The sequence below is a fragment of the Curvibacter sp. APW13 genome, assembly GCF_032337135.1.
In the GTDB taxonomy this organism is placed as follows: domain Bacteria; phylum Pseudomonadota; class Gammaproteobacteria; order Burkholderiales; family Burkholderiaceae_C; genus Allorhodoferax.
The window spans coordinates 1-226234 of the sequence record NZ_JAVXZZ010000002.1 but is presented as its reverse complement, the minus strand read 5'-3'; the positions used below and the strand labels follow the sequence as shown (position 1 = coordinate 226234).

At 64.2% G+C, this 226234-nt stretch carries 208 protein-coding genes, 6 tRNA genes and 3 riboswitches (1 of these 217 cut by a window edge); of the genes, 100 read left to right on the top strand and 114 right to left on the bottom strand.

Features of this window, described 5'->3' with window-relative positions:
* The 4 genes from RQP54_RS09395 to RQP54_RS09380 form a co-directional block, all read left to right on the top strand.
* On the top strand, positions 1-456 hold the 3' portion of the coding sequence (locus tag RQP54_RS09395; protein ID WP_315677993.1) for an amino acid ABC transporter ATP-binding protein. Its footprint begins 279 nt before the window's first position; 456 of the gene's 735 nt are visible here — the last part of the coding sequence; its start codon lies beyond the left edge, outside the window; the stop codon is at positions 454-456.
* A 23-nt stretch (positions 457-479) separates the two neighbouring features.
* Positions 480-2123: a methyl-accepting chemotaxis protein gene (locus RQP54_RS09390; RefSeq protein WP_315677992.1), complete on the top strand. Its 1644-nt coding sequence runs from the start codon at positions 480-482 to the stop codon at positions 2121-2123.
* A 77-nt stretch (positions 2124-2200) separates the two neighbouring features.
* A complete protein-coding gene (locus RQP54_RS09385) occupies positions 2201-4132 on the top strand; it encodes an ATP-binding protein (protein WP_315677991.1) in 1932 nt (643 codons plus the stop codon).
* Entirely contained in the window at positions 4129-5481 is a 1353-nt protein-coding gene (locus RQP54_RS09380; protein WP_315677990.1) for a sigma-54 dependent transcriptional regulator, read from the top strand. Before RQP54_RS09385 ends, RQP54_RS09380 begins: the two co-directional genes overlap by 4 nt.
* A gap of 4 nt (positions 5482-5485) precedes the next feature.
* On the opposite strand, the gene RQP54_RS09375 is transcribed toward RQP54_RS09380, so the two are convergent.
* A complete protein-coding gene (locus RQP54_RS09375; protein ID WP_315677989.1) occupies positions 5486-5860 on the bottom strand; it encodes a multidrug efflux SMR transporter in 375 nt (124 codons plus the stop codon).
* Positions 5861-6130: 270 nt separating this feature from the next.
* Between RQP54_RS09375 and RQP54_RS09370 the strand changes: the two genes are divergently transcribed.
* From RQP54_RS09370 to RQP54_RS09360, 3 genes are all read left to right on the top strand, one after another.
* Entirely contained in the window at positions 6131-6931 is an 801-nt protein-coding gene (locus tag RQP54_RS09370; protein WP_315678808.1) for an alpha/beta hydrolase, read from the top strand.
* Between the two features lie 95 nt (positions 6932-7026).
* On the top strand, positions 7027-7773 hold the full coding sequence (locus RQP54_RS09365; RefSeq protein WP_315677988.1) for an ABC transporter substrate-binding protein: 747 nt from the start codon (positions 7027-7029) through the stop codon (positions 7771-7773).
* Positions 7774-8002: 229 nt separating this feature from the next.
* Positions 8003-9730, top strand: coding sequence for a cation:proton antiporter (locus RQP54_RS09360; RefSeq protein WP_315677987.1), 1728 nt, complete (start codon positions 8003-8005; stop codon positions 9728-9730).
* 225 nt (positions 9731-9955) lie between these two features.
* On the opposite strand, the gene RQP54_RS09355 is transcribed toward RQP54_RS09360, so the two are convergent.
* From RQP54_RS09355 to RQP54_RS09330, 6 genes are all read right to left on the bottom strand, one after another.
* Positions 9956-11188, bottom strand: a complete 1233-nt coding sequence (locus RQP54_RS09355; protein WP_315677985.1) for a protein kinase domain-containing protein — start codon at positions 11186-11188, stop codon at positions 9956-9958.
* Between the two features lie 285 nt (positions 11189-11473).
* Positions 11474-11941 carry a 2-amino-4-hydroxy-6-hydroxymethyldihydropteridine diphosphokinase gene (folK, locus tag RQP54_RS09350; RefSeq protein WP_315677984.1) on the bottom strand — a complete coding sequence of 156 codons (468 nt, stop codon included), beginning with the start codon at positions 11939-11941 and terminating at the stop codon, positions 11474-11476.
* A gap of 8 nt (positions 11942-11949) precedes the next feature.
* Positions 11950-13533: a polynucleotide adenylyltransferase PcnB gene (gene pcnB / locus RQP54_RS09345; protein ID WP_315677983.1), complete on the bottom strand. Its 1584-nt coding sequence runs from the start codon at positions 13531-13533 to the stop codon at positions 11950-11952.
* Between the two features lie 23 nt (positions 13534-13556).
* Positions 13557-14264: an HAD family hydrolase gene (locus tag RQP54_RS09340; RefSeq protein ID WP_315677982.1), complete on the bottom strand. Its 708-nt coding sequence runs from the start codon at positions 14262-14264 to the stop codon at positions 13557-13559.
* Positions 14261-14944 carry a DnaA regulatory inactivator Hda gene (hda, locus tag RQP54_RS09335; protein WP_315677981.1) on the bottom strand — a complete coding sequence of 228 codons (684 nt, stop codon included), beginning with the start codon at positions 14942-14944 and terminating at the stop codon, positions 14261-14263. Before hda ends, RQP54_RS09340 begins: the two co-directional genes overlap by 4 nt.
* A gap of 3 nt (positions 14945-14947) precedes the next feature.
* Positions 14948-16030, bottom strand: coding sequence for an AI-2E family transporter (locus tag RQP54_RS09330; RefSeq protein WP_315677979.1), 1083 nt, complete (start codon positions 16028-16030; stop codon positions 14948-14950).
* Positions 16031-16127: 97 nt separating this feature from the next.
* Between RQP54_RS09330 and purM the strand changes: the two genes are divergently transcribed.
* The 3 genes from purM to RQP54_RS09315 all read left to right on the top strand — a co-directional run bounded on the left by purM (position 16128) and on the right by RQP54_RS09315 (position 19266).
* Positions 16128-17156: a phosphoribosylformylglycinamidine cyclo-ligase gene (gene purM / locus RQP54_RS09325; protein ID WP_315677978.1), complete on the top strand. Its 1029-nt coding sequence runs from the start codon at positions 16128-16130 to the stop codon at positions 17154-17156.
* A 7-nt stretch (positions 17157-17163) separates the two neighbouring features.
* A complete protein-coding gene (locus RQP54_RS09320; protein ID WP_315677977.1) occupies positions 17164-18345 on the top strand; it encodes an MFS transporter in 1182 nt (393 codons plus the stop codon).
* Between the two features lie 93 nt (positions 18346-18438).
* Positions 18439-19266 carry a ParA family protein gene (locus RQP54_RS09315; RefSeq protein WP_315677976.1) on the top strand — a complete coding sequence of 276 codons (828 nt, stop codon included), beginning with the start codon at positions 18439-18441 and terminating at the stop codon, positions 19264-19266.
* Between the two features lie 23 nt (positions 19267-19289).
* On the opposite strand, the gene RQP54_RS09310 is transcribed toward RQP54_RS09315, so the two are convergent.
* Both RQP54_RS09310 and murJ read right to left on the bottom strand, forming a co-directional pair.
* Positions 19290-20138: a SirB1 family protein gene (locus RQP54_RS09310; protein ID WP_315677975.1), complete on the bottom strand. Its 849-nt coding sequence runs from the start codon at positions 20136-20138 to the stop codon at positions 19290-19292.
* Between the two features lie 12 nt (positions 20139-20150).
* Complete coding sequence (gene murJ / locus RQP54_RS09305; RefSeq protein WP_315677974.1) at positions 20151-21716, bottom strand: murein biosynthesis integral membrane protein MurJ; 1566 nt, start codon at positions 21714-21716, stop codon at positions 20151-20153.
* Positions 21717-21811: 95 nt separating this feature from the next.
* On the opposite strand from murJ, the gene RQP54_RS09300 reads away from it, so the two are divergent.
* The 3 genes from RQP54_RS09300 to RQP54_RS09290 all read left to right on the top strand — a co-directional run bounded on the left by RQP54_RS09300 (position 21812) and on the right by RQP54_RS09290 (position 24734).
* Positions 21812-23086, top strand: coding sequence for a diguanylate cyclase (locus RQP54_RS09300; RefSeq protein ID WP_315677973.1), 1275 nt, complete (start codon positions 21812-21814; stop codon positions 23084-23086).
* A 45-nt stretch (positions 23087-23131) separates the two neighbouring features.
* Positions 23132-23431, top strand: coding sequence for a 30S ribosomal protein S20 (gene rpsT, locus RQP54_RS09295; protein WP_315677972.1), 300 nt, complete (start codon positions 23132-23134; stop codon positions 23429-23431).
* 175 nt (positions 23432-23606) lie between these two features.
* Positions 23607-24734, top strand: a complete 1128-nt coding sequence (locus RQP54_RS09290) for a diguanylate cyclase domain-containing protein (RefSeq protein ID WP_315677971.1) — start codon at positions 23607-23609, stop codon at positions 24732-24734.
* Positions 24735-24740: 6 nt separating this feature from the next.
* Here RQP54_RS09290 and RQP54_RS09285 read toward each other — a convergent pair whose 3' ends face one another.
* Positions 24741-25052 (bottom strand): DUF3579 domain-containing protein, encoded by a 312-nt coding sequence (locus RQP54_RS09285; protein ID WP_315677970.1) that lies wholly within the window; start codon positions 25050-25052, stop codon positions 24741-24743.
* A gap of 236 nt (positions 25053-25288) precedes the next feature.
* On the opposite strand from RQP54_RS09285, the gene RQP54_RS09280 reads away from it, so the two are divergent.
* The 5 genes from RQP54_RS09280 (at position 25289) to RQP54_RS09260 (ending at position 29606) form a co-directional block, all read left to right on the top strand.
* Positions 25289-26497, top strand: coding sequence for an aspartate aminotransferase family protein (locus RQP54_RS09280; RefSeq protein WP_315677969.1), 1209 nt, complete (start codon positions 25289-25291; stop codon positions 26495-26497).
* 68 nt (positions 26498-26565) lie between these two features.
* A complete protein-coding gene (gene argF, locus RQP54_RS09275; protein ID WP_315678807.1) occupies positions 26566-27486 on the top strand; it encodes an ornithine carbamoyltransferase in 921 nt (306 codons plus the stop codon).
* A 14-nt stretch (positions 27487-27500) separates the two neighbouring features.
* On the top strand, positions 27501-27818 hold the full coding sequence (locus tag RQP54_RS09270; protein WP_315677968.1) for a YkgJ family cysteine cluster protein: 318 nt from the start codon (positions 27501-27503) through the stop codon (positions 27816-27818).
* Between the two features lie 73 nt (positions 27819-27891).
* Positions 27892-28077, top strand: a complete 186-nt coding sequence (locus tag RQP54_RS09265; RefSeq protein ID WP_315677967.1) for a hypothetical protein — start codon at positions 27892-27894, stop codon at positions 28075-28077.
* A 74-nt stretch (positions 28078-28151) separates the two neighbouring features.
* Positions 28152-29606: a sensor domain-containing diguanylate cyclase gene (locus RQP54_RS09260; protein WP_315677966.1), complete on the top strand. Its 1455-nt coding sequence runs from the start codon at positions 28152-28154 to the stop codon at positions 29604-29606.
* Between the two features lie 26 nt (positions 29607-29632).
* Here RQP54_RS09260 and RQP54_RS09255 read toward each other — a convergent pair whose 3' ends face one another.
* Positions 29633-30826 carry an FAD-dependent monooxygenase gene (locus RQP54_RS09255; RefSeq protein ID WP_315677965.1) on the bottom strand — a complete coding sequence of 398 codons (1194 nt, stop codon included), beginning with the start codon at positions 30824-30826 and terminating at the stop codon, positions 29633-29635.
* A gap of 166 nt (positions 30827-30992) precedes the next feature.
* On the opposite strand from RQP54_RS09255, the gene RQP54_RS09250 reads away from it, so the two are divergent.
* Positions 30993-33212, top strand: a complete 2220-nt coding sequence (locus RQP54_RS09250) for a molybdopterin-dependent oxidoreductase (RefSeq protein WP_315677964.1) — start codon at positions 30993-30995, stop codon at positions 33210-33212.
* Between the two features lie 101 nt (positions 33213-33313).
* Here RQP54_RS09250 and RQP54_RS09245 read toward each other — a convergent pair whose 3' ends face one another.
* The 3 genes from RQP54_RS09245 to RQP54_RS09235 all read right to left on the bottom strand — a co-directional run bounded on the left by RQP54_RS09245 (position 33314) and on the right by RQP54_RS09235 (position 36547).
* The gene (locus RQP54_RS09245) at positions 33314-35422 is read right to left on the bottom strand and encodes a putative bifunctional diguanylate cyclase/phosphodiesterase (RefSeq protein ID WP_315677963.1); all 2109 of its coding nucleotides are present in this window, start codon (positions 35420-35422) and stop codon (positions 33314-33316) included.
* A gap of 8 nt (positions 35423-35430) precedes the next feature.
* The gene (locus RQP54_RS09240) at positions 35431-35922 is read right to left on the bottom strand and encodes a hypothetical protein (protein WP_315677962.1); all 492 of its coding nucleotides are present in this window, start codon (positions 35920-35922) and stop codon (positions 35431-35433) included.
* A gap of 118 nt (positions 35923-36040) precedes the next feature.
* Complete coding sequence (locus RQP54_RS09235) at positions 36041-36547, bottom strand: DinB family protein (protein ID WP_315677960.1); 507 nt, start codon at positions 36545-36547, stop codon at positions 36041-36043.
* 88 nt (positions 36548-36635) lie between these two features.
* On the opposite strand from RQP54_RS09235, the gene RQP54_RS09230 reads away from it, so the two are divergent.
* From RQP54_RS09230 to nagA, 5 genes are all read left to right on the top strand, one after another.
* Positions 36636-37349: a hypothetical protein gene (locus RQP54_RS09230; protein ID WP_315677959.1), complete on the top strand. Its 714-nt coding sequence runs from the start codon at positions 36636-36638 to the stop codon at positions 37347-37349.
* Complete coding sequence (locus RQP54_RS09225; RefSeq protein ID WP_315677958.1) at positions 37349-37639, top strand: YkgJ family cysteine cluster protein; 291 nt, start codon at positions 37349-37351, stop codon at positions 37637-37639. Before RQP54_RS09230 ends, RQP54_RS09225 begins: the two co-directional genes overlap by 1 nt.
* Before the next feature lie 65 nt (positions 37640-37704).
* The gene (locus RQP54_RS09220; RefSeq protein WP_315677957.1) at positions 37705-38331 is read left to right on the top strand and encodes an ATP-binding cassette domain-containing protein; all 627 of its coding nucleotides are present in this window, start codon (positions 37705-37707) and stop codon (positions 38329-38331) included.
* Between the two features lie 79 nt (positions 38332-38410).
* The gene (locus tag RQP54_RS09215) at positions 38411-39139 is read left to right on the top strand and encodes a GntR family transcriptional regulator (protein WP_315677955.1); all 729 of its coding nucleotides are present in this window, start codon (positions 38411-38413) and stop codon (positions 39137-39139) included.
* Positions 39136-40254 (top strand): N-acetylglucosamine-6-phosphate deacetylase, encoded by a 1119-nt coding sequence (gene nagA, locus RQP54_RS09210; protein ID WP_315677954.1) that lies wholly within the window; start codon positions 39136-39138, stop codon positions 40252-40254. The genes RQP54_RS09215 and nagA overlap by 4 nt, the downstream gene beginning before the upstream one ends.
* 78 nt (positions 40255-40332) lie before the next feature.
* Here nagA and RQP54_RS09205 read toward each other — a convergent pair whose 3' ends face one another.
* The 3 genes from RQP54_RS09205 to RQP54_RS09195 are packed head-to-tail and all read right to left on the bottom strand — an operon-like array spanning position 40333 to position 43821.
* Positions 40333-41811: an ATP-binding protein gene (locus RQP54_RS09205; protein ID WP_315677953.1), complete on the bottom strand. Its 1479-nt coding sequence runs from the start codon at positions 41809-41811 to the stop codon at positions 40333-40335.
* Positions 41798-42517, bottom strand: a complete 720-nt coding sequence (locus tag RQP54_RS09200; RefSeq protein WP_315677952.1) for a response regulator — start codon at positions 42515-42517, stop codon at positions 41798-41800. The genes RQP54_RS09205 and RQP54_RS09200 overlap by 14 nt, the downstream gene beginning before the upstream one ends.
* Positions 42518-42546: 29 nt before the next feature.
* Positions 42547-43821 carry an ABC transporter substrate-binding protein gene (locus RQP54_RS09195; RefSeq protein WP_315677951.1) on the bottom strand — a complete coding sequence of 425 codons (1275 nt, stop codon included), beginning with the start codon at positions 43819-43821 and terminating at the stop codon, positions 42547-42549.
* 269 nt (positions 43822-44090) lie between these two features.
* Here RQP54_RS09195 and RQP54_RS09190 point away from each other — a divergent pair, with 269 nt between their 5' ends.
* The 8 genes from RQP54_RS09190 (at position 44091) to RQP54_RS09155 (ending at position 51994) form a co-directional block, all read left to right on the top strand.
* Entirely contained in the window at positions 44091-45338 is a 1248-nt protein-coding gene (locus RQP54_RS09190; protein ID WP_315677949.1) for an ABC transporter substrate-binding protein, read from the top strand.
* A 111-nt stretch (positions 45339-45449) separates the two neighbouring features.
* Complete coding sequence (locus RQP54_RS09185; RefSeq protein WP_315677948.1) at positions 45450-46364, top strand: sugar ABC transporter permease; 915 nt, start codon at positions 45450-45452, stop codon at positions 46362-46364.
* 8 nt (positions 46365-46372) lie between these two features.
* A complete protein-coding gene (locus RQP54_RS09180) occupies positions 46373-47227 on the top strand; it encodes a carbohydrate ABC transporter permease (RefSeq protein ID WP_315677947.1) in 855 nt (284 codons plus the stop codon).
* A gap of 10 nt (positions 47228-47237) precedes the next feature.
* Positions 47238-48380 carry a sn-glycerol-3-phosphate ABC transporter ATP-binding protein UgpC gene (locus RQP54_RS09175; protein WP_315677946.1) on the top strand — a complete coding sequence of 381 codons (1143 nt, stop codon included), beginning with the start codon at positions 47238-47240 and terminating at the stop codon, positions 48378-48380.
* A complete protein-coding gene (locus RQP54_RS09170) occupies positions 48377-49282 on the top strand; it encodes a BadF/BadG/BcrA/BcrD ATPase family protein (protein WP_315677945.1) in 906 nt (301 codons plus the stop codon). Before RQP54_RS09175 ends, RQP54_RS09170 begins: the two co-directional genes overlap by 4 nt.
* A 19-nt stretch (positions 49283-49301) precedes the next feature.
* Positions 49302-50324, top strand: a complete 1023-nt coding sequence (locus RQP54_RS09165; RefSeq protein WP_315677944.1) for an SIS domain-containing protein — start codon at positions 49302-49304, stop codon at positions 50322-50324.
* 55 nt (positions 50325-50379) lie between these two features.
* Positions 50380-51183, top strand: a complete 804-nt coding sequence (locus RQP54_RS09160) for a D-hexose-6-phosphate mutarotase (protein WP_315677943.1) — start codon at positions 50380-50382, stop codon at positions 51181-51183.
* Positions 51184-51235: 52 nt separating this feature from the next.
* Positions 51236-51994 (top strand): hypothetical protein, encoded by a 759-nt coding sequence (locus RQP54_RS09155; protein ID WP_315677942.1) that lies wholly within the window; start codon positions 51236-51238, stop codon positions 51992-51994.
* A gap of 6 nt (positions 51995-52000) precedes the next feature.
* Here RQP54_RS09155 and RQP54_RS09150 read toward each other — a convergent pair whose 3' ends face one another.
* From RQP54_RS09150 to RQP54_RS09135, 4 genes are all read right to left on the bottom strand, one after another.
* Complete coding sequence (locus tag RQP54_RS09150; RefSeq protein WP_315677941.1) at positions 52001-52339, bottom strand: zinc ribbon domain-containing protein YjdM; 339 nt, start codon at positions 52337-52339, stop codon at positions 52001-52003.
* A gap of 73 nt (positions 52340-52412) precedes the next feature.
* Positions 52413-52697, bottom strand: a complete 285-nt coding sequence (locus RQP54_RS09145) for a hypothetical protein (RefSeq protein WP_315677940.1) — start codon at positions 52695-52697, stop codon at positions 52413-52415.
* A 5-nt stretch (positions 52698-52702) separates the two neighbouring features.
* Positions 52703-55123, bottom strand: a complete 2421-nt coding sequence (gene parC, locus RQP54_RS09140) for a DNA topoisomerase IV subunit A (protein WP_315677939.1) — start codon at positions 55121-55123, stop codon at positions 52703-52705.
* Positions 55124-55190: 67 nt separating this feature from the next.
* Positions 55191-57176, bottom strand: a complete 1986-nt coding sequence (locus tag RQP54_RS09135; protein WP_315677938.1) for a DNA topoisomerase IV subunit B — start codon at positions 57174-57176, stop codon at positions 55191-55193.
* Positions 57177-57289: 113 nt separating this feature from the next.
* Between RQP54_RS09135 and RQP54_RS09130 the strand changes: the two genes are divergently transcribed.
* From RQP54_RS09130 to bamC, 4 genes are all read left to right on the top strand, one after another.
* Positions 57290-58504, top strand: coding sequence for an MFS transporter (locus tag RQP54_RS09130; protein ID WP_315677937.1), 1215 nt, complete (start codon positions 57290-57292; stop codon positions 58502-58504).
* Between the two features lie 123 nt (positions 58505-58627).
* A complete protein-coding gene (locus RQP54_RS09125) occupies positions 58628-59209 on the top strand; it encodes a class I SAM-dependent methyltransferase (RefSeq protein ID WP_315677936.1) in 582 nt (193 codons plus the stop codon).
* 54 nt (positions 59210-59263) lie between these two features.
* Positions 59264-60160, top strand: a complete 897-nt coding sequence (dapA, locus tag RQP54_RS09120; RefSeq protein ID WP_315677935.1) for a 4-hydroxy-tetrahydrodipicolinate synthase — start codon at positions 59264-59266, stop codon at positions 60158-60160.
* Between the two features lie 28 nt (positions 60161-60188).
* The gene (gene bamC, locus RQP54_RS09115) at positions 60189-61280 is read left to right on the top strand and encodes an outer membrane protein assembly factor BamC (protein WP_315677933.1); all 1092 of its coding nucleotides are present in this window, start codon (positions 60189-60191) and stop codon (positions 61278-61280) included.
* Positions 61281-61362: 82 nt separating this feature from the next.
* Here the strand turns inward: bamC and RQP54_RS09110 are convergent, their stop codons facing one another.
* Together RQP54_RS09110 and RQP54_RS09105 are read right to left on the bottom strand one after the other, a co-directional pair.
* Positions 61363-61554, bottom strand: coding sequence for a hypothetical protein (locus RQP54_RS09110; RefSeq protein WP_315677932.1), 192 nt, complete (start codon positions 61552-61554; stop codon positions 61363-61365).
* Positions 61555-61712: 158 nt separating this feature from the next.
* A complete protein-coding gene (locus RQP54_RS09105; RefSeq protein ID WP_315677931.1) occupies positions 61713-62249 on the bottom strand; it encodes a hypothetical protein in 537 nt (178 codons plus the stop codon).
* Between the two features lie 48 nt (positions 62250-62297).
* Here RQP54_RS09105 and RQP54_RS09100 point away from each other — a divergent pair, with 48 nt between their 5' ends.
* Positions 62298-62831 (top strand): peptidylprolyl isomerase, encoded by a 534-nt coding sequence (locus tag RQP54_RS09100; protein WP_315677930.1) that lies wholly within the window; start codon positions 62298-62300, stop codon positions 62829-62831.
* 6 nt (positions 62832-62837) lie between these two features.
* Here the strand turns inward: RQP54_RS09100 and dut are convergent, their stop codons facing one another.
* Positions 62838-63284 carry a dUTP diphosphatase gene (dut, locus tag RQP54_RS09095; protein WP_315677929.1) on the bottom strand — a complete coding sequence of 149 codons (447 nt, stop codon included), beginning with the start codon at positions 63282-63284 and terminating at the stop codon, positions 62838-62840.
* A 9-nt stretch (positions 63285-63293) separates the two neighbouring features.
* Positions 63294-64514, bottom strand: a complete 1221-nt coding sequence (gene coaBC, locus RQP54_RS09090) for a bifunctional phosphopantothenoylcysteine decarboxylase/phosphopantothenate--cysteine ligase CoaBC (RefSeq protein WP_315677928.1) — start codon at positions 64512-64514, stop codon at positions 63294-63296.
* Positions 64515-64715: 201 nt separating this feature from the next.
* Between coaBC and RQP54_RS09085 the strand changes: the two genes are divergently transcribed.
* Genes RQP54_RS09085 through RQP54_RS09060 form a run of 6 tightly spaced genes read left to right on the top strand, consistent with a single transcriptional unit; the run spans position 64716 to position 69846 of the window.
* Complete coding sequence (locus RQP54_RS09085; protein ID WP_315677927.1) at positions 64716-66368, top strand: CTP synthase; 1653 nt, start codon at positions 64716-64718, stop codon at positions 66366-66368.
* Positions 66369-66377: 9 nt separating this feature from the next.
* Positions 66378-67235, top strand: a complete 858-nt coding sequence (kdsA, locus tag RQP54_RS09080; protein WP_315677926.1) for a 3-deoxy-8-phosphooctulonate synthase — start codon at positions 66378-66380, stop codon at positions 67233-67235.
* A 13-nt stretch (positions 67236-67248) separates the two neighbouring features.
* Positions 67249-67557, top strand: coding sequence for a DUF1330 domain-containing protein (locus RQP54_RS09075; RefSeq protein WP_315677925.1), 309 nt, complete (start codon positions 67249-67251; stop codon positions 67555-67557).
* Positions 67558-67589: 32 nt separating this feature from the next.
* Positions 67590-68873: a phosphopyruvate hydratase gene (eno, locus tag RQP54_RS09070; protein ID WP_315677924.1), complete on the top strand. Its 1284-nt coding sequence runs from the start codon at positions 67590-67592 to the stop codon at positions 68871-68873.
* Positions 68874-68905: 32 nt separating this feature from the next.
* Positions 68906-69181 carry a septum formation initiator family protein gene (locus RQP54_RS09065; protein ID WP_315677923.1) on the top strand — a complete coding sequence of 92 codons (276 nt, stop codon included), beginning with the start codon at positions 68906-68908 and terminating at the stop codon, positions 69179-69181.
* Entirely contained in the window at positions 69178-69846 is a 669-nt protein-coding gene (locus RQP54_RS09060; RefSeq protein WP_315677922.1) for an ATP-binding protein, read from the top strand. The genes RQP54_RS09065 and RQP54_RS09060 overlap by 4 nt, the downstream gene beginning before the upstream one ends.
* Before the next feature lie 9 nt (positions 69847-69855).
* Here the strand turns inward: RQP54_RS09060 and RQP54_RS09055 are convergent, their stop codons facing one another.
* The gene (locus RQP54_RS09055) at positions 69856-70833 is read right to left on the bottom strand and encodes an Hsp33 family molecular chaperone HslO (RefSeq protein ID WP_315677921.1); all 978 of its coding nucleotides are present in this window, start codon (positions 70831-70833) and stop codon (positions 69856-69858) included.
* Positions 70834-70876: 43 nt separating this feature from the next.
* The gene (locus RQP54_RS09050) at positions 70877-71401 is read right to left on the bottom strand and encodes a gamma carbonic anhydrase family protein (RefSeq protein WP_315678806.1); all 525 of its coding nucleotides are present in this window, start codon (positions 71399-71401) and stop codon (positions 70877-70879) included.
* 84 nt (positions 71402-71485) lie between these two features.
* On the opposite strand from RQP54_RS09050, the gene RQP54_RS09045 reads away from it, so the two are divergent.
* On the top strand, positions 71486-72739 hold the full coding sequence (locus tag RQP54_RS09045; protein ID WP_315677920.1) for an EAL and HDOD domain-containing protein: 1254 nt from the start codon (positions 71486-71488) through the stop codon (positions 72737-72739).
* 74 nt (positions 72740-72813) lie between these two features.
* On the opposite strand, the gene xerD is transcribed toward RQP54_RS09045, so the two are convergent.
* Positions 72814-73716 carry a site-specific tyrosine recombinase XerD gene (gene xerD, locus RQP54_RS09040; RefSeq protein ID WP_315677919.1) on the bottom strand — a complete coding sequence of 301 codons (903 nt, stop codon included), beginning with the start codon at positions 73714-73716 and terminating at the stop codon, positions 72814-72816.
* Positions 73713-74777: a tRNA epoxyqueuosine(34) reductase QueG gene (gene queG, locus RQP54_RS09035; protein WP_315678805.1), complete on the bottom strand. Its 1065-nt coding sequence runs from the start codon at positions 74775-74777 to the stop codon at positions 73713-73715. Before queG ends, xerD begins: the two co-directional genes overlap by 4 nt.
* Before the next feature lie 36 nt (positions 74778-74813).
* Here queG and tsaE point away from each other — a divergent pair, with 36 nt between their 5' ends.
* Complete coding sequence (gene tsaE / locus RQP54_RS09030; protein WP_315677918.1) at positions 74814-75350, top strand: tRNA (adenosine(37)-N6)-threonylcarbamoyltransferase complex ATPase subunit type 1 TsaE; 537 nt, start codon at positions 74814-74816, stop codon at positions 75348-75350.
* 2 nt (positions 75351-75352) lie between these two features.
* Entirely contained in the window at positions 75353-76723 is a 1371-nt protein-coding gene (locus RQP54_RS09025; RefSeq protein WP_315677917.1) for an N-acetylmuramoyl-L-alanine amidase, read from the top strand.
* 12 nt (positions 76724-76735) lie between these two features.
* On the opposite strand, the gene RQP54_RS09020 is transcribed toward RQP54_RS09025, so the two are convergent.
* Both RQP54_RS09020 and RQP54_RS09015 read right to left on the bottom strand, forming a co-directional pair.
* Entirely contained in the window at positions 76736-77170 is a 435-nt protein-coding gene (locus tag RQP54_RS09020) for a hypothetical protein (RefSeq protein ID WP_315677916.1), read from the bottom strand.
* Positions 77171-77239: 69 nt separating this feature from the next.
* Positions 77240-78226: a PfkB family carbohydrate kinase gene (locus RQP54_RS09015; protein WP_315677915.1), complete on the bottom strand. Its 987-nt coding sequence runs from the start codon at positions 78224-78226 to the stop codon at positions 77240-77242.
* A 149-nt stretch (positions 78227-78375) separates the two neighbouring features.
* On the opposite strand from RQP54_RS09015, the gene RQP54_RS09010 reads away from it, so the two are divergent.
* The 5 genes from RQP54_RS09010 (at position 78376) to RQP54_RS08990 (ending at position 82907) form a co-directional block, all read left to right on the top strand.
* Complete coding sequence (locus RQP54_RS09010; RefSeq protein ID WP_315677914.1) at positions 78376-79365, top strand: sugar ABC transporter substrate-binding protein; 990 nt, start codon at positions 78376-78378, stop codon at positions 79363-79365.
* 114 nt (positions 79366-79479) lie between these two features.
* Positions 79480-80439 carry an ABC transporter permease gene (locus tag RQP54_RS09005; RefSeq protein ID WP_315677913.1) on the top strand — a complete coding sequence of 320 codons (960 nt, stop codon included), beginning with the start codon at positions 79480-79482 and terminating at the stop codon, positions 80437-80439.
* Between the two features lie 2 nt (positions 80440-80441).
* Positions 80442-81233, top strand: coding sequence for an ATP-binding cassette domain-containing protein (locus RQP54_RS09000; protein WP_315677912.1), 792 nt, complete (start codon positions 80442-80444; stop codon positions 81231-81233).
* The gene (locus tag RQP54_RS08995) at positions 81226-81678 is read left to right on the top strand and encodes an RbsD/FucU family protein (protein ID WP_315677911.1); all 453 of its coding nucleotides are present in this window, start codon (positions 81226-81228) and stop codon (positions 81676-81678) included. The genes RQP54_RS09000 and RQP54_RS08995 overlap by 8 nt, the downstream gene beginning before the upstream one ends.
* A complete protein-coding gene (locus RQP54_RS08990; RefSeq protein WP_315677910.1) occupies positions 81675-82907 on the top strand; it encodes an ROK family transcriptional regulator in 1233 nt (410 codons plus the stop codon). The genes RQP54_RS08995 and RQP54_RS08990 overlap by 4 nt, the downstream gene beginning before the upstream one ends.
* Before the next feature lie 17 nt (positions 82908-82924).
* Here the strand turns inward: RQP54_RS08990 and RQP54_RS08985 are convergent, their stop codons facing one another.
* On the bottom strand, positions 82925-83572 hold the full coding sequence (locus RQP54_RS08985) for a DedA family protein (protein ID WP_315677909.1): 648 nt from the start codon (positions 83570-83572) through the stop codon (positions 82925-82927).
* A 44-nt stretch (positions 83573-83616) separates the two neighbouring features.
* On the opposite strand from RQP54_RS08985, the gene mutL reads away from it, so the two are divergent.
* The 3 genes from mutL to RQP54_RS08970 all read left to right on the top strand — a co-directional run bounded on the left by mutL (position 83617) and on the right by RQP54_RS08970 (position 89279).
* Positions 83617-85611, top strand: a complete 1995-nt coding sequence (mutL, locus tag RQP54_RS08980; RefSeq protein ID WP_315677908.1) for a DNA mismatch repair endonuclease MutL — start codon at positions 83617-83619, stop codon at positions 85609-85611.
* A gap of 35 nt (positions 85612-85646) precedes the next feature.
* Positions 85647-87599 carry an ankyrin repeat domain-containing protein gene (locus RQP54_RS08975; protein WP_315677907.1) on the top strand — a complete coding sequence of 651 codons (1953 nt, stop codon included), beginning with the start codon at positions 85647-85649 and terminating at the stop codon, positions 87597-87599.
* Positions 87600-87776: 177 nt separating this feature from the next.
* On the top strand, positions 87777-89279 hold the full coding sequence (locus RQP54_RS08970) for a serine/threonine-protein kinase (RefSeq protein ID WP_315677906.1): 1503 nt from the start codon (positions 87777-87779) through the stop codon (positions 89277-89279).
* A 15-nt stretch (positions 89280-89294) separates the two neighbouring features.
* Here the strand turns inward: RQP54_RS08970 and RQP54_RS08965 are convergent, their stop codons facing one another.
* The 3 genes from RQP54_RS08965 to RQP54_RS08955 form a co-directional block, all read right to left on the bottom strand.
* Positions 89295-89786: a cupin domain-containing protein gene (locus RQP54_RS08965; protein ID WP_315677905.1), complete on the bottom strand. Its 492-nt coding sequence runs from the start codon at positions 89784-89786 to the stop codon at positions 89295-89297.
* Between the two features lie 79 nt (positions 89787-89865).
* Positions 89866-90714 (bottom strand): DUF6671 family protein, encoded by an 849-nt coding sequence (locus tag RQP54_RS08960; RefSeq protein WP_315677904.1) that lies wholly within the window; start codon positions 90712-90714, stop codon positions 89866-89868.
* Entirely contained in the window at positions 90708-91664 is a 957-nt protein-coding gene (locus RQP54_RS08955; RefSeq protein ID WP_315677903.1) for a sodium-dependent bicarbonate transport family permease, read from the bottom strand. The genes RQP54_RS08960 and RQP54_RS08955 overlap by 7 nt, the downstream gene beginning before the upstream one ends.
* Positions 91665-91748: 84 nt before the next feature.
* Between RQP54_RS08955 and RQP54_RS08950 the strand changes: the two genes are divergently transcribed.
* On the top strand, positions 91749-92648 hold the full coding sequence (locus RQP54_RS08950; RefSeq protein ID WP_315677902.1) for a LysR family transcriptional regulator: 900 nt from the start codon (positions 91749-91751) through the stop codon (positions 92646-92648).
* Here RQP54_RS08950 and RQP54_RS08945 read toward each other — a convergent pair.
* Complete coding sequence (locus RQP54_RS08945) at positions 92645-93292, bottom strand: SGNH/GDSL hydrolase family protein (protein ID WP_315677901.1); 648 nt, start codon at positions 93290-93292, stop codon at positions 92645-92647. The genes RQP54_RS08950 and RQP54_RS08945 overlap by 4 nt on opposite strands.
* Before the next feature lie 70 nt (positions 93293-93362).
* Between RQP54_RS08945 and RQP54_RS08940 the strand changes: the two genes are divergently transcribed.
* The gene (locus tag RQP54_RS08940; RefSeq protein WP_315677900.1) at positions 93363-94073 is read left to right on the top strand and encodes a DNA alkylation repair protein; all 711 of its coding nucleotides are present in this window, start codon (positions 93363-93365) and stop codon (positions 94071-94073) included.
* Positions 94074-94170: 97 nt separating this feature from the next.
* On the opposite strand, the gene yegQ is transcribed toward RQP54_RS08940, so the two are convergent.
* Positions 94171-95547 (bottom strand): tRNA 5-hydroxyuridine modification protein YegQ, encoded by a 1377-nt coding sequence (gene yegQ / locus RQP54_RS08935; RefSeq protein WP_315677898.1) that lies wholly within the window; start codon positions 95545-95547, stop codon positions 94171-94173.
* A 127-nt stretch (positions 95548-95674) separates the two neighbouring features.
* Here yegQ and RQP54_RS08930 point away from each other — a divergent pair, with 127 nt between their 5' ends.
* The 5 genes from RQP54_RS08930 to RQP54_RS08910 are packed head-to-tail and all read left to right on the top strand — an operon-like array spanning position 95675 to position 101225.
* Positions 95675-96568: a DMT family transporter gene (locus RQP54_RS08930; protein WP_315677897.1), complete on the top strand. Its 894-nt coding sequence runs from the start codon at positions 95675-95677 to the stop codon at positions 96566-96568.
* Positions 96569-96588: 20 nt separating this feature from the next.
* Positions 96589-97995, top strand: coding sequence for an MATE family efflux transporter (locus RQP54_RS08925; protein ID WP_315677895.1), 1407 nt, complete (start codon positions 96589-96591; stop codon positions 97993-97995).
* A 28-nt stretch (positions 97996-98023) separates the two neighbouring features.
* Complete coding sequence (locus tag RQP54_RS08920; RefSeq protein WP_315677894.1) at positions 98024-98869, top strand: HDOD domain-containing protein; 846 nt, start codon at positions 98024-98026, stop codon at positions 98867-98869.
* Between the two features lie 24 nt (positions 98870-98893).
* Positions 98894-99781: an MBL fold metallo-hydrolase gene (locus tag RQP54_RS08915; RefSeq protein ID WP_315677893.1), complete on the top strand. Its 888-nt coding sequence runs from the start codon at positions 98894-98896 to the stop codon at positions 99779-99781.
* Positions 99771-101225, top strand: a complete 1455-nt coding sequence (locus RQP54_RS08910) for an NAD(P)H-hydrate dehydratase (RefSeq protein WP_315677892.1) — start codon at positions 99771-99773, stop codon at positions 101223-101225. The genes RQP54_RS08915 and RQP54_RS08910 overlap by 11 nt, the downstream gene beginning before the upstream one ends.
* A gap of 42 nt (positions 101226-101267) precedes the next feature.
* Here RQP54_RS08910 and rnr read toward each other — a convergent pair whose 3' ends face one another.
* Positions 101268-103505, bottom strand: coding sequence for a ribonuclease R (gene rnr / locus RQP54_RS08905; protein WP_315677891.1), 2238 nt, complete (start codon positions 103503-103505; stop codon positions 101268-101270).
* Between the two features lie 49 nt (positions 103506-103554).
* Between rnr and RQP54_RS08900 the strand changes: the two genes are divergently transcribed.
* Together RQP54_RS08900 and RQP54_RS08895 are read left to right on the top strand one after the other, a co-directional pair.
* Positions 103555-103639: transfer RNA gene (locus RQP54_RS08900), tRNA-Leu, on the top strand.
* Between the two features lie 66 nt (positions 103640-103705).
* A tRNA-Leu gene (locus RQP54_RS08895) sits at positions 103706-103790 on the top strand.
* Positions 103791-103847: 57 nt separating this feature from the next.
* Here the strand turns inward: RQP54_RS08895 and rimO are convergent.
* From rimO to RQP54_RS08880, 3 genes are all read right to left on the bottom strand, one after another.
* Positions 103848-105251 carry a 30S ribosomal protein S12 methylthiotransferase RimO gene (rimO, locus tag RQP54_RS08890; protein WP_315677890.1) on the bottom strand — a complete coding sequence of 468 codons (1404 nt, stop codon included), beginning with the start codon at positions 105249-105251 and terminating at the stop codon, positions 103848-103850.
* A 35-nt stretch (positions 105252-105286) separates the two neighbouring features.
* Entirely contained in the window at positions 105287-105733 is a 447-nt protein-coding gene (gene phaR, locus RQP54_RS08885) for a polyhydroxyalkanoate synthesis repressor PhaR (protein ID WP_315677889.1), read from the bottom strand.
* Between the two features lie 117 nt (positions 105734-105850).
* Positions 105851-105927: transfer RNA gene (locus RQP54_RS08880), tRNA-Val, on the bottom strand.
* A 125-nt stretch (positions 105928-106052) separates the two neighbouring features.
* On the opposite strand from RQP54_RS08880, the gene RQP54_RS08875 reads away from it, so the two are divergent.
* A complete protein-coding gene (locus RQP54_RS08875; protein ID WP_315677888.1) occupies positions 106053-106811 on the top strand; it encodes a 3-hydroxyacyl-CoA dehydrogenase in 759 nt (252 codons plus the stop codon).
* Between the two features lie 78 nt (positions 106812-106889).
* Here RQP54_RS08875 and RQP54_RS08870 read toward each other — a convergent pair whose 3' ends face one another.
* The gene (locus tag RQP54_RS08870; protein WP_315677887.1) at positions 106890-107672 is read right to left on the bottom strand and encodes an SDR family oxidoreductase; all 783 of its coding nucleotides are present in this window, start codon (positions 107670-107672) and stop codon (positions 106890-106892) included.
* A gap of 137 nt (positions 107673-107809) precedes the next feature.
* Between RQP54_RS08870 and RQP54_RS08865 the strand changes: the two genes are divergently transcribed.
* A complete protein-coding gene (locus tag RQP54_RS08865; protein ID WP_315677886.1) occupies positions 107810-109501 on the top strand; it encodes an electron transfer flavoprotein-ubiquinone oxidoreductase in 1692 nt (563 codons plus the stop codon).
* 52 nt (positions 109502-109553) lie between these two features.
* Here RQP54_RS08865 and RQP54_RS08860 read toward each other — a convergent pair whose 3' ends face one another.
* A complete protein-coding gene (locus RQP54_RS08860; RefSeq protein WP_315677885.1) occupies positions 109554-110288 on the bottom strand; it encodes a 1-acylglycerol-3-phosphate O-acyltransferase in 735 nt (244 codons plus the stop codon).
* 70 nt (positions 110289-110358) lie between these two features.
* Positions 110359-110459, top strand: a riboswitch (glycine riboswitch).
* Positions 110460-110475: 16 nt separating this feature from the next.
* Positions 110476-110613: riboswitch (glycine riboswitch) on the top strand.
* Positions 110614-110688: 75 nt separating this feature from the next.
* Here RQP54_RS08860 and gcvT point away from each other — a divergent pair.
* The 5 genes from gcvT to RQP54_RS08835 all read left to right on the top strand — a co-directional run bounded on the left by gcvT (position 110689) and on the right by RQP54_RS08835 (position 117942).
* On the top strand, positions 110689-111834 hold the full coding sequence (gene gcvT / locus RQP54_RS08855; protein WP_315677884.1) for a glycine cleavage system aminomethyltransferase GcvT: 1146 nt from the start codon (positions 110689-110691) through the stop codon (positions 111832-111834).
* 89 nt (positions 111835-111923) lie between these two features.
* Complete coding sequence (gene gcvH, locus RQP54_RS08850; RefSeq protein WP_315677883.1) at positions 111924-112295, top strand: glycine cleavage system protein GcvH; 372 nt, start codon at positions 111924-111926, stop codon at positions 112293-112295.
* A gap of 95 nt (positions 112296-112390) precedes the next feature.
* Positions 112391-115297, top strand: a complete 2907-nt coding sequence (gcvP, locus tag RQP54_RS08845; RefSeq protein ID WP_315677882.1) for an aminomethyl-transferring glycine dehydrogenase — start codon at positions 112391-112393, stop codon at positions 115295-115297.
* Between the two features lie 14 nt (positions 115298-115311).
* Entirely contained in the window at positions 115312-116370 is a 1059-nt protein-coding gene (locus RQP54_RS08840) for a low specificity L-threonine aldolase (protein ID WP_315677881.1), read from the top strand.
* Between the two features lie 48 nt (positions 116371-116418).
* Positions 116419-116513, top strand: a riboswitch (glycine riboswitch).
* A 169-nt stretch (positions 116514-116682) separates the two neighbouring features.
* On the top strand, positions 116683-117942 hold the full coding sequence (locus tag RQP54_RS08835; protein ID WP_315677880.1) for a D-amino acid dehydrogenase: 1260 nt from the start codon (positions 116683-116685) through the stop codon (positions 117940-117942).
* Positions 117943-118487: 545 nt separating this feature from the next.
* Here RQP54_RS08835 and RQP54_RS08830 read toward each other — a convergent pair.
* Genes RQP54_RS08830 through RQP54_RS08815 form a run of 4 tightly spaced genes read right to left on the bottom strand, consistent with a single transcriptional unit; the run spans position 118488 to position 122667 of the window.
* Positions 118488-118814 (bottom strand): colicin immunity protein, encoded by a 327-nt coding sequence (locus tag RQP54_RS08830; protein ID WP_315677879.1) that lies wholly within the window; start codon positions 118812-118814, stop codon positions 118488-118490.
* 51 nt (positions 118815-118865) lie between these two features.
* Positions 118866-120194 (bottom strand): 3-deoxy-D-manno-octulosonic acid transferase, encoded by a 1329-nt coding sequence (locus RQP54_RS08825; protein WP_315677878.1) that lies wholly within the window; start codon positions 120192-120194, stop codon positions 118866-118868.
* Positions 120194-121282: a lipopolysaccharide heptosyltransferase I gene (gene waaC / locus RQP54_RS08820; protein WP_315677877.1), complete on the bottom strand. Its 1089-nt coding sequence runs from the start codon at positions 121280-121282 to the stop codon at positions 120194-120196. The genes RQP54_RS08825 and waaC overlap by 1 nt, the downstream gene beginning before the upstream one ends.
* Before the next feature lie 2 nt (positions 121283-121284).
* Positions 121285-122667, bottom strand: a complete 1383-nt coding sequence (locus RQP54_RS08815) for a phosphomannomutase/phosphoglucomutase (RefSeq protein WP_315677876.1) — start codon at positions 122665-122667, stop codon at positions 121285-121287.
* A gap of 137 nt (positions 122668-122804) precedes the next feature.
* On the opposite strand from RQP54_RS08815, the gene RQP54_RS08810 reads away from it, so the two are divergent.
* The 10 genes from RQP54_RS08810 (at position 122805) to RQP54_RS08765 (ending at position 133692) form a co-directional block, all read left to right on the top strand.
* The gene (locus tag RQP54_RS08810) at positions 122805-124319 is read left to right on the top strand and encodes a DNA-3-methyladenine glycosylase 2 family protein (protein ID WP_315677875.1); all 1515 of its coding nucleotides are present in this window, start codon (positions 122805-122807) and stop codon (positions 124317-124319) included.
* Between the two features lie 36 nt (positions 124320-124355).
* Positions 124356-124859, top strand: a complete 504-nt coding sequence (locus RQP54_RS08805) for a methylated-DNA--[protein]-cysteine S-methyltransferase (protein WP_315677874.1) — start codon at positions 124356-124358, stop codon at positions 124857-124859.
* Entirely contained in the window at positions 124852-125757 is a 906-nt protein-coding gene (locus RQP54_RS08800; RefSeq protein WP_315677873.1) for a DMT family transporter, read from the top strand. Before RQP54_RS08805 ends, RQP54_RS08800 begins: the two co-directional genes overlap by 8 nt.
* 82 nt (positions 125758-125839) lie before the next feature.
* Entirely contained in the window at positions 125840-127582 is a 1743-nt protein-coding gene (locus tag RQP54_RS08795; RefSeq protein WP_315677872.1) for an ABC transporter substrate-binding protein, read from the top strand.
* Positions 127579-129831, top strand: a complete 2253-nt coding sequence (locus RQP54_RS08790; protein ID WP_315677871.1) for an ATP-binding protein — start codon at positions 127579-127581, stop codon at positions 129829-129831. Before RQP54_RS08795 ends, RQP54_RS08790 begins: the two co-directional genes overlap by 4 nt.
* 41 nt (positions 129832-129872) lie before the next feature.
* On the top strand, positions 129873-130718 hold the full coding sequence (locus tag RQP54_RS08785) for a thymidylate synthase (RefSeq protein ID WP_315677870.1): 846 nt from the start codon (positions 129873-129875) through the stop codon (positions 130716-130718).
* A gap of 40 nt (positions 130719-130758) precedes the next feature.
* A complete protein-coding gene (locus RQP54_RS08780) occupies positions 130759-131661 on the top strand; it encodes a DMT family transporter (RefSeq protein ID WP_315677869.1) in 903 nt (300 codons plus the stop codon).
* A gap of 101 nt (positions 131662-131762) precedes the next feature.
* Positions 131763-132518, top strand: coding sequence for a substrate-binding periplasmic protein (locus tag RQP54_RS08775; protein WP_315677868.1), 756 nt, complete (start codon positions 131763-131765; stop codon positions 132516-132518).
* 43 nt (positions 132519-132561) lie between these two features.
* Positions 132562-133077 carry a dihydrofolate reductase gene (locus RQP54_RS08770; protein ID WP_315677867.1) on the top strand — a complete coding sequence of 172 codons (516 nt, stop codon included), beginning with the start codon at positions 132562-132564 and terminating at the stop codon, positions 133075-133077.
* Positions 133078-133083: 6 nt separating this feature from the next.
* Positions 133084-133692: a DUF4337 domain-containing protein gene (locus RQP54_RS08765; RefSeq protein ID WP_315677866.1), complete on the top strand. Its 609-nt coding sequence runs from the start codon at positions 133084-133086 to the stop codon at positions 133690-133692.
* Between the two features lie 65 nt (positions 133693-133757).
* Here the strand turns inward: RQP54_RS08765 and RQP54_RS08760 are convergent, their stop codons facing one another.
* From RQP54_RS08760 to RQP54_RS08745, 4 genes are all read right to left on the bottom strand, one after another.
* Positions 133758-135380 (bottom strand): wax ester/triacylglycerol synthase family O-acyltransferase, encoded by a 1623-nt coding sequence (locus RQP54_RS08760; RefSeq protein ID WP_315677865.1) that lies wholly within the window; start codon positions 135378-135380, stop codon positions 133758-133760.
* Positions 135381-135553: 173 nt separating this feature from the next.
* Positions 135554-136141, bottom strand: a complete 588-nt coding sequence (locus tag RQP54_RS08755; protein ID WP_315677864.1) for a chalcone isomerase family protein — start codon at positions 136139-136141, stop codon at positions 135554-135556.
* 35 nt (positions 136142-136176) lie between these two features.
* Positions 136177-136752, bottom strand: coding sequence for a chalcone isomerase family protein (locus RQP54_RS08750; protein ID WP_315677863.1), 576 nt, complete (start codon positions 136750-136752; stop codon positions 136177-136179).
* Between the two features lie 63 nt (positions 136753-136815).
* Complete coding sequence (locus tag RQP54_RS08745; RefSeq protein WP_315677862.1) at positions 136816-138810, bottom strand: alkyl/aryl-sulfatase; 1995 nt, start codon at positions 138808-138810, stop codon at positions 136816-136818.
* Between the two features lie 113 nt (positions 138811-138923).
* Between RQP54_RS08745 and RQP54_RS08740 the strand changes: the two genes are divergently transcribed.
* The 4 genes from RQP54_RS08740 to RQP54_RS08725 all read left to right on the top strand — a co-directional run bounded on the left by RQP54_RS08740 (position 138924) and on the right by RQP54_RS08725 (position 145202).
* The gene (locus RQP54_RS08740) at positions 138924-139859 is read left to right on the top strand and encodes a LysR family transcriptional regulator (protein WP_315677861.1); all 936 of its coding nucleotides are present in this window, start codon (positions 138924-138926) and stop codon (positions 139857-139859) included.
* Between the two features lie 86 nt (positions 139860-139945).
* Positions 139946-140719 carry an exodeoxyribonuclease III gene (gene xth / locus RQP54_RS08735; protein ID WP_315677860.1) on the top strand — a complete coding sequence of 258 codons (774 nt, stop codon included), beginning with the start codon at positions 139946-139948 and terminating at the stop codon, positions 140717-140719.
* A gap of 31 nt (positions 140720-140750) precedes the next feature.
* The gene (locus RQP54_RS08730) at positions 140751-142073 is read left to right on the top strand and encodes an efflux RND transporter periplasmic adaptor subunit (protein ID WP_315677859.1); all 1323 of its coding nucleotides are present in this window, start codon (positions 140751-140753) and stop codon (positions 142071-142073) included.
* A gap of 15 nt (positions 142074-142088) precedes the next feature.
* On the top strand, positions 142089-145202 hold the full coding sequence (locus tag RQP54_RS08725; protein ID WP_315677857.1) for an efflux RND transporter permease subunit: 3114 nt from the start codon (positions 142089-142091) through the stop codon (positions 145200-145202).
* 45 nt (positions 145203-145247) lie between these two features.
* Here the strand turns inward: RQP54_RS08725 and RQP54_RS08720 are convergent, their stop codons facing one another.
* The 8 genes from RQP54_RS08720 to RQP54_RS08685 form a co-directional block, all read right to left on the bottom strand.
* Positions 145248-146150, bottom strand: coding sequence for a GNAT family N-acetyltransferase (locus tag RQP54_RS08720; RefSeq protein ID WP_315677856.1), 903 nt, complete (start codon positions 146148-146150; stop codon positions 145248-145250).
* A gap of 72 nt (positions 146151-146222) precedes the next feature.
* Positions 146223-147734, bottom strand: a complete 1512-nt coding sequence (gene ntrC, locus RQP54_RS08715; protein ID WP_315677855.1) for a nitrogen regulation protein NR(I) — start codon at positions 147732-147734, stop codon at positions 146223-146225.
* A 72-nt stretch (positions 147735-147806) separates the two neighbouring features.
* Positions 147807-148892, bottom strand: a complete 1086-nt coding sequence (gene glnL, locus RQP54_RS08710) for a nitrogen regulation protein NR(II) (protein WP_409997545.1) — start codon at positions 148890-148892, stop codon at positions 147807-147809.
* The gene (locus RQP54_RS08705) at positions 148889-149395 is read right to left on the bottom strand and encodes a hypothetical protein (protein WP_315677853.1); all 507 of its coding nucleotides are present in this window, start codon (positions 149393-149395) and stop codon (positions 148889-148891) included. Before RQP54_RS08705 ends, glnL begins: the two co-directional genes overlap by 4 nt.
* A 126-nt stretch (positions 149396-149521) precedes the next feature.
* Complete coding sequence (glnA, locus tag RQP54_RS08700) at positions 149522-150937, bottom strand: type I glutamate--ammonia ligase (RefSeq protein WP_315677852.1); 1416 nt, start codon at positions 150935-150937, stop codon at positions 149522-149524.
* 208 nt (positions 150938-151145) lie between these two features.
* Positions 151146-151961 carry a competence/damage-inducible protein A gene (locus RQP54_RS08695; RefSeq protein WP_315677851.1) on the bottom strand — a complete coding sequence of 272 codons (816 nt, stop codon included), beginning with the start codon at positions 151959-151961 and terminating at the stop codon, positions 151146-151148.
* Between the two features lies 1 nt (position 151962).
* Positions 151963-152820, bottom strand: coding sequence for an EI24 domain-containing protein (locus tag RQP54_RS08690; RefSeq protein WP_315677850.1), 858 nt, complete (start codon positions 152818-152820; stop codon positions 151963-151965).
* Positions 152817-153557, bottom strand: coding sequence for a 16S rRNA pseudouridine(516) synthase (locus RQP54_RS08685; RefSeq protein WP_315677849.1), 741 nt, complete (start codon positions 153555-153557; stop codon positions 152817-152819). The genes RQP54_RS08690 and RQP54_RS08685 overlap by 4 nt, the downstream gene beginning before the upstream one ends.
* Before the next feature lie 106 nt (positions 153558-153663).
* On the opposite strand from RQP54_RS08685, the gene RQP54_RS08680 reads away from it, so the two are divergent.
* Entirely contained in the window at positions 153664-154659 is a 996-nt protein-coding gene (locus tag RQP54_RS08680) for a DUF3369 domain-containing protein (protein WP_315677848.1), read from the top strand.
* A gap of 19 nt (positions 154660-154678) precedes the next feature.
* Here the strand turns inward: RQP54_RS08680 and acpS are convergent, their stop codons facing one another.
* The 17 genes from acpS to RQP54_RS08595 form a co-directional block, all read right to left on the bottom strand.
* Positions 154679-155077: a holo-ACP synthase gene (acpS, locus tag RQP54_RS08675; protein ID WP_315677847.1), complete on the bottom strand. Its 399-nt coding sequence runs from the start codon at positions 155075-155077 to the stop codon at positions 154679-154681.
* A complete protein-coding gene (locus RQP54_RS08670; RefSeq protein WP_315677846.1) occupies positions 155074-155826 on the bottom strand; it encodes a pyridoxine 5'-phosphate synthase in 753 nt (250 codons plus the stop codon). The genes acpS and RQP54_RS08670 overlap by 4 nt, the downstream gene beginning before the upstream one ends.
* A 44-nt stretch (positions 155827-155870) precedes the next feature.
* Positions 155871-156620 carry a DNA repair protein RecO gene (recO, locus tag RQP54_RS08665; RefSeq protein ID WP_315677845.1) on the bottom strand — a complete coding sequence of 250 codons (750 nt, stop codon included), beginning with the start codon at positions 156618-156620 and terminating at the stop codon, positions 155871-155873.
* 22 nt (positions 156621-156642) lie between these two features.
* Positions 156643-157590 (bottom strand): GTPase Era, encoded by a 948-nt coding sequence (era, locus tag RQP54_RS08660; RefSeq protein ID WP_315678804.1) that lies wholly within the window; start codon positions 157588-157590, stop codon positions 156643-156645.
* Positions 157591-157652: 62 nt separating this feature from the next.
* Positions 157653-158339, bottom strand: coding sequence for a ribonuclease III (rnc, locus tag RQP54_RS08655; protein WP_315677844.1), 687 nt, complete (start codon positions 158337-158339; stop codon positions 157653-157655).
* Between the two features lies 1 nt (position 158340).
* Positions 158341-158694: a DUF4845 domain-containing protein gene (locus RQP54_RS08650; RefSeq protein ID WP_315677843.1), complete on the bottom strand. Its 354-nt coding sequence runs from the start codon at positions 158692-158694 to the stop codon at positions 158341-158343.
* A gap of 46 nt (positions 158695-158740) precedes the next feature.
* On the bottom strand, positions 158741-159706 hold the full coding sequence (lepB, locus tag RQP54_RS08645) for a signal peptidase I (protein WP_315677842.1): 966 nt from the start codon (positions 159704-159706) through the stop codon (positions 158741-158743).
* Positions 159706-161517, bottom strand: coding sequence for a translation elongation factor 4 (gene lepA / locus RQP54_RS08640; RefSeq protein ID WP_315677841.1), 1812 nt, complete (start codon positions 161515-161517; stop codon positions 159706-159708). The genes lepB and lepA overlap by 1 nt, the downstream gene beginning before the upstream one ends.
* 429 nt (positions 161518-161946) lie before the next feature.
* Positions 161947-163368, bottom strand: a complete 1422-nt coding sequence (locus RQP54_RS08635) for a DegQ family serine endoprotease (RefSeq protein WP_409997567.1) — start codon at positions 163366-163368, stop codon at positions 161947-161949.
* Between the two features lie 590 nt (positions 163369-163958).
* On the bottom strand, positions 163959-165203 hold the full coding sequence (gene fabF, locus RQP54_RS08630; RefSeq protein ID WP_315677839.1) for a beta-ketoacyl-ACP synthase II: 1245 nt from the start codon (positions 165201-165203) through the stop codon (positions 163959-163961).
* A gap of 132 nt (positions 165204-165335) precedes the next feature.
* Positions 165336-165575 (bottom strand): acyl carrier protein, encoded by a 240-nt coding sequence (gene acpP, locus RQP54_RS08625; RefSeq protein WP_315677838.1) that lies wholly within the window; start codon positions 165573-165575, stop codon positions 165336-165338.
* A gap of 102 nt (positions 165576-165677) precedes the next feature.
* A complete protein-coding gene (gene fabG, locus RQP54_RS08620; RefSeq protein ID WP_315677837.1) occupies positions 165678-166424 on the bottom strand; it encodes a 3-oxoacyl-ACP reductase FabG in 747 nt (248 codons plus the stop codon).
* Positions 166421-167371, bottom strand: coding sequence for an ACP S-malonyltransferase (fabD, locus tag RQP54_RS08615; protein WP_315677836.1), 951 nt, complete (start codon positions 167369-167371; stop codon positions 166421-166423). The genes fabG and fabD overlap by 4 nt, the downstream gene beginning before the upstream one ends.
* Before the next feature lie 36 nt (positions 167372-167407).
* Positions 167408-168385, bottom strand: coding sequence for a beta-ketoacyl-ACP synthase III (locus RQP54_RS08610; protein WP_315677835.1), 978 nt, complete (start codon positions 168383-168385; stop codon positions 167408-167410).
* A gap of 18 nt (positions 168386-168403) precedes the next feature.
* Positions 168404-169438 (bottom strand): phosphate acyltransferase PlsX, encoded by a 1035-nt coding sequence (plsX, locus tag RQP54_RS08605; protein ID WP_315678803.1) that lies wholly within the window; start codon positions 169436-169438, stop codon positions 168404-168406.
* Positions 169439-169533: 95 nt separating this feature from the next.
* Positions 169534-169716 carry a 50S ribosomal protein L32 gene (rpmF, locus tag RQP54_RS08600; protein WP_011794326.1) on the bottom strand — a complete coding sequence of 61 codons (183 nt, stop codon included), beginning with the start codon at positions 169714-169716 and terminating at the stop codon, positions 169534-169536.
* Positions 169717-169829: 113 nt separating this feature from the next.
* Positions 169830-170384 (bottom strand): YceD family protein, encoded by a 555-nt coding sequence (locus RQP54_RS08595; protein ID WP_315677834.1) that lies wholly within the window; start codon positions 170382-170384, stop codon positions 169830-169832.
* 27 nt (positions 170385-170411) lie between these two features.
* On the opposite strand from RQP54_RS08595, the gene RQP54_RS08590 reads away from it, so the two are divergent.
* Complete coding sequence (locus RQP54_RS08590) at positions 170412-171017, top strand: Maf family nucleotide pyrophosphatase (protein ID WP_315677833.1); 606 nt, start codon at positions 170412-170414, stop codon at positions 171015-171017.
* Positions 171014-171769 (top strand): SAM-dependent methyltransferase, encoded by a 756-nt coding sequence (locus RQP54_RS08585; RefSeq protein ID WP_315677832.1) that lies wholly within the window; start codon positions 171014-171016, stop codon positions 171767-171769. The genes RQP54_RS08590 and RQP54_RS08585 overlap by 4 nt, the downstream gene beginning before the upstream one ends.
* Before the next feature lie 19 nt (positions 171770-171788).
* Here RQP54_RS08585 and RQP54_RS08580 read toward each other — a convergent pair whose 3' ends face one another.
* Genes RQP54_RS08580 through RQP54_RS08565 form a run of 4 tightly spaced genes read right to left on the bottom strand, consistent with a single transcriptional unit; the run spans position 171789 to position 174939 of the window.
* Positions 171789-172817, bottom strand: a complete 1029-nt coding sequence (locus tag RQP54_RS08580) for a S49 family peptidase (RefSeq protein WP_315677831.1) — start codon at positions 172815-172817, stop codon at positions 171789-171791.
* A gap of 2 nt (positions 172818-172819) precedes the next feature.
* Positions 172820-173209, bottom strand: a complete 390-nt coding sequence (locus RQP54_RS08575; RefSeq protein WP_315677830.1) for a Rieske (2Fe-2S) protein — start codon at positions 173207-173209, stop codon at positions 172820-172822.
* On the bottom strand, positions 173206-173886 hold the full coding sequence (locus RQP54_RS08570) for an HAD-IA family hydrolase (RefSeq protein ID WP_315677828.1): 681 nt from the start codon (positions 173884-173886) through the stop codon (positions 173206-173208). The genes RQP54_RS08575 and RQP54_RS08570 overlap by 4 nt, the downstream gene beginning before the upstream one ends.
* A gap of 15 nt (positions 173887-173901) precedes the next feature.
* Positions 173902-174939, bottom strand: coding sequence for an RluA family pseudouridine synthase (locus tag RQP54_RS08565; RefSeq protein WP_315677827.1), 1038 nt, complete (start codon positions 174937-174939; stop codon positions 173902-173904).
* A gap of 500 nt (positions 174940-175439) precedes the next feature.
* Here RQP54_RS08565 and RQP54_RS08560 point away from each other — a divergent pair, with 500 nt between their 5' ends.
* Entirely contained in the window at positions 175440-178298 is a 2859-nt protein-coding gene (locus RQP54_RS08560) for an Rne/Rng family ribonuclease (RefSeq protein WP_315677826.1), read from the top strand.
* 134 nt (positions 178299-178432) lie between these two features.
* Here RQP54_RS08560 and RQP54_RS08555 read toward each other — a convergent pair whose 3' ends face one another.
* Genes RQP54_RS08555 through hemC form a run of 5 tightly spaced genes read right to left on the bottom strand, consistent with a single transcriptional unit; the run spans position 178433 to position 183569 of the window.
* Positions 178433-179482, bottom strand: coding sequence for a GGDEF domain-containing protein (locus RQP54_RS08555; protein ID WP_315677825.1), 1050 nt, complete (start codon positions 179480-179482; stop codon positions 178433-178435).
* A gap of 45 nt (positions 179483-179527) precedes the next feature.
* Positions 179528-180808 (bottom strand): heme biosynthesis HemY N-terminal domain-containing protein, encoded by a 1281-nt coding sequence (locus RQP54_RS08550; protein ID WP_315677824.1) that lies wholly within the window; start codon positions 180806-180808, stop codon positions 179528-179530.
* A gap of 2 nt (positions 180809-180810) precedes the next feature.
* A complete protein-coding gene (locus RQP54_RS08545; RefSeq protein ID WP_315677823.1) occupies positions 180811-181860 on the bottom strand; it encodes a uroporphyrinogen-III C-methyltransferase in 1050 nt (349 codons plus the stop codon).
* Positions 181857-182645: a uroporphyrinogen-III synthase gene (locus RQP54_RS08540; RefSeq protein WP_315677821.1), complete on the bottom strand. Its 789-nt coding sequence runs from the start codon at positions 182643-182645 to the stop codon at positions 181857-181859. Before RQP54_RS08540 ends, RQP54_RS08545 begins: the two co-directional genes overlap by 4 nt.
* A gap of 3 nt (positions 182646-182648) precedes the next feature.
* Positions 182649-183569: a hydroxymethylbilane synthase gene (gene hemC, locus RQP54_RS08535; RefSeq protein ID WP_315677820.1), complete on the bottom strand. Its 921-nt coding sequence runs from the start codon at positions 183567-183569 to the stop codon at positions 182649-182651.
* 88 nt (positions 183570-183657) lie between these two features.
* Between hemC and ppc the strand changes: the two genes are divergently transcribed.
* Positions 183658-186510, top strand: a complete 2853-nt coding sequence (gene ppc / locus RQP54_RS08530) for a phosphoenolpyruvate carboxylase (protein WP_315677819.1) — start codon at positions 183658-183660, stop codon at positions 186508-186510.
* A 17-nt stretch (positions 186511-186527) separates the two neighbouring features.
* Here the strand turns inward: ppc and RQP54_RS08525 are convergent, their stop codons facing one another.
* Together RQP54_RS08525 and RQP54_RS08520 are read right to left on the bottom strand one after the other, a co-directional pair.
* Positions 186528-187298, bottom strand: coding sequence for a LytR/AlgR family response regulator transcription factor (locus RQP54_RS08525; RefSeq protein ID WP_409997544.1), 771 nt, complete (start codon positions 187296-187298; stop codon positions 186528-186530).
* Complete coding sequence (locus tag RQP54_RS08520; RefSeq protein ID WP_315677818.1) at positions 187295-188335, bottom strand: sensor histidine kinase; 1041 nt, start codon at positions 188333-188335, stop codon at positions 187295-187297. The genes RQP54_RS08525 and RQP54_RS08520 overlap by 4 nt, the downstream gene beginning before the upstream one ends.
* Positions 188336-188375: 40 nt before the next feature.
* Here RQP54_RS08520 and argH point away from each other — a divergent pair, with 40 nt between their 5' ends.
* Positions 188376-189836, top strand: a complete 1461-nt coding sequence (gene argH, locus RQP54_RS08515; RefSeq protein ID WP_315677817.1) for an argininosuccinate lyase — start codon at positions 188376-188378, stop codon at positions 189834-189836.
* 134 nt (positions 189837-189970) lie between these two features.
* Here the strand turns inward: argH and RQP54_RS08510 are convergent.
* The 9 genes from RQP54_RS08510 to folC all read right to left on the bottom strand — a co-directional run bounded on the left by RQP54_RS08510 (position 189971) and on the right by folC (position 197183).
* Positions 189971-190047, bottom strand: a tRNA-Asp gene (locus tag RQP54_RS08510).
* 51 nt (positions 190048-190098) lie between these two features.
* Positions 190099-190174: transfer RNA gene (locus RQP54_RS08505), tRNA-Glu, on the bottom strand.
* Positions 190175-190207: 33 nt separating this feature from the next.
* Positions 190208-190283 (bottom strand) — tRNA-Ala (locus tag RQP54_RS08500).
* Between the two features lie 77 nt (positions 190284-190360).
* Positions 190361-191746, bottom strand: a complete 1386-nt coding sequence (gltX, locus tag RQP54_RS08495) for a glutamate--tRNA ligase (RefSeq protein ID WP_315677816.1) — start codon at positions 191744-191746, stop codon at positions 190361-190363.
* A 1-nt stretch (position 191747) separates the two neighbouring features.
* Positions 191748-192959, bottom strand: a complete 1212-nt coding sequence (locus RQP54_RS08490; RefSeq protein WP_315677815.1) for an O-succinylhomoserine sulfhydrylase — start codon at positions 192957-192959, stop codon at positions 191748-191750.
* Positions 192960-192968: 9 nt separating this feature from the next.
* On the bottom strand, positions 192969-194474 hold the full coding sequence (purF, locus tag RQP54_RS08485) for an amidophosphoribosyltransferase (protein ID WP_315677814.1): 1506 nt from the start codon (positions 194472-194474) through the stop codon (positions 192969-192971).
* Positions 194475-194487: 13 nt separating this feature from the next.
* Entirely contained in the window at positions 194488-194973 is a 486-nt protein-coding gene (locus tag RQP54_RS08480) for a CvpA family protein (RefSeq protein ID WP_315677813.1), read from the bottom strand.
* Between the two features lie 10 nt (positions 194974-194983).
* Entirely contained in the window at positions 194984-195853 is an 870-nt protein-coding gene (locus RQP54_RS08475) for an SPOR domain-containing protein (RefSeq protein WP_315677811.1), read from the bottom strand.
* Positions 195854-195869: 16 nt separating this feature from the next.
* Positions 195870-197183 (bottom strand): bifunctional tetrahydrofolate synthase/dihydrofolate synthase, encoded by a 1314-nt coding sequence (folC, locus tag RQP54_RS08470; protein ID WP_315677810.1) that lies wholly within the window; start codon positions 197181-197183, stop codon positions 195870-195872.
* A 38-nt stretch (positions 197184-197221) separates the two neighbouring features.
* Here folC and RQP54_RS08465 point away from each other — a divergent pair, with 38 nt between their 5' ends.
* The 4 genes from RQP54_RS08465 (at position 197222) to dcm (ending at position 200887) form a co-directional block, all read left to right on the top strand.
* The gene (locus tag RQP54_RS08465; RefSeq protein WP_315677809.1) at positions 197222-197572 is read left to right on the top strand and encodes an arsenate reductase; all 351 of its coding nucleotides are present in this window, start codon (positions 197222-197224) and stop codon (positions 197570-197572) included.
* 133 nt (positions 197573-197705) lie between these two features.
* Positions 197706-198032, top strand: coding sequence for a pyrimidine/purine nucleoside phosphorylase (locus RQP54_RS08460; RefSeq protein WP_315677808.1), 327 nt, complete (start codon positions 197706-197708; stop codon positions 198030-198032).
* 95 nt (positions 198033-198127) lie between these two features.
* Positions 198128-199459 carry an argininosuccinate synthase gene (gene argG / locus RQP54_RS08455; protein ID WP_315677807.1) on the top strand — a complete coding sequence of 444 codons (1332 nt, stop codon included), beginning with the start codon at positions 198128-198130 and terminating at the stop codon, positions 199457-199459.
* A gap of 183 nt (positions 199460-199642) precedes the next feature.
* The gene (dcm, locus tag RQP54_RS08450) at positions 199643-200887 is read left to right on the top strand and encodes a DNA (cytosine-5-)-methyltransferase (protein ID WP_315677806.1); all 1245 of its coding nucleotides are present in this window, start codon (positions 199643-199645) and stop codon (positions 200885-200887) included.
* On the opposite strand, the gene RQP54_RS08445 is transcribed toward dcm, so the two are convergent.
* From RQP54_RS08445 to RQP54_RS08415, 7 genes are all read right to left on the bottom strand, one after another.
* Positions 200791-201969 (bottom strand): HNH endonuclease, encoded by a 1179-nt coding sequence (locus tag RQP54_RS08445; RefSeq protein ID WP_315677805.1) that lies wholly within the window; start codon positions 201967-201969, stop codon positions 200791-200793. The two genes, dcm and RQP54_RS08445, sit on opposite strands and share 97 nt — an antisense overlap.
* Positions 201970-202094: 125 nt before the next feature.
* A complete protein-coding gene (locus RQP54_RS08440; RefSeq protein WP_315677804.1) occupies positions 202095-203048 on the bottom strand; it encodes a nuclease-related domain-containing protein in 954 nt (317 codons plus the stop codon).
* A gap of 100 nt (positions 203049-203148) precedes the next feature.
* Positions 203149-204090, bottom strand: a complete 942-nt coding sequence (locus tag RQP54_RS08435) for an urea transporter (protein WP_315677803.1) — start codon at positions 204088-204090, stop codon at positions 203149-203151.
* A 139-nt stretch (positions 204091-204229) separates the two neighbouring features.
* The gene (locus RQP54_RS08430; protein ID WP_315677802.1) at positions 204230-205204 is read right to left on the bottom strand and encodes an NAD-dependent epimerase/dehydratase family protein; all 975 of its coding nucleotides are present in this window, start codon (positions 205202-205204) and stop codon (positions 204230-204232) included.
* Positions 205205-205285: 81 nt separating this feature from the next.
* Positions 205286-206911 carry a SpoVR family protein gene (locus RQP54_RS08425; protein WP_315677801.1) on the bottom strand — a complete coding sequence of 542 codons (1626 nt, stop codon included), beginning with the start codon at positions 206909-206911 and terminating at the stop codon, positions 205286-205288.
* The gene (locus RQP54_RS08420; RefSeq protein ID WP_315677800.1) at positions 206908-208173 is read right to left on the bottom strand and encodes a YeaH/YhbH family protein; all 1266 of its coding nucleotides are present in this window, start codon (positions 208171-208173) and stop codon (positions 206908-206910) included. The genes RQP54_RS08425 and RQP54_RS08420 overlap by 4 nt, the downstream gene beginning before the upstream one ends.
* Positions 208174-208215: 42 nt before the next feature.
* The gene (locus RQP54_RS08415; protein ID WP_315677798.1) at positions 208216-210138 is read right to left on the bottom strand and encodes a PrkA family serine protein kinase; all 1923 of its coding nucleotides are present in this window, start codon (positions 210136-210138) and stop codon (positions 208216-208218) included.
* Positions 210139-210371: 233 nt separating this feature from the next.
* Here RQP54_RS08415 and RQP54_RS08410 point away from each other — a divergent pair, with 233 nt between their 5' ends.
* Positions 210372-210596 (top strand): hypothetical protein, encoded by a 225-nt coding sequence (locus RQP54_RS08410; protein WP_315677797.1) that lies wholly within the window; start codon positions 210372-210374, stop codon positions 210594-210596.
* Here RQP54_RS08410 and RQP54_RS08405 read toward each other — a convergent pair.
* A complete protein-coding gene (locus tag RQP54_RS08405) occupies positions 210576-211280 on the bottom strand; it encodes an aspartate/glutamate racemase family protein (RefSeq protein WP_315677796.1) in 705 nt (234 codons plus the stop codon). The genes RQP54_RS08410 and RQP54_RS08405 overlap by 21 nt on opposite strands.
* Positions 211281-211406: 126 nt before the next feature.
* Between RQP54_RS08405 and RQP54_RS08400 the strand changes: the two genes are divergently transcribed.
* On the top strand, positions 211407-212471 hold the full coding sequence (locus RQP54_RS08400; protein WP_315677795.1) for a 3-deoxy-7-phosphoheptulonate synthase: 1065 nt from the start codon (positions 211407-211409) through the stop codon (positions 212469-212471).
* On the opposite strand, the gene RQP54_RS08395 is transcribed toward RQP54_RS08400, so the two are convergent.
* From RQP54_RS08395 to murB, 4 genes are all read right to left on the bottom strand, one after another.
* The gene (locus RQP54_RS08395) at positions 212453-212899 is read right to left on the bottom strand and encodes a BLUF domain-containing protein (RefSeq protein WP_315677794.1); all 447 of its coding nucleotides are present in this window, start codon (positions 212897-212899) and stop codon (positions 212453-212455) included. The two genes, RQP54_RS08400 and RQP54_RS08395, sit on opposite strands and share 19 nt — an antisense overlap.
* Positions 212900-212952: 53 nt before the next feature.
* Complete coding sequence (locus tag RQP54_RS08390; RefSeq protein ID WP_315677793.1) at positions 212953-213873, bottom strand: complex I NDUFA9 subunit family protein; 921 nt, start codon at positions 213871-213873, stop codon at positions 212953-212955.
* A gap of 169 nt (positions 213874-214042) precedes the next feature.
* Positions 214043-215647, bottom strand: coding sequence for a methyl-accepting chemotaxis protein (locus tag RQP54_RS08385; protein ID WP_315677792.1), 1605 nt, complete (start codon positions 215645-215647; stop codon positions 214043-214045).
* Between the two features lie 283 nt (positions 215648-215930).
* On the bottom strand, positions 215931-216986 hold the full coding sequence (gene murB / locus RQP54_RS08380; protein ID WP_315677791.1) for a UDP-N-acetylmuramate dehydrogenase: 1056 nt from the start codon (positions 216984-216986) through the stop codon (positions 215931-215933).
* Between the two features lie 36 nt (positions 216987-217022).
* Between murB and RQP54_RS08375 the strand changes: the two genes are divergently transcribed.
* Genes RQP54_RS08375 through RQP54_RS08365 form a run of 3 tightly spaced genes read left to right on the top strand, consistent with a single transcriptional unit; the run spans position 217023 to position 219140 of the window.
* On the top strand, positions 217023-217508 hold the full coding sequence (locus tag RQP54_RS08375; protein WP_315677790.1) for a YajQ family cyclic di-GMP-binding protein: 486 nt from the start codon (positions 217023-217025) through the stop codon (positions 217506-217508).
* A gap of 4 nt (positions 217509-217512) precedes the next feature.
* Complete coding sequence (locus RQP54_RS08370; protein ID WP_315677789.1) at positions 217513-218169, top strand: TIGR02281 family clan AA aspartic protease; 657 nt, start codon at positions 217513-217515, stop codon at positions 218167-218169.
* 17 nt (positions 218170-218186) lie between these two features.
* On the top strand, positions 218187-219140 hold the full coding sequence (locus RQP54_RS08365) for an HD-GYP domain-containing protein (protein ID WP_315677788.1): 954 nt from the start codon (positions 218187-218189) through the stop codon (positions 219138-219140).
* An 8-nt stretch (positions 219141-219148) separates the two neighbouring features.
* On the opposite strand, the gene plsY is transcribed toward RQP54_RS08365, so the two are convergent.
* The 6 genes from plsY to RQP54_RS08335 form a co-directional block, all read right to left on the bottom strand.
* On the bottom strand, positions 219149-219844 hold the full coding sequence (plsY, locus tag RQP54_RS08360) for a glycerol-3-phosphate 1-O-acyltransferase PlsY (RefSeq protein ID WP_315677787.1): 696 nt from the start codon (positions 219842-219844) through the stop codon (positions 219149-219151).
* Positions 219845-219913: 69 nt separating this feature from the next.
* A complete protein-coding gene (locus tag RQP54_RS08355; protein WP_315677786.1) occupies positions 219914-220405 on the bottom strand; it encodes an aminoacyl-tRNA deacylase in 492 nt (163 codons plus the stop codon).
* Between the two features lie 10 nt (positions 220406-220415).
* Entirely contained in the window at positions 220416-221483 is a 1068-nt protein-coding gene (locus RQP54_RS08350) for an aldo/keto reductase (RefSeq protein ID WP_315677785.1), read from the bottom strand.
* Positions 221484-221535: 52 nt separating this feature from the next.
* Positions 221536-222105 (bottom strand): D-alanyl-D-alanine dipeptidase, encoded by a 570-nt coding sequence (ddpX, locus tag RQP54_RS08345; RefSeq protein ID WP_315677784.1) that lies wholly within the window; start codon positions 222103-222105, stop codon positions 221536-221538.
* Positions 222095-222925: a hypothetical protein gene (locus tag RQP54_RS08340; RefSeq protein WP_315677783.1), complete on the bottom strand. Its 831-nt coding sequence runs from the start codon at positions 222923-222925 to the stop codon at positions 222095-222097. Before RQP54_RS08340 ends, ddpX begins: the two co-directional genes overlap by 11 nt.
* Positions 222922-224793, bottom strand: a complete 1872-nt coding sequence (locus tag RQP54_RS08335) for an acyl-CoA synthetase (RefSeq protein WP_315677782.1) — start codon at positions 224791-224793, stop codon at positions 222922-222924. Before RQP54_RS08335 ends, RQP54_RS08340 begins: the two co-directional genes overlap by 4 nt.
* Positions 224794-224818: 25 nt before the next feature.
* Here RQP54_RS08335 and RQP54_RS08330 point away from each other — a divergent pair, with 25 nt between their 5' ends.
* Entirely contained in the window at positions 224819-225724 is a 906-nt protein-coding gene (locus RQP54_RS08330) for an alpha/beta hydrolase (protein WP_315677781.1), read from the top strand.
* The last annotated feature ends 510 nt before the right edge of the window (positions 225725-226234 follow it).

Here is a 226234-nt window from a genome sequence, read left to right as displayed (position 1 = left end):
GTCACGGACAACCTGACCTTGGCGCAAATCAAGGTGCTGGGACGCACACCGGATGACGCCAAGGCACGCGGCCTGAAGATGCTCGACCGCGTGGGGTTGATGGCGCACAAGGACAAGTTCCCAGGCCAGCTCTCGGGTGGCCAGCAGCAGCGCGTCGCCATCGCACGCGCGCTCTCCATGGACCCGATCGTGATGCTGTTCGACGAACCCACCTCCGCGCTGGACCCCGAGATGGTCGGTGAGGTGCTCGACGTGATGGTGCAGCTGGCCAACGAAGGCATGACCATGATGTGCGTCACCCACGAGATGGGCTTTGCCAAGCGCGTGAGCCACCGCGTGATCTTCATGGACAAGGGGCAGATCGTCGAGGACTGCAGCAAGGACGAGTTCTTCGGCAACCCCGAGGCCCGCTCGCCACGCGCCAAGGATTTCCTCGCCAAGATCTTGCAGCACTGAACTGCGACCACCAGGAGCGTCCCATGGTTCGTACCCGTTTGCTGGCGTCTATTTCCCGACGCCTGGCCGTTGGTTTCGGTGCGGTGTTGGTGCTGCTGGTGGCACTGGCCCTGCTGGGCCAGCACTCCTCGCGTTCCGTGGCAGCCAAGATGGCCGAAGTCACCGGGCTCAACGCCGACAAGACCCGACTGGCCAACGCCATGCTCGCCAGTGTGAGCGCGATGGGCATCTACAGTCGCTCGGTCGTGATGCTGGACCAGGTGGACGCGGCGCGCTCCAAGGAACAGAGCCAGAAGTTCCTGCAGACCCTGGCGCTGTACCAGAAACAGGAATCCGAACTGACTGCGCTGCTGCAAAGCGGTGAACCCGACCCAGCCGAGCAGCAATTGCTGCAACAGGTGATCGAAATCAGCAAAAAGACCGGTCCGGAGTTGAAGCAGGCAGTGGAACAGTCGCTTGACGGCGATTCCATCGCCGCCAACATGACCTTGATGGTGCGCGTCAATCCAGGCGAGCTGGCATGGAACCAGAAGCTCGCCGAACTGGTCGCACTGCAATACAGCCGCAATGAAACCGCGACCGCTGCGGCCGAAGCCGTGCAGACCCAGTCTCTCGCCACTGGTGCGGTCTTGGTGGTGCTGTCCCTGGCCCTGGGTGGCGTGATCGCCTGGCGCATCACCACCAGCATCGTGGTCCCCATCGGTCGCGCCGTGGTGGTGGCGGAACGCATTGCGGCTGGCGATCTGACGTCGGAAATCGAAGTACGGGTCCAGGACGAAACCGGGCGCCTGCTGGAAGCCATCGGCGCGATGCAGAACCGCTTGCGCGAACTGGTCGGTCATATCAAGCACAGCAGCCAGGTGATCGAGGTCTCGACAGAAGAGGTCGCCGGTGCCACCATGGACCTGAGCCGACGCACGGAAAATGCGTCGCAAAACCTGCAGTCTGCAGCTGCAAACCTGGAAGACCTGAACCGCGCCATTGAACACAGCGCGCAATCCGCGCACAACGCCAACCAGCTTGCGAGCGCGGCCTCTGAAGCAGCAACCCGCAGCGGCGACGTGGTGCAGCGCGTAGTGCAGCGCATGGACGACATCAGCACCAGCTCCCGGCGCATATCCGACATCATCAGCGTGATCGACGGCATTGCGTTCCAGACCAATATCCTGGCCCTCAATGCGGCGGTCGAGGCCGCGCGGGCCGGCGAACAGGGGCGTGGGTTCGCCGTGGTCGCCAGTGAAGTGCGCAACCTGGCCGGTCGTGCCGCCGCGTCTGCCAAGGAAATCAAGGGCCTGATCACCGCCAGCTCAGAGCATGTCGAAGCTGGTCATGCGCTGGTAGCGCAGGCAGGGCACATCATCTCGGACATGGTGCATTCGGTGCAGGAAGTATCGACCATCGTGGGCGAAATCGCCTCCACCATCGGCGAGCAGAGCGGGCGCATCGGCAGCATTGCCCACGCCGTCACCGACCTCGACAGCACGCTGCAGCAGAACGCGGCCATGGTGGAGGAGAGTGCCGCAACCTCCGAGCACCTGAAGGGCCAGGCACTGTCACTCGCCCACCAGGTGCGCAGCTTCTACCTGCGTCGTGACGAACCAGGCTACGTGAAATTGGGTGACGGTACACAAACCTCGCCAGCCACTGGAAACCTCCGATTGCCCTGACAGTGAAGCCACGACGCGCAGCCATTTCCCCTGCGAGCGGGTCGCGCTGTTCTGGTTAGACTCGCGCCAGAGCCACCATGGAGGCACCTACCCTTCCCCAACCCGCCAGCCGCACCGTGCCACCGGTGCGCTTGACCGGGCCTCGCCGTCTGCCGGGTTGGATCATCGTCGCCCTGGCCGTGGTGATGATGGCAATGATGGGCAGCCTGGTGTACCAACGCAGTTTCCAGCGCGGCACGCTGTCGCTGAAGGAAGCCTCCAACCGACGTCTCGACCTCTTCGCGTCGGTGGTCGAATCCCGAGTGCGCCGCCTGGAACCGGTTCCTGCCACGGTCGGGTTGCACCCCAGTGTGGTCAAGCTGCTGCGCGAGCCGCAAGCGCAGCATGCCGCCGCAGCCAATGACTACCTGACACGGCTCAACGCCCACCTGGGCAGCGAGGCGGTGTTCGTGCTCGATGTGCGCGGCGTGGTGCGTGCGTCGAGCAACCCAAACCTGGAGGACGACAGTCTGCTGGGCCACCGCATCGGCTACCGTTCCTATTTCCTCGAATCGCTGGCCGGGCGCTCCACCCGCCATTTCGCCATCGGTGCAGGCGGCCAGGCGGGCTATTTCGCCGCCCACCCAATCTACGATGGATCCAGTGTGGTCGGTGTCGCTGCCATCAAGATCGGCCTCGAAGCGCTGGAGCAGACCTGGGCCATGCTGGGTGTTCCCGCCCTGGTGACCGATGCCAACCATGTCGTGATCCTGTCGTCCGAGCCACCCTGGCGTTACACCGCCATGCAGGAACTCAGTGCGGAACAGCGTGTCGACCTGCAGCTTTCGCGCACCTATGGCACCGAGCACGTCACGGACTTCCCGCTGCAGGTGAACCTCACGCTGGACGACGAAAGCCAGGAAGTGCAGGGGCACATCACCCTGCGCCGGACCAGTGACCCTGCCAACACCGGACTTGTCCCCAGTGCCGCCGGCTACCTGGTGCTGGGGCGCACGCTGGATGGCATGGACTGGCGCGTGCTTACCTTCACTGACCTCTCGGCCGTGCGCCAGCAGGCCTTGTTCGACGCTGCCGCAAGCGCGATGGTGGTGCTGGTACTGGTACTGCTGGGCATGTACCTGCTGCAGCGGCGCCGCACCGAGCGTCAGAAGCAAGAGGCCAAGCGCCAGCTGGAGCAGATCAATGCCGATCTGGAACAGGAAGTGGCGCGACGCACCCAGGAACTGACCGATGCCATCGCACGGCTGCGTCGCGAAGTGGGTGAACGCCAGCAGACAGAGAAGAACCTGCGTGAAGCCCAGGACGAACTTGTCCATGCGGGGAAGATGGCGGTGCTGGGTCAGTTGGCCGCGAGCATCACGCACGAGCTCACCCAACCGCTGGGCGGCATCCGCACCCTCAGCGGCAACGCGGCCGAATTCCTGCGCCGCGGCAATGTCGATGCCGCACAGGAAAACCTCTCCATCGTAGCCCGCCTGGTCGGGCAGATGGCATCGATCATCGAACCCCTGAAGGGCTTCGCCCGCAAGTCCGAGGCCCGCCCAAGCGCAACCGATGTCGGGCATGTGGTGTCCCAGGCCCTGTTCCTGTTCCAGCTGCGCCTGCGCCACGAGAACGTGCAGGTCGACAACCAGTGCACGCCCGGTTCTTGGACCGCGTGGTGCGACGCCAACCGCCTCGAACAAGTCCTGGTCAACCTCGTGGCCAACGCGCTCGATGCCATGCGTGATGCATCCGAGCGACGACTGCAGATCACCGTGCGGCCCGCACAACTGCCGAACCGGGCCGCCCTGTCCATCGAGGTGCAGGACAGCGGAAAAGGCCTGAGCGACACCGACCTGAGCAACCTGTTCCAGCCGTTCTATACGACCAAACCCAGTGGTGCGGGACTCGGATTGGGCCTGGTGATCTGCCGTGACATTGCGGCAGAATCCGGTGGCACCTTGCAGGCCCGCAACGTCCCCGGTGCGGGCGCCTGCTTCACCCTGACCCTGCCCCTGCCCCCATGAACCAGGCACTGACCGTTTACCTTGTCGAAGACGATGCCGCCGTGCAGCTGGGCTGCGTGCAGGCACTGCAGCTGGCCGACCTGCCCGTGCGCGCCTTCGATACCGCCGAGGCGCTCCTGCCAACGGTGCGCGCTGGATTCGCCGGTGTGGTGGTCACGGACATGCGCCTGCCGGGCATCGATGGCATGCAGTTCATCGAACGGATCCAGACCATCGATCCGGACATTCCGGTGATCATGATCACGGGGCATGGCGACGTGAACCTGGCGGTGCAGGCCATGCGCGCCGGCGCCTACGACTTCATCCCCAAACCCTTTTCCTCCGACCACCTGGTCGAGGTCGTCCAGCGTGCACTGGAAAAGCGCCGCCTCACGCTGGAAGTGGCGCAACTGCGTCGCGCACTGTCGCTGCAGGAGGGGCTCGAAGGCAGGCTGGTCGGCAATTCGCCCGCCATCCAGCGCGTACGCAACCTGATCCTGGACGTGGCCAACTCCCCGGTCGACGTGCTGATCCGGGGCGAAACCGGTACCGGCAAGGAAGTCGTGGCGCGGGCGCTGCATGACCATTCGCCGCGCAACAAGGCACCCTACGTGGCACTCAACTGCGGCGGCTTGCCCGATACCCTGCTCGACAGCGAGCTGTTCGGCCACGAGCCTGGCGCCTTCACCGGGGCGCAGAAGCGGCGCATCGGGCGCATCGAACACGCCAACGGCGGCACCCTGTTCCTGGACGAGCTGGAGAGCATGCCCATGGGCGTGCAGATCAAGCTGCTGCGGGTGCTGCAGGAGCGCAGCCTGGAGCGTCTGGGCTCGAACCAGACCATCCCGGTGGACGTGCGCGTGGTGGCCGCCACCAAGGACGACCTGCTGGCACGCGCCCAGGCCGGCAGCTTCCGGGCCGACCTGGTGTACCGCCTCAACGTGGTCAACATCGAACTGCCAGCGCTACGCGAGCGGCGCGAGGACATTCCCGTGCTGCTGGAACACTTCATGCTGATGGCCTCCAGCCGCTACGGGCGGTCCATACCCAAGATCGCCCCCGCACAGATGCAGCAGCTGACCCAGCGCGACTGGCCCGGCAACGTGCGAGAGCTGCGCAACGTGGCCGACGCGCTGGTGCTCGGCGTGGGGCCGCAATGGGCAACTCCCAGCCCCCAGTTCGAGTCGATGGGCCTCACGGAATCGCTGAGCCTGGCCCAGCAGGTGGAGCAGTACGAGCGACAGCTCATCGAAGCTGCGCTGTCGCAGCACGACGGCAACATCTCCCTCACCGCCAAGTCGCTGCAGACCCCCAAGACCACGCTGGTCGACAAGCTCCGCAAGCACGGCCTGGGCAAACCGGCGGCCTGATTCCCTACAGACGCTGCGAGGCCGCCCTTGTGTCGGTATCGGCCGCGCTACCCGGTGCCAGGCGGTCCCCCATGTTGAGGCCCACGACCCCGAAGATGATCATGGCAATCGACAGGCCCTTGACCACCCCCATGCTCTCCGAGAACAGCCAGTAGCCGACCACGGCCATGGCCGCGGTACCCACACCGGACCAGATGGCGTACACCACCCCCAAGTCCATGCGCTTGAGCGACAGCGACAGCAGGTAGAACGAAACCCCATAACCCAGCACCGTGACGATGGCCGGAAGCGGTTTGGTGAAACCCTCGGACAGCTTGAGGGAGGTGGTAGCGAGAATTTCGGCGGCAATGGCGCCGAACAAGAAGAAACCGTGGTTCATGACCTGAACTCCTGGACAGATTGCGACAGACTAGACAGGGGGGGGCAGCCTTGGCGCTGCCCCGGGAAGTCGGGGCGGTGCGGCCCCTCAGCCCCAGCTGGCCAATGCGCAGTAGTACAGGTAGAACGTAGGTGAATAGGTCACACGGGCATTCTAGGCACTGCTCCCTGTCGCCCATGGAACCAGTTGCCGCGGCTGCAGCCGATACACTTGTCCGCAACCGACAACATCTGCCTGCCGCCGCTTTGGCCGCAGCGCGACCTGCCCGACATGATCGTTTTTTCCCACGGCAACAGTTTCCCTGCGGGCACCTACTCGGTGCTCATCGACTCCCTGCGCGAACGCGGTTTCGACGTTCGCTTCCTGGAGAAGTTCGGCCACAACCCGCGCTTTCCCGTCACCGACAACTGGCCCCACGTGGAAGAGGAGCTGTCCGAGTTCGTCGGCGCTCTGGTCGCTTCCCGCCAGGGCCATCCGGTCTGGCTGGTCGGGCACTCCCTCGGTGGGCTGGTAAGCCTGATGACGGCTGGCAAGCATCCGGACTGGGTCCGCGGGGTAGTACTGCTCGACTCGCCCGTGCTGGCAGGTTGGAAATCCGCAGCCCTGGGTGTGGCCAAGACCATTCCGCTGATGGGCAAGTTCTCGCCCGGCGCGGTAAGCCGCAAACGGCGCAACAGCTGGCCCGATGCGGACGCCGTCCTGGAACACTTCCGCCACAAGCGCGCCTTTGCCAAGTGGGACCCACAGGTGCTGCTGGACTATGTACGCTTCGGCACCCACGACGCGCAGGGCAAGCGGGTACTGACCTTCGACCGCGACATCGAGACCCGCTTCTACAACACGGTACCCGACCACCTGCCGCGCTACCTGCGCCAGCACCCGCTCAAATGCCCGGTCACATTCATCGGCGGCAGCCATTCGGTGGAACGCCGCCAGGTGGGCATGGATTTCGTCGAGCACATCACCAAGGGCCGCACCATGATGCTCGACGGCAGCCACCTTTTCCCGATGGAAAAACCGCTGGCTACCGCAGCCGCGGTGGAGGCAGCCCTGCGTAACATGGGTGCCTGAACCGACGTGCTGGAGCGCACGGGTTTCCCCCAATGGGGAGTGGGCACCTGGACCCCTAGGATGTAAACAACGTTTCATGCACCTAAGGTTTGACCATGCGCTTGCGTTTGCTCCGCCAAGTGTCCTTGCTGGGCCTGCTGCTGGCCGGTGCCGCCCAGGCTGCCACGGTGGTCATGGCCTTCGGCGAAAAGATCGCCCCCTACTGCCTTCCGGAAACCGATTCCGGCATCGAGCTCGAAGTCATCGGTGAAGCGCTGGCGGTGCGCGGCCATGTGCTCAAGCCTGTCTATGTGCCGCTGGCCCGTGTGCCGTTCGAATTCAAATACCGGAAGGTCGATGCCGCCATGACCGACCTGGGCGAGGACATGCGGCCCCATGGCGGTTTTTATGGCGACCCTGCTGTGGTGTACGACAACGTGCTCATCACGCTCAAGCACCGCAACCTGCACATCAGCAAGCCCGAAGATCTGCTTGGACTGACCGTGCTGTCGTTCCAGGGGGCCTCCAAGCGTTACCCCGAATGGCTGGCGGCGGTGGAACGGCGCGGCCAGTACTTTGAACAAGCCAACCAGGAACTGCAGGTAACGACGCTGGACCGGCAACGCTATGACGTAGTGCTCAGTGACCGCTACATCTACCATTACCACGCCAACCAGGTGGAGCGCGACACCGGCAAACCCTTGCTACCCGTCACCGAACACCGCTTTACCAAGATCAACCCCAACGACTACCGACCGGTCTTCCATGACAAGAAGATCCGCGACGACTTCAACCACGGACTGGCCCAGATCAAGAAGAACGGGCGCTTCAAGGCGATTTACGACAAGTACTTGCAGAAGTAGGTTTTTATTGGTTGTTCCAAGGGAAAACCATGGAGCATTGCCGACGTTCGTAGAGTTTGCCCTGGCAGGCGGCTTCGTCAATTTCCCCACTCACCCCCCGCCCTCTCGCCCAGCGGGGCGCGAGGGTTGGGGTGACTGGGGGTCATGAGCAAACCGCCTGCAAGACAAAGCTGCCGCCCCATACCCAAACTACGCGCAATCTCCCCTGTTCCCCCGCTACGATCACGCCATGGATCCGCATTCCTTCCTGTACTCCGCTGTCCTGCTGCTCGTCGTCGCCGCGGTCTCCGTCACGCTGTTCCGCCACTTCGGGCTGGGTACCATTCTGGGGCTGCTGGTCACAGGCATCATCGTCGGGCCGCACACCCCAGGCCCCTTTGTCACGACCGAAGTCGACAGCGTCCGCCAGTTCACCGAAATCGGTGTCGTCATGCTGTTGTTTCTCATCGGGCTGGAAATGAAGCCCAAGCGCCTGTGGAGCCTTCGGCGCATGCTCTTCGGGCTGGGCAGCATGCAGGTGTTGCTGTGCACTGTGGCCATCGCTGGGTACTTCCGCCTGTTCTACCCGCAATGGGAAACCCCCATCTTGCTGGGCGCGAGTTTTGCGTTGTCGTCCACCGCCATCGTGATCCAGATGCTGCGCGACAAGGGAGAAGTTGCATCCGAACACGGACAGGCGGCCTTTGCGGTACTACTTCTGCAGGACTTGGCCGTAGTGCCCCTGCTGGCCCTGATACCCGTGATTGCCGGCGTCCACTCTTCGGCGCCATCCGACAGTCTGGGGGTAAGGCTCGGAATGGCTGCGGTCATGGTGCTGCTGGTGCTGGCATGCGGCCACTACCTGGTACCCCGGGCACTGGATTACCTGGCGCGCCGCAAGCACCATGAAGCCTTCTTCCTGACGGCGCTGGCAGCCATGTTCGTGGCGGCACTGGCCATGGACAAGGCCGGCATGTCCATGGCGCTGGGCGCCTTTCTCATGGGCATGATGCTGTCCACCTCGCGCTACAGCCTGCAGATTGAAGCCAGCATGGAGCCGCACAAGGGATTGCTGATGAGCCTGTTCTTCGTCGCTGTCGGCATGTCGGTCGACCTGGCGGCCCTAGCACAACATCCGTTCGCCTTTGCGGGCCATGTCCTGGCCATCATTGTCATCAAGATCGTGATCCTGTTCGCCCTATGCCTGGCCTTCGGAATCGGCATAGCTTCCGCCACCAAGATTGCCTTCCTGCTGTCGCAAGGCGGCGAGTTTGGCTTCGTCGTTTTCGGTGCGGGCAAGGCGCTGGGGGTAGTGGACGACGCCAGCTTCGTCACGGCGATTGGCGTCATCTCCGTGACCATGCTTCTCACACCGATGCTGGCCAAGGTCGGTGTCTGGCTGGCAGCACGCCACCTGCGCAGCCGCGGACTGGGTTTGAACGACCCGCAGTGGACCAGCGAAATTGAACGCGCCGCACCGCGGGTGCTCATTGCCGGTTACGGGCGCGTTGGCCATACCGTGGGCACCATCCTGGGCAGCAGTGGGATTCCTTACGTCGCGTTTGACAACGAAGCGGCCTTGGTCGACCAATGGCGCACCGAAGGGCATCCGGTCTTCTATGGCGACATCTGCAACCGGGAGCTACTGCGCAGTGCCGCCATGCAAGCCGTGGAACTGGTCGTACTAACGATAGACGACGGCGCGTCGGCAGTGCGGGCAGCCACGCTCATACGCTCAGTTGCACCACAGGTCCAAATCGTGGCACGGGCCGGCAACCTGGCCACCTGCGATGCCTTGCGCCGGGCAGGTGTCAACCAAGCCTACCCCGAAGCGCTGGAAGCCAGCCTGCGGCTCGCTGCCCACAGCCTGGAAGCGCTGGGCATCGCCAATGACGACACCGAAATGCTGTTGCGCGGACTACGTACCAGTGACTACGGAATGGTCCGGGATGGGCCTGAAGCGCTCGACAAGCCCTGACATGCCGCTGCGATTGCGGCGCCCCATCAGTAGGACAGGGGTCGAAGCCTTGATGCGGAGCGTTCGCATTGGAAGGCTGCAGTCGTAACCAACGTGGAATGTGTACGGGCGGTGGGAAGGTGGACACTGGGCAGCAGCCAACGGCGTGACAAATGCTACTAAATTTGTAGCTAAACGCACACTACTTACCGCTGCTTGCCCGCGATCCGGCCTCCGAATCCGCTACTAGGAACTGGCAGGTCTGAGTAGGCGCAGCACCTGTGGCCAGGCTTCAACAATGAGGTCGGCTACGTGCTGCGCTGAACGGTATCGGTGATCGAGCTGCTTTTGCATCATTCCGTCCAGCAGCCACTGGAACTCTGCGTACTTGGGCTCGAAGCGCGGCGTAGCGGCATTCAGGTGCAGATTCAGGAGCCCCTCCATCGAATCCGCCGTGTACGGGCGCCTGCCGGTGACCATTTCGTAAAAGATCACACCAAGACAATAGATATCGCTGGATGGATGCACCGGGCGGCCCGCCGCTTGTTCGGGGCTCATGTAGTAGGGTGAGCCAACGAGTTCGCCGTGGTGCGTGTGCTCCAACTCCTGGTGGGCATGCTTGGCGACCCCGAAGTCAATCAAAGCCACTCCGCCATCAGCGCGCAGCATGAGGTTGTCGGGCTTGACATCCCGGTGCACGATGCCCAACGCATGGATTTGCGAAAGGGCCTGAGCCACCTGCAGCGTGACGGTCAGTGCTTCAAATGGCGAGATTCCAGCAGCGATACGTTGGCGTATGTCGCCATGGGAGAAATACTCCATGGAAATGAACGCATGGGTGTCCGTGAAACCATGGCCGTAGATCCGGGCCACATTGGGGTGCTTGACCTGCTCCAGCAGTTCGCACTCCTGGATGAAACGGTCCAGCATGCGCGGATTCTGACTGGTGCGCGTGTCCAGCAGCTTCAGTGCCAGTACCAGGCCATCGCTCTCGCGCTCGGCCAAATAGACCTCCGACATGCCGCCGCCACCGAGTCGCCGCAGGATGCGGTAGCCCTTGACCTGGACACCCTCAGCCGGTACGTCCACCTGGGCACCCAGGGTCTGCGCTCCCTGAAACCTCCGCAGTCGGGCGTGTACTGCGTCAAGCACATCGTCCCGGGTAAAGGGTTTGTAGAGGTAATCGTCCGCCCCCAAATTCATGCCTTGGCGCCGATCCACGCGATCGGTCAGCGCAGTGATGAACACAAATGGAATCGAGGCCGTGGCCGAATGGGCGCGCAATGCCTCCAGGAACTGGTGCCCATTGAGTACCGGCATGACCACATCGGACAGGATCAGGTCCGGCAGTTCTTGCTCCGCCAGCGCCAGTCCAGCCTGACCATCGGCAGCCTCCACGACGTCAAACCCTTCAAGGCGAAGCAAGCGCGCCAGGTTCTGCCGCACGCTGGTCTCATCGTCTACCACCAGGATCTTCACACTGCGTTCCTTTTGCCGTCTACCGCTGGCGGAATATAGCGCGTTGGACGGCTGGGCGATATTCTCTTTGACGGCAGGAGCAACAAGGCACGCGCTGCCGGGCAGAAGACCAGGACAACGGCAACAGGTCTGTGCCGCAAGTGTTCCGTTACTTTCGCCTGCACAGGCCAACCTGAGAGCGCCGCAGAAACCATTGCGCAGCCCACGCCGGTGTTCGGAGCCCCCCTTGCCTTCGTTCTTCGCCCCCGTTGTCATCGCCCCCGGCTGACCGTGGCCCGCCCCACCTTACGCCCAGCCCGGCAAACGGCGTATCGACTGCCCCGCCACGGCGGCCAGCAAGTCAGCCGGCACCAGCGAGGGGGCCAGTTCGGCCAGCGGCAGCAGCACGAAGGCGCGCTCCCACATGCGCGGGTGCGGAACGATCAAGGTGGGGGACTGAATGTGCTCGTCGCCGTAGAGCAGCACATCCAGGTCCAGCGTGCGCGGGGCGTTGCGGTACGGGCGCTCGCGGCCTGCACCCTGTTCAATGGCCTGCAGTGCCCGCAACAGCTCTTCGGCTGCCAAGGGCGTATCCAGGCTGGCCACGGCGTTCAGGTAATCGGGTCCGCTGGAGTCGATGGGGGCGCTGGCGTACAGCGACGACAAGCTCAGACTCTCGCCGCCGGGCAAGGAGCGCAGCGCAGCGCAGGTCTGCTGCAGGGTTGCCTGGGCATCGCCCAGGTTGCCGCCCAGACCGATGTAGGCCGTGACCATGGCGGGGGTTATTCCGCCGCAGCGGCACTGCCTTCGCCACGCCCGCCACCGGGGCGGCGGCGACGGCGGCGGCGCTTGCGCGGCGCATCGGAGTCGCCGCTTTCGCCGCCCTGCTCCGAAGCCACGGCATCGGTGTCGCTGGATTCAGGCGCAGCGTTCGGTGTCGGGTTCACCGGGCGCGGCGCGCGCTGCATGCGCGGCTGGGGCTTGCGCTTTTGCTGCTCCTGGCGCACGGCGTCCATCAGGTCCTGGCGCACGGAGTCGCTCGCGGTGCTGAATTCCTGCCACCAGTCGGCCAGGAGTTCGTCCACTTCGCCGGCATCGGCGCGCAGGCGCATGAAGTCGAAGGCGGCGCGGAAGCGCGGTTGTTCCACCATGCCCCAGGGGCCGGAGCCCGCGCGCTTTTCGAAGCGCGGCTGCATGACCCAGATTTCGCGCATGTCGCCGCCAAGCTTGCCGCGGCCCGACACGTCGCCGATGCGGGCGTTGAACACGTCGTCAATGGCTTCCTGCAGGGCCGGGTGGCTGTGCTGGCCCTGGGCCACGCGCTGCTGCCAGCCCTTGTTCACGTCGTCCCACAGCACGCAGGCCAGCAGGAAGCTCGGGGCCACGGGCTTGCCTTCGCCCACGCGGCGGTCGGTGTCCTTGAGCGCTGCCTGCACCAGCGGGCTGGCGGCGCGTTCCACCACCAGGTCCAGCAAGGGGTAGATGCCTTTGGCCAGGCCCAGCTTGTTCAGGGTGTCGATGGAGGCCAGCGCGTGCCCGGTCTGCAGCAGTTTGAGCATTTCGTCGAACATGCGGCTTTGCGGCACGTCGTGCAGCAGGGACAGCGACTTTGGGATCGGCGCCGCGGTCTTGGACTCCATCTTGAAACCCAGGCCGCTGAGCTTGGCCGAGAAGCGCACAGCGCGGATGATGCGCACCGGGTCTTCGCGGAAGCGTGTGGCCGGGTCGCCGATCATGCGCAGCACGCGGCTCTGGGCGTCCTTGAAGCCCTTGTGGTAGTCCACCACGACCTGGGTTTCGGGGTCGTAGTACATGGCGTTGACGGTGAAGTCGCGCCGGGTGGCGTCTTCGTCCTGCGGGCCCCAGACGTTGTCGCGCAGCACGCGGCCGCTGGCGTCCACGGCGTGCTGCATGCCCGCCAGTTCGCTCTTGCTGGTGCGCTCGTTGCCACTTACCTGCTCGGCCGCGGCGTTGTCCATGTAGGCGCGGAAGGTCGAGACCTCAATGACTTCGTGCTCACGCCCACGGCCATACACCACGTGCACAATACGGAAACGCCGCCCGATGATGAAAGCGCGGCGGAACAGCCCCTTGACCTGCTCGGGCGTGGCGTTGGTGGCCACGTCGAAATCCTTGGGCGCCAGGCCCAACAGCAGGTCGCGCACGGCGCCGCCGACGATGTAGGCCTCAAAGCCGGCCTGGTGCAGGGTGCGCACCACATGGATGGCGCGCTCGTCCACCAGGGCGGGGTTGATGCGGTGGGTTTCGAACGGAATGTCGACCCGCTTGCCGAAGCGCGATGCCTTGCCCCGTCCGAGGGCGGCGCTCGATTTGTCCAGAAGCTTGTCGATGAATTTCTTGATCATGGAATGCAGTCAAACGCGGGCGCTCAGGCGCCCGTAAAGAGGTCGAGTATGCGCCATTGGCGCTCGAGGGCAATCTGGCGCAGGCGGGCATCGGGGTTGGTGGCCACGGGCACGTTGGCCTTTTCCAGCAGCGGCAAGTCGTTCATGGAGTCCGAATAGAAGGTGGTGTGCACATCCTCCCAAGCCCAGCCGCGCGCAGCCAGCCATTGGTTCACCCGCGTGACCTTGCCTTCGCGGAACGAGGGCGTACCGCGGATGGCGCCGGTGTACCAGGGCCGTCCGTCCGAACCCGGAGTCTGCTCCAGTTCCACGGCGATCAGTTCGTCCACGCCGAAGGCGCGGGCAATGGGGCGCGTGACGAATTCGTTGGTGGCGGTGACGATCACCACCACGTCGCCCGCCGCCTGGTGCGAACGCACCAGTTCCAGCGCCTGGGGTTGTATGTTCTTTTGGACCACATCCCGCATGAAGTCTTCGTGAGCAGCTTCCGAATTGATAGCACCCTGGGCGACAAAGGCTGCTGTGGCAAAGCGCACATACTCATGCACATCGAGCGTGCCGGCCTGGTAGGCGGCATAGAACTCGTCATTTCGACGCTTGAACTCGCCGGCGTCGGTCCAGCCGCGCGCGGTGGTGAACTGGCCCCAGGAATAGTCCGAATCGATCGGCAGCAGGGTGTGGTCGAGGTCGAACAGTGCAATGCGCGCCTTCGGCGCGGAGGGGTGGGTCATGCGTTTTCCATCATGGATTTGATCAGGGGAATGGTGATGGCACGCTGGGTCTGCAGGGCGTAGCCGTCGAGCAGGCCCAGCAGTTCCATGAGGCTGCCAAGGTCACGGCTGAAACGGTTGAGCATGTAGTCCATCACCTCGTCGCTCAGAAAGATGCCGCGCGCGTCCGCGGCCTGGCGCAGCACGGCGCGGCGCTCCGGCTCGCTGAGCAACTGCAGGCTGTAGATGTGGCCCCAGCCCAGGCGGGTACGCAAGTCGTCGCGCAATGCCAGGTCGGCCGGTGCCAGCTCGCCCGCGGCGAGCACCGGGCGCTGCAGGCTCTGGGCGTTGACGAACCAGTTGAAGGCCTGGTGCTGCTGGTCGGCGGTGTACAGGTGCACGTCGTCCATGAAGACCGCGGCCCAGCGCTCGTCGAACTCTTGGGCCGCGGCGCCCGCATCCATCCAGCCCACCAGCGCACCTTGGCTGCGCAGCGCATCGGCCGCGGCCTGCAGCAGGTGGCTCTTGCCACAGCCATGCGGTCCCCAGAGGTAGGTCGGCACCGGCGAGCGCGGGGCAGCGACAGCGCCCGACCCCACCCACAGTTCCAGATGCCGCAAGGCTTCGCCATTGGGACCGGCCCAGAAGTTCGCCAGCGTGGGCCCGCCGAACAGCCCGATATCAAGCGCCAGTTGTTGCATGGGCTATCCCTTGTACAACCCGCTAGCCAGGTAACCCTGCTGGATGCGGCGGATGGCCACCAGCAGCACGGCGCTGACCGGCAGCGCAATCAGCACCCCGACAAAACCCAGCACCTGGCCAAATGCGAGCAAGGCGAAGATAACCGCCAGCGGGTGCAGGCCGATGCGCTCACCCACGAGGCGCGGTGTCAGGAAGAAGCTTTCCAGCAGTTGGCCCAGACCATAGACCACTCCCACCATGGCAAAGGTGTAGCCCAGGCCCGACTGGGCCGAAAACTCCAGCAAACCCGCCAAGGTGGCCAGCACGAGGCCCACACCAAAGCCCAGGTAAGGCACAAACACGGCCAGACCGGTAAAGACCCCGATGGGCAGGGCCAGATCCAGCCCGAACAGGCCCAGTGCCACGCTGTAGTACACCGCCAGCAGGCCCATCACCAGTAGTTGGCCGCGCAGGTACTGGCCCAGCACCTCATCTGCTTCCTGGAAGAAACTGTCGCTACCTTCGCGCAGGCGTGGCGGCACCAGGGTGCGCAGTGCAGCCATGAAGTCGTCCCATTCCAGCAGCAGGTAGAACAGGGCCACGGGGATCAGGATGGCATTGCCGATCAGGGCAAAGGCCACGCTGCCGCCGAGTTGCAGGGACACGATCAGCGAGCTGAACACGTCCTCGAAATTGGCGTTGAGGTATTTCAGGACAAAGGCACGCAGGCTGGCGGCGTCAAACTGCACATGCACGCCAAACTGGGCCAACCAAGGCTTGAGGCTTTGATTCGCCGCATCCAGCAGGCCGGGCAACTGGTCGCGCATGAGCGGAAGCTCCTTGGCCAGGATCGGCACCACCAGCAGCAGCACACCAGTCACCGTCATGAAAAACAGCAGCTCCACCACCACTACCGCCAACAGGCGCGGAATGCGGCCGCGCCCCACGTCGTCGAGCCAGTTCACTACCGGGTTCAGGGCGTAGGCCATGACCCCCGCCACCACGAAGGGGGCCAGCACGGCCTTGAGCTGCCAGAAGACGATGCCGAACGCTAACGCGATCAGGGCCCAGGCAGCCAATCTTTTTTGGGTGGCGGTAAATTGCATACAAAGTGGGGCAGGCGCCCCTTTAAAATCAAGGGCAAATTCTATCGGCCCGAGGCTTGTCCCGATGGGGCCACCCTTCTACTCCTCTATCTCTCCCATGACCACTCCCCTGTCGTACAAAGATGCCGGCGTTGACATTGACGCGGGCGACGCCCTGGTTGAACGCATCAAGCCGCTGGCCAAGAAGACCATGCGCGAAGGCGTGCTGGCCGGCATCGGCGGCTTCGGCGCCCTGTTCGAGGTGCCCAAGCGCTACAAGGAGCCGGTGCTGGTCTCCGGTACCGACGGCGTGGGCACCAAGCTCAAGCTGGCCTTCGAGTGGAACATGCACGACACCGTAGGTATCGACCTGGTGGCCATGAGCGTGAACGACGTGCTGGTGCAGGGCGCCGAGCCGCTTTTCTTTCTCGACTACTTTGCCTGCGGCAAGCTCGACGTGGACACGGCTGCCGCCGTGGTCGGTGGCATTGCCAAAGGCTGCGAACTGTCCGGCTGCGCCCTGATCGGCGGCGAAACCGCCGAGATGCCCGGCATGTACCCCGCCGGTGAATACGACCTGGCCGGCTTTGCTGTCGGCGCGGTCGAAAAGTCCAAGATCCTGACCGGCGCCACCGTGCAACCCGGCGACGTGGTGCTGGGCCTGGCCAGCCACGGCGTGCACTCCAACGGTTTCAGCCTGGTACGCAAGTGCATCGAGCGCGCCAGCGCCAACCTGCCCGTCACCCTGGACGGCAAGCCTTTCAAGCAGGCCATCATGGAGCCCACCCGTCTGTACGTGAAGAACGTGCTGGCCGCCCTGGCCCAACACCCCATCAAGGCGCTGGCCCACATCACCGGTGGCGGCTTGCTGGAGAACATCCCACGCGTGCTGCCTGAAGGCACGGCCGCGCACCTGAAGAAGGGCAGCTGGCCCCAGACCGAACTGTTTGCCTGGCTGCAGAAGACTGCCGGCATTGACGACATCGAGATGAACCGCACCTTCAACAACGGCATAGGCATGGTCGTCGTCGTGGACGCCGCCAATGCCGAAGCCACCGCTGCCACCCTGCGCAGCCTGGGCGAGACGGTGTACACCATTGGCGCCATTGCTCCCAAGGGCGATGGCGCGGCCGTGACCGTCGCCTGACGATGCAATGACGCCCGCCGCCCCTGCGGGCCGATTGCCCGCCAGCATCTGGGCGCTGGGTTTTGTCAGCCTGCTGATGGATGTGTCGTCCGAACTCATCCACAGCCTGCTGCCGGTGTTCATGGTCAGCGTGCTGGGCGTGAGCATGCTCACCGTGGGCCTGCTCGAAGGGGCCGCCGAAGCGACAGCCTTGTTCGTGAAGGTGTTTTCCGGCACGCTCAGCGACTGGTGGGGCAAGCGCAAGCCCCTGGCCCTCCTGGGCTATGGATTGGGCGCCGCAACCAAGCCCCTGTTTGCCCTCGCCACCAGCGTGGACCCGGTCATTACGGCCCGGCTGCTGGACCGCGTGGGAAAAGGCTTGCGCGGCGCCCCGCGCGACGCCCTGATTGCCGACATCACCCCCGAAGCCCAGCGCGGCGCAGCCTTTGGGCTGCGACAGTCGCTCGACACCGTGGGCGCTTTCCTGGGCCCGATCCTAGCGATCGTCTTCATGCTCCTGTGGGCCAATGACATCCGTACCGTCTTCTGGGTAGCCGTCATTCCCGCGGTACTGTGTGTGGCACTGCTGGCCTTTGGCGTGAGCGAACCCGAGCGCCCCGCAGGGCAGCCACGCATCAACCCGCTGCGCCGCGACAACCTGCGCCGCCTGAAAGGGCCGTTCTGGAACGTGGCCGTGTTCGGAGGTTGCTTTACGCTGGCGCGTTTTTCCGAAGCCTTCCTGGTGCTGCGCGCCCAGGGCGGCGGGCTGCCCATGGCCTGGGTCCCCGCGGTGCTGATTGCGATGAACATGGTCTTCGCTGCTGCGGCCTACCCCCTGGGTAGCCTAGCCGATCGCGTCAGCCACCGCAGTCTGCTCTCGGCAGGAATGGTCCTGCTCATCCTGGCCGACCTGTGTCTGGCATACGCGGCCCATGGCCCCCTGTTCTGGCTTGGCATCGTGCTGTGGGGCCTGCACATGGCAGCCACCCAGGGTCTGTTGGCAGCCATGGTGGCCGATACCGCCCCGGCCGACCTTCGGGGAACCGCCTACGGGCTGTTCAACCTGGTCTGTGCCCTGGCGCTGCTGGTGGCCAGCGCCCTGGCGGGCTGGCTGTGGGACAGGTCGGGGCCTTCCGCCACCTTCGTCACCGGTGCCGCGCTGGCGATGGCCAGCCTGCTGTTGCTGTGGCTTACACCCCACAGACGCTAGCAAATCGGTAGCTGCCTACGCTTGTCCTGATTGGACATGCGGCCATTTTTGCCCCACACTGCGGCTCCTTAGCACGCATTGGAGGGCAGCCGCATGCCAGTCGTCGCCGTCGTGAACCGCAAGGGGGGCAGTGGAAAGAGCACCCTGGCTACGCATCTGGCCGCCTGGATGGCGCACCAGGGTTGCCGGGTAATGCTCGGCGATGTGGACCGCCAGCAATCGACCCGCACGTGGCTCAAGCGCCGGGTCGCCAGTGTTCCCTCCATCCTGCACTGGACCCTGGACCAGAAGAACATCCTGAAGCCACCGGCCGGGGTCACCCACGTGGTGCTCGACACACCGGGTGGCCTGCAGGGCTTCGACCTGTCGCGTCTGGTGATGCAGGCCGATGCGATCGTGATACCGGTATGCAACTCGCTGTTCGACCGCGACAGCGCGGCGGCCTGCCACGACGAGCTCATGGCCCACCCGCGCGTGGCCAGTGGGCGTTGCCAGTTGGGCGTGGTCGGCATGCGCATCGATGCCCGCACCCGCGGTGCCGAGGTACTGCAGCAGTGGGCGCACAGCCGCGCCATGCCGTTCTGGGGTGTACTGCGCGAGGCGCAGATCTATGTCAGAACGGTGGAAAACGGGCTCACGTTGTTTGACTTGCCCGCGGCAGCCCATGCGGCCGACCTGCAGCAATGGCAGGTCGTTCTGGCGCCATTGGCTTCCATCCTGCGCGTCGGTGCATCGGGCCTTCGTGTGCCGTGTGACGAAGGCGCCACCATCGAGCCGCCGGTCATGACCGAGCCCGCTCAGCCAGACACCCCATCACAAGCACCTGCTCCCATCCTGCCCGCGCGGGCTGCCGCCCTGATGCCGGCACAGGGCACTCTGGTACACGGGGACCGTTTCGCCGGTTCGCGCGCAAGCGGCTGATTCACCCCGGCCGCAATCAGGACTCAGCGCGTGTTGCGCAAGGCCTCCAGGCGTTCGGCTATGAGGTCGCTGTCGGCGAGATCGTCGCTGTGTACCAGGTAGCACTCCAGGTCGGCGACGGCCTGGTCACTGTGGCCCAAGGCCGCATGGGCCAGGCCGCGGTCGCGGTACTCGGCCCAGACTTCGGGCAACAGCACCACCAGGCGCTCCTGCACGGCCAGCATGCGTTCCCAGTCCCCTTCGGCCTGGAAGATGCCCTTGAGGTTGCGCAGCATGCGCACCAGGATGTCGCGTGGTGCTGCGCTGCGCAGGTAGGGGCTACCGGCCACATCCCAGGAACTCAGGGGCGCCTGATCCGGATGCACCTGGGACAGCATTTCCGACAACTGCTCGGCACTCAGTGACTTGCCGGTAGCCGGGTCGATGATGGCCTGACCGATGGGGAGGTTGACCTTGACCAGGAAGTGGCCGGGAAAACTGATGCCACGCACCGACAAGCCCATGCCAGAGGCAATCTCCAGCCACAGCACAGCCAGGGACACCGGAATGCCGCGGCGCGTGGCCAGCACCTGGTGGATATAGCTGTTATCGGCAGCGTAATAGTCATTGGCGTTGACGCCGAATCCGAGTTCACGGAAGAAGAACTGGTTGAGCACCTGCAGGCGCTGCAAGGAACCGGCATCAGCCGCCACGCGGCGGCGCACGCGGGCAGTGAGCGCGTCCACCTGATGGGTCACTTTCTGCAGGTCCAGATCAGGATACTCGTCCTGGGCCAGGCAGACCGCCGCCTCGAAAAGCGGGAAATCCGAGTCCCGTTCCACCAGAGAGGCGAAGTACTCCAGGGGTGTCGGTGCGTGCCAAGTGGGGTGCATGCCCTGATTGTGCTACCGGCGCAGGAACTGGCGCAAATTCAAACCACAAGCCCACACGCTGCCGAGGTACAGTACAGCGGCACCAGCCAGGATGGCCGCCATCAGCCCCATGCGCAGCAAGGCCTGCGAGCGCAAGCCAGTCCAGTCCCAGGCACCAGCAGCCCACAACAGGTACACCACCAGGATGGCACTCGAAGCGCCCACCTGCAGCGCCAGTCGCCCCCAGCCCGGCAAGGGCCGGTAGCTGCCGCGACGGATCAGGCCCACCAGCAGCCAGAGGGCATTGACCATGGCACCGAGCCCGATGGACAGCGACAGACCAGCGTGCTGCAGCTTGGGCACCAGCAGCAGATTGAGCAGCTGAGTCACTACCAGCACGGCCATGGCAATGCGCACCGGGGTCTTGATGTCCTGGCTGGCGTAAAAGCCCGGTGCCAGCACCTTGATGGCGACGATGCCCACCAGCCCGGCCCCCCAGCCCATCATGGCCAGGGCAGTCTGCTGCACATCATGGTCCGAGAACGCGCCGTAGTGGTACAGCACACTCACCAGAGGCTTGGAGAACACCAGCAATGCCACCGCGCAGGGTACGGCCAGCAGCAGCACCAGGCGCAGCCCCCAATCCAGCAGTTCGGAATACTTGTCACTCTCGCCCTTGGCGCGGGCCCCCGCCAACTGGGGCATCAGTACCACACCCAGTGCCACTCCCAGCATGGCGGTGGGGAACTCCATCAGCCGGTCCGCATACGACAGCCAGCTCACGCTGCCCGTGGCCAGGTGCGAGGCGATCTGGGTGTTGATGAGCAAGGAAATCTGGGCCACGCTCACACCCAGCAGGGCCGGCAACATGAGACGCAGGATCTGCTGCGTGCCACTGTCGCGCCAAGCCGCGCGCACGCCAGACCAGCGCAGGGAAATTTTCGGCAGCAGCCCCAGGCCGCGCAAGGCCGGAATCTGCAGGCCGAGTTGCAGCACACCACCGACCATGACCCCAACGGCCATGGCATAGATCGGGGGAATGCCCTGCTGCGCAAAGACGGGCGACAACAGCCAGGCGGCCAAGATGGTGGACACATTCAGCAGCACCGGGGTTGCGGCCGGCACGGCAAATCGCTTCCAGGTATTGAGCACCCCCGAGGCCAGCGCCACCATGGACATGAAGCCGATGTAGGGAAACATGAAGCGCGTCATCCAGACCGCTGCGTCGTACCCGGCGGGGTTCTTCTGCAGCCCGCTGGCCATGGCCCAGACCATCCAGGGCGCAGCCAGCACGCCCAGGATGCAGGTCAGCAGCAGGGCCCAGGCCAGCACGGTGGCCACGCGGTCGATCAGGGAGCGTGTCAGGTCTTCCCCATCACGCGCCTTGCTGGCGGCCAGCACGGGCACGAAAGCCTGGCTGAAAGCCCCTTCGGCAAACAGGCGCCGAAACAGGTTCGGTATGCGGAACGCGACGTTGAAGGCATCGGTCATGGCACTGGCACCGAACAGCGACGCCACGAGCAGTTCGCGGGCCAGCCCGGTGATGCGGGACAGCAGGGTCCAGAGGGAGACGGTGGAAGCGGATTTGAGAAGGCTCACACCCCGCAGTGTAGCGGCGCACAGCGCGGTCACTGCGGGGCTTGGCAAGGCCTGCCAGCCCTGCCTATACTGCCAGACCGGCACCCTCCTACCCTATGGACACATCTGCGCCTCCCGCACGTACCGCGGTCCTGATCGTGGAAGACCAGCGCGCACTCTCCGGCATGCTGGGCTCCATGTTGCGCAACCAGTGCGGGTGTGACAGCGTCATCGCAGCCAGCCTGGCCCAGGCCCAGTCTGCGCTGGAAGCGCAAGGCGATTCCTTCCTGGCCGCCGTCTGCGACGTCAATCTGCCCGATGCGCCCTATGGCGAGGCCATCTCCCTCGTGGAGCGCCACGGATTGCCCGTCATTGCACTGACCGGCAGCATCTCTCCCGAAGTCCGCGAGCTGATGCACCGGGGATCCATCGTTGATTACGTGCTGAAAAAAGGGGTGGTGTCCTACGAGTACGCCGTCCAGCTGGTGCGTCGGCTGCAGCGCAACCGCAGCCTCAAGGTGCTGGTGGCCGACGACTCGCCCTCTTCGCGCGAAGTGTTGCAGCGCATGCTGCAGATCCAGGGCCTGACCGTGCTGCTGGCCGAGAACGGGGCCGACGCGATCAGGCAACTGGAACAGCACCGCGACACCAAGCTGGTATTGGTCGACTACAACATGCCCAAGGTGGATGGCTTCGAGTTCGTACTGCAGGCACGGCGCATGATGGGCAAGGACAAGCTCGCCATCATTGGCATTTCGGGCGAAAACCGTCCCGATGTTTCGGCCCAGTTCCTGAAGCACGGAGCCAATGACTTCATCTCCAAGCCCTACTCCTACGAGGAGATGACCTGCCGCATCAACCAGAACCTGGAAATGCTGGAACTGGTCGAGTCGCTGCACCACCTGGCCACGCGCGACTCCCTGACGGGACTGAACAACCGGCGGACTTTCTTTGACCGGGGCGAGGCCCTGCTGCGCCAGGCACGGGCAGCCGGACACAGCGCTGGGGTGGCGATGATGGACATTGACTACTTCAAACGTATCAATGACGAACACGGCCACCACCAGGGCGATCTGGTTCTGCAGGCTGTGGCCCAGGAACTGGGCAGGCATTTCTCCGACGAACTGGTTGCGCGCCTGGGTGGCGAGGAATTCGTGGTGCTGTTCGGCCGCAACTTGAGCGAAAGCGCCATGCGACAGGGGCTCGAACGCTTCCGGGAGGCGCTGCCAGGCGCCGTGGCCCAGCAATGCCCTACCGTGGGCCCGGTCACCATCAGCATGGGCATCTGCTGTGCGGGAACCGCCTCGGACGCGAGCCTGTCCCATCTGCTGCACACCGCCGATGGGTGGCTGTACCAAGCCAAGACACAAGGACGCAACCGGCTGGTATAATCTTTGGCTTTGCTGGAAACATCCACAGACACTTAAGGAATCATCATGGCATCTGGAAAGCCCAAGAAAAAGAACCCGCGCCTGGCGTCGGGCCGTAAACGCGTCCGCCAGGACGTCAAGATCAACGCAGCCAACACCTCCCTGCGTTCCAAATACCGTACCGCCGTCAAGAACGTTGAAAAAGCCGTTCTGGCTGGCGACAAGACCAAGGCTGCTGAACTGTTTGCCAAGGCACAAGCCGTTGTGGATACCGTGGCCGACAAGGGCATCTTCCACAAGAACAAGGCTGCCCGCGACAAGAGCCGCCTCGCTGCCAAGGTCAAGGCCCTGGCCCTCGCCGCCTAATCAACCAGGCAATCGCACGGACCCTGCCCTGGGTCTGCCGTTTGTAACGGGTGCGCTTCCAGCAAAAGCAAAAAGCCGACGCAAGTCGGCTTTTTTGTTGTCCGCTTGACGACTGACAGCCGGGCTCGTTTGCAGGTACGATCTGCAGAAAGATCGGAACAAACTTGGGGGACTGGTGATACATCAGGAGTGGGATACCGGCACTGACGTCAAGAACTACCTGTTGCGCCTCATCGAGCGCGGGTATGTCGTGATCGCAGTGGTGGCCGCAGCGGCGTCGTCATCGCGGGCCTTCATCACCGGTTGGCAATCCCTCTATACCATCCACCTGCTTCTGGCTGGTATGGTGATTGCGCTGTACTACTGCCCACACCGCATCATCCCGGCATTACCACGCATTTATTTCGTGGTGCTGGTGCCCGGCATCATCGGCATCGCAGGGCTCTACACATTCGGGTTCTATAGCAATGGGCTGGCATGGACCATCGTTGCCTGTGCCATGGCGGCGGTATTCCTGCCACTGCGATCGCTGATCGCCTACCTGGCGGGCATGTGGCTGTCGATACTGAGCATAGGCTTGCTGTTCATACAGCATCGCCTGCAATTGCCTGTGAACGGGGGCACCTATATCCACCAACCCCTGGGTTGGATGCCGATTTTCGTCGGCAGCCTGGTCATCATGCTCATCGTCACCACGGTGGTCTTCGGTTACAAACGGGCGATCGAAACCCTGCTGCGAACCACGCTGGAACAGCGCGACATCATCCAGCACCGGGCCGCGCACGACCCACTGACGGCGCTTCCCAACAAGGGCGTAGCAGACGATCGTCTGGCGATGGCCTGTGAACGCGCCAAGCGCGAAGGCGAAAAAGCTGCCCTGCTCTTTCTCGACCTGGACGGATTCAAGCACATCAATGACACCCTCGGACACCAGGCTGGTGATCGCGTTCTGGCCACCGTCGCCCAGCGCCTGCAGGGCGGCATCCGCAAGGTCGACACGGCTGCCCGTCTGGGGGGCGACGAGTTTCTGGTCGTTCTGGACGGTCTCGGAAGCGCGGAGCATGCCAAAACGGTAGCCGCCAAGCTGATCGAATCAGTAGGTGCCCCGGTCGACATCGAGGGGAAGGCTTGCCACATCGGAGTCAGCATCGGCATCGCCCTGTACCCCGATGACTCGAAGCAACCCAGCGATCTGGTGCGTCTGGCGGATGCTGCCATGTACGCCGTCAAGCGTGCCGGCAAGAACGCCTGCATGACGGTATCGGAAGCCCGCAAGGCCGAGACTGCCGGCCCCCACATCTGACGAACTTCAGCGTGGCGGCGTGCCCGGGTGACCTTCGCTGGTCTGCAGGTCGTTGTCCTTGGCGAAGTTCATGCAGAAGTCCCAGGCCATCACGTTGTAGTCGCGCAGGTCGGGATGCACGATGACGCACTTGGTCTGCCCCACGGCACTGGGGACACACCATGGGGAATAGCTCAGGTGGCTTCCGCGCTGCTCGCCACCGGGACGAAACTGGCTCATCACCCCCGCCAGCCGCTCGGCCCAATCACTGGGACGAAAGGCTTTTCCCTGGCGGGTAACCCCCAGGATGTAGATTTCTTTGGACGTGGTGGAAGCCATTTGTTCTTGTGGGTGCGTGGCATGCTCCCGACGGCGGAAGGCTTGGTGCGCGGCCGCTGGATTTTACCCTGTCACCTTGCGCAGACTTGACACAATAACCCGAACGTCGATGGGTCCGCTGGGCCGTACTTGCGCCACCCGATCACGATACGCACAACGCCCTAAAATCACGTTTCAACGGCCCGACTTCCACGTTGGGCCATTTCGTTTGTTTGGAGCTACCCGGAGATCCCTGCATGACCGCCACCGCGCCCTCTTCGCCCCACGTGATGAACACCTATGGGCGCTTGCCCATCGCCCTGTCCCATGGACGAGGATGCCGTGTGTGGGACACCGCTGGCCGCGAGTACCTGGACGCCTTGGGCGGCATTGCCGTCAACACCGTGGGCCACAACCATCCCCAGTTGGTGGCTGCGCTGCAGGACCAGGTGACCAAGCTGATTCACACCTCCAACTACTACCACGTGCCGCTGCAGGAAGAGTTGGCCAAGCTGCTGGTAGAGCGCTCGGGCATGACCAACGTGTTCTTCTGCTCGACCGGGCTCGAAGCCAACGAAGCCGCGCTCAAGCTGGCGCGCAAGTTCGGCCACGACAAGGGCATAGAGCGCCCAGAGATCGTGGTGTACGAAAAGGCTTTCCATGGCCGCTCCATCGCCACCCTGAGCGCCACCGCCAACCCCAAGGTGCAGGCCGGCTTCGGCCCGCTGGTGGAGGGCTTCATCCGCGTGCCCATCAACAACATCGAGCAGCTGAAGGCCGCCACGGCCAACAACCCCAACGTGATTGCCGTGTTCTTCGAAGCCATCCAGGGCGAAGGCGGCGTCAACCCCATGCACATGGACTACCTGCGTGACGTGCGCAAGCTCTGCGATGAGCGCGACTGGCTCATGATGATCGACGAGGTGCAGTGTGGCATGGGCCGCACCGGCAAGTGGTTTGCCCACCAGTGGGCCGGCATCCAGCCCGACGTGATGCCGCTGGCCAAGGGCCTGGGCTCGGGCGTGCCGGTGGGTGCGGTCGTGACCGGCCCCAAGGCCGCCAACATCTTTGCCCCCGGCAACCATGGCAGCACCTTCGGTGGCAACCCGCTGGCCATGCGCGCCGGGGTCGAGACCATCCGCATCATGGAGACCGAAGGGCTGCTGGCCAATGCCGCCACCGTGGGGCAACACCTGAAAGACGCTCTGGCCAGGACGCTCGCGGTCGACATCGCCGCCGGTGGTGTGAAGGAAATCCGCGGCCAGGGCCTGATGCTCGGCATTGAACTGTCCAAGCCCTGCGGCGTGCTGGTGCAGCGCGCGCTGGACGCCGGCCTGCTCATCAGCGTGACCGCCGACACCGTGGTGCGCATGGTGCCATCGCTGACCCTGACCCGCGCCGAGGCCGACGAGATCGTCGCCAAGCTGTGCCCCCTAATTTCCCAGTTCCTGAAGGAAAACGCATGAGCCCCACCGCCCACCGCGACCCCATTAGCCAAGGCATTCCCAGCACCCTGCCCCAAGGTGCGCCACCCGTGCGCCATTACCTGCAGTTCAGCGACCTGAACCGCGATGAGTACGACTACCTGCTGGCACGCGTGGCCTTCATCAAGGCCAAGTTCAAGCGCTTCGAACGCCACCAGCCGCTGGTGGACCGGACCCTGGCCATGATCTTCGAGAAAGCCAGCACCCGCACCCGCGTGAGCTTCGAAGCCGGGATGTACCAGTTGGGCGGCAGCGTGGTGCATCTGACCACGGGCGACAGCCAGTTGGGTCGCGCCGAACCGATCGAAGACAGTGCCCGCGTCATCAGCCGCATGACCGACATCGTGATGATCCGCACCTTCGAGCAGACCAAGATCGAGCGCTTTGCGGCACACAGCCGGGTGCCCGTCATCAACGGCCTGACCAACGAGTTCCACCCCTGCCAGATCCTGGCTGACATCTTCACCTACATCGAGCACCGCGGCCCGATCCAGGGCAAGACCGTGGCCTGGGTGGGCGACGGCAACAACATGGCCAACACCTGGCTTCAAGCCGCGGCACTGCTGGGCTTCCACCTGCGCGTGAGCACCCCCAGCGGCTACGAAGTAAACGAGAAAACAGCCGCTGCCCCGCAAGGATCGGGCGCATACAGCTACAAAACCTATAGCGACCCGCTGGAAGCCTGCCGCGGCGCCGACCTCGTGACCACCGACGTCTGGACCAGCATGGGCTACGAGGCCGAAAACGAAGTGCGCCGCAAGGCCTTCGCAGCCTGGTGCGTGGACCGCAAGATGATGGCCGTCGCGGCCCCCGACGCCCTGTTCATGCACTGCCTGCCGGCCCACCGCGGCGAGGAAGTGGAAGCCGAAGTCATCGACGGCCCGCAGAGCGTGGTCTGGGACGAGGCGGAGAACCGGATGCATGTGCAAAAGGCACTCATGGAGTACCTGCTCCTCGGTCGCCAGGCCTGAGCCTTGCCGCGCCCATGAGTGCCTGCACCCAGTGCGGGGCCTGCTGCGCCTGCTTCCGCGTGGACTTTGCGGTCTACGAGCTCGACGACATGGGGGGCACCGTGCCGGCCCATCTGACAATGGAGATCAAGGGAGCGACAGCCCGCATGCGTGGCACCGACAGCGTGCCGATCCGCTGCATTGCCCTCGGCGGCACGGTGGGACAGGCGGTCGACTGCGCCATCTACACGCAGCGCCCCTCCCCTTGCCGCGAATTCACGGAAGGCAGCGAGGCCTGCGCGCGCGCCCGTGCGCACCATGGCATGCCACCCTTGCCAGCACAGGGCGCTTGAAAATGCCCGCAAAGCGTCGATAACTGAACTAACCCGAAGCGCAAGCCGCTTGAACCGACCTGCAACGATTGCCATGCCCGAAAAGAAAGACCCCCCCTGGTGGCTGACGCTGCTGAAACTGCTGATCGGCCTGATCGTGATCGTGTGGGGAACCGGCGCACTGCTGCAATGGGCCGCCCAGTTCGACAGCGAGCCGCCCAAGACCGGTACATCGGACTGGGGCATTGCCCGCGACAGCCCCATTCCATCGAAGCGCTGACGCATGCATACGCAGCGGTGCGATCGCGGAGGGCGCCGTTACACTGTGCGCACAACACTGCCAGGAACGTCGCCATGAACCTCACCACCGACTACGAAAGGCTGTTCGAGTCCGCCCCCATTTCACTCTGGCTCGAAGACTACAGCGCGCTCAAGGCCCTGTTCGATCGCTGGCGCGCCGAAGGTGTGACCGATCTGGGGCTGCTGCTGCAGGCCAATCCGCATTTGGCCGAAGAGTGCGCCCGCTGCTTCCATGTCATCAAGGTCAACCGGGAGACCCTGCGCGTGTTCGCCGCCGACAGCCAGGAACAGCTTCTGTCCCGACTGAACGAAGTGTTCCGGGGCGACATGTTCGAACGCATGGCATACGAGCTGACCCAGCTGTGGAACGGTGTGCTGGATGTGTCCGCGCTGACAGTGAACTACGCCCTGGACGGTCGGCGTATGGATGTGCGCATGCACCTGCGCGTGCTCGAAGGCTTCGAAGATAGCTGGGAGCGCGTCATGGTGTCGCTGCAGGATGTCACGCCCCAGGTGCAGGCCCGCCAGCAGCTGGAGTTCAGCGAACGCCACGCGCGCAACCTGTTCGCGTTCTCGCCGGTGTCGCTGTGGGTGGAAGACTTCAGCGGCGTCAAGGAGCTGATGGACGAGGTGCGCCACTCCGGCATCGACGACTTCCGCACCTTCCTCAACGTGCATTCGGAGTTTGTAGACCGGTGCATGGAGAAGATCGTGGTACGGGAGGTGAACCAGCAGACGCTGAGCATGTTCTCGGCCCAGAGCACGGACGAATTGCTGGGCAAGCTCGATGTGATCTTCCGCGGTGAAATGCACGACTCCTTTGCCGAACAGCTGATGGACCTGTGGGCCGGCAAGCTGCACCAGGTGCGAGAAGTGGTCAACTACTCACTCACTGGGGAGCGCATCAACATCCACCTGCAGTTCGCTGTCATGCCTGGGCACGAGGAACGCTGGGACATGGTGCTGGTGTCGCTGGTGGACATCACCGCGCGCAAGAAGGCCGAAGCCTACCTCGAATACCTGGGCAAGCACGACGCCCTGACCAAGCTGCGCAACCGCGCCTACTATGTCGAGGAACTCAACCGCATCAGCCGCAAGGGCCCGTGGCCATTGAGCGTGCTGGCCATGGACCTCAACGGCCTCAAGCTCGTGAACGACACCCAGGGCCATACGGCGGGCGACGCCCTGCTGCGCCGGGCCGGCGAAGTGCTGCAGAAGGCCGGCGCCGACTCGCCCGGCTGCATCGCACGCGTCGGTGGCGATGAATTCATCGCCCTGCTGCCCGGCTGCGACGAGCGCACGGCACAAGCCCTCAGGGATCGCATCGAATCCGTGCTGGATCTGAACAACCAGTTCTATCCGGGGCAGAAGCTCAGCCTGTCGATCGGCATGGCCACCTGCAGCCAGGCCAGCGACGTGGAGTCCTGCATCCAGCTGGCCGACCAGCACATGTACGTGCAGAAGAAGCGCTTCTACGAAGAGAGCAAGCTCGAACGGCGCAAGCTCTAGATTGCGCCAGGCGCGCCTGCCGTGACTCAGGTGCTGCGGTAGAGCCAGGGCACGTCCATCAGGCGTGGCGCAGCGACGCGCAGGGCGATGTCGCGCGCCATCTGAACCACGCCCTTGGCATGGTAGATCTCGCCATTGCGGATCGAGCGCGCCTGTACCCGGGCATTGCGTGGCCAGCGTTCCTTGGAGAATGCCGCGAGCGCCTGGTGCACATGGGCATGGCGCCGGTCGGACAGGTGGCGCGCAAGCGCATGGGCATCCTCGATGGCCATGCACGCCCCCTGGGCCAGGTAAGGCCGCATGGGGTGCGCGGCATCGCCCACCAGGACTACGCGTCCGAGGCCATGTTCCTCGGGTCCGCGCATCGGCGGCCGGTCGCACAGGGCCCACAGCCGCCACTGGGGAATGGCGTAGATCAGGTCGCGCAGCGCCGGGTGCGCCTGCCCCAGCATCAGCTGGAGATCGGTTGCATTGGCACTGTGGTCCCAATCGCTCAGCTCACCCGGGGGATCGCCGTGCACGATGGCGACCACATTGAGCCATTCGCCCGCACGTACGGGGTACTGCACCACATGGAAGTCCGGCCCCAGCCAGGCCGTGACGCCGTCCGGTCGCAGGTTCAACGGCAAGGAGTCCATGGGCACCATGGCCCGGTAGGCCAGATGCCCGGTCTGTCGCGGCCCGCCGCTGCGCATCACATTCGCCCGCACGCGGCTCCACACGCCATCGGCCCCCACCAGTACCTTGGTATCGACCATCTGGGTGTGGTCGGCATCGGGGTGGCGCACCTGCAAGTGCACTGCCCGCTCGTCCTGCGTGACCGAGGTCACCTCCTGCCCCAGACGCATTTCGGTGCTGCCAGCCTGCGATACCCCGGCCACCAGCAGGCCATGCATGTCGGCCCGCGCAATGGTGGCGTAGGGCGCGCCGTAGCGTCGCTCGGTATCACTCCCGAGTGGCTTCTCGCCCAGCACGGCACCTGACAAGGCATGGCGCGCGCGCAGCACTTGCGGAAAATGTGCGACCGCCTTGAGTCGCTCCATCAAGCCCCAGTCCCGCAGCAGCCGGACGACATTGGGCCCCAGTTGGATGCCAGCACCCACCTCCGAAAAGGCCGAAGCGCGCTCCAGCAGCAGCGACCGCTGACCTGCACGCGCCAGCGCCAGCGCTGTGGCCATGCCACCGATACCACCACCAACGATCGTGATCCTGTTTTGCATAGGGCGCTGATTGTCGCGCATGCGAAGGCGCATTTGCACCCGCTTGCCAGCAAATCGCAAGGCAGGGGAAAACCCCGACCCCGGCGTGTCACCCGCGTTATCGACAAGCCCCCACACCGGCGCTGTAATGGCGACACAACCACGATTCCGACGGAGACCCTGCCCCATGAGCGCCACCACCCACCACCGCATCTGCCCCCTGTGCGAAGCCTGCTGCGGGCTCGAAATCAAGGTCGATGGCGGCCAGGTCGTCAGCATCCGCGGGCACGAGGCCGACGTGCTGAGCCGCGGCTACATCTGCCCCAAGGGGGTGGCCCTGAAAGACCTGCACGAAGACCCGGACCGCCTGCGCAAGCCGCTCATCAAACGCAACGGCGTACACGTGGAAGCCAGCTGGGAAGAGGCCTTTGCCGAAGTGGAACGCCGCCTGCCGCCCCTGCTGGCCGCCCACGGGCGCGACAGCGTGGGCATCACCGTGGGCAACCCCTCGGCCCACAAGATCGGCCTGCTCACCTACTTCGGCAAGCTGGCGCGTGCACTGGGCAGCAAGAACGTGTTTTCCGCCTCCACGCTGGACCAGATGCCCAAGCAGCTCGCCAGCGGGCTGATGTTTGGCCACTGGCTCTCGGTGGCCCTGCCCGACATCGACCGCACCGACCTGCTGGTGGTGCTGGGTGCCAACCCGGTGGTGAGCAACGGCAGCATGTGGACCGTGCCCGACTTTCGCGGCAAGGCCAAGGCGCTGCGGGCACGCGGCGGTGAGCTCATCGTCATCGACCCGCGCCGCACCGAGACCGCCGCACTGGCCGACACACACCACTTCATCCGCCCCAACTCCGACGTGTTCCTGCTCGCCGCCATGGTGCACACCCTGTTTGCCGAGAACCTGGTGAAGCTCGGCAGCGTGGCGGAATGGGTAAACGGTGTGGACGAGGTACGCGCCGCCGTGCAGCCTTTCAGCCCCGAGCTGTGCGCCCCGCGCTGCGGGGTGGACGCCGACACCATCCGCACCCTGGCGCGCAAGCTGGCCGGAGCCGAGCGCGCGGCACTGTACGCACGCATCGGCACCTGCACGCAGGAGTACGGCACGCTGGCGAGCTGGCTGGTGGACGTCATCAACACGCTTACAGGCCACATGGACCAGGTGGGTGGCATGCTGTTTGCCAAGTCGGCAGCGTTTGCGAGCAACACCCAGGGCAAACCCGGCATCGGCAAAGGCGTCACCACCGGCCGCCACCACGCCCGCGTGAGCGGCGCGCCTGAGGTCTATGGCGAGCTGCCGCTGGGCTGCCTGGCGGAAGAGATTGAAACCCCCGGCGCCGGCCAGGTGCGTGCGCTCATCACCGTGGCCACCAACCCCGTGCTCTCCAGCCCCGACGGCCCACGCCTGGCCCAGGCGCTGGACTCGCTGGAGTTCATGCTGAGCCTGGACATCTACCTCAACGAAACCACGCGCCATGCCGACGTGATCCTGCCCGGCCTGTCGCCGCTGGAAGACTTCCACTACGACGTGGCCTTCCCCCAGCTCTCGTGGCGCAACCATGCGCGGGCTAGCCTCCCCATCTTCGACAAGCCGGCCGACCAGCCCTACGAGTGGCAAACGCTGCTCAAGCTGGCGGCCATCGTGCAAGGCAAGGGCGCACAGGCCGACCCGGACCTGCTGGACGACGAAGCCTTCGAGCAGGATGCCCAGCGCCTGGCCGGGCCGCAAGCCCCGGCCGTGGTGGCCGCCATGAAGGGCCTGCGCGGCCCGCAACGGGCACTGGACGCTGCCCTGCGCACCGGCCCCTACGGCGACATGTTCGGCCGACAGCCCGACGGCCTGAACCTGAAAAAAGTGCTTGCCGCTGCCCCCACCGGTGGTGTGGACCTGGGCGAACTGCAACCGCGCATTCCCGAAATGCTGCGTACCCCCAGCGGCAAGGTGGAACTGGCCGCGCCCCAGTTGCTACAATATTTGCAGCGGGCTGCGAAGGATATACGCGGGCTACAGCCAGATTTGGTCATCATCGGCCGCCGTGACGTGCGCACCAACAACAGCTGGATGCACAACCTGCCCACCCTGGCCAAGGGCCCCTACCGCTGCACCGCACTGGTCCACCCCGCCGATGCGAAGCGCCACGGCGTGACCGACGGTGCCACCGTGACCTTGCGCAACGGCGCTCGCAGCGTGCAGGCCCAAGTGCACATCAGCGACGAGATGATGCCCGGCGTGGTGAGCCTGCCGCACGGCTGGGGCCACGACGCATCCGGCGCCCGCCTGTCGGTGGCCGCCGAGCGCCCCGGCAGCAACATCAACGCCCTGCTCGACCCGGCGCTGCGCGACCCCTTGTCGGGCAATGCGGTGCTGGGTGGGGTGGCGGTGACCATGGAAATGGCAGGCTGAAAAGCGTTACGTGGGAAAAACGGGTTGCGCCGTGCCGGTAGCGCACAGCAACCGGTGCTGGGCCGATGCCTGAGCATCCAGACCCTGCGCAGGCAACAGCCTCAATGCCCAGCCAGATACGCTTCAAACTCCGCAATCGGCACGGGGCGGCTGTACAGGTAGCCTTGGAACAGGTGGCAACCGTGCCGTGCCAGAAAATCGCGCTGCTCCTCGGTTTCTACCCCTTCCGCAATGACCTCCAGCTCCAGGCTCAAGGCCATGTTGATCACCGTCTGCACCACGATGGCATCGCTGGGTCGCTCCCCCATCGATTGCACAAATGATTGATCGATCTTGAGCTGGGCAAGCGGCAGGCGCGTCAGACCCAGCAGGGACGAGTACCCGGTACCGAAGTCATCCATGGAAAAGCGCACCCCACGCGCACTGAGGGCACGAATCTTCTCGCTGGTGTCTTCCAGATCGAGCACCATGCTTTCGGTGATTTCCAGTTTGAGCAGGTGTGCGGCGACCCCGAAGCGTTCCACGACTTCAAGTACCCGATCCACGAACTCAGCCTCGGCAAACTGCCGCGGGCTGACGTTCACCGCCAACTGAAGCACAGCCGTAGCGGGCCGGCTTTGCCAACGCTGGAGTTGGGCGCAGGCGGCTTCCAATACCCATTGGCCGATGGGCAGGATGGCGGCGGTCTCTTCGGCCATGGGAATGAACTCGCCTGGCGGCACCATTCCCCGCTCCGGGTGCATCCAGCGCAACAAGGCCTCGGCCCCGATGACGCGACCCTGCGCATTCACCTGTGGCTGGAAATACAGCACAAACTGCTGCTTTTCGATGGCGCGACGCAGGTCCTGATCGAGTGCAACACGCGCCATCACCACGGACTGCATGGCCGGGTTGAAGAACCGCAGCGCATTGCGCCCGGCTTTCTTGGCCTGGTACATCGCCATATCGGCGTGCTGCAGCAACTCGCCCGCCACATCGCCTTCACCGAACATGCTCACACCAATACTGGCACTGCAGGCAAATTCAAAGTCACCGCAGAGGTAGGGGCGCGACAAAACCTCCAGAATGGTTTGGCCGACTTGGCTGGCGCGCGCGGCGGACACCTCATCCGAACGATCCAACCCGTCGAGCAGCACCACGAACTCATCGCCGCCGATGCGCGCCACGGTGTCGCACTCGCGCACGCTTGCACGCAGGCGCTGCGCCACGGCCAGCAGCACCAGGTCACCGGCCGCATGCCCACGGGTGTCGTTGATGGTCTTGAAGTTATCGATATCGATGTAGAGCAGCGCACCCTTGAGGCCGCTGCGCAACGCGAGTTGCAGGGCATGCGCCAAGCGGTCCTGCAGCAGGCGCCGATTGGGCAGTTGGGTCAGCGGGTCGTAGAAGGCCAAGTGGCTGACTTCGGCCTGGTCGGCCTTGCTGCGTGTGATGTCGAAGAAGCTGCCCACGTAATGCTGTGCAGCACCGTCCGCCCCCTTCACCGTCGAGATGCTGAGCCACTCGGCAATGACCTTGCCGTCCTTGCGCCGGTTGTAGATCTCACCTTGCCAGAAGCCTTTTTGGCTGATGCTGGCCCACATGTCGCGGTAGAAATCGGGCTCATGCTTTCCCGAATTGAGAATATGCATGTTCTTGCCGCGCACATCCTCGGGCAAGAAACCCGTTATTTCGGTAAAGGCCTTGTTCACCTGCAGCACCACGCCCTGGGCATCGGTCACACAAATTCCGGTCAGGGCATCAAACGCCAGGGCGGCCAGGCGAGACTGCTCGCGGGCACGCCGGGTTTCGGTCAAGTCAAACAGAATCGCCCGATGCTCTGCGGGTGCGCCTGCCGGGTCGACCAACCAGTTCGACGTCATCGCGATCGGCCGCACCTCGCCGTCCGCCCCCATGAGTTCGAGCTCCAGATCCACGAAGCCGCTGCGCCCACCGTTTTCCACATGGCGGCGCACCAGTTCCTGGCTTGCGGGCGTCAGGAAGTCGGTGGGTTTGTGCTTGCCAATGAGCTCATGGCGCTGGCGCCCCAGCCACGCGAGCTCCAGTGCATTGATGCGCGAATAGGTCCCGTCAGCGGCGACACAATGGGTGCCGAAGGGCACGCTCTCGTACAGGCGGTCGATCGCATCTTCCAGCGCAGCAATGCGGCTGGCGTACCCCGCCCCTTTTTCAGCCCTGTTGGTGGAAACAAGCAAAGCCGAAGGGTTCATGGCGGGTCCTACCGCTTGTTGATTCCAATGGCCACGCGCGCTGCCTCGGCGGACATCTGGGAGGCCTGGGCAGCCGCAGCCGTCGCACGCTCCGTTGCCCTGGCCGCCTCGGCGGCGGCCTGGGCCGCAGTTTCTTCGGCCTGCACCGCGGCCGCGGTGGCTGCGGCCGACGCAGCGGCTGACGCTGCGGCGGCGGCTTCCGCAGCGGCCAGTGCCGCGTGTCCGGCAGCCTCGGCCGCACTCTGGGTCGCTTCGACCACTTCCACGGCGGCGGCAGCAATGGCAGCAGCCGTGGCATTGCGGCAGGCCAAGGCAGATTTTTCAGCGGCAGTGGCGGCGCGCAGCGCCGCCTCCAGGCTACTCGCCGTCAATGACTTGATGGCATGCAAGGTCTGGGTGTAGCGCTTGTTCACGATCAGGTAGCCATCCCGCAAGCTGCCGACCTCCAATTCAAGCGCGTTCAGCTTGTCGTAAATTATTTTTTCGGAATCAGACAACATGTATAGGCGGGGCGCTTTCGGAAATGCAGGAGAACAATAGACCGCGCCCCAGTCTACGCGCCTTTCCTGGAACCGACCAGCGAATTCGTACAGCGCACCCTGGGCCGTGCCGTGAACCTCACCACGCCGCCGTACTGCGCCGTTGCGGCTCGACTTCGTGCAGGAACTTGGTATAGAGGTCGCGTGGCGGGGCCATGCCGATGCCCTTGAGCATCTGGCCCACATTGCCGCGGTGGTAGCTACCGTGGGTGATGACGTGCAGCAGCATCTCCTCGCGGCTCATGCAGCCGGCGTCGCCGTCGGTGAAGGTGAAGGCCAGCGAGTCGCCCAGCTGCCCTTCGCTGAGCTGCTGTGCATGGTCCAGGTACCAGGCATCGGTCTCGGCCACGTTGAACTGCAGTTCGTCCAGCGTGGGGGTGTCCTCGGTGTTGGTGCCGGTGTAGCCATGCGGCTCGCCCAGCAGGTGGGCGCGGAAGATGCGGTCCACCACGTAGATGTGGTTGAGCATGCGCACCATGGCGTGCAGGGCTTCGGCATGGGTGTCGGCATCCACCTCCTGCAGGCGGGCGAACAGGGCGCGGTTGGCCCAGGCCTTGAACTGAAACAGCGAATGCAGCGTACCCATGTGGCTTCCTTCGGTGGTAACTCGGCCCGCCATTTTGCACCGGGGGCGTATTGGCTACCATTGCCACTTCCCTGTTGGATGAAAGCCCATGAAAAAAGTGATCTACCTGCTCATCGCCCTCGTCCTTGCTGCCACTGGCGTCGGCGTCTACTGGCTCAAGGGCAACCTCGACGGCCTGGTGGCCCAGGCCATCCACGACTACGGCAGCGCCATGACGCAGGCCAGTGTGAAGGTGGACAGCGTCATGATCCAGACCACCGACGGGCGCGGTGAACTGCGCGGCCTGTTTGTAGGCAACCCCAAGGGATTCAAGACCGACCACGCGCTCAAGGCCGAAGTGGTTGAGCTTGAAGTGGACATCGCCTCGTTGGCCAAGGACGTCATCGTCATCAAGAAGATCGCCATCCTGGCCCCGGATGTGATCTACGAAAAGGGCGACGGCATGACCAACTTCGACGCCCTGCAGAAGAACGTCGCCCAGTACCTGGGGCCGCAGGAGAAACCCAAAGCGGGCGAGAAGGAAAAGAAGTTCATCATCAACGAGTTCATCATCAAGGACATCAAGACCCAGGCCAGCGCTGCCTTCATGGACGGCAAGACCATGGCCGTGTCGCTGCCCGACATTCACCTGCGCGACCTGGGCAAGGCCAAGGGCGGTGCCACCTCGGCCGAGTTGACGCAAGAGATCATCGCCGCCGTCAAGGGCAAGCTTACCGGCGCGGTGAGTTTTGACAAGCTGATGAAATCCACCGGCGAAGCGCTGGACAAGGCGGGCAAGGCCATCAAGGGCCTGTTCCAGTAGTGAGCCCCAGCCCCGCGCCGCTGGCCTGCCGCCCTGACTGCGGGGCCTGCTGCATCGCCCCCAGCATTTCCAGCCCCATTCCCGGCATGCCAAACGGCAAGCCCGCCGGGGTGCGCTGTGTGCAGCTCAGCGACGACCACCGCTGCAAAATCTTCGGCCAACCCGAGCGCCCGGCCGTGTGCGGCGGGCTGCTGCCTTCGCCCGAAATGTGTGGCGACAGCCGCGAACAGGCGCTGCGCTGGCTTGGGGTACTGGAACACTCGACGCGCCCCGATGCACAGCCAAAATAAGCCATAGCCCTCGTAGACATTGCGTAGACAGCTACGTTTTCAATAGCAACTCCCGATTGGCCTTCATGTCCTCCGCCCTCTACCACGCCCAAGCCCTGCAGGGCCGCAGCCCCGACGGACGGCCCCTGTTTGCCCTGCCTGCGCTGGAGCTGCCCCCCGGCGTCCACCTGGTACTGGGCGATGAGGGCACAGGCAAGACCACGCTGCTGCGGCTGCTGGCCGGAGAGTTTCCGGCGCACGTGGGCCAGGCCGTGCTCTGTGGCCACGACCTGCACCAGGCCCCAGCGGCCTACCGCCAGGATGTCGCCTGGTTCGACCCGGCCAATACGGCGTGGGAGCAGACGGTGGTGAATGACCTGTGGGCCGAACAATCCATACGCTTTGCGCGCTGGAACGCTGAGCTACTGGAAGACCTGGCGCAAGCGCTGGGCCTGCAGGAGCACCGGGCAAAGCCGATGTACATGCTCTCCACCGGCTCGCGGCGCAAAGCCCTGACGGCCGCGGCCCTGGCCAGCGGTGCGGCACTGACCCTGCTGGACATGCCCTTCGCCGCGCTCGACGCTGGGGCCTGCCGCGTGCTGCGTGAGGTGCTGGCCGACTGCGCCGACCACCCTACCCGCGCCTTTGTGGTGGCAGACTACGCGGCACCGACCGGGGTTGCGGTGCAACAGCGCATCGAACTCGGCAGCTGAGGGGCGACACGCCGGGCACGCTGCCGAGCGGGCAGCACACTGCCCAGACCACTGGTATTAAAGTGGTATTATTCAATGCATGCCACCCCCCTTGCAACCGCTGGAAGACGCCACGCCGCTGTACCAACAGCTGGCACGGCAGTTGGCGGCCGACATCCGCGCCGGCAACTACGCCAACGACCAGGCGCTCCCCTCGGAGCGGACCCTGAGCGAAGCGCTGGGGGTGTCGCGCGTGACAGCCCGCAAGGCCATTGACGCACTGGTGGACCAGGGTCTGGTGCTGCGCCGCCATGGTGCGGGTAACTTCGTCGCCCCGCGCCTGGAGCAGGCCAGCAGCAAACTGGCCAGCTTTTCCGAAGAGCTGCGCCAGCGCGGCTACACGCCGTCGAGCCGCTGGATCACCCGAACCATTGCCAATGCCTCCGCCACCGAGCGCGAGGCTCTGGGCCTGGGGCGTGGCGAGCGCGTGGCCCGGCTGGAGCGCCTGCGCCTGGCAGACGGCATTCCGATGGCGCTGGAGTACAGCGTGCTGCCGCTGGCACTGCTCGCACAGCCACAGTCACTCGAAGGCTCGCTCTACCGCCACCTCGCTGCCCACGGCAACACACCGGTGCGGGCCCGCCAGACGGTGCGCGCCATCAACGCCGACGACACGATGGCAAAGCAACTGGGCGTGGCGCCCGGCGCAGCCCTGCTGTGGGTGCAGCGCACCGCGCAGGACGCCCAGGGGCGCCCGATCGAATTCACCCAGTCGTACTGCCGCAGCGACTACTACCACTTCGTGGCCGAACTCCAGAGCACCCCATGACGCCCTTGCACGGAAACATTCTCACCCCCGCAGGTTTCATCCAAGGCAGCCTGCACTTCGGTGCCGACGGGCGCATTGCGGGCGTGACGGGCGCGCCGCTGTCAGCGCAGGCGGCGCGTGACAATGGCCAGCCCTTGCTGCTGCCCGGCTTCATCGACCTGCATGTGCACGGCGGCGCCGGGCACGACATCATGGAGGGCGGTGAAGCCGCCTGGCACGTGGCCCACCTGCATGCGAAGCACGGCACCACGTCCTTGCTGGCCACCACCATGACGGCGCCACAGGTCGACCTGGATGCCGCCTTTGCCGCCCTGGCCCCGCTGTGTGCGGCCCCCGCCCCCAACGCGGCCCGCGTGCTGGGCGTGCATCTGGAAGGCCCCTACATCAGCGAAGCACGGTTGGGCGCACAACCCCCGTTTGCCCGCCCCGCCAGCCTCGCTGAAATTCACCGCCTGAACGCCCTGGCACCGATCCGCCTCATCACCCTGGCGCCCGAAGTGGGTGGCAACGACGCACTGATTGCCGAACTGGTGCGGGAAGGCTTCAAGGTGCAACTCGGGCACACCACCGGCAGCTACGAGCAAGGCGTGGCCGCGCTGCGCTGCGGCGCCACGGGTTTCACCCACCTGTTCAACGCCATGTCGCCACTGCACCACCGCGAGCCCGGCATGGTGGGAGCGGCGCTGGCGCACGCTGAGTTTTCCGAATTGATTCCGGACCTGCTGCACGTGCACCCCGGCGCCATCCGCACCGCGCTGCGGGCTATCCCCAAGCTCTACTGCGTGACCGACTCCACCGCGGCTGCGGGCATGCCCGACGGTGACTACAAGCTGGGCCGCCACACCGTGACCAAATGCATGGGGGGCGTGCGCCTGGCCGACGGCACCCTGGCTGGTTCGGTGCTGAGCATGGACCAAGCCCTGCGCAACCTGGTGGACACCCTGGGTCTGGACCTGGCCGACGCCTCGCGGCGCGTTTCCACCTACGCCGCCGACCACCTGGGCCTTACCGACCGCGGCCGCCTGCAGGCCGGCGCCTGGGCCGACGTGGTGCAGCTCGATGCTGCCCTGCAGGTGCAGGGGGTGTGGGTGCAGGGCACGGCCGTCGCTATGTAATTCATAGCTGCTTACGCATATTCCACAAGGGCCAAGGCTCATTTTGGAACCCGGCGCCGGGCCGAACGGTCGCCGGAATCAGGCCAGCGGCTCGGGCAAGGCGGCCAGCAGCACTGTTACCACCAGCCCCCCTTCGGCATGGTTGTGCAGGCGGATCTCGCCGCCATGGGCCTGGATGATGTTGCGCGCAATGCCCAGCCCCAGGCCGGTGCCAGTGCGGTTCTTCTGCTGCCCATGCGCCAGGCGTACGTGCGGCTCGAACGCCGCCGACATGCTGGCTTGGGCAATGCCGGGGCCGAAGTCGCGCACTTCCACCATCGCGCGCGTGCCCTGGCGCGACAGGCGCACCTGCACGCGCTCGCCGTACAGCACGGCGTTGTCGAGCAGGTTGCTCAGGGCGCGCTCCAGCGCCAGGGGTTTGCCCAGCACGCTCAGAGGCTCGGTCTCGCAGGCAATGCTCGCGCTGGGGTAGATGGGGCGGCGTGCCAGCCGGTCCAGCAGGGTATCGAGCCGCACCGGGGTGAGGTTCTCGTGGATGTCGCTGTCCTTCACGCTCTGCAGCGCGGCCTTGACCATCACGTCCAGATCGTCCAGGTCTTCGTGGAACTCAGCGCGCAGGGTCTCGTCGTCCAGCAGCTCGGTGCGTAGCTTCAGGCGCATGATGGGGGTCTTGAGCCCGTGCGAGATGCCCATGAACAGGCGTTCGCGGTCCACCAGGTAGCCCTGGATGCGGGCCTGCATGTCGTTGAAGGCACGGGCGGTGCGGCGCAGCTCGGCGGTGCCGGTCTCAGGCACACGCTCGGGCGCGCTGTCGCTGCCAAAGGCATTGGCCGCCGAGGCAATGCGGTTGAGCGGTCGGATGAGCCCACGCACCAGCAGCACGCTGAGCACCAGCACCGTGACCAGCGTGACCAGCTGCATCACCACACGGTCGCCGGTGAGCGGGTTGGCGTTGTCCAGGAAGTACGGATCGGGCATGGTCGCGGCCAGGTAGAGCCAGCGCCCGGGTTCGAACTCGGCCTGGATCACCAGCACCGGCGCCGGGCGCGGACGCAGCAGCAGCGTGGCCTCGACCCAGGCGTCGGGCAGCTCGTGCACCTTGCGCCCGTCGTCCGACACCTGCAGCTCCTGCGGCCAGGCAAAGGCCACCGCCGGGGCCTGGGGCACGGCAAGATGGCGCGTCAGGTCGCTGCGCACCACGTCCACCACGGCGTCCACCAGTGCGTTGTCGCGCACCGGCTCCACGGGAACCTGGGCCCGGTTGACGTTGATGAAGAAGCGCGTGCCGCCCATGGTGCGCAGCTGCTCGATCAGCAGCGGACGAAACTGCGGCGGCAGGTCGCGGAAGAAGCGGATGGAGCCGGCCGCATTGAGCGCAATGGCCTGCGCCGCTGCCAGTGCCTCGGTGCGCGCACTTTCGCGCAGCTGGCGCGCCCACAGCAGGGTGCCCACCAGCTGGGCGCTCACCACCCCCAGCGCCATGACCACCACGATGCGCCCAAGCAGGCTGTCGGGCAGCACGCGGCGCAGCAGGCTGCGGCGTTCAGGCCTCGGCATGGGCACTGACTTCGGCCGAGAACACGTAGCCGCTACCGCGCACGGTCTTGATCAGCACCGGCTGCTTGCCATCGTCGCCCAGGCGCTGGCGCAGGCGACTCACCTGCACGTCCAGGGACCGGTCCAGCGGTCCCAGGTCGCGCCCGCGCGTCTGCTCCATGAGGCGGGCGCGGTCCAGCGTTTCACCGGCGTGCTCCACCATAAAGCGCAGCAGGTTGAAGTCCATGCTGGTCAGCACCACAGGCTGGCCCTGGGCGTCAAGCAACACCCGTTCGACCAGGTCCATGCTGAAACCCGCGAATTTCAGGAAACGGATGCTTGCGCCGGGTGCCGCCAGCTGCATGCGCCGGTGGATGGCCTTGATGCGCGCCAGCAGTTCGCGCGGGTTGTAGGGCTTGGCAATGTAGTCGTCAGCGCCCAGTTCCAGGCCCACGATGCGGTCGGTATCGTCGGCACTGGCCGTGAGCATGATGATGGGCACGGTGGACTGGCTGCGCACACTGCGGCACAGCGTGAAGCCGTCGGTGTCGGGCAGCATCACGTCCAGGATGACCAGGCTGAGCTCAGCCTGGAAGCGCTCGAACTCGGCGTGGAAGCTTGCGCCGTCGTGTGCCACGCGCACGTCGTACTGGTGCTTTTCGAGGTAGGTCTTGAGCAGGTTGCGGGTTTTCTGGTCGTCATCGACCACGAGAATGGTGCGGTTCATGGCGTGCGGTTCATGGCGTGCAGTTGGATTCAGCGTTCGGCCCCGGGGGCGCGGATCACGGCGGCCAGGCGGCGTTGGGCTTCGCCCGGTTCCATGCGGGCATCGGTCAGGTAGCGCCACAGCACCTGGGCCACGGCGTCCTTGATGGCTTCGTCGGCCGCCATGCGGTGGGCCAGGCTGGGTACGCGGGCGCTGCGGCTGCGGGCAAAGGTCTCCCAGGAATCGCGGGCACACGGGTCCAGGCTGCTCGGGTCCACGTCGTGGCGCACCGGCACCGAACCCTTGAGGCGGTTGTAGGCCAGCTGCGCCGGCAATGCGGTCACGACCTCGGCCATCTTTTCCTGCACCGCTTCCCGCGCACGCGGACTCACCAGCATGGCCAGGGTGTCCACGCTGTAGAGATGGGTGTGTTCGGTGCCAGGCACCACCACGCAGCCAAAGTCGCGCACCGGGCTGGCACCCCAGGCCATGAGCTCGCCCTTGGCCCAGTCGCCCATGATCATCATGCCTGCGCCTTCGGCCAGCAGTTCACGGGCACTGTCGGCCCAGACGCGTTCCACCGGCGCCTCGGTGGCCAGGGCACGCAGCCAGCGCAGGCGCTGCAGCGCGCGCTCCACCCGCGGGTCCAGCCAGGCACTGCCCTTGCGCTGCACCATGAGTTCGCGGTACAGCGGCGCACCGGCATCGCCCAGCAGCAGGGTTTCGAACACGGTGGCGATCTGCCAGGCCTCGTCGCTCCAGGCCAGCGCGCGAACGCCCTTGGCCTGCAACTGGCGCGCCACGAGTTCGAATTCGGCCCAGCTGCGCGGCGGCACCAGCCCCCAACGGGCAAACAGCTTGCGGTTGTACAGCAAGGTGTTGATGCGGTGGACGCCCAGAGGCGCAGCCACCACGTCGCCCTTGTAGGTGACCAGTTCGAGCACGGTGGGAAACAGCTGCTGCGACCAGCGCTGGCGCTGGGCCACGGCGTTGAGCGGCAGCACCAGGCCCACGTCGGCCCAATCAGTGAGCGTGGTGCCGATGAGCTGCGCCACGTCGGGCGGGTCGCCCATGAGCACGCGGCTCTTGAGCACCTTCACCGCAGCCATGCCACCACCGCCTGGGATAGCAGCGTCTTTCCACTGCACGCCAGCCTGGGCCAGGTGGCTGGCGAGCTGGTCGGCCGCCTTGCGCTCGCTGGCCGAGGTCCACCAGTGCAGCACATCCAGCGGCACGGCGGTGGCCTGGGCGAGTGCGCCCTGCGCGGCCACCAAGCCCAGCAGCAAGGCGCAGCAGCGTGCGGCGATACGGTGCAAACCTTTCATTTCCTGTCGATTTGTAATGTTGTGTATGACCTCAGCCCACCACCTCCCCACAAGCCCCCAGCGGGGCCGCATTCTGGGTAAGGAAACGTAAGAAGCGGACATCACAAAAAATTGGAAAAACCCAACAAATTCAAGCACTTAGCCATGCAACACCGCCTCGCAGCAGAAGTTTGAAATTACAGGGGTCACAGCATAACCTCCGCCCCGCTGAATGGCCAACGCAGCCTGCCGCAGCCAGCAGTTTCATCAACCAATGACCAGGAGATAACATGTCCCAACCCCTTCGCCTCGCCGCCATTGCCGCCGCGCTGGCCTGCGCCGGCCTGGCCCAGGCCGGTACCCTCACCATCGAAAGCTGGCGTGTCGACGACAAAGGCCTGTGGGAAGAGGTGCTGCTGCCTGCCTTCGCCAAGGCCCACCCCGGCATCACCGTGAAGTTCGCGCCAACCGCCCCCCCCGAATACAACTCGGCCCTGAATGCGCGCCTGACCGCGGGCACCGCCGGTGACCTGGTGACCTGCCGCCCCTTCGACGTGGCGCTGGACCTGTACAAGAAGGGGCACCTGGAAAAGCTCAACGGCAACCCGGCCCTGAAGAACTTCCCCGAGTCGGCCCAGGTAGCCTGGCAGACCGACGATGGCAAGGACACCTACTGCGTGCCCATGGCCTCCGTGATCCACGGCTTCTTCTACAACAAGAAGGTGTTTGCCGAACTGGGCCTGAGCGTGCCCAACACCGAAGCCGAGTTCTTCTCGGTGCTGGACAAGATCAAGGCAGCTGGCAAGGTGGCTCCGCTGGCCCTGGGTACCGCCGACCAGTGGGAAACCAACCAGATCGTCTACACCGGCATCGGCCCGAACTACTGGAAGGGTGAAGAGGGTCGCAAGGCCATCATCGCCGGCAAGAAGAAGTTCACCGACGCCGAGTTCGTGGCCCCGTTCGAAGCCATGGCCAAGTGGTCCGCCTACCTGCCCAAGGGTTACCAGGCCCAGACCTATGGCGACTCGCAGAACCTGTTCGGCAGCGGCCGCGCCGCCATCTACCCCGCGGGTTCCTGGGACATTTCCTACTTCGAAGGCAACAGCAAGATCGAGTTCGGCGCCTTCAAGCCGCCGGTGCAGAAGGCGGGCGACACCTGCTACATCTCGGACCACACCGACATTGCGATGGGCATCAACAGCAAGAGCAAGAACAAGGCCGACGCCCAGGTGTTCCTGAACTGGCTCGCCAGCAAGGAATTCGCCGACCTGTACACCAACAAGGTCACCGGCTTCTTCTCGCTGTCCAACCACACCATCGACGTGAAGAACCCGGTAGCCAAGGAAATGATCGGCTGGCGCAAGCAGTGCAAGAGCACCATCCGCCTCAATGCCCAGATCATGAGCCGTGGCACCCCCAGCATGGAGAACGAACTCTGGAACGTGAGCTCGCAGGTGCTCAACCAGAAGATGGCTCCCAAGGACGCCGCTGCGCAGATCCAGAACGGATTTGCCAAGTGGTACACGCCAGCCAAGTAAACCGCAGGCCGGCCTGAACTGCCCGCGCGCCGCCCTGGCCGCGGGCTGCCGCGGTGCCGCACACCGGCACCGCGGGTCTTCCTTCGACTCCCCGACCCCTGAAGGTCTTCCATGAAACTCGGCTTTTCCTGGCGCGTGCTGGTGTTCATCGCCCCTGCGCTGCTGATCTATGCCACGTTCAGCGCCCTGCCGCTGATCGACACCCTGCGCCTGGGGCTGTACACCGCCGACGACACCGGTGTGCGCAGCTTTGCGGGCCTGGCGAACTACCACACCATCCTGAGCGACCCGCAGTGGTCGGCAAGCTTCTGGAATGCGATGTCGAACAACGTGAAGTTCTTCGGCATCCACATGGCGGTGCAGAACCCGGTGGGCCTGCTGCTGGCGGCGTTGCTGTCGCTGCGCAACGTACGCTTTGCCGCCACCTACCGCACCGTGTTCTTCCTGCCTACGCTCCTGTCGGTGGTGATCATCGGCTTTGTCTGGCAGCTCATCCTGTCGCCCTTGTGGGGCGTGTCCGAGCGGCTGCTCACCTTGGTGGGGCTGGGCGACTGGTTCGCCCCGTGGCTGGGCCTGGAAAGCAGCGCGCTGGTCACCGTCTCGCTGATGTCGGTGTGGCAGTACATCGGCGTACCCATGATGCTGATCTACGCCGCGCTGATCGCCATCCCTGAGGACATCATCGAAGCGGCGGTGGTCGAGGGCGCTTCGCCCTGGCGCATCTTCTGGCAGATCCGCCTGCCACTGATCCTGCCCACGCTGGGCCTGGTGACCATCCTCACCTTCGTGGCCAACTTCAACGCCTTTGACCTGATCTACACCGTCAAGGGCGCGGTGGCCGGCCCGAACTACAGCACCGACATCCTGGGCACGCTGTTCTACCGCACCTTCTTCGGCTACCAGTCGCAGGTGGCCAGCCCGACCATGGGGGCCGCCGTGGCCACGCTCATGTTCCTGGTCATCCTGGCGGGTGTGGCCGTGTACTTTCTTGCGGTGCAGCGCCGGCTGCAGCGCTTTGCCATGTGAGGTCCGAAATGGCAAACCCATCCTCCTCCCATCCCCTGCCGCTGGCACCCAGCCGCGTCTTCGTGCATGCCACGCTCATCGCCTACCTGCTGCTGGCGCTCCTGCCAATCCTGCTGGTGTTCATGAACTCGTTCAAGAGCCGTGACGCCATCTTCAACGACCCGCTGGCCTGGCCCACTCCGGAGACCTTCTCGCTGATTGGCTACACCAAGGTGCTGGGCCGCTCCGATGTGCTGCTGTACTTCGGCAACAGCTTCATCGTCACGGTGGCCTCGCTGTTCTTCATCCTGTTGTTCGGGGCCATGGCGGCCTGGGGCCTGTCGGAATACCGCTTTCGCGGCAACCGCTGGCTCAAGTTCTTCTTTGCCTTCGGCATCATGGTGCCGATCCGCCTGGGCACGGTCTCCATCCTGCAACTCATGGTGGAGCTCAACCTGGTCAACACGCTCACGGCCCTGGTGCTGGTGTACGTGGCCCAGGGGCTACCGCTGGCCATCATGATCCTGTCCGAATTCATGGGGCAGGTGCCCGGTGAACTCAAGGACGCAGCGCGCTGCGATGGCGTGGACGAGTTCCGCATCTTCTTCCAGGTGATCGTGCCGCTGATCCGCCCGGCCATCGCCACCGTGGCGGTGTTCACCATGGTGCCGATCTGGAACGACCTGTGGTTCCCGCTGATCCTGGCCCCGTCGGAAAAGACCCAGACCATCACGCTGGGCATCCAGCAGTTCGTGGGGCAGTACGCCACCGACTGGAATGCCGTGCTGGCCTCGCTCTCGCTGGCCATCGTGCCGGTGGTCACCCTCTACGCCCTGTTCTCCCGTCAACTGATCCGCGGCATCACCGCGGGCGCCGTCAAGTAAGGCCCCTCCCATGGCAAGCGTTTCCCTCCAGAACATCAGCAAGCGCTACGGCAACAACCCGCCGGTATTGCACAACATCAACCTCGACATCGAGCACGGCGAACTGGTCGTGCTGGTCGGCCCCAGCGGCTGCGGCAAGTCCACGCTCTTACGCGTACTGTGCGGGCTCGAAGACATCAGCAGTGGCGAGCTGCACATTGGCAACGACCTGGTCAATGACCTGCCGCCGGCCGAACGCGGCATCGCCATGGTGTTCCAGAGCTACGCCCTCTACCCGCACATGACGGTGTACCGCAACATGGCCTTTGGATTGAACATCTACGGTGCCAGCAAGGCCGATATCGACAAGCGTGTGCGCGACGCTGCCAAAGCGCTGCACATCGACCACCTGCTGGAGCGGCTGCCACGCGAACTCTCGGGCGGGCAACGCCAACGCGTGGCTATCGGCCGCGCCATCGTGCGCGAGCCGCGCCTGTTCCTGTTCGACGAGCCCCTGTCCAACCTGGACGCTGCGCTTCGCGCCAAGACCCGCATCGAGCTGGCCCGCCTGCACCGCGAACTGGGCGCGACCATGGTCTATGTGACCCACGACCAGGTGGAGGCCATGACCCTGGGCGACAAGATCGTGGTGCTCAATGAAGGCCATGTGCAGCAGGCTGGCACACCGCTCACGCTGTACCAGCAACCGGCCAACCGCTTCGTCGCCACCTTCATCGGCTCGCCCACCATCAACCTGCTGCCCGCCCGTGTGGTGGACGTACTGGATGGCGGCGCCCGACTTCTTCTGGGCAATGGCAGTACCGTGCTCGCCACGGTGGACTCCAGCACCCTGCAGCCCGGTGAAACGGTGGAGATCGGACTGCGCCCAGAACACTGCGAAGTGCTGGCTGCCGGGGTTGCACCGGGTGCCGACGACACCGCGCTGGACGCCGAGATCACGCTAGTGGAGCACCTGGGCGAGTCGAACCTGCTGTACCTCAAGATGGACGACGGGCAGGAGCTGATCGTGCGTGGCGACGGCAATGCCGAAGTGCATCTGGGCGACTCGGTGATCGTGCGCGCGGCACCGTCGGCGCTGTACCTGTTCAAGGCCGACGGACAGGCCTGCCGACGCCTGAACCCCGGCAACATGCGCAGCGCCCACGCACGATGAACCTCCGCTTCAACTTCGCTGCGCTGCCACCCCGCGTGCACTACGCCGTAGGGGTCGATGGCGGCGGCACCAGCACCCGCGCCCGCGTCCTGCACCGCAGCGGCGAAACGGTGGGTGAAGGGCGTGCCGGCGCTTCCGGGCTAGTGCAGGGCGTGGCCCAGGCCTGGCTGCACATCGGGCAAGCCATCGTGCAGGCCACCCAGGGGCGTCTGCAGCCCGGCTGGCAGCCCCCAACGCCCGAAAACACCGCGCTCGGCATCGGCTTGGCCGGGGCCAATGTGGCACCGTGGCGCACCCAGTTTCTGGAAGCCGACCCCGGCTATGCCCGTCTGGTGGTGGAGTCGGACGCCACCACCGCCCTGGTCGGGGCCCACGGTGGGCGCCCCGGTGCCTTGGTGATTCTGGGCACTGGGTCCATTGGCGTGGCTTGCGATGCGCGGGGCCACCACCGTACCGTGGGCGGCTGGGGCTTTCCCAGCGGCGACGAGGGCAGTGGTGCGTGGTTGGGGTTGCGCGCCATGGCCCGCACCCAATGGGCCGTGGATGGACGCAGCCCCCACAGCCCCCTCACCCGCGCCCTCTTCGCCCGCCTCGGCGCCACCCCTGACGCCTTGCTGGCTTGGTGTACCCAGGCCAACCAACACGCGTACGCCAGCCTGGCGCCGCTGGTGTTCGAACACGAAGGCGACGACCCACTGGCGCACGCGCTGCTGCAAGAGGCAGTACTCAGCCTGCAACAACTGGCCCATGCGCTCGATCCGGACCAGGCCCTCCCCTTGGCCCTGGGCGGAAGCATCGCGCAGCGTTTGGCGTCGCGTCTGCCGGCCCCGCTGGCCGCCCGGGTGGTCACGCCCGCAGGCGATGCCATGGACGGTGGCCTGGCCCTGTGTTTCACCCCCTGACTATCCAAAGGATTCCGATTTGTCTACCTTGATGCTGGAAGAAGCGCGAGCTGCTGCGCACTGTGTGGCGCAGCAGCTCGCCCACGACGAAGAACGCTATGCCGCTCTGGGTGCTGCCCTGCGCTCCCATGCCCCGCAAGGCACCGTGACGATTGCGCGAGGCAGCTCTGACCATGCAGCGGCCTACTTCGCCTACCTGGTGATGTCGCGCACCGGGCAGTTGGTGACCTCGTTGCCGATGTCGCTGCTGACGCTGTACCGTGCGCCCATGGCCCAGGCGCGGCTGCTGGCGGTGTCCATTTCCCAGTCAGGCCGCAGCCCGGACCTGGTGGAGTCGATGCGCGAGTTTCGCAACGCCCAGGCCACGACCGTGGCGCTGGTGAACGACGCGCAATCACCCTTGGCGGACGCCGTGGACTGGACCCTGCCACTGTGGGCGGGCCCGGAGAAGAGCGTCGCCGCCACCAAGAGCTTCATCTGCGCGCTGGTGGCCGGGGCGCGCCTGGCCGCCCACTGGGGCCAACAGCGCGACTTGCTGCAGGCCCTGACCACGCTGCCCGACGCCCTGCGTGCGGCCTGCACCCAGGACTGGAGCGCGGCCGTGCCCCTACTGCGCCCTGCCGAGCGGCTGATGGTCATTGGCCGCGGCCCTGGCCTGGCGCTGGCGCAGGAAGCGGCGCTGAAGTTTAAGGAAACCTGCACCATCCAGGCCGAGGCCTTCAGCGGCGCCGAAGTCAAGCACGGCCCCATGGCCCTGGTGGATGAGCGCTACCCGATGCTGGTGTTCGCGCTGCGCGGTCCTGCACAAGCCAGCCTGGTGGCACTGGCCGCCGAAATGCGCACCCGGGGTGCCCAGGTACTGCTGGCCGCACCCGACGATGTGGCCGAGCGCGACCTCACCCTGAGTACCACCGACCACGAGGACCTGGACGCGATCACCGCGATCCAGAGTTTCTACCTGCTGGCCGAAGCCGTGGCCCGGGCCCGGGGTCTGGACCCTGACCGGCCTCGCCACCTCTCCAAGGTCACCGCCACGCGCTGACTTTCTCCACCAAGCTTCGGCCACGATAGACACGGCGGCGGCCTAAGATCGCGGCATGGCACATTCCCCCATCGAACACTGCACCCTGCAAGGCGCTGCGTCCGTGCGCCTGCACGGACGCGACGGTGCCCACTGCACGGCATTGCTGTACGGCGGCCAGGTGGTTTCCTGGTGCGACGCCCACGGCCGCGAGCTGCTGTACCTGAGCCCACAGAGCCGCCTCGACGGCAGCGCCGCCGTACGCGGTGGCATTCCGGTGGTGTTTCCGCAGTTTGCCGCCCAGGGCCCCTTGCAGCGCCACGGCTTCGTACGCACGAAGCACTGGCAACTGGAGCCCAGCGACGGCCGCCAAAACGACCGCATCACGCTGGTCTGGCACCACACGCAAGCAGACCATGCAGAGTGGCCGCATGACTGTCGCGTGCAACTGCATGTGCAACTGCTGGACCAAGCGCTGCAGCTGGAACTCGACGTGAAAAACACCGGCACCAGCCCACTGCCCTTCTGTGCCGCACTGCACACCTACCTGGCCACCGCCGATGCGGCGAGCACGCTGTTGCACGGTTTGCGGACAGACGGACAGGCCCAGCACTTCGCGGAGCCGATCGACCACTTGCAATTCGACCAGACCCAGCCCATGCAATTGGTGACGCCACAGCACACCTTGCGCATCGCCCAGGAGGGATTTGCGGATGCGGTCGTGTGGAATCCGGGTGCTGGCCATGGCCTGGGTGACCTGCCGCCCGACGGGTACCGCCATTTCGTATGTGTGGAAGCGGCGCAGTTGCGACCGGTGGTATTGGCTGCAGGTGCCCGCTGGAGGGGTAGCCAGACCTTGCGGGCGCTGTCTCTGGCCTGAGACGCCCCGCCCAATCCGTCGGACAATGGCAGGTCACACCGTGAGCTGGACCATGAACCCCCTGCATACCGAACTCGTACGCCTGTATTTCGCCGACCCGCAGCACGCGCTGCTGCATGACGCCACGCGCTCGCCGCTGCTCGGGGCGGACGGCCATGTGCGTTGTGCCGTGCTGGAGCTTGCCCGTCCGGCCGACTGGAGCCTGCTCGGCGCGGTATGGCGTGGCGTGCAGACCGACTTGGACCTGCCGGCCCCGGCCATCGCCATCAACGGTGCCGACGGCTACCAGCTGTGGTTCGCCTGGCAACAGCCGCTGCCCGCCGCTGAGGTGACCGACTGGTTGCAGGCACTCTGCCGCAGGTATCTGGGTGCGGTGCCACCGGCGCGCCTGCATTGCTGGCCTGGCAAGGCTACCGCAGACGACGACCCGGCACCTCCGCTGCCACCCACATTGCACCCGCGCAGTGGCCAGTGGTCCGCCTTCATTGCGCCCGACCTGGCCGCCGTGTTTGCAGACGAGCCCTGGCTCGACCGCGACCCAGGGCTGGAAGCCCAGGCCCATTTGCTGGGTCGATTGGAAGGCATGAAGCCGCAGGACTTTGCCAAGTCCTGGCAGCTTTTGCAGCCGGTGCCTCTGGCACCCACACCAGGCGCGTCGCCCGCAGCACCACACTTCGCCGCGCCCCAGCCTTCGCGCGAGGGCTACCCGACCGATACACCCGCCGCATTTCTGCAGGCGGTGATGCAGGACGCCTCCGCCCCGCTGGGCTTGCGCGTGCAGGCCGCTGCGGCGCTGCTTGCAACGCGTTAGAAGCAACTACACCTTCTTCACGAACTCGGTCTTGAGCTGCATGGCGCCAAAGCCGTCAATCTTGCAGTCGATGTCGTGGTCGCCGTCGATGAGGCGGATGTTCTTGACCTTGGTGCCGACCTTGATGGCGCTGGACGAGCCCTTGACCTTGAGGTCCTTGACAAGCACCACGGTGTCACCATCCTGCAGCACGTTGCCATTGGCGTCCTTCCACACCCGCGCTGCGTCAAGCTCGGGCGCCGCGTCGCGGCTCCATTCATGGCCGCACTCGGGGCAGACCAGCATGGTGCCGTCTTCGTAGGTGTACGCGGATTTGCACTGGGGGCATGGAGGCAAGGCGCTCATGTCATTTCTTTCTGTGTTTTGGGCCCTGGCCCTCGTGAATACTGCGCAAGCAGCTATAAATTACGTAGCAACATCAATGCCGAACCGGCGCCTGCTTGAGCGCTTCCATCAGCATGTCGGGCGAGCCGCCCTCGGCAATGTGCTGCTTGTACCAGACGCTCAGGATGGTGCTGACCACCGGACCGGGGTTTTCCTGCACCTTGGCAAAGTCCCAGCCGTTGAGCTTGCAGATGCGCTCCACCAGGTCCATGTCGAGGTCGATGGCATCCTGCGCGCAGCGGCGCAGTTTCAGGTCTTCGAATACCGCCCCCTCGGGCAATTTCAGCTTGAGGGTCGTGTCGTTGGGTGGAGTGGTCATGGTGCTTATTCGACGCGGGTAATACGTTGGGGCTTGAATCCCAGATCGGCCACCTTGCCCTTGCGGCCGCGCACGGCACGGGCGTTGTTGAGGCTGCGGATTTCCAGCGTTTCCTCGCGCTCCTTGCCACCGCGACCCAAGCCTTCGATGCGGATGGAGCGGGTGTATGCAGCGGCGCCAGCCAGGGTGTCCTTGTCTTCCAGGTCCAGCAGCATCAGGCCGCGCCCGCCGTTGGCCATGGCCTTGAGTTCGGCAATCTCGAACGTGAGGATGCGACCCAGCGTGGAGGCGCAGGCCACATGGGTGGCAGGCGGTACCAATGCAGCGCCTGGCGTGGAATTGGCGGTGATGGGTGCTTCGCCTTCCTTCGGCTCCTTGGGCGGCAGGCGGAACAGGGCTCCCGCTACCAGCGAGGGCGCGCACAGGGTCTCACCGGCATTGCAGGTCACGAAGGCCTTGCCGGCTTTCTGGCGCGACACCATGTTTTCCACACTGGCAATGAAGCCGTAGCCTGCGCTGCTGGACAGCAGCAAGGTAGCCGCTGCAGGGCCCGCGAAGTAGTGGGCGATCTGGGTGCCGGCCTCCAGCTCGATCAGGGTGGTGATGGGCTGGCCGTCGCCACGCCCGCCCGGCAGCAGCGACACCGCCACCGAATACACGCGCCCGTTGTTGCCGAACACCAGCAGGGTGTCGACGGTGCGGCACTCGAAGGTGCCGTACAGGCCGTCTCCGGCCTTGAAGGCGAAGCTGCCGGCCTCGTGCCCGTGGCCGGTGCGGGCGCGCACCCAGCCTTTTTCGCTGACCACCACGGTCACCGGCTCGTCCAGCACCTTCACTTCGGCCACGACCTTCTTCTCGGCCTGGATCAGGGTGCGGCGGGCGTCGGCAAAGGTCTTGGCATCGGCCTCGATCTCCTTGACCATGACACGGCGCAAGGCAGCGGGGCTGCCGAGGATTTCTTCCAGCTTGGCCTGCTCGCCACGAAGCTCCGACAGCTCCTGTTCGATCTTGATGGCTTCCAGCCGCGCCAATTGGCGCAGGCGGATTTCGAGAATGTCTTCGGCCTGGCGTTCGCTGAGGCGGAAGCGCTCGATCAGCGCGGCCTTGGGCTCATCCGACTGGCGGATGATGGCAATCACCTCGTCGATGTTGAGCAGCACCAGCTGGCGCCCTTCGAGGATATGGATGCGGTCCATCACCTTGCCCAGGCGGTGGCGGCTGCGCCGCTCGATGGTGGTCTGGCGGAAGGCAATCCACTCAGTGAGCATCTGGCGCAGCGACTTCTGCACCGGCTTGCCGTCCAGCCCCACCATAGTGAGGTTGATGGGCGCCGAAGTTTCCAGGCTCGTGTGGCCTAAGAGCGCGGTAATCAGCTCCTGCTGCTCCACGCGGCTGCTCTTGGGTTCGAACACCAGGCGCACCGGCGCGTCCTTGCTCGACTCGTCGCGCACGCAGTCCAGCACGGCCAGCATGCTGGCCTTGAGCTGGGTTTGGTCTTGCGTTAGGGCCTTCTTGCCGGCCTTGACCTTGGGGTTGGTAATCTCTTCGATCTCTTCCAGCACGCGCTGGCTGCTCACGCCGGGCGGCAGCTCGTTCACCACCAGCTGCCACTGGCCACGCGCCAGGTCTTCGATCTTCCAGCGCGCACGCACCTTGAGGCTTCCACGGCCCGTGCGGTAGGCATCGGCAATGTCGCCGGCCGGGCTGATGATCTGGCCGCCGCCGGGGTAGTCGGGGCCGGGCACCAGTGTGAACAGCTCCTCGTCGGCCAATGCGGGCGTCTTGATGAGCGCCACGCAGGCGTCGGCAATCTCACGCAGGTTGTGGCTGGGGATCTCCGTCGCCAAACCCACCGCAATGCCGCTGGCACCGTTGAGCAGCGCAAACGGCAGGCGCGCGGGCAGCTGCTTGGGCTCTTCGGTGGAGCCGTCGTAGTTGGGGATGAAGTCCACCGTGCCCTGGTCGATTTCGTCGAGCAAGAGCGAGGTGATCTTGGACAGGCGTGCTTCGGTGTAGCGCATGGCGGCGGCACCGTCGCCGTCGCGCGAGCCGAAGTTGCCCTGGCCGTCGATCAGCGGGTAGCGCTGCGAAAAGTCCTGCGCCATGCGCACCAGCGCGTCGTAGGCGGCGGTATCGCCATGCGGGTGGTAGCGGCCCAGCACGTCGCCCACCACGCGGGCGCTCTTGACCGGCTTGGCCGGCGTGTTGTTGTTGGGGCCGCTGTAGCCCAGCCCCATGCGCTCCATGGCGTACAGGATGCGCCGCTGCACGGGCTTTTGGCCGTCCACCACATCGGGCAGCGCCCGGCCCTTCACCACAGAAAGCGCGTACTCCAGGTAAGCGCGCTGGGCGTAGTTCGCCAGGTTGAATTCGTCGTCCGCACCGCCGCTGGCGGTGGGCACTTCAATGATCGGTGTATCGCTCATGTTTGGGGTTCAATTCGGGCCCTAGCCCTCGTATTCATTGCGTAGGAAGCTACTGAAACAATAGCGACTAGATGTCGATCTCAACCGAATCGCCGTGCAGTTCCATGAGCTCGCGACGCGAGGCAGCCTCGCCCTTGCCCATGAGCTTGGTCATCAGGTTCTCGGTGGCACCGAAGTCGATGGAACCCAGGTGCACCGGCATGAGGCGGCGGGTATCGGGGTTGAGCGTGGTGTCCCACAGCTGCTCGGCATTCATCTCGCCCAGGCCCTTGAAGCGGCTGATCTGGCACTTCTCGCGCGCCACGCCTTCCTTGGCGCATTTGTCGAGGATGGCATGCAGTTCGCCGTCGTCCAGCGCGTAGGCCTTGGTCGCAGGCTTCTTGCCGCGCGCCGGCACGTCCACGCGGTACAGCGGCGGGCGCGCCACGTACACGTGCCCCGCTTCGATGAGCTTGGGGAAGTGGCGGAAGAACAGGGTGAGCAGCAGCACCTGGATGTGCGAGCCGTCCACGTCGGCGTCAGACAGGATGCAGACCTTGCCGTAGCGCAGGCCGCTCAAATCGGGCGTGTCATTGGGCCCGTGCGGGTCCACGCCAATGGCCACGGCAATGTCGTGCACTTCGGTGTTCTTGAACAGCAGGTCGCGGTCCACCTCCCAGGTGTTGAGCACCTTGCCGCGCAGCGGCAGGATGGCCTGGGTTTCCTTGTCGCGGCCCATCTTGGCGCTGCCGCCAGCCGAGTCGCCCTCCACGAGGAACATCTCGTTGTAGGCAATGTCGCGGCTTTCGCAGTCGGTCAGCTTGCCCGGCAACACGGCCACACCCGAGCTCTTGCGCTTTTCCACCTTCTGGCCGGCGCGCTGGCGCGCCTGCGCCGCCTTGATAACCAGTTCGGCCAGCTTCTTGCCCTGCTCCACATGCTGGTTCAGCCACAGCTCCAGCGCCGGGCGCACAAAGCTGCTCACCAGGCGCACGGCGTCGCGCGAATTGAGCCGCTCCTTGGTCTGGCCCTGGAACTGCGGGTCCAGCACCTTGGCGGACAGCACATAGCTGGCGCGCACGAACACGTCTTCGGGCATGAGCTTCACGCCCTTCGGCAGCAGCGAATGCAGCTCGATGAAGCTCTTCACCGCCTGAAACAGGCCGTCGCGCAGGCCGCTTTCGTGCGTGCCGCCGGCCACGGTGGGGATCAGGTTCACATAGCTTTCGCGCACGGGGCTGCCGTCTTCGGTGAAGGCCACGCACCAGCTGGCGCCCTCGCCTTCGGCAAAGCTGTCGTTGTTGCCATCGGCATAGCCTTCGCCATCAAACATGGGGATGAAGGGGTCGGCGGTGAGCGTCTGCGCCAGGTAGTCGGCCAGGCCGCCCTTGTACTGCCAGGTCTGGCTTTCCTTGTTCTTCTCCTGCACCAGCGTGACCGACACGCCGGGCATGAGCACGGCCTTGCTGCGCAGCAGGTGGGTCAGCTCACCCAAGGGCAGGTTGGCGGATTCGAAATACTTGGCATCGGGCCAGACCCGCACGGTGGTGCCGGACTTGCGATCCTTCTCGCCATCGGCACCCTCACCCGCCTTGCGTACCTGCAAGGCTTCGGTGACGTCACCGCCTTCGAACACGATGCGCGCCACCTGGCCCTCGCGGTAGCTGGTGGCTTCCAGGCGCTTGCCCAAGGCATTGGTCACGCTCACGCCCACGCCGTGCAGACCGCCCGAGAAGCTATAGGCGCCGCCCTTGCCCTTGTCAAACTTGCCGCCCGCGTGCAGGCGGGTGAACACCAGTTCAATGACCGGCGCCTTTTCCTCGGGGTGCATGCCGAACGGAATGCCACGGCCGTCGTCCTCGATGCTGACGGAGCCGTCGGTGTGCAGGGTGACCTTGATCTTCTTGCCGAATCCGGCCAGGGCCTCGTCGGCCGCGTTGTCCAGCACTTCCTGAATGATGTGCAGGGGGTTGTCGGTGCGGGTGTACATGCCCGGGCGCTGCTTGACGGGCTCCAGGCCCTTGAGCACACGGATCGAACCTTCGGAATAGTCGGAGGGGGATTTTTCAGCCATGGGGCGCGATTGTAGTGACCTGTAAATCAAGAAGCTGTATGAATATACAGTCTAACCTCGATCCAATATCCCAGCCGCGTGCTGCACTGCCGCATCCGCGCTACAGTTGCCGCATGCACCGCTCCACCCCCCATAGCCTCTCCACCACCCAGGTCCTGGCCTGCGGTGCCATCATCGTGACGCTTTCCATGGGCATCCGCCACGGCATTGGGCTGTGGCTGCTACCCATCACCCAGGCCCAGGGCTGGACGCGCGAGCATTTTGCGTTTGCCATCGCGATCCAGAACCTGGCCTGGGGTTTCTGCGGCATCTTTGCCGGCATGCTGGCCGACCGCTTCGGTGCCGCGCGGGTCATCATGGGTGGCTCGGTGCTGTACGCGCTGGGCCTGAGCGGCATGGCCACCAGCACCACGCCGGTGCTGTTTGCCCTGACAACCGGCGTGCTCATCGGCGCCGCACAGGCAGGCACCACCTACGCGGTGGTGTATGGGGTGATCGGCCGCAACGTCTCGGCGGAAAAGCGCTCGTGGGCCATGGGTGTGGCCGCGGCCGCCGGGTCCTTCGGCCAGTTCCTCATGGTGCCGACCGAAGGCTTTCTGATTTCCACCCTGGGATGGCAGGAAGCGCTGGTGGCCTTGTCCGCCGCCTGCTTGCTGATGATTCCCGTGGCACTGGGTCTGCGGGAGTCATCGCAGTCGCTGGCACGCAGCAACGCCCAGCAAAGCGTGTGGCAGGCACTCAAGGAAGCCTTCAAGTACCCCAGCTTCCAACTGCTCATGGCCGGCTACTTCGTGTGCGGCTTCCAGGTGGTGTTCATCGGCGTGCACATGCCCTCTTACCTCAAGGACAAGGGCCTGTCGCCGCAGGTAGCGAGCTATGCCCTGGCGCTGATCGGCCTGTTCAACGTCTTCGGCACCTATGCCGCGGGTGCCTTGGGGCAGAAACTGGCCAAACGCCACATTCTGGCCTTCATCTACTTCGGCCGCGCGGTCGCCATCAGCCTGTTCCTGCTGGCGCCGCTCAGCCCCACCAGCGTGTACCTCTTCGCGGCGGTAATGGGCGTACTGTGGCTTTCAACCATTCCGCCGACCAATGCGGTCATCGCCCAGATCTTTGGCGTGGCGCACCTCTCGATGCTGGGGGGCTTCGTATTCTTCAGCCACCAGATCGGTTCGTTCATGGGCGTCTGGCTTGGCGGCTACCTGTACGACCGCACCGGCAGCTACGACGTGGTCTGGTACATGGCCATCGCGCTGGGCGTCTTTGCCGCCTTGGTGAACCTGCCGGTTCGCGAAAGCGCCATCGCCCGCACGGCGCCGGCACATTGAAGGCCATGCAACGTCTGGTCTGGCCCCTGATCACGCTGGTGCTGCTGGCGGTATCGACCCTGTACCTGCAGCCGGACTTCATGGTGCAGATGGCCAACCAGATCTGGGCCTGCTTCTAAACCCATGACCACGCCCGCCCCGCACACTGCCATGGCGCCGCCCTCCGGTTGGGTGCAGCGCTGGTCGCACCTGGTGCGCTCCGGCGGTACGGTGCTGGACGTGGCCTGCGGCGGCGGCCGGCATCTGGCCTGGTTTGCCGCGCGCGGCCATGCGGTCACCGGTATCGACATTGACACCCAGGCTGCGAGTGGCCAGGTTCCGGCAGCCCGCCTGGTTCAGGCGGATATCGAACAGGGCCCGTGGCCGCTTGCCAAGGCAGCGGGCGTCCACGAGGAATTCGATGCCGTGGTGGTCACCAACTACCTCTGGCGGCCACTCTGGGGACACCTGCTGGCCAGTCTGGCGCCCGGTGGTGTGCTGCTGTATGAAACCTTTTCCACCGGCAACGAAACCGTGGGCCGCCCGTCGCGCCCCGACTTCCTGCTGCAACGGGCCGAATTGCTGCAGGTCTGCGCCGGATTGCGCATCGTCGCCTTCGAAGAGGGCACCCTGGAGCAACCGGCGCGCTTCGTGCAGCGGATCGCCGCCGTGCGCGAAGTCCAGAACGGTCAACCGCCAGCATTACCTCCCGTTTACCTTCTGTAGTTCCCGCCCCCTGGGGTACTGGGTAGAATGCACCTTTCCCGATAACACGCTGATATGACCGCTAACTTTCGCCCCATTCGTGGCAGCATCGTCGCCCTCGTCACCCCCATGCTCGATGACGGAGCCGTGGACTACCCCGCGCTGCGAAAGCTCATCGACTGGCACATTGCCGAAGGCACTGACTGCATCGGCGTGGTCGGCACCACGGGCGAATCGCCCACGGTGAGCGTGGAAGAACACTGCGAGATCATCCGCGTCGCCGTGGAACAGGCTGCTGGCCGCGTGCCGATCATGGCGGGCTGCGGCGCCAACTCGACCCGAGAAGCCATTGAACTGGCCCAGTTTGCTAAGAAAGTCGGTGCCGACTGCCAGCTACAGGTCGTGCCCTACTACAACAAGCCCACCCAGGAAGGCCAGTACCAGCACTTCAAGGCGATTGCCGAGGCCACGGGCGACCTGCCCGTCATCCTCTACAACGTGCCTGGCCGCTCCGTCGCCGACATGGCGCACGACACCGTGCTGCGCCTGGCGCAGGTGCCCGGCATCGTCGGCATCAAGGAAGCCACCGGCAATATCGAGCGCGCCCAGTGGCTGATCAAGGAAGCCCCCAAGTCCTTCTCCATCTACTCCGGTGACGACCCGACGGCCGTGGCCCTGATGCTGTGCGGTGGCCATGGCAATGTGAGCGTGACCGCCAACGTGGCACCGAAGCTGATGCACGAGCTGTGCATGGCGGCGATTGCCGGAAACGTCGCTCGTGCCATGGAAATCCAGATGCAGTTGCTGCCCCTGCACAAGGCGCTGTTCGTGGAGTCCAATCCCATCCCCGTGAAGTGGGCCGTGGCCCGCATGGGCCACTGCAAGGACGCCCTGCGCCTGCCGCTCACCCCACTGACTGCAGCGGGTCAACAGGCCTTGGGACCGGTGTTGAAGTCCTGCGGTCTGGTCTGAACGCTTCCTGCTTGATATTGAGGTTTTTGTGAAGCCCTATTCTTCGTTCGTCCTGATCGGCATCGCTGCCGCAGCCCTGTCCGGGTGTTCCGCCCTGGAGACCGACAAGGTCGATTACAAGAGTGCGCCCGCCAAAGCGCCTCCGCTGGTCGTGCCACCGGATCTGACCCAGTTGTCCAAGGACACGCGCTATGCGGTTGTCGACGGGGGCGTCTCGGCGTCCGGTACCACCACGGTGGCCAATGGGACCAACAAGGTACCTATAGCAGCCGTCAGCCTCGGCGACGTGCGCATCGAACGCTCGGGCAGTCAGCGCTGGCTGGTGGTCAACCGCCCGGCTGATGCCCTGTGGGAGCCTGTAAAGGATTTCTGGCAGGAAAACGGCTTCAACCTGGCCATGGACCAGGCCAACCTCGGCATCATGGAAACCGATTGGGCGGAAAACCGCGCCAAGCTGCCGATGGATTTCATCCGCAACTCGCTGGGTAAACTGATCGACGCCCTGTACTCGACCCCCGAGCGTGACAAGTTCCGCACGCGGCTGGAGCGCAACAGCGACGGTGCCACTGAGATCTACATCAGCCACCGCGGCATGATCGAGGTCTATACCAGCGAAGGCCGTGGTGCCACGGTGTGGCAGCCCCGCCCAGTAGACCCCGAACTGGAAGCCGAATTCCTGCGTCGGTTGATGGTGAAGCTCGGTGTAGCCCCTGAGCAGGCCAAGTCGACGGTGGCGGCGGCTGCGGCCAACAAGCCGGTTTCGTCGGTCGCCACGGTGGACGGCCAGGCGGCCATGACCATCAACGAAAACTTTGACCGCAGCTGGCGTCGCGTCGGGCTGGCGCTGGACCGCACAGGGTTCACGGTAGAGGACCGGGACCGCAAGCGCGGAATTTACTTTGTGCGCTACGTCCCGTTGACCCCAGAAGGCAGCGAACCGGGCTTCTTCTCCAAGCTTTTCTCCAGCTCCAAGGATGCCAAGGGGCCGGTCAAGTACCAGATTCAGGTCCAGGAGAAGTCAGGCGTATCTCTGGTGACGGTTCTCAATGAGAGCGGCGCTGCAGAAACTACAGAGAACGCCAAGCGCATCCTCTCGGTGCTCGCAGCCGACATCAAGTAATTGCCATGTGTCCGCCGCGCAGGCGGCGGCTAGCGACGAAAAAAAAGCCACCCGAGGGTGGCTTTTTGCGTCGCGGCAGAAATTACTGCTTGGGAGCTTCGGAAGCGGCAGCGGCGGGAGCAGCAGCAGGAGCGGAAGCGTCAGCAGCGGGAGCAGCAGCGGGAGCGGGAGCAGCAGCAGGAGCGGGAGCAGCAGCAGGAGCTTCTTCTTTCTTACCGCAAGCAGCCAGGGCAGCAGCAGCGATCACGGCTGCCAGAACGAGAGACTTGTTCATGTTTTAAATACCAAAGTGAGTTAACGAAACAATTTCCGGAAATTGTCGAGGTGGCAAGCCACCCAGACTCCAGCACAAAGCATTCGATCTCCTTGCACTGAAGCGCGGGATTATACAAAACTCATAGCACCCTCCTAGGGAAAACCCCCTAAGGGTTTCTACAGTCCCAAAGTCGTTGCGGGAAAGCCCACAGATCCGTGCTGGTAACACTCCTGCACTTCAGCACCGATCTGCACCAGCCGCTGGCGTTCACCTCCTCGCCAGCCAATGCTGCGTTCCAAGTCCATCCGCAGCACCGCATGGTCGGGAGCCCACAGCACACTGGGCAACTCCAGGCCCGGCACATGGCTGCACACTCGGCATTCGATCAGGTGATCCCACTGCTGCCGCCAAGTGACAAATCGAGGATGCAGACGCACCACATCATCGTAACGGCGTGCCAGCATGCGCAAGTGGCGACCCGCGTGAGCCCAGGCATTGAGCTGTTCCACCACCAAGCGCTCACCCAGGGGCCAATCGTGAAAATCCGGATCAGACCAGACCATCCAAGGCCAGCCCTGCGCAGCCGCCTGCGAAAGTGCATCACGCAGGCATTGTGCAAACTCGCTGGGCCCGGAAAACCGACCGCTTGCGAGCCCCTGCGGCGCCTGCAGTGGCGGAGATGATTCATTGGCCGATGGGGGTTCGGATGTCATGTGCATGCCCTTTCTGCCATGAATGGCACAAGCTGCGACAATTGTGCGATGGAAATCACACAACAATGCGTCGTTGCCCTGACCTGGACGCTGAAAGACACCTTGGGCGAAGTACTGGACGTGCTCGACGAACCGGTCGAATTCCTCATCGGTGGCAATGACCTCCTTCCCGTCATCGAAGAAGCGTTGCTGGGCCATACCCCAGGTGCCTCGGTTGAACTGCAGATCGAACCCGAACAGGCGTTCGGTGACTTCGATGACCAGCTCATCTTCCTGGAGCCGCGTGCCCTGTTCCCCAAGGAACTCGAAGAAGGCCAACTGTTCGAAGGCTCAGCGCTGCCCGCTGGCTGCAATCCCGACGCACCAAAGAATGCCCTTTTCTGTGTCACCGACATCTATCCGGAACATGTGGTGCTCGACGGCAACCATCCGTTGGCGGGCATTGCCATCCGCCTGCATGTCAAGGTGCAAGCGGTGCGTGAAGCAACCGAGGCCGAAATCGGCCAAGGCAGCACCGGCAGCGGATTCTTCCGCATCCAGGCGCCGCACAGCCACGCGCCCGGCAGCGGCTCGCTGCACTGAACCTTCTCAGTGCTTTCCGGTGGAACCGTAACCGCCCTCACCACGTTCCGATGCAGGGAAATCCTGTACCAGATTGAACTGGGCCTGCACCACCGGAACGATCATCAGTTGTGCAATGCGCTCCATGGGTTGGATGGTGAAGGCCACATCGCTGCGGTTCCAGGCACTGACCATGAGCTGCCCCTGGTAGTCACTGTCGATCAGCCCCACCAAATTGCCGAGCACGATGCCGTGCTTGTGCCCGAGCCCCGAGCGCGGCAGGATCAGCGCCGCGTAGCCGGGATCGGCCAGGTACATGGCCATGCCGGTGGGCACCAGCTGCCAGGCATTGGGCTCCAGCGTCAGCGGGGCATCCAGGCAGGCGCGCAGATCCAGCCCGGCACTCCCCGGGGTGGCATAGGTGGGCATATGTTCGGCGATGCGGGGATCCAGGATCTTGACGTCAACTTTCATGGGCTTCTCTCAACGGGTTGCAGCAGGCAAACGGCCTGCAATGGCGGCCACCAACTGGCGCGCCAGGGACAGTTTGGACGCACGAGGCAATTCAGTTGCGCCCTGTGCATCGACCAACAGCAGGGCATTGTCGTCCTGCCCGAAGGTGGCCGGGCCAATGTTGCCTACCAGCAGGGGAACGTTCTTGCGCGCACGTTTGGCGGTGGCATGGGCCAGCAGGTCGTGGCTCTCGGCGGCAAATCCCACGCAGTAGAGCGAGCCGCTGCGGGCACGGGCGCTGGCCGCCAGGGTGGCCAGGATGTCCGGGTTCTCGACAAAGTTCAGCGTCGGCGTTGCACCGCTGCCATCCTTCTTGATCTTCTGGTCACTGGCCTGCGCCACGCGCCAATCGGCCACCGCAGCAGTTGCTACGAAAACAGAAGCGCCTTGTGCATATTCTTCGCAGGCTGCAAGCATTTCTACTGCCGAGCGCACGTCGATGCGACGCACCCCACGGGGCGTAGCCAGTGCGACAGGGCCTGCCACCAGCGTCACGTCGGCCCCTGCCTCGCGGGCGGCCCGCGCGATGGCGAAGCCCATCTTGCCGCTGGACAGGTTGGTGATGCCGCGCACCGGGTCAATGGCTTCGAAGGTGGGGCCGGCAGACACCAGCACACTGCGACCTGCGAGCAGCTTGGGCTGGAAGAAGGCAATCAGGTCGTCCAACAGTTCAGACGGCTCCAACATGCGGCCGTCACCGGTTTCGCCACAGGCCTGCTCGCCGAACCCCACACCCAGCACGTGGGCGCCATCGGCTTGGAGTTGCGCAAAGTTGCGCTGGGTGGCTGGGTGCGTCCACATCTCGCGGTTCATGGCCGGGGCAAGGAGCAAGGGCACGGTGTCGCGCGGGCGTGCCAGGCACATCAGGCTCAGCACCTCGTCGGCCCGGCCAGTGGCCAGACGGGCCGCAAAATCCGCACTACAGGGGGCGATGACGATGGCGTCGGCCTCTCGCCCCAGGTTGATATGGGGCATGTTGTTGGGCGTGGCGGCATCCCACTGCGAAGTGCACACCACGCGACCACTGAGCGCCTGCATGGTGACTGGCGTGATGAACTCCGTGGCAGCTTCGGTCATCACCACCTGCACGGTCGCGCCGGCCTTGACCAGCAAGCGGCAGAACTCGGCCGATTTGTAGCAGGCCACCCCGCCACTGAGACCCAAGACAATGTGTTTTCCCGCCAGTTCCATGGCTGAAGCCCTGCTGTTGCAACAAAAGGCGCAATGTAGCAGAGCCAAACTGCGTGGTTCGAAGCGACCAATGAGCGCCGCCGGGCCGCCCCAAGGCGCGAAGGCCCCCATGGGGGGCAGCGACCCGCGTAGCGGCGGAGCGTGGGGGCCACGTATAATCTCGCTTTACCACCTCATCGAACGCAAGGCGTTCGCCCGGACATGACCAAATTTGTCTTCGTCACCGGCGGTGTGGTGTCTTCCCTGGGTAAGGGAATCGCCTCTGCCTCCCTCGCTGCGATCCTGGAATCGCGGGGCCTGACAGTCACCCTCATCAAGCTCGATCCCTACCTCAACGTCGACCCGGGGACGATGTCGCCCCTGCAGCACGGTGAAGTTTTCGTGACCGACGACGGTGCCGAAACCGACCTCGACCTCGGCCACTACGAGCGCTTCATCGAATCGAAGATGCGCAAGGCCAACAACTTCACCACCGGCCAGATCTACAAGAGCGTGCTCGACAAGGAACGCCGCGGTGACTACCTGGGCAAGACCGTGCAGGTCATTCCCCACGTCACCAACGAGATCCAGGAATTCGTCAAGCGCGGTGCCCGCATGGGCGAGGCCGACGCCGTGGACGTGGCCATCGTCGAGATTGGTGGTACCGTGGGCGACATCGAGTCCCTGCCGTTCCTGGAAGCTGTGCGCCAGCTGAGCCTGAAGCTGGGCCCCAACAACACCGCCTTCGTGCACTTGACTTACCTGCCCTGGATTGCCGCGGCCGGTGAACTCAAGACCAAGCCTACCCAACACACGGTGCAGAAGCTGCGCGAAATCGGTATCCAGCCCGACGCCCTGCTGTGCCGCGCCGACCGCTCCATTCCAGACGATGAGCGCGAGAAGATTTCGCTCTTCACCAACGTGGCGAGCTGGGGCGTCATCTCGATGCCCGACGTGAACACCATCTACAAGGTGCCGCGCGTGCTGCACGAGCAAGGGCTCGATGGCCTGATCTGCGACAAGCTGCGCCTCAACACTCCCCCGGCCAACCTCAAGCGATGGGATGACCTGGTCTACGAGACCGAGAACCCGCGCGGTGAAGTCACCATCGCCATGGTGGGCAAGTATGTGGACCTGACCGACAGCTACAAGTCGGTCAACGAGGCCCTGCGCCATGCCGGCATGAAGAACCATGTGCGCGTCAAGATCGAACACGTGGACTCCGAAACCATCGACTCCAACGCAGCGGAGCAACTTTCGAAGTACGACGCGATCCTGGTGCCCGGCGGCTTCGGCAAGCGTGGCGTGGAAGGCAAGATCAGCACCGCGCGCTTTGCCCGCGAGAGCAAGACTCCCTACCTGGGCATCTGCCTCGGCATGCAGGTGGCGACCATCGAATTCGCACGCAATGTGGCTGGCCTGAAGGAGGCCAACAGCACCGAGTTCGATCCCTCCTGTGCCAACCCCGTCATCGCCCTCATCACCGAGTGGAAAGATGCCGACGGCTCCATCCAGACCCGCAACGAGAACTCCGACCTGGGCGGCACCATGCGCCTGGGCGCGCAGAGCTCGGACGTGGCCCAGGGCACCATCGCCCACGCCATTTACGGTGACGTCGTCACGGAGCGCCACCGCCACCGCTACGAGGCCAACGTGAACTACCTGGACAAACTGCGAGAGGCCGGGCTGGTGATCTCGGCACTTACCCAGCGTGAGAAGCTCACGGAGATCGTGGAGCTCCCCAAGCCCGTTCACCCCTGGTATGTAGGTGTGCAGTTCCACCCCGAGTTCAAGTCCACCCCCTGGGATGGGCACCCGCTGTTCAACGCCTTCATCCGTGCCGCACTGGACCACCAGGCCCAGCGCGCCGCCTGAGGAACCACCATGGAACTGTGCGGATTCAAGGTCGGACTCGATCAACGCTTTTTCCTGATCGCAGGGACCTGCTCCATTGAGGGCCTTGAAATGTCGCTGGATGTGGCCGGACAACTCAAGGAAATCTGCACGGCGCTGAACATTCCGCTGATCTACAAGGGTTCGTTCGACAAGGCCAACCGCTCCTCGGGCGCCACCTTGCGGGGTGTCGGCATGGAGAAGGGGCTGAAGATTCTTGACGAGGTGCGCCGCCAGACCGGCCTGCCGGTGCTGACCGATGTGCACGATGAGACTCAGGTGGCCGAAGTGGCCAGCGTGGTGGATGTACTGCAGACACCTGCCTTCCTGTGCCGCCAGACCGATTTCATCCGCGCCGTGGCCAAGTCCGGCAAGCCAGTGAACATCAAGAAGGGCCAGTTCCTCGCGCCCTGGGACATGAAGAACGTCATCGACAAGGCCCGCGCTGCCGCCGAGGAATCCGGTCTGTCACCAGACCGCTTTCTGGCCTGCGAGCGCGGTGTGAGCTTTGGCTACAACAACCTCGTGGCCGACATGGTGAGCCTGGCGGAAATGCGCAAATCGGGTGCGCCGGTGGTGTTCGACGTGACCCACGCGGTGCAGAAGCCCGGCGGCCAGGGCACCAGCAGCGGCGGTGCCCGCGACATGGTGCCGGTCCTAGCGCGCGCCGGTGCCGCGGCGGGTGTGGCGGGTTTCTTCATGGAAACCCACCCGAAACCTGCGGAGGCCTGGTCCGACGGCCCCAACGCCGTGCCACTCAAGCACATGAAGGCGCTGCTGCAAACCCTGGTGCAGCTGGACGATGTGGCCAAGCGCAACCCGTTCCTCGAAGACGTTTTCAACACCTGAAGGAACACGATCCATGGCTTATGGCTACGTCATCGTCGACATGAACATCAGCGACATGGACGCGTACAAGCAGTACATGGCGGCCGCACCGGCCTCGATCCAGGCCGCTGGCGGCGAGTACCTGGTGCGCGGCGGCCAGCTGCAAGCCATGGAAGGTGAGTGGCAGCCGGCGCGCATGGCCGTGCTGCGCTTTCCGAGCTTCGCCCAGGCCAAAGCCTGGTACGAGGGTGAGATGTACCAGCAGGCCCGTCAGAAGCGGCTCGGCGCCACCAGCCATTTCAACCTGGTGCTGGTCGAAGGCGTGGACGCCCCGGTTTTTTGAGTTTTGACTTTTTGATTCGTAAAGGAAGATAAATGAGCGCAATCGTTGACATCGTAGGTCGCGAAGTCCTGGACTCCCGCGGCAACCCCACCGTGGAATGTGATGTGTTGCTGGAATCCGGCACCATGGGCCGTGCGGCTGTGCCCTCGGGCGCCTCCACCGGCTCGCGCGAAGCCATTGAACTGCGTGACGGCGACAAGAGCCGCTACCTGGGCAAGGGCGTGCTGAAGGCCGTCGAGCACATCAACACCGAAATTTCCGAAGCGGTGCTGGGCCTGGACGCCTCCGAGCAAGCCTTCCTGGACAAGACCCTCATTGACCTCGACGGCACCGACAACAAGAGCCGCCTGGGCGCCAACGCCATGCTGGCCGTGTCCATGGCCGTCGCCCGCGCTGCTGCGGAAGAAGCCGGCCTGCCCCTGTACCGCTATTTCGGTGGTATGGCCGCTGTGCAGCTGCCCGTGCCCATGATGAACGTCATGAACGGCGGCGCCCACGCCAACAACAACCTCGACCTGCAAGAGTTGATGATCATCCCCGTGGGTGCACCGACTTTCCGCGAAGCCGTGCGCTGGGGTGCCGAAACCTTCCACGCCCTGAAGAAGATCATCCACGACAAGGGGATGAGCGTGGCCGTGGGCGACGAAGGTGGCTTTGCCCCCAACGTGGCCAGCCACGAAGCAGCGATCCAGATGATTCTGGAAGCGATTGACAAGGCCGGCTATGTGGCCGGTGAGCAGATCGCCCTGGGCCTGGACTGCGCCGCTTCCGAGTTCTACAAGGACGGCAAGTACCACCTCGAAGGCGAAGGCCTGGTGCTCTCCAGCCAGGAATGGACCGACATCCTGGCCACCTGGTGCGACAAGTACCCCATCGTCTCCATCGAAGACGGCATGGCCGAAGGCGACTGGGACGGATGGAAGATCCTGACCGACCGCCTGGGCAAGCAGGTGCAGATCGTCGGTGACGACCTGTTCGTGACCAACACCAAGATCCTGAAGGAAGGCATCGACAAGGGCATCGCCAACTCGATCCTCATCAAGATCAACCAGATCGGCACCCTGACCGAGACCTTCGCCGCCATCGAGATGGCCAAGCGTGCCGGCTACACCGCCGTCATCAGCCACCGCTCGGGCGAAACCGAAGACTCCACCATTTCCGACATCGCCGTGGGCACCAACGCCGGCCAGATCAAGACTGGCTCGATGAGCCGCTCCGACCGCATGGCCAAGTACAACCAGCTGCTGCGCATCGAGGAAGACCTGGGCGACGTGGCCGTGTACCCCGGCCGTAGCGCGTTCTACAACCTGCGCTGATAATCGGCCCTCGCCTGAATCACAGACCTACCATGTCACAACGCTTAGTCCCAGCCGTCCTGATCGCGCTGTTGCTCGTTGTGCATGGCCAGTTGTGGTTCGGGCGCGGCAGCCTCCCCAGTGTGTCCAAACTGCGCCAGCAGCTCAAGGAGCAGCAGGCGCAGAACCAGTTGGCATCACTGGCCAATGACCGGTTGGCGGCGGAGATCCTGGACCTGCAGGAGGGTCTGGAAATGATCGAAGAAAAAGCGCGGATGGAGTTGGGCATGGTCAAGCCCAACGAAATCTTTGTCCAGCTCACCAAGTGAGCCTCCTGCCCCCGGCATCGGCACCACGTGCCATTGCCATCCTCGGTGCCGAATGCACCGGCAAATCCAGCCTTGCTTCCCAGTTGACCCAGGCATTGCTTGCCCGCGGCCAGTCCTCCACGACCGTGGACGAGCAGCTGCGGATCTGGTGCGAACGAAACGGACGCATCCCTCGCGCCGATGAACAGCGAGGCATTGCCTGTGCTCAGCAGCAGGCCATGGAGACAGCCTTGGCAAGCCACGCGTGGGTCGTATGCGATACCACACCCCTGGTCACCGCGGTCTACAGCGAACTGGTCTACGACGACACCAGCCTGTACCCCGAGGCGCTGGCCTGGCAGAAGCAATATGCACTGACGCTGTTGACGGGTTGCGACCTGCCCTGGGTGGCCGACGGTTTCCTGCGCGATGGTGAAGGGGCACGCCAGCGTTTTGACCAACGCATGCGCGACGTGCTGGTGCAGTCCGGCACCGCGTTTTCCTTGGTACTGGGACAAGGCAGCGCGCGCCTGGAAGCTGCCCTACGCATCATTGATCGGCAGTTGCTGAGGAGCCCCAGTGACGCCACTGCAGCGCACACGCCCTGGAAGTGGATGTGCGAGCGCTGCTCCGACGCGCAGTGCGAGCACCGGCTGTTTCGCGGACTGACCAACGAAACAGCCTGAGTTCAGCCCTCAGTGGGCCTGGGTGCCGCCGCTGCCCAAACGGGCCGCTTCGGTGAATACCTCGCCGGTATCCACGGCATCGAACCGGTACTGCTTGCCGCAGAACTCGCAGCCCACTTCAATATGGCCTCGCTCGGCAGCCAGCGCCTCGGCATCTTCCTGTCCCAAACCGAGGATCATCTTTCCCACGCGCTCACGGCTGCAACTGCAGGCAAAGCGCGGGCCGCTGTCGCCCACCAGGGGCTCGAAGCGGTTGAGCGTCTCTTCCCAGAACAGGCGCCGCAGCACGGTGTCCGCATCCAGCGTGAGCAGTTCCTCGCGCTTGAGGCTGGACGCCAGGGTAGCAATGCGGTTGTAGTGCTCCTCCATGGCGGCTGCGTCTGCCTGCTGGGTTCCTTCCAGGTTGCCGGCACCCTGCACCGGCAGGCGCTGGATCAGCAGCCCGGCAGCAATGTGGTCGTCGGCCGCCAGCACCAACGTAGTCTGCAGTTGTTCGCTGCGCAGCATGTACTGCTGCAACACCGCTGCAAAGTCGGGCAAGGCGCGGCCGTCGTCATCGGTCAGCGGTACCACGCCCTGGTAGGGCTGTTGACCGGGCAGGCGCTGGCGCGGGTCCAGCGTGATGGCGCAGCGGCCGCTGCCATGCTGGTTCACCATCTCGCCCAGCGTGGCTAATGGAGGCACTTCACCCGCCAGGGTGGCCGTTGAACGGAAGCTGAAGTCCGGCTGCACCTCGACCACGGCCACCTTGACCGGCCCGTCGCCGGCCACCTGCAGCACCAGCGCGCCGTCGAACTTGATGTTGGACTGCATGAGCACCGCCGCGGCGGACATCTCGCCCAGCACGGTACGCACAGGCTCCGGGTAGGGCCCGGTCTGCGTATTGGCTGCACGGCGCTGCAGCACTTCCTGCCAGGCACCGGTCAGGCGCACCAGGGCACCGCGCACCGGCAAGCCTTCAAAAATGAACTTGTGCAATTCGGACATGTGCGTCCTCCCTATGGTTGGAACCGCCCCTGCGGGGCCCGGTTCAATCGATCTTCTTGAGTCCGGCCTTGAAGCGCTGGGCGTTGTGGACGTAGTGCGCCGCGCTCATCTTTAGCCCCTGCTGCTGCTCCGCGCTGAGCTGCCGCACCGCCTTGGCCGGGCTACCGAGGATCATGCTGCCGTCCTCGAACACCTTGCCCTCGGTGACCAATGCGCCAGCACCGACGATGCAGCCCTTGCCGATGACGGCGCCATTGAGCACCACCGCGCCGATGCCGATGAGCGAGCCGTCGCCGATGGTGCAACCGTGCAGCATCACCTGGTGGCCGACGGTCACGTCGTCGCCGATGACCAGCGGCTTGCCGTGGTCGGCATGCAGCACGCTGGCATCCTGGATGTTGGTGCGCTCGCCGATGCGGATGCTCTCGGTGTCGCCACGTACCACGGCACCGAACCAGACGCTACTGTCGGCCGCCAGCTCCACCTTTCCCATGACCTGCGCACTGTCTGCCACCCAGGCCGACTCGGCCACCTGCGGGGCTACGCCATCGAGCGAATACAAGGCCATGTCCAAACTCCAGAAGCTGCAAAGGGGCTGATTGTAGGTTTTCATGCCCCACTACAATGGCCCGCAGTCTTTTCGACGCACGCTATGAACCCAGTCTCTCCCACACAGGCAGCAGCTGCCGCCACCGCCGGCACCATGGCCATTGCCCACCAGGCCATCGTCAACGCCCAGCGCAAGGTGTTCGGATACGAGCTGTTCGACCGCTCCGTGGCCGCAGACGCCCATACTGCCCATACCGACGCCCAGATGCTGTTCAATGCGCTGTCGACGGCGTCCGAGAGCACGATGGGAACCCGCGCGGTGTACTTCGTGAATTGCACCCACGACAGCCTCGCAGGTGGTCACCTTGACCTCGTGGCTCCGCAGAAGGTGGTGCTGGAAATCCCACCGCTGCCGATCTCCCAGGTGGACCAGATCCCGACCCGGCTGCCGGTACTGCAGCAGATGCACCAGCGCGGTTTTCGTCTCGCCATGGACTACTCGGTATTGACCAAGGCCTACGAGGCCTGGCTGCCACTGGCCTCCTTCATCAAGTTCGACCTCAGCATCCTCAAGCGCGAGGCGCTGGCTTCCTTCATCAAACTGGCACAGGCCAAGAGCCAGGCCATGCTGGTGGCGGAAAAAGTGGAGACCGCCGAGCAGTTCGACGCCCTGCAGTCGCTGGGCGTGGGCCTGTTCCAAGGCTACTGGTTTGCCAAGCCAATGCTACTGGATGGTCACACCATCCGTCCCGGCCAGGCCCATATCCTGCACCTCATCAACCTGGTGCGCCGACAGGCCAGCACCGACGAGATCGAGGAAGTGTTCAAGCACGACCCCACCCTGTCCTTCAACCTGCTGCGCTTCATCAATTCGGCCGGCTTTGGCCTGCGCAACGAAATCACCTCGTTCCGCCACGCAGTCATGCTGCTGGGGTTGAACCGCCTCTTCAAGTGGGCGGCACTGCTGCTCACCACCTCGGCCGGCGGCAACACACCCGCCGCCGTGGGCTCCACCGCCGTGCTGCGTGGTCGCCTCATGGAATTGTTGGCCCAGCAATCCCTGCCCGCCGAGGAAAGCGACAACGCCTTCGTGGTCGGGGTCTTTTCCCTGCTCGACACCATGCTGGGCGTACCCATGGAAACGGCCCTGGGTACGCTCAATTTGCCGACCTCGGTGACCGACGCCCTGCTGCACCGCCGCGGGGTCCTGGCCGACTACCTGGAACTGACGCTGGCCTGCGAGAACAACGACGATGCTGCGTTCGCGCGCACCAGCACGGCGCTGGGCCTGACCGGGGTGCAGGTGAACATGGCGCACCTCGAGGCCCTGGCCTGGGCGGAATCACTGGCCGCTTGACTTGCTACAGTTCTTGTAGCTGCCTACGCAATATTCACCTGGGCCAGAGCCCAATTTCACTGAAAATTCCGGCATCAGCCGCGCGGGTGGTGCTGCGCATGCAGCTGTGCCAGCCGTTCGCGGGCCACATGGGTGTAGATGGTGGTGGTGGAAATGTCGGCGTGGCCCAGCAGCATCTGCACCGCGCGCAGGTCGGCGCCGTGGTTCAGCAGGTGGGTTGCAAAGGCGTGGCGCAGCGTGTGCGGCGACAGGGGTGCGCGGATGCCCGCCTGCAACGCGTAGCGCTTCACGATCATCCAGAACATCACCCGCGACATGGCGCTGCCCGCATGCTGCCCGCGCGACGTCACGAACAGGTCATCACTCTGCTGCCCGGCCAGCAGCTCCTTGCGCGCCTCGGCCAGGTAGCGTGCGAGCCACTGCCCTGCGATCTGGCCATAGGGCACCAATCGCTCCTTGCTGCCCTTGCCGGTGACCTTGAGCACATGGTCGCTCAAGCCCAACTGGAACACCCGCAACCCCACCAGCTCGCTCACGCGCAGGCCGCTGGCGTACATCAGCTCCAGCATGGTGCGGTCGCGCACCCCCAGGGCCGTGCTGGTGTCCGGCGCATTGAGCAGGGCTTCGACTTGGGCTTCAGTGAGCGTCTTGGGTACACGCAAAGGCTGCTTGGCCGCCCGCATCTTCAGCGTAGGGTCGGTGGCCGCCAGCTTTTCGCGCAGTGCCCACAGGAAAAAGCGCTTGAACACCGTGAGGCGCCGGTTGGCCGTCGTCGCCTTGGTGGTCGCGTGGCGATGGGCAAAGTAGGCGTGCAGGTCGGTTTCCTGCACCTGCGCCAATGAACGCTCCCCCAGCCATTGCGCAAAAAGGTTCAGGTCGCGCCGGTAGGCGTCCAAGGTGTTGCGTGCCAAGCCATCTTCGAGCCACAAGGCATCAATGAACTGATCGACCCACTGCTGGTTGTCGGCACGGATCATGTCGTTTCACCCGCCTGCGCCAACGCCCAACGCACGTGCTCCTGCACCACGGGGTCGTCCACATGCTCCCGAGCGCGCAGGGCCTGCACCATGGCCGCTTTCTGCACCCCATCCACCTGCGGCGAACGCAGGGCATTGCCCAGGGCCACCGCCACGTTGCGCAGCCAGCGGGCGTGACCGATGCGCCGGATCGGGCTGCCCTCGGTGCGGGCCAGAAACGCGGCCTCGTCCCAGGCCCAGAACTGCAACAGGGCTTGTGGCGCCAGGTCGGCGCGGGCATCGAAATCAGGCAATGTACTGATCTGGGCGTACTTGTTCCAAGGACACACCAGCTGGCAATCGTCACAGCCGTAGATACGGTTGCCCAGCAGAGGTCGCAGGACTTCCGGGATAGGCCCCGCATGCTCGATGGTCAGGTAGGAAATGCAGCGGCGCGCGTCGAGCTTGCCCGGAGCCACGATGGCCCCGGTGGGGCAAGCGGCGATGCAGGCGGTGCATTGCCCGCAGTGGCTGCTGGTGGGCTCCGAGGGCGGCAATGCAATGTCGAGGTAGATCTCGCCCAGGAAGAACATGGAGCCGCCTTCACGGCTGAGCAGCAGGGTGTGCTTGCCGCGCCAGCCTTGTCCGCTGCGGGCCGCGAGTTCCGCTTCCAGCACGGGCGCCGAATCGGTGAACACCCGGTGGCCCAGCGGCCCCACCTCGGCCGCAATGCGCTCGGCCAGCTTCTGCAGGCGGCTGCGCAACACCTTGTGGTAGTCGCGCCCCCGGGCATACACCGACACCACGCCCTGCGCGGGCTGCTGCAGCCGCGCCCCTTCGGTGGCGGCCCAATCGGGAGGGGTGTCGCGCGGCAGATAATCCATGCGCGCCGTGAGCACGCACACCGTGCCCGGCACCAGCTCGGCGGGACGGGCGCGCTTGAGGCCATGGGCCGCCATGTACTGCATGTCGCCATGAAAACCTTGCGCCAGCCACGCCAGCAATCCGGGCTCGCTGGAAGAAAGATCGACACCGGCCACGCCGATTTGGGAGAATCCGAGCTCACGAGCCCAGGCGCGTATGCGCGCAAGAAGTTCGTGGCCGTCAAATGGAGAGCTATGGAGCGTCACCGTCCTATTGTAGAAAGCAGCACCCTGCCCGCCGTCGCCAGCCTGGTATGGCGCGACGAACTCGCCACCGAGGTGGCGGCAGGTGCCTTGGCCGCGCAAGCGGCACTGCGCGACTGCTTCATCGCCTTGCATGGGGACCTGGGCGCTGGCAAGACCACCCTGGTGCGCCACCTGTTGCGCGCATTGGGGGTGCAGGGCCGCATCAAGAGCCCGACCTACGCCGTGGTCGAACCCTATGAACTGCCTGGGTTCAATGCCTGGCACTTCGACTTCTACCGCTTTGCCGACCCGCGCGAGTGGGAGGATGCAGGCTTTCGCGACATCTTTGCCAGCCACGGACTGAAGCTGGCGGAATGGCCGGAAAAGGCCGCAAGCATGCTGCCCACCCCCGACCTCGACATCCGGCTGCAGACCGATGCGCAGGAACAGCGCCTGGTCACACTCACCGCCCACAATGCCACCGGCCACGCACTGCTTCTGGCGCTGCAGGCTGCCACAGCAGCGACAGCGGAAGGACGCGATTGAACATGCTGCGCCGACGCACCCTCCTGCAAAGTGGCAGCATCGTGCTGGCGCTGGGCGCGCGCCAGCTGGCCTGGGGCGCCGGCATCGTCAATGTGCGCGTCTGGCCGGCACCGGAGTATTCGCGCGTCACCATCGAGTCAGACACGGCGCTGGTCGCCAAGCAGACCTTCGTGCCCAACCCGCCACGCCTGGCGGTGGACATCGAAGGTCTGGTGCTGAACCCGGCACTCAAGGAACTGGTGGCCAAGGTCAAGCCCGACGACCCCAACATTGCCGGCATCCGTGTGGGGCAGTTCCAGCCCACGGTGGTGCGCTTGGTCATCGACCTCAAGCACCCGGCGCGCCCGCAGGTGTTCACGCTGGCCCCGGTGGCGGCCTACCAGCACCGGCTGGTGTTCGACCTCTACCCCGAAGCCGAGGTGGATCCGCTGGAGGCCCTGATCGCCGACCAGCTGCGCGAGCGCAAGCAGACCGCGCCGCCCCCACCCAAGGCCCCAGCCAACGATCCCCTAGGCGAATTCATCGCCCAGACCACACAGCCCAAGCCAGCCCCCGGCGCTATTGTTCCAGGAGCTGCCAACGCAGATCCTGCAAGGGCTACAGCCCAAAATGAACCCAAAAAGGACGGGGGCGGCAGCGACAGCGGCACCGACCGCCTGATCATCATTGCGCTCGACCCCGGCCACGGCGGGGAGGACCCGGGGGCCATTGGCCCGGCCGGCACCCGTGAAAAGGAGGTGGTGCTGCAGCTGGCCCACCGCCTGCGCGAACGCATCAACGCCACCACCGTGGGGGGCAACCCCATGCGCGCCTACCTGACGCGCGATGCCGACTACTTCGTGCCGCTGCACGTGCGGGTGCAGAAGGCCCGCCGCGTGCAGGCCGACCTGTTCATCAGCCTGCACGCCGACGCCTTCTTTACCCCCGAACCCCAGGGCGCCAGCGTGTTCGCGCTGAGCCAGGGCGGTGCGTCCAGCAGCGCCGCGCGCTGGATGGCGGCCAAGGAAAACAAGGCCGACCTCATCGGCGGCCTGAACGTGAAGGCCAAGGACGCCACCGTGCAACGCGCCCTGCTCGACATGAGCACCACGGCCCAGATCAACGACAGCCTCAAGCTGGGCAAGCAGTTGCTCGGGGAGATCGGCCGCGTCGGCAAGCTGCACAAGGCCAAGGTGGAACAGGCCGGGTTTGCCGTGCTCAAGGCACCCGACATTCCCAGCGTGCTGGTGGAGGCGGCCTTCATCAGCAACCCGACGGAAGAGACCAAGCTCAACAGCGAGGCCTACCAGGAAGCCCTGGCCGATGCGCTGATGCGCGGCATCACCGCGTACTTCAGCAAGAACCCGCCGCTGGCACGCAACCGCTCGGTCTGAGGGCGCGCAGATTCAGCGAACCGGGCGGCCTTCTTCAAATTCGACCGAGGCCTGCAGTTGGATTTCCAGTGGCACTGGCGAGGTTTCGCCCCCACTGATCCATTGGCGCGCCGCCTCGGTGTCGCCGAACAGGCGCACGATGTATGGAGAGTCCTTGGCGAACTGGCGCACCAGTTGGCGCGTCTGCTCCGACGTGGCCACGGCAGCTACCCGGATATGGGGGTTGGAATAGGCCGCACCGATCGCATGGGCCACGATCAGGTCGACTTCGGATTCGCTGATTGCAAGGCTGTCCACCGCGCTGAAATCCTCGATCAGGTAGCGCAGTCGGTCGAACCGTGGGTCATTCTGCAACTGGGCAATGGCATCGACGATGCCATCGATATGGATCGTACCGTTGTAGATTCGCACCGCACCGTGCGGTTCCCATTCCAGACTGATCGCCATCGTTCACCTCCCCTGCTTGAACACTGTTTCTTGTTGTGGGGCAGATGCTAACCGCTGGCGCCGCCCGCATCAAGGCCGTCCGGCGTGTGGTGGGGCCAGCCAGTCCCTTACCTCGTCGATGCCGGGCGGCTGGCAGCCTTGCCGCTGCACATTGATGCTGGCGCTGGCCACCGCATGCGCCAGCAAGGCGTGGGCGTGCGCCGCATCGGTCGCAGCACGCCCCCAGTCCTGCGGCAGGGCCAGTTCGAGCCAGCGCACGATCAGGCCAGCGAGAAAGCAGTCGCCTGCCCCCACCGTGTCGACCACCTGCAAGGGGCGGGACTCCCTGTGGTGGTAGCTGTCGCCATGGCGCGTGATGAGGGAGGCCCCATCGGCACCGCGGGTCAGCGCCAACCAGTTGGCCCCCGTCATGGTCAGGAGCGATCGCGCCTGGTCGATCGGGTCTGCCCCGGCAATGCCCAAGTGTTGCAGGTCTTCATCACTGGCCTTGATGACGTGCGCGTGCTGGATGGTTGCCAGGACATGGCTTCGATAGGCATCCGGATCGCCCATCACCGACGGTCGCATGTTGACGTCCACCACCACCATGCGACCGGCAAGGCGCTGGGCTACCAGCCAAGGCAGGTATGCCCGGGCGTCGCGCGGGTCCAGCGCCAGCGCTCCAGTGCAGACAATCTCCGGTGCATGCCGCGCACAGTCCTGCGTCATCTGCTGCGCGGTCACGGCACGGTCCGCTACCCCCTCCCGGTAGAACGCATAGTCTGGCTGCCCTGCCGCATCCACCGCCACCATGGCCAATGCGGTCGGCTCGGCGACCGGCTCGGGCTGCGCCAGCCGCACCGCGGCTGCCTCCAGCCCGGCAGCCAGTAGGCGCCCCAGGCGGTCGCGCGACAAGGGGTTGAGGTAGAGGGTCTCAACCCCCTGCAACGCCAGCGCGCGTGTCAGGTTGTACACCGCGCCACCCAGGCAGGGCTGGTAACAGCCATCTTCGCGGAGCACCATATCAATGAGGGCTTCGCCCGCGGTGGCGACTCGACAGTACTTCAGGTCTTGCATGGTTCGACTATTAGGGTTTTCGATAACTAAAACAACTTGATTTAGTAAAATGCCGCCACTATAGTTCAGCCACGCTACAAGGTAAAGCGTTAAATCCCCGGGAGAAACCCGGGGCCGGTTCCCCCCTTACACCACCCACAGGAGACCCCATGAAACTCGCAAGCACCCTGGCCCTGAGCGCCATTGCCCTGGCTACCACCACCGCCTTTGCCGCCAACGAGCCCGTCATCGGCCTGATCACCAAGACCGAGACCAACCCCTTCTTCGTGAAGATGAAAGAAGGTGCCCAGGCCGAAGCCAAGAAGCTCGGCGCCAAGCTGATGACCGCCGCCGGCAAGAAGGACGGCGACACCGCGGCACAGATCACCGCCATCGAAAACATGGTCACCGCCGGTGCCAAGACCATCCTGATCACCTCCTCGGGCGATGCCATCATCCCCGCCGTGAAGAAGGCCCAGGCCAAGGGCGTTCAGGTGATTGCCCTGGACAGCCCTTTCGACGGCGCCGACGCCCTGTTCGCCACCGACAACTACAAGGCCGGCATCCTGATCGGCCAGTACGCCAAGGCTGCACTGGGCAACAAGCCGGCCAAGATCGCCATGCTGGACCTGTTCCCCGGCCACCCCGTCGGTGCCCAGCGCCACAACGGTTTCATGACCGGTTTCGGTCTGAAGGCCAATGACGCCAAGTCCAACGAACTCTCCTCCACTGCAGAAACCGTCTGCGCCGCCGACACCGACGGCAACCAGGCCAAGGGCCAGACCGCGATGGAAAACTGCCTGCAGAAGGACCCGGCCATCAACGTGGTCTACACCATCAACGAACCCGCGGCCGCCGGTGCCTACAACGCGCTGAAGAAGGCTGGCAAGGACAAGGACGTGATCATCGTGTCCGTCGACGGTGGCTGCGCCGGCGTGGCCGACGTGGGCAAGGGCGTGATCGCTGCCACCTCGCAGCAGTACCCCCTGAAGATGGCCGCCATGGGCGTGGCCGCCGGTGTGGACTATGCCAAGGGTGGCAAGAAAGCTTCGGGCTATGTCGACACCGGTGTGACCCTGATCGCAGCGAAGGCCGTGGCCGGTGTCGACAGCAAGGACGTGAAGGTCGGTACCGACCTGTGCTGGGGCGACAAGAAGTAAGCCCTTTTCCGGTTGACTTCCCAGGCGCCGCGGGCGCCCCTCTGAACCGGGGAGCACAATCCCTGGGCGGCCGAGGGCGCCCGCTTTTCTTTTTTCTTTTTCTGGAGCTGTGCAGTGAGTACTTTCAAGGACAGGCTGCCGCCGATCAGCCAGCTGGGGCCTTTCATTGCCCTGGCCATTGCCTGTGCGGTCTTCGGCCTGACCACCGACAACTTTTTCACCGGCGCGAACTTCGCGCTGATCCTCCAGCAGGTCATGGTGGTGGGCGTGATCGCCATCGGCCAGACGCTGGTTATCCTCACCGCGGGTATCGACCTGTCCTGCGGCATGGTCATGGCGCTGGGCAGCATCGTGATGACCAAGTTCGCGGTCGAACTGGGCATGCCCGCCCCGCTGGCCATCCTCTGCGGCATCGGTGTGACCGCCGCCTTCGGGCTCATCAACGGCCTGCTGGTCACGCGCATCAAGCTGCCGCCGTTCATCGTGACCCTGGGCACCATGAACATCGCCTTCGCCATTACCCAACTGTATTCCAACGCGCAGACGGTCTCCAACCTGCCCCCCTTCATGATCGCCCTGGGCGACACCTTCAGCATCGCCGGCACGCCAGTGTCCTTCGGCACCGTGCTGATGGTGCTGCTGTACCTGGCGGCCTGGTTCTGGCTGCGCGAAACTGCGTCGGGCCGCCATGTCTATGCCGTGGGCAACAACCCCGAGGCGACGCGCTTGGTGGGCATCCCGACCGACCGCGTGCTGCTGGGCGTGTATGTGCTGGCCGGCATCTTCTACGGCATTGCCTCGCTGCTGCTGGTAGCGCGTACCGAGGTGGGTGACCCCAATGCGGGCCAGACCGAGAACCTGGATGCCATCACCGCCGTGGTGCTGGGCGGCACCAGCCTGTTTGGCGGCCGTGGCATGGTGCTGGGCACGCTGGTCGGCGCCATCGTCGTGGGTGTATTGCGCAACGGGCTCACGCTCATGGGCGTGTCCTCGGTGTACCAAGTGCTGATCACCGGCATCCTCGTCATCATCGCGGTGACCGTGGACCAACTTTCCCGCAAAGGAGGACGTTGATCATGAATGCGTCTCCCAAACTCGTATTGCAGGCCAAGGGCCTGGTCAAGCGCTACGGCCAGGTCACGGCCCTGGATGGCACCGACTTCGAACTGCGCGCCGGCGAAATCCTGGCGGTGATCGGTGACAACGGAGCCGGCAAGTCCAGCCTGATCAAGGCGCTGTCCGGTGCCACCATCCCCGACGAAGGCGAACTCTTGCTGGATGGCCAAAAGATCCGTTTCAACTCTCCCATCGAAGCGCGCCGCGCCGGCATCGAGTGCTGCTACCAGGACCTGGCAGTCGCCCCGGCGATGACGATTGCGGAGAACCTGTTTCTCGGCCGCGAAATGCGCCGCGAAGGCTTCCTGGGCAGCGCGCTGCGCATGCTGGACAAGAAGAAGATGCTCGACATCGCCGTGCAGCGCATGGCCGACCTGAAAGTGGGCATCCGCTCCATGACGCAGGCGGTGGAAACGCTCTCGGGCGGCCAGCGCCAGTGCGTGGCCGTGGCCCGCGCTGCGGCTTTCGCCCAGCACGTGGTCATCCTCGACGAGCCCACCGCCGCGCTCGGCGTGAAGGAAGGCAACATGGTGCTGGAACTGATCCGGCGCGTACGCGACAAGGGCCTGCCGGTGATCCTCATCAGCCACAACATGCCCCACGTGTTCGAGATCGCCGACCGCATCCACATCCAGCGCCTGGGCAAGCGTGCCGCCGTGGTCAACCCCAAGGCCATCAGCATGAGCGACACCGTGGCCGTGATGACCGGTGCCAAGACGGTGGACGAACTGCCGGAGGAAGCCCATGCTTAAAGGCATTTCCCCCCTGCTCACGCCCGAGCTGCTGAAAACGCTGATGGAAATGGGCCACGACGACGCCCTGGTGCTGGCCGATGCCAATTTCACCGCCGTGCGCATTGCCGCCGGCAAGCCGGTGCTGCGCCTGCCGGGCAGCAGCATGGCCGATGTGGTGAAAGCCATCACCGACCTGCTGCCGCTGGCCGCCGACGTGCAGCACCCCGTGGCCTACATGCAGGTCAGCGACAAGCCCGACGACTACCAGTCGGGCCTGCAGCGCGAGGTGCTGGCCCAGGTGAACCCGCTGCTGCAGGGTGGGCAAAGCGCCGAAGGGCTGGAGCGGTTTGCGTTCTACGACCGGGCACGTGAGGCATTCGCCGTGGTCCTCACGGGGGAAACACAACCCTTTGGCAACTTCATCCTGCGCAAGGGTGTCATAGCGGACAATCTGCGCCCATGACGCCTGCACAGCCCACGCTTGAGACCTCGCCCGCAGCCCCGGCCCCGCTGCGTCCGCGGGGCTCCAACCACGTGGGCATGCGGGCTTTCAACGAGCGGGTGGTGCTGCAGGCCATCCGCCTCAACGGTGCCCTGCCCAAGGCGGAGGTCGCCCGGCTCACTGGCCTGACCGCCCAGACCATCGGGCTGATCACGACCCGGCTGGAGGAAGACGGATTGCTGCTGCGCCAGGAACGCGTGCGAGGACGCATTGGCCAGCCTTCGGTGCCCCTGGCACTGAACCCCGATGGCGCGTTCTCGCTGGGCCTGAAGATCGGTCGGCGCAGCGCCGACTGGCTGCTGGTGGACTTCACCGGCGCCGTGCGCGAGCGCCGCAGCATGGACTATGCGTTTCCCGACTTGGAACAGCTGCTGCCCGCCATTCAAAGCAACATTGCCACGCTCACCGCGCCACTGGGGCCCTTGGCCGAACGTGTGGTGGGCATCGGCGTGGCGGCACCGTTCCAGCTTGGTGGCTGGCACCGCATGCTGGGGCTGTCGGAAAGCGCCTCGCAACAGTGGAACACCATCGACCTGCGCGCCGAGGTACAGCGCATGACCGATGTGCCGGTGATCTTTGCCAAAGACACCGCGGCGGCCTGCGTGGCCGAGCTGGTGGGCGGACGCGGGCGCGACATCAAGAGCTTTTTGTACCTGTTTGTCGACACCTTTGTCGGCGGCGGGTTGGTCATCAATTCGCACCTGCACACAGGCAAGCACGGCAATGCGGGCGCCGTGGCGTCCCTGCCCATGGGCCTGGGCGGCGCCGTGCACACTGCCGAGCAGTTGGTCACCCGAGCCTCGCTGTGGGAGCTGGAGCAACGCTACCAGGCCCTGCGGCTGGATCCCAGTGCCGCCTACGACGAGCGGGCGCTGAGTGATCCGTACCGGGTGGAGACGCTGGCCTGGATCGCGAAGGCCGCGAATGCTCTGGCGCACAGTATTGTGAGTGGCACCGCATTCCTCGACGTGGATGCCGTGGTCATCGACGGCTCGTTTTCGCGCACCGTGCTCGACAGGGTCATCGCCCAGACCACTGCAGCCCTGGCGCACTACAACTGGGAAGGCCTGTGGCCCACCTCCATCGTGGCAGGCACCACCGGGCCCGATGCCCGCGCACTGGGCGGCGCGCTGCTGCCCTTGCACGCCAACTTTGCCCCTGACCAGGACTTGTTCCTGAAGGTCGGCTAGCTCGACCGAACCTTGCCTCAGGCCGTTGCTGCCTTGCGCCGCGCCTTCCAGGCACCGAACAGCACGATCAGGCCCGGTATGAGGATCATGGCCCAGATCACCTTCTCCATGTGGTCCTTCACCAGCGGGATGTTGCCGAACAGGTAACCGATGGTGACGATGCCGCATACCCACAAGGCCGCACCCACCACGTTGTAGAGCGTGAACTTGGCGCGGTTCATGGCGGCCACCCCGCCCACGAACGGGGCAAAGGTGCGCAGGAAGGGCATGAAGCGGGCAGCGATGATGGTGAAGCCCCCATAGCGCTCATAGAAATCGTGGGCAGCGTCGAATGCCGCACGGTTGAAGAAGCGCGAGTTCTCCCACTGGAACACCTTGGGGCCGAAGTAACGGCCAATCGAATAATTGAGCTGATCGCCCAGCACCGCAGCCACAAACAGCAAAGCCACCACCAGCGGAAAGCTCATGAATCCCGCACCGGCCAAGGCACCGACCACGAACAGCAGCGAGTCACCTGGCAGGAACGGCATGACCACCAGCCCGGTTTCGACAAAGATGATGAGAAACAGCAAGGCGTAGACCCACGCTCCGTAGGTCTGCACAAACACCTCCAGATGCTTGTCCACGTGCAGGATGAAGTCGATCAGAAATGCAATAAGTTCCATGGCGGAGGATTATCCCAGCAGGGCATCGCCCTAAAATCCTGCGGGTGAACGCACCCACCCTCCACTCCGCTACCCAGCCCCCTCGCCGCCCCATCCGCGAACTGCCCGACGAGCTCATCAGCCAGATCGCCGCCGGCGAAGTGGTGGAGCGCCCCGCCTCGGTGGTACGCGAGCTGGTGGACAACGCGCTGGACGCCGGAGCCACCCAGATCACCGTGCGGCTGCTGGCCGGCGGCGTGCGCCTCATCAGCGTGGAAGACGACGGTGCCGGCATATTGCGCGACGAACTGCCCATCGCGTTCAAGCGCCACGCCACCAGCAAGATCGCCAACCTTTCCGAACTGGAGTCGGTGGCCACCATGGGTTTTCGCGGCGAGGCCCTGGCCGCTATCAACTCCATAGCTGATTGCGCAATACTTTCGCGGGCCAGCGGCCTGAATGATGCCTATTTGCTGGACGGCCGCACGGGCGAGCTGCGCCCCGTGGCGCGCGCCACCGGTACCACGGTGGAGGTGAAGGAGCTGTTCTTCAGCACCCCGGCGCGGCGCAAGTTCCTGAAGACCGACGCCACCGAACTGGCCCACTGCGTGGAGGCCGTGCGCCGCCACGCCCTGGCTAGAGCGGATGTGGGCTTTGCCATCTGGAGCGAAGGAAAGCTGGTTGAACAGTGGCGCCGCACCACCGCCCCCGACCCCATGACGGCCCTGGCCCAGCGCCTGCGCGACGTGCTGGGTGTGGAATTCCTGGAGCAGTCGGTGGAAGTGGACTTCCAGACCAGCGGCGCCAACGGCATTCCGGTGCGCGTGTGGGGCCGTGCCGGCATTCCCGACGCCGCCCGCTCGCGTGCCGACCAGCAGTTCTGCTACGTCAACGGCCGCTTTGTGCGCGACAAGGTGCTGACCCACGCCGCCCGCAGCGCCTATGAAGACGTGCTGCACGGCCACAAGCAGCCGGTCTACGCCCTGTATGTGGAGATGGACCCGACGCGCGTGGACGTGAACGTGCACCCCACCAAGATCGAGGTGCGCTTCCGCGACAGCCGCGAGGTGCACCAGGCCGTGCGCCACGCGGTGGAAAACGCGCTGGCGGCGCCGCGCTCGGCGCTGGCGGGTACGGCTGCGCTCCAGGTGGCCGCAGCGCCATCCAACTTAGACCCTGCTGCATTTCCAGAGCCAAATCGGCCCCTAGCCCCCGAATACCGTGCGCAGACAGCTATGAATTTCGTAGCAACTGACAACGACTACCAACCCAGCATGGTGCAGCACCGGGTGGAGGATGTAGGTGCGCTATGGCGCCCCAACCCCAGTGCAACCGACGCCACCAGCGGCTGGGCGGGGCAGGGATTTGCGCAGGTAAAGGAAGAGCCCGCAACGCGGGCGGGGGACACGGAGCAAATTCCTGTCTCGCCCAGCCGCACCACAGGCCATGACGAACCCGAGCCCATCTGGCCCCTGGGCCGCGCAATCGCCCAGCTCCACGGCGTCTACATCCTGGCCGAAAACGCCCAGGGCCTGGTGCTGGTGGACATGCATGCCGCGCACGAACGCATCGTCTACGAGCGGCTCAAGCAGCAGCTCGGCACCGACGGCAGCCAGCGCACCTTGCCCAGCCAGCCCCTGCTGGTGCCCGCCACCTTTGCCGCCACCCCTGAAGAAGTGGCCACCGCCGAAGCCCAGCAGGACGCGCTGCTACAACTCGGCCTGGAAATCTCGCCTTTCTCGGCCAAGACCCTGGCCGTACGCGCCGTGCCCACCACCTTGGCCCAGGGCAATGCGGTCGAGCTGGCGCGCAGCGTGCTGGCCGAACTCGCGGCGCACGACGCCAGCACCGTGGTGCAGCGCGCCCACAACGAATTGCTCGCCACCATGGCCTGCCACGGCGCCGTGCGCGCGAACCGGCGCCTCACCATCGAAGAGATGAACGCCCTGCTGCGCCAGATGGAAGAAACCGAGCGCTCCGACCAGTGCAACCACGGCCGCCCCACCTGGCGGCAGCTCAGCATGAAGGAACTCGACGCCCTGTTTCTGCGGGGCCGCTGAAAGGTTTCAAAGCACCAGCGATGCAGAGAGAAGAAATGTCATTCACAGCAAAAATGGGGAAGTACACCGCCGCCCTTGGTTTCGCGTTTTTCTCGACCTCCACGTTCGCGCAGCAAGACATGGGCATCGAGAGAGCATGGCCACCGGTCAGCTGTCACATGGATTTGGATTGGGGTGTAGGTGTTACTGCTTCACCCTTATTCAAGGGGGCGATGCTCAGCGGCATCACACTGGCGTTTGCTCACGACCCCGAAAAGGAGCTGCGTCTACGTTCTAAGCGCATCGCGTTCTTCGCACTACCGGAAGGTAAGCCCATCCAGCCCACAGCCGAACGTAAGCTCGCACCGGTTTCCCTTAGGTCCGACCGCGTTACCGAGGCCGTGGAATTCGACTTTCCAACCACGCGTTCGACTAAGAACATCGCAATTGCCTTCGGTGAATCTTCTATCAGCCTGCGGTTTGGAGATCGCAAAGAGTCAATCGATACGCGTTCGAGATCATCGCGATTGATGGATGTCGCCAGCCAGATCAATGCACCGCGTGTTGAGTCATCGAGCTTTCCCTGTCCAGAGGGAATCTCAGGCTGGAAAGCCAAGGAACCATTGGAGAAGCGAATCGGCAGTCAAGATCCGGCTGTTGGACTTGAAGCCGCAGAGGAAGTAGTAGCCAATTCTGCGACCATGCCCTCGCGTTACTTGCTGTATGCCGCCTACCATTTGTGGAAGGATGGACGCGCGGAAGAGGCTGCTCGCTGGTTGGCTGCCGGCGTCTACCGGGAGGGCTATTCCGGCAGCTCTGGCGTCGCCTATGGATTTCTAATGGCGGCGACACAACCTATCGTGGACTATGCCCGTGGTCGATCGCCACTGTGGGCAGAGTCACTGCGGCAAGCCGTCAAATGGGATGACTTGGCGTACCAGCAGTGGGAAGATGAACAGGATGAAATCTCGAAGAACCGCCCCACGTGGTTGAAAAAGCGCGCCTACCAGCGCGAAGACACGCTGGCCTACGCCCAACAACTGACGGCGGACCCGAAGGCTCCACCGTTGAACCCCATTTGCCCGATCTGCCCGGCCAATCCGCTACGCCAAGCGCTTGAAGAGGGAAAAACGGAAGATGCATTGAAGATCCTTCGCGACCAAAAAATCGATCTCAACCGCAAGTACCCCTATGAAAGCAGCTACCTGCATTTGGCTTCCTCTAGGGGGCATCTGGAATTGATCGGCACACTGATTGACCGTGGAGCGAACCGCGAGGCAACCGACGAACTGGGCAGTACCCCCCTTGGCTGGGCCCGAGACGTCAAGACCATACAGGCCTTGCTGGACAGAGGTGCCAACGTCAACGCGCTTCAGGGACTCGACCGACAAACGCTGTTGATGCGCCTTATCTCAAACGGCACTCAGCAAGGTCTGATGAAGGATGAACGGGCAGAAGCCAACGCCCGCATCGCCTTGCTGCTTAAAGCAGGGGCCGACACCAACCTGGGGGACTCCTATGGACGCACTCCATTGCATGTAGCGGCGGCACGTGGTGATGAAGCGCTCATGGAGCTGCTTCTGGAGCACGGCGCGGACATCAACGCTGCAACTACCACCGGGCGCGATCGCGAACTTGCCAATACGCCACTTGCATTGGCAAAAGACCTCGCCACGGCAAGGTACCTCATCAAAAAAGGTGCCTCGCTGAAGCCCTCGCGTGGGGATGCTCCCTTGCTCTATGCCGTAAAGGGTGGAACTGTCGAGGTGGTAAAGCTGCTGCTCGAAATCGGCAGCGATCCCAACAGTATTGGCGGCGAGTCAAAATTCAACGCGCTGTACTACGCCATTGCAAGGCGAGACGCCGTTGGTGTCAGCATGGCCGAATTGCTCATCAAAAATGGGGCCGCCCCGGATGCCATCGTCAACGGAAACTCACTTGTAGGGTGGTCGAAGCGCTATGGCAATGAACCCGTGGTGAAACTACTGTTGCAGGCCGGGGCGAAATAAGTGATAGAGCGCTCCGACCAGTGCAACCAGGGCCGCCCCACCTGGCGACAACTGAATTTGAAGGAACTCGACGCCCTGTTCCTGCGGTGGCGCTGAGTCAATCCCCCACGCCCGCGACGAGGCCAGTGCCTGATGGCCCCACCATAGAATGCATTCCTTACAAAATGGGTTGGAACCATGACCACAGAACACCCCCAGCGAGCGTCGGTTGATACACCGCCAAACGCACAACCCGCGGGGCCTGTCGGCGTGGACGTGACGCTGGATTTCGACTTGGCTGGTGACAACGCTGCCGGCCATCCCATTGCCCTTCCGCCCGCCTACGCACTGCTGGAGTACAGCATTGAATCGGTACTCGGCACCGGGGGCTTTGGCATCACCTACCTGGCATACGACCAGCACCTGCAATGCCGAGTCGCCATCAAGGAATACCTGCCAGGCGAATGGGCTACCCGTGCTGCTGCGTTTGCAGTCGTGCCCCGCAGCGCTGAACACGCGGCAGACTACCGCGATGGTTTGGCGCGCTTCCTGTCCGAAGCGCGGGTGCTGGCGAGCTTTCGGCATCCGCACATCGTGCGCGTGAACCGGTTTTTCGAGGCCAGTGGCACGGCCTACATGGTGATGGACTACGAGCAGGGGCAATCCCTGCGGCAATGGGTCAAGACCCATGGCGCAGCGGACGAAACGCAGTTGCGCCGCATGTTTGCCGGTCTGCTCGACGGATTGGAAAAAGTGCACGGCGTGGGCATGGTGCACCGCGATATCAAGCCCAGCAACATTTACGTGCGCGACAGCGATACCAGCCTGGTGCTGCTGGACTTCGGCGCGGCTCGACAGGCCACCAGCAAGGCCTCGGAAGGTGTGACGAGCATGGTCTCGCCGGGCTTCGCACCGTTCGAGCAATACCACGCCCGCGGCCAGCAAGGCCCCTGGAGTGACCTGTATGCCCTGGGTGGCGTGCTGTACTGGCTGGTGACCGGCCACAAGCCCGTGGAGGCCCCGTCGCGCATCAAGGACGACTGCCTGCCAGCCGCAGCCGATGTCGCCGCTGGACGTTACTCCGAGGCTTTCCTGCGCACCATCGACTGGGCCATGGAAGTCGACGAGCGCGACCGCCCGCAGAGTGTGGCAGCCTTTCGCCCGGTGTTCCTGGGCGAGCAGAGCCCTCCTGCCGACATGCGCAAACCGCGGGTACACGAGGGCGGCCGCGACGGCGACACCGTGCGCCTGCATGAGCGGCCCGGTGTGGACGCAACGCCCGCAGCGGCATCCCCCGCTGCGCCCAAGGGTCCGGCATGGCGCTGGCCGCTGGCTCTGGTGGTCCTCGCCCTGCTCGTGGCATTGGTGTACACGACCTGGGGGCGGGCCTCGAAACCGGTGTCGGAGTCCGCGCGTACCAGCCAGCCTGTGCCGCCGCCGTTGGCAGCAACACCCGCCAAACCCAAGGCAACGCCACCGTCTGACAGTGGCAAATCCGTCGACAAGGGCAAGCACGAAGCGCCTGCTCCTACGGAAAACCCTCGCACCTTCGCCTGCAGCGACCTGCCTTTCGCCTTGCGCGTTACCTGCACCATCGAAGGCAAGGACGTGATCCGCAAGTGCGCGCCCGACCTCAAGACCTGGCGCAATGACCTTCCCGGCTGCCAGCGCCAGCAACAGGGCACCACCAGCCCGTTCTGACCGCGATCAGCGCATTCAGTAGGGCGTGCCGTCCTTGTGCGCGAACACCCATGCGCCGGCGACAAATCGGGCTTCCAGGTCATCGTCCGGGTAGCGCACCACATCGCCGGGGCTGCGGTCACCGACTTCCAGGTACACCACCTCGGTGTCGCTGTCGTTGACCAGGCGGTGGGCGTCGCCGCTACCGGCGCGAAACCCCGCGCACATGCCCGGCTGCAGCAGGGTCGCACCGGCATCGGTATGCAAGGTGGGCGTTCCACTCAGGATGTAGATGAACTCGTCCTGGCAGGCATGGCTGTGGCGCAGTGCCGACGAGGCACCCGGGGCCAGCACGGTGTGGTTGACGCCGAAGTTCTGCAGCCCGAAGGCATCGCCGAGGCGGCGCTTGGTGCGACCAGCCATGCGCGAAGCAAAGGGCTCGGGGTAGAGGCTGCGGCGCGCGAAGGGAGCTACCGACTCGGCCTGCAGGGCCACGGGGGTTTCGGAACCGGTAGGCGACTTGTCCATGGTGCAGCACCTTTTTGGGCAGTGGGCAAAAAGTTCATGGTACCCCAGTGGCAGACGCGATGCAGGCCACCCCGCGCTACTAGGGGTTGCACGCAGGGCAACTGGCAGCCGGGGCACTTGGCCGCTCGCCGTGAGGTCGCTGCTCCTCGTGGCCGCACGCGCTGCAGCCCCACACCTTCAGGCGCGGCAGGTGCGTGGGCGTGCCGCAAGCCTCGCAGGGTAGCCCCCCGCTGTGGCGCACCGGCCAAAACCCTGGTGCCGCGCACTGCGGACACGCGGAGGCCAGTTTCTGTGCCAGCTGTTTTGCGGCGTTGGCGATGACCGCTTGCCGCGTCGGGTTGCAGAAGGCACGCAAATCATGCTCGACAAACACCCCCTGCCCGCCTTGCCGGGCACGCCAGAATGCATCGAGCAGTGCCTCGTCGGTGTGGAGACCCTTGGCCACTACCGGGCCGTTTTCATCGCCTTGCCGCACTACCAGGTGGTGGTGGGGAAACCCGGCCTCCTGGGCAAATGCACGCAACGCGTCCTCGCTGCCCACCCGAGAATGGGCAGCCAGCGCCGGCCCTTGGGCATGTGCAGCCACTTCGCGCCCAGTGCGCCGGTCCAGCAACACCAAGACCTCGACATTCCAGGGCATGAGCCCGGCATAGGGGTCGACGCCGAATGCACCTTCACTGGCCAGAGCCAGCGGCCAGTCGCCAGTCTCAAAGGCGGCCTGTGCCTTGCGCCGGGCGGCCTCCAGCTGCGTGCCGCTGCGTGGGATGTCGCGGGTAAAGGTACCGAAACGGTCGGTGTCGATCCCGTCCACGCGCTCCACCACACAACCCAGCAGTGGCTCCAAATGGGGCGCGACGAGCGACTCCTTGCCGTGCTGGGTGACAAAGCCCACCCGCAAACCTTGGAAAGGCAAGGCGGCGTTCACCATGCGCTGGTAGCCACGTGGGTGTAGAGCGGGATGCCCAGCAGGATGTTGAGCGGGAACGTGATACCCAGCGACATGGCGAAATACAGCGAAGGCTTGGCTTCGGGGATGGCGAACCGCAGCACGGCGGGCACCGCAATGTAGGAGGCACTGGCCGCCAGCACCATCAGCAGCGCCGTTTCGCCCGGCGGTATGCCCACCAAGCGGCTCAGCACCCAGGCCAGCGTAGCGTGGCACAGTGGTGCCAGCACCGCGTAAGCCAGCATCCAGGGCGACTGGCCGCGCAGCTGGGGCAGGTTGCGGGCGGTCATCAGACCCATGTCGAGCAGGAAGAAGGCCAGCATGCCCTTGAACAGATCACCCGAGAACGGTTGCATGGCGGCCTTGCCGCTATCACCGGTTAGCACACCGATGACCATGGCACCAAGCAGCAGCAGCTGTGCGCCGTCGGTGAAGCTTTCGTGCAGCACCTTGCCCAGCCCGCCCTGCCCTTGCGTCTGGCCCTGCTGGCTGCGCAGATGATTGGCAAACAGCACGGCAATGATGATGGCCGGTGACTCCATCAGGGCCATGGCAGCAGCCATGTGGCCACCGAAGGCGATGCCCTGGCGCTCCAGCGCCTGGGTGGCAGTGATGAACGTGACCGCACTGACCGAACCATAGGTGGCGGCAATGGCAGCCGCGTCATAGGCGGCAATGCGCCGGCGCAGGATCTGGTACGAGATGAGCGGAATGACGATGGCCAGCATCACCGCCAAGCCCAGGCTCTTGAGCACCTCGGGCGTCAACCCGCTCTTGGCCAGGGCGAACCCGCCCTTGAGACCCAGCGCCATGAGCAGGTACAGCGATAGGAACTTGGAGATGGCCGGGGGGATTTCCAGGTTGGAGCGGGCCGTTCCCGCGAGGACTCCGAAGACAAAGAACAGGATGGCCGGATCAAGAAAACTGTGCATGCATACTCCTTTCCCACCGATGCTAGGGGTTCTGATCCACTATGTAAAATCGATATTTATGTGCTTTTACATAGACTTTCATCTATGAATATCACCTTCCGGCAGTTGCGCCTGTTCCTGGCCCTGGCCGACACCGGCTCCGTGAGCCAGGCCGCGCGCGCCATGCACGTGACCCAGCCCACGGCCTCGATGCAACTGCGTGAGGTCACGCAGGCACTGGGCATGCCGCTGTACGAGGTCATCGGCCGCAAGGTCTACCTCACGCAGGCCGGGTTGGAACTGGCGCGTACTGCCCGCACCATGGTCGACGAATGGGAGCGACTGGAGCAGACCGTCGGCTTGCTCCATGGCTTGCAGAAAGGACGCCTGCAGGTGTCCGTGGTGAGCACGGCCAAGTATTTCATTCCGCGCCTCATCGGCCAGTTCTGCCGCGAACACCCGCACATCGACGTTGCCATCGAGGTTCTCAACCGCGACGGCGTGGTGCAACGACTGCGCGACAACCGCGACGACCTCTATGTCATGTCACAGCCGCCGGCCGACATGGACCTGCAGGACCAGGTATTCATGTCCAACCCGCTGGTGCTCATTGGACCGCATGCACGGCGCGGCGCAAGCCTGCAGCTCCCGCGAACACTGAGCGACCTGAAGAGCGAACGCCTGATCCTGCGCGAAGCGGGGTCCGGCACCCGCATGGCGGTGAACGCAAGCTTTGCAGCACGGCGGTTTCGGCCCGGACTGCTGATGGAACTCGGCAGCAACGAGGCCATCAAGGAAGCCGTGGCTGCTGGCCTGGGCTACGGCATTGTCTCGCGCCATGCCCTGGGCAAGACGCCATCATCGCAGGGGGTACGCGTGCTGGAGCTGCCGGGCTTCCCCATCGCCTCGGCATGGCACGTGGTCTACCCGCGTCGCAAGAGCCTGTCGCCGCTGGCGCAGAAGTTCCTGCAACGGCTGACCCAGCTTGGGGACGCCAAAGCCTAGCCGCCGGCGCCCAATTGCGCTGCCACCACAGGCGCCATGGCCTCGCCCAGACGCAGGTGCTGATCGGCATCGAGGTGCACGCCATCCACCACACTGGCAGTGGCGACAGTCCCGGCGTCGAAGAAGGCACAACCGAGCTCGGTGCACACGGCCTGCAAGGCCGCGGACAGACCCACGCACTTGGCTTCGCCCCCTGCAAACTTCGGGGCCAAGGGACCGGCCGGTGTGCGGATCGGTGGCGGCGCCACCACAAGAATCGGCGGCACCGGCATACCGGGCTCGATGGGCGCGTTGCGGATAGCGTTGACGAGCGTGGCCACGCCTTGCGACGCATGCCAGGCCTTGTGCGGGTGCATGGACTGGAAATCGTTGGTACCCAGCATGAGCACCACCAGGGCCAGCGGCGACTGGCATTCGATCCGCTGGGCCAAGCCCTGCAAGCCGTTTCGCCCGGGTTTGAACGGGTCGTCCCATACCGTGCGCCGGCCATTGAGGCAATCCTCCACCACGCGCACACGGCGCCCTTGGGCCGTCAGGAGGTTTTCCATGACACCGGGCCAGCGGGCATCAAACGGTAGGCGCTGGCGTGTACCGGGAATGATGCCCCAGGAGAGGGAATCGGCGTAGACGAGGATGTGCTGCATGGGTGGCTCCGGGTCAGAGGTTCAGGCGGCCACTGTACAACGCAGGCCGCAGCTGCGGTACAACCGGACCATGACACATACCGCCCCGCAGGCCCTGCACGCCCTCAGTGCCCAGCGCGACCCCGCCAAGGCCGCGTTCTTCCAGCGCTTCTTCAAATGTGGCCCCGGCCAATACGGAGAGGGCGACCAGTTCCTCGGCCTGCCGGTGCCCCAGGTGCGCAGCGTACTGCCTGCCTTTCGCAACCTGCCCGTAGTGGAGTGCGTCGCCCTGCTGCAGTCGCCCTACAACGAAGCGCGCTTGCTGGCATTGCTGGTGCTGGTGGCGCAGTACCAGCGCAAGCGGGCGCCGGACGCCGAGCGACAAGCGGTGTTCGATGCCTACCTGGCCCACCGGGACCGTGTGAACAACTGGAATTTGGTCGACGCCTCAGCCCCGGCGATCGTGGGAGGGCACCTGCTGCCGCGCGACCGCACCCTGCTCTACACGCTGGCGCAGTCACCCGTGCTGTGGGACCGCCGCATTGCCGTGTTGGCAAGCTTCGCTTTCATCCGAGCCGGCGAGCACGCCGACACGCTGCGCCTGTGCGAGCAGCTGCTGGGTGACCGGGAGGACCTGATGCACAAGGCCTGCGGCTGGATGCTGCGCGAGGTGGGCAAGCGCGACCCCGCCGCGCTGCGTGGCTTTCTCGATGCCCACGCCCACCACATGCCGCGCACCATGCTGCGCTACGCGCTGGAGAAGCTGGCACCCGAAGTTCGCGCCGCATACATGGCACGCTGACCCCTACAGGATAATGAAGGGGGTTAAATTGGGCCCTAGCCCGCACAGATACTGCGCAGGGTGCTACAAAATGAATAGCGTATGAAACCAGCCTGCGTCAGGCAGGCAGCGCCGCTTCCTCGCGCGGTGTCAGGTAGCGCGCCACGAAGGCGCCCACTGCGGTTTCGGGCAAGGGAATCCACATGGTGTGACCACTGCCCGGTGCCACCTGCACCTCTGCGGCATCGGCGTTCTCCATGCGGGTGAGCTGCACGTCAAAGTTGCCACTCGGATGCAGTATCTCCAGCCAGTCGCCCACGCCAAACTTGTTGCGCACATTGACCTTGGCCAGGCCACGTGCGGCGTCGTACTCCAGCACATCGCCCACGTACTGGCTGCGCCCGCTCTCGGAGAAGCCGCGCAGGTAGTTCTGGGTCGCTTCCGGGGTGTGGCGCTGGAAGAAGCCGCTGGTGTAACCCCGGTTGGCCAGGCCTTCGAGCTGGCCCAGCAACGCCGGGTTGAGTTCACGGCCAGCCACGGCGTCGTCGATGGCGGCGCGGTAGCTCTGGCAGGTGCGTGCCACGTAGTAGGGGCTCTTGGTGCGGCCTTCAATCTTGAGGCTGTCCACACCGATCTCCACCAGGCGCTGGATGTGCTCGATGGCGCGCAGGTCCTTGGAGTTCATGATGTAGGTACCGTGCTCGTCCTCCTCGATGGGCATGAACTCGCCGGGGCGGTTGCTTTCTTCGAGCAGGTAGGAAATGGAGTTGCGGGCTTCCTCGGGCAGCGTTTGTCCGCTACCGTGGTTAGCGCAGCCGGCGCCGGATTTTCCGGGGGGATTGAGCACGTCACCGCTGGCATCCACCTCGGCAGTGTGGGTCTTGTAGTCCCAGCGGCAGGCGTTGGTGCAGGTGCCCTGGTTGGCATCGCGGTGGTTGAAGTAGCCCGAGAGCAGGCAGCGCCCCGAGTAGGCGATGCACAGCGCACCGTGCACGAACACTTCGAGCTCCATGTCCGGGCATTCCTGGCGGATCTGTGCCACCTGGTCCAGGGACAACTCACGCGAGAGGATGACACGCGATATGCCCACTTTCTGCCAGAACTTCACCGCTGCGGAGTTGACGGTGTTGGCCTGCACCGAGAGGTGGATCTCCATGTCGGGCCAGGCCTCGCGCGCCATCATGATGAGGCCGGGGTCGGACATGATCATGGCGTCGGGCTTGAGCGCGATGACGGGTTCCATGTTGGCCACGTAGTGCTTGAGCTTGCCGTCGTGCGGGATCAGGTTGGAGACCAGGAAGAACTTGCCGCCTTTTTCGTGGGCGTGGTCGATGCCGGCCTTCAGGACGTCGAGGCTGCCGAAGGAGTTGTTGCGCACGCGCAAGGAGTAGCGGGGTTGGCCCGCATACACGGCGGTGGCGCCAAAGGCAAATGCCGTTTTCAGCATATCCAGCGAGCCCGCCGGTGCCAGGAGTTCAGGGGTACGGAGTGTCATCCCACGATTATCCCAGCCACCCCGGCCAAGCGCCACCAGGGCAGGCCTTGTCCCTGCGCTCCGCAGGTGCTCCGCAAAGACCTTTCGCGCCAATTTGGTGCACTGCGTACCGCACAATAGGGGCACCTTGAAACCTCTCCATTTCCTGCAATTGGTGGCCCTCTCTGCACTGTGGGGCGCCTCTTTTCTCTTCATCCGCATCGCGAGCCCGGTGCTGGGCCCCAGCGTGCTGGCCGTACTGCGCATTGGCCTGGCCACGATCACGCTGGCATTGTTGCTGCGCCTGCTGCACCAGCGCTGGCCGTTGGCGCACTGGCGCGAACTGGCCGTGCTGGGCCTGCTCTCGGTGGCTGTACCGTTCATGCTCTACGCCTGGGCCGGGCTGCACCTGCCCTCGGGCTACAGTGCGCTGCTCAATTCCACGGCCGTGATCTTCGGTCTGTTCAGTTCTTCCTGGCTTGGGGAAGACCACCTGACGCTGCGCAAGGTGCTGGGCTGCCTGAGCGGCTTCGCCGGGGTCGGGCTCATCGTTGGGCTGGGGCCGGTGCAGATCACCACGGAAGTGCTGCTGGCCGCAGGCGCCTGCGTGCTGGCATCGGCCTGCTACGGCATTTCGGCGCCCCTCATGAAGCGTGCCATCACACGCATGCAACCGATCCAGATCGCGGCAGGCCTGCACGCGCTGGCCCTGCTGATGCTGCTGCCGGGTGCGGCCTGGAGTTGGCCGCAGGCCGTATTCACCCCCCACGCACTGGCTGCCGTGGTGGTGATGGGCGTGCTGACCTCGGGCCTGGCCTACTGGCTGCACCTGCGCATCATGGTGCATGTGACACCGGTGGCCGCCATGAGTCCCATCTTCATGATCCCGGTGTTCGGGGTTGTGTGGGGACATCTTTTCCTTGGTGAATCGCTGGGGACCGGCATGTTCGCGGGCGGCTTTCTGGTGCTGGTGGCCTGTGCCCTGATCACCGGATTCGACCCCTGGCAAGAACCCCTGGAGGCGGTGGACGTCACCCCCTGAGTCTCCGTCCGTACAGCAGCATGCCCGAACAATTCTTCCCCCACCCCGGAGTCCGCCGCCGCCAGCAAGTCTGGGGCGAATTGCGGGCGCTATGGCACCTGGCCTGGCCCATCCTCATCGGCCAGTTGGCCACTGTGGGCATGGCCGTGGCCGATGTCGCCATGACTGGACACTACAGCGCAGCCGACTTGGCCGGGGTATCGCTGGGTGTATCGGTGTGGAACATGGTCATCATCACCATCATGGGCATCATGATGGCCGTGAACCCCATGGTGGCCCACCATGTGGGCGCACGGGAATTCGACGCCGTTCCCCATGTGGTCCGTCAGGCCCTTTGGAAGGCGCTGGGGGTCGGGGTCGTCGCCATGGCCGCGGCCAACCTGGCCGCCCTGGTATTCCAGACCATGGACATCACCCCGCATATCCGCGATCTGGCCACGCGCTTCGTGCACATCTCCAGCTGGGCCCTGCCCGCATTCGCCTGCTACCGTGTGCTCTATGGCTACAGCGCCAGCATCAACCAGACCAAACCGCTCATGGTCATCGCGCTGCTCGCGCTGGTACTCAACACCGCCATCAACTGGCTGCTGATCTACGGCCGCGCTGGCCTGCCGGAACTGGGGGGCCTGGGCTGCGCCTGGTCCACCATGCTGTGCGTGTGGTTCAACCTGCTGGCCCTGTTGTGGTGGATGCACCGCGCCGACGCGTACCGCGCCACCTGGCCCTTCGCTGCCTGGGAGCCCCCCGAGTGGCCCACCATCGCCCACCTGCTGCGCCTGGGCCTGCCCATCGGCCTGACCTATTTCGCCGAAACCAGTGCCTTCGGCCTGATCGCCCTGCTGATCGCCAAGTTCGGCAGCACCCAGGCAGCCGCGCACCAGATTGCACTCAACTTCGCCTCGCTGGTATTCATGGTGCCGCTGAGCTTGGGGCTGGGACTGCTGACCCGGGTGGGCCAGGGCTTGGGGGCGGGGCTGTACCGCGAAGCGCGCTTTCGTGCCTGGACCGGCGTGGGCGCTGGCATGGTGTTCGCGGTACTGTCGGCGTCCGGCATGGCCTTGTTCAACCACCAGATTGCTGCGATGTACACCACAGACGCGGCCGTCATCGCGTTGACGGCCGAGCTGCTGTTCCTGGCCGCGCTGTTCCAGTTGTCCGACACGGCCCAGGTGGTGATCAGCTGCGCCATCCGCGGCTACAAGGTCACACGCGCACCCATGGCCATCCACCTCACCGCCTTCTGGGTGTTTTCGCTTCCGCTGGGCATGGTGCTGGGTTTGGCCCCCGACTGGGCCCCCTGGCACCCAGCCGAGCCCATGGCGGCGCAAGGGTTCTGGAGTGCCCTGGTGGTGGGCCTGACCGTCGCCGCCACCGGCCTGGTGTGGCTGCTGCGCCGCGTGGCACGTGACGCGATTGCGGCAAACTGACACAATCAGTCCCATACTCTGTGAAGCCATGAGCCCTGAACTGTCCCAAAAACTGACTGCGGCGGTGGACGCCATGCCGGCGTTCCCGAAAAGCGTGCAACGCATTCTGGAACTCACGCGCGACGTGAATGCCAACCCCAAGGATCTGGTCGACGTGATCGACAAGGACCCGGTGGTGACGGTCAAGGTGCTCAAGGTGGTGAATTCGGCCTACTACAGCCTGCCCAAACAGGTCACCTCCATTGGCCATGCCGTCGTCTACCTCGGCTTCAACACCATCAAGAACCTGGCGCTCTCGATCGCCGCGATCGGCATGCTGCCCAAGCAGAATGAAGCGGGTTTCGATGCCAACCAGTACCTGCTGCATTCGCTGGCCACTGCCGCACTGTCGAAGCAGATCGCGGCCAAATACGCTGACGACGCCGACCCCATGGACTGCTTCATTGCCGGCCTGCTGCACGACTTCGGCAAGGTGGTTTTTGCGCAATTCATGCCCAAGGAGTTCGGTCGCGCCCTCACGGTTAGCCGGGAGCACCAGGTGTCCCTGCACGACGTGCTGCAGCAGACCATCGGTGCCGACCACGCCGTGGTGGGGGCCATGCTGGCAGAGAAATGGCGCTTCGCGCCGCATCTGGTGGAGGCCATCCGCTACCAGCACGGCGAGCACACCCATGACTCCGACACCATTGCCTGCGTCTTCGCGGCCAACCAGATCAGCAAGAAGCTGAACTTCGGGTTCGGCGGCAATGTCATCGTGCACCCGTTCCCGGCCGCGGTACAGAAGCGCCTTGGCTACGACCTCGATGGCCTGATTGCCCATATGGGTGACCTTCAGCCCCTGTTCGAAGAAGCACAGGTGTTTGCCAAACTCTAGTCACCGCGCACGAAGGGAGCTGCCATGAAAGTTCGTTTTTGGGGAGTCCGCGGCTCCATCGCTTCCCCGGGGCCGAAGACCGTGCGCTACGGTGGCAACACGACCTGCATCGAGGTCCGCACAGACGACAACGAACTGTTCATCCTCGACGCCGGAACCGGCATCTTTCCGCTGTCGCAGACACTGCTGGCCGAGCTGCCCGTCCAGGCCAACATACTCATCACCCACTCCCACTGGGACCACATCCAGGGCCTGCCCTTCTTCATTCCCAACTTCATTCCCGGCAACACCGTCCGCTTGCACGGCGGCTTTGACCCCGTCACCGGGCAAGGCGTGGAACAGGTCATGTCCGTTCAGCTGCAGTACAGCTACTTTCCGGTGCGCGAAGCGGAAATGAAGGCGCGCTTCGAGTACGTCACGCTGATGCCGGGACAGCCTGTCACCATCGGCAGCGCCACCATCACGCCCTGCCTGCTAAGCCACCCCGTGGTGAACCTGGGATACCGCATCGATTCCAAAGGCAAGTCCGTGTTCTTCACCGGTGACCACGAGCCTCCCTACAACATCTACGAACCTGGCGACGAGGGCTACGCCGAGTACCAGGGCTTTGTCGACGAGAAGAACCAGATCATCGACGATGCCGTGCGCGGGGTCGATGTGCTCATTGCCGACACGTCCTACACCGACGCGGAGTACCCCTCCAAGAAGGGCTGGGGACACGGCACCTTCTCCACCAGCATTTCCATGGCCCAACGCGCCGGTGCAAAGACCGTGTTCTGCACCCACCACGAGCCCACCCGCAGCGACGACGCACTGGAGGCAGTGTTTGCCGAGGCGCTAGCCCAGCACCCCACGCCGCTGAACGGGCTGGATGTGCGCCTGGCCCGCGAAGGAGAGGTTTTTGAGTTCTGAGTGCATTGTTGCGGCGGACCGGATCGCCACCACCGCAGCCTTGCCGTTGTACAGCGTGGCCCAGTTGCGCGCCCTGGAAGCGCAAGCCGCTGGCGCGCTACCACCCCATACCCTGATGCAGCGTGCCGGACTGGCGTTGGCGCGCCTGACGCAGGCCCTGGCACCCCATGCCCGCACAGTCTGGATCGCCTGCGGCCCGGGCAACAACGGCGGCGATGGCTTCGAGGCCGCCGTGCACCTGCAGGCTTGGGGCAAGAGAGTGCACATCAGCCACCACGCCCTCACCCACTATGCGCAGGATGCTGCTCTTTCGATAGCAAAAGCGAGGGATTCCGGGGTATCCATCGGCACCGACGTGCCGCAGACCTTCGACGTCTGCATCGATGCACTGTTCGGCATCGGTCTGGTACGGGTGCTGGGCACGGAGCACGCGCACTGGGTGCATGCCATGCACGCCAGTGGCACGCCCATCATCGCCGTCGATTGCCCCAGCGGGCTCGACACCGATACCGGCAGCGCCCAACCGGGCACGGTACACGCCCACGCCACCTTGACGTTTCTCGGACTCAAGCCCGGCCTGTTCACGAACCAGGGACGCGACACGTGCGGCGACCTATGGCTCGACACGCTGGGGGTGGCACCCATCGCATCCCCGATGGCGCAGTTGAATCCACGACCAGCGCCCAGGCCGCGGGCACATGCCAGCCACAAGGGCAGCTTCGGCGATGTCGCGGTGGTCGGTGGTGATGAAGGCATGTTGGGCGCCGTACTGTTGTCGGCACGTGCTGCCCTGCTCAGCGGTGCCGGCCGCGTGTATGTCGCTGCCCTCGATCCGAAGGCGCCCCGCTTCGATGACCAGCAGCCCGAACTGATGTTTCGTTCGCCGCACAAGCTCCACTGGCAGCAGCTCACCGTAGTGGCGGGATGCGGCGGCGGCGGTCGGTTGGTAGAGTGGCTGCCCGCCCTGCTGCAGGACAGCGCGCGCCTGGTGCTCGACGCAGATGCCCTCAATGCGGTAGCGGAAACACCGACGCTGGAGCCCCTGCTGCGATCACGCTCCATGGCGAAGCCTACCGTGCTCACGCCCCACCCCCTGGAAGCGGCACGTCTGCTGGGCACCACTGCGGCCGCCGTACAAGGCGATCGCCTGCATGCGGCGCAGGCTTTGGCCGACAAATTCCAGGCCTGCGTCGTGCTCAAGGGTTCTGGTACCGTGCTGGCCGCCCCAGACAGCACGCCCACAATCAACCCCACGGGCAATGCTCGGTTGGCGACTGCGGGCAGCGGTGATGTACTTGCCGGCATGGTTGGCGCCGGTCTGGCGGCCGGGCAGTCCGCGTGGGATGCAGCGGCCTGCGCGGTCTATCAGCACGGATTGGCCGGCCAGGATGAGGGGTTCACGGCACCCGTGCGCCCCGCCTCCGGCCTCTTGAACCGGCACTGAGCGCGGCGCTCTTCCCGAAAAGGGGAAGTCGCGCCGAATGGCCTATTTGCGCTTGCGGCTGTTGCGCTTGCCGTGCTCTGGTCGTGGCTTGGCGGAACGTACGTCGCGGCCATGGCGCCTGGCAGGTTGCTGTGCGGCTTTCGCCTCGGGCGCACTGCCCTTGAACACCCTGCGCTCGCGCTGTCGTTCGTCACCACCAGACTTGTCCGCAACCGGCCGTGCGCCCTGCCCGAAGTCGTCATTGACCAGACGGAAGTCAATGCGTCGGCCATCCAGGTCGACCCGGCTGACCTGCACGTTGACACGGGTGCCAATCGCATAACGCATGCCGGAGCGCTCACCGCGCAGTTCCTGGCGTGCCTCGTCAAAGCGGTAGTACTCGCCACCGAGTTCGGTGATGTGCACCAGGCCTTCGACGAACAAGGCGTCGAGCGTGACGAACAAACCAAAGCTGGTGACAGAGCTGACCACGCCCGAGAACTCTTCGCCCAAATGCTGGTGCATGTACTTGCACTTGAGCCAGGCCTCCACATCGCGGCTGGCCTCGTCCGCCCGGCGCTCGTTGGCGCTGCAATGCAGGCCGGCTGCCTGCCAGCCCATCATCTCGCCACTGCTCTTCTTGGGTTTGCTTGCAGCCTCACCCTTGGCCGCATTGGATTTTTCCAGGCGCCGCGCCAACTTGGCGTGGGCCTCGCCAGGGATCGGCAGCGTCGGCAGGTGGTACTTGGTCCCGTTCAGGATCGCCTTGATGACCCGGTGCACCAGCAGGTCCGGGTACCGACGGATAGGGCTGGTGAAGTGGGTATAGCCTTCAAAAGCCAGCCCAAAGTGACCACTGTTGATGGGGGTGTAGATCGCCTGCTGCATAGAGCGCAGCAGCATGGAATGGATCTGCTGCGCATCCGGCCGTTCCTTGGTGGCGTTGGCAATGGCCTGGAACTCACCCGGGCTGGGTTCGTCGCTGATCGTCATGCCCACGCCCGTGGCACGCAGGTAGTTGCGCAGCACTTCGATCTTCTCTGGGGTAGGACCTTCGTGCACACGGTACAGGCCGAACTGCTTGCCCGCAGCGATGAAGTCGGCACTGCACACATTGGCAGCCAGCATGGCTTCCTCAATGACGCGGTGTGCCACATTGCGGGTGCGCGGAATGATCTTCTCGATGCGGCCGTTGTCGTCGCAAACGATCTGTGTCTCGGTGGTCTCGAAATCCACCGCGCCACGCTGTGCGCGAGCCTGGGCCAGCGACTCGTAGACACCCAACAGGTTCAGCAGGTTGTCCACCCTGTCCTTGCCGCGCTTGAGCGCCTCAGGCCCCTTGGTGTTGGCCAGGATCGCAGCCACCTCGTTGTAGGTGAAGCGGGCATGGCTCCACATCACGGCGGGGTAGAACTGGTAGGCCAGCACTTCTCCGGCCTGGCTCACGAACATGTCGCATACCATGCACAGGCGCTCGACTTCCGGATTGAGCGAACACAGTCCGTTCGACAGCTTCTCCGGCAGCATGGGAATCACGCGGCGCGGGAAGTACACGCTGGTGGCACGGTCGTACGCATCAATGTCGATGGCGGAGCCATTCTGGACATAGTGGCTGACATCGGCAATCGCCACGAGCAAACGCCATCCCTTGACGGCAGACCTACCACGCCCCCGCGTTGCGGGCTCGCAATACACGGCGTCGTCGAAGTCGCGGGCGTCTTCACCGTCGATCGTGACCAGCGGCACATCACGCAGGTCGATGCGGCCCTGCATGTCGCTTTCCGTCACCGCGTCGGGCAGTGTGCGGGCCAATGCCAGACAGGGCTGCGAGAACTCGTGCGGCACGCTGTACTTGCGCACCGCAATTTCAATTTCCATGCCCGGGTCGTCAACCTCACCCAGCACTTCCTTGATGCGGCCCACCGGCTGGGTGTACAGCGCGGGCGGCCCCACCAGTTCGACCACCACCACCTGGCCACTTTTTGCAATCTGCGCCGCCCCCTTGGGGATCAGCACATCCTGACCATAGCGCTTGTCTTCGGGTGCCACGATCCAGACACCACTCTCCTGCAACAGACGGCCGATGATGGGCTGCTGCGAACGCTCGACGATCTCCACGACACGGCCCTCGGGGCGGCCCCGGCGGTCGCTGCGCACGATGCGCACCTTGACCCGGTCCTTGTGCAGCACCGCACGCATCTCGTTGGGGGGCAGGTAAATGTCGGCAGAGCCGTCGTCGGGGGAGACGAAACCGTGTCCGTCACGATGTCCCTGCACGGTTCCTTCGAGTTCTTCCAGCAACGCGCTGGTTTGGCTATTTTTTTTGATACAATGCTCTCTTTCCTGAAATGCCCAGGTGGCGGAATTGGTAGACGCACTAGTTTCAGGTACTAGCGCTGCGAGGCGTGGGGGTTCGAGTCCCTTCCTGGGCACCACTGATAATACAGTGGAATCATTTCAAGTGGCCGCATGACAGCGGCCTTTTGTTTGGCTGGAAAATGGCCCAGGTGGCGGAATTGGTAGACGCACTAGTTTCAGGTACTAGCGAGTAATGTCGTGGGGGTTCGAGTCCCTTCCTGGGCACCATGGATAGTTTAAAAAGCCGCTGCTTCAGCGGCTTTTTTGCTTTTGGCTGCCGCCTGATCAAATCGGTTGCGCGACCAGATCGTGGCCTTGTGCCGCCACGATGCATGCCTTGGTGAATTCACCGACCTTGAGCGTCTTGCTGATCTTCTCGGGCGGCAACAGGCGAACCACGCCATCGATCTCGGGTGCATCGGCATAACTGCGCCCCACGCCACCTTTCTTGCCCAGGCCCGGCGCCGAATCCACCAGCACTTGCATGGTGGCTCCCACGCGCCGCGCCAACTTGGTGGCCGACACTTCTTCGGCCACGGCCATGAAACGCGCGCGGCGTTCCTCGCGCACTTCGGCGGGCAACTGCCCGTCCAACGCATTGGCCGTAGCACCTTCGACAGGGCTATAGGCAAAGCAGCCCGCACGATCGATTTCGGCCTCACGCATGAACTGCAGCAGGTGCTCGAATTCTTCCTCGGTCTCGCCCGGGAATCCGGCAATGAAGGTACTGCGGATCACCAGATCGGGACAGGCTGCACGCCAAGCCTGGATGCGCTCCAGATTCTTCTCGCCGCTGGCGGGACGCTTCATGCGGCGCAGCACATCCGGATGGCTGTGCTGCAAAGGCACATCCAAGTAAGGCAATACATGACCACTGGCCATCAGCGGAATGATCTCATCCACTGCCGGATAGGGGTAAACATAGTGGAAGCGCACCCAGGCGCCGTACTGCGCAGCGATGTCACCCAGCTTCTGCGCCAGATCGAGCAGACGGGTCTTGACCGGCTTGCCGTCCCAGAACCCGGTGCGGTACTTCACATCGACACCGTAGGCCGAGGTGTCCTGGCTGATGACCAGCAATTCCTTCACGCCACCGGCGAACAGCGCGTGTGCTTCCGACAACACATCACCGACCGGGCGCGACACCAGGTCACCACGCATGGAAGGAATAATGCAGAAGGTACAACGGTGGTTGCAGCCTTCGCTGATCTTCAGGTAGGCGTAATGCTTGGGCGTGAGCTTCAGGCCCGCAACCCCAAAGGCATTGGGCACCAGGTCCATGAACGGGTCATGCGGTTTGGGCAGGTTGCGGTGCACCGCATCCATAACCTCTTGCGTGGCATGCGGTCCCGTCACTGCGAGCACGCGGGGATGCACTTGCTGCACCAGGTTGCCACCATCGTGCCCGGACTTGGCGCCCAGACAACCGGTTACGATGACCTTGCCGTTTTCGGCCAGCGCCTCTCCGATCGTGTCCAGGCTTTCCTTGACCGCATCGTCAATGAAACCGCAGGTATTCACGATGACCAGATCCGCACCCTGGAAGGTCTTGGAAGTCTGGTAGCCCTCGGCACTCAGTTGGGTGAGGATTAGTTCGGAATCGGTCAGCGCCTTGGGGCAACCCAGGCTGACGAAGCCCACTTTGGGCGCGGCGGTGGTCGATGCGGTGGTCGTGCTTTCTGCGTTCATACATCACGGTTCGGGAACCGCACCCCCGCGCCAATTCAGCGCTTGATGCCGAAGTTCCCGAAGAATTGTTCGGTTTGTTTCTGAAACTGTTCCTGCACCTGCTGGAACGGGTTGTTGTTGACCATGCCGGACATCATGGGCGCCTGCAGATCCATCAGGGCCTGCATGTTCTTTTCCAGATATCCACCCATGAACCCCTGCATGGCATGACCGTAGAAACGGATGATATTGGCCAGCACCGGCGCGGTGAACATGGGCGAGCCACCAGCCTCCTCTTCCAGAATGATCTGCAGCAGGATGCTGCGCGTCAGGTCCTCGTTGGTCTTGGCATCACGCACCAGAAAAGGTTCGTTATCCATGACCAGTCGCTTGATGTCCCCCAGCGTCACGTAGCTCGACGTGTCGGTGTCATACAGACGCCGATTGGGGTATTTCTTGATGACGCGAACGTCCGAGGGCTTCTGTGTGGATCTGCTTTGCATGGATGGGGCCGACGCGCTGGGCGGACTACGTGTATTGCACTGCAACACATTGTAGGTTGCCCCCTGCTGCAACACCCCTAGGTTTACCCTAGCGCGCTGCAGCAAACAGCAGGAATTTGGTAGGCACAATTGGACTCGAACCAACGACCCCCACCATGTCAAGGTGGTGCTCTAACCAGCTGAGCTATGTGCCTGAGTCGAAGCTGGAATTATAGCGTGTTTTTTTGCCACCTCCCAAAGCTTCTTCACGAAAGTGTTCTGGGCCATAATTGACGTTTACGTAAACGTAAAGCAAAAATCTCATCAACTGGAGCACACCATGGACATCGCAGGAAAAGTATTCATCGTCACCGGCGGCGCATCGGGCCTGGGCGAAGGCACGGCACGCATGCTGGCTGCCAAGGGCGGCAAGGTCGTCGTGGCCGACATGCAGGTGGAAAAAGGCGAAGCCGTCGCCAAGGACATCGGTGGTGCGTTCGTGAAATGTGACGTGAGCAGTGAGGCCGATGGCCAAGCCGTCGTCGCTCAGGCCGTGTCCATGGGCAAGCTCATGGGCTTGGTGAACTGCGCGGGCATCGCCCCAGCCGAAAAAACCGTAGGCAAGAACGGCGCCCATGCCCTGGCCACGTTCAGCAAGTGCATCAACGTGAATCTGGTGGGCAGCTTCAACATGATCCGCCTGGCAGCGGACGCCATGTGCAAGAACGAACCCGAAGCCACCGGCGAACGTGGCGTGATGATCTCCACCGCCTCGGTGGCCGCCTACGACGGACAGATCGGCCAAGCTGCCTACTCGGCCTCCAAGGGTGGCATTGTCGGCATGACCCTGCCGATTGCACGGGACCTCTCTCGCAACGGTATTCGCAACATGACCATCGCTCCCGGCATCTTCGGCACGCCCATGCTGTTCGGCATGCCCAAGGAAGTGCAGGATGCGCTGGCCGCCGGTGTGCCCTTCCCTTCGCGCCTGGGTACGCCACAGGACTACGCCAAGCTGGCGGTGCACATTTTCGAGAATGACATGCTCAATGGCGAAGTGATCCGACTGGACGGCGCCATCCGCCTCGCGCCACGCTGATTGACGCTATGAAAAAGAAAGCTGCCTGCGCTTGAAATACAAAGGCAGGTAGCTTTTTTTGTGCAAAAGACTAATCGTTCAGACGCCAAATCCGTCGTCGGCGGCAATCACCGCGCCATTGACGAAATGGCTTTGGTCCGAACACAGGGTGACCAGCATGGCATCCAGGTCGGACGGGTGCCCGACCCGCTTGCGCGGCAACATCTGCACCAGCTTCTGTCCGGCTTCTGTCTGCCAGTGGTGGTGGTTGATTTCGGTGTCGATATAGCCCGGGCACAAGGCATTGACGTTGATGCCGAACTTGCCCCACTCGAGCGCCATGGCCTTGGTCATCTGGATGACCGCTGCCTTGCTCATGCAGTACACGCCGATTTGCGGCAACACACGCAGACCCGCCATCGACGCAATGTTGATGATGCGCCCGCCGGTGTAGCTGCCCGGTGCCGCCCCCTTGGCGCGGGCCAGCATGCGCTTACCCACCTCTTGCGCCACAAAGAAGGCGCCCTTGACGTTGGTGTTGAAGATGAAGTCGTAGTCGTCTTCCTGCACATCCTGCAGGCGCTGCGTGGTGCTGACACCCGAGTTGTTGACCAAGATATCGATCGAGCCGACTTCGGTTTCCGCATGGGCCACCGCCGCCTTGATCGAGTCATGGTTGGTGACGTCCATCTCCACCACATGGGCGTCGCCGCCCTCACCGTCGATAATGGCGCGCAGCTCCTTGAGCTTGTCCACCCGGCGACTCGCCAGCACCACGGCGGCACCCGCCTGCGACAGTGTCCGTGCAAACTGGGCACCCAGCCCACCCGAGGCGCCGGTAATGAAGGCCACGCGGCCCGAAAGATCGATGCTGTACGCCATTTAGAGAGACTCCACTTAATAAAAACGAACGACCGTTCTTTTTTACAAAAACCGCCATTAGAATCCTGCGCAGCCGCCGTGCGCCGTGCGCAACCTGACTTGGCGACTACCAGGCCCCATTATCAAGTGAGACACACATGACCAACCAAGAAATTCTGGATCAGTTCGGCCCCCGTGAATCCATGGAATACGACGTCGTTGTCGTTGGCGGCGGCCCCGGCGGCCTGTCCACCGCCATCCGCATCAAGCAGCTGGCAGCGGAAAAGGGAACCGATGTCTCGGTAGTCGTACTCGAAAAAGGCTCGGAGCCTGGCGCACACATCCTGTCCGGCGCCATCATGGACCCAAGGGCATTGACCGAACTGTTCCCCGACTGGAAGGAACAAGGCGCCCCGCTCAAGCAGCCGGTCACGGACGATGCCTACGTGTTCCTGTCGGAAAAGGATGGCTACCGCGTTCCCAACTTCATGCTGCCGCCCTTTGCCCACAACCACGGCAACTACATCATCAGCCTCGGTGAAGTGACCCGCTGGCTGGCCACGCAGGCCGAAAGCCTGGGCGTGGAAATCTTCCCTGGCTTCACCGCCGCCGAAGTGCTGTACAACGAAGATGGCTCCGTCAAGGGCGTAGCCACCGGCAACATGGGCATCGGCAAGGATGGCCAGCCCACCGAGAACTTCCAGCTCGGTATGGAGTTGCTGGGCAAGTACACCGTGTTTGCCGAAGGCGCCCGTGGCCACTTGGGCAAGCAATTGATTGCCAAGTACCAGCTCGACGCCGGCAAGGACCCGCAGAGCTTCGGTATCGGCATCAAGGAAGTGTGGGAGATCGACCCCAAGAAGCACAAGCCCGGTTTCGTGATGCACACCGCCGGTTGGCCCATGGAGAACGACACCTACGGCGGCGCCTTCCTGTACCACCTGGACGGCAACAAGGTGGCCATGGGCTTCGTCACCGGTCTGGGTTACGCCAACCCCTACCTGAGCCCGTTCGAGGAGTTCCAGCGCTGGAAGACCCATCCCCGCGTTCGCTGGTACTTCGAGAACGACAAGGGCGAAGTGACCGCCAAGCGCCTGTCCTATGGCGCCCGCGCCATCAACGCCAGCGGCATCAATTCGCTGCCCAAGTTCGTGTTCCCCGGTGGTGCACTGGTGGGCTGCAACGCGGGCTTCCTGAACGTGAGCCGCATCAAGGGCAGCCATGCCGCCATCAAGACCGGCATGCTGGCCGGTGAAGCAGCGTACGAGGCGGTGACTGCAGGCCGTCAGCACGACGAACTCACGGCCTACGTCGATGCCTTCGATGCCAGCTGGTTGCACACCGAGCTGAACAAGGACCGCAACTTCAAGAACTGGTTCAAGCACGGCCTCGTCGTGGCCACGCTGATGAACGGCTTCGAGCAGCTGGTATTGCGCGGTGCCATGCCCTGGACCCTGCGCCGCACCAAGGCCGACCACGAGTACCTGAAGCCCGCATCGGAGTGCCAGCCCATCGTCTACCCCAAACCCGATGGCAAACTGACCTTCGACCGCCTCTCCAGCGTGTTCATCAGCAACACCAACCACGAGGAAAACCAGCCCGCGCACCTGACGCTCAAGGACGCTCAAGTGCCCGTGGCGGTGAACCTGAAGAAGTACGCCGGCCCCGAAGCGCGCTACTGCCCCGCAGGTGTGTACGAATACGTGAAGAACGATGACGGCAGCGACCGCCTGCAGATCAACGCGCAGAACTGCCTGCACTGCAAGACCTGCGACATCAAGGACCCGACCCAGAACATCGTCTGGGTCACGCCCGAGGGCAGTGGTGGCCCGAACTACGGCGCGATGTAAGACGCGATCCGCGCAATCCACGGGGCCCTGCGGGGCCCTTTTTCATGCCGCCTCAGGCCGCACTGTCGAGTTCCGCCACACGCGCGTCGAGTTCTGCAATGCACTGCTGCATCTGGGCGTGGCACCGGTCCATCAGGGCCGGCATGTCATCCAGGGACATGCCGGTGGTGGGAATGGGCGGCAGCGAGCGCACGATGATGTGCCCGGCACGCCAGCGGTTCAGGCACATGCTGCGCTTGTAGGTGCTGGCGCAGACCGGCACGATGGGCACGCCGGCACTGATGGCCATCTGGAAGGCGCCCTTCTTGAACGGCTTGAGACCCTTTCCATGGTTGCGCGTGCCCTCGGCAAACACCCAGATCGATGTCTTCTGCTGCTGCATCACCTCGGTAGTCTGCAGCATGGACTGCTTGGCACTCGACGCGTTTCCCCGATCGATCAGCACACTGCCGGCCAACCAATAGATCTGCCCAAACAGCGGCATCCACTTGAGACTGGTCTTGCCGATCGATACGGTGGCCCGGGGCACCACGGTGCCGTGCAGGAACAGGTCATGGTTGGACTGGTGGTTGGCCACGATCACATAGGGGTGCGGAGTCGCCTCCAGGGTCTCCAGTTCGCGGTGCACGGTCAGGCCGAACAGGCGCAACACCGGGCGGCCATAGACGTTGCCACACCAGCGGCTGTTGTCGGTATTGAAGGGCCGCAGGAAGACAATCAACAGGTTCAGCAGCGACGCCGGTACGAAATACAGGGCCATCGCGGCCAAGCGTAAGGCAGATAACATGGACGGAAGAGAACTGACGTGGATTTTTCGAAATCGGGCAGTGTATCGGCTTGGCGCCTGAATTAGAATGTCGGCTTCGTCAGGAGAGAGCCCCGCCATGGGGCCGCCGAAGGCGCAGGAAGGCTGATTGCAGCCCTCTGAACGCTCAGGCAAAAGGACTGACTACCGTAGGCGAAGCAAAGCGCCTGCGTCACCCACTGGAGAGAGGTTGCACCCACCGTCATGGACGCCGTGTGACCCACCGAAGGAGCAAGCCGCAGTCTGCGCACCCCAGGTGCACGCAGGCCCGGTGAATCTCTCAGGTACCAAGGACAGGGGGCAGCCTCCCGGCACCGCAAGGCGCCGTGAGTTTCAGGTTGCCCTGCATGCCAATGTGTATGCACTTTTCGGAGAAAAGCCCATGTCCGCTGACCAAACCCTGTTGACCACGCCGCTCAACGCCCTGCACATCGAGCTTGGCGCGCGCATGGTGCCTTTTGCCGGCTACTCCATGCCGGTGCAGTACCCCGCTGGCCTGATGGCCGAGCACCACCATACCCGCAATGCGGCCGGTCTGTTCGACGTGTCGCACATGGGCCAGTTGCGCCTGGTGGGCCCGGACGCCGCCGCCGCCTTCGAAACCCTGATGCCGGTGGACGTGATCGACCTGCCCGTGGGCAAGCAGCGCTACGGCCTGCTGACCACCGAGGAAGGCACCATCATTGACGACCTGATGTTCTTCAACAAGGGCAACAACGAGATCTTCGTCATCGTCAACGGTGCCTGCAAGGCGGGCGACATCGCCCACATCCAGGCCAAGATCGGCGCACGCTGCCAGGTCATACCCATGCCCGAGATGGCCCTGCTGGCGTTGCAGGGCCCGCAGGCCGTCACCGCCCTGTCGCGCCTGGCGCCCGGCGTGGAAAAGCTGGTGTTCATGACCGGTGGCAACTTCACCGTGGACACTGGTGCCCAGAAGATCGACGTGTTCCTGACCCGCAGCGGCTACACCGGCGAAGACGGTTTCGAGATCTCCGTGCACGAATCGCAAGCCGAAGTGCTGGCCCGCGCCCTGCTGGCCCAGCCCGAAGTCAAACCCATCGGCCTGGGTGCACGCAACTCGCTGCGCCTGGAAGCCGGCCTTTGCCTCTACGGCAACGACATCGACACCACCACCACCCCGGTGGAGGCGAGCCTGCTGTGGGCCATGCAAAAGGTCCGCCGTCCCGGTGGTGCACGCGAAGGCGGCTTCCCTGGCGCTACAAAAATACTAGCTGCTCTCGCAGATTCCACGGGGGCCGGAACCCGGAAACGCGTAGGACTGGTGGCCCAGGAACGCATTCCCGTGCGCGAACACACCGAACTGCAAGACGGCGCCGGCAACAAGATCGGCGAAGTCACCAGCGGCCTGCTCGGCCCCACCATCAACCAATGCGTGGCCATGGGCTACGTGGACAGCGCCTTCAGCGCGCTGGGCAGCAAGGTCGTGGCCATCGTGCGCGGCAAACCGGTGCCCATGGTGGTCTCCAGCATGCCGTTTGTGCCCAACCGCTACTACCGCGGCTAACCACCGGAGCACGCCGACTGCGGCTACAGTTGCCGTCGGCGGAAATTCACCACAGGATTCATTTTTCAAACTTTTTCCAGGAGTACTCCATGAACATCAAATTCACCCCCGACCACGAATGGCTTGTCATTGAAGGCGACACCGCCACCGTCGGCATCACCCAGCACGCCCAGGACGCCCTGGGCGACGTGGTGTTCGTGGACCTGCCCGAAGTCGGCAAGACCCTGGCAGCCAAGGACGTGGCCGGTGTGGTCGAGTCCGTGAAGGCCGCTGCCGACGTGTACATGCCCGTCACTGGTGAAGTGCTGGCCGTGAACGAAGACCTGCGTGCCGACCCCTCGCTGGCCAACAGCGACCCCATGGGTTCGGGCTGGTTCTTCAAGATCAAGCTGTCCAACCCCGCTGAACTGGACGGCCTGATGGACGAGACCAGCTACAAGACCTACGAGCAGAACGCCTAACCTTCTGCCTGATTGGCCGCAGCACCGGCAAACCGGGCTGCGGCTCCCAGAACCTTTGCGCCCGCCGGCCCCCTTCCTGTTTTTCGAGTTCCACCATGTCCGCCAACGCCACACCTTCCGCCAGCCTCGCCAGCCTGGAAAACCCCAGCGAATTCATTGCCCGCCACATCGGCTTTGACGCCGACGAGGAAAAGACCATGCTCGCCGCCGTGGGCTGCAGCACCCGTGCCGAACTGGTGGACAGCGTGGTGCCACGTTCCATCGCCCGCGCCGACCGCATGGCCATTCCGGCGGCCATCAGCGAAGCGGCGGCTTTGGCCGAACTGAAGGCTCTGGCGGCCAAGAACAAGGTGCTCAAGAGCTTCATCGGCCAGGGCTACTACGGCACCCACACGCCCGGCGTGATCCTGCGCAACATCCTGGAAAACCCCGCCTGGTACACCGCCTACACGCCCTACCAGGCCGAAATCTCCCAGGGCCGCATGGAAGCCCTGGTGAACTTCCAGACCATGGTGTGCGACCTGACCGCCATGCCCATGGCCAACGCCTCCATGCTCGACGAAGCCACCGCCGCGGCCGAAGCCATGACCCTGGCCAAGCGCTCGGTCAAGGCCAAAGGCAACACCTTCATCGTCAGCGGTGACTGCCACCCCCAGACCATCGAAGTCATCCAGACCCGCGCCGCGCCCCTGGGCTACACGGTGAAGGTGGTGCGTTCTACCGACGAATGGCAGGCCGCCATCGCGGGTGACGACTACTTTGCCGCCATCAACCAGTACCCCGGATCGAGTGGCTGGCTGGCCGACTGGCAGCTCAGCGCCGACACCATCCACAGCAAGGGCGCGGCCCTGATCCTCGCCTGCGACCTGCTGGCCCTGACCGTGCTCAAGGCCCCGGGCGAAATGGGCGCCGACATTGCGGTGGGGTCGACCCAGCGCTTTGGCATGCCCTTCGGTGCCGGCGGCCCGCACGCGGCCTTCATGGCCTGCCGCGACGAGTACAAGCGCTCCCTGCCCGGCCGCCTGGTCGGCGTGAGCGTGGACAGCCACGGCAACCCCGCCTACCGCCTCGCGCTGCAGACCCGCGAGCAGCACATCCGCCGCGAGAAGGCCACCTCCAACATCTGTACCGCGCAGGTGCTGCCGGCTGTGATTGCCAGCATGTACGCTGTGTACCACGGCCCCGCCGGACTGAAGCGGATTGCCCAGCGCGTGGCCACCTACACCGCCATCCTGGCCCAGGGCCTGCGCCAGCTGGGCTTTGCCCCGCTGCACGGCACGGCGTTTGACACCCTCACGGTGGATCTGGGTAGTGCCGCTGCCGCCCAGGCCGTGGTGCAGCGCGCCTTGCAGGCAGGTGCCAACCTGCGCAGCCTGCGCGGCCAATGCGTGGCCATGTCGCTGGACGAAACCACCAGCCGCGACGACCTGGCCCTGCTGTGGCGCGCCTTTGCGCCCGACGCGGCCCTGCCCGACGTGGAGGCCCTGGCCGCCGCCGCTCCGGCGCTGATTCCGGCCAGCCTGCAGCGCACCAGCAGCTACCTGACCCACCCGGTGTTCAACACCCACCACTCCGAGACCGGCATGCTGCGCTACATCCGCGCACTTTCCGACAAGGACCTGGCGCTGGACCGCAGCATGATTCCGCTGGGCAGTTGCACTATGAAGCTCAACGCCACCAGCGAGATGATTCCGATCACCTGGCCCGAGTTTGCGAACATCCACCCCTTCTGCCCCGCGGACCAGCGCCAGGGCTACGCCGAACTGGACCAGCAACTGCGCGACTGGCTCTGCGCTGCCACCGGCTACAAGGGCATCAGCCTGCAGCCCAATGCGGGCAGCCAGGGCGAGTACGCGGGCCTGCTGGCCATCAAGGGCTGGCACGAAAGCCGTGGCGAAGGCCACCGCAACATCTGCCTGATCCCCAGCAGCGCGCACGGCACCAACCCCGCCAGCGCCCAGATGGTGGGCATGCAGGTGGTGGTGACCAAGTGCGACGCCAACGGCAACGTGGACATGGACGACCTGAAGGCCGCCTGCGAGAAGCACAGCGCCAACCTGGCCGCCATCATGATCACCTACCCCAGCACGCACGGCGTGTTCGAAACCACCGTGAAGGAACTGTGCGCCCTGGTGCACAGCCACGGTGGCCGTGTCTACGTGGATGGTGCCAACATGAACGCCCTGGTGGGTGTTGCCGCCCCCGGCGAATTCGGCGGTGACGTGAGCCACCTGAACCTGCACAAGACCTTCTGCATCCCCCACGGCGGTGGCGGCCCCGGTGTCGGCCCTGTGTGCGTGGTCGAAGACCTGGTGCCCTTCCTGCCGGGCCATGCCGCAGGCGGCATTGCTAGCAAAACAGGAGCTGTTTCTGCAGCCCCGCTGGGCAACGCAGCCGTATTGCCCATTAGCTGGATGTACTGCCGCATGATGGGTGCCGAAGGCCTCAAGCAGGCCACCGAGTCGGCCATCCTGGCCGCCAACTACATCAGCACGCGTCTCGCGCCCCACTTCCCCACGCTCTACGCCAGCGAGAACGGGCACGTGGCGCACGAGTGCATCCTGGACCTGCGCCACTTCAAGGAAAGCTGCGGTGTCATGGCCGAGGACGTGGCCAAGCGCCTCATGGACTACGGTTTCCACGCACCCACGCTGTCGTTCCCGGTGCCCAACACCCTGATGGTGGAGCCCACCGAGAGCGAAACCCTGGCCGAGCTGGACCGCTTCATCGACGCCATGATCGCCATCCGTGGCGAGATTGCCGAGGTGGAAGCAGGCACGCTGCCGCAGGACAACAACATGCTCAAGAACGCCCCGCACACCGCCGCCAGTGTGGTGGCCGGTGCCTGGGACCACCCCTACAGCCGCGAGCAGGCCGCCTTCCCCGTGGCCAGCCTCAAGGCCGGAAAATACTGGCCCAGCGTGGGCCGCGTCGACAACGTCTATGGCGACCGCAACCTGTTCTGCAGCTGCGTGCCCGTGGGCGAATACGCCAACAGCTAAAGCGAAGAAGAACCATGACCACCACCAACCGCCAGCAATTCGCCAGTGACAACTACGCGGGTACCTGCCCGCAGGCCATGCACTGGTTCATGGAGGCCAATGCCAGTGGTCATGAGCCCGCCTACGGTGAGGACCGCTGGACGCAGAAGTCCACCGACATGCTGCGCCAGCTGTTCGACATCGACTGCGACGTGTACTACGTGTTCAACGGCACGGCGGCCAACTCGCTGGCCCTGGCCTCGCTGTGCCAGAGCTACCACTCGGTGATCTGCTCGCCGGTGGCGCACATCGAGACCGACGAATGCGGCGGGCCCGAGTTCTTCTCCAACGGCTCCAAGCTGCTGGTGGCCGAAGCGCAGTCCGACGCGGCCAAGCTGGGCAAGCTCACCCCCGAGGCCATCAACGCCCTGGTGACCAAGCGCAGCGACATCCATTACCCGCGCCCCAAGGTGGTGTCCATCACCCAGGCCACGGAAATGGGCACGGTCTACAGCGTGGACGAGGTTCGCGCGATTTCCTGGATGGCCAAGAAGCACCACCTGCGCCTGCACATGGATGGTGCCCGCTTTGCCAACGCCGTGGCCCACCTGGGTTGCAGCCCGGCCGACATCACCTGGAAAGCCGGGGTCGACGTGCTCTGCTTCGGCGGCACCAAGAACGGCCTGCCCGTGGGCGAAGCCGTGGTGTTCTTCGACAAGACCATGAGCGAGGACTTTGCCTACCGCGTGAAGCAGGCCGGCCAGCTGGCCAGCAAGATGCGCTTCATCTCGGCGCCCTGGGTAGGACTGCTTGAAAACGACGTGTGGCTGCACAACGCCGCCCATGCCAATGCCATGGCCCAGCGGCTGTACAGCGGTCTGCAGTGCATTGCCGGTGTGCAGGTGTTGCATGCGCCGCAAGCCAATGGCGTGTTCGCGCAACTGCCCCCGGCAGTGGTGCAGGCGCTGTATGCCAAGGGATGGAAGTTCTACCAGTTCATCGCCGGCGGTGGCTGCCGTTTCATGTGTGCCTGGGACACCCAGCCCGAGTCCGTGGACGCGTTGCTGAACGACTTGAAGGCGGAACTCAAGTAGGGGACAATGTGCCCCTGAACCGGTCACGAACACTTGCAAGCCGTGACCGGAATCACAACGGGAGAGACTGAAGCCCACGTGGCATCAGCGCCGAAGGAGCAACCGCCCCGGAAACTCTCAGGCAAAAGGACCGTTGTGAACATTGCACTCTGAAGAGCGGCCGGGATTTGTCCCCCGGCTCACCGCAGGAGCAAGCGCCCACCACAAGGCAGGCGTGAATCTCTCAGGTCTCAAAACAGAGGGGGTCATTGCCAGTGCATGGTGCATTGGCAGTGACATCCTTGTTTTGACAGATCGTTACGAGAGTGCACCATGCAACACATCGCCGTCATCGGCGCCGGCATCACCGGCGTCACCACCGCCTACGCCCTGGCCCAGCAGGGTTTCCAGGTCACCCTGATCGAGAAGAACCGCTATGCCGGGATGGAAACGTCCTACGCCAATGGCGGGCAGCTCTCGGCCTCGAACGCCGAAGTGTGGAACCACCCCAGCACGCTCATCAAGGGCCTCAAATGGATGTTCACACCCGACGCCCCGCTCTTGATGAACCCGCTTCCCACCTGGCACAAGCTGAGCTGGATGACCGAGTTCGTAGCCGCTTTGCCCCGCTACCGCGACAACACCATCGCCACCACGAAGTTGGCCATTGAAGCGCGCAAGCACCTGTTCGCCTGGGCGCAGGCTGAAGGCATCGATTTCAAGCACGAGAAGCGCGGCATCCTGCACATCTACCGCGATCAGAAGGGCTTCGACCACGCGGCCAACGTAACGAAGCTGCTGGCCCAGGGCGGGCTGGAGCGTCGCGCCGTCACGCCTGACGAGATGCGCTCCATCGAGCCCACGCTGGCCGGGCAGTACTACGGCGGCTTCTATACCGAGAGCGACTCCACTGGCGACATCCACCTGTTTACCCATGGCCTGTCGCAAGCCTGCGAGCGCCTGGGCGTGCACTTCCTGCGCGGCACCCGGGTAGTGCAGGCCAAGGCCGATGGCCACACCAGCACGCTGCTGCTGCAAGGCGAGAAAGGCGCGCCGCTACCCGCACAGTTTGACGGCGTGGTGGTGTGTGCCGGCGTCTGGGGCCGCGACCTGGCCGCGCAATTGGGCGACCGGCTCAACATCTACCCGGTCAAGGGCTATTCCATCACCGTGCACCTGCAGGACGAGGAAAGCCAGCGCGCGGCACCCTGGGTCAGCCTGCTCGATGACGAGACCAAGCTGGTGACGAGCCGCCTGGGGGCCGACCGTTTCCGCGTGGCCGGCACCGCCGAGTTCAATGGCATGAACCAGAACATCCGCGCCGACCGCATCCGGCCTTTGGTGGATTGGGTGAACCAGTGCTTCCCCGGCGTATCCACCCGCCGCGTGGAACCTTGGGCCGGCCTGCGCCCCATGCTGCCGACCATGATGCCGCGCGTGGGCCAGGGCCGCTGTGCCAACGTGTTCTACAACACTGGCCACGGCCACCTGGGCTGGACGCTGTCGGCCGTCACGGCGCACCAGATTGCAGGCCAGGTGCAGCAGCACTTTGCACAGCGGGTGCCTGCGGTCACGCTGGCGCTGCAGGGCTGAGCCGCCATACCAGCCGCGGCGCGCGACCTCGACCTACGCTTCCGATTTCCAACCTGGATTTGCGTTGGCTGGTTCCTGCGTCATGGCGGGCAGATGGGAATGCCTTCCACCGCAGCTTGGACGCTGCGGGGTATCACCGACGCGAGGCGCGGCTGGACCGGGTGGAGGGCGCCGCCCATGCGGGGTACAAGGGAAGGCTGTTGACGTATTGACGAGGATGGTGAGCTGAGCAAACCAACTGGAAGTCAGAGGCTCGTTCCAGCAGTTTCCAGCATGGAGCCTACAAAGCCAAGTAACGTGGCCACTACGAAGACGTAGATCAGCTCGCGCTTTTCACCAGTGGTTAACCTACCCCAGCGAAACACGGATCCCCTGAAGGGAAACGATTCGTCCTCGCCCAAGCGACGGTGATACCGAGCCTTGACCTTCAGCCCGCCAACAAGCCAGACAAGGATGCTGACCACATAGATGCCTTAGGAAATCCCTTTCATTTCATCACTCCACAAATAACCACTTACTGAAACGGTATGGGAAAGAATGGCAAGTCACTTCCACTCCGAGACAGAAACCGCTCCGAGGATAAAGGCGTTGTGAAAACCCATCTCAGCCCGAATAAAGTCCATCGCTTTACGATTTATTGGATGCGCGCCTTCATCGGGATTCGGAGGGTACCCGGCGTCCCAGATGCAATCCAATCGAGCCTCAAATCTGTCGGCCGTGTTGATACCGCCTTCGACACGCGTAATTACTAGTCCGCGATCTGCCGCACGCCTACACACTTCTACTGCCGCATCCGGCGTCAGCTTCATGATTGAACTTCCATCAAGAGTGAAGAAGTCATCTGCAAAGTCATAAAGCTTGGTTCGATCCACGTTTCCCCCTCAGATCGAGTTTTTAGAGATAACGGCTGCGGAGGAGTTAGGTTAGTGCACCACACCACCTGTGGTTAACACCTTCGCCACCGCTACCGCCGTCCGATCAGCCGCCCCACGATGCGCCATGGCGAGCCCTAGGGCGGCTTGGCGGGCCGTTGCCAATGCGGTGGCATCGTCCACCAGGGTCAGGGCGCGCTGCACACCCGCAGCCATGTCGGCGACGGTGAAGGCTGCCCCCGCCTCCAGCGCCAGTTCGGACGCCTGGGCGAAGTTGAAGACGTGCGGGCCCATGACCACGGGGCATTCGCAGGCGGCGGCTTCGATGAGGTTCTGGCCGCCCAGCGGGGCGAAGCTGCCCCCCAGCAGCACCACGTCCGAGAGGCCGTAGTACAGCGCCATTTCGCCCAGCGAGTCGCCCAGCCACACATCGGCCTGCGGCAGCGGCGCGCCGGGTACTGTGGGCCACTGGCTGCGCCGGGCCACGCTCAAGCCGGCCTTGCGCAGCAGCGCTTCTACCTCGTCAAAGCGCTGGGGGTGGCGCGGCACGATCAGCCACTGCACTGCAGGTGCTATGGTTTTGCTAGCTGGTTGCGCAGTGAGTACGAGGGCTTGGGCCTCTTTTCGCGTCAATAGGTCAGCCAGCATGGCCTCTTCACCTTCGCGTGCACTGGCCAGCATGACGACCGGCTTGCCCAGCACGTGGCGCCAGGCGCGTCCCTGGCCGAGCTGGATCGCGGAGGGCTGCAGGTCGAACTTGAAGTTGCCCATCACCCCAGCCACCGGGGCACCGAGCTGGCGCAGGCGCTGGGCGTCCGCCTCGCTTTGCGCCCACACGGCCGCCAGGCTGCTGTAGGCCTGGCGCGCCAGCGGCCCCAGACGCTTGGCCTGGCGCAGCGACTTGTCGCTCAAGCGCGCATTGACCAGGCACAGCGGCACGCCCTGCTTTTTGCACTCGGCCGTGAGCAGCGGCCAGACCTCGGTTTCCACCAGCAATCCGATGCGTGGGCGGAACTGCTCCACGAAGCGATGCACGGCCAGCGGGCAGTCCCAGGGCTGCCACACCTGCACGTCACCGGTCTGCAGCAAGGCCTTGCCGGCTTCGCGTCCGGTGGCCGTGCCGTGGGTCAGCAGCAGGCGCATGGCAGGAATCTCGCGGCGCAGGGCCTGCACCAGGGCGGCGACGGCGCGGGTTTCGCCCAGGCTCACCGCATGCACCCACACCACCTTGCCACCCACCAGCGGCGCCATGGTGTAGCCGCCAAAACGCTCTTCCACCGCTTCGCCATAGCCGGGCTCGGCCAGGGCGCGGCGCGCCAGCTTGCGCCGCAGCAAGGGAATCAGGAGGGTCATGACCCAGCCGTAAATGCGCAGCAGCATCAGTGTGAGCCTCCGTTCACGCCCAGCCAGGCGTTCCACACCGCATCGACGCTGGGCTGCGGCTGGGCATACACCGCCACCTGTCGCGCACCCGGGTGCACGGCCGGGCCGGTGCGCCAGGCGGTGTCGAAGTTGTAGATCTGCACATGGGGCAGGTCCAGCGCCGTGGCAATGTGGCTCAGGCCACTGTCCACGCCGATGCAGCCCACGCAGCGCCCCAGCGCGTCGGTCACCTGGGCCAGGTCCATGGTGGGCCAGACGGCGGCACCGGCGCCCAGCTGCGCCGCAATGGCCTCACTGGTGGCGCGCTCCTTGGCGCTGCCATGGGCCAGCACCACAGCGTGACCCTGTGCGAGCAGCCGCTGGCCCAAGGCCACCCAATGGCCCAGTGGCCATTCCTTGTCGGCGCGCGAAGTGCCGTGCACCAGGGCGACTGGGGGCGAGTCATTCGCTATGTTTTTCGTAGCTTCTTGCGCAATTTCCACGCGGGCTAGCAGCCCAAAATGCTCTGCGTCCGGCACGGTGTAGCCCAGCGCTTGCGCGCTGAGGATGCGCGAGCGCTGCACGGCGTGCACATGGGGCTCCATGCTGACGGCCACATCGGCGACCCAACGCGTGGGCGCCTCAAAACCCGAACCGTCGGTGCGGTGGGCCAGGGCGACTTTCTTGCCGCCGGGTACGGTGCGCGCCAGCCACGCCACCAGGGCGGATTTGGTCAGGCCTTGCAGGTCCAGCACCCAGTCGTAGGCCAGCGCTTGCAGCTCCTGCTTGAACGTGGCCCATTCGGCGCGTGTCTGCGCCGCGAATGGACTCTTGCGCCAGCGCCGCAGGTCGCAGGGGATGACCCGCTCCACGCCCTCGCAGCGCTGCACCAGCGGCGCAAAGCCGCGCTCCACCACCCAGTCGATACGGGCGTCAGGAAATGCGCGGCGGATGTCCTGCACGACGGGCATGGCGTGCACCACATCGCCCAGCGAAGACAGTTTGACGATGAGGATGCGAATAGAGCCCCCACGCTCCCCCACTGCGTGTGGGTCGCTGCCCCCCGCGGGGGCCTTCGCGCCTTGGGACGGCCCGGCGGCACTCATCTTCAATGCGCCGCCGCTTCAAAACGCGCGTCGGGCTTGACGCTGTGCAGCAGGGCCACCATGGCGTGCTCGATGCGCTCCAGCGCGGCCTGGGTGTGGCCTTCGAAGCGCAGCACCAGAACCGGCGTGGTGTTTGAGGCGCGCACCAGGCCAAAGCCATCCGGCCAGTCCACGCGCAAGCCGTCAATCGTGTTCACTACGGCTGGACTTTCAAAGGTGGCCGCCTCCACCAGCGCCTGCACCACGCGGTGCGGCTCGCCCTCGGCGCAGGGCACGTTGAGTTCGGGGGTGGAAAAGCTCGTGGGCAGGGCGTTGAGCACGGCATTGGCATCCGGCGACTTGCTCACAATCTCCAGCAACCTTGCCCCGGCGTAGGTGCCGTCATCAAACCCGTACCAGCGCTCCTTGAAGAAGATGTGGCCGCTCATCTCGCCACCCAGCGGCGAGTCGATCTCCTTCATCTTGGCCTTGATGAGCGAGTGCCCGGTCTTGTACATCAGCGCCACACCACCGGCGGCCTCGATGGCCGGGGCCAGGCGCTGCGAGCACTTCACGTCGAACAGGATGGTGCCGCCGGGCACGCGTGAGAGAACATCCTGCGCAAACAGCATCATCTGGCGGTCGGGGTAGATGTTGGTGCCGTCCTTGGTGACGATGCCGAGGCGGTCGCCGTCACCGTCAAAGGCCAGGCCCAGCTCGGCGTCGCTCATGCGCAGCGCTTCGATCAGGTCGCGCAGGTTCTCGGGCTTGCTCGGGTCCGGGTGGTGGTTGGGGAAGTTGCCGTCGACCTCGCTGTAGAGCTCGATCACCTCGCAGCCAACGGCGCGCAGGATGGCCGGGGCCGAGGCACCGGCAATGCCGTTGCCCGAGTCCACCACCACCTTGATCGGGCGCGCCAGCTTTATGTCACCCGCGATGCGCGCCGTGTAGGCGGCCTGCACGTCGGTCTGCTCCACGCTGCCGCCTTCGCGCAGGGTCCAGCTGCCGTCCGTCATGATGCGGCGCAGGGCCTGGATCTCGTCGCCGTAGATGGCGCGGCCGCCCATCACCATCTTGAAGCCGTTGTAGTCCTTGGGGTTGTGGCTGCCCGTGACCTGGATGCCGCTGCGGCACAGGGTATTGGCGGCGAAATACAGCATCGGCGTGGTCACCATGCCGACGTCGATGACCCGCACACCCGCCTCCTGCAAGCCGCGGATCAGTGCGGCGCTCATGGCGGGGCCGCTCAGGCGGCCATCGCGGCCCACGGCCACGGTGGTTTCGCCCTCAGCCACGGCCACGGTGCCGAAGGCGCGACCCAGCCGCAGGGCCACTTCTTCGTTCAGGGTACTGGGCACGACGCCCCGGATGTCGTAGGCTTTGAAAATGCTGGCGGAAAGTTGCATTGGCTTATTCGTCATCGCGGCGTAACCGCACGGGTAGCAAGAGCGGGCATTGTAGGTGCTGGACTTGGTCGAAAGCGCCACAGGAACATGTCCGAAAACTGCCAGTGCCCGACACGGCAGCGGCCTATCATTGGCCCATGCCCCAGACCGCCGCCGCCCCGCTGACACCCTCCGCTTCCGTGCTGGAAGACGAAGGCTGCTACCGCGCGCTGCAGGCCCGCGATGCGCGTTTCGACGGCCGCTTCTTCACGGCCGTCACCAGCACCGGTGTGTACTGCCGCCCGGTGTGCAAGGTGCGTACGCCCAAACGGGACAACTGCCGCTTCTTTGCCCTGGCCGCGCAGGCCGAGGCGGCGGGATTTCGCCCCTGCCTGCGCTGCCGCCCCGAGCTGGCCCCCGCTTCGCGCAGCGAGCCGGTCTGGTCTACCCAGGACGCCTCCCACATCCTGGCCCAGGAAGCGGCGCGCTGGCTGTCGCGCCCGGTGGTCGAGGGCGACGCACCGTCCATGGCCACGGTGGCCGCGCGCCTGGGGGTGAGCGAGCGCCACCTGCGGCGCATCTTCCAGGCCGCTTTTGGCGTGTCGCCCCAAAATTTCCAGCGCACGCACCAGCTGCTGTGCGCCAAGCAGCTGCTTACCGACACCACGCTGCCCATGGCCGACGTAGCCGCCCTGAGTGGCTTTGCCAGCCTGCGCACCTTCAACGCGGCGCTGCAGGCCCACTACCGCCTGACGCCCAGCCAGGTGCGCGCCACGGGCAACGCAGCGCAGGCCACACTGTCGCTGCGCCTGTACTACCGCCCGCCCTACGACGTGGAGCGCGTACTGGCCTTCCTGGCCCAGCGCGCCATTCCCGGGGTGGAGGTGGTGGACACCACGGCGCGCACGGTGACCCGCACGCTGCGGCTGGTCCACGGGACCACGGGGCTTTCGGGCTGGATCGCCTGCCGTTTCGATACCACCGAGCCCTGCGTGCAGCTGCAGGTCGCGCCCGCCCTGGTGGCTGCCCTGCCCCAGGTGCTGGCCCTGGTGCGCGCCTGGCTCGACCTGGACGCCGACCCGCAGGCCATTGGTACCGCGCTGGCCGCCACCTGGCCCGATGCCGCCGGGGTGCGCATACCCGGCGCGATGGACGGCTTCGAGCTGGCCGTGCGCGCCGTGCTGGGCCAGCAGATCACCGTGGCCGCAGCGCACACCTTGGCCAAGCGCCTGGTGCTGGCCTGCGGCGGGCCCGTGGACACGCCCCATGCGGCGCTCACGCACCGCTTTCCCACACCGACCGAACTACTGGCCCTGAGCGACGACGCGCTCGGCGCGCTGGGCATCGTGCGCCAGCGACAGAAGGCCCTGCGTGCACTGGCCCAGGCCTGCGCCGACGGGAGCCTGCCGCTGCACCCGGGCGCACCGGTGGCGTCCACCATGGCGGCACTGCAGGCGCTGCCCGGCATCGGGCCCTGGACCGCGAACTACATCGCCATGCGTGCATTGCGCTGGCCCGATGCCTTCGTGGCCGGTGACGTGGCGCTGCACAACGCGCTGGGCCTGCGCCAGCACACCCACCCCGCCCAAGCCGCTGAAGCAGTGGCCGAGCAGTGGCGCCCCTGGCGCAGCTACGGCGTCGTGCGCGCCTGGCAGTCGCTAGCAAAACAATAGCTACCTACGCAATATCTACCGGGGCTAGAGGCCAAAATGACCAGAAAAACCTTCGAACACCTCCTCCTGAAGCAGCACCCCACCCGCATGGGCGCCATGGTGCTGGCGCGCACGCCCCAGGGCCTGTACGGCGTCTGGTTTGTGGGCCAGAAGCATTTCCCCACTGCACTGGGCGGCACCGAAGCGCCGAACGATGCGCTGCTGTGTGAGGCCGCGGCGCAAATCGACACCTACCTGGCAGGCACACGCCGTGCCTTCGACCTGCCGCTGGACCTGACCCGCGGCACGGCGTTTCAGCGAGCGGTGTGGCAGGCGCTGCAGTCCATCGCCTGCGGCCAGACCCTGAGCTATGGCGCGCTGGCGGTACAGCTGGGCCAGCCCCAAGCCGTGCGTGCCGTAGCCGCCGCCGTAGGCCGCAACCCCCTGAGCCTGGTGGTGCCCTGCCACCGGGTGCTCGGCGTCGACGGCAGCCTGACCGGTTACGCTGGCGGCCTGGAGCGCAAGCGCGCGCTGCTGCAACTGGAACAACACCATGACTGACTCGAAAGCGTCCTCGCCCCGCACCTGGGCGGTGGACTTTGTGCTGCTGGCTGCCATCTGGGGCGCGTCCTTCCTGTTCATGCGCACGGCCACGCGCGAGTTCGGGGTATTCGCTACCGCAGGCCTGCGCACACTCATTGCCGCGGCCTTCCTGCTGCCGCTGGTGGCGCTGCGCGGCCAAGTCGCGGCCATGCGCCAGTTCGGCGTGCGCACCATGGCCATCGGGGTCATGAACTCGGCCATTCCATTTGCCTGCTTCAGCTTTGCGCTGCTGTCCATCAGCACCGGGCTGTCAGCCATTCTCAATGCCACGGTACCGCTCTTTGGCGCCCTGGTGGCCTGGGCCTGGTTGGGCGACAAGCCTTCGCGCACGCGTCTGGCGGGTCTGGCTATTGGCTTTGCCGGGGTGTGCGCCCTGGCCTGGAAGAAGGCCAGCTTCACGCCGGACGCCTCGGGCCTGTCCAGCGGCTGGGCCGTGCTGGCCTGCCTGACGGCCACGCTGTGCTACGGCATCTCGGGTAGCCTGGCCAAGAAAAATCTGGGCGGCGTGCCCTCGCTGGTGTCCTCGGCCGGCAGCCAACTGGGGGCCACGCTGGCGCTGGCCCCGCTGCTGGTCTGGTACTGGCCAACCACCACGCCCGGTCTGCAGGCCTGGGCCGCCATTGCTGCACTGGGCCTGCTGTGCACGGGCCTGGCCTACGTGCTGTATTTCCGCCTCATCGAGCGCGCGGGCCCGGCGCGGGCCTTGTCGGTGACCTTCGCCATTCCGGTGTTTGCGGTGGCCTACGGCGTGGTGTTGCTGGGCGAGACGGTCACGCTGTGGATGCTGGGCTGCGCCGCCGTCATCGTGCTGGGTACGGCGCTGTCGTCGGGCCTGATCGGGAGCCCGCGCCGCTGAAAACCCGGGCTGCCCAGTGCCCAAACTGGTGCATCTGTCGTATAGTGGTTCCGAAAAAAACCGGGGCACCGCCACCGTAGACATGAAGCCCAAGATAAGACTGTTGGTTCAAAGCGCGCTGTGCGCAGTGCTTGCCACTGCCCTCGGGTCCGCTTTCGCCGACAGCGCAGCGATACAGCGCTGGCTCGACACGGAATTCAAGCTCTCCAGCCTCAACCGCGCACAGCAGCTGGAGGAAATGCGCTGGTTTGAGCGCACCGCCGAAACGCTGCGGCAGCGCGGTGTCACCAGGATCCGGGTCGTGTCGGAACGCATCGACACCCACGAATACGAGTCCAAGGTACTGGCGCGTGCCTTCGAGGACATCACCGGCATTGCGGTGGAGCACACCATCACGACCGAAGGCGATCTGGTGGACCGTCTCTACACCGCCATGAAGACCGGCGCCCACAGCTTCGATGGCTGGATTTCGGACTCGGACCTGATCGGCACCCACTACCGCTATGGCGCCGTGGTGCCGCTCACCGACTACATGAATGGTGCCGGGCGCGAGTACACCAACCCGAACCTGGACCTGAAGGACTTCATCGGGTTGCAGTTCACCACCGCGCCCGACGGCAAGCTCTACCAGCTGCCCGACCAGCAGTTTGCCAACCTGTACTGGTTCCGTGCCGACTGGTTTGCCCGCAAGGACCTGCAGGAGCAGTTCTTGGCGCGCTACAAGTACCCATTGGGCGTACCGCTGAACTGGACCGCCTACGAAGACATCGCCGACTTCTTCACCAACCACGTGAAGGAGATCGACGGCGTGCGCGTGTACGGTCACATGGACTACGGCAAGCGCGACCCCTCGCTGGGCTGGCGCTTCACCGACGCCTGGCTGTCCATGGCAGGCGCGGCCGACAAGGGGATACCCAACGGCTTGCCGGTGGATGAATGGGGCATTCGCGTGGCTCCGGACCAATGCACCCCTGTCGGGGCCTCGGTGGCGCGCGGCGGTGCCACGAACTCGCCCGCGGCTGTTTTCGCCCTGACCAAGTTCGTGGACTGGCTCAAGGCCTATGCCCCGCCGCAGGCCATGGGCATGACGTTCTCGGACGCAGGCCCCGTGCCGGGCCAGGGGCAGATCGCGCAGCAGATCTTCTGGTACACCGCCTTTACCGCTCCCCTGACCCAGCCCGGCATTGCCGCCGTGAACAAGGACGGTAGCCCCAAGTGGCGCATGGCGCCCTCGCCCCACGGCCCCTACTGGAAGACCGGCATGCAGAACGGCTACCAGGACGTGGGCTCCTGGACCTTCCTGCGCTCCACGCCCCCGGACCAGACGGCCGCGGCCTGGCTCTACGCCCAATTCGTGACATCCAAGACGGTGTCGCTGCGCAAGTCCATCGTGGGCCTGACCTTCATCCGCGAGTCCGACATCAAGCACCCGTACTTCACCAAGAACGCATCCCGCTATGGCGGCCTGATCGAGTTCTACCGCAGCCCGGCCCGGGTGGCCTGGACCCCCACGGGCACCAACGTGCCCGACTACCCGCGCATGGCGCCGCTGTGGTGGCGCAACGTGGCCACGGCCCTGTCGGGCGAGAAGACACCGCAGCAGGCCATGGACACCCTGGCCCGCGAGATGGATGAGGTGCTGGCCAGCCTGCAGCGCAGCGGCATGCAGCGCTGCACACCACGCCTGAACGCATCGTTGCCGCCACAGGACCGACTCAGCGACCGTGGCGCCCCCTGGAAGAAGCTGGAGTGGGAAACCCCGCACGGCGAGACCATTCCCTACGAGCGCCTGCTGCAGGCCTGGAAGGAAGGGCGCGTGCAATGATCACCCCAGCACACCACGGGCTGGCGAGCCGCCATCTGGTCGTGCTGGCCGTGGCCATGGTGCTGGTGGCGATCCTGGTCCAGACCTGGTGGGCCGTGGACCAGGACTACCGCCAGACCATGGCGGCCGAAACCACCAACGGACTCATTGCGGTGCGGCTGCTCGACGAAAACGCCCACCAGACCCTCAAGGATGCCGTGCACACCTTGGACCAGGTGGTGCACAAGGTACAGCAGCTCAACCGCGAGCGTGCCTTGTCTGCCGAACAGATCCGCAAGCTGGTGGCCGAGTACGACCTGTCGTACAGCCGCCACCTCAAGGCCCTGCAGTACGTCACGCCCGAAGGGCAGAGTTGGATCAGCTCGCCGGACTACCCCACCCACGCCCTGTCGGTGGCCTACCGCAACGACGTGTTCTACCTGCTCAGCCACCCCTCCTACCGCGAAGCAGTGGTCGGTCGCCCCTACGCCAGCAACTACGACAGCCAATGGGTGCTGCCGATCAGCCGCACGCTGGTGGACCACAACGACCGCGTCATTGGCGTCATTGCCGTGGACGTTCGGCTGTCCTACTTCAGCCAGCTCTATGCGCGTGTCGCGGCGGAAAACCAGGCTGCCGTCTCGCTGGTGGCCGACGACGGCCACGTGATCCTGCGCTCCCCCTTCGAGGCGCGCTTCATGAACCGCAACCTCAACGAGGACCCGCAGTTTGCGCATCTGCAGCAGCATGAGCGTGAGGGCTCCTTTGAGGCGGCGCTCTTTCTGGACGATGACCCCGGAACCAACCTCTACACCTACCGCCACAACCACGACTTCGCCATCACGGCCGTCTATGCGCGCCCACTGGAGCAGGTCACGGTCGCCTGGCGCGAGCGCACCCGCGGGCGCCTGGCACTGGCCTTTGCCATCGCCGCCCTGGCGGTGCTGCTGGGGCGCGTGCTGCTGAACTTCATGGACCGGTTGCAGGCATCGCAGGACTCGCTGCGCCAGAGTGAGCAGCGCTTCATCATCCTGTTCCGGCAGTCACCCGTCAGCGCCATCCTGGGGCGCCCTTCCGATGGCACCTTCCTCGACGCCAACGACGCCTGGATCGAGAAATTCGGATACAGCCTGCAGGAGTTGCAGGGACACACCGGCACGCAGATGGGGCTGTGGGCCGAACCCGCACAACGGCGCGCCTTCTTTGGGCGCATGACCGAGGGCGAAGCGCTGGACAACTACCCGCTCGATTTCCGCACCCGCGACGGCCGCACGGTGCGTGGCCTGACGTCCACCCGCTTCGTCATGGTAGGAGCGGAACGCATCCTGCTGCTGACGTTCATCGACATCACGGAGTTGCGCAATGCCCAGGACGAGATCCAGCGCATGAACCTCGAACTTGAGGCGCGCGTGGAAAACCGCACCAAGGTGCTGGAACAGGCCAACGCTGAGCTTGCGCAGGCCCTGGTATCGGTCAAGGCCATGCAGGCCGAACTGGTGCGGTCGGAGAAGATGGCCGCGCTGGGGTCCCTGGTAGCGGGGGTAGCGCATGAACTCAATACCCCCATCGGCAACAGTGTCACCGTGGCCAGCACCCTGCAGCACCAGGTCGAGGTCCTGGCGCAGGAGATGCGAAGCAACACCATGCGCCGATCCAGCCTGCAAAGCTTCGTCGAGGCGGCCAGCAACGGTACCGACATCCTGATGCGTTCGCTGCAGCGGGCCGACCACCTGATCGGCAGCTTCAAGCGTGTGGCGGTGGACCAGTCCAGCGACCTGCGGCGCAACTTTGACCTGGCTACCGTGATGGAAGAGGTGTGCACCACATTGGCACCGATGTACCGCAAGGCGCAGCACGACCTGGTCGTGGAGGTGCCCGCCGGCATCGAGATGGACAGTTTCCCGGGCGCACTGGGCCAGTGCGTGACCAATTTCGTCAGCAACTCGCTGCAGCATGCCTTCGAGGGCCGCAGCGCGGGGGCCATGCGGCTGCAGGCTACGCTGACCGATGCCGGGCACGTGCGCATCGTCTACAGCGACAACGGCATCGGCATGTCCGAGAACACCCGCAAGCGCGTGTTCGACCCCTTCTTCACCACCAAGCTCGGCCAGGGTGGCTCCGGCCTGGGCATGAACATCGTCTACAACATCGTGCACGAGGTGCTGGGCGGCAGCATCGTGGTGGAAAGCACCCTGGGCGAAGGCACACGCATCACGCTGGACCTGCCGCTGCGTGCGCCCAGCGCGGCCACAGAATCCCCGCTGGTCTGATGCCGCCGGGGCGGCAGCGACTATCTCGGATAATGCGCCCCATGACCCAGACCGCTGCCCGTCCCATCCGCTCCCAGTACGAAGACTTCATGCGCCACGTGTACACCACGGGTGTCACCAAGGGCGACCGCACCGGCACCGGCACGCGCAGCGTGTTCGGCTACCAGATGCGCTTTGACCTCAACGAAGGCTTCCCGCTGGTCACCACCAAGAAGGTGCACTTGCGTTCCATCATCCAGGAACTGCTGTGGTTCCTGACCGGGTCCAGCAACAACAACTGGCTCAAGGAGCGCAACGTCACCATCTGGGACGAGTGGGCCGACCCCGAAACCGGCGACCTGGGCCCGGTGTATGGCGTGCAATGGCGCTCCTGGCCCACACCCGATGGTGGCCACATTGACCAGATCGCCGAGGTGATCCAGACCCTGAAGACCAACCCCGACAGCCGCCGCATCATTGTGAGCGCGTGGAACGTGGCCGAGCTGAACAAGATGGCACTCATGCCTTGCCACGCCTTCTTCCAGTTCTACGTGGCCCCCGCGGAAACCGAGGGTGGCAAGGGCAAACTGAGCTGCCAGCTGTACCAGCGCAGTGCCGACATCTTCCTGGGCGTACCGTTCAACATTGCGTCCTACGCGCTGCTCACGCACATGGTGGCCCAGCAGTGCGACCTGGATGTGGGTGACTTCATCTGGACCGGTGGCGACTGCCATATCTACAGCAACCATTTCGAGCAGGTGCAGACGCAACTGGCGCGCACGCCCTTTGCCTACCCCACGCTGCACATCAAGCGCCGCCCCGACAGCATCTTCGACTACCAGTACGAAGACTTCGAGGTGCAGGGCTACGAAAGCCACGCGGCCATCAAGGCCCCGGTCGCCGTTTGATGCTGCCCGCTGCCCCGCAAGCGCCGCGGGTACCCGGCCGATGATCAACAGGAAGCAAGCCTGGGCGCTGGTGGCGCTGACGCTCCTGTGGGGCGTGAACTGGCCCATGATGAAGTTGTCGCTCTCGGGCATGACGCCGCTGTATTTCCGCGCCAGCACCATGTCGCTCGGTGCGGCCTGGCTGTTCGCCTATGTGGCGTGGCGCGGCGAGCGCATGTGGCCGCGGGGCAGCGAGTGGGCATCGATCGCGCTGCTGGGCCTGCCCAACGTGCTCGGTTGGCACACGCTGTCGATCTTCGGTGTGCAGGCACTGGCTTCGGGCCGGGCCGCCATCCTGGGCTTCACCATGCCCATCTTCACGGTGCTCATCGGTGCGCTGTTCTTCGGTGAACGCATCACGCCGCGCGTGCGGCTTGCCGTGCTGTGTTCCGCTGCGGCCATCGGCCTCTTGCTGTGGCACGAACTGGAACGCCTGAGCGGTCGCCCCACGGGGATCGCGTGGATGCTCGGTGCCGCCATTTGCTGGGCCCTGGGCACGGTGATGATCCGCCGCGCCCACCTGACCTTGTCGCCCATGGTGGTGACGGTGTGGATGCTGGTGCTGGGGGCAGCGGTGCTGTGGGTGCTAGCCCTCGCACTCGAGACACCCGTGCCGATGTCCAGTTTTTCCACGCCCATGTGGGTGAGCCTGGCCTACGGCGTGCTCATCAACTATGGTGTGGCGCAACTGCTCTGGTTCGGCATGGCGCGCGACCTGCCCCCAGCCACCAGCGCCATGAGCATCATGGCCATTCCCCTGGTGGGTACGCTGAGCGCCACCTTCATCATCGGCGAAGTGCCGCACTGGCAGGACTGGCTCGCCATGGTGTTCGTGATGGCCGCCATTGCCAGCGTGCTGTGGCCTGCCAAGGCAACCGCCAGCGCCAGCCCAAGACAGGCCTGAAGCGCCGCACAGGCAGAACGTGCCGGTAAACTTGCCCGCAAAAGCCCACACCCGGCAAGTGTGCTGTTCCCTGTGGGCAACACAACCCTGACGAGCACCCTGTGTCCAACCTTCTGAATCGCCGACGCTTGCTCGTGTGGACTGCCCTGGCAACAGGCCCGGGGCTCAGCCACGCGCAGGATCGCACGATCCGCATCAGCAATGGCGATTGGGCGCCGTTCATGGGCGAAACCCTGCCGCACTTCGGTTTCGTCTCGCGCATCGTGACCGAGGCCTTCCGGCTCGAAGGTGTAGCCGTGCACTACGAGTTCTACCCCTGGGCGCGCGCCTACCATGTGGCGCGCAATGGCGGGGTCGACGCCTCGATCGGCTGGTACCGCACGGAGGAGCGGGAACAGGAGTTCCTGTTCAGCGAACCGGTGTTTGTGGAGTCACAGGTTCTCTTTTTCCTGAAGGACAAGCCGCTGCGCTGGACCAGTCTGAACGACCTGCGCGGCCTGTCGATCGGTGCCACCCTGGGCTACACCTACGACGAGAAATTCAGGGAACTGGAGGAGAGCAAGGCGCTGGACGTGCAGCGCACCGGCTCCGATGAACAGAACCTGCGCAAGCTGCTGGCCGGCCGCGTCCAGGGCGTCGTGCTGTCGCGCGCCGTGGGCACCCGACTGCTTCAGTCCCTGGGGAGTGAAGTCAGCCAGCGCATCACCTACGATCCACGTCCGGTCAACAGCGGCCCCTTGCATGTGATCTTCCCGAAGTCGTCGGCGCACAGCGCCGCTTGGCTCGCCCAGTTCAACCGCGGCCTGCGCGCGCTCAAGGCCTCGGGTGCCGCCGAACGCTTTTCGCTGGAGAACTGACCCACACGGGGGGCTGGCCCGGGGCGGCGATAATCGCCACCCCATGCACCACCCCACCACCCTGCCCCGCCTGCACCTCATCTACGCCCGCGCCGCCAATGGCGTCATCGGCACCAACGGCACCCTGCCCTGGCACCTGCCCGAAGACCTGGCGCACTTCAAGCGCACCACCCTGGGCTGCCCGGTCATCATGGGCCGCAAGACTTGGGATTCCTTGCCACCGCGCTTCCGCCCCCTGCCTGGGCGCAGCAACATCGTCGTCACCCGGCAAGCGAATTGGAGTGAAAACGGTGCTTTGCCCGCGCAGGATTTGCGCAAGGCGCTACAACTTTGCGAGCAAGCCCCGGACGTGTGGGTGATCGGCGGCGCCCAGCTCTACGCCCTGGCCGAGCCGCTGGCCAGCACCGCCGTGGTGACCGAGATCGAAAAGGCATTTGAAGGGGACGCTTTCGCCCCCACCTTAGGGCCAGCCTGGACCGAAGTCGCACGTGAACGTCACGTGAATGACACCGGGCTGGCCTACAGTTTTGTTACCTACCAACGCAACACAGGAGTTTGATCCCCCATGTCTGGACACGGTTTTCACGTACACGGCCCGCACGACCACGAACTGGAGCACGCCCAGCAAGGCGGCCACGGCCATGGCGACCACGGCGGCGACGAGCACAAGGGCATGACCAACCAGATCGCCCTGTTCACCGCCATCATTGCCACCGTGGGTGCCCTGTTCGGCTACATGGGTGGCGCCACCCAGGCCAATGCCGGCCTGTACAAGAACAACGCCGCCATCAAGAAGACCGAGGCGTCGAACCAGTGGAACTACTTCCAGGCCAAGAGCACCAAGCAGGCGCTGGCCGAAATGAGCCGCGACCTGGCCAGCAAGGAAGACGACAAGGCCAAGTACCAGGCCAAGGTCGACCGCTACGAGAAGGAAAAGGGCGAAATCAAGGAAAAGGCCGATGGCCTGGAAGCCGAGGCCACCGAGTGGGACCACAAGAGCGACGAGCAGATGCACCTGCACCACCGCTGGGCCCAGGCCACCACCGTGCTGCAGATTTCCATCGCCCTGGCCGCCATTGCCCTGCTGACCAAGAAGAAGTGGCTCGAATGGGGCATGTTCCTGGCCGGCGGCAGCGGCGTGGCCATTGGCGTGCTGGCCCTGATGCACATCTGAGGCCCCAGCCGCTACGAAATCGGTAGCGGCTCACGCAATGAAAAAGCGGGCTTCAGCCCGCTTTTTCATTTCTTCTGGCGCTTGGGCCGGGGCTCGGCGGAGGCCGCTGCAGCCGCCTTGGTCACCGCGCCCTTGGCGGCCCCTGCCGCCTTCGTTCGGGCCGGGGTCTTGGGGGCATCGGCCACCGTGGCGGCTGGCTGTACAGGTGCCGGAGCCTTCTTTGCCGCGGGCTTGCGCGCTGCCTTGAGCTGGACCACGTTGCTGCGGGTCTTTCCCTTCGGCAACACCGCCTCTTCGAGTTCGCGCAAGGCCTCGCCGGTGTAGACCGCCAGCTTCTGGATCCCCGGTACCGAGGAGTGGCAGCCGGTGTAGCCGAAATTCATGTAGCCCGCGTAGCTCTGGCAAGTGATGTTGACGGCCTGGCCATGGGTGACGATGGAGGCCGGGTAGGTTGCCAGCAGTTCGGCGCCGCGGAAGTACAGCGGCTTGTCCGGCCCGGGCACGTTGGAGATGGTGATGTTGAACATCGGCCGCATGCGCCCGCCGATGCCCGTGAGCAGGGTCAGGATGGTGGGCGCCATCAGCAGCACGGTGTACTGCATCATGGCCTGGCGCGGCAGGCTCTGCACATGCTCCTTGGCGTGCCCCACCGACTTGCGGATCGCCTCCAGGCGCTTGACCGGGTCGGCGATGTCAGTCCCCAGTGTGGAGATGATGAAGCTGATGGCGTTGCCCTGGCCCTCGTCATCCTTGGGCCGCACCGACATCGGTATGCCGGCCGTGAGCGGCTTGTGCGGCAGCGCATTGCGCTCGCTCAGGAAGCGGCGCAGCGCGCCACCGCAGATCGCCAGCACCACGTCGTTCAGGGTGCAGTCGGCGGCCTGGGCCACGGCACGCAGGCGCTCCATCTCGAAGCGCTGGGTGGCAAAACGGCGCTTTTCGCGCACGCGCCCATTGAGCACGGACTGCGGGGCATCGAAGGGCACCATCATGGTGTCGCCACCTTCCATGGCGCTCTTGGCCATCTTGCTGAAGGCGGCCACCAGCTGCGGCGCGGTCTTGGCCTGCATGGTGATTTCCTCGAAGGCACCTGTCACCGCATGGGCAAAGGTGGGCAGCAGGGCCTCATGGGCCTGGGCATGTTGATGTGCCTTGTTGCTGGGCTTGCCGGAAGCCCAGAACGGCGGCAGATCCAGACTGTCCTTGGCCGTGAAGGCCATCGAGCGCTGCAGCAGCTTGACCCCGGAAACACCATCGATGAGCGAGTGGTGCATCTTGATGAACAGCGCAAAGCGCCCGCCTTCCAGGCCTTCGATGATGGTGCACTCCCATGGGGGACGACTCAGGTCGAGGGGCGTGCTCTGCAGGCGCCCAACGAGTTCACCGAGCTCGCGCTCACCACCGGGCCAGGGCAGCGCCGCATGGCGCACGTGGTACTCAAGGTCAATGTGGCGGTCTTCCACCCACTCGGCCACCGGGTTGAAGTTGAAGGCGTACTTGAGCTTGCGGTTCCACGGCGCCGTGAACTTACGGTGGCTGCGGAACTCGGCCATGAGCTGGCGCATGAAGTCCTGCGGTGCATTGGGCGGCAGCTTGAACTGCAGCAGCCCCCCCACGTGGTTCGGGGTGGCGCGCGACTCGGTGAAGATCCAGGCGGCGTCCAGGGGGTTGAGGCGGGTAGAAGACATGGATTCGGTACCTTCCTAGGAACAATGCATACCAACAGGCTAGCCAGGGTCAAATGTACCCTCCCGGCAGCGCATCGGTGTGGCATGGGCAGCCGCCAGCGCCTAGGGTTTGCACCAAGCCGGACCGATACGGATGATCCGACGCAGCAGTTGGCCCTGGAGCGCTCGACGCTTCAGCCCTTCTCCCCAAGCAGGGCGGGCTTCATGTTGGCCTGGGCGGGTGCGTCACCCAGCCAGATGCGCAGCACGGCGTTGTGGAAGGCAATGTCGGGCAGCGGCTCGCCGATGGGCTTGCCGTTGAGGCTGGCCACCGTGCCTTTGCCCGGCACCCAGTCCAGCGTCATCACGTCACCCTTCTTCAGGGTTCCGAGGTTGGCGAAGATCTCGCCGAAGGCGGTGGTCTGGGCAACGACCTTGCCCTTCTCCTCCTTGCTGTTGTTCTTGTTCATGGCCGTCACGAAGGCCTGGCCCAGCTCATCACTGCTGGTCTCGCGCTGCAGGTGGATCTGCACCCGACGCGGGCCGGTGGCCGCCAGGATGTCGGCCGCGTTTGTGGATTTCTTCTCCACATACAGGCCGATGGCGAAGAACTTGATCACCAGGATCTGGCGCATGGCCGCGCCATTGAGCTGCAGGGTCTTGCCAGCCACGGTCTGCACGTCGTCGAAGCGCACACCACCGACCTCCAACGCGGTAGCCGGCAGGGCCAACGCCACGGCGCTGGCAAAGGCAATGAACGGGCGAAATATGCGTGCTGTCATGGGAATACCTCTTCGTATTGATGGATTGGCGGTGTCTACCGGACCCCCAACAGGGTGTCCTTGAGACGGAAATCGACCGGCACGGGCCCGAGCCAGATGGACAGGATGGCGCGGAACAGCGTGGGCTCCCTGAAAGGCTCGCCGGCCTGCACGCCGTTGATGGTGATGACCGTGCCGGTGCCGGGTACGAAGTCGATGAGGACCTTGCTGCCCGATGCCAGCGACTTGTACTCGTTGAAGAGCTCGCCCATGCGCACCAGTGCCGGTACCAGCGGGGCCAGGTCACCCTTGGCCACGTTGTCCTCGATGCCGCGCGTGAGTGACTTGCCCAGGAAGTTGGACGAAACCTCCTGCTGCAAGGTCATCGCAATGCGCTTGGGGCCGTCCTGGCGGGCGAGTTCGTCCAGGCTGGCAAAGCGGTCCTGCGCATACAGCTCGATCAGGTTGACCTTGAACGGTCCCTTGTAGCGGTAACCGCTGGCCACCAGACGCAGCGTCTTTCCCACCACCACCGCGACGGCAGGCGCCGGTTCAGCCGCCCACGCGGTCTGTGCCAAAAACGTGGCGCAGGCCATCCCCAGCGCCTGGCGGCGCCGAATGCAAATCGACATATTGGGTCCTAAGGAGAGGCAGACGCGGGCCGGGGCGGCGCCCCAGCCCGGCGGGTCAGCAGATCAGCGCGTCACGATGGGGAAGTTGGCCTGCGGCTTGTCGATCAGGCCGAAGAAACGCACCAGGTCGATCTTGCTGCCGGTGACCTTGAGGTCGTCACTCATGATGGTGTCCTTGACACCGGCAACCCCGGCAATCATCTTGACCAGGATGCTGCGCGTCAGGCTCAACGTGGCATTGGCATCGGCAGCCGGTGACCCTTTCCTGAAGTGCAGCACGGCGTTCTCGATCCACAGCACGTACTGCTCCTGGGTGTCGGTGAGCACCAGGTTGATCTTGAAGTCCTTGCCCACGGCGTCCTCGGCCTTGAGTCCGGCGGCCATCGCTTCGAGGAAGCGCTCGGTAGGCACACGCAACAGCATGTCCAACAGGATGGACTTGTCGACGCCCTTCTTGGGCGGGCCGGCACGCAGCTCCTGCGCACCGGTGAGGTAGGCGTTGCGCCAGGTGGCGGCCTCGGCCATGTAGCCCATCTGCTCATAGGTCTTGGCCAGCAGCTCCTTGGCCGCATTGTTGCCACTGTCGGCCATGACCACGTGGTTCAGCAACTCGGCGGCCCAGCGGAAGTCACCCTTGTCGAAGGCGGTCTGCGCGGCGCTCACGGCCTTGTCGGCACCGATGAGTTCCATGTAGCGCTTGCCGGACTCCGTCGGGGGCAGCGGGTTCAGGTTGGCGGGGTTGCCGTCGTAGAAGCCCAGGTAGAACTGGTACACCGCCTTCACGTTGTGGCGCAGGTCGCCATAGTAGCCACGGGCCCCGAGGTGCTTGGACAGCGACTCGGGCAACTGGATCCTGTCGGCAATCTCGCGCGGGGTCAGTCCGTTGTTCATCAGGCGCACAGTCTGGTCGTGGGTGTACTTGTACACGTCGCGCTGCACGGTGATGAACTCGCGGATGCGCTGGTTGCCCCAGATCGGCTGGTTGTGCTGGGCGATGTAGATCTCGGTGTCGCCCAGATCGTCGAGCGCGTTCTGCAGGTACTTCGACCACAGGAGCGCATCACGCACCTTGGCACCGCGGATGGGCAGCAGGTTGTGCATGGTCTGGGCCAGGTTCTCGGCCCCGTTGTAGAGCTTCTTGGCCGGAATGCTGAAGGTGAGCTCGGCCGGGCACTCGGCACCGGGCACGTTGTGGAACACGAAGTCCACGCCGTCGATCTGCATCGGCTGCTGCGACTTCACGATGATCCAGTTCGGCGGCAGGATGCCGATCTGCCCGTACACCACATCCTTGCCCAGACCGGTGTCCACATTGCCCTTGGGCGAGCGCGGCAGGTCCTTGCCGAACTGGTACATGGAGCGACGCCCCATGGCGGTACCGACCATGATGTTCTCGCTGGTGGCCTCTTCCATGAAGCCGTAGGACGCCACCACCGGAACCTTGCGGGACTGCACCTCTTCACCGGTGATCACGCCCAGGGCTCCACCGAAGTGGTCCGCATGGGCATGGGTCATGACCAGGCCCGTGACCGGCTTGTTGCCCAGGTGCTTGCGGGCGAACTCCAATGCATAGGAGCTTGACTCCTTGCTGGAGAGCGGGTCGACCACGATGAAGCCGGTCTTGCCTTCGATCAGGGTCATGTTGGCAATGTCGAAGCCGCGCAGCTGGTACACACCGTCGGTCACCTTGAACAGGCCCACCTGCGCATTGAGCTGGGCATGGCGCCACAGGCTGGGGTTCACGGTGTCGGCAGGAGCGCCTTCCAGGAAGGCGTAGACGTCGAAGTCCTTCAGCACAGTGCCGTCGGAAGACTTGATCTGGCCCGAGGGCTTGGCGATGAAGCCGCGCTTGGCATCCTCGAAGTCCTGCGGGTCGGTCAGGTTCAGTCCTTTGGCCATGTCGGCATTGGCCTGCACCACGGTTGGCGAGGCGTCCGACGCACTACCGCCCACACCACCTTGGCGCGAGCAGGCGCCCAAGCCCAGCACCAGCGTCACGCCGAGCGCACCCCAAGTGAAAAACCGGCCGCGAGCGGACCACAACGGAACAGAAGCCATGCATGTCTCCATGGAAAAACACCCTCGGATGGGGCGATGGCCGCGATCTTCTCCCGCATACAGGTATTTGTCCAATGCATTTGAAACATTGGTTTGATGATTAGAATTCATACATGGAACTTCGCCACCTTCGCCATCTGATGGCCATCGTCGAGCACGGCAGCTTCAGCCGCGCGGCCGACGCCGTGCACCTGACCCAGAGTGCGCTGTCACGCAGCATCCAGGCCCTGGAGGCCGAAGTCGGCGCGCCGGTGGTGGAACGCCAGCGTGGCGATGTGGCCCCCACCGCCATCGGCCAGCTGCTGCTGGACCATGCGCGGCGCCTGGACATCGCCACCCGCGACCTGGAACGCGACATCGCGCTCACCCAGGGGCTGGAGCTCGGTGAGCTGCGCATCGGCGTCGGCCCCTATGGCGGCTCGGCCCTGGTCGGCCCGCCCATGGGGCAGCTGAACCGGGCCCACCCGGGCCTGCGCATCAAGACCGTGCTGGCACCCTGGCAGGAACTGCCCGAGCGCGCCCGCGCCCGCGACGTGGACCTGATCGTGCTGGAACCCAGCCAGGTAGCGCAGATGGAGGACTTCACGGTCCGACCCCTGCACGAGCACCCCATGGTGGCCGTGTGCCGCCCGCAGCACCCGCTGACCCAGGGCCCGGCACCGAGCGCCACCCAGGTGTTCTCCTACCCGCTGGTCGGGCCCAGTTTGACACCGGCGCAGGCCACGCTGCTGCACAGCGTGCTGCCCGCGGCCAGCCGGTCGCCATCACCGAAGCGCGGGCTGCTGGCGGTGGAATGCGACCTCTCCGGCATGCTCAAGGACGTGCTGCGCCACAGCGACGCGGTGTCTCTGATGCCGGACTTCATGGTGGCGGCCGAGGTGGCGTCAGGCCAGCTGGTCTGCCTGCCCGGCATTGACCTGGGGGTCCACGTGCGCTTTGCCTGCGCCTGGCTCTCGGCGCGCACCCTCTCTCCGGCCGCCCAGCGCTTCATGGCCCTGCTGGAAACCCACGACCAGGCCTTGGTGGCACACTCGCAAGCCACGCCCTGAGTGCGAACGCGCCGAGCGCCCCTCAATTGCTACATATTTCATAGCTGCCTACGCAGTATCCGCGCGGGCCAAACCCCAAAATGACCATGAAACTTGCCACCTGGAACGTCAATTCCCTCTCGGTTCGCCTGCCGCAGGTGCTGGACTGGCTGGCCGCCAACCCCGTGGACGTGCTGGCGCTGCAGGAACTCAAGATGACGGACGACAAGTTTCCGCACGATGCCTTTGCCGCCGCCGGCTACCAGAGCGTGTGCTTTGGCCAGAAGACCTACAACGGCGTGGCGCTGATCACCAAGGCACCGGCTGCCGACGTGGTGAAGAACATCCCGGGCTTCGACGACGACATGGCCCGCGTCATCACCGCCACCGTGCAGGGGGTACGCGTGGTCGGCGCCTACTTCCCCAATGGGCAGGAGCCCGGCAGCGACAAGTTCGAATACAAGATGGAATGGCTCTCGGCCCTGCGCCGCTGGCTCAAGATCGAGCTGGAAGCCCACCCGCAGCTGGTACTGATGGGCGACTACAACATCACGTTCGACGAAGCGGACGTTTGGGACCCGGTGGCCCTGGAGGGCACCATCCACTGCACCGAAGAGGAGCGCTACCACCTGCGGGCCCTGGTGGCCCTGGGCCTGCACGACAGCCTGCGCCTGTTTCCCCATCCGCCCAAGACCTACAGCTGGTGGGACTACCGCGACTTCGGCTTTCGCCGCAACCGCGGCCTGCGCATCGACCACATCCTCATCACCGACGCCCTCAAGACCCGCGCCACGGCCTGCGAGGTCGACAAGACGCCGCGCAAGAACGAGCGCCCCAGCGACCATGCGCCGGTGGTGCTGACCCTGGGTGAAGCTGGGTAAAGCTAAGCAAGGCGTCAGCGGGGGAAAGCCCATGTCCCTTACCATCGTGGGTTTCAGTTCGGCCCCGCTGCCCCACCCGCCGCCCCACCTGCCGCCTATTCCGTTGGATCGTTCCATGCACGCACCCATCCATTTCCGCCCCCTGGCCCTGCTGGCACTGGCCGCCCTACTGAGCGCCTGCCAGCCCGCCAGCAACAGCGCCAGCCCCGCGGCAGCAGCCTCCGCCCCCACCGCTTCCGCACCGGCCAATGGCGCCAGTGCACCCGCCACCGGCGCCCCGGTCAGCGTCACCCTGGTACAGCCACAAAAGCGCGACATGGGCCTGGACCTGCGCACCACCGGCACCGTGGTGGCGGTGACGGCGGTGGACGTGCGCGCCCAGGCCAGCAACCCGGTGGTGGCGGTGCACGTGAAGGAGGGCCAATGGGTCAAGGCCGGCGAGCGGCTGGTGACCTTGGATACGCGCAACGACGAGGCCAACGTGGCTCGGCTGACGGCGCAGAAGGCCAAGGACCAGGCCGCCCTGGCCGATGCCCAGCGCCAGCTGGCACGCGCCAAGGACCTGGTGGCGCAGAAATTCATGTCCCAGAGCGCCGTCGACACGGCCCAGGCCCAGGTGGACGCCCAAAGCGCCAATGTGGCGGCCGACCAGGCTGCCATCGACCAGGCCCGCGTGACGCTCTCCTACGGTACCGTCAAGGCGCCCATTTCCGGCCGCGTCGGACTGGTGGGCGTGAACCCCGGCAGCGCGCTGATCGCCAACCAGACCGCCATCACCACCATCACCCAGCTCGACCCGATCCAGGTGCAGTTCACGCTGCCGCAGGACCAGCTCGCCGACGCCCTGCGGGCCGTGGCCAGCGGCAAGGGCACCGTGACGGCCACCCTGCCCGCCACCGGCGCCACCGTGCAGGGCAAGCTGCAGTTCGTCGATAGCCAGGTCGATGCGGCCTCGGGCACGATCAAGGCCAAGGCCAACTTTGCCAACAAGGACCAGGCCCTGTGGCCGGGCGCCTACGTGCAGGTGGCACTCACGCTCAAACAGCTCAACGACGCACTGGTGATCCCGCAGGCCGCCATCGTTACCTCGCAGCGCGGCACCGCGGTGTTCGTGCTGGAAGACGGCAAGGCCGTGGCCAAACCCATCAAGACCGTCTATGCCGCCAATGGCGAAGCGGCAGTGACGGGCCTGAAGGGCGATGAGCGCATCGTGCTCGACGGGCGCCAGAACGTGCGCCCGGGTGCCGCGCTGGTGGAGCGCAAGCCGCAGGACAAGGGAGCCGACAAGGCCGGCAGCAAGGACGGCGCCGCCAAGAGCGCCGACGCCCCCCGCCCTGCGGCCTCCGCGCAGTAATCCCGAGGCCCCGCCATGAACCTGTCCGAATTGTTCATCCGCCGTCCGGTGATGACGGTGCTGCTGAACCTGGCCATCATCGCGGCCGGCATCATCGGCCTGCGCAGCATTCCGGTGGCAGCACTGCCCAGCTACGATACCCCGGTCATCAGCGTCTCGGCCTCGCTGCCCGGCGCCAACCCCGAAACCATGGCGAGCTCGGTGGCGCTGGTGCTGGAAAAGCAGTTCCAGACCGTGCCGGGCCTGAAGACCATCAGCTCGGTCAGTACCCAGGACAACACCTCGCTCACGCTCGAATTCGAGGACGGCCGCAACATCGACGCCGCCGCCGTGGACGTGCAGGCCGCGCTATTGCGCGCCCAGCGCTCGCTGCCGTCCGACATGACCAACCCGCCGAGCTACCGCAAGGTGAACCCGGCCGACGCCCCGGTACTGCTCATCTCGCTCACGTCGCCTGCCATCAGCCCGCAGGAACTGCAGGACTATGCCGAGCACCTGCTGGTGCCCACGCTCACCACCATCGACGGCATTGCCCAGGTCAACATCTTCGGCTCCAAGCGTTTCGCCGTGCGTGTGCGCGTGAACCCGCAGGCCCTGGTGCAGCGCAACCTGGGCTGGGACGAACTCGCCAGTGCCCTGCGCGCGGCCAACAGCAACACCCCGCTGGGTACGCTGGAAAACAAGCGCCAGACCCTGGTGCTGCAGGCATCCCAGACGCTGCGCAACGCCGAGCAGTTCGGCAACCTCGTGATCGCCTTCCGCGGTGGCGCCCCGGTGCGCCTGCGCGATGTGGCCCAGGTGGAAGACAGCATCGAGAACCTGCGCACCTTCGCCACCTTCAACGGCGACCCGTCGATCACTCTGGCCATCCAGCGCCAGCCCGGTGCCAACACCGTGGCCGTGGTGGACGCAGTGCGCGCCGCCCTGCCCGCCATGCAGGCGCAGCTGCCGCAAAGCGTGCGCATGACGCCCATCAACGACCGCTCGCTGTCGGTGCGCGAAGCCCTGCACGACGTGGGCCTGACCCTGGCCGGCACCGTGGCGCTAGTGGTGCTGGTCATCTTCCTGTTCCTGCGCCGCTTTGTCGCCACCGTCATTCCCACCTTGTCCCTGCCGGTGTCGCTGATCGGTGCCGTGGCCCTGCTGTGGGGCCTGCACTACAGCCTGGACAATATCTCGCTCTTGGGCCTGACGCTGGCCGTGGGCCTGGTGGTGGACGACGCCATCGTGGTGCTGGAAAACATCATCCGCCACGTGGAGCACGGCGAAGACCCGTTCGGGGCCGCGCTGCGCGGGGCCCGTGAAGTGGGCTTCACCATCATCTCCATCTCCACCTCGCTGATCGCGGTGTTCATTCCCATCTTCTTCATGCCCGGTGTCATCGGCCTGCTGTTCCACGAGTTCGCCGTGGTGGTGGGTCTGTCCATCGTGGTGTCGGCCTTCGTGTCGCTCACGCTGGTGCCCATGCTGGCCGCACGCTTCCTGTCGGACGAAGCGCACAAGAAACCGCCCAGTGCCTTGGTGCACAGTTTCGAGACCGGCTTCAACCTGCTGCTGGCAGGCTACACCCGCATGCTGGACCTGGCCCTGCGCTGGCGCAAGAGCGTGCTGCTGCTGGCGCTGGGCACGCTGGTGGCCACCGTGTGGCTGGCCATGGTGATCCCCAAGGGCTTCTTCCCCGAAGAGGACATCGGCCAGATCCAGGTGACTACCGAGGGCAGCGAGGACGTGTCCTTCGAGGAAATGGTGCGCCTGCAGCAACGCGCCGAAGCGATCGTGCGCCAGCACCCGGGGGTGGCAGCCGTCAACTCCTTCAACGGCTCGGGCGTGTCGGGCACCGTGAACAACGGGCGCATGTTCGTCACGCTCAAACCGCGCAGCGAACGCGCCTCGGCCAAGCAGATCATCGAAGACCTGCGCAAGCAGCTGCGCCAGGTGGCCGGCCTCAACGTCTTCATGCGCTCGGTGCAGAACCTGCAGCTCGGCGGACGCCAGAGCAAGGCCCAGTACCAGTACATCCTGCAAAGCGTGAATGCGGGCGAGATCGGCGAGTGGGCGCGCAAGCTGCAGGACGCCCTGCGCGGCGACCCGCTGTTCCGCGATGTGACCAGCGATGCCCAGTTCCGCGGCCTGCAGGCCAAGCTCAAGATCGACCAGGAACGTGCCGCCACGCTGGGCGTGAGCATCGAGGCGACGCGCCAGACCCTCTACAACGCCCTGGGCGAGCGCCAGGTGTCCACCATCTACACGCCCACCGACACCTATTCGGTCATCCTGCAAAGTGCACCGGAAATGAAGGAAGACGAACAGGCACTCAACACCCTGTACGTGCGCTCCAACACCGGCGCGCTGGTGCCGCTGGCCTCGTTCGTGCGGGTGGAGCGTGGCATCGGTGCCACCTCCTTCAACCACGTGGGGCAGCTGCAGGCCATTACCATCTCGTTCAACCTGGCACCGGGCGCCGCGCTGGGCGACGCCACCGCGCGCATCGACGAGGCGCGTGCCAAGCTGCAGATGCCGGACTCCATCATCGCCACCTACGGCGGTGACGCGGCGGTGTTCAAGAGTTCGCAGGGCAACCAGGCCATCCTCATCATCGCCGCGCTGGTGGTGATCTACGTGCTGCTGGGCGTGCTGTACGAGAGCTTCATCCACCCGCTGACCATCCTCGCGGGCCTGCCCTCGGCGGCCGTGGGGGCGCTCGCCACGCTGATGCTGTTCGGACAGGACCTGACGCTGATCGCCACCATCGGCATCGTGATGCTCATCGGCATCGTGAAGAAAAACGCCATCATGATGATCGACTTCGCCCTGGAAGCCCAGCGCCACCACGGCATGACGCCCGAGCAGGCCATCCACGAAGCCTGCGTGCTGCGCTTCCGCCCCATCATGATGACCACGCTGGCTGCGCTGATGGGCGCGCTGCCGATTGCGCTGGGCATTGGGGCCGGCGCCGAACTGCGCCAGCCCCTGGGCCTGGCCGTGGTGGGCGGTCTGGTGTTCTCGCAGGCCATCACCCTCTTCATCACCCCGGTGCTGTACCTGGCGATGGACCGCTTCAGCGGCACCGGCCCGGACACCCGCCCGGAACCCACGGACGACCTGAAACCCGAAGTAGGACGCTATTGATTTACTTGCTGACTACGCAGTGGATATGCGGGATGCAGCCGAATTTCAGGGTAAATTCGGGTGCGCCAGCAGCTTCATAAGGTACTTGGGCGACTCCTCGTAGCCCTGACGGTCATAGAAGCGGTGGGCATCGACACGGCGGCTGTGGCAGTGCAGTTCGATGCGGTCACAGCCACGCTCGCGTGCCATGGCTTCGACCTGCGCCACCAGGGCCGCGCCTACCCCCCGACTGCGTGCGCCATCCCCCACGCACAAGTAGCTGATGCGGCAGAAGTCACCGGCCAAGGCCAGTTGTGGCACAAAGTGCAATGACACCACCCCCAGCACCTGGTCCCCATCCACCGCCACCAGCAAGCGCGCATCGGGGTGCGAGCACAACAGGGCAATTTTGGCCGGAACAAGGTTTTCCGTGCCGGGGTAGCCGAGGCTGGTGAGCAAAGCACTGATCGCGGAGGCGTCGTCCACGCAGGCATCACGTACCTGGACGCCTGGCCCCAGGACATAGGTCATGAACCGGCTGAACGGGTCCGGCGCATAGTCGGCAAAGGGGCCGCAATCGACAAAGCCATGGCGCGCGTAGAGACGGTGCGCTGCCGCAAAGCCCTCAGTGGTACCCGTTTCCAGACTCAGGCGCTGCAGCCCCCACTGGCGCGCCTGCGCCAAGGCATGGCGCAGCAGCAGGGTTGCCGCACCGCGGCCACGGGCCTTGCGCGCGGTCCGCATGGACTTGAGTTCCCCATGCAAGGCGTCGAGCCGCTTGATGGCGCCACAGGCCAACAATTCGTCGCCCTCCCACACGGTCCAGAACGTGATGCCGGGTTGGCGCAGCCGATCCAGATCCAGCGCATGCACACTCTCGGGCGGGGACCAGGCCCGCATGTCCTCCAGGTGCTCTTCGAGCAGTTCCGCCACCTGGGGGCGGCGCAGGTCGTCGATCTCAATGTGCATGGCTACTTCAGTCGCTATCAATAGCGTAGCTGCCTACGCAGTGTTTCCGTGGGCTCAGCACCAAAAATGCCATCAGTCTTCGAGCCCGAGCTCCTGGATCTTGCGGGTGATGGTGTTGCGCCCGATGCCGAGCTTGTGGGCCGCTTCGATGCGGCGCCCGCGTGTCGCCTGCAAGGCGGTCTGGATCAGGCTGGACTCGAAGCGACGTGTCAGCACGTCCCAGACATCGGTGCGTCCCTGCTCCAGCAGGGCCTGGGCTTCCTGCTCCAGGTCGCGCTCCCAGCCCGCGCCACTGCCCGCTGCTACCGCCTCGGCAGCGACAGGCAGCGCCACGGCCGCCACGGGGGCGGTAAGGGGTGCCACCACCGGGCGCGCGGCCGACTCGACCGGCGGTGCGGCAGCGGCCGCTGCTGGCGCCGCGTCACCCACGACACCGATTTCGGGTGGCAGGTCCTTGGGTTCGATGACCTGGGCCGGCGCCATGACGGTGAGCCAGTGGCACAGGTTTTCCAGCTGGCGCACGTTGCCGGGGAAGCTGAAATTCTCCAGCCAGGCCAGGGCCGCGTCAGAAATGCGCTTGGGCTCCACGCCCAATTGCTGTGCGCTCTGCTGCAGGAAATGGCGGGTCAGCATGGCCACGTCTTCCTTGCGTTCACGCAAGGGCGGCAGGCGCAGCCGGATCACGTTGAGTCGGTGGAACAGGTCCTCACGGAACCCGCCATCCTTGACGCGCTGTTCCAGGTTCTGGTGCGTGGCCGCAATGACGCGCACGTTGGCCTTGATGGCGCTGTGGCCGCCCACGCGGTAGAAGTTGCCGTCGGACAGCACGCGCAGCAGGCGGGTCTGCAGCTCGAACGGCATGTCGCCGATCTCGTCGAGGAACAGTGTGCCGCCTTCGGCCTGCTCGAAACGTCCACGGCGCATGGTCTGCGCCCCGGTGAAGGCGCCACGCTCATGGCCGAACAGTTCGCTCTCCAGCAGATCCTTCGGGATCGCCGCGGTGTTGATGGCCACGAAGGGCCCTTCGCTGCGCAGCGAATGCTTGTGCAGGGCACGCGCCACCAGCTCCTTGCCGGAGCCGGACTCGCCGGTGATCATGACCGTGACATTGCTCTGCGACAGCCGGCCGATGGCACGAAACACGTCCTGCATGGCCGGGGCCTGGCCCAGCATTTCGGGCGCGGCGGCTATGCGTTCCTCGGCCACTTCCTCGCGCTGGCTTTCCTCCACGGCACGGCGGATCAGCTCCACCGCCTTGGGCAGGTCAAAGGGTTTGGGCAGGTATTCGAAAGCGCCGCCCTGGAAGGCACTCACCGCACTGTCCAGGTCGGAAAACGCCGTCATGATGATCACGGGCAGGCCCGGGAACCGGGCCTTGACCTTGTCGAGCAATTCCAGGCCGGAACCGCCCGGCATGCGGATATCGCTGACCAATACCTGGGGGACATCACCCTCCTCGTCCAGCGCGGCCAGCACATCCCGGGGGTTGCTGAAACTGCGGGTGGGGAGTTGTTCGCGCTGCAGTGCCTTTTCCAGCACGAAGCGGATGGACTGGTCATCGTCAACGATCCAAATCGGCTTCATGGCCAGGTGCTTCCCTTCAACAGACTGGGCTGCTACCTTGCACGGAATTGGTGCAAAGCGCAAGCCGCGGGTTTATGGCAACGGAATCACCAGGGTGAAATCCGTGCGGCCCGGCACGCTATCGACTTCGATCACCCCATGGTGCTGCTGGACAAAATTCTGCGCCAGTGTCAGCCCCAATCCTGACCCCCCATCGCGGCCCGAAACCAGCGGATAGAAGATGCGGTCCTTGATCGAATCCGGTATGCCGGGTCCGTTGTCGATCACATGCAATTCCAGTGCCAACTTGTAGCGCGTCTTGCCCAGGGTGATCTGGCGCAGGGCCCGGGTCTTGAAGGTCAGCATCGCATCACCGGCAGCACGCCGCTCGGCCAATGCCTGGCAGGCGTTGTGGGCGATGTTGAGCACGGCCTGGATCAGCTGCTCGATGTCACCGCGGAATTCAGGCAGCGAGATGTCGTAGTCACGCACCACCTTCAGGCCCTTGGGGAACTCGGCCAGGATGAGCGAACGCACGCGCTCACAGACTTCGTGGATATTCACATCCCCCACCACGTGCGGCTTGCGGTGCGGCGCCAGCAGGCGGTCCACCAGGCTCTGCAGGCGGTCGGCCTCGCGGATGATGACCTGGGTGTACTCCTTGAGCTCCTGGGCCTCGACCTCCATCTCCAGCAACTGGGCCGCACCACGGATGCCCCCCAGCGGGTTCTTGATCTCGTGGGCCAGGTTACGGATGAGTTCCTTGTTGGTCTGCGCCTGTTCGGCCAGTCGCTCTTCGCGCTCCTGGCGCGTCTGCTGCTCCTGGGAGACCATCTCCACCACGACCTCGCCGGACTCCTGTACGTGCGTAAGGATCACATGCACTGGCAAGGGCTCGCCCGCCATGCGGCGCAGCTGGGCGTCGTAGCGGATGGCCGAAAACGCGCTGCGGCTGACATCGTTCCAGGCCCGCACGAAGGGCGCTGCATCGACAAAATAGCTTGCCAGTGTCTGCCCCACCAGCAATCGGCGAGAGATGCCCAGGGCGTCTTCGAGCGCAGAGTTGGCATAGGCCAGGCTGCCGTCGGCCTGCAGCACCGCCACCAGCGTGGCCAGTACGTCAAAGGCCGCAAACCGCCCGGCCGACGGGGGCGCTACAGGCTGAACCACGGTACTCAAAACTTGCTGGTGCCGGTATTGGCCGCAGGGGTCGTCCCCACCCGTGCCAGTTCGCGCTTGATACCGGCAATGTCGGCCTCGTTGCGCTCGATGCTGCGCTTGAGTTCGGCCACGCGGTCCAGGTACTTCTGGTGGTTGCGGGTTTCGGGCCCGACCTTCTCGGGCTCGCCGTTGTTGTATTCCTTGAGCAGCTCGGCCTGGCGCGCTTCGGCCTTGCGCAATTCGGCCTCCAGGATGGCCCGGGCATCGGCATCCTTGCTGCGCTGGTCATTGGCGTCCACCCGCGGTGCATTGGCCGGAGAACTGCCCGACTTGGCCGCTGGCTGCTTGACGGCGGGTACCACCGTGACGTTGCCACCCGACACCAGCTTGCAGTCGCGCCGCTTCGCCTCCGCATCGCTGAGGGTGTTGCTGAATTCGTTGCCGCAGCGGTAGATGGCGCCCTGCGCCAGCGCGGACGCGGCCCACACCGCCAGAGCCACACTTGAAACAATACGCTTCATAAACTCGGTTCTTCGCTGCATACGGCGCAGCATAGTCGCAATTGCCGCCGATTGTGTTCCAAAAAAAGAAAAAGGACGGGCCAGCCGTCCTTTCGGTGTGTAACAAACCCCACAAGGGGGTCTGCATCACAGGGAGAAGTACATGTCGTAGTCGACCGGGGAGACTTCCACGCGGGCGCGGGTGACTTCCTGCATCTTGAGGTCAATGTAGGCGTCGATCCAGGCGTCGGTGAACACGCCACCCTTGGTCAGGAAGGCGCGGTCCTTGTCCAGCGCTTCGAGGGCCTGATCCAGGCTCGAGCACACGGTGGGGACCAGCTTGTCCTCTTCGGGAGGCAGGTGGTACAGGTCCTTGCTGGCAGCTTCGCCGGGGTGGATCTTGTTTTCCACGCCGTCCAGACCGGCCATCAGCAGTGCAGCAAAGCCCAGGTAGGGGTTGCACAGCGGATCGGGGAAGCGGGCTTCCACGCGGCGAGCCTTGTCGGATGCCACGTTCGGGATACGGATGGAAGCGGAACGGTTCTTGGCCGAGTAGGCCAGCTTGACCGGCGCTTCGAAGTGGGGAACCAGGCGCTTGTAGCTGTTGGTGCCAGGGTTGGTGATGGCGTTCAGGGCACGGGCGTGCTTGATGATGCCGCCGATGTAGCACAGGGCAAACTCGGACAGGCCAGCGTAACCGTTGCCAGCGAACAGGTTCTTGCCATCCTTCCACACGGACTGGTGCACGTGCATGCCGGAACCGTTGTCACCGTGGTAGGGCTTGGGCATGAAGGTGGCGGTCTTGCCGTAGGCATGGGCCACGTTCTGGATCACGTACTTCTGCAGCAGGGTCCAGTCGGCGCGCTCCACCAGGGTGGAGAAGCGGGTACCGATTTCGCACTGGCCAGCGCCAGCCACTTCGTGGTGGTGCACTTCGACGGGAACGCCAACGGCTTCGAGAATCTGGACCATCTCGTTGCGCATGTCGATGGTGCTGTCCACGGGAGCCACGGGGAAGTAGCCGCCCTTGGTACGGGGACGGTGACCACGGTTGCCGCCTTCGAGCTTGGCACCGCTGTTCCAGGGTGCTTCGTACTCGTCGATCTGGTAGAAGCTGTGGCCGGGTTCGTTGCTCCAGCGCACTTCGTCGAACAGGAAGAATTCGGGTTCGGGACCGAAGTAGGCTGCATCACCCAGACCTGAGGTCTTGAGGTAGGCTTCAGCGCGCTTGGCGATGGAGCGGGGATCGCGCTCGTAGGCCTTGCCGTCGGTCGGCTCGATCACGTCGCACACCAGCACCATGGTGCACTCTTCGACGAAGGGGTCGATGAAAGCGCTGTTGGCATCAGGGGACAGCAGCATGTCGGAAGCTTCGATGCCCTTCCAGCCGGCAATCGAGGAACCGTCGAAGGCCTGGCCTTCTTCGAACTTGTCTTCGCTGAACTGCGACACGGGGATGGTGATGTGTTGCCACTTACCACGGGTATCGGTGAAACGGAAGTCAACAAACTTGACTTCGTTCTCTTTCACCATCTTCATGACGTCTGCGACGGTCTTGGCCATCAGATACTCCTGTTGCACGGTTGAAAAAAGTTGGTGCGCTTACCTAGCAGCTTCTATGCCAAGCTGCCGGCGCTGCAGTTTTTCGCAAAACCTGATGATTGTGCCTTGGCTGCGCCATCGGGAAGCTGACGCGGATCAGGAATGGCAAAAAAAATCGAAAGTGACGACTGAGTCAATGCACCGCACTGGTGCAATGCACCAAAACAGGTCAATTACCGGATTGCACCATTTCAGGGCCTAAAGACGCCTGAACTTGGTGCAACCCCCTCTTCAATGCGGCAAACGCGGAACCGACTGCCTCTGGGTGACCTTTGACACCGAGTTCGATGTGGCGGCCGTGCTGCGGATGGTCGACGCTGGGAAGGCTGAAAACCTTGACCGGATGCTCCCGCTCGATCTGCTCCATCAGGGGTGTCAGGCTAGCCTCCATGGCGCCATACACGATGATGGATTGCTCTTCCCACTCCCCTTTGCGGAAATGCGCGCGGTACTGGGTGTCGAGCACCCACTCGACCATGGGCCAGGCCATGACCGGGAACCCTGGCACGAAATGCACAGTACCACCAGTGGGGCCGTCGAGGCTGAAGCCCGCAATCTTGTTGTACGGGTTGGGGATGATGCGGGCGCCTTGGGCAAACATGGCCATGTTCAGGCGATGCACATTGTCGGCCCGGTCGGGTTCATACGGCACACCCTGCTCGCGGGCCACGTCCTGCATGCGCTCGCGCACCAGTGCTGCCGCCTCGGGGTGCAGCACCAACGGACGCCCCAGCGCCTGCGCTGCGCATTGGCGCGTGTGGTCGTCCGGTGTGGCACCGATGCCACCGAACGAGAACACCACGTCGCCCGAGGCAAAGGCTTGGCGCAAAGTTGCGGTAATGCGCTGCGGGTCATCACCCACATAGTGGGCATAGGACACCGTGAGGCCACGCGCTCCCAGGATCCCGATCGCCTTGGACAGGTGCTTGTCTTCGCGTCGTCCGCTCAGGATCTCGTCACCAATGATGATCAGGCCAAAGTGCATGTCACAACTCCACATCGCTTGAATCGGCCAGCGGGGCCACCGACGCAGGCATCTGCACCACCCCCTGCCGCACACGGTACTGCTGCAGGGCGGCCAGACAGTAGTGCACAAACCAGAGCGAGGAAAAAGCGAATACCAGGGTGTAGAGCCAGACCGACAGGGGCAGCAGGATAGGCGCCCAGACAATGGCCACCATGCCCAGCGACCAGATCAGACTCGGTGCCGCCCCGAGGTAGCCACAGACGATCCCCATGACCAGCAGGGGCATCGCGTGCTGGCGCAGCAAGGCATGGCGCTCTTCGGCACTGGCGTGCTCGGCCAGGGCATCAAAGGCCATCACCTTGCAGGTCAGCCATCCCCAGATCAAGGCCGGCAGGATCAGGGCCACCGGCGGCAGCAGCCACAGCGGCAACGTCAGCAGGCAAGCCAACAACGCGGCGGCGCTGACCCCCGCAGACCAGAGTGCGCTGCGCAGGAACGAGGCACCCCGCAAGGCCTGCAGTTGCGGGAAGCGCCGCGCAGCCACCAGGCGCACCAACACCGGCGTCATGCCCAGAGCGACCAACAACAGACACCCGATGACCACTACGGGGGTCACGACCAGGATCACCACCATGGGCGCCAGCACGGCCTTGAGCCCACCCAGGTTCCAGCGCTCCATCCAAGCCCATGCCTGACGCAGCATTTCAATGCGTTCCAAGCCCATGGCGACCTGGTCAATGGCCTGCTCCCAGAAGAAGTACCCCAGCCCTGCCAGCATGGAGGCCATCAATACCAAGGGAAGAAGCGACACCAGCATGACCCGTGGATGCAAGCAGTACGCCACTGCCCGCCAAAAGGCGTCCAACACCGCTTTCATCGCAACAACTCCAGGTCGGCGGCGCGCAGCCAGCGCCATTGCCCAGGTGCCAGGTCGGCGGGCAGCTTGAGCTGACCGATCTGGGATCGGTGCAGGCCTTCGACCCTATTGCCAGCGGCGGCCACCATGCGCTTGACCTGGTGGTATTTCCCCTCCGTCAGCGTCAAGCGCAGCAGGTGCTCGTCGACGGCTTCACAAGCGGCTGCGCGCACCGGCTTCGGGTCGTCGTCGAGTACCACGCCATCGAGCAATTTCTGTACCAGTTGGGGAACAATAGGGTGCTTGAGTTGCGCCTCATAGACCTTGGGCACATGGTGGCGGGGCGAACTCATGCGGTGGATGAACTGGCCATCGTCGGTCAGCAGCAGCAAGCCGGTCGTATCCTGGTCCAGCCGCCCCACGGCCTGCACCCCCTGCACGGCACCCTTCTGTGGCCGCTGACGCAAGGGCGCAGGCAACAAGGTGTAGACACTCGGGTACATGGAGGGTTTTTGCGAACACTCCGTTCCGGCGGGCTTGTTCAGCATGACGTAGGCCTTTTCGAAAAAAGTCCAGGTAACGCCCTGAACCCGAAAACGCAGGCCGTCCGCATCGATGTCCGCGCCGGCCTGGGTGATCGTTTCCGGCTCGAGGCCTTCCTCAGCGCCATAGACCTGGACATGTCCTTGCTGGATCAGCCCGGCACATACCCGGCGTGTGCCGAAGCCCTGCGAATAAAGTATCTCTTGCAATTGCATGCGCCAAGTGTAGTAGTCCTGCAAAATCCGCCCCGCACCAGTGGCACAACACCGCACCCATCCGGTAGACTGTGACCACGTGAACCCCTAGCAAGCGAGCCTGTCCATGTCGGATGATCTGGTTTTCAATGACGAATTGCCCAACCTGGCGCCGACCAGCGCTGTGAAGCCCTGGCATGTCATGGTGGTCGACGATGAGCCCGCTGTTCATGAAGTCACCAAATTGGTGATGGCTGGCTTTGAAATGGATGGCCGCCCGATCCAGTTCACCCATTGCTACAGCGCTGACGAAGCCCGTCGAGCGCTGTCACAGCCCAACGACATCGCGCTAATCCTGCTCGACGTGGTCATGGAAACCGAACACGCGGGCCTGGACCTTGCCAAGCACATCCGCGATGTAATCGGCAACCTCAACGTTCGCATCGTCCTGCGCACGGGCCAGCCGGGGCAGGCCCCCGAAGAGCAAGTCATCAAGGACTACGACATCAATGACTACAAGGAAAAGACCGACCTCACGCGCAGGCGCCTGATCACGGTGTTCTACGCCGGCCTGCGCGCGTACCGGGACCTGATGCGCATCGAACACGCACGCCAGGGGCTCAAGCGCTCGATCCAGGCGCTGAGCCAGATCTATGATTCGCGCTCCATGCGTGGCTTCGCGTCAGCAGTGCTCGAACAGGTCAATGTCGTACTGGACCTGAACGGCCAAGGCATCTGCGCAAGCCACATTGCCGCCTACACCGCCAGTTCGGGCAACGGGGCATTGCGCGTGCTGGCGGCTACCGAGGCCTATTCCCAACTGATCGAAGGCGACAGCCTGGACCGCCTGCCACAACATGTCCACAGCGCCATCGAAGGCGCCCTGGCGCGCAAGTCGGGACACTACGGGGACAAGGTGTACGTGGGTTACTTCCGCACCAACGTCGGCAGCGAGAACATCATCTACATGGAGTTTCCCGAGAACATCGGCGCTGCAGCCAGGGAGCTGCTGGAAATCTTTTCCCACAATGTCGCCATCGCGTACGACACACTGCTGCTGCATGAAGATACGGAAAAGGCCTTGCGCGAGACAGTCGCCAAGCTCGAGGCCCTGGGGCACTAACCATCAAGGGGGCGTTTGACTACTGGTCAACCGACTCCACCACACAAAAGCTGGCCGCGTAATCCGTCTCATCGGTGACGCTGATGTGCGCCCGGTATCCGCGGCTTTCGAACCATTCCTTCAGGGGGCCATGCAGCACGATGACGGGTGCACCACTGGACAGGTTGGCAATCTCGCAGGAACGCCAGGTCATGGGCATGCGCATACCCAAGCCGATGGCCTTGCTGAACGCCTCCTTGGCGGAAAAGCGGGTAGCCAGGTAGCGCACTCCACGCTGTGGCCAGCGCGCGCTGCGCCGCTGCCATTGCGCCAACTCGGCCTCGCTGAGCACCTTGTGCGCGAAACGCTCGCCGTGGCGCTCCAAGCTGGCCTCGATGCGGCGCACGTCGCAAATATCGGTACCAATGCCGACGATCATGCCGCAGGGCCCAGACACTGCAGATAAGCCTGCACCGTTGCGGCGTAGCCCATCTCCAAGGCGTCGGCAATCAGGGCATGTCCAATCGATACTTCCAGCAGGCCCGGCACACGGCGAGCAAAGGCCGCCAGGTTGTCCCGATTGAGGTCGTGCCCGGCGTTGACTTCCAGACCCGCATCCAAGGCGGCCTGCGCCGCTGCTGCAAAGCGCTGCAGTTGCGCCTCCTGCTCGGCGCCCCCCCATGCTGCAGCATATGGCTCCGTATAGAGCTCCACCCGGTCTGCCCCGAGCGCCTTGGCCTGTGCCATGGGCTCGGTCTGCGCATCCATAAACAGACTGACCCGCAGGCCCCAGGCCTTGGCCTGCGCGATGATCGGACGCAAGCGCGCATTGTCCTGAGGCAAGGACCAGCCGTGGTCACTCGTGAACTGTCCTTCGCTGTCGGGCACCAGCGTGATCTGGTGCAGCGGTAGACCCCGTTCGCGCAGCTGCGACACGCAATCCATCAGGTTATGGAATGGATTGCCCTCGATATTGAGCTCACGCCCTGGCCATCGCTGCAGCACCGACGCAATGTCCAGCACATCCTGCATCCGTACGTGGCGGGCATCGGGTCGGGGATGGAGCGTGATGCCCGCCGCACCCGATTGCAGGCACAGTTCGGCCGCACGGGTCATACTTGGGATGCCCAGATGCCGGGTATTGCGCACCAGCGCCACTTTGTTGAGGTTGACGGAAAGATTGGTCATGGACGGGGCCCCAGATCGGCGAATGAATCAAAGTAGACAGGCTTTCACAAGGCCTGCACATCCTGCATCACCTGGCGGGTACGCAGGCGGGAAACGCCACAATGGTACTGGAGCATCTGCCGCAGCTGCGGCTTCAGACCGGACAGGCCCTCGCTGCAACAGGTCAGCACACGCGAAAACACCATGTCGCTCTCAAGTGCCGCCTGCAGCGCCAGCCATTGCGTGGCAGTCAGTGCCTGCGTTTCCTGCACCGAGGCTGCACGCAGCCCAGCATCCGGCACCAGAACATAGGCCTGCTGCTTCTCCAAGGGACTATGGGTCAGAGTCTGCACGTTCAGCAAGGGCAACAATCCCACTTCGTGCAAGAGCAGAAGCTCAAAGGTGCGCAAGGCCGCCTGCAGCAGTTCGCCATGTTCTGCAGCCAGCAGGTGCACCATGCGGGCGTAGTGGTCAAACAGACGTGGATGCGGATCGTCTCGCCCCAACAAGCCCAGAACCAGCTCATTGATGTAGAAGCCCGACATCAGGGAGTCGCCGACCGGCATCACATAGCCGCCTTGCCAATCAGCCGATTTCAGGGTGCGAATCTCGCCCTCCCCCCCAAAGGCCAAGTGCAGAGGCTGCAAGGGCAGCAACACCGGACGAAAGGACGAGGTCGGGCGCTTGACGCCTTTGGCCACCAAGGCCGTGCGCCCATGGTGGCGAGTGAACACTTCCAGGATGAGACTGGACTCACTCCAGTCATAACGGTGCAGTACGAAGGCAGGCTCGTCCGCAATGCGCCGGGGGGCCATTTAGCGTTACCGCCGTACCAGTTCACTCATAACCAAAGCTGCGTACCCGCGCTTCGTCATCGGCCCAGCCCGAGCGCACCTTGACCCACAACTCGAGAAAGACCTTGGCATCCGCCAGCTTTTCGAGCTCAACACGGGTTTCCATGCCAATGCGCTTGATGCGCTCGCCCTTGTCGCCAATGACCATGGCCTTGTGGCTATCGCGCTCCACCACGATGGTGGCCGCAATGCGCAGCAGACGCTTCTGCCCTTTGCGCTGTGGGGGCTCCTCATCGAACTTGTCGATGACGACCGTGGAGGTGTAGGGCAACTCATCACCGGTCAGCCGGAACAGCTTTTCACGCACCAGCTCGCCCGCCAGGAATTTCTCGCTACGGTCCGTCAGCTCGTCGGGCGCATACCACCAGGCTTGCTGCGGCAGGTAAGCTGCACAAACCTGCAAAAGCCGTTCTACATCCTTGGGGTTCTTTGCCGACATCGGCACGAATTCACGAAACGGGTGGCGCTGCTGCATGGCCTGCAGCCATGGCGCGATATCGCTGCGACGATGCACGTTGTCCAACTTGTTCGCCACCAACAGGGTCGGAATGTCCGTTCCGATAAGCTTGAGTACCCGCTCATCACTGGGCGCAAAGGTGCCGGCTTCAACCACGAACAATACCAGGTCAACGTCTGCCACCGCACCCACCACCGCCTTGTTCAGGGACTTGTTCAGCGCGTTGCCGTGCAGGGTCTGGAAACCCGGGGTGTCCACGAAAACGAATTGGCTTTCTCCGACAGTGCGCATACCCGTGATGCGGTGACGGGTGGTCTGCGCCTTGCGCGAAGTGATGCTGATCTTCTGTCCGACCAGGGCATTGAGCAAGGTTGACTTGCCCACGTTGGGCTTGCCAACGATCGCAACGACACCACAGCGTTGCCCTTCCTGGGGGGCATCAGCGGCAGCCGGTCTTCCAAGCGACTTCAGCATGGCGTCCACATCAGGCGCCCCGGAATCGACGACAGCGTCCGCACGGACTGGTGGTACGGCTTTCATGTAATACCTTTGGCTTTGATTTGTTCAAGCATCGCGGCCGCCGCAGCTTGCTCGGCCGCACGGCGGGACCCGCCCAGGCCACGTTGCGCGCAACGCAACTCATCAACGCGGCATTCGACATCGAAACTCTGCTGGTGGGCTGCCCCCAGCACCGCAACGACACTGTAGACCGGAAGCTTCATCTTGCGGCCCTGCAGCCACTCCTGCAACTCTGTTTTGGCGTCTTTGCCGGCTGCCTGCATCTGGGGATTGATGTCGACGTTCTGGTAGAGACGCTTGACCAGGGCCAGCGCGGCATCAAACCCGCCATCGAGGTAGACGGCACCGATCAAGGCCTCCAGCACGTCCGCCAGGATGGAGGGGCGCTTGTTTCCACCCGATCGGCTTTCGCCCTCGCCCAAACGCAGACACTGGGATAAGCCCAGGTCCAAGGCGAGCTGGTAAAGAGTTTCCTGGCGAACCAGATTGGCGCGAATGCGGGACAAATCGCCCTCGGTCTGGTCCTGAAGGCGCTCATACAGCATGGCTGAAATCGAGAGATCCAGGACCGCATCCCCCAGGAACTCCAAGCGCTCGTAGTGATCCGCCGAAAAGCTGCGGTGCGTCAGCGCAGTCTGCAACAGCTTCGTATCCGCGAAGCGGTGCTGAAGCCGTTGTGCAAGGAGATCAAGCGCGTCTGTCACCTTACTTGGTGCGCCCGGAATACTTGAGCGTCAGGTAGGCAGGCCCGGCCAAATGGATCTCACGCTGGTACGCAAAACTGACCACGACCTTTTCACCTTCCTTGCTGACTTCGATGTCCTTGCCAGTGATCGACTTGATGTCATTGATCGCTGCAGCCTTGTCAAACAGGTCGCGCGCCTCCAGCGGGGTTTGCCCGCCTCGGGCCGCTTCAGCAGCGCGGGTAATGGCGTGGTATTCGATATAGGTCGGAACCACTTGGGCGGTAACCACCCCCAGCACACCGAAAACCGCTGCATTGAACAACAGGCCGAAGAAAGTGATTCCGCGTTGAAGGGATCGAGGAGATGAACGCATCAGCAGTGCTCCCAAAAAAGGAATTGAATGGTATCAATACACGAGGTCAATCGAAACTGCCAATGCGCTTCGGATTGCCAAAATTCATCCAAACGAAAAAGGCTTTGCCCACGATGTTGGCATCCGGAACAAAACCCCAATAGCGCGAGTCCAGGGAATTGTCCCGGTTGTCCCCCATCATGAAATAGTGCCCTTCAGGCACTTTGCAGGTCACCCCTTCAATGGTGTAGGCGCAGGCCTCACGGCCAGGAAAGTCTTCGATACCTGCAACAAAGGCGGGCTGGCGATCGTCGTTGAGCAAGCGGTGCTTCTTGTCGCCGATCGTTTCCTCGTACTGCTTGAAATAGCGCATCATGCTCTCGTCGAAGTACTCGGGCATGGGCTGCGTGACAACGGGCACACCATTGATCGTCAGCCGCTTGTTGATGTAGGCCACGGTATCTCCGGGCACCCCCACCACACGCTTGATGTAGTCCATGCTCGGCTTGGGCGGGTAGCGGAACACCATCACATCGCCGCGCTGCGGGGGCGTCCCAGAGGTGATCTTGGCATTGATCACCGGAAGGCGGATGCCATACACAAACTTGTTCACCAGGATCAGGTCTCCCACCAGCAAGGTGGGAATCATGGAACCCGAAGGAATCTTGAAAGGCTCGAACAGGAACGAACGCAAGAAGAACACCGCGATGATTACGGGGAACAACCCGGCAGTCCAATCCAGCCACCAAGGCTGTGCCAGCAGCTTACTCTGCACGGCAGCCACATCCACCTCGTCGTGGGCGATGCCCAGCTTCTGCAACTCGGCCTTGCGTTGAACGGCCTGCGCCTGAACCTCCGCGGCAGCCTTTTGTCGCTGGGGCAGGAAATAGAAGCGCTCGGCCAGCCAGTAGAGCCCGGTGACCACAGTGGCCAAGAACAGCAGCAAAGCAAAGTTGCCCTCAATGAGCCCGAGGTACCAGGACCCGGCGTACAGCCCGAATGCGCCCAAAACGGCGGCGGTAAATGCTTGCATCAATCTTCTACCTGCAAAATGGCCAAGAAGGCCTCTTGGGGCACTTCGACCGAACCGATCTGTTTCATGCGCTTCTTGCCCGCCTTTTGCTTTTCCAGCAACTTGCGCTTGCGGCTGATATCTCCGCCGTAGCATTTGGCCAGCACATTCTTGCGCATGGCCTTCACAGTCTCGCGGGCGATGATGTTGGCTCCGATGGCAGCCTGGATGGCCACATCGAACATCTGACGGGAAATGATTTCCCGCATCTTCGCCACCACGGCACGGCCCCGGTATTGTGACTGAGAACGATGCACGATGATCGAGAGCGCATCGACGCGGTCGCCATTGAGCAGGATATCCACCTTCACGACGTCGGAGGCTCGGTATTCCTTGAACTCGTAATCCATCGATGCGTAACCACGGCTGACCGATTTGAGCTTGTCAAAGAAGTCCAGCACGATCTCACCCAATGGCATCTCATAGGTCAACATCACCTGGCGACCGTGGTAGGCCATGTTGATCTGCACGCCGCGCTTCTGGTTTGCCAGCGTCATGACCGTGCCCACGTAGTCTTGGGGCATGTACAGGTGCACCGTGACGATCGGCTCCCGGATTTCGTCGATCTTCGAGACCTCAGGCATCTTGGATGGGTTCTCCACCATGACCAGTTCACCATCGGCCTTCAGCACCTGGTAGACCACGCTCGGCGCCGTGGTAATCAGGTCCTGATCGAATTCCCGTTCAAGACGTTCCTGCACGATCTCCATGTGCAGCAAGCCCAGGAAGCCACAGCGGAATCCGAACCCCAGGGCCTGTGATACCTCGGGCTCGTATTGCAGGGACGCGTCGTTGAGTTTGAGCTTTTCCAGCGCATCACGCAAAGAATCGTACTCACTGGCTTCCGTGGGATACAAGCCCGCAAACACCTGTGGCTGGATCTCCTTGAAGCCCGGCAGAGGGTCAGTGGCCGTAAATGCTGCTCCACCGCTGCCCTGCTTGACCATGGTCACGGTATCACCCACCTTCGCCGCTTGCAATTCCTTGATGCCAGCAATGATGTAACCCACTTCGCCAGCTTCCAGCGAATCGCGCGCTTCGTTGGCGGGCGTGAAAACGCCGAGTTTTTCTGCGTTGTACTGCGCCTCGGTCGCCATCAGTTTGATGCGCTCCCCTTTTTGCAGGCGCCCATCGACCACGCGCACCAGCATGACCACGCCGACATAGCTGTCGAACCAGCTGTCGATGATCATGGCACGCAATGCACCGTCCGGATTCCCGCGCGGCGCCGGCACTTTGGCCACAATAGCTTCCAGAATATCGTCGACACCCATGCCACTCTTGGCCGAGCAGGGGATCGCCGCAGACGCGTCGATCCCAATCACGTCCTCAATTTCCGCCTTGGCGTTTTCCGGATCGGCCTGCGGCAAATCCATCTTGTTGAGCACCGGCAACACCTCGACGCCCAGGTCAAGCGCCGTGTAGCAATTCGCCACTGTCTGCGCTTCAACACCCTGCGAGGCATCGACCACCAGCAATGCCCCCTCACAGGCCGAGAGGGATCGACTGACCTCATAGGAGAAGTCCACATGGCCAGGCGTATCGATGAGGTTGAGGTTGTAGGTGTTGCCGTCCTTGGCCTTGTAGTGCAGTGCCGCGGTCTGCGCCTTGATGGTGATGCCACGCTCTTTCTCGATATCCATCGAGTCCAGAACCTGCGCCTCCATCTGCCGCTCCTCCAGGCCGCCGCAGCGTTGGATCAAACGATCGGCCAGCGTGGACTTGCCATGATCGATGTGGGCGATGATGGAGAAGTTACGTATGTGATTCATCGACAAACAAGCCAAATCTGGCCAACAAAAATGCGCTAAGCGCCAATAAAAAAGGGCGCGGCCAAGAGGCCGCGCCCTGAACCAACAATCTTTGGCAACTGCGAAGGTTGGAGCTTCATTGTAGGCAAAAATTGTGGTCTCAGGACCCTATTTCCGATTCCGGGTGGCCGTTGCGACTCAGCAACAACCAACTTATTCACATCTTATCAACAGACCATCCTGCAAAAATGTGAACAAGCTGTAGATGCATTGTGGAATACCAGCCACTCTTTTCACATTGTGGTCTGCCAACACCAAGTGTCCCCAAAAACATCGTCAGTCCGTCAATTTTACCCGCTCAATTGAAGAAACGCCGAGCACGCCTGCAGCGGCATACCGGTGCGCCCAAACAACACCGGCCACCCAAACCCCTAGCAGCGGCTAGGTTTTCTACCGCGGACCAAATTTGAGAATGGCGTACTGCGTCCACTCGCCACGCTTAAACAGAATGCTCAGCGGCTTGGACTTGTCCTGTTTGGATACCACCGTCTCCAGCTCCCGTACCGAGGCGACCTCCGAATTGGCAGCAGCAACAATGACATCACCTTCCCGCAAACCCGCCCGCGCTGCGGAATCGGTCACACCGTCCACACGTACGCCAGCCTTGACCTTGAGTTCCTTGCGTTGCGCATCGGAAAGCTCGCTGACAGCCAGGCCCCAGGCCTGCAACGCGCCTGTGGAAGGAATCTTCTCTTCCTTGCCTTTGGCCTTGACCGCAGGCTTGTCGCTTTCGATTTCCGCAATCACCACCGTCAGGTCCTTGCTGCTTCCGCGCCGGAATACGGTGACGGTGCTGCGATTGCCCGGTTTGGTGCTGCCAACAAGACGTGGAAGGTCACTCGATTTCTCGATCGTTTTGCCATCAAACTTGGTGATGATGTCTCCCGCCTCGACGCCCGCCTTTTCTGCCGGAGAACCGCTTTCGACGGCGCGCACCAATGCTCCCTGGGGTTTACCCAATCCGATGGACTCGGCGACCTCCTTCGTGACTTGCTCAATTTGAACGCCGATGCGACCACGGGAAACGCGTCCGTTGGCCCGCAGCTGGTCGCTCACACGCATTGCTTCATCGATCGGAATGGAAAACGAGATGCCCATGAATCCACCGGAGCGTGAATAGATCTGGCTGTTGATACCGACCACTTCGCCACGCATGTTGATGAGTGGTCCGCCCGAGTTGCCGGGGTTGATGGCCACATCCGTCTGGATGAAGGGCAGGTAGTCCCCCGTATCGCGTTGCTTTGCGCTCACGATACCGGCCGTGACTGTGTTCTCGAGACCGAATGGAGACCCAATGGCCATGACCCATTCTCCAACTTTGAGACGATTGACGTCGCCAATCTTGACAGCGGGGAGACCGCTGGCCTCGATCTTGACCACCGCCACATCGCTGCGCTTGTCGGCACCAACCAACTTGGCCTTGAATTCCCGCTTGTCCGTCAGCGTCACGATCATCTCGTCGGCGCCATCCACCACATGGGCGTTGGTCATGATCAGGCCGTCCGACGACAACACAAAGCCGGAGCCGACGCCACGGGGCTGCTCTTCCTCCTGGGGCTGTGGACGGTTGGGCCGTGGGCCTTGGCGCGGAAGGTTGGGCAGCGGCAATCCGAATCGCCGGAAAAACTCCAGCATCTCTTCTTCGCTGGGCCCGCCGCCATTGGCCTGTCGACTCGATACCCGCTCCAGCGTGCGAATATTGACTACCGAGGGACTGACCTGCTCCACCAGATCCGTGAAGTCCGGGAGTGTGCGCGTCTGAGCACTTGCTGGAGCAGGTCCACCCAGCCCTCCGACGAACGCCATGGCCATGGCGACTGAACCAACAACGCGCCGAGCCGACGCAGTGAACGGAGATGGGTCGAAGAGCATAGTGAAATAGGTAGACAAGGGGGGATTGAGTAGATAGTGACGCTGGATCGGCCTTCAAGGTTGACCCGAGCCAAACACCGCACAACGCAGGCGATGCCACGCCAAGGGGTCGGATCCCTGAGCCAACCAGAGCCAATGCACCCGCTTGGTCGAGGATTCCATGGCGCGCACTAACAGGACAACTTGCAGATCCAAGGGAATCTGCAGCGTGCATGGCTCGCTCGAAAGCAGCGCATCCGATCTATCCGCCCCTTGCGCAGCACGGACCAATGACCATTCGCGCCGATTCCATTCCAAACGGCGAACACTGGGCGACCTGCATTCGAAGACGGCAACCGCGGCGCACGCAGCTACCACCGCACAAAGCAGCCCGACGTCGAGCCCCTCGCGCCAGCCTAGCCATATCGCCAACATGCCGATCAACCCGCAAGCGACCACCCAAGGCACTGCCGCTACCTGCCAACCCGGCCCCGCAGCCCAGACCACGGCGGGCGGTTGGTAGCGAGGGTCCGTGGCAGAAAGCACTGGATTTACGCGCGTTTGAACACCAAGGTACCGTTGGTACCGCCAAAACCGAAGTTGTTCTTGACGGCCACATCAATGCGCATGTCGCGCGCGGTATTGGCACAGTAGTCCAGATCGCATTCCGGATCCTGGTTCTGCAGGTTGATGGTCGGTGGGCTCTTTTGGTGGTGCATGGCCAGCACCGTGAACACCGATTCCACACCACCGGCGCCACCCAGAAGGTGCCCGGTCATGGATTTGGTGGAATTGACCACCACCTTGCGCGCATGGTCACCCAAGGCTGCCTTGATGGCGTTGCTTTCGTTCACGTCACCCAAGGGGGTCGACGTGCCGTGGGCGTTGAGGTAGTCGACTTGATCAGCGTTAACCCCAGCGTTAGCCAATGCACTGAGCATGGCTCGACGCGGGCCGTCCATGTTGGGCGCGGTCATGTGTCCGGCGTCGGCACTCATACCAAATCCGGCCAGTTCGGCATAGATCTTGGCGCCGCGCGCCTTGGCATGCTCGTACTCTTCAAGAACCAGCACGCCAGCGCCCTCTCCGAGTACAAAGCCATCGCGGTCCTTGTCCCAGGGGCGCGACGCAGCGGTCGGATCGTCGTTTCGAGTGCTCAGCGCACGCATGGCGGCAAAACCACCAATGCCCAGCGGCGACACCGTCGCTTCAGCGCCACCAGCGATCATCACGTCGGCGTCACCGTACTCGATCATGCGCCCTGCCTGGCCGATGCAGTGCAGGCCCGTGGTACAGGCGGTCACGATGGAAATATTCGGGCCCTTGAAGCCGTAGCGCATCGACACATGACCCGAGATCATGTTGATGATGGTGGCGGGCACAAAAAACGGGGAAATCCGACGTGCTCCACGGTTGACGAATTCACTGTGGGTGGATTCGATCAAGGGCAGGCCACCGATGCCCGAACCCACAACACAACCGATGCGTACCGCCTGGTCTTCGCTCAATGCCTCTCCGGTCGCCAGACCTGCGTCCTGTACTGCCTGCGCCGCGGCCGCAATGCCGTAATGGATAAAGGTATCCATCGTGCGTGCTTCCTTGGCAGGCATGTATGCCTCGACGTCAAAGTTACGCACTTCACCCGCAATCTTGCAGGAGAACGCGGACGCGTCGAACTTCGAAATCACATCCACACCCGACTTGCCAGCCAGCAAGTTGTTCCAGGCATCACCCACGGTGTTGCCCACGGGGCTGATGCAGCCCAAACCTGTTACGACTACTCGACGACGAGACATAGCGATCAGACCTTATGGTTATCCAATGGTGAGCCGAAAACGACTCAGACAAAAAAAAAGGGCAACGGGGTTCCAGTCGCCACAATGCACCGGAACCCGTCACCCCCTGGGGCGCGCACGCCCACTACGCGATCAGGCCTTTTTATGGGCGTTGGCGTAGTCGATGGCGTTTTGAACCGTCGTGATCTTCTCAGCATCCTCATCCGGAATTTCAATGCCGAATTCGTCTTCCAATGCCATCACCAGTTCTACGGTGTCCAGGGAGTCAGCACCCAGATCGGCCACGAAAGCCTTTTCATTGGTGACTTGAGACTCTTCAACACCGAGTTGCTCGGCAATGATTTTCTTGACGCGTAATTCGATATCGCTCATGTGTTCCCTCTAAGGGTGGTTGAAAACAATCCGTGATTTTACCCAAGTTAGAGACGGTGCCCTAAATGGCTTGGCCTGCACGGATACAGCAGACCAAAGTTCTTACATGTACATGCCGCCGTTCACATGCAACTCCTGGCCGGTGACATAGGCTGCTTCCGGCGAGGCGAGGTATGCCACTGCGTGCGCAATGTCGGAAGGTTTGCCCAGATGCCCCAGGGGAATCTGCGACAGCAAGGCTTTCTGCTGCTCTTCGGGCAGGCTTGCTGTCATGTCGGTTTCAATGAAGCCTGGCGCGACGCAGTTCACCGTGATGTTACGCGAGCCCAGCTCGCGGGCCAGCGCCCGCGTCATCCCGGCGACACCGGCCTTGGCGGCCGCGTAATTGGCTTGTCCTGGGTTGCCAGAAGCGCCCACCACCGAGGTAATGCCGATGATGCGGCCATAGCGCTGCTTCATCATGGGCCGGATGGCGGCACGGCTCATGCGGAAAACACCCTTGAGGTTGGCATCCATCACCGCATCCCAGTCATCGTCCTTCATGCGCATGGCCAGGGTGTCTCGGGTGATGCCGGCATTGTTCACGAGGATATGCAGGGCACCGAATTCCTTGACCACGGCATCCACCAATGCATCGCACTGCGAACCATCCGCTACGTCAAGCACGCGCCCAGCACATCCAGGGAAGTCCGCCAACTGTGCGGCGATCCGCTGTGCACCGGCCTCGGTGGTCGCAGTTCCGATGACCTTGGCCCCTTTGCGTGCCAGCTCCAGCGCAATCGCCGCGCCAATGCCGCGCGAAGCACCCGTAACAAGGGCGACTTGCCCTTCCATGCGCACTGCCGTCATGCCAACAACTCCTTGGTTTCATTCAATGTAGCGGGATCCATCACCATGCCGGAACGCATGTCCGCCTCGATGCGCTTGACCAGACCTACCAGTACCTTACCAGGGCCACATTCCACTACTGTGACAATGCCGCGCGCTTTCATGGCCCGCACGCTTTCGACCCAACGCACCGGGCCGAAGGCCTGTCGGTACAAGGCGTCTTTGATGCGGACTACGTCAGTCTCCACGGCCACATCGATATTGTTCAGCACATCGATGCCAGGTTTAGCCAAGTTGATCGTTTCCAGGTGGGCCTTGAGCCTTTCTGCTGCCGGCTTCATGAGCGACGAATGGAACGGGGCCGACACAGGCAACAGCAGCGCGCGTTTGGCACCACGGCTTTTGAGCACCTCGCAGGCTTTGTCGACAGCCGCCTTGCTGCCGGCAATCACGGTCTGTGCCGTATCGTTGAAGTTCACGGCCTCGACCACTTCGCCGCTAGCAGCACCGAATTCGGCCGTCACCTCGACGCAGGTCTGGGCCACTGCGGCAGACTCCATTCCCAGCACCGCGGCCATGGCACCCGTACCTACCGGCACTGCATCCTGCATGGCTTGGGCACGAAAACGCACCAGAGGCGCGGCTTGCGCCAGAGTCAAGGCACCACTGGCGACCAGCGCCGAATACTCACCGAGCGAATGGCCGGCCACCAGCGAAGGCTGCAAGCCGACCTCAGCCATCCACACGCGGTAGGCTGCCACGCCCGCCACCAGCATGACGGGCTGGGTATTGGTAGTGAGCGCCAGCGCTTCCTTGGGGCCCTCGTGGATCAGGCGGCCCATGTCTTCACCGAGCGCGTCCGACGCTTCCTGCAGCGTCTGGCGCACCACTGGGTGGTCACCCCACGCATCGAGCATGCCGACTGACTGGGAACCCTGGCCGGGAAATACAAAGGAAAATTGGGTCATATTGCTTATCAGCCCTCGTCGTTACTGCGCAAGCAGCTATAAAACCAGTAGCACCGCACCCCAGGTGAAGCCACCACCGACGCCTTCGAGCATGGCCAGCTGGCCCGCCTGAGTGCGCCCACTGCGCACCAGATGATCCAAGGCCAGGGGGATAGATGCCGCCGAGGTATTGCCATGCTGGTCCACGGTCACCACCAGTTTGTCGGCCGGCAATTTCAGCTTTTTCGCCGTGCTCTGCATGATGCGGATATTGGCCTGGTGGGGAATCAGCCAATCAATGTCCGCATCGGTTTTTCCGGCTTTCGCCAGTGTTGCCCGTGCTGCGTCTTCAAGTACACCGACCGCCAGCTTGAACACCGCCTGGCCATCCATGCGAAGCAAGGGGTCACCCATGACAGCGCCGCCATTCACATGTCCCGGCACACACAGGATATCGACATGCCGACCGTCGGCGTGCAGGTCGCTGGCCAGGATGCCCGGCGTAGCGGAAGCCTGCAGCACCACGGCACCGGCCCCGTCGCCAAACAACACGCAGGTCGTGCGGTCGGAAAAATCCAGGATGCGCGAAAACACTTCCGCACCCACGACCAGGGCGTTGCGGGCAGCTCCCGTGCGGATCATCGCATCCGCAACGGTCAAGGCATAGACGAAACCGCTGCAGACCGCCTGTACATCAAAAGCGGCACAGCCATTGGCGCCGATCTTGTTCTGCAGGATGCAGGCGGTAGAAGGAAACACCATGTCCGGCGTGGACGTGGCAACAATGATCAGGTCCAGATCGGAGGCCGCAATGCCCGCAGCGTCCAGGGCCTGGCGCGCTGCTTCGGCACCCAGGTCGCTGCTGAAAACGCCCGCATCGGCAAAATGGCGAGCCCGGATCCCGGTGCGCTCGACGATCCATTCATCCGAAGTTTCGACCCCTTTTGCGGCCAACTCGGCCACCAGATCGGCGTTGCTCAGGCGGCGCGGCGGCAGACAGCTGCCGGTACCGGCAATACGGGAATACAGAGTCATCAATACATACAGAAAGGCTCAGACCGGAGCCGCCGCCGCTGCCGTTGCCGACAGCAAGGGAGCCGCATGGTCCACACGAGCCTTCACCTGTTCAGTCAAGTTGTTCCGGGCCGCATCATACGCGCGACTCAAGGCGTTGCCAAAAGCGACGGCATCGGCCGAACCATGGCTCTTAAACACAAGCCCGCGCAATCCAAGCAATGCAGCGCCGTTGTAACGACGATGATCTACGCGTTTTTTAAGCGCAGATAAAACCGAATAGGCCAACAAGGCAGCAAATTTCGTAAAGATATTGCGAGAAAATTCCGCCTTTAGGAAACTGCCGATCATCGACGCCAGACCTTCGCTGGTCTTCAGGGCCACGTTGCCGACAAAGCCGTCGCAGACCACGATGTCCACCACACCCTTGAAAATATCATTGCCTTCCACATTGCCATAGAAGTTCAGATCACCGGAGTTGGCCGCATTTCGCAGCAGTTCACCCGCTTTTTTGATAACTTCATTGCCCTTGATGGCTTCTTCGCCGATATTGAGCAAACCGACACGCGGTGACTCGTCACCGCTGAGCACCGACACCAAGGCCGACCCCATGACGGCAAACTGCAGAAGGTGCTCGGCCGTGCAGTCGACGTTGGCACCCAGGTCCAGCACGGTTGTCGCGCCACCGGTGGCATTGGGGATCTGCGCCGCAATGGCCGGTCGCTCGATGCCTTCCATGGTCTTGAGCACATAACGTGCAATCGCCATCAGGGCACCGGTGTTGCCGGCAGAGACCGCAGCCTGTGCAGCCCCTTCCTTCACTTGCGCAATCGCCACGCGCATGGAGGAGTCCTTCTTCTTGCGCAGCGCTACCTCCAGCGGGTCATCCATGCGCACCACCTCGGAAGCCGCCACCACGCGGGCGCGCGGATGCGAGAACTCAGCCAGCACCTCGGGCAAACCGACCAGAATCAGCTCAGCGTGGGGATGAGCCTCCAGAAAGGCTCGGCAAGCGGGCAGCGTCACCGACGGACCATGGTCGCCGCCCATGCAGTCGACCGCCAGAGTAATCACCGACACATTGTTCTCCATTGAAATTCGTTCACCAATGAAAAAAGCCCGTCGCTACAGCAATTTGTAGCTTCGGGCTTTGGGGTGTCTGTCAGCGATCAGGCTTCAGACTTGTTCTTCAGCACCTGGCGACCACGGTAGAAGCCGTTAGGGCTGATGTGGTGACGCAGGTGCGTTTCACCGGTGGTGGGTTCCACAGCGATGCCGGGAACGGTCAACGCGTTGTGCGAGCGGTGCATGCCGCGCTTGGAGGGAGATTTTTTGTTTTGTTGAACAGCCATGATTCGCTCCTGAGCGAAGGTGCTGCCCAAACGGCAACACGTGAAGGTTAGTAAAAACGCGCCGAGGGGTTAATGCGCGAAGCCGCTGATTATAGCGCCATTCAGGGCGTCTGTCACGTCCTGTCTTTGGACTTCAGTTGCTGCAGCACCGCAAACGGGTTGGGCTTGGCGTCGACCTCTTCTGAAAAGCCCTGATCCACCGCTTCAAAACGAGGCTTCTGGGGACATTCGTCATGCTTCGGAATCGGCGGCAAGGCCATGATCAGCTCGTCCTCCACCAGAGCCTGCACATCGAAGTCGCGGCTCAGGACGAGGACATCTTCCTCGCTTTCCTCATCCTCGGCTTCCGCCTGCTTTTCGTTGGCGACAAATCGAAAGCTTTGCTCAATTTCGAGGGGGATCAGTGCTTCGGCCATGCAGCGCTGGCAAGTCATGGGCACCTGGGCCTGGGCATGCAGATGCAACCAGACCTGCGGTTGGGCGCCGTAACGCTGGGTGCGCAGCTCACCCTGGACACTCCAATGCACCACCAAGCCTTGGGCGCTACCCTGAATGCTCTCGCACAGGCGCTCCAAGGCAGACAGTTCCGTCTGCAATTCCAATACCGCGCCTTCGGAGGCAAAAATCTCGACGGGCAGATGCCGCGGGTTAAACGGTGTGTGGGTCATGGTGCAAGTGTAAGAGAATCCCCCACCATGACAGCCTCACCCCCCCGCCCGCTGATCCTGGGCTCCAGCTCAAAGTACCGCAAGGCCTTGCTGGACCGCCTCTGCATTGCCTATACCGTCCAATCGCCGGATGTCGATGAAACCCCGCTGCCCGGCGAAACGCCCGAGAAACTTGCCCGGCGCCTGGCATTGGCCAAGGCACGGGCCGTGGCCCGCCAGCACCCGGGCAGTGTCGTCATCGGCTCCGACCAGGTGGCAGACCTGAACGGTGAGCCACTGGGCAAGCCCGGTACCCACGAACGGGCCGTGGAGCAATTGCGCCGCATGCGTGGCCAGACCGTGGTGTTTCAGACCGCGCTGGCCGTGGTGTGCGAAGAAACCGGTTTTTCCGAATGCGACCTGGCCCCGGTACGCGTCAAGTTCCGGGACTTGAGCGATGACGAAATCGAGAACTACCTGCGCATGGAGCAACCCTATGACTGCGCCGGCAGCGCCAAGAGCGAAGGTCTGGGCATCGCACTGCTGGAATCGATCGACAACGACGACCCCACGGCCCTGGTGGGCCTGCCACTGATACGCACCTGCCGGATGCTGCGGGCGGCTGGGATCAATCTGCTTGCTTCGCCCGCATGACCGGCACGCTCTACCTGGTTCCCGCCCCACTGGACTTCGGTTGCGATTCACCCAGCGCACTGGAGGTGGCTCTCCCGGCCCATACCTTGCGCACTGCAGCCTCCCTGCGCCACTGGATCTGCGAAAACGCCAAGACCACCCGCGCCTACCTCAAGCGCATCGAAGCGGCATACCCGCTGTGCGACACCCTGCAGGCCATGCAGATCACCGAATTGCCGCGCGAAGTGCACAAGAAAGGCGACCATCAGGGTGAATTCGATGCCCGCCCGCTGCTGAAAGCGGCGCTGGAAGGCCACAACATCGGTCTCGTCAGCGAAGCGGGCATGCCCGCCATCGCCGACCCAGGCTCCTCCGTGGTGCGCGCTGCGCACCAGCTGGGCATACCGGTAGTCCCCTTGGTCGGTCCCGTGTCCCTGATGCTGACCCTGGCTGCCAGTGGCCTCAATGGCCAGAACTTCGCCTTTGTCGGCTACCTGCCGGCGCAGGAGCCGCAGCGCACCCAGCGCATCACGGAGCTGGAAGGCTTGGCCCACAAGTCCGGACAAACCCAGCTCTTCATCGAAACGCCCTACCGAAACGCAGCGTTACTGCAATCACTACTGAAGGGACTACGTCCCGGCACCGTCCTGGCCACCGCCAGTGGCTTGACGCTGGACAGCGCCAGCGTGCGCAGTGCCAGCGTACAGGATTGGCGCCGCAAGGCATGGACCGTGGAGCAGGATGTCCCGACGGTCTTCGCCCTCGGCCGCTGAAACGCTTGGCTGGGCGAAATCAGTGCACGGCCGGGAGTGAACGCAGCGCCTGCACTGCGCCTTGGCCGATCGCAGCCCCAAAGCGCTTCACCAGGCGTTCAGCCACGTTCTCGTGGTGGGTGTAATCCACCAACTCTTCGGCCTTGATGACCTCGCGGGCCACGTAGTCGATGTTGCCGAAATGGTCGGCCAGCCCCATGTCAATGGCCTGCTCACCGGTCCAGAACAGGCCGCTGAAGGTTTCCGGGCTTTCCTTCAGACGCTGCCCACGCCCTTTCTTAACCACCGCAATGAACTGCTGGTGGATGCGGTCGAGCATGGCCTGGGCGAATTCGCGCTGCTTGGCGGTCTGGGGGCTGAACGGGTCCAGGAAACCCTTGTTTTCACCCGCCGTCATCAGGCGCCGCTCGACACCAAGCTTGTCCATGAGTCCGGTGAAACCAAAGCCATCCATGAGCACCCCAATGGAGCCGACAATGCTGGCCTTGTCCACATAGATGTCGTCCGCCGCCACGGCAATGTAGTACGCCGCTGAAGCACAGGACTCCTCGACCACCGCCAGCACCGGCTTGCTGTGCAGCTTCTTGAGGCGGTTGATCTCGTCGTTGATGATGCCGGCCTGCACCGGGCTGCCGCCAGGAGAGTTGATCAGCAGCACCACCCCTTGCGCACCTTTGTCTTCAAAGGCGCTGCGCAGCGCCGACACGACGGTTTCGGCACTGGCCTCGGCACCCGATGCAATCTCACCCTTGATCTCGACCACCGCCGTGTGAGGCGAACTAACGTCCTTCGGTGATCCCCCGCGCTCCATACCCAGCCACACGAGGGCCACAAAGAACAACAGCCACGCCAGCCGGATGCCGTTGCGCCAGCGCCGTGCCTGACGCTGCTCGACGAGGGAGGCCATGGCCAGCTTCTCGAGCATGTCACGCTCCCATCCCGGCTTGGCATTTGCTATGTTTTCAGTAGCTGCCTGCGCAGCATTCACGCCGGCCTTCGATGGTTTTTGCCCATCTTCGGGATTCGTGGCGGTGGTGTAATCGTCCATGATCAGAATTCCATCTGTGCAATATGGGTGGAAGTATGCCAGTGGACCTTGCCGTCCATTTCGCTGACTGCCACGGGAACGAGCCCGCCGCGACAGGGGCCAGCGCGGCATTGCCCCGTTTTCGGGCTGTACATGGCGCCATGCGTGGAGCACATCAGCCATTGGCCGGTGGAATCGAAGAACTTGTTTGGCTGGTAGTCCATTTCCATCGGCACGTGGGCACAACGATTGAGGTAGGCGTACACCAGTCCTTCATAGCGGAACGCAAAGGCACGGCAATGGCGGCCCAGGTACGTCACATCAAAGGGCACGGCATCGGCACCCTGCACCAATTGCGCGGATTCACAGAGGTACACCGCCTGCGAGCCTACCTGGGGTGTGGAAAGATTCACAGACGACCCTCGAACCATTGATGCAGTTCCGCCACCGAATGGGCCACGTGCAGGGGTTGCAGTGCCGTGAATGCCTCCAGTTCGTGCGCCCCATAGCTCACACCCACACTGGGGCAACGCGCGTTGAGCGCCATCTGCAGGTCGTGGGTGGTATCACCCACCATGAGCACCTGGTGCGGCTCGAGCCCAAACTCTTCCATCAACTCGTTCAGCATCAGGGGATCGGGTTTTCCCGCAGTCTGGTCCGCCGTGCGCGAGCTGTCGAACAGCCCCTGCAGCTCCACCGCTTCGAGCGCATGGTCCAGCCCTTTGCGGCTCTTCCCCGTGGCCACTGCCAGCAAGACTCCCCGCTCACGCAGGCGCTGCAGCATGGGCAACACTCCGTCAAACAGACTGATGTCGTCCTGGTGCTGGAAATAATGGTGCCGGTAGCGCGCGCCAAGCTCCGGGTATTTTTCGGGCGGCACGTCGGGCGCCGCATGGGCCAGCGCCTGCATCAGGCCCATGCCGATCACGTATGAGGCGGCCTCCACCGTGGGTCGGCGACCGCCGACATCGACCACCGCCTGCTGGATGCAGCGCGTGATGATGGCGGTGGAATCGAACAGGGTGCCGTCCCAGTCAAAGGCCACGAGGGCGATGGGGCTGGTCCGTGCGGGAAGAGAGTGGGTGGTCATGTCAGATAGCGCGCATCAAAAGGCGGCGCGAACAAATTGGGCCAGATCGGCATCCAAGTCTGCCTGAAGTTCCAAGGCCTCACCGGTCAGCGGGTGCTTACATTGCAATTTCCAGGCATGCAGGAACATGCGCCGGAGTGGCAGGGGAGCCTGCGCCCGGGCCAGCGCCTTGTTCAAGGCAAAGTCGCCATACTTGTCGTCACCGAGGATGGCACAGCCCTCGCTGGCCAGGTGCACCCGGATCTGGTGCGTGCGTCCGGTCTTGATCGTCACTTCCAGCAGCGAGGCACCATGGGGCAATTCGTCCCGTGCAGCGGTCGTGGCCAGCACCTTCACCAGGGAAAGGGCCGCCATGGCGTCCGGATGGTCCTTGGGCACGACCTTGACCCGGCGCTCCTCAGAAGGTGTGCCTTCATTCACCGTGGTCTTGTGCAGGGACTTGTCCAGCACCTTGAGCTTTTCTGGCCACACGCCGTCCACCGCGGCCAGATAGACCTTGCCGGTCTCGCGCCCCCGGAACTGCTCCTGCAGGTCCTTCAGCGCACTCTTCTTCTTGGCGATCAGCAGCAAACCGCTGGTTTCACGGTCGATCCGGTGCACCAGTTCGAGGAACTTGGCCTGCGGGCGGGCCATGCGCAGCTGCTCGATCACCCCGAAACTGACCCCCGAGCCGCCATGGACAGCCACACCGGCCGGCTTGTTGATGGCCAAAAAGGACTCGTCCTCCCAGACCACTGGGAAGTCGCCCTGCACCTGCCCCCGCACGACGGCCTGCGCCATGCGCTCCTTCTTCTGCTCCACCCGTTCGCTGGTCCGAACTGGCGGAACCCGCACCACATCGCCTTGCGCCAAGCGGGTTTCGGCCTGGGCACGTCCCTTGTTCACCCGCACCTCACCACTGCGGATGATGCGGTAGACATGGGTCTTGGGGACCCCGACCAGGTGCCGGATCAGGAAGTTGTCCAGGCGCTGGCCGTCGGCGTTTTCGTCCACCGTGAGCAATTTCACTTGTGCCGCCACCGTCTGGGGTTTGGACTCTATAATGTGTTTCACTGACGGTTGGCGGTAAGTGGTTGATTTGCTTGGAGTTTAGTCCACAAGACCCCCATCAGCCGTTGGATGAGTCGATGTTGCCGCCCTGATCACCCGAGAGAATCACCCGCCAAAGCGCGTGATGGCCGGTTGCCAGAACGGTCAAGCCGACGGATTGAAACACTGATACGGAATACCCCAAGTGTTCAGACCATTGCGTTCTGGGCACGGATTCAGACGACATGTTTGTGTTGCTGTTACGCCTGATTGCACTGTGCCAGCGGGGCCAACGCGCCCTTTGCTTTGGCATGAATCAGGCTGTGGCCCTTACCAATACTGCGCAGACAGCTACCAAACCGGTAGCAAGTGCACAGCTGCACGCCGTCGTCCCCATCCACGCGCCAGGCCCTGAATACCTCGAGTAATCAGGCCACGATCGGCAATTCCACCGCGTTTCGCTCCGTCAGCAAAACATCTCGCGCCCCTACAGGGCATGTTTTTACTGATGAAGGACGCACTCCATGAAACGGATGCTGATCAACGCCACGCAGGCCGAAGAACGCCGCCTGGCCATTGTCGACGGACAGAAACTCCTCGACTATGAAATCGAAATCGAAGGACGCGAGCAGCGCAAGGGCAACATCTACAAGGCGGTAGTCACCCGCGTCGAACCCTCGCTGGAAGCCTGCTTTGTCGACTACGGCGAAGACCGGCACGGTTTCCTGCCGTTCAAGGAAATCTCCCGGATGTACTTCAAGGAAGGCGTATCGCCCTCCCAGGCGCGCATCCAGGACGTGATCAGGGAAGGCCAGGAACTGCTGGTCCAGGTCGAAAAGGAAGAGCGCGGCAACAAGGGCGCAGCCCTGACCACTTTCGTCTCGCTGGCCGGCCGCTATGTGGTGCTGATGCCCAACAACCCCCGCGGTGGTGGCGTTTCGCGCCGCATCGAGGGCGATGACCGTGCCGAGCTCAAGGAAAACATGGACCAGTTGGAATACCCCAACGGCATGTCCATCATCGCGCGCACTGCCGGGATCGGCCGCAGCGCCCCGGAACTGCAATGGGACCTGAACTACCTGCTCAAACTCTGGAACGCCATCGACGGCGCGGCCAAGGGCGGCAAGGGCGCCTTCCTGATTTACCAGGAATCCAGTCTGGTCATCCGCGCCATCCGCGACTACTTCAACCACGACATCGGCGACATCCTGATCGACACCGACGACGTGTACGAACAGGCCCAGCAGTTCATGGCCCACGTGATGCCCGAGCACGCCGCCCGCGTGAAGCGCTACCGTGACGATGCCCCGCTGTTCAGCCGCTTCCAGATCGAACACCAGATCGAGTCGGCCTACGCCCGCACGGTGCAGCTGCCCTCCGGTGGCGCCATCGTGATCGACCACACCGAAGCGCTGGTGTCCGTGGACGTGAACTCGGCCCGCGCCATCAAGGGTGGTGATATCGAAGAAACCGCGACCCGCACCAACCTCGAAGCCGCGGACGAAGTGGCCCGCCAGATGCGCTTGCGCGACCTCGGCGGTTTGATCGTCATCGACTTCATCGACATGGAAGAGTCGCGCAACCGCCGTGACGTGGAAAACCGCCTGCGCGATGCGCTGCGCCAGGACCGCGCCCGCGTGCAGTTCGGCACCATCTCCAAATTCGGCCTGATGGAAATGAGCCGCCAGCGCCTGCGCCCGGCCCTGTCCGAGGGGGCTTCGATCCCCTGCCCGCGCTGCGGCGGCTCCGGCCACGTCCGCGATACCGAAAGCTCGGCGCTGCAGATCCTGCGCATCATCCAGGAAGAGTCCATGAAGGACAACACCGCTTCCGTGCTGGCCCAGGTGCCGGTCGAAGTGGCGTCCTTCCTGCTCAACGAGAAGCGCAACGAGATCACCAAGATCGAACTCAAGCAGCGCATCAACGTGCTGATGGTGCCCAACAAGGCACTCGAAACGCCGAACTACAAACTCGAACGCCTCAAGCACGACGACCCGCGCCTCGACCACATCCAGGCCAGCTACAAGATGGCCGACGTGAAGGACGAGGCCACTTCGGTAACCCGCCGTTCGCAGGAACCGACCAACAAGCAGACCCCGGTGATCAAGGGCGTGCTGCCCGACGCTCCCGCCCCTGTGGCCCCACCCAAGCCAGCCCCCGCACCCGCGGCGGTTCCCGCTCCGGTAGCCAAGGCGGAGCCGGCAGCACCAGCGTCCGGCGGCTTCTTCGGCTGGCTCAAGTCCCTGTTCGGTGGCTCGCCGGCACCTGCGCCAACCCCCGCACCCGCTGCGACACCCGCAAAACCCGAAGGCCAACGCGATGGCCGCCCCGGCCGCGATGGCCAGCGTGGCAACCGCAACGGTGATCGCCGTGGCCCGCGTCCCGAGGGGCGCGGAGAGGGCAGCCGCAACGGCGGCGAAGGCGGCGCAGAACGCGGCGGCGAGCGCAATGGCCGCGGTGAGCGCAATGGCCGCAATGGCCGCAACGGTGAACGTGGTGAGCGCAATGGTCGCCCCGAGGGCCAGGGCCGTGAGCGCCAGGAAGGTGATCTGCGCACGCAGACCGCCGCGACCGACTCCACGTCCGACAACGGCAATCGTGAACCACGCGCCCCTCGCGGCGAGCGCCAGGAACGCGGCCCCCGTGGCCCGCGCCAAGGCGAAGCCCAGGCCCCCCGCACAGAGTTGGCCAATGGCACCGACGAAACCCTGAACGCAACGCAAACACCGACCGCCGAGGGTGGAGAACCCCGTACGGAAGGCCGCGAGCGCGGTGAACGTGGCGGTCGCAACCGCAACCGCAACCGTGGCGAACGCCAGGACCGCACGCCGCGTGATGAAGCTGCAGCGACCGAAGCCGGAGCCGATACCGCCCTGATGAGTACGGCCGAAGACAATGCACCGGCTACTTCCGGTGAAGCAGGCGAGGGCCGCGAACGCCGCTCCCGCGACCGTTATGGCCGCGACCGAGGCAACCGTGGCGATCGCGCCAACCGCCCACCCCGCGCGGAAGATGCTGCACAGGAAACCCTGCCATTTGCACAGGCAACGGCGGTGGCCGAGTCTGCCTCGGCCCCGGCAGCCCAAGCACCCGTGGCTGCGGCAACGACGACCGCTTCTTCGATGCCCCGCGTTGCGAGCTACGCCCTGCCGATGGATGCCTTGGCACAGATTGCCCAGGATTCGGGTCTGCAGTGGGTCAACTCCAACCCGGAGCGGGTCGCCGCCGTGGCTGCTGCCATTGCTGCAGAACCCAAGCCGGTGCATGTACCGCGCGAGCGCCCCGCACCCGTGGTGCTGGACGACCGCCCGCTGATCCTGGTGGAAACCCGCAAGGACTTGCGTGAAATGACTCTTCCTTTCGAGGAAAGCCAGTCGGCCTGAAGCAGCACTGCACCGGGTGGCGTCGCATGCATCTGCATGGCGTCACCCACCAATGAAAAAGGCACCGCAAGGTGCCTTTTTCATTTCCAGTCGGGGCGAGAAAAAGATCGGTGCTCTGCAGGAGACCTATCGCCTCAGGCCCCCTCGCTCGCCAGACCGCGGCGCAACAGATCCGGGTGGCTGAACACCTGGTTCTTGCCGTGTTGCTGGGCATAGTCCACCGCACTCTCAGCGCGTGCCAATGAGGTCTGGGGCGAGTCGTCGGGCGTGATGCGCGTAAAGCCTGCGCTGATCGTGACGCGTCCGACCTGCGGGAAGTTGAACTTCTCGATGTTGGCCCGGAAACGCTCGAAAGCAGCCAGCACCAAGGCCTCGTCCGGACAATGCATGAGCACACCGAACTCGTCGCCACCGAAGCGGTAGAGCCGGTCGTAGGTGCGGAAGGTGTTGTTGACGATACGGGCCACCAGCAGCAAGACCTCCTCGGCGACCACCTGTCCATGCTGCTCCTTGAGCGCCTTGAAATCGTCGACGCTGATCGCACCCAGCCAGTAGTTGGGGGGAACCCGGTGGCGGCGCTCCTTGCCGGGCGCCACAACCGTTTCCATTGCCTTGTCGGGATTTTCCAACTCGCCCAATTCATCGAGCACCGCGCGGTAGAAGGTATCGTCCAGCGACTTGCGATTGAGCAAGCCGGTGAGCGCATCGCGATCGCTGTAGGCCAGCAGGTTGTACATGTTGATGAAGACGTGGTGCAGGTCCCCAATCAGGTCCAGCTGGGGCTGTGTCAGGCTGCCGCCCGAATGCACCTCGATGACACCCTCTTCCTGGTTGCGGTTGTCCAGGAACAGCGGCAGGTAGCTGATGCGCGGTCCGTTGTCGCCCGCCCAGGCATATTCCACCACGCCCTTTTCCATCAGGCAGCGCATGCGGTGACGCTCATCCTCAAGCTTTGGCAACTGGTCGAAGTCAACCCGCAAGGGGTCCTGCACCTTGCCGCCACCACGGGCATCGAGGGTCACGATGTCAATCCATCGCTTGACGCCCTCTTCACTGACTACCTTGGAAATCAGCACGCGGTCGATGGGCAGCAGCTTCACCATGGCCTTGGCCAGGGTTAACTCCAGCAAGTCGCGATCACGGTGGTCCGTGAGCTTGATGAGGTGTTCGGTGAGGGATGTCATGGTCGCATAATAGCCATGATTGACCGCCAAGTCACCCGGCGCCGGTCAGGTTTTTGCGGCTTCGCGATAGGCCGTGAGCGCGGCGGCCATATCCTGGCGTTCTTCGGCCATGGCACCCAGATGCTGCCAGGCACGACGCCGCATGTCGGCATCCCTGAGCCCGCCCACCGACTGCTTGAGCAATTGCTGGGCCTTGCCCCACAGTTGCATGCGCATGCAAGCCACTCCGGCCAGATAGTTCCACAAGGCATCCGCCGGGTGCGCGGCCTGGGCCTGCTCGATGCGGCGCAACCATTCGGTGTCCAAGGCTGCATCTTCCTTTGCAAACAGCGTTTCCATCACCGCCACCAGCTGAACACGCTGAGCATCGTTGAGCCTTGCTGTGCCGACACCCGTGGCGGCCGACCACACCGGCATGAGCCAGCTTTGGGCCATGGCGGCACTGCCACCGCTCTGGGCCAAGCGTCGGGCTGCGAACAGCGCAACGTCGGGCATCGCTTGCTCCGCTGGATCGAGTCCGGCCCAGACGCGCTGCACTTGCACCGGGTCGTGGGTGGCTCCCAAGGCCTCGATGGCCAGGCCGCGGGCAATACTGGCACCCGCCAATTCGGAAAAGGCCCGGTGCTTGGTCAGCAAGCGAGCGGTGTCCAGTGCCAGCCGGGCATCGCCGGCCAGGCGCGCTGCCTTGAAGCGCAAGCGCAGGGCCAAGGTGCGCCGCGATGTCCCTAAAGGCAGCTGGTTTAGTTGCTCCAGGGCCTGTTCGGCCTGGCGATCATCGAAAGCCCAGCGCGCCCCGCGCAGGCGCACGCCATCGAGCAGTTCCTGCCCCTCACGGGTTTGGCTTGCCTGCAAGGCGCGCCCGAGATGGTTCTCGCGCGCACTGCGGTCCTGAACCGCATGGGCGCTCTCGGCAGCAATCAGGTGCGCCATGGCGCGCAGCCGGGTACCGAAAGGCAGCTTCTCACCGCCGCGCCCCAAGGCCTCATCCATTTCGAGCACACGTTCCGCAGCCTTGCGGGCCCGCACGAAACGCCCGCAGACCAGCAAGGTCAAGGCGTCCAGCAAGGCGGCATACATGGCGCGTTCGCGCTGGGACAGGCGCCAGCGTCGCGCCTGCTGGGGAATGTTGAGCAGCGCCGACACCGCATTGAACGCCGTATGCAGCACGACAAACAGTCCGGCGACGAGCACCACCGCGAGGTTGAACGAGAGATCGACGCGGTAGGGCTCCCAGAACAGGGTCACCGAGTCATGGTTATTGCCGGCAAACAGTGCAGCGACCACCGCCACCGCAAACAAGCCCAGCAACCACAGGACCGCGCGCATGTTCAACGCCCCGCCGCAGCCGTGGCCAGGGCCGCCAGCGTGTCATCCACACGGGGCAATTCCATGACCTTCATCTGCCCCATGACCTGCTGGGCCAAGGCCGTCGCCGTCTGGGTCTTTCGGGCCGCCGGGTCGAAGTAGCGTGTGATGGCGGTCGATGCCGTCGCCAGGTCAGAGCGCGCCGAGTCCAGCTGGCGCGACACCAGCCCCAGGCGCGCATTGAGCAGGCGCAACTTCAGGTTCTCCCGCAGGAAAAAGGCTTGCTCCGGCGCCACCAGACTCGCTTCCGGCGCGTCGATACGGCTCACCCGCACCAAGGTACGGACCTCATCCTGCAACGCCTGCAACCAACGCCAGGACCATTGCATCAGCGGTTCATCAGGCTGGCGTTTCGTTGCAGTGGTGTCGCGGTGCGCTCCCACGGCATTGGCCAGTGGCAATTCGTCGGCCAGCAGCACCAGCTCGTCGAGCTTGATCAGCAGGGCTGGCGTGTCGGCCACCACGCTCGACTTGACCTTTGCGAGGTCGCGCGCAATGGCGCGTTGCACCGGTGCCAGTCGGGGCTGTGCGGTGCGACCAATGCGCACCTCGGCCGCGCGCAGCGCTGCCAACAGCGGCTCCACCGAGCCGGTGAGCTGCGCCTGCTGCTGCGCCAGGCGCAGCGCGGATTCGATGTCGACGACCAGGTTCTCATCGCGCGAGCGTGACAGGCTCTGCATCAGTTCTTCGAGCTGTGAACGCTGCAAGGCCACTTCGGCCAGCTTGGCATCGGTGACGGCGAGCTTGGCTGCAGTTTGGGTCGCTGTTTCCACGGCCTGGCGTGCCTGGGTCCGGGCCTCGGCTGCGGTATTGCCCGCATCTTCGCTCTGGCGTGCGAGTTGTTGCTGCATGCCAGACACTTTCTGCCACAGCACCAAGCTGCTTCCCAGCGCCAGTGCCGCAATCACTGCCAGTGCCTGCAGGCGACGGTCCGACCACCACGGTGCGGCAGCGGCCACAGGCAGCGCCACGTCGCTGGCAGACGATTCGGTTACGGTGGGATCAGGGCTCATTGCAGGGATTGTATCGACGCTACCACGCTGTCCAGCGCTGGCCGCGTCGTACATACAAGCCCGAATCCAGCGGCCTGCGCAGCTTGGGCAATGCGCGGATGGGTGCACACGGCGCGCGCTTGCGCCCAGCCTTGCTCCGGCAAGGCCGTACGCAGATTGGCAATGGCTTCGGAGCTGCTGAACAACCAGACCGAACCATCCTGCGCGCATTGCTCCGCCTTGGCGCGCTCTTCGATGGACAGCACCGGGGCGACACGCTCGTAGACCACGACATGCTCCACCGTACCGCCGCGCGCCACCACCTGGGCGGCCAACCAGTCGCGGCCAACACCATCCTGGGAGGAGCTGCCCTGAGTGGTACCGCGCACCACCAGCAGACGAAAGCCAGCCCCGACCAGACCCTGCGCCTGTTGCCACAGGGCTTCCGAATCGAACTGGGCGCTGTCCGATGCCGGAGAGACGATGCGATCCTCGGCCACACCCTGGGCCAGCAAGGCCTTGCGGGTTCCCGGCCCCGGAGCAAACGCTATTGTTTTGCTAGCTGTCCACGCAGTATTTCGGCGGACCTCAGGCCAATTCAATGCAAAGAACGCATCCACCGCATTGGCGCTCACGAAGAGGGCTGCGCTCCACGGGCCACGCGCCCAGGTGGCGCGCACCGGCGCCGCATCTGCCACCGGGGCCACTGCGATGAGCGGCAAGGCCCAAGGCTGGTATCCCTGTTGCGCCAAGGCCGCCACCCAGGGCGCAGCATCGCGCGCTGGCCGTGTCACCACGACCCGCATGCTTCAGTCTCGCCCGGCTGTGTTGGCTGCCACGGCCTGCTGCAGATCGCGGGCCACGGCCTCGCCCAGCGCCAAGGCCTGGTCCAGGTTGGCGGCAGCACCGCTACGCTGCGCCTTGGCCAGCGCGAGCTTGCCGTCCGGGTCGCCCCAGACGGCACGGATGTCCAGCTGGTCACCCACCCAGACGGCGTGAGCAGCCAGTGGCATGGAACAACTTCCGCCCATGACGCGGCTAACCGCACGCTCTGCGGCCACGGCGAGCCAGGTGGGCTGGTGAGCCAGCGCAACAAGCACCGATCCGACATCGGCACGGTCACTGCGCACCTCGATGCCCAAGGCACCCTGCCCGGCGGCGGGCAGCATCTGCTCGGGCTCAAAAATCGAACGGATGCGCGCTACCAGTCCCAGGCGCTTGAGCCCAGCGGCTGCGAGCACGATGCCGTCGTACTGGCCTTCGTCGAGCTTGCGCAAGCGCGTGTCGAGGTTGCCCCGCAGCGGCTCAATCTTCAGGTCCGGGCGCAGGGCGCGCAGCAGGGCCACGCGACGCAGGCTGGAGGTCCCCACGATCGCACCCTGGGGCAGGTCTTCCAGGCGGGCATAGGTGTTGGACACCCAGGCATCGCGCGGGTCTTCACGTTCCATGACGCAGGCCAGATCGAATCCGGGCGGCAACTCCATGGGTACGTCCTTGAGCGAATGCACGGCCAGATCGGCGCGGCCCTCTTCCAGCGCCACTTCCAGCTCTTTCACGAACAGGCCCTTGCCGCCGACCTTGCTGAGGGAGCGATCCAGGATCTGGTCTCCCTGCGTGGTCATGCCCAGTAGCGAAACCGCATGGCCCATGCCTTGGAGCAAGGCTTTCACGTGCTCTGCCTGCCAGAGCGCCAGACGGCTTTCGCGCGTGGCGATGGTGAATGTCGTCACAGTCGTAACCTGTTTGTAATGGTTGGATAGCCTTCAATGCTAGCATGGGCTTTTCCACACCCGGCTTGATCCAGCATAGGAAGACACCATGAATTCCACGCCTGCCAAGGCATCTTCGCGCCAGACCAAAGACAACGAACGGCCCTTGCTGGACGACATCCGGTTACTGGGACGCATCCTGGGCGACGTCATCCGCGAACAGGAGGGGGTGGAAGCCTTCGAACTGATCGAGCGCATCCGCCTGCTGTCGGTGGCGTTCCGACGCGACGCCGACCACAGCGCCGATGCCGCGCTGAAGAAACTGCTCAAGGGCTTAAGCGGCGACCAGACCGTCAGCGTCATCCGTGCCTTCACCTATTTCAGCCACCTGGCCAACCTGGCCGAAGACCGCCACCACATCCGCCGCCGGGAAATCCACGAGCGCAGTGGCGACACCCAGGAAGGCAGCATCGATGTGGCCCTGTCACGCCTGCGCTGGGCTGGCATTGCGCCCGACGCCATCGCGCAAACGCTGGCGCGCAGCTACGTATCGCCGGTGCTGACCGCGCACCCGACCGAGGTACAGCGCAAGAGCATCCTGGATGCGGAACGCAACATCGCCCGGCTGCTGACCCAGCGCGATGCGATCGTGCTGCAGTCCGCCGCCTTCGGTGGCAAGAAGGACGCCCTGCGCCAGCGCGAACTGCAGGCCAACGAAGACCAGCTGCGGGCCCGCGTGATGCAGCTGTGGCAGACGCGCCTGCTGCGCTTTTCCAAGCTCACTGTGGTCGACGAGATCGAGAATGCCCTGAGCTACTACGAATCCACCTTCCTGCGCGAGATCCCGCGGCTGTATGCCAACCTCGAGGACCAGCTCGATGTGGGGCCAGTGCACTCCTTCCTGCGCATGGGCCAGTGGATCGGTGGCGACCGCGATGGCAACCCCAACGTCACCGCCGATACCCTCGAGTACGCCCTGCGCCGCCAGGCCGAAGTGGCCCTGCGCCACTACCTGACCGAGGTGCATTACCTCGGCGGAGAGCTGTCCATTTCCGCCCGCTTGGCCGACTGCACGCCCGCCATGCAGGCGCTGGCCGAAAGTTCGCCCGACACCAACCCGCACCGCCAGGACGAACCCTACCGCCGCGCGCTCACCGGCATGTATGCGCGCCTGGCAGCCACCCTGCGGACCCTCACCGGAACCGAAGCAGCGCGCCATGCCGTAGCTCCCCAGAACCCCTATGCCTGTGCGGAAGACTTTGCACAGGAGTTGCGCACCATTGAAGCCTCGCTGTGCGCCCACCACGGCCAGGCCCTGGTGCGCGAGCGCCTGCGCCCCTTGCTGCGCGCCGTGGAGGTGTTCGGCTTTCACCTTGCCACCGTCGACCTGCGCCAAAGCTCGGACAAGCACGAGGAAGTGGTGGCCGAGCTGCTTAGCGTTGCCCGCATCGAATCCGATTACAGCGCCCTGCCCGAAGACGCCAAACGACGCTTGCTGCTGTCGCTGCTCAACGATGTCCGCTCGGTCCAGGTGCCCACGGCCCAGTACAGCGCCCACACCCAGAGTGAGTTGGCCATCTTTGCCACGGCCCGGCAATCGCTGGCCGCCTACGGCCGCCATGCCATCCGCCACTACATCATCAGCCACACCGAGTCGGTGAGCGACCTGCTGGAAGTGCTGCTGCTGCAGAAGGAAGCCGGGCTACTGCGCGGCAGCCTCAGCGATGCCCCCGACCACCCCGCGCAATGTGACCTGATCGTCGTGCCGCTGTTCGAGACCATTGAAGACCTGCGCAATGCGGCACCCATCATGCGCGAGTTCTATGCCATGCCCGGCATTGAAGACATGGTGCTGGCCAGTGGCGCCGAGCAGGACATCATGCTGGGCTACTCGGACAGCAACAAGGACGGCGGCATCTTCACCAGCAACTGGGAGCTGTACCGGGCCGAGATTGCCCTGGTGGACCTGTTCGACGAGCTCAATGCACGCCTCGGTGCGGGCAAGCGCGTCCAGCTGCGCATGTTCCATGGCCGCGGGGGTACCGTGGGCCGCGGCGGTGGCCCCAGCTACCAGGCCATCCTGGCCCAACCCCCCGGCACCGTGCGCGGCCAGATCCGCCTGACCGAGCAAGGGGAGGTCATCGGCTCCAAGTACGCCAACCCCGAGATCGGCCGACGCAACCTCGAGACCCTGGTGGCGGCCACGCTGGAAGCCACACTGCTGCAGCCCACCAAGCCTGCCACCCGTGCCTACCTGGACGCAGCCGCCGAGCTGTCCAGCCACAGCATGGCGGCCTACCGCGCCCTGGTGTACGAATCGCCCCGCTTCGCGGAATACTTCTTCAGTGCCACGCCGATCCGCGAGATTGCCGAGCTCAACATCGGCTCGCGACCCGCTTCGCGCAAGGCCAGCCAGCGCATCGAGGACCTGCGCGCTATTCCCTGGGGCTTCAGCTGGGGGCAATGCCGCCTCACGCTACCCGGCTGGTATGGCTTTGGCTCGGCCGTGGAGCGCTTCCTCGAAGGCGGCGCCGGTGCAAAGGACGAAGCGGCGCAGCGCCTGGCCCTGTTGCAGAAGATGTACCGCCAATGGCCCTTCTTCCGCACCCTGCTGTCGAACATGGACATGGTACTGGCCAAGAGCGACCTGGCCCTGGGGTCACGCTATGCTGAGCTGGTGCCCGACGCCAAGCTGCGCAAGCAGGTGTTTGCCGCCATCGACAAGGAGTGGCACCGCACCACCAACGCACTGGAACGCATCACCGGCGACAAGCACCGGCTGACGAACAACGCCGCCTTGCAGCGCTCCATCCGCCACCGCTTTCCCTACATCGATCCACTGCACCACCTGCAGGTCGAGCTGGTGCGCCGTTACCGCGCCGGTCAGTCGGACGAGCGCGTGCAGCGCGGTATCCACATCTCCATCAACGGCATCGCAGCCGGCCTGCGCAACACCGGCTAGAGGGGCGCTCCCGCGCTTCAGCGCGAGAGCAACTCCTTGACGGCCTGCAGCTGGCGCCGCGACACCGCCACGGTGTCGTCGATGCCACGCAGGCGCAGCTGCCAGCCCTCGCCGTCGGCATCCTCGCCATGGTGCTTTTCCAGCGCAGTCACCGCCTGGACTGCCACCAGGGCATTGCGGTGCACGCGCATGAACCCGGGCCCAAAACGCTCCTCTACCTCGCTGAGTGCACCGTCCCAGATGTAGGAGCGCGCACTGGTGCGGACCGTGACGTACTTGAGTTCGGCCTTGAAGTAGAGAATGTCGCGCAGCGGAATCCGGTGGGTGCGATTGCGCTCCTGCACCACCAGAACCGCCTCGGCATCTGCAGCATCATCCGGTGCGTTCAGCAATTGGTGCCGCTGCACTTTTTGTAGCGCCGCACGCAGTCTTTCCAAGCGCACCGGCTTGGAAAGGTAGTCCACCGCATCAATATCGAAGGCTTCAACGGCGTGTTCCGTATGCGCCGTGACAAAGACCACCGCCGGTGAGCGCTCCCGCTCGCGCAATGCCTTGGCCAAGGCCAGACCGCTGGCGCCGGGCATGTGGATGTCGGCCAGCACCACGTCTACACGCTGGTGCTGCAGAATGTCCATGGCCTCCGTGGCACTGGCCGCCTGGGCCACCACCTCGGCGCTGGGATCGGTGCAATCGCCCAGCAGGCTGCACAGACGCGAACGGGCCAAGGATTCGTCATCAACCACCAGCACACGCAGCGCCATGGACTCGAGCGGGGTTGGTGCAGTCATAGTGGCACCTCGATGCGAACCTGAAACAGGCCATCCTTCATGCCGCTGCGCACCTGTCCCTGCACATCATGCATCAGGGCAATGCGTTCCTTGACGCTCTGCAGCGCGACACCGTGGCCGGCCACGCCCTGGCCACCGGGCACGGTGTTGGTGACCTTGATGACCACCGCCGAGCCACGCCGCTGTGTCGATACACGAACATCGGCACCGGTATCGCTCGGCTCCACGCCATGGCGGACTGCGTTTTCCACCAGGGGCTGCAACACCAGGGAAGGCAGCTGGGCCCGCTCGGCTGCCGGGTCCAGATCCCATTGCACCCGCAGTCGCTGGCCGAAGCGCACCTGCTCGATCGCGAGGTAGCGCCGGGCCAGATCAATCTCCTGGGACAGGCTCACCGTCTGGTTGGGGTCGCGCAGGGCCTGGCGGAACAGGTCACTGAGGTCTTCCAGCAGCGCCTCAGCCTTGGCGGGCTCGGTACGCACCAGCGCGATGGCACTGTTGAGGGTATTGAACAGGAAGTGCGGCCGGATACGGGCCTGCAGTTCCGCCAGCTGTGCTGCCGTGGCCGCGGGTGTGCGGCCCTTGGCCCGCATCCACAGCCCTGCGACCAGCAGCAAGGACAACCAGGCGCCGGAGGCGAACACCGCCGACCACGGCACCTGCTCCAGCAAGCCCGCCATCCACAGCAGGAAGCTGCCATAGGCAGCGCACAGCCCGCCCAGCAAGCTGGCGAGCAGCAACTGCACGCCAAAGGGCTGGCGCCCCAACAGGCGCTTGGCCAGACAGGCCGCCAGCAACCAAGCCAACGTGGCCGGCAGCGCGGCACCGGTGGCCAGTGAAAAGCGGAACATCCAGTCGAGCAGCCGTGTAGACGGGTACATCATGGCAATGCCCACGCAGACCTCGACAAAGAGAACGGCACGCAACACCACCCCGGTATGGCAGGCGTCGAACACGAGCAGCGACGGCTTGCGCTCCGGGGCCGGGTTGGCGCCAGAGGGCTCGGGGAAGACCGATAAAATTTGCGTATCTCTCATGCGCGACCGATTTTGCGCTCTACCTCACGGAAATCACACCATGTCCCAAAACCAATTCGATAAAAAATCACAGGCGTGGTCCGCCCTATTCTCGGAACCGATGAGCGATCTCGTCAAGCGCTACACCTCCAGCGTCTTCTTCGACAAGCGCATGTGGCAGGCCGACATCGCCGGTAGCCTGGCCCATGCGGAAATGCTCTCTGCACAGGGCATCATCGGCCAGGACGACTACGCCGCCATCCAGAAGGGCATGGCACAGATCACCCAGGAAATCGAGTCCGGCCAGTTCGAATGGAAGCTCGACCTGGAGGACGTACACCTGAACATCGAAGCCCGCCTGACCGAACTGGTGGGCATTGCCGGCAAGCGCCTGCACACTGGCCGATCGCGCAACGACCAGGTCGCCACCGATGTGCGGCTGTGGCTGCGCAGCGAGATTGACGCCATTGCTGCCCTGTTGGTGGAGTTGCAGCGCGCGCTGGTCGAAGTGGCCGAGCGCAACGTCGACGTCATCCTTCCGGGCTTCACCCACCTGCAGGTCGCCCAACCGGTCAGCTTTGGCCACCACCTGTTGGCTTACGTGGAGATGTTCGCGCGCGATGCCGAGCGCATGGCCGACGTGCGCCGTCGCGTGAACCGCCTGCCCCTTGGCTCGGCTGCCCTGGCGGGCACCAGCTACCCACTGGACCGCGAACGCGTGGCCCGAACGCTGGGAATGGTCGACGAACAGGGCAACGCCTGCGTCAGCCAGAACAGCCTGGATGCGGTGAGCGATCGTGACTTCGCCATCGAATTTTCAGCCGCTGCATCCCTCACCATGGTGCACATCAGCCGCCTGAGCGAAGAGCTGATCATCTGGATGAGCCAGAACTTCGGCTTCATCAAGATCGCCGACCGCTTCACCACCGGCAGTTCCATCATGCCGCAGAAGAAGAACCCCGATGTGCCCGAACTGGCACGCGGCAAGACCGGGCGCGTGGTAGGCCACCTCATGGGCCTCATCACCCTGATGAAGGGCCAACCGCTGGCATACAACAAGGACAACCAGGAAGACAAGGAACCCCTGTTCGACACCGTCGACACGCTCAAGGACACCCTGCGCATCTTTGCCGAAATGATTGGCGGCCAGTACAACGCCCAGACCCAGCGCAAGGAAGGCGGCATCACCGTCAACGCACCGGCCATGCAGGCCGCTGCGCTCAAGGGCTATGCCACCGCCACCGACCTGGCCGACTACCTGGTCAAGAAGGGTGTCCCCTTCCGTGACGCCCACGAAACCGTCGCCCATGCCGTCAAGGCCGCGTCCGAGTCCGGGCGTGACCTGGCCGAGCTGCCATTGGAAACCCTGCAAGGCTTCCATGCCAGCATCGGCAATGATGTCTATGGCGTGCTGAGCCTCTCCGGCTCGATGAACGCACGCAACGTGCTCGGCGGCACCGCACCTGTGCAGGTGCGTGCACAGATTGCCCGCCACCATGAACGCCTGGGCATGGCCGCTTGATCGGCCCACTGGGCAAGAACATCAAGGGCAGTCTCCGTGCTGCCCTTTTTTTGTCTGAAGAAAACGGAAACAGAAGTCAGGACGCACAAAAGCAAAAACCCTTGCAAGCTTTCACCTGCAAGGGTTTTTAGTTTTGGCGGAGTGGACGGGGCTCGAACCCGCGACCCCCGGCGTGACAGGCCGGTATTCTAACCAACTGAACTACCACTCCTGGTAGATAGCTTTCGCCTGCATCTCGCAACACAGGCCAAGCGCTACAACTTGGCGACCCTACGGGGATTCGAACCCCGGTACTCACCGTGAAAGGGTGATGTCCTAGGCCTCTAGACGATAGGGTCAAAACCTTGGACTAATCCGCTTCGGTATTTGATTGGTGGAGGTAAGCGGGATCGAACCGCTGACCTCTTGCATGCCATGCAAGCGCTCTCCCAGCTGAGCTATACCCCCAAATCCTGGGTCAACATTCACTCAGTTTTCACTGCGCTTATGTCGTTTACCGAAGACTCGAATTATATACATGTTTTTCAGGCCTTGGCAAGCTGTCCCAAAATTTTTTCTCTTTGGCTCAACTCCAGCATCGCGTCCAGCGACGGCGTCTGCGCCGTGCCGAAGGCGAGCACACGCACGGCCATGGCCAGTTGCGGCATTTTCAGGCCGCACTCGGTCAGCACTTCCTTGATGGCGGCGTTGATGGCCGCCTTGTCCCAGGCGCAGCTCTGCAGGCGGGTGGCCAGCGCCGCCACGGCGGGGCGCACGGCGTCGGTCACATGCTTGGCATGTTCTTCTTCGCTGGCGGCCACGTCGCCGTAGAAACGCGCCAGCCAGTCGGCCAGCGCCACCAGGGTTTCGCAACGGTCCTTGAGCAGGTCGCACAGTGCGGGCAAGCGTGCATCCGCGGTGATGCCACGCTGCGCCAGGAAAGGCTGCGCCAGCGTCGCCAGCGCCTCACCGGCCAAGCCCTTGAGGTGCTGGGCATTGACCCAGCGCAACTTGGTCTCGTCGAACTGGGCGGCACTGCGGCCGAGGTGGTCCAGGTTGAACCACTCCAGGAACTGGGCACGGCTGAAGAGTTCGTCGTCGCCGTGGCTCCAGCCCAGGCGGGCCAGGTAGTTCACCATGGCGTCGGGCAGGAAACCGGCATCGCGGTACCAGGTGACGGGCTTGGCGCCGCGGCGCTTGCTCATCTTCTCGCCGTCCTCGTTGAGCACGGTGGGCAGGTGGGCGTACACCGGCGGCTCCTTGCCCAGGGCACGGAAGATGTGGATCTGGCGCGGGGTGTTGTTCACATGGTCGTCACCGCGGATCACATGGGTGATGGCCATGTCCATGTCGTCCACCACCACGCAGAAGTTGTAGGTGGGCGTGCCATCTGGGCGGGCGATCACCAGATCGTCGAGCTCATCGTTGCTGAACTCCACGCGGCCCTTGACCTTGTCTTCCCAGGACACGGTGCCACCCTGGGGCGTCATGAAACGCAGCACCGGCTTCACACCTTGGGGCACGGGCGGCAACACCTTGCCGGGGGCCGGGCGCCAGGTGCCGTCGTAGCGCGGCTTTTCCTTGTTCGCCATCTGACGCTCGCGCAGGGCGTCGAGTTCTTCCACGCTCATGTAGCAGGGGTACACCAGTCCGGCGGCCTGCATCTGGGCCAGCACTTCCTTGTAGCGGTCCATGCGCTGCATCTGGTAGAACGGGCCTTCGTCGTGGCTCAGGCCCAGCCACTGCATGCCTTCCAGGATGACGTCCACTGCCTCCTGCGACGAGCGCTCGACATCGGTGTCTTCGATGCGCAGGATGAAGTCGCCACCGGTGGCACGCGCAAAGGCCCAGGGGTACAGGGCCGAGCGGATGTTGCCCAGGTGGATGAAGCCCGTGGGAGACGGGGCGAAGCGGGTACGAGTCTTGGTCATGTCAGAGGGTTTCCAGACCACGCGCCAGGTCGGCGGTGATGTCATCGATGTATTCCAGGCCCACCGCCACGCGGATGAGCCCTTGGGTCACGCCAGCGGCCTGGCGCTGCACTTCGGTCAGGCGGCCATGCGAGGTGCTGGCAGGGTGGGCCACCAGCGTCTTGGTGTCGCCCAGGTTGGTGCTCAGCGAAAGTACTTTCATGCTGTCGAGCACATGGAAGGCACGCGCACGGGCCTGTTCGGGGTCGGCGGCCTTTACTTCGAAGGACACCACGGCACCGCCGCAGTTGGACTGCTGGCGCATCGCCAGCGCGTGCTGCGGGTGGCTGGCCAGCCCGGGGTAGAACACGCGCTGCACGGCGGAGTGGGCTTCGAGCCACTGCGCCAGCTTCAGCGCATTGTCCGACTGGGCCTGCATGCGGATACCCAGGGTTTCCAGGCCCTTGAGCACCACCCAGGCATTGAAGGGCGCCAGCGTCATGCCTGCGCTCTTGAGCACCGGCAGGAAGCTCTCGGTCACCAGCTTCTGGCTGGCGCACAAGGCACCGGCCATGACGCGGCCCTGGCCGTCGAGGTACTTGGTGCCCGAATGCATGACGATGTCGGCGCCCAGGGTCATGGGCTTCTGCAGCGCCGGGGTGGCAAAGCAGTTGTCCACGGCCAGCAGAGCACCGGCGTTGTGGGCGATGTCGGCCAGCGCCTGGATGTCGCACACCTCGGTCAGCGGGTTGGTGGGCGTTTCGGCGAACAGCAGTTTGGTGTTGGGCTTGACGGCGGCCTTCCACGCGGCCACATCGGTCTGCGGCACGAAGCTGGACTCGACCCCGAACTTGGCCAGGTCGGAGCCGATGAGCTTGATGGTGGAGCCGAACATGCTCTGCGAGCACACCACGTGGTCGCCGGCCTTGAGCAGGCCCATGCACATCATCAGGATGGCGGACATGCCCGAGGCGGTGGACATGCAGGCTTCGCTGCCTTCCAGTGCGGCCAGGCGCTGCTCGAAACTCGCCACCGTGGGGTTGCCATAGCGGCCGTAGGTAAAGCCCTCTTCCTCGCCAGCAAAGCGGCGGGCCGAGGCGGCGGCCGAAGGTTGCACATAGCCGCTGGTCAGGTACAGGGCTTCGGAGTTCTCACCGTACTGGCTGCGCTCCACAGCCATGCGCACGGCCAGGGTGTCCAGATGCAGGTCTTGCGGGTTTGGCTTGTCGCTCATGCGCGGTCCTTACTCGCTGGCGTTGGGCAGGGCCAGTCGCGAGGTGTCGTCAGCGTCTTCCGAGCCGCCCACGCGTGCGGCGTTCAGTGCTGCAATGTCATCGGTGGTGATGTCGCCGGTGATGTACACGCCGTCGAAGCACGAGGCATCAAAGCCCTTGAGGCCGGCATTGAGTGAACCCACAGCTTTCTTCATCGGCTCCACGTCCTGGTAAATGAGCGCGTCGCAACCGATGATGGCGCGGATTTCATCCACATTGCGGTTGAACGCCACGAGCTCATTGCTGGTGGGCATGTCGATGCCATACACGTTGGGGAAGCGTACCGGCGGTGCGGCGCTGGCCAGGTAGACCTTGCGCGCGCCGGCATCGCGTGCCATCTGCACGATTTCCTTCGAAGTGGTGCCGCGCACGATGGAGTCGTCCACCAGCAGCACGTTGCGGCCCTTGAATTCGCTCGCGATCACGTTGAGCTTCTGGCGCACGCTCTTCTTGCGCACAGCCTGGCCCGGCATGATGAAGGTGCGGCCCACATAGCGGTTCTTCACGAAGCCTTCGCGGTAGGGCTTACCCAGGAGCTGCGCCAACTGCTGCGCGCTCGGGCGCGACGATTCGGGAATCGGGATGACCGCGTCGATCTGGTCCGGCGGCACGGTGGAGATGACGCGCTTGGCCAGCGTCTCGCCCATGTTCAGGCGTGCCTGGTACACCGATACCCCGTCGATGACCGAGTCGGGCCGCGCCAGGTACACGTACTCGAAGATGCAGGGCATGAGCTGCGGGTTCTTGGCGCACTGCTGGGCATGCACATTGCCCTGCAGGTCGATGAACACGGCCTCGCCAGGGGCAATGTTGCGCTCCAGCGCAATGCCGGTGCCTTCCAGCGTGACCGATTCGCTCGCCAACATGCGGGTGCCGTCCGCCCCCTTGCCCATGCACAGCGGGCGAATGCCGAAGGGGTCGCGGAAGGCCAGCACACCGTGCCCGGCAATCAGCGCGATGACCGCGTACGAGCCCTTGATGCGCTCGTGCACGCTGGCCACGGCCTGGAACAGGTGCTCGGGCTGCAGCCCCGAGTGTCCGCGGGTGCACTTGTCCACCTCGTGCGCCAGCACGTTGAGCAGCACCTCGGAGTCGCTCTCGGTGTTGATGTGGCGGTGATCGGTCTCGAACAGCTCTTTTTTGAGCGCCTTGGCGTTGGTGAGGTTGCCGTTGTGCACCAGCACGATGCCGAAGGGTGCGTTCACGTAGAAGGGCTGGGCCTCTTCCTCGCTGAAGGCATTGCCCGCCGTGGGGTAGCGCACCTGGCCCAGGCCGCAGTTGCCCAGCAGGCCACGCATGTTGCGGGTGCGGAACACGTCCTTCACCATGCCCTTGGCCTTGTGCATGAAGAACTTGCGGTCCTGCTGCGTAACGATACCCGCCGCGTCCTGCCCCCGGTGCTGCAGCAGCAGCAGGGCGTCATAGATCAGCTGATTGACCGGCGATTGACCAACAACGCCAACGATTCCACACATAGTTTGGTTCCCATCAAGGAAGGTATTTTCCGAATTCCTGCGGCAGCACCGGCTTCAGCCCGGACAGCACCACGTTGGCCACCCGCGGCCCCGTGGCCTCCTGCCACCAGCTGCCGGTGTGCAGTGGGGTCATGCCCACCACCAGCACCACCGCCAGCAACAACACTGCCCCGCGCACCACGCCAAACAAGGCTCCCAGCGCGCGGTCCGCCGGGCTCATGCCCACGGCGGATATCAATTTCTTCAGCACAAAGGCGATGAGGCTGCCCGCAAACAGGCTGCCCACGAACACCACCACGAAGCCCGCCGCATAGCGCAGCGCCTCGCCCGCACCGGCCATGGGCAGGTGCTTGGCCACATCGGGCGCAAACCACTGCGCCAGCACAAAGGCCACGAACCAGCTGGCCAGCGAAATCAGCTCGTACACCAAGCCGCGCCACGCACCCACCACCATGGAGAAGAGCAGCACGCCCAGGAAAATCCAGTCCACCGTGGCCATGGCGCGCGCCTTACAGCTCCAGGATGGCGCCGCTCAGCTCCAGCTTCTTGGCTTTCTCGGCCGCCTTCTCGGCGGTGGCACGGGTCTCGAAGGGGCCGATGCGCACGCGCAGCCGCTTGCCTTCCTTCAGCTGCACTTCCTGCGTATAGGTCTTGAAGCCGGCCTTTTCCATCTTCAGGCGTGCCTCGCGGGCCTTGGCCATGTCGGTGAACGAGCCCACCTGGACGACGAAACGGCCCTTGCCGGCATCGGCCTTGGCATCGTGCTTGGCTTCCGCCTTTGCTTCGGGTTTGGGTGCAGGCTTGGGCTCGGCCTTGGCCGGCTCCTTGCCTTCCAGCAAGGCCTGGGCCTTGGCGGCGTCGGCCGCAGGCTTGGCCACCGGGGCGGGCGTCGGCTTGGGTTCTGCCTTGGCTTCAATCTTCGGCTCAGGCTTGGGCTCGGGCTTGGCGGCCACGGGCGCAGGCGCGGGCTTGGCCGGGGCAATGATTTCTTCCTTGGGCGCCACCTGGGCCACTGCTGCAGGCGCAGGGGCCGGCGCAGGGTTGGGTTGTGCCTCGGCCACGGCAGGTGCCGGGGTGGTCAGCGGCGGCGGGGCGGTTTCGTCGCCCACGGCGCCGCTCTGCACGGGCGCGGGCGCCACGGGCAGGTTACCCAGCGGCTTGACCTTGTTCTTGTCCGGAATGTCGATCGGAATGTCCACCGCAATCGGGCGCGGCTGGTTGTCGAACAGCAGCGGAAAACCGATGACACCGGCCAGCACCAGCACACTCGCCCCGATCAGGCGGTGGCGCGCACGCTTGCGCAGGGCCTGCACGCTCTCGGCGGCGGTAGGGGCTGCGGGGGCGTCTTCGCCACCTTTGCGGAACTTGAAAAATGCCATGTGCGGGTGGTACGGGCTAGAGGTGCGGGGCCTGCAGGCGGGGAATTCCGTCCTGCAAAACACCCCCGACGGTGTAGAACGAGCCGAAGACCACGATTCTATCAGTGGGGCCTGCGGCAGCCAGGGCCGCTTGCAGGGCGGCAGACGGAGTCGCGTGGGTGCTCAGGGCCGCGTCCGGGCGCATCCCTAAGCGCTGCCAGCGCTCCTGCAGTTCCTGCCCCGTGGCGGCGCGGGGCGAGGGCAGGTCGGCGAAATACCAGCGGTCCACCAGCGGGCCGATGCGGGCAAACATGGGCGTGAGGTCCTTGTCGGCCATGGCACCGAACACCGCGTGGGTGTTCTGGAAGAAACCCATGGCGTCCAGGTTGGCGGTGAGCGCGGCCACCGAGTGCGGGTTGTGCGCCACGTCCAGCACCAGCGTGGGCTGGCCCGGAATGATCTGGAAGCGCCCCGGCAATTCCACAAAGGCCAGGCCATTGCGCACCGCCTGGGCCGTAACGGGCAGGCGCTCGTGCAGGGCTGCCAGCGCGGCCAGCACGCCCGCGGCGTTGACCAGCTGGTTGGCACCACGCAGCGCCGGGTAGGCCAGGCCGGCATAACGCCTGCCGCGCCCAGCCCAGCCCCACTGCTGCTTGTCGCCCGAGGTGTTGAAGTCCGTCCCCACCCGCCACAGGTCAGCACCCACTTCCAGCGCGCGGTCGAGCACGCTTTGGGGCGGCATGGGGTCGCTCACCACCACCGGGCGGCCCGTGCGCATGATGCCGGCCTTCTCGTAGCCGATGCTTTCGCGGTCGGGCCCCAGCAGCTCCATGTGGTCGAGGTCGATGCTGGTGATGATGGCGCAGTCGGTGTCGATGATGTTCACCGCGTCCAGCCGCCCGCCCAGGCCCACCTCCAGCACGGCGGCATCCAGGCCGCTGCGGGTCATCTCGTGCAGGATGGCCAGGGTGGTGAATTCGAAGTACGTCAGCGAAACTTCAGGGCCTAATTGGGTTCTGGCCCGCTCAACATCTGCGAAGGCAGCTACCAATTTGCTAGCGGAAACCGGCTCGCCGTTGATGCGCAGGCGCTCTTCGAAGTGCACCAGGTGGGGCGAGGTGAACACCCCGGTGCGGTAGCCCGCCTGCTGCAGGCTGCTTTCCAGCATGGCGCAGGTGGAGCCCTTGCCGTTGGTGCCTGCCACGGTGAAAACCGGGCAGTCAAAGCGCAGCTGCATGCGCTGGGCCACGGTGCGGATGCGCTCCAGCCCCAGCTCGATGCCGTTCACCCCGCGGGGGTGCATCTGCTCGCAGTAGGCGAGCCAGTCGGCCAAAGTCGTCAGGTTTTCCATGGGGGGCGATTGTCGCCGACGTGGGAAAATCCCCCGCCATGACCACCGTATACGCCATTCCCAACTGCGACACCGTGAAGAAAGCCCGCGACTGGCTCTCTAGCAACGGCGTTACCTACGAGTTCCACGACTACAAGAAGCAAGGCGTACCTGCCGAGCGCGTGCAGCGCTGGATGCAGACCGTGGGCTGGGAACCGTTGCTGAACCGCAAGGGCCCCACCTGGCGCAAGCTGGCGCCCGAGGTGCAAGCGGCGGTAGTGGACGCCGCCAGCGCCCTGGCCTGCATGCAGGCCCACAGCAGCGTCATCAAGCGCCCGGTCATCGAATGGGACGACGGCGCGCTGACCGTGGGCCTGGTGCCCGACGAGTTTGCCCGCCACGCGCGCTGAAGCCCGCACGGCCCACATTCGGCCCTCTCCACCCTGCCTCGCCTAAAATCAGGGGGTTTCCCGCAGCCGGGCCGCGCCCGGGTGCCCCCTGCCCCGCTTTGCCAACCCTTTCTTCGCAGACTCTTCGCAGACCATGACCACCACCAAGATCGACGGCGTGTCCGTTACCACTGCAGCCAATGTGTACTTCGACGGCAAGTGCGTCAGCCACGGCATCACCTTCCCTGACGGCACCAAGAAGTCGGTCGGCGTGATCCTGCCCGCTACACTCACCTTCAACACCGGCGCCCCCGAGATCATGGAATGCGTGGCCGGCAGCTGCGACTACAAGCTGGACGGCAGCGACACCTGGGTGACCAGCGGCGCGGGCGAAAAGTTCAGCGTGCCTGGCAACGCCAAGTTCCAGATCCGCGTGACGGAAGGCCACGCTGCCTACCACTACATCTGCCACTTCGGCTGATCGCCACCCACCCACCGGCGCTTCTTCACCCCCTGCAGTCGCTCTTAATTTCATAGCTGCCTACGCAATCTTTGCGCGGGCTAGAGGCCAAAAACATGTCCAACACCATCCTGCAAAACATCCCCGTCGGCCAGAAGGTCGGCATCGCCTTCTCGGGCGGCCTGGACACCAGCGCCGCGCTGCTGTGGATGAAGAAGAAGGGCGCCCTGCCCTACGCCTACACCGCCAACCTGGGCCAGCCCGACGAGAGCGACTACGACGCCATCCCCCAGAAGGCCATGGAATACGGCGCCATCAAGGCCAAGCTGGTGGACTGCCGCCCGCAACTGGCCGCCGAAGGCCTGGCCGCGCTGCAAAGCGGTGCCTTCCACATCACCACCGCCGGGCAAACCTACTTCAACACCACGCCCCTGGGCCGCGCCGTGACCGGCACCATGCTGGTGAGCGCCATGAAGGAAGACGATGTGAACATCTGGGGCGACGGCTCCACCTTCAAGGGCAATGACATCGAACGCTTCTACCGCTACGGCCTGCTGACCAACCCGATGCTTAAGATCTACAAGCCCTGGCTGGACCAGACCTTCATCGACGAACTGGGCGGCCGCGCCGAGATGAGCGCCTTCATGACCGCCAACGGCTTCGGCTACAAGATGAGCGCCGAAAAGGCCTACAGCACCGACAGCAACATGCTGGGCGCCACCCACGAGGCCAAAGACCTGGAAATGCTCAACAGCGGCATCAAGATCGTCAACCCCATCATGGGCGTGCCCTTCTGGCGTGACGATTGCGTGGTGAAGGCCGAAGAAGTGAGCGTGACGTTCGAAGAAGGCCGCCCCGTGGCCATCAACGGCGTGGAATACCCCGACCTGGTGAGCCTCTTCCTGGAAGCCAACCGCGTGGGCGGCCGCCACGGCCTGGGCATGAGCGACCAGATCGAGAACCGCATCATCGAAGCCAAGAGCCGCGGCATCTACGAAGCGCCTGGACTGGCGCTGCTGTACATCGCCTACGAGCGCCTGGTGACCGGCATCCACAACGAAGACACCATCGAGCAGTACCGCGAGAACGGCCGCAAGCTAGGCCGCCTGCTGTACCAGGGCCGCTGGTTCGACAGCCAGGCCATCATGCTGCGTGAGACCGCCCAGCGCTGGGTGGCCCGCGCCGTGACCGGCACCGTGACCATGGAACTGCGCCGCGGCAACGACTACAGCCTGCTCAACACCGAAAGCCCCAACCTGACCTACGCGCCCGAGCGCCTGAGCATGGAAAAGGTGGAAGACGCGCCCTTCAGCCCGCTGGACCGCATCGGCCAACTGACCATGCGCAACCTGGACATCACCGACACCCGCGCCAAGCTGGGCATCTACAGCAACGCTGGCTTGCTGGAGCTGGGCAAGGGGGATGACTTCCTGAAGCTGGGCAAGTAAGCCTCTTTAGAAACGTCAAAGACAAAGCCCGTCAGGTGGGAGCCTGGCGGGCTTTTTGATACTACTTCGCCGTCAAAATAACTGTATATTTGTACAGAAAAATCACTCCCATCGACCATCTTTGTGGCATGATACGGGTTGATATGGGTTCATGTTGAACCCATTCAAACTGACGATCAACACATGAACTTGAACCAAGCCGCGCAAGCCATCGGGGTGTCAGCAGTGACACTCAAGCGATGGCTCATCAGCGGAAAAGTAAAAGATGTAGGACGCAATAGGAACAACTGGCGTGTCTTCACTGCTGGCGACATTGAACGAATCAAGCAGTATGCAACTAGGGACTCCGGAAGTTCAGCGGTCGGTACATGTTCTGCACCGCTAGATCGTTCAATCTATTCAGCGGCATCATTCTTCACCGGAATCGGTGGGTTTGATATCGGCTTCGAATCAGCCGGTTTCTCAATCTCAATGCAGTGCGAGGTCGAGCCCTTCTGTCAATCTCTTCTCAAAAAACACTGGCCAAGTATTCCCCTTCACCCTGACATCACGAAATTAAAAAATGACGACATCCCAAAATCTGACGTTTGGGTCGGAGGCTTCCCGTGTCAAGACCTCTCTCTTGCTCGAATGGGTAAAAGAGATGGACTTAGAGGGAGCAAGTCCGGACTGTTTTATGAGTTTGCTAGATTGGTTGGAGAGGGCAAGCCCAGAGTTATTCTTCTCGAAAACGTTGCGGGCCTACTCAGCTCCCACGGAGGAAAAGATTTTGGAATCGTGCTCTCAACGCTGGCCGAGCTCGGGTATTCTGTCGGATGGCGTACTTTTAACAGCAAACACTTCGGAGTGCCCCAATCACGGCAAAGGGTCTACGTTGTCGGATGTCGTGGAGACGGGAGAGGTCCAGGAGAAATACTTTTTGAGTCCGAATGCAGCGAAGGGCATCATCCGAAGAGCGGATCGCATGGGACGCAATCTGCGGCCTCATTTCAGGATGTCATTGGAGATCCTTGCGGCGAAGGCCCCGTAATTCAGGCGCTTGCTTATTGTCTTTACGCGACATCTGCTCGCCATACGGGGACAGACTGGAGCCGTAACTATGTTTGCTATCCCAAAATTGGCAAGGTTCGTCGTCTGATTCCTGCTGAATGCGAAGGGGTCATGGCCTTCCCGAAGGGTTGGACCATTCCCTCGCATACAACCATGAGTGCTGATGACTTAGATTCCGCTAGATATCACGCCCTTGGCAATGCGGTCACTCCACCAGTTGCGGAGTGGCTTGCTCTGCGAATCAGACAATATTTGGAATCTCGTGACTTCCCCGAAGCAGATCAAAAATTCAATGCGTCGTTGTATACCTTGAGAAACGAGGGACTGGGCCAGTTGGCACTGTCTTTCGGCAATAGTGAGGTCGCGACAACACCCTGAATATCTTTGAGTCCGTCGAGCTTGAGAAGCCCCCCGGACTCCGCGACCAATGCGGCTGGAGATAGCTGAATTTCATACTTCGATGACGATGCATCAAAGTTCAGTCGCAATATCCCCGCGTCAAACGCCCAATGACAGAGTTTGCTTAGACAAATCCCATTACGGACTTCATTCAAGTCATATTCCGCCCACGGAAGAATGTGTGCAGCATCTACACCTGAACTACCGGTTATTGCTAATTTGGGGAGCCGCATGCCAGTGAACATGCAAGTGTGGTTATAGGCTTCACGCACTTGAGTGCTGAACTTGGTTCCTGCAGCACCTCTCAAGGCAACTTGTCGCCAAACTTTCATTCTGTTTCTGGCAGCGTCCTTCAATTCTTCTAAATTCACTTCCCCAAGAGCCATTGCATCTTCAGTTTCAGTGACATGAACACCAAGCCACATAAGCTCATCAAGATTTGGCAGATGCAGCTCTTTGGTTATATGGCGAAGGGGGTCATCTGACTCAATCGTCGCCAGCCGCATAGTTTTGGCCGCGGAAATCACTGCCTTGACATTACCACTATTGAACGCACTCTTATGCTGGGTAATAGCGGTCGCAAGGGCAGAACTCTGCTTGGAAGCTGCCTCCCAACAACCCATAACAATGCGCAGGCGCTCAATCACATCAAGCCGAACAGAATCTAAAGTCGAATTCGACAACACCATCTGCGTCGGCGAAATAACTATCTCGGTAGCCGACAGCTCCACTACATCAAATGGAATGGACATCACCGAAAAATTTTCTTTGTATATTTGAAGCTTCCCTCCCGGTGTTGCACCGATTTCTCGCTTGGGCTTTGGCAACAAAAGAATGGCAGCCAAGATCAAATAGACATGAGAATCACCGCGTGTATCAAGAAGCCTAATTCGAGGCTTACCTTGGGTATGGCGAACAAAGTTATTAGTCGGAAACCTGAACCCGGGGAGCAGTTCTAAGACTAACTGACGATCGATCACATCATGAACACGTATGTACTCATGAATTCCCGCCATTTCATACTCACCTCTTCCTCCACTCGTCCTAAGTGCGATCCGCATTCACTCCTCCCATATAAGTAAGAATTTTGTTTGCGAAGAATAATACGTCCGCTATGAACTGCCGTTTATCTTAAGCATCAAGAATCGCTCCAAATTTGACATTCGATGGGTACACAGCAAACGTGTCAGCCGAACATTCCCTGATGATCCCGGCAATACTGCAGCCCACCAAATCGCTTGGCGTTATTCCAGCAAAACTTGCCTTCGGGGTAGCTGATTTTTTCACGGCAGTGGGCGCAAATGAGCTTTTTGGCAATGCTCTCGTCGTGCACGGCAGGTGCAGGCTGTGTAGCCGCTTCGGCGGGCTGCGCTGGCTTCGCGACTAGTGCCGGCACGGATGCCACAGGCGCTGCCTTGGGCTTCATAAAGTCTGGCAGGGCCAGCAGGTCCGCCGGGCGGTGTTGGCGCTTGAGCTTTTCGCCCCACTCTTTGATGGTGTCCATGCTGCGTACGTTCAACAGCGCTTTGAACACGCCGCCTGTGCTCACACTTTCTCCCAGCCTTTCATGCCAGGTAGGGAACTGGTCTGCCTTGATGAGGAAGCTGGTGTCAAAAGCCTTCGGGTCGGGGCGCTGGATGATGGCCTTGGGGTGCATCATCACCACGCTGTGAAACTCGGGCAGCTTGTCGGTGCGGGTGCTTATTTCCAGCCGCTCCAGCAGCTTGCCCAAAATGCGTGCGTGGCGGCGGCTTTGCTCGTAGGGCGACGGGATGCCGTAGCGTTCTTTGCCATACCGCACGGTGAATTCGCCATGGGCATTCACCTCCAGGTCGCCACCGTAGTTTTTGGTCTCAATCAGCACCATGTAGCCGGTGCGGTTGATCACCAAGTGGTCAATCTGCGCCACCTCGCCGTCCACCACAAAGCGCAGGTCGTGCAACAGCACGTTGTTCTGCGCGTCTTTGTAATGCCCGTCCAAGTAGAAGGCGGCGGCGCGCTCACCTTCTATGCCAGTCTTGCAGCGGCGCAGTTCGTCGCGCAGCCATTCCTTTTGGCGCATGTCCAGCAGGGGAGACTTTTGCAGGTCTTCTAGCAGCGCCAGTCGCTTGGTTTTGTCGTCGGCTGATTTGATCAGCATGGTGTTGTTTGCTCCCGTTTTGGGGAGTGACTATACCTTCCAGCAACGCCCTTTTTCGGCGCTCTGGGGTCGTTAATTTATCCACTAATCGCGGTACAGACTAGCGGCGCGCAGCAGCAGCCAACGCCACCCAAACCACCACCACAAACGGCAGCGTCAGCGTGGGCAAGCCCGTGCCTGCCAGCGCGACCGACAAGCCCCACTGCACTACCGACGTTGCCCCCGCAGCCAGCACGGCCAGCGCTGCGTTGCGTGCGGTAGCGGGTAGGAACACGTGCCCCAGCGCCAGTGCGGCCAAGGCGCCGTTGAAGCCGGCCAGGCCGCTGCCCAAGGCCTGTGGTGTGGCACCTAGCGCCCAGGCCACGGCGGAGCCCGCCACGGCACCGGCCAGCGCCAATGCACAGGCGCGCGGGGCGCTGAGCAGCAGGCCTGCCAGCACCAGCGCGCCGGTGCCCCAGTGGCTTTGGAAGAACACCTGGGCCACGCCGTTCAGCACGGCACCGGCGGCCAGTTCCGCAGACAGGGCTGTGGGAGCGGCCAGCGTGGCTGCAGGGTGTGCGGTGGGGGCCTGCCAGCCCATGGCCGCGGCCAAGCCCAGCACGCACCACAGCATGGTGATGAAAGGCAAGGACAGCGCAGGCAGCCCCCGCGGCGCCAGCATGCGCTGCAGCAGCAGGCCCACGGGCACGGTGCCCAGGGCTGCGAGGCTGGCCACCAGCCACACGGAGGGGATGGCGGGAGCAAACAGCAAAGTGGTAAGGGCCGCCAAGCCGCCGTTGAAGCCCCACAGGCCATTGCGCCACGCGCCCCGGTCCACACCGGCCCAGGCGGCCGCCGTGGTGCTGACGACCACGCCCCACAGCAAGGCCGCGGCCATGGCGGTGCTGCACCACGCCACGCCCAGCAGAAACACCGCCCCGGCATAGCTGTTCGCCTGCAGCGCCACCTGGGCTATGCCGCGCAGCACAGCGTCGGCCCCGCGCAGCAGCGCATGGAGCCGGGTGTGGCCAGTCACGTCCAGGCCGGTGCGGGTGAAGGGCATGGTGAAAAAGACATTTCTCTAGCCAAATAGGCCTCTAGCCCCCATAAAAAGTGCGCAGGCAGCTATGACATTCATAGCGACAGCGGGACACATGCGGCAGGCCAAGGGTGACGTAAGCTGACGTGGGGCAGCTTGCGGGCTAGCGCCCCACCATGCCCTCCGCCTTCATCCACGCCAGCGTATCCATCAACAGCGCGTCCAGCGGGGTCTGCACGTAGCCCAGCTCGCGCTCGGCCTTGCTGGAATCCACCAGCAGGGTGTAGGACGTGAGGCGCGCGCCTTCGGGGGTGATGTCGGGCTCGGTGCCGGTGAGGTGTGACAGCAGGTTTTTGCTGCGGCCCACCAGCATGAGCACCCATTCGGGGAAGGCGCCTGCGGGTGTCTTGCGGCCCAGGGCGGCACCTACCTTGTGCACGAATTCGACGAAGGTGGCCTTGGTACCGCCCACCAGGTAGCACTGGCCAAAGCGCTGCAGTTCCCAGGCGCGCACCTGGGCCTTGGCGATTTCGCGCACGTCGGCAAAGGCGCCCACGCCTGGGGGAATGCCGGGGAGCTTTTGCTGGTCCACCATCCGGATCAGGCGCGCCCAGTTGTGCCGGTCGCCCGGGCCCAGGATGTGCGAGGGGTTGAATACGATCCACGGCAGGCGCGACTCCTTGACCAGCTTTTCGCTCTGGTACTTGGTGACTTCGTAGTTGATCCAGCTCTCACCCCCACGCTGCGGCGTGGACTCGGTGAGTTCGCCTTCCACCAGCTGCGAATAGGCCGAGGTGGACGAGGTGTGCACAAAGGCCTTCACGCCCACGCTTTCAGCCGCGGCCAGCATGTTGGCGGTGCCCTGCACGTTGGTGGCGGTCTGCTGCGCGGCATTGCGCTTCCACATGCTGGTGTCGGCGGCGGCGTGGAACACCGCCTCGCAGCCCTGCATGGCGGCTTGCAGGCTGGCTACATCGCTCAGCGCCGCGCGCACGGGGGTGCCACCGGCGGCGGTGATGGGTGCATCGGTTTCCGGCCGACGCGACAGGGCCTTGACGGTGTGGCCGCGTGCAAGCAATTCACGCAGCAGGTGGGCACCCAGGAAGCCGCTGGCACCGGTAAGAAAGACTGTGGCCATGGGAAAGCACTCGGTAGTGGTGGGGCCCACAGCTTACGCCAAGCGCCCTGCCCCCCAGCGCTTGCAGGGCCACTGCGGCAATCAGCCCGGTGCGGTCACGCTGTAGAGCTTGACGGGGTTTTCGCCCTTGCCGTCCACACTTTCCAGGTCCACGCCAAAGCCCCACAGGCGCGCCACGTGCTTGAGCACTTCCAGCGCGTCGTCGGCCAGCGGGCGACCCTGGTACTGGGTGTGGCGCAGCACCAGGGTGCGGTCGCCGCGCAGGTTCACGTTCCAGACCTGGATGTTGGGCTCGCGCGTGCCCAGGTCGTACTGCTGCGACAGGGTCTGGCGCAGGGCGCGGTAGCCGTCTTCGTCGTGGATGGCGCTGACCACCAGTTCGCTCTGGGCCGAGTCGTCGTGGATGGCGAAGAGGCGCATGTCGCGCATGAGCTTGGGGCTGAGGTACTGGCCGATGAAGCTTTCGTCCTTGAAGTTGCGCATGGCGTGATCCAGCGCGGGCAGCCAGGGGGTGCCGGCCAGGTCGGGGAACCAGCGGCGGTCTTCCTCGGTGGGGTGCTGGCAGATGCGCTGGATGTCGCGGTACATGGCAAAGCCCAGCGCGTAGGGGTTGATGCCGCTGTAGGCGCGGTGGCCCACGGGGGGCTGAAAGATGACGTTGGTGTGCGAACCCATCCACTCCAGCATGACACCGTCGCTCAGGTAGCCGTCGTCGTACATGGTGTTGAGCAGGGTGTAGTGCCAGAAGGTGGCCCAGCCTTCGTTCATGACCTGGCTTTGGCGCTGGGGGTAGAAGTACTGGGCGATCTTGCGCACGATGCGCACGATTTCGCGCTGCCAGGGCTCCAGCATGGGCGCGTGCTTTTCGATGAAGTAGAGGATGTTTTCCTGCGGCTCCTTGGGGAAGCGCTCATGCGCCTGCGCGGTGGCTTCCTTGCCGGGGCGGCTGGGCAGGGTGCGCCAGAGCTCGTTGATTTGCTGCTGGGCGTAGGCCTCGCGCTGCTCGCGCTCCAGGCGTTCGCGCGCCAGGGTGCGCTTGGCCGGGCGGCGGTAGCGGTCCACCCCGAAGTTGGAGAGCGCGTGGCAGGAGTCCAGCAGCTGCTCCACCACGTCAAAGCCGTAGCGTTCCTCGCACTGGGCAATGAAGTCCTTGGCGTAGACCAGGTAGTCGATGATGCTGGACGCATCGGTCCACATGCGGAACAGGTAGTTGCCCTTGAAGAAGCTGTTGTGGCCGTAGGCGGCGTGGGCAATCACCAGCGCCTGCATGGCGGTGGTGTTTTCCTCCATGAGGTAGCTGATGCAGGGGTTGGAGTTGATGACGATCTCGTAAGCCAGCCCCATGTGGCCACGGCGGTAGCGCTTCTCGGTGGCCAGGAATTCCTTGCCGTAGCTCCAGTGGCGGTAGTTCACGGGCATGCCCACGCTGGCGTAGGCGTCCATCATCTGCTCGGCGGTGATGATCTCCAGCTGGTTGGGGTAGGTGTCCAGCCCATAGCGCTCGGCCGTGGCGGCAATCACGCTGTGGTACTGCTCGATGAGCTCGAAGGTCCAGTCGCTGGGTGAAGGCAGCGGCTGCGCCGGGCGCGCTCCGGCGGGCAAGGGCTCGGTGGGCACGTGGTGGGCGCGGCGTTCGCCCACGGCGGCGGCCTTCCAGGGGTTGTCCAAGGCGCGTCGCTCCAGCACGGGGTAGTTCAAAGCACTCATACCACCGCCCCCGCTTTCTTGAACAGGTCGCGGAACACCGGGTAGATGTCGGCCGGCTCGGCGACCTTGCGCATGGCGAAGTTGTCGTGGTTGTCGAGCAGCTGCTCGTATTCCTGCCACAGGTTCTGCTCTTCGTCGGCCACCTGCACGTAGGCGAAGTAGCGCACCAGCGGCAGGATGGAGCCCGAGAGCAGCTTGCTGCAGGCGCCGCTGTCGTTGGTGAAGTTGTCGCCGTCGCTGGCCTGGGCCACGTAGATGTTCCAGTCGGCCGCGGGGTAGCGGGCGCGGATGATGTCCTGCAGCAGCACCAGCGCACTGCTCACCACCGTGCCGCCGCTCTCCGTGGAGTGGAAGAACTGCTCTTCGCTCACCTCCGCGGCCTGGGTGTGGTGGCGAATGAAGACGATGTCGATGCGCTCGTAGTGACGCGTGAGAAACAGGTACAGCAGGATGAAGAAGCGCTTGGCCAGTTCCTTGCGCGCCTCGTCCATGGAGCCCGACACGTCCATCACGCAGAACATGACGGCCTGGCTGTTGGGTATGGGGACCTTGGTGCGGGCCCGAAAGCGCAGGTCGATGGGGTCGAGAAAGGCCACCCGGCCGATGCGCTCCTGCAGCGCCCGGATGCGCTGCTGCAGTTCGGCCACGGCTTCGCTGGTGCCGTCGTCCTGCGCCAGCAAGCCGTCGAGCTGGGCCTGCAGGGCTTCGAGCTCGCGGTGCGGCGACTTGGTGAGTGCAATGCGCCGCCCCAGAGCCCCGCGCATGGTGCGCACCACGGCCAGGTTGTTGGGGGTGCCGTCCTGGCTGTAGCCGGCGCGGGCGTTGCGGAACTGCGGGTTGTCACCGATGTGGGTGCGCAGCAGGTGGGGCAGTTCCAGGTCTTCGAAGAAGATCTGCATGAACTCTTCCTTGCTCAGGGTGAAGGTGAAGTCGTCTTCGCCTTCGCCGCTGTCGCTGGCCTGCGAGCCCTTGCCCTGCCCGCCCTGGGGGCGCTTGATGCGGTCGCCGCGCAGGTGGTCGGTGTTGCCGGGGTGCACGGCATCGCGCACACCGCCCTGGCCGTGGTGGAACACGGGCTCGCTGATGTCCTTCTTGGGAATGGTGATGTTCTCGGCACCTTCGATGTGGCGGATGTCGCGCTGCGACACGGCACGACGCACGGCCTCGGCAATCTGCTCCTTGTAGCGACGAACAAAGCGCTCGCGGTTGCCCACCGACTTGTTCTTGCCTGCGAGCCTGCGGTCGATGATTTGCAATGCCATCTCCATGCTCCCATGCCGGGGGTTATTCGCCCCGTTTGCCGACTACGAACTCTTTCGAACGCGCAGATACCACTCGCACAGCAGGCGCACCTGCTTCGGGGTGTAGCCCTTGTTGACCATGCGGGTGACGAAGTCCTCGTGCTTGCGGGCCTCTTCGGCGCTGGCCTTGGCGTTGAAGCTGATGACCGGCAGCAGCTCCTCGGTGTTGGAGAACATCTTCTTCTCGATCACCAGGCGCAGCTTCTCGTAGCTGGTCCAGCTTGGATTCTTGCCCTGGTTGTTGGCCCGGGCCCGCAGCACGAAGTTGACGATCTCGTTGCGGAAGTCCTTGGGGTTGGCAATGCCGGCGGGCTTCTCGATCTTTTCCAGCTCGGCATTGAGCGCGCCGCGGTCAAAGACCTCGCCGGTGTCGGTGTCGCGGTACTCGTTGTCCTGGATCCAGTAGTCGGCGTAGGTGACGTAGCGGTCGAAGATGTTCTGCCCGTACTCGCTGTAGCTTTCCAGGTAGGCGGTCTGGATTTCCTTGCCGATGAATTCGGCATAGCGCGGCGAGAGGAATTCCTTGATGAAGCTGGTGTACTTGGTTTCCAGCTCGGTGGGGAACTGCTCGCGCTCGATCTGCTGCTCCAGCACGTACATCAGGTGCACCGGGTTGGCGGCCACTTCGGCGCTGTCGAAGTTGAACACGCGCGAGAGGATCTTGAACGCGAAGCGGGTGGAGATGCCGCTCATGCCCTCGTCCACCCCGGCGTAGTCGCGGTACTCCTGGTAGCTCTTGGCACGCGGGTCGGTGTCCTTGAGGCTTTCGCCGTCGTACACCTGCATCTTGCTGAACAGGCTGGAGTTCTCGGGCTCCTTCAGCCGGGTGAGGATGGAGAACTGCGCCATCATCTTCAGCGTGCCCGGGGCGCATACGGCCTGCCCCAGAGAAGACTCGCGCACCAGCTTCTCGTAGATCTTGATCTCTTCGCTCACGCGCAGGCAGTACGGCACCTTGACGATGTAGATGCGGTCCAGGAAGGCTTCGTTGTTCTTGTTGTTGCGGAAGGCCTTCCACTCGCTCTCGTTGCTGTGGGCCAGCACCACGCCGTCGTAGGGAATGGCACCGAAGCCTTCGGTGCCCTTGTAGTTGCCCTCCTGCGTGGCGGTGAGCAAGGGGTGCAGCACCTTGATGGGGGCCTTGAACATCTCCACGAATTCGAGCAGGCCCTGGTTGGCCAGGCACAGGCCACCGCTGTAGCTGTAGGCATCGGTGTCGTCCTGGGCGTAGCTTTCCAGCTTGCGGATGTCGACCTTGCCCACCAGCGAGCTGATGTCCTGGTTGTTCTCGTCGCCGGGTTCGGTCTTGGCGATGCCCAACTGCTTGAGGATGCTGGGGTAGCGCTTGACCACGCGGAACTGGCGGATGTCGCCACCGTATTCGTCCAGGCGCTTCACGGCCCAGGGCGAGAGCACACGCTGCAGGTAGCGCCGCGGTATGCCGAACTGTTCCTCCAGCACCGGGCCGTCTTCCACGGCGTCAAACAGGCCCAGCGGCGACTCGTTCACGGGCGAGCCCTTGAGGGCGTAGAACGGTACCTTCTGCATGAGGTACTTGAGCCGCTCGGCAATGGAACTCTTGCCGCCGCCCACGGGGCCCAGCAGGTAGAGGATCTGCTTGCGCTCTTCCAAGCCCTGTGCAGCGTGGCGGAAGAAGCTCACTACCTGCTCGATGGCCTCTTCCATGCCGTAGAACTCGGCAAAGGCGGGGTAGCGCTTGATGACCTTGTTGGCAAAGATGCGCGACAGGCGCGGGTCGTTGCGGGTGTCCACCATCTCGGGCTCGCCAATGGCAGCCAGCATGCGCTGGGCTGCGGTGGCGTAGACCATGGGGTCGCGCTTGCACTCGGCGAGGTATTCGTCAACCGACATCTCCTCTTCGCGGCCACGGGCATAACGTGCGGCAAAGTTGCTGATGGCATCCATAAGACCTCCTACAGCTGCCGGCGCTTCAGACCTCCAGCAGCAAACGGCTTGCACATGGAAAAACGACCTGCTGACGATTGCTTTGTAACACCACTTGGGTGTTTTGAACAGGGCAATCATTCCCCCGATAAGCCGTGTGGAATAAGCCCATTTCAAGGCAATCCTTTGGGGGTGCGTGACGACATTTAGACCCAGCCATTGCACTGCCGATATGCCCTGAACAGGAGGCCGCCATGCAAGTCCACCACGAGATCCGTTTCCAGTCGCTTTTCAGCGAGGGCCGTGCCCTGAGCTTCCCCTGCGATACCGAGGGGCACGTGGACCTGAATGCCCTGAGCCCGCTGGCGCTGGACAACTACCTGTTCGCCCGCGCCACCGTGGGGCGGGAATACGCCCCGGCCGCCCTGATCCACTCTGTGGAAGAAGTACCCGGTGCGTCAGGCCCCTGGCCGCTGTAGCGCGTAGAGCGCCGCACTGCGGGCGTGGATGGCCGTGGTGTCGAACAGGGAAACACTCGCATCGGCAGCGCCCACCAGCAGCGAGATTTCGGTGCAGCCCAGGATGATGGCCTGCGCGCCCTGCGCCACCAGCTCGGCCATGACGGCGCGGTAGGCCTGGCGCGAGTCCTCGCGCACCTGGCCCAGGCACAGTTCTTCGTAGATGATGCGGTGCACGGTGTCGCGCGCATCAGAAGGTGGCACCAGCACGCGCAGGCCGTGCTTCTCGCTCAGGCGGTCCTTGTAGAAGGCCTGCTCCATGGTGAAACGCGTGCCCAGCAAGCCCACGGTGGTGACACCCGCCGCTTGAATAGCTTGCGCCGTGGGGTCGGCAATGTGCAGCAGGGGGATGGACACGGCCGCTTCAATGGCCGCAGCCACCTTGTGCATGGTGTTGGTACACAGCACCACGAAGTCGGCCCCGGCCCGCTGCAGGGACTGTGCGGCGGCGGCCAGCAACTGCCCGGCCGTGTCCCAGTCCCCCACTTTCTGCAGGTGTTCGATTTCGGCAAAGTCCACACTCACCAGCACCAGCTTGGCCGAGTGCAGGCCGCCGAGCTGCTGCTTGATGGTTTCGTTGATGGCGCGGTAGTAGGGCACGGTGGATTCCCAGCTCATGCCGCCAATGAGTCCGATGGTTTTCATGGTGTGTCAGGACAAGGTGCGTCGGGTGAACGCACCACTATACGGTGCGCCGGGTCCCGGTGGGCGCCCACCTAAAATGAACCCCTGATTCACGGGGCCTCAGCGCCTCTCCTCGCAAGGCTTCTCATGTCCAACACTTCCGACGTCCGCATCCGCAGCGTGCGCCCGCTCATCACCCCCGCCATCCTGGAAGACGAACTGCCCCTGCCCGAAGCGGGCGCCGTCTTTGTGCAGCAAGCACGCCGTGCGGTGGGCGACATCGTGGCAGGCCAGGACGATAGGCTGCTGGCCATCGTGGGCCCCTGCTCCGTGCACGACCCCGAGGCCGCTCGCGAATACGCGACGCGCCTTGCTCCGCTGGCTAAGCGCCTGGAGAAGGACCTGCTGGTGGTGATGCGGGTGTACTTCGAGAAGCCGCGCACCGTGGTGGGCTGGAAAGGGCTCATCAACGACCCGGCGCTGGACGGCAGCTTCCAGATCAACCGCGGCCTGCGCCTGGCGCGCCAGCTGCTGCTGGACGTGACCGCCACCGGGCTGCCCATTGCCACCGAGTTTCTGGACACCACGCTGGGCCAGTACTACGCCGACCTGATTTCCTGGGGCGCCATCGGCGCCCGCACCACCGAGAGCCAGATCCACCGCGAACTGGCCTCGGGCCTGTCGATGCCGGTGGGTTTCAAGAACCGCACCGACGGCGACCTGCAAGTGGCGGTGGATGCCATCCGCTCGGCGCAGCACCCGCACGCCTTCCCCTCGCTCACGCACGAAGGCATGCCTGCGGTGCTGACCACGGCCGGCAACGAGCACGCCCACCTGGTGCTGCGCGGCGGCACCAGCGGCCCCAACTACGAGGCCGCCCACATTGCCAAGGCGCAGGAACTGCTGCGCAAGGGCGGCGCACCGGAAGCGATTCTGGTGGACTGCAGCCACGCCAACAGCAGCAAGCGCTATGACCGCCAGCCGCTGGTGGCAGCGGACATTGCCGCGCAGGTGGCAGCCGGGCAGAAGGCGATCATCGGTGTGATGGTGGAGAGCCACCTGGTGGCCGGCAACCAGAGCGTGATGCCGGGCCAGGCGCTGGTGTACGGCCAGAGCATCACCGATGCCTGCCTGAGCCTGGAGGACACCGTGCCGGTGCTGGAGCAGCTGGCTGCAGCGGTGCGCAGCCGGCGTCAGGCAGCGGGAGCCTGAATGCTCATGGCCCGAAACGCCAGCAGCAGGTAGCCCACTGGCGTCGACCAGGGCAGGAAGTGCTCGGCCGAGAAGTCGTCCGAAAAGAAGAAGGCCAGTTCGGGGTGGGTGGAGCGCGTCGCTTCGTCCACCAGGTGGTAGGCCATGTGCCAATCGGGAAAGTCACGATGGGCGCGCTGACTGCGCAGCAGCACCCGCACGTGGTCGTGCCGCGGGTCTGCATCGATGCGCGCCAGCAGCGTTTCGACGGTTTCCTGCGGGCCTTCGAGGACCTGCAGGAAGTGGCCATCGGCATAGAGCAGCATGCCGGTGATGTCGTGTTCCGCGTTGAATCGCCGCGCTCCTTCCAGCAAGGCCTCCATCTGCACGCTGTTGAAAGGTTCGGTGGCGCGGCTGGAGTACACCAGCTGCAGTATCGGTTGGTCCATGGTGCGATCGTAGGGAGACAGCCCAACGCTGTCCAGCCCATGTGGTGCGCCGGTCAGTGGCGCAGGTAGGTGCTGGCGACGCCCCGCATTTCGGCGGCCTGCACCCCCAGAGCCGGCAGGCCCGCATGCCGCCCGGTGGCCACGTTGGGCACCCGCATGGAGGCCAGGTTGTCGCGGCTCATCAGCGGTTCGCCCGGCAGGCACTCCATGGCCAGCGCCTGCAGGTAGGCGGCCCAGTGGGGCAGCGGCAGGATCGGCCGGCTGCAGCCGGCCAATTCGCCTGCGGTCTGCACGATGCCAGCCAGCGTGTATTCCTGCGGACCACAGGCTTCCCAGACGTTGACACGACCCGACGTCAGATGCATGTGCAGCAACTGCACCAGGGCCTGCGCCACATCGCCTACCCACACCGGCGCAAAGCGGGCGTCGGCACCGGCCAGCGGCACCACCGGTACGGCGCGTTGCAGCGCGGCAAACAGGTTGAGCAACTTGTCGTGGCAGCCGAAGATGACGCTGGGGCGCAGCACGGCCACTTGCAGGCCTTGTGCCGCGGCCCGCGCCAGCACCTGCTCGCCACGGGCCTTGCTGCGCAGGTAATTCGACGGGGCGCTGTCGGGCTGGTCGTCCGGCACGCCCAGGGCACTCACGTGCAGCAGGCGCGGCACGCCTTGGCGCAGACAGGCGTCGGCAATGGTCTGCACCAGGTCCACGTGCACACGCTGGAAACGCTGCGGGGAGCCCTGCAGGATGGCAATGAGGTTGACCACGGCGTCGGCACCCTGCAGCAGGCCGTCGAGGGTGGTCGGGTCGTGGGCATCGGCCTCCAGCACCGTGACGTTGGGCAGGGGCAGCAGGTGGCGCGCCGCCCTGCGGCGCCTGCTCGGCACCACCACGGGCACACCCTGGCGTGCCAGCAGTTCACACAGGGTGCGTCCGACGAAACCGCTGCCACCAAGAATCACGACTTTTTGCATGCGTGCACTTTAGGGCCTGGCAAGCGGCCCTGATGCCTGCGTGGGCTTTTTCAAGAGAAAATCGGCACTACCCCCGCATGGATATTGCGCTTCAAGCTATACAAACAGTAGCAATAAAAGTAGCAAACCACCGTTGACACAAGCACCGCCGACAGGGGCGCCAGCGCGGTCAGGCACTGCGAAGCTGCGCCAACACTCCACGCACCGGGACTTGCTCCCCCTGCGCAGGCAGGGTGAAGACCCCCACCGACTGCACCAGGGCACTGGCCTGGGACCGCAGGCTCATGGCCGCCGCGGCGATTTCCTCCACCAGGGCGGCGTTCTTCTGCGTACCCTGATCGATCTGCGCGATGGCTTCGTGCACCTGGCTGACGCTGACGCTTTGTGATTCGCTGGCCTTGGAAATTTCGCCCACAAAGTCGGCCATGCGCTGGATCGACTCCACCACCTCGCTCATGGTCTGGCCTGCGCGGTCCACCAGCGCTGAACCCTGTTCAATGCGGTTCACACTGGTGCTGATGAGTCCCTTGATTTCGCGCGCCGCACTGGCGCTGCGCCCGGCCAGGCTGCGCACTTCGGCAGCCACCACGGCGAAGCCCCGGCCCTGCTCACCGGCCCGCGCCGCCTCCACGGCCGCATTGAGGGCCAACAGGTTGGTCTGGAACGCAATCGAGTCGATGACGCCGATGATGTCCAGGATCTGGGTGCTGCTGTCGTTGATGTCCTTCATGGTGCGCACGACGTCCGCCACGGCTTCACCGCCGGCATTGGCCGTACTGGTGGCTTGCTGCGCCAGTTGGTTGGCGGTGCGGGCGTTGGTGGCGTTTTGCTGCACCACGGCGTTGAGTTCTTCAATGGCCGATGCCGTTTCCTGCAAGGCGCCGGCCTGGCGTTCGGTGCGGGATGCGAGGTCAGCATTGCCCTGGGCGATCTGGCTGGCCGCGCTGGCCACGCTTTCCGAGCCTTCGAACACGTCACGCACGATGGACACCAGATTGCCTTGCATGGACTTGAGCTGGGCCATGACACTGTGCTTGTCGTCGTCACGCACTGGCACATGGGTCGCCAGGTTCCCGGCCGCAACGTGGCTGGAGATGGTGGACACATGGGAGGGTTCCCCCCCCATCTGATGCGTGATGCTGCGGGTAATGACAGCACCAAACAGCGTGCCCAGCACCAGCGCCAGCCCGCCTACCGATGCCGCCACCAGCATGCGCGCACTGAAGTCATCCGAGGCTTGGGTATACAGGTCGCGCGACACGTCCAGCTGAAGCTGTATCAGGTCGCCCACCACCGATTGCAAGGGGTCGAGCGCGGGGTACATGTCGTGGGCGGTGTAGGCTGCCAAAGCGGCCTTGTCGTTGGCACGGATGAGCCCTTCGAGCACCCCGACCGAGGCGTCCGCGGTCTTGCGCAGGCCCTCGAAACGCTTGATCAGCGCCTTTTCGTCGTCGGTAAGAAAGGTGTTTGTATAAGCCCCCCACTCGGCGTTGATGCGCTGGCGCGCACTGGACAGGTTATCCAGCCCCTGGGCGCTGGTGAGTGCACCATCACGCACCTTGTGCGCCGTATCGACGATGTTGACGGCATATTCATCGGCCACCACCTTGAGCTGGCGCAGGGGTACCACCCGGTCCTGGTACATGCCTTCAAGCGCCTGGTTCGAACTGCGCATGCCCTGCATGCCCAAGACGCCCACAGCGAGCAAGAAGAGCAGGAAAAGGCCGATGAGAAACGCAAGCCGAACGGCAATACGAACGTTGGACAGACGCATGGTGTATTCCTCCCTGATGCCACAGACACAGGTTCCCGCGGCTTTTGGTCTGCCGCTTGAGGGAACTTACGCAGACGCTGCGCCTGAAAAGGCGCCTCATCTTTTTTCAGTGTGGCGCCGAATTTTGACAATCACAAGTCAGGCAGCAAATACCTATGCACCAAAAATGGGCTTTCCCCAAAAGAGTGCATGCACTGCATGACCAGCAAGGACAGGAATGCATTTGCTATTGCTTTTGAAGCAAACTTCCTTTGATCCAGAGCGGTTGGGGGCAAATCCTGCGTTACACCACGACCGGCTCGGGCTCCAGCAGGATGCCGAAACGCTCGTAGACGCTGGTCTGGATCGCCTTGGCCAGTGTCATGACCTCGCCCCCGGTTGCGCCTTCACCGTTCACGCCCGGGCCACGGTTGACCAGCACCAGGGCCTGCTTCTCGTAGACGCCGGCCTGCCCCATGCTCTTGCCCTTCCAGCCACAGGCATCGATGAGCCAGCCGGCCGCGAGCTTGAACTGCCCGTTGTCGAGCTTGTAGTGCACGAGCTTGGGTTCGCGGGCAATGATGTCGGCACACTGTTCGGGCGACACCGTGGGGTTCTTGAAGAAGCTGCCGGCATTGCCGATGACAGCCGGGTCGGGCAGCTTGGCGCGGCGCACCGCGCAGACCCAGTCGAACAGTTGCTGTGCCGTCGGTGCGGTGCAACCGTGCTCGGCCATCTTGCGCTCCAGATCGGCGTAGCCCAGCACGGGTTTCCAGTCCTTGGGCAGGGCAAAGCGCACCCGCAGGATGGCGGCGCGGTCCTTGAGGCCCATGCGGCCGGGGCCACCGGCGTGCTTGAACACCGAGTCGCGGTAGCCGAAGGCGCACTGGGCGGCGTTCAGGGTGAACACTTCTCCCGACTGCAGGTCAATGGCATCGAGTTCCCAGAAACGGTCCTGCAGCTCCACGCCATAGGCACCGATGTTCTGCACCGGTGCGGCACCCACGGTGCCGGGAATGAGCGCCATGTTCTCCAGCCCCGGCAGTCCCTGCGCCAGCGTCCAGCAGACGAAGTCATGCCACGGCACCCCGGCACCGGCCTCGACCCGGATGTAGCGCGCGTCCTCGCCCACCACCCGCATGCCGTCGATCTCCATCTTCAGCACCAAGGGTTCCACATCGCCCGTGAGCACGATGTTGCTGCCGCCCCCCAGCACGAATTTGGGCTGGCGCCCCCACAACGGGTCGGCCAAGACGGAGCGCACGTCCGCCTCGTCCGTCACCCGCACCAATGCCTGGGCGCGCGCCACGATGTGGAAGCTGTTGTACGGCTGGAGTGCAACGTTTTTCTCGACTAACATGCTGGGATTGTCTCATTCACGATTTACTGTTTTTGTATGCCTTCTTTCGATACCGTTTGCGAAGCCGACATGGTCAAGGTGAAGAACGGCGTGGACAACTCCGCCAAGGAGATTTCCACCCGCTTCGACTTCAAGGGCACTTCGGCCGCCATTGAGATCAAGGACAAGGAAATCACCATCATCGGTGACGCCGACTTCCAGCTCGAGCAGATCCTCGATGTGCTGCGCAACAAGCTCACCAAGCAGGGTGTGGACGTGCGCTTCCTCGACATCGGTGACCTGCAGAAGATGGGTGGCGACAAGGTGAAGAAGGTCGTCAAGGTGAAGAACGGCATCCAGGCCGAGCTGGCCAAGAAGATCCAGCGCCTCATCAAGGACAGCAAGATGAAGGTGCAAGCAGCCATCCAGGAGGAGAAGGTGCGCATCACCGGCGCCAAACGTGACGACCTGCAGGCGGCCATCGCCCTGCTGAAGAAGGAAGTGACCGACGTGCCGCTGGACTTCAACAACTTCCGGGACTGACACCATGCCGCGCCTGCGCCCGCTGCTCTACTGCCTGGTCGCCTTGGCCTGTGGCGTGGCAATGCAGGCCAGTGCGCAATCGGTAGCCCTGACCGGCATGCTGGGCAACAAGGCCTTGCTGGTGGTGGATGGCAGCCCCCCGAAGGCCGTACCCGCGGGCGAGAGCTACCGCGGCGTGAAGGTCGTCAGTACCCAGGGCGATTCGGTACAGGTCGAGATCGACGGCAAGCGTCAGACCCTGCGCCTGGGCGATGCCCCGACCAGTGTGGGTGGCGGGGGCGCCGGCGCGTCCGGCACCCGCATCGTGCTCAGTGCCGACAGTGGCGGGCACTTCATGGTGCAGGGCCAGATCAACGGCAAGGCCACCACCATGGTGGTGGACACCGGTGCCACCGGCGTGGTGATCGCCGAGAGTGAAGCCCAGCGCATGGGGCTCAAGTACAACGCCGGGCTGCCGATGAAGGTGAGTACCGCCAACGGCGTGGTCCCCGCTTGGTATTTCAAGATCGGCACCCTCAAGGTCGGCGACGTGGTGGCCTACGACGTGGACGGCGTGGTGACCACCGGCTCCATGCCCTACGTGCTGCTGGGCAACAGCTTCCTGTCCCGCTTCCAGATGACCCGCACCAACGACCAGATGGTGCTGGAAAAGCGCTACTGAACGGCAAGGAACTGGCCATGCGCGACGAAGCCGAGTACGAGGACCTGCTGGCCAACTGGGCCGATCTGGAACTGGGCCTGGGCGTCATCCTCTCCAGCCCGCACCGGGCCCAGGAATTCCTGGCACGCGTGCACCAGTACGACCGCTGGATGCAAGGCCTGCTGGACCGCGAGACCGACCTGGGCCTGTACCAGCTGTTCCAGCTGGCGAGCAACTCGCCGGTGGGCTACAGCGCCTCGCACGCCCTGATCTGCGGCGCTTTGTGCCACCTGATGGCAAGGGACCTGGGCCTGGACAGCAGCGCGCGCGACAGCCTCGTCCATGCGGCGCTGACCATGAACATCGCCATGACACGCCTGCAGGACGAACTGGCCTTGCAGAAGGAGAAGCTTTCGCCCGAACAGCAGGAAGCTATCCGCACCCACTCGGTCAAGGGAGCCATGATGCTCGGTGCGCTGGGGGTGCGTGACGAGAACTGGCTCGACATCGTGGCCCACCACCATGACGGTGAACCCGGCGTGAAATCGGCGGGATCCGCCCAGGGCACGCCGCCCCAGGCAGCGATCCTCAAGGCGGTCGACCGCTATGCCGCCATGATCAGCCCGCGCCACACCCGTGCCGGGCGCAGCGCATTGGATTCGATCAAGTCCATTCTGGGGCTGGGTGCCACGGTGAACGACCCCATCGGTGAGTCGCTGGTGCGTTCGGTCGGCCTGTACCCCCCGGGCACCTATGTGGCCCTGAACACCGCCGAGCTGGCCGTGGTGGTGCGGCGCAGCCCACGCCCGAACCAACCCTTTGTGGTGCTGATCAGCAATCCGCAGGGCGAACTGCTGCCCGCGCCGCGCCTGCATGACCCTGCCGCTTCAGGCACACAGATCCGCGCCTCACTGGCCGCGGCGCAGATGGACCTGCACATCAACCACGCGCACATCCTGCGCCTGGGCGCCTACGCAGCGCGGCTGCGTTAGTCAGCTTTTCAGTGCTTGTGCCCGTGTCCGTGTCCGTGCCCATGTCCGTGGGCGTGGTGAGGCATCTTTTCCGGCGCGTCCTTCTTTTTGCCCAGCTTGGACTCGGTGCCTTTCGCCAGGCGACCGATGTTTTCGGCGTGGCGGTAGATCAGCAGCAGCGTCATGCCCATGATGGCCAGCACCACCGGGCCGCGCATGATCCACAGGACGCCGTCAGACAGCACGTAGATGGCGGGCGCTGCCAGTGCGGCACACAGGGATGCCAGTGACGAATAGCGGAACAGTACCGCCACCACGATCCACACCAGCATGGTGAGACCGCCCAGCACCGGGCTGAAACCCAGCAAGACACCCAGCGCGGTCGCAACCCCCTTGCCGCCCACGAAGCGGAAGAACACCGGGTACAGGTGGCCCAGGAAGGCGGCCAGCCCGGCGAGCGCCATGGTGCCTTCGGCCAATCCGAACGGTTGGCCGAACCACTGGATCAGCACCACCGGCAGCCAGCCCTTGGCGGCGTCCAGCAGCAGCGTGACGATGGCGGCCTTCTTGCTGCCCGAGCGCAGCACGTTGGTGGCACCCGGGTTCTTGCTGCCGAAGGTGCGCGGGTCGGCCAGGCCCATGGCGCGGCTGACGATGACGGCAAAGGACAGGGAACCGATGAGGTAGGCGGCCAGGATGGCGGCTACGGAATACAGGGTTTGCATGGAATCTCGCAGAAACACGCGCGCCCAGTGGCGCGCTTTCGTGGGTCTATTGTGCCAGTGCCGACCGACTCACTCCGACAGCGCGCACTGCACCGGTTTGGCACCCAGCAGGTCGACGCAGACCTGGGGGGCGATGCCGACCAGGTAGCCCCGTCGCCCGCCGTTGATCAGGATCTTCGGGATATCGAGGATGGTCTGCTCGATGAACACCGGCATGGTCTTGCGGGTACCGAACGGCGAGGTGCCGCCCACGAGATAGCCACTGTGGCGGTTGGCTACTTCAGGGGTACAGGGCTGCACCGACTTGGCACCGATCTGGCGCGCGAGGTTCTTGGTCGACACGGTGCAGTTGCCATGCATCAGCACCACCAGGGGCTTGGCATCCTGGTCTTGCATGATGAGTGTCTTGACCACGTGGTACGGGTCCCAGCCCAGCACCTTGGCGCTGTGCTGCGCACCGCCGTGTTCCAGGTACTCGTAGGGGTGCTCGGTAAAGGCCACCTTGCTGGCCTTGAGCAGCGCGGTGGCAGGAGTTTCGGAGACGTGGTCTTTTCGGGCCATGGGTCTATTGTCACAGTGCCGGGTCGCGCAGCTCCCAGCGGATGGCGTCGATGGCCTTGAGCACTTCGGGGCTCAGGGTGGTGCCCCAGGCGTCCAGGTCTTCGTCCAACTGGGCCACGCTGGTCACACCGATGATGGTGCTGGCCACCTGCCACTTGGTGTAGCAGAAGGCCAGGGCCATCTGGGTGGGCGTCATGCCGTTGTCGCGGGCCAACTGGTTGTAGCGCTTGGCGGCCACCAGCGCTTCGGGGCGGCCCCAGCGCTGCTTGCGCGTGGACTCGAACTTGCCCAGACGCGCAGACTTCGGTGCACCCTCGCCGGTCAGTCCCGAATCGTCGTACTTGCCGGTAAGCAGCCCGAAGGCTAGCGGCGAGTAGGCCAGCAACCCCACATTCAGCCGATGGCAGGTTTCGTCCAGACCGTTCTCGAAGGTGCGGTTGACCAGGCAGTACGGGTTCTGGATGGTGGCCACGCGCGGCAGGCCGTGCTGCTCCGCCAGGCGCACGAACTCGTGCACACCATAAGGCGTCTCGTTCGACAGGCCAATGGCGCGCACCTTGCCGGCCTTCACCAGCTGGCCCAAGGCTTCGAGCTGCTCATGGATGCTGGAGGCCGTGGTGTTTTCGTTGGCCGGGTTGTAGTAGGCCCCGCCGAACATCGGTACGTGGCGATTCGGCCAGTGGATCTGGTACAGGTCGATCACGTCCAAGCCCATGCGCTGCAGGCTGCCCTCGCAGGCAGCGATGATGTCCGCGCCCGAGGTGTTGGTGGCGCCACCACGCACCCAGGGCATGCCGCGCGAGGGGCCCGCCACCTTGGTGGCAATAACCAGCTTCTCGCGGGCGCCGGGGCGTGCACGCAGCCAGTTGCCGATGATCTTTTCGGTGGCATTGAAGGTTTCGGCGCGCGGCGGCACGGCGTACATCTCGGCCGTGTCGATGAAGTTCACGCCGCGCTCCAGCGAACGGTCGAGGATGGCATGGGCCGTGGGTTCATCCACCTGTTCGCCAAAGGTCATGGTACCCAGGCAGATGGGGGTGACAGACAGGCTGGAGGTTCCGAGGGTGACTTGCTTCATGGTGTGTGCAGTGGTGCTGTGATGGGCGAAAGGAGCCATTGGAGCCTGCGGGCTATTCCCCGTGGGCACGCATGGGATTGAGGTGGTGCAGCTTGTGGCTGGGGATGAGCGGGTAGCTGTGCGCCGCGGGCAAGGCGTAGTGCCACCACTCGTGCGGAATGTGCTCGAACCCGGCTTGTTCCATGATGCCGAGCAACTGCAGCCTATTGGCCTGGGCCTGCGCCGACACGTCGGTGCGGAAGTGGTGCGACTGCTCGCTCATGTCGTCGAACCCCGTTCCCATGTCCAGCTCTGTGCCGTGCGCGTCCACCAGCGTCAGGTCCACCGCCACGCCGCGCGTGTGGTTGGAGCCCAGCGCAGGGTCGGCCACGTAGGCCTTGTCGGGTGCGCTGTTCCACAGCATGACCTGGGCTTCGTGGGGGCGGAAGGCGTCGAAGATCTTCAGGCGCAGCCCTTGCGCCTGGGCGAGGGTGCTGGCATGGCGCAGCGCATGGGCGGCGTCACGGTGCAGCAGGCAGATGGGGCGTTGGTAGATGGGCACGCCTGCAATGTTGTTCGCCGTGGCGTACACCAGGTCCAGCACCACGCCGTGCGACTGTTCCGATATCTGCTTAATCTCCACCGCATCCTCCTCCACAACCGCCGTCACCACCACCGTCCGAACCACCATCGCCACCACTGCTCTCGCTGCCCCCGAAACCGTCGGCATCACCGGGGGCGCTGCCGTCCCCGCCGCCGCTGTCGCTACCGAAGCTGGTACCGCAGTAGCTGCCATCGGCACTTTGGCGCGCAATGTCCTTGCAGTCCGGCACGTAGCGGTAGCCGCCCGCGATGGTGAATTTGGTGTCCAGCGCGAAAAGCAGCGGCAAGCGCGCGGGGTTGCGGGGGTTGATGCCCTCTTCCTTGCAGCACCAGTACCAGGTGCGGCGCAGGCCATCGTTGCGCTTGGGGTCGCGGCCCAGCACTTCTGCCGGGGTGTGGTGCAGCAGCCGGCCGAAGGCCCTGTCGCACCAGGCCGCATAGCCGCGCGTGTGCAGGATGAACTCATGCCAGGCCGCATCCACCACCAGCGAGGGCATGCCCACGAACCGCTGACCGCTGCGGCTGTAGGCCAGAAAGAACTGGCGCAGGCCGCGCAGCACCAGATCGGCATCACGCGGGTTCAGCTGCGGGTACTGGGTGCACAGCTTGGCGCCCAGGTAGCGCGGCAACGGCGCCTCGCGGATGAACTGGCGGCGCAGGCTCTGCCGCCAGGCGTTGACCGCCACCAGCAGGAGCAAGCCCAGGACGACCGAGGCCACCAGCCCCGCACCACGCACCTGCAGGCCGAATGCCAGCACCGGCACGCCCGGCAAGGCCATCCAGCGCAGCCAGCCCAGCCAACCGATGCGACGCGACAAGCCCAGCGAACGCGTCAGCACCTGGGTGCCGGGCAGTCTCATGCGGCGCCCACCTGCGCTTTTGCCCGCTCCTCTTCCTGCAACCGAAGCACCCGGCGCTGCACCTTGCCCGTCGTCGTCATGGGCAGGCTGTCGATGAACTCGATTTCCTTGGGGTATTCGTAAGGCGCCAGCTGGCCGCGCACGTGGGCCTGCAGGTCGCGTTCCAGTTGGGCATGAAAATCGGCATCAGCCCTTGAATTGACTGCGTGAGAAGCTATGAATTCAGGAGCAACAACGACATAGGCCTTGACCAGGGCGCCGCGCTCGGGGTCGGGCTTGGGCACCACGGCGGCATTGGCCACGGCCGGGTGCTTTACCAGGCAGTTCTCGATCTCGCCCGGGCCAATGCGGTAGCCCGCGGACTTGAACACATCGTCGCTGCGGCCCTGGTACCACAGGTAGCCGTCGGCGTCGCGCACGGCCTGGTCTCCCGTGCGGCACCAGTCGCCGGTGTACTTAGCCCGCGTGGCGGCCTCATTCTTCCAGTAGCCCAGAAAGATGATGGGGTCGGGGTCGCCATGGATGTCGAAGCGGTTCAGTGCCACGTCGCCGGGCACGCCCACCGGGCACTCGTTGCCCTCGTCGTCGATCACCGCCACGCGGTGACCGGGGTAGCCGATGCCCATGCTGCCAGGTTTGGAGGGATAGCCGATGGCCTGCCCGGTGCGCGCAGCCAGCATGTTGCAGTTTCCGACGATGTAGTTGATCTCGGTCTGGCCGAACATCTCGTTGGGCGGAACGCCGAGCTGGTCGCGGCAGTAGGCGAACACGGCGTCGCCCACCGCTTCGCCCGCGCTCATGAGGGCCTGGAGTTTCAGCTTGAACTGCTGGCGCACAGTGCGTTTCGGCGTGCCGGGGCAGGCCTTCATCATGGCCTTGAGCGCGGTGGGGAACAGGAAGGTGTGGGTGACGCCGCAGTCGCGCATCAGTTCCAGGGCCACCTGGGCGCCGAAGCGGCCCCGGTAGGCCACGATGGGGCGGCCGAAGAACAGCGTGGGCAGCAGCGCGTCCATCAGGCCACCGGTCCAGGCCCAGTCGGCAGGCGACCAGAACACCGCGTTCGAGCCCTGGGCGATGGCGTCGGTATCCATCCAGTCAGCAGGGCGTGCGCCGTTCACCGGGTCAAAGCCAAACCAGTTCTGGCTGGCCACGAAGCCGGTCAGGTTGCCGATGAGCGCACGGTGGGGAATGAGCGCGCCCTTGGGGTTGCCGGTGGTACCGCTGGTGTAGATGAGCACGGCCGGGTCGTCGGCCAGGGTATCAGCGCAGGGGAAGGCGCCATTGCGCCCCGCCAGCAGTTCGCGCCAGGCGGCGTCCGCACCTGCAGCTACTTGTTTGCCGCCCCCCACTTCCACCACGCAGCGCAGGGCCGGGCAGGTGGCGCGCGCGCTGTGCAGTGCGGGCAGTGCCGTACTGTCGGCAATGGCCAGCACGGCCTCGCTGTCCCGCAGGCGGAACTCCAGCGCCTCGGGACCGAACAGCAGCGATAGCGGCATGGCCACGGCACCGAGCTGCAGCACGGCCATGTAGGCCACGGCGGTCTCAAAGCTTTGGGGCATGACCAAGGCCACGCGGTCGCCGCGCTGCACGCCGCGTGCCAGCAAGGACCGCGACAGCCGGTTGGCCGCCGCCTGCAGCTCATGGTAAGTATGTTTTTGGCCACCAGCCCCCGTGGAATATGCGTAGACAGCTACCCTTTTCGTAGCGTCTGGACGCTGCGCCCAGCGTGCACTGCAGGCCTGCGCCATGTTGAAGTGCCTGGGCACCTGCCAACGGAAGTCGCTGTGCAGGCGCGCATAGGCTGCGGGCACGGTGGAAGGTACGGAAGCGGTCTGGGCGGGTTTGTCGCGGGTCTGACTGCGGGCCATGGCGTGTCTCTCTATGATTACCGGAATGTACCGAATAAAGAAGCAACACCGCAGCGAGTTTGTTCCCATCCGCACCCAGACCTACCACGTGCAGGTCTGGGGCGAACCAGCGCCGGACAAGGTGCCCCTGGTGATGGTGCACGGCTGGATGGACGTGGCGGCAAGCTACCAGTTCGTGGTGGACGCCTTGGCCCAGGACCACTACATCATCGCCCCCGACTGGCGCGGCTACGGCCAATCCACCAGCGCAGGCAAGGTGGACAACTACTGGTTTCCCGACTACCTGGCCGACCTGGACTTCCTGCTGGACCACTACGTGGGCGACACCCCCGTGAACCTGGTGGGCCACAGCATGGGCGGCAACGTGGCCATGATGTATGGCGGCGTGCGCCCGCAGCGCATCCGCCGCCTGGTGAACCTGGAGGGCTTTGGCCTGCCGGCCTCCAAACCCCACCACGCCGTGAAACGCTACGCGCAGTGGATGGACGAACTCAAGGCCCTGCACCGCGGTGAGATGGACCTGAAGACCTACGAAAGTGTGGACCAGGTCGCCCGGCGCCTGATGAAGAACAACCGTCGCCTCGGGGAAGACAAGGCACTGTGGCTGGCGCAGCACTGGGCCCGCGAGACGGCCGATGGGCAGTGGTCCATCCTGGCCGAAGCCGCCCACAAGGTCTCCAACGCCCACATCTACCGCGTGGAAGAAGCCCTGGCCCTGTACGCGCACTTAAGCATGCCGGTGCTGGCCGTGGAAGCCAGCGACGACAGCCTGACCGGCTGGTGGCGCGGCAAGTTCACGCTGGAGGAGTACCACGAACGGCTCAAGACCGTACCCAACGTGGAGGTCGCCGTAGTGCAGGACGCAGGGCACATGCTGCACCACGACCAGCCGGAGGTGCTGGCGGGGTTGATTGAGCGGTTTATTGCTTGATCGCGGTGCTTGTCCGTTCGGACTGAGCTTGTCGAAGCCCTTCGCTCGGTGCACGTTGCGCAGCAGGCCGGGTCGCGCCCCGGCAGGCGCCTTCCTTTCTTTGCTTCGCCAAAGAAAGGAAGCAAAGAAAGGCGAGCCGGATGCGTCGGCCCTTCGGGCTCACTGCGTTGCTCGTGTGGTGCGGGAGGCGCGCAAACTCGCCTGCGGCTCAAACAGTGCACGCCTCTTGATCCGCCCCACCCTGCGCTACTCGACTCCGCATGACGGCGGGAAATACCCCACGCGCCATTGCTTCGCTCGGCGCGGATTGCGAGCAAATTCGTCGATAGCCCGCATAAATATTGCGCAGTCCGCTATAACCTCGATAGCGATTTAGTGTCGGCTTTAGGCGGCGGATTCAACCGGTCGATGCAACACACTAACCACCGCATAGGCGGAAGGAGTGTTGCAGATGAAGCGGCGACCCAGGATCTACTACACGGATAGCCAGAAAGCGCTGATGTGGGAGCG

What these genes read in the sequence shown, in the direction of transcription:
- RQP54_RS09390 (WP_315677992.1), top strand. Translation starts at nt 480, where the DNA reads ATGGTTCGTACCCGTTTGCTGGCGTCTATTTCCCGACGCCTGGCCGTT.
- RQP54_RS09385 (WP_315677991.1), top strand. Translation starts at nt 2,201, where the DNA reads ATGGAGGCACCTACCCTTCCCCAACCCGCCAGCCGCACCGTGCCACCG.
- RQP54_RS09380 (WP_315677990.1), top strand. Translation starts at nt 4,129, where the DNA reads ATGAACCAGGCACTGACCGTTTACCTTGTCGAAGACGATGCCGCCGTG.
- RQP54_RS09375 (WP_315677989.1), bottom strand. Translation starts at nt 5,860, where the DNA reads ATGAACCACGGTTTCTTCTTGTTCGGCGCCATTGCCGCCGAAATTCTC.
- RQP54_RS09370 (WP_315678808.1), top strand. Translation starts at nt 6,131, where the DNA reads ATGATCGTTTTTTCCCACGGCAACAGTTTCCCTGCGGGCACCTACTCG.
- RQP54_RS09365 (WP_315677988.1), top strand. Translation starts at nt 7,027, where the DNA reads ATGCGCTTGCGTTTGCTCCGCCAAGTGTCCTTGCTGGGCCTGCTGCTG.
- RQP54_RS09360 (WP_315677987.1), top strand. Translation starts at nt 8,003, where the DNA reads ATGGATCCGCATTCCTTCCTGTACTCCGCTGTCCTGCTGCTCGTCGTC.
- folK (WP_315677984.1), bottom strand. Translation starts at nt 11,941, where the DNA reads ATGGTCACGGCCTACATCGGTCTGGGCGGCAACCTGGGCGATGCCCAG.
- pcnB (WP_315677983.1), bottom strand. Translation starts at nt 13,533, where the DNA reads ATGATCAAGAAATTCATCGACAAGCTTCTGGACAAATCGAGCGCCGCC.
- RQP54_RS09340 (WP_315677982.1), bottom strand. Translation starts at nt 14,264, where the DNA reads ATGACCCACCCCTCCGCGCCGAAGGCGCGCATTGCACTGTTCGACCTC.
- hda (WP_315677981.1), bottom strand. Translation starts at nt 14,944, where the DNA reads ATGCAACAACTGGCGCTTGATATCGGGCTGTTCGGCGGGCCCACGCTG.
- RQP54_RS09330 (WP_315677979.1), bottom strand. Translation starts at nt 16,030, where the DNA reads ATGCAATTTACCGCCACCCAAAAAAGATTGGCTGCCTGGGCCCTGATC.
- purM (WP_315677978.1), top strand. Translation starts at nt 16,128, where the DNA reads ATGACCACTCCCCTGTCGTACAAAGATGCCGGCGTTGACATTGACGCG.
- RQP54_RS09320 (WP_315677977.1), top strand. Translation starts at nt 17,164, where the DNA reads ATGACGCCCGCCGCCCCTGCGGGCCGATTGCCCGCCAGCATCTGGGCG.
- RQP54_RS09315 (WP_315677976.1), top strand. Translation starts at nt 18,439, where the DNA reads ATGCCAGTCGTCGCCGTCGTGAACCGCAAGGGGGGCAGTGGAAAGAGC.
- RQP54_RS09310 (WP_315677975.1), bottom strand. Translation starts at nt 20,138, where the DNA reads ATGCACCCCACTTGGCACGCACCGACACCCCTGGAGTACTTCGCCTCT.
- RQP54_RS09300 (WP_315677973.1), top strand. Translation starts at nt 21,812, where the DNA reads ATGGACACATCTGCGCCTCCCGCACGTACCGCGGTCCTGATCGTGGAA.
- rpsT (WP_315677972.1), top strand. Translation starts at nt 23,132, where the DNA reads ATGGCATCTGGAAAGCCCAAGAAAAAGAACCCGCGCCTGGCGTCGGGC.
- RQP54_RS09285 (WP_315677970.1), bottom strand. Translation starts at nt 25,052, where the DNA reads ATGGCTTCCACCACGTCCAAAGAAATCTACATCCTGGGGGTTACCCGC.
- RQP54_RS09280 (WP_315677969.1), top strand. Translation starts at nt 25,289, where the DNA reads ATGACCGCCACCGCGCCCTCTTCGCCCCACGTGATGAACACCTATGGG.
- RQP54_RS09270 (WP_315677968.1), top strand. Translation starts at nt 27,501, where the DNA reads ATGAGTGCCTGCACCCAGTGCGGGGCCTGCTGCGCCTGCTTCCGCGTG.
- RQP54_RS09265 (WP_315677967.1), top strand. Translation starts at nt 27,892, where the DNA reads ATGCCCGAAAAGAAAGACCCCCCCTGGTGGCTGACGCTGCTGAAACTG.
- RQP54_RS09260 (WP_315677966.1), top strand. Translation starts at nt 28,152, where the DNA reads ATGAACCTCACCACCGACTACGAAAGGCTGTTCGAGTCCGCCCCCATT.
- RQP54_RS09255 (WP_315677965.1), bottom strand. Translation starts at nt 30,826, where the DNA reads ATGCAAAACAGGATCACGATCGTTGGTGGTGGTATCGGTGGCATGGCC.
- RQP54_RS09250 (WP_315677964.1), top strand. Translation starts at nt 30,993, where the DNA reads ATGAGCGCCACCACCCACCACCGCATCTGCCCCCTGTGCGAAGCCTGC.
- RQP54_RS09245 (WP_315677963.1), bottom strand. Translation starts at nt 35,422, where the DNA reads ATGAACCCTTCGGCTTTGCTTGTTTCCACCAACAGGGCTGAAAAAGGG.
- RQP54_RS09240 (WP_315677962.1), bottom strand. Translation starts at nt 35,922, where the DNA reads ATGTTGTCTGATTCCGAAAAAATAATTTACGACAAGCTGAACGCGCTT.
- RQP54_RS09235 (WP_315677960.1), bottom strand. Translation starts at nt 36,547, where the DNA reads ATGGGTACGCTGCATTCGCTGTTTCAGTTCAAGGCCTGGGCCAACCGC.
- RQP54_RS09230 (WP_315677959.1), top strand. Translation starts at nt 36,636, where the DNA reads ATGAAAAAAGTGATCTACCTGCTCATCGCCCTCGTCCTTGCTGCCACT.
- RQP54_RS09220 (WP_315677957.1), top strand. Translation starts at nt 37,705, where the DNA reads ATGTCCTCCGCCCTCTACCACGCCCAAGCCCTGCAGGGCCGCAGCCCC.
- RQP54_RS09215 (WP_315677955.1), top strand. Translation starts at nt 38,411, where the DNA reads ATGCCACCCCCCTTGCAACCGCTGGAAGACGCCACGCCGCTGTACCAA.
- nagA (WP_315677954.1), top strand. Translation starts at nt 39,136, where the DNA reads ATGACGCCCTTGCACGGAAACATTCTCACCCCCGCAGGTTTCATCCAA.
- RQP54_RS09205 (WP_315677953.1), bottom strand. Translation starts at nt 41,811, where the DNA reads ATGCCGAGGCCTGAACGCCGCAGCCTGCTGCGCCGCGTGCTGCCCGAC.
- RQP54_RS09200 (WP_315677952.1), bottom strand. Translation starts at nt 42,517, where the DNA reads ATGAACCGCACCATTCTCGTGGTCGATGACGACCAGAAAACCCGCAAC.
- RQP54_RS09195 (WP_315677951.1), bottom strand. Translation starts at nt 43,821, where the DNA reads ATGAAAGGTTTGCACCGTATCGCCGCACGCTGCTGCGCCTTGCTGCTG.
- RQP54_RS09190 (WP_315677949.1), top strand. Translation starts at nt 44,091, where the DNA reads ATGTCCCAACCCCTTCGCCTCGCCGCCATTGCCGCCGCGCTGGCCTGC.
- RQP54_RS09185 (WP_315677948.1), top strand. Translation starts at nt 45,450, where the DNA reads ATGAAACTCGGCTTTTCCTGGCGCGTGCTGGTGTTCATCGCCCCTGCG.
- RQP54_RS09180 (WP_315677947.1), top strand. Translation starts at nt 46,373, where the DNA reads ATGGCAAACCCATCCTCCTCCCATCCCCTGCCGCTGGCACCCAGCCGC.
- RQP54_RS09175 (WP_315677946.1), top strand. Translation starts at nt 47,238, where the DNA reads ATGGCAAGCGTTTCCCTCCAGAACATCAGCAAGCGCTACGGCAACAAC.
- RQP54_RS09170 (WP_315677945.1), top strand. Translation starts at nt 48,377, where the DNA reads ATGAACCTCCGCTTCAACTTCGCTGCGCTGCCACCCCGCGTGCACTAC.
- RQP54_RS09160 (WP_315677943.1), top strand. Translation starts at nt 50,380, where the DNA reads ATGGCACATTCCCCCATCGAACACTGCACCCTGCAAGGCGCTGCGTCC.
- RQP54_RS09155 (WP_315677942.1), top strand. Translation starts at nt 51,236, where the DNA reads ATGAACCCCCTGCATACCGAACTCGTACGCCTGTATTTCGCCGACCCG.
- RQP54_RS09150 (WP_315677941.1), bottom strand. Translation starts at nt 52,339, where the DNA reads ATGAGCGCCTTGCCTCCATGCCCCCAGTGCAAATCCGCGTACACCTAC.
- RQP54_RS09145 (WP_315677940.1), bottom strand. Translation starts at nt 52,697, where the DNA reads ATGACCACTCCACCCAACGACACGACCCTCAAGCTGAAATTGCCCGAG.
- parC (WP_315677939.1), bottom strand. Translation starts at nt 55,123, where the DNA reads ATGAGCGATACACCGATCATTGAAGTGCCCACCGCCAGCGGCGGTGCG.
- RQP54_RS09135 (WP_315677938.1), bottom strand. Translation starts at nt 57,176, where the DNA reads ATGGCTGAAAAATCCCCCTCCGACTATTCCGAAGGTTCGATCCGTGTG.
- RQP54_RS09130 (WP_315677937.1), top strand. Translation starts at nt 57,290, where the DNA reads ATGCACCGCTCCACCCCCCATAGCCTCTCCACCACCCAGGTCCTGGCC.
- RQP54_RS09125 (WP_315677936.1), top strand. Translation starts at nt 58,628, where the DNA reads ATGACCACGCCCGCCCCGCACACTGCCATGGCGCCGCCCTCCGGTTGG.
- dapA (WP_315677935.1), top strand. Translation starts at nt 59,264, where the DNA reads ATGACCGCTAACTTTCGCCCCATTCGTGGCAGCATCGTCGCCCTCGTC.
- RQP54_RS09110 (WP_315677932.1), bottom strand. Translation starts at nt 61,554, where the DNA reads ATGAACAAGTCTCTCGTTCTGGCAGCCGTGATCGCTGCTGCTGCCCTG.
- RQP54_RS09105 (WP_315677931.1), bottom strand. Translation starts at nt 62,249, where the DNA reads ATGACATCCGAACCCCCATCGGCCAATGAATCATCTCCGCCACTGCAG.
- RQP54_RS09100 (WP_315677930.1), top strand. Translation starts at nt 62,298, where the DNA reads ATGGAAATCACACAACAATGCGTCGTTGCCCTGACCTGGACGCTGAAA.
- dut (WP_315677929.1), bottom strand. Translation starts at nt 63,284, where the DNA reads ATGAAAGTTGACGTCAAGATCCTGGATCCCCGCATCGCCGAACATATG.
- coaBC (WP_315677928.1), bottom strand. Translation starts at nt 64,514, where the DNA reads ATGGAACTGGCGGGAAAACACATTGTCTTGGGTCTCAGTGGCGGGGTG.
- RQP54_RS09085 (WP_315677927.1), top strand. Translation starts at nt 64,716, where the DNA reads ATGACCAAATTTGTCTTCGTCACCGGCGGTGTGGTGTCTTCCCTGGGT.
- kdsA (WP_315677926.1), top strand. Translation starts at nt 66,378, where the DNA reads ATGGAACTGTGCGGATTCAAGGTCGGACTCGATCAACGCTTTTTCCTG.
- RQP54_RS09075 (WP_315677925.1), top strand. Translation starts at nt 67,249, where the DNA reads ATGGCTTATGGCTACGTCATCGTCGACATGAACATCAGCGACATGGAC.
- eno (WP_315677924.1), top strand. Translation starts at nt 67,590, where the DNA reads ATGAGCGCAATCGTTGACATCGTAGGTCGCGAAGTCCTGGACTCCCGC.
- RQP54_RS09065 (WP_315677923.1), top strand. Translation starts at nt 68,906, where the DNA reads ATGTCACAACGCTTAGTCCCAGCCGTCCTGATCGCGCTGTTGCTCGTT.
- RQP54_RS09055 (WP_315677921.1), bottom strand. Translation starts at nt 70,833, where the DNA reads ATGTCCGAATTGCACAAGTTCATTTTTGAAGGCTTGCCGGTGCGCGGT.
- RQP54_RS09050 (WP_315678806.1), bottom strand. Translation starts at nt 71,401, where the DNA reads ATGGCCTTGTATTCGCTCGATGGCGTAGCCCCGCAGGTGGCCGAGTCG.
- RQP54_RS09045 (WP_315677920.1), top strand. Translation starts at nt 71,486, where the DNA reads ATGAACCCAGTCTCTCCCACACAGGCAGCAGCTGCCGCCACCGCCGGC.
- xerD (WP_315677919.1), bottom strand. Translation starts at nt 73,716, where the DNA reads ATGATCCGTGCCGACAACCAGCAGTGGGTCGATCAGTTCATTGATGCC.
- tsaE (WP_315677918.1), top strand. Translation starts at nt 74,814, where the DNA reads ATGGAGCGTCACCGTCCTATTGTAGAAAGCAGCACCCTGCCCGCCGTC.
- RQP54_RS09025 (WP_315677917.1), top strand. Translation starts at nt 75,353, where the DNA reads ATGCTGCGCCGACGCACCCTCCTGCAAAGTGGCAGCATCGTGCTGGCG.
- RQP54_RS09020 (WP_315677916.1), bottom strand. Translation starts at nt 77,170, where the DNA reads ATGGCGATCAGTCTGGAATGGGAACCGCACGGTGCGGTGCGAATCTAC.
- RQP54_RS09015 (WP_315677915.1), bottom strand. Translation starts at nt 78,226, where the DNA reads ATGCAAGACCTGAAGTACTGTCGAGTCGCCACCGCGGGCGAAGCCCTC.
- RQP54_RS09010 (WP_315677914.1), top strand. Translation starts at nt 78,376, where the DNA reads ATGAAACTCGCAAGCACCCTGGCCCTGAGCGCCATTGCCCTGGCTACC.
- RQP54_RS09000 (WP_315677912.1), top strand. Translation starts at nt 80,442, where the DNA reads ATGAATGCGTCTCCCAAACTCGTATTGCAGGCCAAGGGCCTGGTCAAG.
- RQP54_RS08995 (WP_315677911.1), top strand. Translation starts at nt 81,226, where the DNA reads ATGCTTAAAGGCATTTCCCCCCTGCTCACGCCCGAGCTGCTGAAAACG.
- RQP54_RS08990 (WP_315677910.1), top strand. Translation starts at nt 81,675, where the DNA reads ATGACGCCTGCACAGCCCACGCTTGAGACCTCGCCCGCAGCCCCGGCC.
- RQP54_RS08985 (WP_315677909.1), bottom strand. Translation starts at nt 83,572, where the DNA reads ATGGAACTTATTGCATTTCTGATCGACTTCATCCTGCACGTGGACAAG.
- RQP54_RS08975 (WP_315677907.1), top strand. Translation starts at nt 85,647, where the DNA reads ATGTCATTCACAGCAAAAATGGGGAAGTACACCGCCGCCCTTGGTTTC.
- RQP54_RS08970 (WP_315677906.1), top strand. Translation starts at nt 87,777, where the DNA reads ATGACCACAGAACACCCCCAGCGAGCGTCGGTTGATACACCGCCAAAC.
- RQP54_RS08965 (WP_315677905.1), bottom strand. Translation starts at nt 89,786, where the DNA reads ATGGACAAGTCGCCTACCGGTTCCGAAACCCCCGTGGCCCTGCAGGCC.
- RQP54_RS08960 (WP_315677904.1), bottom strand. Translation starts at nt 90,714, where the DNA reads ATGGTGAACGCCGCCTTGCCTTTCCAAGGTTTGCGGGTGGGCTTTGTC.
- RQP54_RS08955 (WP_315677903.1), bottom strand. Translation starts at nt 91,664, where the DNA reads ATGCACAGTTTTCTTGATCCGGCCATCCTGTTCTTTGTCTTCGGAGTC.
- RQP54_RS08950 (WP_315677902.1), top strand. Translation starts at nt 91,749, where the DNA reads ATGAATATCACCTTCCGGCAGTTGCGCCTGTTCCTGGCCCTGGCCGAC.
- RQP54_RS08945 (WP_315677901.1), bottom strand. Translation starts at nt 93,292, where the DNA reads ATGCAGCACATCCTCGTCTACGCCGATTCCCTCTCCTGGGGCATCATT.
- RQP54_RS08940 (WP_315677900.1), top strand. Translation starts at nt 93,363, where the DNA reads ATGACACATACCGCCCCGCAGGCCCTGCACGCCCTCAGTGCCCAGCGC.
- yegQ (WP_315677898.1), bottom strand. Translation starts at nt 95,547, where the DNA reads ATGACACTCCGTACCCCTGAACTCCTGGCACCGGCGGGCTCGCTGGAT.
- RQP54_RS08925 (WP_315677895.1), top strand. Translation starts at nt 96,589, where the DNA reads ATGCCCGAACAATTCTTCCCCCACCCCGGAGTCCGCCGCCGCCAGCAA.
- RQP54_RS08920 (WP_315677894.1), top strand. Translation starts at nt 98,024, where the DNA reads ATGAGCCCTGAACTGTCCCAAAAACTGACTGCGGCGGTGGACGCCATG.
- RQP54_RS08915 (WP_315677893.1), top strand. Translation starts at nt 98,894, where the DNA reads ATGAAAGTTCGTTTTTGGGGAGTCCGCGGCTCCATCGCTTCCCCGGGG.
- rimO (WP_315677890.1), bottom strand. Translation starts at nt 105,251, where the DNA reads ATGAACGCAGAAAGCACGACCACCGCATCGACCACCGCCGCGCCCAAA.
- phaR (WP_315677889.1), bottom strand. Translation starts at nt 105,733, where the DNA reads ATGCAAAGCAGATCCACACAGAAGCCCTCGGACGTTCGCGTCATCAAG.
- RQP54_RS08875 (WP_315677888.1), top strand. Translation starts at nt 106,053, where the DNA reads ATGGACATCGCAGGAAAAGTATTCATCGTCACCGGCGGCGCATCGGGC.
- RQP54_RS08870 (WP_315677887.1), bottom strand. Translation starts at nt 107,672, where the DNA reads ATGGCGTACAGCATCGATCTTTCGGGCCGCGTGGCCTTCATTACCGGC.
- RQP54_RS08865 (WP_315677886.1), top strand. Translation starts at nt 107,810, where the DNA reads ATGACCAACCAAGAAATTCTGGATCAGTTCGGCCCCCGTGAATCCATG.
- RQP54_RS08860 (WP_315677885.1), bottom strand. Translation starts at nt 110,288, where the DNA reads ATGTTATCTGCCTTACGCTTGGCCGCGATGGCCCTGTATTTCGTACCG.
- gcvT (WP_315677884.1), top strand. Translation starts at nt 110,689, where the DNA reads ATGTCCGCTGACCAAACCCTGTTGACCACGCCGCTCAACGCCCTGCAC.
- gcvH (WP_315677883.1), top strand. Translation starts at nt 111,924, where the DNA reads ATGAACATCAAATTCACCCCCGACCACGAATGGCTTGTCATTGAAGGC.
- gcvP (WP_315677882.1), top strand. Translation starts at nt 112,391, where the DNA reads ATGTCCGCCAACGCCACACCTTCCGCCAGCCTCGCCAGCCTGGAAAAC.
- RQP54_RS08840 (WP_315677881.1), top strand. Translation starts at nt 115,312, where the DNA reads ATGACCACCACCAACCGCCAGCAATTCGCCAGTGACAACTACGCGGGT.
- RQP54_RS08835 (WP_315677880.1), top strand. Translation starts at nt 116,683, where the DNA reads ATGCAACACATCGCCGTCATCGGCGCCGGCATCACCGGCGTCACCACC.
- RQP54_RS08825 (WP_315677878.1), bottom strand. Translation starts at nt 120,194, where the DNA reads ATGCTGCTGCGCATTTACGGCTGGGTCATGACCCTCCTGATTCCCTTG.
- waaC (WP_315677877.1), bottom strand. Translation starts at nt 121,282, where the DNA reads ATGAGTGCCGCCGGGCCGTCCCAAGGCGCGAAGGCCCCCGCGGGGGGC.
- RQP54_RS08815 (WP_315677876.1), bottom strand. Translation starts at nt 122,667, where the DNA reads ATGCAACTTTCCGCCAGCATTTTCAAAGCCTACGACATCCGGGGCGTC.
- RQP54_RS08810 (WP_315677875.1), top strand. Translation starts at nt 122,805, where the DNA reads ATGCCCCAGACCGCCGCCGCCCCGCTGACACCCTCCGCTTCCGTGCTG.
- RQP54_RS08805 (WP_315677874.1), top strand. Translation starts at nt 124,356, where the DNA reads ATGACCAGAAAAACCTTCGAACACCTCCTCCTGAAGCAGCACCCCACC.
- RQP54_RS08800 (WP_315677873.1), top strand. Translation starts at nt 124,852, where the DNA reads ATGACTGACTCGAAAGCGTCCTCGCCCCGCACCTGGGCGGTGGACTTT.
- RQP54_RS08795 (WP_315677872.1), top strand. Translation starts at nt 125,840, where the DNA reads ATGAAGCCCAAGATAAGACTGTTGGTTCAAAGCGCGCTGTGCGCAGTG.
- RQP54_RS08790 (WP_315677871.1), top strand. Translation starts at nt 127,579, where the DNA reads ATGATCACCCCAGCACACCACGGGCTGGCGAGCCGCCATCTGGTCGTG.
- RQP54_RS08785 (WP_315677870.1), top strand. Translation starts at nt 129,873, where the DNA reads ATGACCCAGACCGCTGCCCGTCCCATCCGCTCCCAGTACGAAGACTTC.
- RQP54_RS08780 (WP_315677869.1), top strand. Translation starts at nt 130,759, where the DNA reads ATGATCAACAGGAAGCAAGCCTGGGCGCTGGTGGCGCTGACGCTCCTG.
- RQP54_RS08770 (WP_315677867.1), top strand. Translation starts at nt 132,562, where the DNA reads ATGCACCACCCCACCACCCTGCCCCGCCTGCACCTCATCTACGCCCGC.
- RQP54_RS08765 (WP_315677866.1), top strand. Translation starts at nt 133,084, where the DNA reads ATGTCTGGACACGGTTTTCACGTACACGGCCCGCACGACCACGAACTG.
- RQP54_RS08760 (WP_315677865.1), bottom strand. Translation starts at nt 135,380, where the DNA reads ATGTCTTCTACCCGCCTCAACCCCCTGGACGCCGCCTGGATCTTCACC.
- RQP54_RS08755 (WP_315677864.1), bottom strand. Translation starts at nt 136,141, where the DNA reads ATGACAGCACGCATATTTCGCCCGTTCATTGCCTTTGCCAGCGCCGTG.
- RQP54_RS08750 (WP_315677863.1), bottom strand. Translation starts at nt 136,752, where the DNA reads ATGTCGATTTGCATTCGGCGCCGCCAGGCGCTGGGGATGGCCTGCGCC.
- RQP54_RS08745 (WP_315677862.1), bottom strand. Translation starts at nt 138,810, where the DNA reads ATGGCTTCTGTTCCGTTGTGGTCCGCTCGCGGCCGGTTTTTCACTTGG.
- RQP54_RS08740 (WP_315677861.1), top strand. Translation starts at nt 138,924, where the DNA reads ATGGAACTTCGCCACCTTCGCCATCTGATGGCCATCGTCGAGCACGGC.
- xth (WP_315677860.1), top strand. Translation starts at nt 139,946, where the DNA reads ATGAAACTTGCCACCTGGAACGTCAATTCCCTCTCGGTTCGCCTGCCG.
- RQP54_RS08730 (WP_315677859.1), top strand. Translation starts at nt 140,751, where the DNA reads ATGTCCCTTACCATCGTGGGTTTCAGTTCGGCCCCGCTGCCCCACCCG.
- RQP54_RS08725 (WP_315677857.1), top strand. Translation starts at nt 142,089, where the DNA reads ATGAACCTGTCCGAATTGTTCATCCGCCGTCCGGTGATGACGGTGCTG.
- RQP54_RS08720 (WP_315677856.1), bottom strand. Translation starts at nt 146,150, where the DNA reads ATGCACATTGAGATCGACGACCTGCGCCGCCCCCAGGTGGCGGAACTG.
- ntrC (WP_315677855.1), bottom strand. Translation starts at nt 147,734, where the DNA reads ATGAAGCCGATTTGGATCGTTGACGATGACCAGTCCATCCGCTTCGTG.
- RQP54_RS08705 (WP_315677853.1), bottom strand. Translation starts at nt 149,395, where the DNA reads ATGAAGCGTATTGTTTCAAGTGTGGCTCTGGCGGTGTGGGCCGCGTCC.
- glnA (WP_315677852.1), bottom strand. Translation starts at nt 150,937, where the DNA reads ATGGCCAAGACCGTCGCAGACGTCATGAAGATGGTGAAAGAGAACGAA.
- RQP54_RS08695 (WP_315677851.1), bottom strand. Translation starts at nt 151,961, where the DNA reads ATGCACTTTGGCCTGATCATCATTGGTGACGAGATCCTGAGCGGACGA.
- RQP54_RS08690 (WP_315677850.1), bottom strand. Translation starts at nt 152,820, where the DNA reads ATGAAAGCGGTGTTGGACGCCTTTTGGCGGGCAGTGGCGTACTGCTTG.
- RQP54_RS08685 (WP_315677849.1), bottom strand. Translation starts at nt 153,557, where the DNA reads ATGCAATTGCAAGAGATACTTTATTCGCAGGGCTTCGGCACACGCCGG.
- RQP54_RS08680 (WP_315677848.1), top strand. Translation starts at nt 153,664, where the DNA reads ATGTCGGATGATCTGGTTTTCAATGACGAATTGCCCAACCTGGCGCCG.
- acpS (WP_315677847.1), bottom strand. Translation starts at nt 155,077, where the DNA reads ATGATCGTCGGCATTGGTACCGATATTTGCGACGTGCGCCGCATCGAG.
- RQP54_RS08670 (WP_315677846.1), bottom strand. Translation starts at nt 155,826, where the DNA reads ATGACCAATCTTTCCGTCAACCTCAACAAAGTGGCGCTGGTGCGCAAT.
- recO (WP_315677845.1), bottom strand. Translation starts at nt 156,620, where the DNA reads ATGGCCCCCCGGCGCATTGCGGACGAGCCTGCCTTCGTACTGCACCGT.
- era (WP_315678804.1), bottom strand. Translation starts at nt 157,590, where the DNA reads ATGCTGAAGTCGCTTGGAAGACCGGCTGCCGCTGATGCCCCCCAGGAA.
- RQP54_RS08650 (WP_315677843.1), bottom strand. Translation starts at nt 158,694, where the DNA reads ATGCGTTCATCTCCTCGATCCCTTCAACGCGGAATCACTTTCTTCGGC.
- lepB (WP_315677842.1), bottom strand. Translation starts at nt 159,706, where the DNA reads ATGCAAGCATTTACCGCCGCCGTTTTGGGCGCATTCGGGCTGTACGCC.
- lepA (WP_315677841.1), bottom strand. Translation starts at nt 161,517, where the DNA reads ATGAATCACATACGTAACTTCTCCATCATCGCCCACATCGATCATGGC.
- RQP54_RS08635 (WP_409997567.1), bottom strand. Translation starts at nt 163,368, where the DNA reads ATGGCCATGGCGTTCGTCGGAGGGCTGGGTGGACCTGCTCCAGCAAGT.
- fabF (WP_315677839.1), bottom strand. Translation starts at nt 165,203, where the DNA reads ATGTCTCGTCGTCGAGTAGTCGTAACAGGTTTGGGCTGCATCAGCCCC.
- acpP (WP_315677838.1), bottom strand. Translation starts at nt 165,575, where the DNA reads ATGAGCGATATCGAATTACGCGTCAAGAAAATCATTGCCGAGCAACTC.
- fabG (WP_315677837.1), bottom strand. Translation starts at nt 166,424, where the DNA reads ATGACGGCAGTGCGCATGGAAGGGCAAGTCGCCCTTGTTACGGGTGCT.
- fabD (WP_315677836.1), bottom strand. Translation starts at nt 167,371, where the DNA reads ATGACCCAATTTTCCTTTGTATTTCCCGGCCAGGGTTCCCAGTCAGTC.
- RQP54_RS08610 (WP_315677835.1), bottom strand. Translation starts at nt 168,385, where the DNA reads ATGACTCTGTATTCCCGTATTGCCGGTACCGGCAGCTGTCTGCCGCCG.
- rpmF (WP_011794326.1), bottom strand. Translation starts at nt 169,716, where the DNA reads ATGGCTGTTCAACAAAACAAAAAATCTCCCTCCAAGCGCGGCATGCAC.
- RQP54_RS08595 (WP_315677834.1), bottom strand. Translation starts at nt 170,384, where the DNA reads ATGACCCACACACCGTTTAACCCGCGGCATCTGCCCGTCGAGATTTTT.
- RQP54_RS08590 (WP_315677833.1), top strand. Translation starts at nt 170,412, where the DNA reads ATGACAGCCTCACCCCCCCGCCCGCTGATCCTGGGCTCCAGCTCAAAG.
- RQP54_RS08585 (WP_315677832.1), top strand. Translation starts at nt 171,014, where the DNA reads ATGACCGGCACGCTCTACCTGGTTCCCGCCCCACTGGACTTCGGTTGC.
- RQP54_RS08580 (WP_315677831.1), bottom strand. Translation starts at nt 172,817, where the DNA reads ATGGACGATTACACCACCGCCACGAATCCCGAAGATGGGCAAAAACCA.
- RQP54_RS08570 (WP_315677828.1), bottom strand. Translation starts at nt 173,886, where the DNA reads ATGACCACCCACTCTCTTCCCGCACGGACCAGCCCCATCGCCCTCGTG.
- RQP54_RS08560 (WP_315677826.1), top strand. Translation starts at nt 175,440, where the DNA reads ATGAAACGGATGCTGATCAACGCCACGCAGGCCGAAGAACGCCGCCTG.
- RQP54_RS08555 (WP_315677825.1), bottom strand. Translation starts at nt 179,482, where the DNA reads ATGACATCCCTCACCGAACACCTCATCAAGCTCACGGACCACCGTGAT.
- RQP54_RS08550 (WP_315677824.1), bottom strand. Translation starts at nt 180,808, where the DNA reads ATGCGCGCGGTCCTGTGGTTGCTGGGCTTGTTTGCGGTGGCGGTGGTC.
- RQP54_RS08545 (WP_315677823.1), bottom strand. Translation starts at nt 181,860, where the DNA reads ATGAGCCCTGATCCCACCGTAACCGAATCGTCTGCCAGCGACGTGGCG.
- RQP54_RS08540 (WP_315677821.1), bottom strand. Translation starts at nt 182,645, where the DNA reads ATGCGGGTCGTGGTGACACGGCCAGCGCGCGATGCTGCGCCCTGGGTG.
- ppc (WP_315677819.1), top strand. Translation starts at nt 183,658, where the DNA reads ATGAATTCCACGCCTGCCAAGGCATCTTCGCGCCAGACCAAAGACAAC.
- RQP54_RS08525 (WP_409997544.1), bottom strand. Translation starts at nt 187,298, where the DNA reads ATGACTGCACCAACCCCGCTCGAGTCCATGGCGCTGCGTGTGCTGGTG.
- RQP54_RS08520 (WP_315677818.1), bottom strand. Translation starts at nt 188,335, where the DNA reads ATGAGAGATACGCAAATTTTATCGGTCTTCCCCGAGCCCTCTGGCGCC.
- argH (WP_315677817.1), top strand. Translation starts at nt 188,376, where the DNA reads ATGTCCCAAAACCAATTCGATAAAAAATCACAGGCGTGGTCCGCCCTA.
- gltX (WP_315677816.1), bottom strand. Translation starts at nt 191,746, where the DNA reads ATGACCAAGACTCGTACCCGCTTCGCCCCGTCTCCCACGGGCTTCATC.
- RQP54_RS08490 (WP_315677815.1), bottom strand. Translation starts at nt 192,959, where the DNA reads ATGAGCGACAAGCCAAACCCGCAAGACCTGCATCTGGACACCCTGGCC.
- purF (WP_315677814.1), bottom strand. Translation starts at nt 194,474, where the DNA reads ATGTGTGGAATCGTTGGCGTTGTTGGTCAATCGCCGGTCAATCAGCTG.
- RQP54_RS08480 (WP_315677813.1), bottom strand. Translation starts at nt 194,973, where the DNA reads ATGGCCACGGTGGACTGGATTTTCCTGGGCGTGCTGCTCTTCTCCATG.
- RQP54_RS08475 (WP_315677811.1), bottom strand. Translation starts at nt 195,853, where the DNA reads ATGGCATTTTTCAAGTTCCGCAAAGGTGGCGAAGACGCCCCCGCAGCC.
- folC (WP_315677810.1), bottom strand. Translation starts at nt 197,183, where the DNA reads ATGGAAAACCTGACGACTTTGGCCGACTGGCTCGCCTACTGCGAGCAG.
- RQP54_RS08465 (WP_315677809.1), top strand. Translation starts at nt 197,222, where the DNA reads ATGACCACCGTATACGCCATTCCCAACTGCGACACCGTGAAGAAAGCC.
- RQP54_RS08460 (WP_315677808.1), top strand. Translation starts at nt 197,706, where the DNA reads ATGACCACCACCAAGATCGACGGCGTGTCCGTTACCACTGCAGCCAAT.
- argG (WP_315677807.1), top strand. Translation starts at nt 198,128, where the DNA reads ATGTCCAACACCATCCTGCAAAACATCCCCGTCGGCCAGAAGGTCGGC.
- dcm (WP_315677806.1), top strand. Translation starts at nt 199,643, where the DNA reads ATGAACTTGAACCAAGCCGCGCAAGCCATCGGGGTGTCAGCAGTGACA.
- RQP54_RS08445 (WP_315677805.1), bottom strand. Translation starts at nt 201,969, where the DNA reads ATGCGGATCGCACTTAGGACGAGTGGAGGAAGAGGTGAGTATGAAATG.
- RQP54_RS08440 (WP_315677804.1), bottom strand. Translation starts at nt 203,048, where the DNA reads ATGCTGATCAAATCAGCCGACGACAAAACCAAGCGACTGGCGCTGCTA.
- RQP54_RS08435 (WP_315677803.1), bottom strand. Translation starts at nt 204,090, where the DNA reads ATGCCCTTCACCCGCACCGGCCTGGACGTGACTGGCCACACCCGGCTC.
- RQP54_RS08430 (WP_315677802.1), bottom strand. Translation starts at nt 205,204, where the DNA reads ATGGCCACAGTCTTTCTTACCGGTGCCAGCGGCTTCCTGGGTGCCCAC.
- RQP54_RS08425 (WP_315677801.1), bottom strand. Translation starts at nt 206,911, where the DNA reads ATGAGTGCTTTGAACTACCCCGTGCTGGAGCGACGCGCCTTGGACAAC.
- RQP54_RS08420 (WP_315677800.1), bottom strand. Translation starts at nt 208,173, where the DNA reads ATGGCATTGCAAATCATCGACCGCAGGCTCGCAGGCAAGAACAAGTCG.
- RQP54_RS08415 (WP_315677798.1), bottom strand. Translation starts at nt 210,138, where the DNA reads ATGGATGCCATCAGCAACTTTGCCGCACGTTATGCCCGTGGCCGCGAA.
- RQP54_RS08410 (WP_315677797.1), top strand. Translation starts at nt 210,372, where the DNA reads ATGCAAGTCCACCACGAGATCCGTTTCCAGTCGCTTTTCAGCGAGGGC.
- RQP54_RS08405 (WP_315677796.1), bottom strand. Translation starts at nt 211,280, where the DNA reads ATGAAAACCATCGGACTCATTGGCGGCATGAGCTGGGAATCCACCGTG.
- RQP54_RS08400 (WP_315677795.1), top strand. Translation starts at nt 211,407, where the DNA reads ATGTCCAACACTTCCGACGTCCGCATCCGCAGCGTGCGCCCGCTCATC.
- RQP54_RS08395 (WP_315677794.1), bottom strand. Translation starts at nt 212,899, where the DNA reads ATGGACCAACCGATACTGCAGCTGGTGTACTCCAGCCGCGCCACCGAA.
- RQP54_RS08390 (WP_315677793.1), bottom strand. Translation starts at nt 213,873, where the DNA reads ATGCAAAAAGTCGTGATTCTTGGTGGCAGCGGTTTCGTCGGACGCACC.
- RQP54_RS08385 (WP_315677792.1), bottom strand. Translation starts at nt 215,647, where the DNA reads ATGCGTCTGTCCAACGTTCGTATTGCCGTTCGGCTTGCGTTTCTCATC.
- murB (WP_315677791.1), bottom strand. Translation starts at nt 216,986, where the DNA reads ATGTTAGTCGAGAAAAACGTTGCACTCCAGCCGTACAACAGCTTCCAC.
- RQP54_RS08375 (WP_315677790.1), top strand. Translation starts at nt 217,023, where the DNA reads ATGCCTTCTTTCGATACCGTTTGCGAAGCCGACATGGTCAAGGTGAAG.
- RQP54_RS08370 (WP_315677789.1), top strand. Translation starts at nt 217,513, where the DNA reads ATGCCGCGCCTGCGCCCGCTGCTCTACTGCCTGGTCGCCTTGGCCTGT.
- RQP54_RS08365 (WP_315677788.1), top strand. Translation starts at nt 218,187, where the DNA reads ATGCGCGACGAAGCCGAGTACGAGGACCTGCTGGCCAACTGGGCCGAT.
- plsY (WP_315677787.1), bottom strand. Translation starts at nt 219,844, where the DNA reads ATGCAAACCCTGTATTCCGTAGCCGCCATCCTGGCCGCCTACCTCATC.
- RQP54_RS08355 (WP_315677786.1), bottom strand. Translation starts at nt 220,405, where the DNA reads ATGGCCCGAAAAGACCACGTCTCCGAAACTCCTGCCACCGCGCTGCTC.
- RQP54_RS08350 (WP_315677785.1), bottom strand. Translation starts at nt 221,483, where the DNA reads ATGAAGCAAGTCACCCTCGGAACCTCCAGCCTGTCTGTCACCCCCATC.
- RQP54_RS08340 (WP_315677783.1), bottom strand. Translation starts at nt 222,925, where the DNA reads ATGAGACTGCCCGGCACCCAGGTGCTGACGCGTTCGCTGGGCTTGTCG.
- RQP54_RS08335 (WP_315677782.1), bottom strand. Translation starts at nt 224,793, where the DNA reads ATGGCCCGCAGTCAGACCCGCGACAAACCCGCCCAGACCGCTTCCGTA.
- RQP54_RS08330 (WP_315677781.1), top strand. Translation starts at nt 224,819, where the DNA reads ATGTACCGAATAAAGAAGCAACACCGCAGCGAGTTTGTTCCCATCCGC.